Source organism: Bradyrhizobium sp. dw_78 (assembly GCF_018449525.1).
In the GTDB taxonomy this organism is placed as follows: domain Bacteria; phylum Pseudomonadota; class Alphaproteobacteria; order Rhizobiales; family Xanthobacteraceae; genus Bradyrhizobium.
The window spans coordinates 229,153-396,210 of sequence record NZ_JAAVUS010000006.1 but is presented as its reverse complement, the minus strand read 5'-3'; the positions used below and the strand labels follow the sequence as shown (position 1 = coordinate 396,210).

Annotated in this window: 151 protein-coding genes, 2 tRNA genes, 4 pseudogenes and 1 riboswitch; of the genes and pseudogenes, 63 read left to right on the top strand and 94 right to left on the bottom strand. The window is 62.2% G+C overall.

Annotation, left to right across the window (positions count from 1 at the left end):
* A pseudogene (locus tag HB630_RS18190) lies at positions 1–225 on the bottom strand (hypothetical protein); the annotation flags it as partial.
* A gap of 37 nt (positions 226–262) precedes the next feature.
* Positions 263–1,555 carry an adenylosuccinate synthase gene (locus HB630_RS18185; protein ID WP_213773632.1) on the bottom strand — a complete coding sequence of 431 codons (1,293 nt, stop codon included), beginning with the start codon at positions 1,553–1,555 and terminating at the stop codon, positions 263–265.
* Between the two features lie 531 nt (positions 1,556–2,086).
* Between HB630_RS18185 and HB630_RS18180 the strand changes: the two are divergent.
* Positions 2,087–2,938 (top strand): annotated as a pseudogene (locus HB630_RS18180) (HD domain-containing protein).
* An 88-nt stretch (positions 2,939–3,026) separates the two neighbouring features.
* On the top strand, positions 3,027–3,959 hold the full coding sequence (locus HB630_RS18175; RefSeq protein WP_213773658.1) for an EamA family transporter: 933 nt from the start codon (positions 3,027–3,029) through the stop codon (positions 3,957–3,959).
* A 32-nt stretch (positions 3,960–3,991) separates the two neighbouring features.
* On the opposite strand, the gene HB630_RS18170 is transcribed toward HB630_RS18175, so the two are convergent.
* Entirely contained in the window at positions 3,992–5,677 is a 1,686-nt protein-coding gene (locus tag HB630_RS18170) for a methyl-accepting chemotaxis protein (protein WP_213773631.1), read from the bottom strand.
* Between the two features lie 155 nt (positions 5,678–5,832).
* On the opposite strand from HB630_RS18170, the pseudogene HB630_RS18165 reads away from it, so the two are divergent.
* A pseudogene (locus tag HB630_RS18165) lies at positions 5,833–6,141 on the top strand (NAD(P)-dependent oxidoreductase); the annotation flags it as partial.
* A gap of 89 nt (positions 6,142–6,230) precedes the next feature.
* Here the strand turns inward: HB630_RS18165 and HB630_RS28435 are convergent.
* The 10 genes from HB630_RS28435 to HB630_RS18115 form a co-directional block, all read right to left on the bottom strand.
* The gene (locus tag HB630_RS28435; RefSeq protein WP_249780900.1) at positions 6,231–6,608 is read right to left on the bottom strand and encodes a BA14K family protein; all 378 of its coding nucleotides are present in this window, start codon (positions 6,606–6,608) and stop codon (positions 6,231–6,233) included.
* A 272-nt stretch (positions 6,609–6,880) separates the two neighbouring features.
* Positions 6,881–8,470 carry a phosphoglycerate dehydrogenase gene (serA, locus tag HB630_RS18155; RefSeq protein WP_213773630.1) on the bottom strand — a complete coding sequence of 530 codons (1,590 nt, stop codon included), beginning with the start codon at positions 8,468–8,470 and terminating at the stop codon, positions 6,881–6,883.
* Positions 8,471–8,593: 123 nt separating this feature from the next.
* Positions 8,594–9,766 carry a phosphoserine transaminase gene (locus HB630_RS18150; protein ID WP_213773629.1) on the bottom strand — a complete coding sequence of 391 codons (1,173 nt, stop codon included), beginning with the start codon at positions 9,764–9,766 and terminating at the stop codon, positions 8,594–8,596.
* A gap of 80 nt (positions 9,767–9,846) precedes the next feature.
* On the bottom strand, positions 9,847–10,071 hold the full coding sequence (locus HB630_RS18145) for a hypothetical protein (protein WP_213773628.1): 225 nt from the start codon (positions 10,069–10,071) through the stop codon (positions 9,847–9,849).
* A gap of 171 nt (positions 10,072–10,242) precedes the next feature.
* A complete protein-coding gene (locus HB630_RS18140; protein WP_213773627.1) occupies positions 10,243–10,713 on the bottom strand; it encodes a GNAT family N-acetyltransferase in 471 nt (156 codons plus the stop codon).
* A 62-nt stretch (positions 10,714–10,775) separates the two neighbouring features.
* Positions 10,776–11,591, bottom strand: a complete 816-nt coding sequence (locus tag HB630_RS18135) for an outer membrane beta-barrel protein (protein WP_213773626.1) — start codon at positions 11,589–11,591, stop codon at positions 10,776–10,778.
* Between the two features lie 221 nt (positions 11,592–11,812).
* The gene (locus HB630_RS18130; RefSeq protein ID WP_213773625.1) at positions 11,813–12,688 is read right to left on the bottom strand and encodes an outer membrane beta-barrel protein; all 876 of its coding nucleotides are present in this window, start codon (positions 12,686–12,688) and stop codon (positions 11,813–11,815) included.
* A 259-nt stretch (positions 12,689–12,947) separates the two neighbouring features.
* Positions 12,948–14,210, bottom strand: a complete 1,263-nt coding sequence (locus HB630_RS18125; protein ID WP_213773657.1) for an MFS transporter — start codon at positions 14,208–14,210, stop codon at positions 12,948–12,950.
* A 217-nt stretch (positions 14,211–14,427) separates the two neighbouring features.
* Positions 14,428–15,774 (bottom strand): phosphoglucosamine mutase, encoded by a 1,347-nt coding sequence (glmM, locus tag HB630_RS18120; RefSeq protein WP_213773624.1) that lies wholly within the window; start codon positions 15,772–15,774, stop codon positions 14,428–14,430.
* 216 nt (positions 15,775–15,990) lie between these two features.
* Positions 15,991–16,158 carry a hypothetical protein gene (locus tag HB630_RS18115; protein WP_213773623.1) on the bottom strand — a complete coding sequence of 56 codons (168 nt, stop codon included), beginning with the start codon at positions 16,156–16,158 and terminating at the stop codon, positions 15,991–15,993.
* Positions 16,159–16,268: 110 nt separating this feature from the next.
* On the opposite strand from HB630_RS18115, the gene HB630_RS18110 reads away from it, so the two are divergent.
* Positions 16,269–17,405: an alpha-hydroxy acid oxidase gene (locus tag HB630_RS18110; RefSeq protein WP_213773622.1), complete on the top strand. Its 1,137-nt coding sequence runs from the start codon at positions 16,269–16,271 to the stop codon at positions 17,403–17,405.
* Between the two features lie 110 nt (positions 17,406–17,515).
* Here HB630_RS18110 and HB630_RS18105 read toward each other — a convergent pair whose 3' ends face one another.
* The 6 genes from HB630_RS18105 to HB630_RS18080 form a co-directional block, all read right to left on the bottom strand.
* Positions 17,516–18,073, bottom strand: a complete 558-nt coding sequence (locus HB630_RS18105; protein ID WP_213773656.1) for a hypothetical protein — start codon at positions 18,071–18,073, stop codon at positions 17,516–17,518.
* 202 nt (positions 18,074–18,275) lie between these two features.
* Positions 18,276–18,902: a hypothetical protein gene (locus HB630_RS18100; protein ID WP_213773621.1), complete on the bottom strand. Its 627-nt coding sequence runs from the start codon at positions 18,900–18,902 to the stop codon at positions 18,276–18,278.
* Positions 18,903–18,966: 64 nt separating this feature from the next.
* On the bottom strand, positions 18,967–19,809 hold the full coding sequence (locus tag HB630_RS18095) for a shikimate dehydrogenase (protein ID WP_213773620.1): 843 nt from the start codon (positions 19,807–19,809) through the stop codon (positions 18,967–18,969).
* A 124-nt stretch (positions 19,810–19,933) separates the two neighbouring features.
* Complete coding sequence (locus HB630_RS18090) at positions 19,934–20,728, bottom strand: GNAT family N-acetyltransferase (RefSeq protein WP_213773619.1); 795 nt, start codon at positions 20,726–20,728, stop codon at positions 19,934–19,936.
* Between the two features lie 36 nt (positions 20,729–20,764).
* Positions 20,765–22,813 (bottom strand): elongation factor G, encoded by a 2,049-nt coding sequence (locus tag HB630_RS18085; protein WP_213773618.1) that lies wholly within the window; start codon positions 22,811–22,813, stop codon positions 20,765–20,767.
* Between the two features lie 200 nt (positions 22,814–23,013).
* Positions 23,014–23,499, bottom strand: a complete 486-nt coding sequence (locus HB630_RS18080) for a DUF992 domain-containing protein (RefSeq protein ID WP_213773617.1) — start codon at positions 23,497–23,499, stop codon at positions 23,014–23,016.
* Here HB630_RS18080 and HB630_RS18075 point away from each other — a divergent pair.
* On the top strand, positions 23,498–23,749 hold the full coding sequence (locus HB630_RS18075) for a hypothetical protein (protein WP_213773616.1): 252 nt from the start codon (positions 23,498–23,500) through the stop codon (positions 23,747–23,749). The genes HB630_RS18080 and HB630_RS18075 overlap by 2 nt on opposite strands.
* 5 nt (positions 23,750–23,754) lie before the next feature.
* Here HB630_RS18075 and HB630_RS18070 read toward each other — a convergent pair whose 3' ends face one another.
* Positions 23,755–24,957, bottom strand: a complete 1,203-nt coding sequence (locus HB630_RS18070) for a pyridoxal phosphate-dependent aminotransferase (protein WP_213773615.1) — start codon at positions 24,955–24,957, stop codon at positions 23,755–23,757.
* Positions 24,958–25,154: 197 nt separating this feature from the next.
* Between HB630_RS18070 and HB630_RS18065 the strand changes: the two genes are divergently transcribed.
* From HB630_RS18065 to HB630_RS18045, 5 genes are all read left to right on the top strand, one after another.
* On the top strand, positions 25,155–26,162 hold the full coding sequence (locus HB630_RS18065) for a phosphatase PAP2 family protein (RefSeq protein ID WP_213773614.1): 1,008 nt from the start codon (positions 25,155–25,157) through the stop codon (positions 26,160–26,162).
* A 196-nt stretch (positions 26,163–26,358) separates the two neighbouring features.
* Complete coding sequence (locus HB630_RS18060; protein WP_213773613.1) at positions 26,359–27,012, top strand: glutathione S-transferase family protein; 654 nt, start codon at positions 26,359–26,361, stop codon at positions 27,010–27,012.
* Between the two features lie 184 nt (positions 27,013–27,196).
* Positions 27,197–28,015, top strand: a complete 819-nt coding sequence (locus HB630_RS18055) for a PAS-domain containing protein (RefSeq protein WP_213773612.1) — start codon at positions 27,197–27,199, stop codon at positions 28,013–28,015.
* Between the two features lie 124 nt (positions 28,016–28,139).
* Complete coding sequence (locus HB630_RS18050; RefSeq protein ID WP_213773611.1) at positions 28,140–28,601, top strand: GNAT family N-acetyltransferase; 462 nt, start codon at positions 28,140–28,142, stop codon at positions 28,599–28,601.
* 346 nt (positions 28,602–28,947) lie between these two features.
* A complete protein-coding gene (locus tag HB630_RS18045) occupies positions 28,948–29,889 on the top strand; it encodes an aldo/keto reductase (protein WP_213773610.1) in 942 nt (313 codons plus the stop codon).
* 212 nt (positions 29,890–30,101) lie between these two features.
* Here the strand turns inward: HB630_RS18045 and HB630_RS18040 are convergent, their stop codons facing one another.
* Positions 30,102–30,797, bottom strand: a complete 696-nt coding sequence (locus tag HB630_RS18040) for a glutathione S-transferase family protein (protein WP_213773609.1) — start codon at positions 30,795–30,797, stop codon at positions 30,102–30,104.
* 198 nt (positions 30,798–30,995) lie between these two features.
* Between HB630_RS18040 and HB630_RS18035 the strand changes: the two genes are divergently transcribed.
* From HB630_RS18035 to uvrB, 4 genes are all read left to right on the top strand, one after another.
* Complete coding sequence (locus tag HB630_RS18035; protein ID WP_213773608.1) at positions 30,996–32,348, top strand: metallophosphoesterase; 1,353 nt, start codon at positions 30,996–30,998, stop codon at positions 32,346–32,348.
* Positions 32,349–32,491: 143 nt separating this feature from the next.
* Positions 32,492–32,764 carry a hypothetical protein gene (locus tag HB630_RS18030; protein WP_249780898.1) on the top strand — a complete coding sequence of 91 codons (273 nt, stop codon included), beginning with the start codon at positions 32,492–32,494 and terminating at the stop codon, positions 32,762–32,764.
* Positions 32,765–32,786: 22 nt separating this feature from the next.
* Positions 32,787–32,978: a hypothetical protein gene (locus HB630_RS18025; RefSeq protein WP_213773607.1), complete on the top strand. Its 192-nt coding sequence runs from the start codon at positions 32,787–32,789 to the stop codon at positions 32,976–32,978.
* Between the two features lie 66 nt (positions 32,979–33,044).
* Positions 33,045–36,125 (top strand): excinuclease ABC subunit UvrB, encoded by a 3,081-nt coding sequence (gene uvrB / locus HB630_RS18020; RefSeq protein ID WP_213773606.1) that lies wholly within the window; start codon positions 33,045–33,047, stop codon positions 36,123–36,125.
* 178 nt (positions 36,126–36,303) lie between these two features.
* Here uvrB and HB630_RS18015 read toward each other — a convergent pair whose 3' ends face one another.
* Positions 36,304–36,495, bottom strand: a complete 192-nt coding sequence (locus HB630_RS18015) for a hypothetical protein (protein WP_213773605.1) — start codon at positions 36,493–36,495, stop codon at positions 36,304–36,306.
* A 929-nt stretch (positions 36,496–37,424) separates the two neighbouring features.
* Positions 37,425–37,667 carry a hypothetical protein gene (locus tag HB630_RS18010; RefSeq protein ID WP_213773604.1) on the bottom strand — a complete coding sequence of 81 codons (243 nt, stop codon included), beginning with the start codon at positions 37,665–37,667 and terminating at the stop codon, positions 37,425–37,427.
* Positions 37,668–38,053: 386 nt separating this feature from the next.
* Here HB630_RS18010 and HB630_RS18005 point away from each other — a divergent pair, with 386 nt between their 5' ends.
* The 4 genes from HB630_RS18005 (at position 38,054) to HB630_RS17990 (ending at position 40,880) form a co-directional block, all read left to right on the top strand.
* The gene (locus HB630_RS18005) at positions 38,054–38,509 is read left to right on the top strand and encodes a nuclear transport factor 2 family protein (RefSeq protein ID WP_213773603.1); all 456 of its coding nucleotides are present in this window, start codon (positions 38,054–38,056) and stop codon (positions 38,507–38,509) included.
* A 265-nt stretch (positions 38,510–38,774) separates the two neighbouring features.
* A complete protein-coding gene (locus tag HB630_RS18000; protein WP_213773602.1) occupies positions 38,775–39,209 on the top strand; it encodes a nuclear transport factor 2 family protein in 435 nt (144 codons plus the stop codon).
* 158 nt (positions 39,210–39,367) lie between these two features.
* The gene (locus tag HB630_RS17995; protein WP_213773601.1) at positions 39,368–40,312 is read left to right on the top strand and encodes a hypothetical protein; all 945 of its coding nucleotides are present in this window, start codon (positions 39,368–39,370) and stop codon (positions 40,310–40,312) included.
* 154 nt (positions 40,313–40,466) lie between these two features.
* Positions 40,467–40,880 (top strand): hypothetical protein, encoded by a 414-nt coding sequence (locus HB630_RS17990; protein ID WP_213773600.1) that lies wholly within the window; start codon positions 40,467–40,469, stop codon positions 40,878–40,880.
* Positions 40,881–40,981: 101 nt separating this feature from the next.
* Here HB630_RS17990 and HB630_RS17985 read toward each other — a convergent pair whose 3' ends face one another.
* Positions 40,982–41,437 carry a GatB/YqeY domain-containing protein gene (locus HB630_RS17985; RefSeq protein WP_213773599.1) on the bottom strand — a complete coding sequence of 152 codons (456 nt, stop codon included), beginning with the start codon at positions 41,435–41,437 and terminating at the stop codon, positions 40,982–40,984.
* A gap of 283 nt (positions 41,438–41,720) precedes the next feature.
* Here HB630_RS17985 and carA point away from each other — a divergent pair, with 283 nt between their 5' ends.
* Positions 41,721–42,911, top strand: a complete 1,191-nt coding sequence (carA, locus tag HB630_RS17980; RefSeq protein WP_213773598.1) for a glutamine-hydrolyzing carbamoyl-phosphate synthase small subunit — start codon at positions 41,721–41,723, stop codon at positions 42,909–42,911.
* A 159-nt stretch (positions 42,912–43,070) separates the two neighbouring features.
* Positions 43,071–43,592 carry a PaaI family thioesterase gene (locus HB630_RS17975; protein WP_213773597.1) on the top strand — a complete coding sequence of 174 codons (522 nt, stop codon included), beginning with the start codon at positions 43,071–43,073 and terminating at the stop codon, positions 43,590–43,592.
* A 64-nt stretch (positions 43,593–43,656) separates the two neighbouring features.
* Here HB630_RS17975 and HB630_RS17970 read toward each other — a convergent pair whose 3' ends face one another.
* On the bottom strand, positions 43,657–44,184 hold the full coding sequence (locus tag HB630_RS17970) for a DNA starvation/stationary phase protection protein (RefSeq protein ID WP_213773596.1): 528 nt from the start codon (positions 44,182–44,184) through the stop codon (positions 43,657–43,659).
* A 122-nt stretch (positions 44,185–44,306) separates the two neighbouring features.
* Here HB630_RS17970 and HB630_RS17965 point away from each other — a divergent pair, with 122 nt between their 5' ends.
* Together HB630_RS17965 and HB630_RS17960 are read left to right on the top strand one after the other, a co-directional pair.
* Complete coding sequence (locus HB630_RS17965; RefSeq protein ID WP_213773595.1) at positions 44,307–45,014, top strand: class I SAM-dependent methyltransferase; 708 nt, start codon at positions 44,307–44,309, stop codon at positions 45,012–45,014.
* A gap of 54 nt (positions 45,015–45,068) precedes the next feature.
* Positions 45,069–45,145 (top strand) — tRNA-Ala (locus tag HB630_RS17960).
* A gap of 21 nt (positions 45,146–45,166) precedes the next feature.
* On the opposite strand, the gene HB630_RS17955 is transcribed toward HB630_RS17960, so the two are convergent.
* The gene (locus HB630_RS17955) at positions 45,167–45,514 is read right to left on the bottom strand and encodes a helix-turn-helix domain-containing protein (RefSeq protein ID WP_213773655.1); all 348 of its coding nucleotides are present in this window, start codon (positions 45,512–45,514) and stop codon (positions 45,167–45,169) included.
* Positions 45,515–45,630: 116 nt separating this feature from the next.
* Between HB630_RS17955 and HB630_RS17950 the strand changes: the two genes are divergently transcribed.
* The 4 genes from HB630_RS17950 (at position 45,631) to HB630_RS17935 (ending at position 51,833) form a co-directional block, all read left to right on the top strand.
* The gene (locus HB630_RS17950) at positions 45,631–46,803 is read left to right on the top strand and encodes an MFS transporter (RefSeq protein ID WP_213773594.1); all 1,173 of its coding nucleotides are present in this window, start codon (positions 45,631–45,633) and stop codon (positions 46,801–46,803) included.
* Positions 46,804–47,060: 257 nt separating this feature from the next.
* Positions 47,061–50,525 (top strand): carbamoyl-phosphate synthase large subunit, encoded by a 3,465-nt coding sequence (gene carB / locus HB630_RS17945; RefSeq protein WP_213773593.1) that lies wholly within the window; start codon positions 47,061–47,063, stop codon positions 50,523–50,525.
* Positions 50,526–50,736: 211 nt separating this feature from the next.
* Positions 50,737–51,213, top strand: coding sequence for a transcription elongation factor GreA (gene greA / locus HB630_RS17940; RefSeq protein ID WP_213773592.1), 477 nt, complete (start codon positions 50,737–50,739; stop codon positions 51,211–51,213).
* A 215-nt stretch (positions 51,214–51,428) separates the two neighbouring features.
* Positions 51,429–51,833: a DoxX family membrane protein gene (locus HB630_RS17935; protein ID WP_213773591.1), complete on the top strand. Its 405-nt coding sequence runs from the start codon at positions 51,429–51,431 to the stop codon at positions 51,831–51,833.
* Positions 51,834–51,952: 119 nt separating this feature from the next.
* On the opposite strand, the gene HB630_RS17930 is transcribed toward HB630_RS17935, so the two are convergent.
* Positions 51,953–52,414: a winged helix-turn-helix transcriptional regulator gene (locus HB630_RS17930; protein ID WP_213773590.1), complete on the bottom strand. Its 462-nt coding sequence runs from the start codon at positions 52,412–52,414 to the stop codon at positions 51,953–51,955.
* A gap of 258 nt (positions 52,415–52,672) precedes the next feature.
* Here HB630_RS17930 and trxB point away from each other — a divergent pair, with 258 nt between their 5' ends.
* Positions 52,673–53,638, top strand: coding sequence for a thioredoxin-disulfide reductase (trxB, locus tag HB630_RS17925; RefSeq protein ID WP_213773589.1), 966 nt, complete (start codon positions 52,673–52,675; stop codon positions 53,636–53,638).
* A gap of 17 nt (positions 53,639–53,655) precedes the next feature.
* Positions 53,656–54,579 carry a LysR family transcriptional regulator gene (locus HB630_RS17920; protein ID WP_213773588.1) on the top strand — a complete coding sequence of 308 codons (924 nt, stop codon included), beginning with the start codon at positions 53,656–53,658 and terminating at the stop codon, positions 54,577–54,579.
* Positions 54,580–54,900: 321 nt separating this feature from the next.
* On the opposite strand, the gene HB630_RS17915 is transcribed toward HB630_RS17920, so the two are convergent.
* Positions 54,901–57,180 carry a heavy metal translocating P-type ATPase gene (locus HB630_RS17915; protein WP_218626178.1) on the bottom strand — a complete coding sequence of 760 codons (2,280 nt, stop codon included), beginning with the start codon at positions 57,178–57,180 and terminating at the stop codon, positions 54,901–54,903.
* A 194-nt stretch (positions 57,181–57,374) separates the two neighbouring features.
* On the opposite strand from HB630_RS17915, the gene HB630_RS17910 reads away from it, so the two are divergent.
* Positions 57,375–57,650 carry a metal-sensitive transcriptional regulator gene (locus HB630_RS17910; protein WP_213773654.1) on the top strand — a complete coding sequence of 92 codons (276 nt, stop codon included), beginning with the start codon at positions 57,375–57,377 and terminating at the stop codon, positions 57,648–57,650.
* Positions 57,651–57,868: 218 nt separating this feature from the next.
* A complete protein-coding gene (locus tag HB630_RS28660; protein WP_276571608.1) occupies positions 57,869–58,003 on the top strand; it encodes a hypothetical protein in 135 nt (44 codons plus the stop codon).
* 242 nt (positions 58,004–58,245) lie between these two features.
* Here the strand turns inward: HB630_RS28660 and HB630_RS17905 are convergent, their stop codons facing one another.
* The 4 genes from HB630_RS17905 to HB630_RS17890 all read right to left on the bottom strand — a co-directional run bounded on the left by HB630_RS17905 (position 58,246) and on the right by HB630_RS17890 (position 61,025).
* Positions 58,246–58,926 carry a ParA family protein gene (locus tag HB630_RS17905; protein WP_213773586.1) on the bottom strand — a complete coding sequence of 227 codons (681 nt, stop codon included), beginning with the start codon at positions 58,924–58,926 and terminating at the stop codon, positions 58,246–58,248.
* A 362-nt stretch (positions 58,927–59,288) separates the two neighbouring features.
* Complete coding sequence (locus HB630_RS17900; RefSeq protein WP_249780906.1) at positions 59,289–59,600, bottom strand: hypothetical protein; 312 nt, start codon at positions 59,598–59,600, stop codon at positions 59,289–59,291.
* A 150-nt stretch (positions 59,601–59,750) separates the two neighbouring features.
* A complete protein-coding gene (gene crcB / locus HB630_RS17895) occupies positions 59,751–60,131 on the bottom strand; it encodes a fluoride efflux transporter CrcB (RefSeq protein ID WP_213773585.1) in 381 nt (126 codons plus the stop codon).
* A 250-nt stretch (positions 60,132–60,381) separates the two neighbouring features.
* A riboswitch (Fluoride riboswitch) is annotated at positions 60,382–60,441 on the bottom strand.
* Positions 60,442–60,617: 176 nt separating this feature from the next.
* Positions 60,618–61,025, bottom strand: coding sequence for a hypothetical protein (locus HB630_RS17890; RefSeq protein ID WP_213773584.1), 408 nt, complete (start codon positions 61,023–61,025; stop codon positions 60,618–60,620).
* Between the two features lie 351 nt (positions 61,026–61,376).
* Between HB630_RS17890 and HB630_RS17885 the strand changes: the two genes are divergently transcribed.
* Positions 61,377–61,589 (top strand): hypothetical protein, encoded by a 213-nt coding sequence (locus HB630_RS17885; protein WP_213773660.1) that lies wholly within the window; start codon positions 61,377–61,379, stop codon positions 61,587–61,589.
* A 70-nt stretch (positions 61,590–61,659) separates the two neighbouring features.
* On the opposite strand, the gene HB630_RS17880 is transcribed toward HB630_RS17885, so the two are convergent.
* The gene (locus HB630_RS17880) at positions 61,660–62,625 is read right to left on the bottom strand and encodes a phosphatase PAP2 family protein (protein WP_213773583.1); all 966 of its coding nucleotides are present in this window, start codon (positions 62,623–62,625) and stop codon (positions 61,660–61,662) included.
* A 500-nt stretch (positions 62,626–63,125) separates the two neighbouring features.
* Positions 63,126–65,642, bottom strand: coding sequence for a hypothetical protein (locus HB630_RS17875; protein WP_213773582.1), 2,517 nt, complete (start codon positions 65,640–65,642; stop codon positions 63,126–63,128).
* Positions 65,643–65,781: 139 nt separating this feature from the next.
* Here HB630_RS17875 and HB630_RS17870 point away from each other — a divergent pair, with 139 nt between their 5' ends.
* Together HB630_RS17870 and HB630_RS17865 are read left to right on the top strand one after the other, a co-directional pair.
* The gene (locus tag HB630_RS17870) at positions 65,782–66,453 is read left to right on the top strand and encodes a recombinase family protein (RefSeq protein ID WP_213773581.1); all 672 of its coding nucleotides are present in this window, start codon (positions 65,782–65,784) and stop codon (positions 66,451–66,453) included.
* A gap of 832 nt (positions 66,454–67,285) precedes the next feature.
* On the top strand, positions 67,286–67,570 hold the full coding sequence (locus HB630_RS17865) for a hypothetical protein (protein ID WP_213773580.1): 285 nt from the start codon (positions 67,286–67,288) through the stop codon (positions 67,568–67,570).
* A gap of 879 nt (positions 67,571–68,449) precedes the next feature.
* On the opposite strand, the gene HB630_RS17860 is transcribed toward HB630_RS17865, so the two are convergent.
* The 3 genes and pseudogenes from HB630_RS17860 to HB630_RS17850 all read right to left on the bottom strand — a co-directional run bounded on the left by HB630_RS17860 (position 68,450) and on the right by HB630_RS17850 (position 70,507).
* Entirely contained in the window at positions 68,450–69,133 is a 684-nt protein-coding gene (locus HB630_RS17860; protein WP_213773579.1) for a hypothetical protein, read from the bottom strand.
* A gap of 60 nt (positions 69,134–69,193) precedes the next feature.
* Positions 69,194–69,843 (bottom strand): annotated as a pseudogene (locus HB630_RS17855) (SOS response-associated peptidase family protein).
* A gap of 28 nt (positions 69,844–69,871) precedes the next feature.
* The gene (locus HB630_RS17850; protein ID WP_213773578.1) at positions 69,872–70,507 is read right to left on the bottom strand and encodes a hypothetical protein; all 636 of its coding nucleotides are present in this window, start codon (positions 70,505–70,507) and stop codon (positions 69,872–69,874) included.
* A 1,489-nt stretch (positions 70,508–71,996) separates the two neighbouring features.
* Between HB630_RS17850 and HB630_RS17845 the strand changes: the two genes are divergently transcribed.
* The 3 genes from HB630_RS17845 to HB630_RS17835 all read left to right on the top strand — a co-directional run bounded on the left by HB630_RS17845 (position 71,997) and on the right by HB630_RS17835 (position 77,560).
* Positions 71,997–73,736, top strand: coding sequence for a hypothetical protein (locus HB630_RS17845; RefSeq protein ID WP_213773577.1), 1,740 nt, complete (start codon positions 71,997–71,999; stop codon positions 73,734–73,736).
* Between the two features lie 415 nt (positions 73,737–74,151).
* Positions 74,152–75,051, top strand: a complete 900-nt coding sequence (locus HB630_RS17840) for a hypothetical protein (RefSeq protein WP_213773576.1) — start codon at positions 74,152–74,154, stop codon at positions 75,049–75,051.
* Between the two features lie 544 nt (positions 75,052–75,595).
* Complete coding sequence (locus tag HB630_RS17835; protein WP_213773575.1) at positions 75,596–77,560, top strand: hypothetical protein; 1,965 nt, start codon at positions 75,596–75,598, stop codon at positions 77,558–77,560.
* A 433-nt stretch (positions 77,561–77,993) separates the two neighbouring features.
* On the opposite strand, the gene HB630_RS17830 is transcribed toward HB630_RS17835, so the two are convergent.
* The 5 genes from HB630_RS17830 to HB630_RS17810 form a co-directional block, all read right to left on the bottom strand.
* Positions 77,994–78,284, bottom strand: coding sequence for a hypothetical protein (locus HB630_RS17830; protein WP_213773574.1), 291 nt, complete (start codon positions 78,282–78,284; stop codon positions 77,994–77,996).
* A gap of 127 nt (positions 78,285–78,411) precedes the next feature.
* Entirely contained in the window at positions 78,412–79,695 is a 1,284-nt protein-coding gene (locus tag HB630_RS17825) for a tyrosine-type recombinase/integrase (RefSeq protein ID WP_213773573.1), read from the bottom strand.
* A gap of 426 nt (positions 79,696–80,121) precedes the next feature.
* Positions 80,122–80,198: transfer RNA gene (locus HB630_RS17820), tRNA-His, on the bottom strand.
* Positions 80,199–80,472: 274 nt separating this feature from the next.
* A complete protein-coding gene (locus HB630_RS17815; protein ID WP_213773572.1) occupies positions 80,473–80,904 on the bottom strand; it encodes a phasin in 432 nt (143 codons plus the stop codon).
* Between the two features lie 318 nt (positions 80,905–81,222).
* On the bottom strand, positions 81,223–81,606 hold the full coding sequence (locus HB630_RS17810) for a phasin (RefSeq protein ID WP_213773571.1): 384 nt from the start codon (positions 81,604–81,606) through the stop codon (positions 81,223–81,225).
* A 336-nt stretch (positions 81,607–81,942) separates the two neighbouring features.
* Between HB630_RS17810 and HB630_RS17805 the strand changes: the two genes are divergently transcribed.
* The gene (locus HB630_RS17805; RefSeq protein WP_213773570.1) at positions 81,943–85,377 is read left to right on the top strand and encodes a PAS domain-containing sensor histidine kinase; all 3,435 of its coding nucleotides are present in this window, start codon (positions 81,943–81,945) and stop codon (positions 85,375–85,377) included.
* Positions 85,378–85,432: 55 nt separating this feature from the next.
* Here HB630_RS17805 and HB630_RS17800 read toward each other — a convergent pair whose 3' ends face one another.
* From HB630_RS17800 to HB630_RS17790, 3 genes are read right to left on the bottom strand one after another with little or no spacing between them, the layout of a single operon-like run.
* Positions 85,433–88,627: a CusA/CzcA family heavy metal efflux RND transporter gene (locus HB630_RS17800; RefSeq protein ID WP_213773569.1), complete on the bottom strand. Its 3,195-nt coding sequence runs from the start codon at positions 88,625–88,627 to the stop codon at positions 85,433–85,435.
* On the bottom strand, positions 88,624–90,051 hold the full coding sequence (locus tag HB630_RS17795; RefSeq protein ID WP_213773568.1) for an efflux RND transporter periplasmic adaptor subunit: 1,428 nt from the start codon (positions 90,049–90,051) through the stop codon (positions 88,624–88,626). The genes HB630_RS17800 and HB630_RS17795 overlap by 4 nt, the downstream gene beginning before the upstream one ends.
* Positions 90,048–90,455: a FixH family protein gene (locus HB630_RS17790; protein WP_213773567.1), complete on the bottom strand. Its 408-nt coding sequence runs from the start codon at positions 90,453–90,455 to the stop codon at positions 90,048–90,050. Before HB630_RS17790 ends, HB630_RS17795 begins: the two co-directional genes overlap by 4 nt.
* 224 nt (positions 90,456–90,679) lie before the next feature.
* Between HB630_RS17790 and HB630_RS17785 the strand changes: the two genes are divergently transcribed.
* Positions 90,680–91,042 (top strand): hypothetical protein, encoded by a 363-nt coding sequence (locus tag HB630_RS17785; RefSeq protein WP_213773566.1) that lies wholly within the window; start codon positions 90,680–90,682, stop codon positions 91,040–91,042.
* 41 nt (positions 91,043–91,083) lie between these two features.
* On the opposite strand, the gene HB630_RS17780 is transcribed toward HB630_RS17785, so the two are convergent.
* On the bottom strand, positions 91,084–91,875 hold the full coding sequence (locus HB630_RS17780; protein WP_213773565.1) for an alpha/beta fold hydrolase: 792 nt from the start codon (positions 91,873–91,875) through the stop codon (positions 91,084–91,086).
* Positions 91,876–92,047: 172 nt separating this feature from the next.
* Here HB630_RS17780 and HB630_RS17775 point away from each other — a divergent pair, with 172 nt between their 5' ends.
* The 3 genes from HB630_RS17775 (at position 92,048) to HB630_RS17765 (ending at position 95,688) form a co-directional block, all read left to right on the top strand.
* Entirely contained in the window at positions 92,048–92,698 is a 651-nt protein-coding gene (locus HB630_RS17775; RefSeq protein WP_213773564.1) for a GntR family transcriptional regulator, read from the top strand.
* Entirely contained in the window at positions 92,695–94,224 is a 1,530-nt protein-coding gene (locus tag HB630_RS17770; protein ID WP_213773563.1) for an aldehyde dehydrogenase, read from the top strand. Before HB630_RS17775 ends, HB630_RS17770 begins: the two co-directional genes overlap by 4 nt.
* Positions 94,225–94,320: 96 nt before the next feature.
* Entirely contained in the window at positions 94,321–95,688 is a 1,368-nt protein-coding gene (locus HB630_RS17765) for an MFS transporter (protein ID WP_213773562.1), read from the top strand.
* A gap of 122 nt (positions 95,689–95,810) precedes the next feature.
* On the opposite strand, the gene HB630_RS17760 is transcribed toward HB630_RS17765, so the two are convergent.
* Positions 95,811–96,461, bottom strand: coding sequence for a 3-oxoacid CoA-transferase subunit B (locus HB630_RS17760; protein ID WP_213773561.1), 651 nt, complete (start codon positions 96,459–96,461; stop codon positions 95,811–95,813).
* A complete protein-coding gene (locus tag HB630_RS17755; RefSeq protein ID WP_213773560.1) occupies positions 96,461–97,195 on the bottom strand; it encodes a CoA transferase subunit A in 735 nt (244 codons plus the stop codon). The genes HB630_RS17760 and HB630_RS17755 overlap by 1 nt, the downstream gene beginning before the upstream one ends.
* 287 nt (positions 97,196–97,482) lie before the next feature.
* Here HB630_RS17755 and HB630_RS17750 point away from each other — a divergent pair, with 287 nt between their 5' ends.
* On the top strand, positions 97,483–99,432 hold the full coding sequence (locus HB630_RS17750; protein WP_213773652.1) for an AsmA family protein: 1,950 nt from the start codon (positions 97,483–97,485) through the stop codon (positions 99,430–99,432).
* 114 nt (positions 99,433–99,546) lie between these two features.
* Here the strand turns inward: HB630_RS17750 and HB630_RS17745 are convergent, their stop codons facing one another.
* The 5 genes from HB630_RS17745 to HB630_RS17725 all read right to left on the bottom strand — a co-directional run bounded on the left by HB630_RS17745 (position 99,547) and on the right by HB630_RS17725 (position 106,887).
* Entirely contained in the window at positions 99,547–100,362 is an 816-nt protein-coding gene (locus HB630_RS17745) for an ABC transporter permease (protein WP_213773559.1), read from the bottom strand.
* On the bottom strand, positions 100,362–101,276 hold the full coding sequence (locus HB630_RS17740) for an ABC transporter permease (protein ID WP_213773558.1): 915 nt from the start codon (positions 101,274–101,276) through the stop codon (positions 100,362–100,364). The genes HB630_RS17745 and HB630_RS17740 overlap by 1 nt, the downstream gene beginning before the upstream one ends.
* Positions 101,273–102,454 (bottom strand): ABC transporter ATP-binding protein, encoded by a 1,182-nt coding sequence (locus HB630_RS17735; protein WP_213773557.1) that lies wholly within the window; start codon positions 102,452–102,454, stop codon positions 101,273–101,275. The genes HB630_RS17740 and HB630_RS17735 overlap by 4 nt, the downstream gene beginning before the upstream one ends.
* A gap of 131 nt (positions 102,455–102,585) precedes the next feature.
* A complete protein-coding gene (locus HB630_RS17730; RefSeq protein WP_213773556.1) occupies positions 102,586–104,097 on the bottom strand; it encodes a glycerol-3-phosphate dehydrogenase in 1,512 nt (503 codons plus the stop codon).
* Positions 104,098–104,202: 105 nt separating this feature from the next.
* On the bottom strand, positions 104,203–106,887 hold the full coding sequence (locus tag HB630_RS17725; RefSeq protein WP_213773555.1) for an EAL domain-containing protein: 2,685 nt from the start codon (positions 106,885–106,887) through the stop codon (positions 104,203–104,205).
* 311 nt (positions 106,888–107,198) lie between these two features.
* Here HB630_RS17725 and HB630_RS17720 point away from each other — a divergent pair, with 311 nt between their 5' ends.
* Positions 107,199–108,302 carry an NAD(P)/FAD-dependent oxidoreductase gene (locus HB630_RS17720; protein ID WP_213773554.1) on the top strand — a complete coding sequence of 368 codons (1,104 nt, stop codon included), beginning with the start codon at positions 107,199–107,201 and terminating at the stop codon, positions 108,300–108,302.
* 214 nt (positions 108,303–108,516) lie between these two features.
* Here the strand turns inward: HB630_RS17720 and HB630_RS17715 are convergent, their stop codons facing one another.
* Positions 108,517–108,702 (bottom strand): DUF465 domain-containing protein, encoded by a 186-nt coding sequence (locus HB630_RS17715; RefSeq protein ID WP_213773553.1) that lies wholly within the window; start codon positions 108,700–108,702, stop codon positions 108,517–108,519.
* 303 nt (positions 108,703–109,005) lie between these two features.
* Here HB630_RS17715 and HB630_RS17710 point away from each other — a divergent pair, with 303 nt between their 5' ends.
* A complete protein-coding gene (locus HB630_RS17710; RefSeq protein WP_213773552.1) occupies positions 109,006–109,212 on the top strand; it encodes a DUF465 domain-containing protein in 207 nt (68 codons plus the stop codon).
* A gap of 77 nt (positions 109,213–109,289) precedes the next feature.
* On the opposite strand, the gene HB630_RS17705 is transcribed toward HB630_RS17710, so the two are convergent.
* Positions 109,290–109,667: a response regulator gene (locus tag HB630_RS17705; RefSeq protein ID WP_213773551.1), complete on the bottom strand. Its 378-nt coding sequence runs from the start codon at positions 109,665–109,667 to the stop codon at positions 109,290–109,292.
* A gap of 194 nt (positions 109,668–109,861) precedes the next feature.
* On the opposite strand from HB630_RS17705, the gene HB630_RS17700 reads away from it, so the two are divergent.
* Positions 109,862–110,086, top strand: a complete 225-nt coding sequence (locus tag HB630_RS17700) for a hypothetical protein (RefSeq protein ID WP_213773550.1) — start codon at positions 109,862–109,864, stop codon at positions 110,084–110,086.
* A gap of 42 nt (positions 110,087–110,128) precedes the next feature.
* Positions 110,129–110,380 carry a hypothetical protein gene (locus tag HB630_RS17695; RefSeq protein ID WP_213773549.1) on the top strand — a complete coding sequence of 84 codons (252 nt, stop codon included), beginning with the start codon at positions 110,129–110,131 and terminating at the stop codon, positions 110,378–110,380.
* 23 nt (positions 110,381–110,403) lie between these two features.
* Here the strand turns inward: HB630_RS17695 and HB630_RS17690 are convergent, their stop codons facing one another.
* On the bottom strand, positions 110,404–111,084 hold the full coding sequence (locus HB630_RS17690) for a GGDEF domain-containing protein (RefSeq protein WP_213773548.1): 681 nt from the start codon (positions 111,082–111,084) through the stop codon (positions 110,404–110,406).
* Positions 111,085–111,220: 136 nt separating this feature from the next.
* Between HB630_RS17690 and purE the strand changes: the two genes are divergently transcribed.
* From purE to rpsU, 3 genes are all read left to right on the top strand, one after another.
* Positions 111,221–111,709 carry a 5-(carboxyamino)imidazole ribonucleotide mutase gene (gene purE, locus HB630_RS17685; RefSeq protein ID WP_213773547.1) on the top strand — a complete coding sequence of 163 codons (489 nt, stop codon included), beginning with the start codon at positions 111,221–111,223 and terminating at the stop codon, positions 111,707–111,709.
* A complete protein-coding gene (locus HB630_RS17680; protein WP_213773546.1) occupies positions 111,706–112,815 on the top strand; it encodes a 5-(carboxyamino)imidazole ribonucleotide synthase in 1,110 nt (369 codons plus the stop codon). Before purE ends, HB630_RS17680 begins: the two co-directional genes overlap by 4 nt.
* Positions 112,816–112,978: 163 nt before the next feature.
* Positions 112,979–113,281, top strand: a complete 303-nt coding sequence (gene rpsU / locus HB630_RS17675) for a 30S ribosomal protein S21 (protein WP_212363904.1) — start codon at positions 112,979–112,981, stop codon at positions 113,279–113,281.
* 164 nt (positions 113,282–113,445) lie between these two features.
* Here the strand turns inward: rpsU and HB630_RS17670 are convergent, their stop codons facing one another.
* From HB630_RS17670 to HB630_RS17615, 12 genes are all read right to left on the bottom strand, one after another.
* A complete protein-coding gene (locus tag HB630_RS17670; protein WP_213773545.1) occupies positions 113,446–114,471 on the bottom strand; it encodes a hypothetical protein in 1,026 nt (341 codons plus the stop codon).
* Positions 114,472–114,576: 105 nt separating this feature from the next.
* On the bottom strand, positions 114,577–114,861 hold the full coding sequence (locus HB630_RS17665) for a cupin domain-containing protein (RefSeq protein WP_213773544.1): 285 nt from the start codon (positions 114,859–114,861) through the stop codon (positions 114,577–114,579).
* A gap of 110 nt (positions 114,862–114,971) precedes the next feature.
* Positions 114,972–116,069 carry an ionic transporter y4hA gene (locus HB630_RS17660; protein ID WP_213773543.1) on the bottom strand — a complete coding sequence of 366 codons (1,098 nt, stop codon included), beginning with the start codon at positions 116,067–116,069 and terminating at the stop codon, positions 114,972–114,974.
* A 54-nt stretch (positions 116,070–116,123) separates the two neighbouring features.
* The gene (locus HB630_RS17655; RefSeq protein WP_213773542.1) at positions 116,124–116,936 is read right to left on the bottom strand and encodes an alpha/beta fold hydrolase; all 813 of its coding nucleotides are present in this window, start codon (positions 116,934–116,936) and stop codon (positions 116,124–116,126) included.
* A 42-nt stretch (positions 116,937–116,978) separates the two neighbouring features.
* Entirely contained in the window at positions 116,979–118,379 is a 1,401-nt protein-coding gene (locus tag HB630_RS17650) for an NAD(P)(+) transhydrogenase (Re/Si-specific) subunit beta (RefSeq protein ID WP_213773541.1), read from the bottom strand.
* Positions 118,376–118,516 (bottom strand): hypothetical protein, encoded by a 141-nt coding sequence (locus HB630_RS17645; RefSeq protein ID WP_213773540.1) that lies wholly within the window; start codon positions 118,514–118,516, stop codon positions 118,376–118,378. The genes HB630_RS17650 and HB630_RS17645 overlap by 4 nt, the downstream gene beginning before the upstream one ends.
* Positions 118,516–118,833: a proton-translocating transhydrogenase family protein gene (locus HB630_RS17640; RefSeq protein WP_213773539.1), complete on the bottom strand. Its 318-nt coding sequence runs from the start codon at positions 118,831–118,833 to the stop codon at positions 118,516–118,518. The genes HB630_RS17645 and HB630_RS17640 overlap by 1 nt, the downstream gene beginning before the upstream one ends.
* A 147-nt stretch (positions 118,834–118,980) precedes the next feature.
* The gene (locus tag HB630_RS17635) at positions 118,981–120,111 is read right to left on the bottom strand and encodes a Re/Si-specific NAD(P)(+) transhydrogenase subunit alpha (protein WP_213773538.1); all 1,131 of its coding nucleotides are present in this window, start codon (positions 120,109–120,111) and stop codon (positions 118,981–118,983) included.
* Positions 120,112–120,232: 121 nt separating this feature from the next.
* Positions 120,233–120,385: an aa3-type cytochrome c oxidase subunit IV gene (locus HB630_RS17630; RefSeq protein ID WP_213773537.1), complete on the bottom strand. Its 153-nt coding sequence runs from the start codon at positions 120,383–120,385 to the stop codon at positions 120,233–120,235.
* 94 nt (positions 120,386–120,479) lie between these two features.
* Complete coding sequence (locus HB630_RS17625; RefSeq protein WP_213773536.1) at positions 120,480–120,875, bottom strand: type II toxin-antitoxin system death-on-curing family toxin; 396 nt, start codon at positions 120,873–120,875, stop codon at positions 120,480–120,482.
* 11 nt (positions 120,876–120,886) lie between these two features.
* Complete coding sequence (locus HB630_RS17620; RefSeq protein ID WP_213773535.1) at positions 120,887–121,111, bottom strand: AbrB family transcriptional regulator; 225 nt, start codon at positions 121,109–121,111, stop codon at positions 120,887–120,889.
* A 93-nt stretch (positions 121,112–121,204) separates the two neighbouring features.
* Positions 121,205–123,064, bottom strand: coding sequence for a M3 family oligoendopeptidase (locus HB630_RS17615; protein ID WP_213773534.1), 1,860 nt, complete (start codon positions 123,062–123,064; stop codon positions 121,205–121,207).
* Positions 123,065–123,207: 143 nt separating this feature from the next.
* On the opposite strand from HB630_RS17615, the gene HB630_RS17610 reads away from it, so the two are divergent.
* The 3 genes from HB630_RS17610 (at position 123,208) to HB630_RS17600 (ending at position 129,271) form a co-directional block, all read left to right on the top strand.
* The gene (locus HB630_RS17610; RefSeq protein WP_213773533.1) at positions 123,208–124,722 is read left to right on the top strand and encodes a sigma-54 dependent transcriptional regulator; all 1,515 of its coding nucleotides are present in this window, start codon (positions 123,208–123,210) and stop codon (positions 124,720–124,722) included.
* A 411-nt stretch (positions 124,723–125,133) separates the two neighbouring features.
* The gene (locus HB630_RS17605) at positions 125,134–127,365 is read left to right on the top strand and encodes a L,D-transpeptidase family protein (protein ID WP_213773532.1); all 2,232 of its coding nucleotides are present in this window, start codon (positions 125,134–125,136) and stop codon (positions 127,363–127,365) included.
* Positions 127,366–127,648: 283 nt separating this feature from the next.
* Positions 127,649–129,271: a DUF882 domain-containing protein gene (locus HB630_RS17600; RefSeq protein WP_346656107.1), complete on the top strand. Its 1,623-nt coding sequence runs from the start codon at positions 127,649–127,651 to the stop codon at positions 129,269–129,271.
* A 183-nt stretch (positions 129,272–129,454) separates the two neighbouring features.
* Here the strand turns inward: HB630_RS17600 and HB630_RS17595 are convergent, their stop codons facing one another.
* Both HB630_RS17595 and HB630_RS17590 read right to left on the bottom strand, forming a co-directional pair.
* Complete coding sequence (locus HB630_RS17595; protein ID WP_213773530.1) at positions 129,455–129,727, bottom strand: DUF2312 domain-containing protein; 273 nt, start codon at positions 129,725–129,727, stop codon at positions 129,455–129,457.
* 288 nt (positions 129,728–130,015) lie between these two features.
* Positions 130,016–130,318, bottom strand: a complete 303-nt coding sequence (locus HB630_RS17590; protein WP_213773529.1) for a DUF1244 domain-containing protein — start codon at positions 130,316–130,318, stop codon at positions 130,016–130,018.
* 185 nt (positions 130,319–130,503) lie between these two features.
* Between HB630_RS17590 and HB630_RS17585 the strand changes: the two genes are divergently transcribed.
* Together HB630_RS17585 and pyk are read left to right on the top strand one after the other, a co-directional pair.
* Positions 130,504–131,139 (top strand): DUF1036 domain-containing protein, encoded by a 636-nt coding sequence (locus HB630_RS17585; RefSeq protein ID WP_213773528.1) that lies wholly within the window; start codon positions 130,504–130,506, stop codon positions 131,137–131,139.
* Positions 131,136–132,572, top strand: a complete 1,437-nt coding sequence (pyk, locus tag HB630_RS17580) for a pyruvate kinase (protein WP_213773527.1) — start codon at positions 131,136–131,138, stop codon at positions 132,570–132,572. Before HB630_RS17585 ends, pyk begins: the two co-directional genes overlap by 4 nt.
* A gap of 80 nt (positions 132,573–132,652) precedes the next feature.
* On the opposite strand, the gene HB630_RS17575 is transcribed toward pyk, so the two are convergent.
* From HB630_RS17575 to pal, 7 genes are all read right to left on the bottom strand, one after another.
* Complete coding sequence (locus tag HB630_RS17575) at positions 132,653–133,078, bottom strand: OsmC family protein (RefSeq protein WP_213773526.1); 426 nt, start codon at positions 133,076–133,078, stop codon at positions 132,653–132,655.
* A gap of 228 nt (positions 133,079–133,306) precedes the next feature.
* The gene (locus tag HB630_RS17570) at positions 133,307–133,981 is read right to left on the bottom strand and encodes a TetR/AcrR family transcriptional regulator (RefSeq protein WP_213773525.1); all 675 of its coding nucleotides are present in this window, start codon (positions 133,979–133,981) and stop codon (positions 133,307–133,309) included.
* Between the two features lie 187 nt (positions 133,982–134,168).
* Positions 134,169–135,452 (bottom strand): acyltransferase, encoded by a 1,284-nt coding sequence (locus HB630_RS17565; protein WP_213773524.1) that lies wholly within the window; start codon positions 135,450–135,452, stop codon positions 134,169–134,171.
* Between the two features lie 268 nt (positions 135,453–135,720).
* Positions 135,721–137,643 (bottom strand): ATP-dependent zinc metalloprotease FtsH, encoded by a 1,923-nt coding sequence (gene ftsH / locus HB630_RS17560; protein WP_213773523.1) that lies wholly within the window; start codon positions 137,641–137,643, stop codon positions 135,721–135,723.
* A 257-nt stretch (positions 137,644–137,900) separates the two neighbouring features.
* Positions 137,901–138,953 (bottom strand): tRNA lysidine(34) synthetase TilS, encoded by a 1,053-nt coding sequence (gene tilS, locus HB630_RS17555; protein ID WP_213773522.1) that lies wholly within the window; start codon positions 138,951–138,953, stop codon positions 137,901–137,903.
* Positions 138,954–139,061: 108 nt separating this feature from the next.
* A complete protein-coding gene (gene ybgF / locus HB630_RS17550) occupies positions 139,062–140,054 on the bottom strand; it encodes a tol-pal system protein YbgF (RefSeq protein WP_213773521.1) in 993 nt (330 codons plus the stop codon).
* Positions 140,055–140,244: 190 nt separating this feature from the next.
* On the bottom strand, positions 140,245–140,736 hold the full coding sequence (gene pal / locus HB630_RS17545; protein ID WP_213773520.1) for a peptidoglycan-associated lipoprotein Pal: 492 nt from the start codon (positions 140,734–140,736) through the stop codon (positions 140,245–140,247).
* Between the two features lie 183 nt (positions 140,737–140,919).
* On the opposite strand from pal, the gene HB630_RS17540 reads away from it, so the two are divergent.
* Positions 140,920–141,090 carry a hypothetical protein gene (locus HB630_RS17540; RefSeq protein ID WP_213773519.1) on the top strand — a complete coding sequence of 57 codons (171 nt, stop codon included), beginning with the start codon at positions 140,920–140,922 and terminating at the stop codon, positions 141,088–141,090.
* A gap of 9 nt (positions 141,091–141,099) precedes the next feature.
* Here HB630_RS17540 and HB630_RS17535 read toward each other — a convergent pair whose 3' ends face one another.
* A complete protein-coding gene (locus HB630_RS17535) occupies positions 141,100–141,840 on the bottom strand; it encodes a hypothetical protein (RefSeq protein ID WP_213773518.1) in 741 nt (246 codons plus the stop codon).
* Between the two features lie 180 nt (positions 141,841–142,020).
* The gene (locus HB630_RS17530) at positions 142,021–144,351 is read right to left on the bottom strand and encodes an EAL domain-containing protein (protein WP_213773517.1); all 2,331 of its coding nucleotides are present in this window, start codon (positions 144,349–144,351) and stop codon (positions 142,021–142,023) included.
* Positions 144,352–144,841: 490 nt separating this feature from the next.
* On the opposite strand from HB630_RS17530, the gene HB630_RS17525 reads away from it, so the two are divergent.
* Entirely contained in the window at positions 144,842–145,831 is a 990-nt protein-coding gene (locus HB630_RS17525; RefSeq protein ID WP_213773516.1) for a fatty acid desaturase family protein, read from the top strand.
* 50 nt (positions 145,832–145,881) lie between these two features.
* On the opposite strand, the gene tolB is transcribed toward HB630_RS17525, so the two are convergent.
* The 6 genes from tolB to HB630_RS17495 all read right to left on the bottom strand — a co-directional run bounded on the left by tolB (position 145,882) and on the right by HB630_RS17495 (position 151,268).
* The gene (tolB, locus tag HB630_RS17520; protein WP_213773651.1) at positions 145,882–147,222 is read right to left on the bottom strand and encodes a Tol-Pal system beta propeller repeat protein TolB; all 1,341 of its coding nucleotides are present in this window, start codon (positions 147,220–147,222) and stop codon (positions 145,882–145,884) included.
* A gap of 77 nt (positions 147,223–147,299) precedes the next feature.
* Complete coding sequence (locus HB630_RS17515) at positions 147,300–148,235, bottom strand: cell envelope integrity protein TolA (protein WP_213773650.1); 936 nt, start codon at positions 148,233–148,235, stop codon at positions 147,300–147,302.
* 10 nt (positions 148,236–148,245) lie between these two features.
* Positions 148,246–148,692, bottom strand: coding sequence for a protein TolR (tolR, locus tag HB630_RS17510; RefSeq protein ID WP_213773515.1), 447 nt, complete (start codon positions 148,690–148,692; stop codon positions 148,246–148,248).
* 51 nt (positions 148,693–148,743) lie between these two features.
* Positions 148,744–149,457, bottom strand: a complete 714-nt coding sequence (gene tolQ, locus HB630_RS17505; protein ID WP_213773514.1) for a protein TolQ — start codon at positions 149,455–149,457, stop codon at positions 148,744–148,746.
* Positions 149,458–149,945: 488 nt separating this feature from the next.
* Positions 149,946–150,428, bottom strand: a complete 483-nt coding sequence (locus HB630_RS17500; RefSeq protein WP_213773649.1) for a DUF2852 domain-containing protein — start codon at positions 150,426–150,428, stop codon at positions 149,946–149,948.
* Between the two features lie 117 nt (positions 150,429–150,545).
* The gene (locus HB630_RS17495; RefSeq protein ID WP_213773513.1) at positions 150,546–151,268 is read right to left on the bottom strand and encodes a TetR/AcrR family transcriptional regulator; all 723 of its coding nucleotides are present in this window, start codon (positions 151,266–151,268) and stop codon (positions 150,546–150,548) included.
* 425 nt (positions 151,269–151,693) lie between these two features.
* Between HB630_RS17495 and HB630_RS17490 the strand changes: the two genes are divergently transcribed.
* On the top strand, positions 151,694–151,987 hold the full coding sequence (locus tag HB630_RS17490) for a hypothetical protein (protein ID WP_213773512.1): 294 nt from the start codon (positions 151,694–151,696) through the stop codon (positions 151,985–151,987).
* Between the two features lie 147 nt (positions 151,988–152,134).
* Entirely contained in the window at positions 152,135–152,557 is a 423-nt protein-coding gene (locus tag HB630_RS17485; protein WP_213773648.1) for a hypothetical protein, read from the top strand.
* Between the two features lie 45 nt (positions 152,558–152,602).
* On the opposite strand, the gene HB630_RS17480 is transcribed toward HB630_RS17485, so the two are convergent.
* The 3 genes from HB630_RS17480 to HB630_RS17470 all read right to left on the bottom strand — a co-directional run bounded on the left by HB630_RS17480 (position 152,603) and on the right by HB630_RS17470 (position 154,946).
* Positions 152,603–153,022, bottom strand: coding sequence for a VOC family protein (locus HB630_RS17480; RefSeq protein WP_213773511.1), 420 nt, complete (start codon positions 153,020–153,022; stop codon positions 152,603–152,605).
* A gap of 275 nt (positions 153,023–153,297) precedes the next feature.
* Positions 153,298–154,581, bottom strand: a complete 1,284-nt coding sequence (locus HB630_RS17475) for a sigma-70 family RNA polymerase sigma factor (protein WP_213773510.1) — start codon at positions 154,579–154,581, stop codon at positions 153,298–153,300.
* The gene (locus HB630_RS17470; protein ID WP_213773509.1) at positions 154,578–154,946 is read right to left on the bottom strand and encodes a YciI family protein; all 369 of its coding nucleotides are present in this window, start codon (positions 154,944–154,946) and stop codon (positions 154,578–154,580) included. Before HB630_RS17470 ends, HB630_RS17475 begins: the two co-directional genes overlap by 4 nt.
* 130 nt (positions 154,947–155,076) lie before the next feature.
* Between HB630_RS17470 and HB630_RS17465 the strand changes: the two genes are divergently transcribed.
* Positions 155,077–156,042 carry a glyoxylate/hydroxypyruvate reductase A gene (locus tag HB630_RS17465; RefSeq protein ID WP_213773508.1) on the top strand — a complete coding sequence of 322 codons (966 nt, stop codon included), beginning with the start codon at positions 155,077–155,079 and terminating at the stop codon, positions 156,040–156,042.
* A gap of 144 nt (positions 156,043–156,186) precedes the next feature.
* On the opposite strand, the gene HB630_RS17460 is transcribed toward HB630_RS17465, so the two are convergent.
* Together HB630_RS17460 and ybgC are read right to left on the bottom strand one after the other, a co-directional pair.
* A complete protein-coding gene (locus HB630_RS17460; protein ID WP_213773507.1) occupies positions 156,187–156,654 on the bottom strand; it encodes a nuclear transport factor 2 family protein in 468 nt (155 codons plus the stop codon).
* A gap of 83 nt (positions 156,655–156,737) precedes the next feature.
* Positions 156,738–157,187: a tol-pal system-associated acyl-CoA thioesterase gene (gene ybgC, locus HB630_RS17455; RefSeq protein ID WP_346656106.1), complete on the bottom strand. Its 450-nt coding sequence runs from the start codon at positions 157,185–157,187 to the stop codon at positions 156,738–156,740.
* A 250-nt stretch (positions 157,188–157,437) separates the two neighbouring features.
* On the opposite strand from ybgC, the gene HB630_RS17450 reads away from it, so the two are divergent.
* On the top strand, positions 157,438–159,045 hold the full coding sequence (locus HB630_RS17450) for an oleate hydratase (protein ID WP_213773506.1): 1,608 nt from the start codon (positions 157,438–157,440) through the stop codon (positions 159,043–159,045).
* 53 nt (positions 159,046–159,098) lie between these two features.
* Here the strand turns inward: HB630_RS17450 and ruvB are convergent, their stop codons facing one another.
* The 4 genes from ruvB to HB630_RS17430 all read right to left on the bottom strand — a co-directional run bounded on the left by ruvB (position 159,099) and on the right by HB630_RS17430 (position 162,141).
* Positions 159,099–160,148 (bottom strand): Holliday junction branch migration DNA helicase RuvB, encoded by a 1,050-nt coding sequence (ruvB, locus tag HB630_RS17445; protein ID WP_213773505.1) that lies wholly within the window; start codon positions 160,146–160,148, stop codon positions 159,099–159,101.
* Positions 160,145–160,762, bottom strand: coding sequence for a Holliday junction branch migration protein RuvA (ruvA, locus tag HB630_RS17440; RefSeq protein ID WP_213773504.1), 618 nt, complete (start codon positions 160,760–160,762; stop codon positions 160,145–160,147). Before ruvA ends, ruvB begins: the two co-directional genes overlap by 4 nt.
* Positions 160,759–161,286 carry a crossover junction endodeoxyribonuclease RuvC gene (gene ruvC, locus HB630_RS17435; RefSeq protein WP_213773503.1) on the bottom strand — a complete coding sequence of 176 codons (528 nt, stop codon included), beginning with the start codon at positions 161,284–161,286 and terminating at the stop codon, positions 160,759–160,761. The genes ruvA and ruvC overlap by 4 nt, the downstream gene beginning before the upstream one ends.
* 108 nt (positions 161,287–161,394) lie before the next feature.
* Positions 161,395–162,141 carry a YebC/PmpR family DNA-binding transcriptional regulator gene (locus HB630_RS17430; RefSeq protein WP_213773502.1) on the bottom strand — a complete coding sequence of 249 codons (747 nt, stop codon included), beginning with the start codon at positions 162,139–162,141 and terminating at the stop codon, positions 161,395–161,397.
* A 407-nt stretch (positions 162,142–162,548) separates the two neighbouring features.
* Here HB630_RS17430 and HB630_RS17425 point away from each other — a divergent pair, with 407 nt between their 5' ends.
* From HB630_RS17425 to HB630_RS17415, 3 genes are read left to right on the top strand one after another with little or no spacing between them, the layout of a single operon-like run.
* Positions 162,549–163,013 carry a (2Fe-2S)-binding protein gene (locus tag HB630_RS17425; protein ID WP_213773501.1) on the top strand — a complete coding sequence of 155 codons (465 nt, stop codon included), beginning with the start codon at positions 162,549–162,551 and terminating at the stop codon, positions 163,011–163,013.
* Positions 163,014–163,023: 10 nt separating this feature from the next.
* On the top strand, positions 163,024–165,198 hold the full coding sequence (locus tag HB630_RS17420) for a xanthine dehydrogenase family protein molybdopterin-binding subunit (RefSeq protein ID WP_213773500.1): 2,175 nt from the start codon (positions 163,024–163,026) through the stop codon (positions 165,196–165,198).
* Positions 165,195–166,538: a cytochrome c gene (locus tag HB630_RS17415; protein ID WP_213773499.1), complete on the top strand. Its 1,344-nt coding sequence runs from the start codon at positions 165,195–165,197 to the stop codon at positions 166,536–166,538. The genes HB630_RS17420 and HB630_RS17415 overlap by 4 nt, the downstream gene beginning before the upstream one ends.
* The last annotated feature ends 520 nt before the right edge of the window (positions 166,539–167,058 follow it).

The window sequence follows — 167,058 nt, the reverse complement described above, 5'->3', positions numbered from 1 at the left end:
ATCGCGGGCGCGCTGGGCCGCCTCGGATTCGACCTTGCGCACGGCCTCTTCCAGCGACAGTCGTTCGCGGGTGATCTCGGATTCGCTCAAGGGGGGCTCGACGCTGCGCAATTGCGCGATCAGCGCCGAGCGCGCCCGCTCATACAGCGCACGGCGAGCCTCGCCGGGAGCACTGGGGTCCAGTCCGGCAATGGCGCGGGCGATCAGCGGGTAGTAGTCAGCCATCTCTCATCAACACTGCGGGCTTTCCGGTAACATCTCGTTAAGCCTCGAACGGGTTCTGAACCAGGATAGTATCCTCGCGTTCCGGGCTGGTGGAAAGCAACGCGATCGGGCAGCCCACCAATTCCTCGACCCGGCGAACATATTTGATCGCCTGCGCCGGCAAATCCGCCCAGGAACGGGCATTGGCGGTCGGCTGCTTCCAGCCCTCGATGGTCTCGTAGATCGGCACCACCCGGGACTGGGCGCCCTCGCCGGCCGGCAGATGGTCGATCTCCTTGCCGTCCAGCATGTAGCCGACGCAGACCTCGATCGAATCGAAGCCGTCGAGAATATCGAGCTTGGTCAAGGCCAGGCCGTGAATGCCACAGGTCCGCACGGTCTGCCGCACCAGCACCGCGTCGAACCAGCCGCAGCGCCGCTTGCGCCCGGTATTGACGCCGAATTCCTTGCCGCGGCGGCCGATCTCCTCGCCGATCTCGTTGGTGAGTTCGGTCGGGAACGGACCCTGCCCGACCCGCGTCGTGTAGGCCTTGCAGATGCCGAGCACATAGCCGACCGAGCTTGGTCCCATGCCGGTGCCGGTCGCCGCCTGCGCCGCCACGGTATTGGACGAGGTGACATAAGGATAGGTGCCGTGGTCGACATCGAGCAGCGCGCCCTGCGCGCCCTCGAACAGAATTCGCTTGCCCTCGCGGCGCCGGAGGTCGAGCAGCCGCCACACCGTTTCGGCGTAAGGCAGAAGCTGTGGCGCCAGCGCGGTCAATTCCTTCAGGATCGATGCAGCGCTGATCTCTTCCAGGTTGAGACCGCGGCGCAGCGCGTTGTGATGCGCCAGCAGCCGCTCGATCTTGTGCGGCAGCGTGTTGAGATCGGCGAGGTCCATCAGCCGGATCGCACGACGGCCGACCTTGTCCTCATAGGCCGGGCCGATGCCGCGCTTGGTGGTGCCGATCGCGGTGATCGCGTTGGAGGACTCCCGGAGCGCATCAAGCTCGCGGTGCAGCGGCAGGATCAGCGTGACGTTTTCGGCGATCCGCAGATTCTCCGGGCTGACCGCGACGCCCTGCCCCTTCAGCTTGGCGACCTCATCGAGAAATGCCTGCGGATCGACCACCACGCCATTGCCGATCACCGACAATTTCGACGGCCTCAGCACACCGGACGGCAGCAGCGCCAGTTTGTAGGTTTGGCCGTTGATGACCAGGGTATGGCCCGCATTGTGACCGCCCTGGAAGCGCACGACAATATCGGCCTGCTCCGACAACCAGTCGACGATCTTGCCCTTCCCCTCGTCGCCCCATTGGGCGCCGACGACGACAACATTGGCCATTTCGCGGATATTCCCTCTGCAACATTCTCTGCACGAGCACGATCAACTCGGAAAACCAGTCCTGAGCCTCGGATCAAGCCCGAGAGCGTGCTTTTCCGGATCATGCGCCCAGCCTAAATCACGGCCGGGGCCGCTCGCATGCGAGGCACCTACCGGATAAAGGATGCGGGCTATTGACGCAAGCAAGAAGGGGGCTTTTCAGCCCTGTTACGGGGGTCCCAAGCCCTTGATATCCCCTTAAAAAATGACGGCTGCGACGCGGTGGCGCGGCGCTGCCTGAGCTATCGGGCGTTTTCGGGGCAAACGGTCGCCCGGCCGGCAAAACAAAAGTTGCGCCCGGCAACGCTAAGGCGGCGCGTTCACCTTCGGCTGCGGCACGGCAAGCCCCATCCCGATCCGGATTTGGGAGTTGCTGACGCGCCGGATACCGCCGCAATTCGGCGCGCGTCTTCCGCAACGATGATGTCACAACGCCACGCTATCCTTATATGGGTTGCGGACGGCCCGCATCGATACAGGGAGCAACCGGCGATGATCACCGTTCCCGAACTTGCCGCCGACGCCTTGGGCGAATTCCTGGCGAATTACATGCGGCGCCGGTTCGGCTCGTCGCAGGCGCATCTGGTGGAGATGGTGCCTTCGATCGCGCGAATTGCGCTGGAATGCATCGGCAATAGCGACGCGCTCTATCACAAATGTCGAACACACCATGCTGGTGACGCTGGCGGGGCACGACATTCTGCGCGGCCGCGCGCTTCATACCCACATGCCCGCGGAAGATTATGCGCATGTGATCATCGCCTGCCTGACCCACGACATCGGTTATGTGCGCGGGCTGTTCAAGTCCGACGACCAGGACGGCTATCTCGTCGATTCGATTCCAACGGCCGCAAGGTCACGTTGCCGCGCGGATCGTCGGATGCCGCGCTGCTGCCCTATCACGTCGATCGCTCCAAGATGTTCGTGACGGAGCGGATCGAAGGCATCGCGCAACTGGACAAGCGGCGGATCGCGCGCGCGGTCGAAGGCACCCGCTTTCCCTCGAGCTTTCCCAGTGAAGACGAGCAATGCGACGAGGAGGCCGCGCTGCTGCGGGCGGCCGACCTGATCGGACAGCTCGGCGATCCGCATTACATCCGCAAGGCCAATGCGCTTTATTACGAATTCGAGGAGGCCGGACTGAACCGGCAGCTCGGCTATTCCTCGCCGGCCGATCTCGTCAATCTCTATCCGCAATTTTACTGGAACAGCGTCGCGCCGCATGTGCAGACCGCGATCCGCTATCTCAACGTCACCTCGAGCGGGCGGCAGTGGATCGCCAATCTGTACAGCAACGTTTTCCGCGCCGAGCGCGACATCTCGCTGTCGGGCCCGCAGAAATAAGCGACCCGCCGCATGGCACCAATCCTCTCCGCCGTCTTGTCCCGGCGGCAATAACCGGCACAACGGGGCTTCCCTTTTTTGAGCACCGATCGTTTCCGCATTGCCTTCTAATCCCCCGCGCCCCTCGCCGCTGTACTGGCTCAGTAACCGGCCCTATCTGCTGCTCAGCCTGGCCTCGCTGTTCTGGGCGGGCAATATCGTGCTGGGGCATTACGCCGCGGGCCATGTGCCGCCAATGACCTTGTCCTGCATCCGCTGGGCCGGCGCGTTCCTGACCTTGCTTCCGTTCGCCTGGCCGCATCTCAAGCGCGACTGGCCGGCGTTGCGCGAACGGCTGCCGCTGCTGGTGGTGCTGTCCGCTACCGGCTTCGCGATCAACAATGCCCTGTCCTATTGGGGTCTGCAGTATACGCAGGCGCTGAACGCGCTGTTGATCCAGTCGTCGGGACCGTTGTTCGTGGCGCTGTGGTCGCTGGTGTTCGGGATGCGGCTGACCGGGGCGCAGTTCATCGGCATCGCCATCTCGCTGGCCGGGGTTTTCACCATCATCCTACGCGGCGATTTCGCGGCGATCGCCAGCATCCGGTTCAACAAGGGCGACGTCATGGTCGCGGGCGCGCTGCTGGCGTTCGGGCTCTATTCGGCGCTGATGCCGCGCCGCCCGGCGACGCATCAATTGTCCCTGATCGCCTTCACCACCGGCTGCGGCGCGCTGCTGCTGCTGCCGTTCTCGGTCTGGGAGTTTTCGGCGGGGCTGACGCTGAAGCCCGACCTGCTGACGATCGCCACGCTGATTTTCGTGGTGATCTTTCCGTCCGTGCTGGCCTATCTCTGCTTCAACCGCGGCATCGCGCTGATCGGACCGAACCGCGCCGCGCCGTTCTTCCATCTGATGCCGGTGTTCGGCTCGGTGATGGCGATCCTGCTGCTGGGCGAACAGCCGCGGCTGTTCCACCTCATAGGCTATGCGCTTGTGCTCGCCGGCGTGGTGATCGCGTCTCGGCCGACCTCGGCCGGATAGAAGCAGCGCTATCCCGCCCGCATCCGACCGGCTTACGCCGCGCGGACCTTGGCCAGGAACTCATCGACGGCGCTGCGCAACATGCCCGACTGGGTGTCCAGTTCGCGCGCATTCGAGAGGACGTCCGACGCGGCGGCGCCGGTGGCGGCGGCCGCCGTGGTAACGCCGCCGATATGGGCGCTGATTTCGTTGGAGCCGGCCGCGACCGACTGAATATTACGCGCGATCTCGCGGGTCGCGTCACCCTGTTGTCCGATCGCGGCGGAGATGTTGACGGTGATCTCGCTCATCTGCGCGATGGTTTCGGTGATACCGCCGATCGAGACCACCGCTTCGCTGGTCGAGCCCTGCATGGCCGCAACCTGCGCCGAGATTTCCTCGGTCGCCCTGGCGGTCTGATTGGCCAGCGCCTTGACCTCGGATGCCACCACGGCGAAGCCGCGGCCGGACTCGCCGGCGCGCGCCGCCTCGATCGTCGCGTTAAGCGCCAGCAAATTGGTCTGGGCGGCGATACTGTGGATCAGCTTGACCACTTCACCGATCTTTTCGGCGCCGGTGGACAGCGCCTTGACGGTCGCGTTGGTGCTCTCGGCGTCCGCCACCGCTTTGCTTGCGATCTCGCTCGATTGCGAGACCTGGCGTGAGATCTCGGCGACCGAGCTTGAGAGTTCTTCCGCAGCGGCAGCGACTGTGCCGACATTGTTCGACGCGCTTTCGGAAGCCGCCCCCACGGTTGCGGCGCGCGCACTGGCGTCGCTCGCGGTCGACGTCATCGATTCCGCCGTATTCTGCATTCCTGCCGCCGCCGTCGATACCGAGCGGACAATGCCGTTGACACTGCGTTCGAAATCATTGGCGAGGCTCTCCATCGCCGCGCGGCGTTCGGCCGCCGCACGCTCCTTTGCCTCTTCCTCGGCCTTTTCGAGCCCGCGGATGCGCAGCGCATTGTCCTTGAAGATCTGAACCGTTGCCGCCATCGCGCCGACCTCGTCGCCGCGATCGATGCCGGGAATATCGCCTTCCAGCGAACCATCGGCGAGCCCGCGCATACGGGCGCCAAGTTGGCCGAGCGGACGGCTGATGCTGCGGCTGATCAGCCAGGCGATGCCGCCGGCAATGATCGCAATGCCCAGGATCGACAGGCCCAGCAGCCAGGCCAGCGGTTTCAGCTTGGCGCCGAGATCATCGAGATAGGTGCCGGTGCCGATATACATGTTCCAGCCGGGGATCGCGACCGCGTAGGCGAGCTTGCGGCTCAATTCCGTTTCGCCCGGCCTTACATAGTCGTATGTCAGCGCGACATCCCCCTTCGCGGCGACGCCATCGGACAATTCGCGCAGGATCAGCCGGCCATTGATCTTCTCGTCCAGGCGGTTCTCGCCGATCTGCTTGGGATTGGGCGAAAGAACCGTGACGCCATCCAGCATATTGGCGAACAGATAGCCGGAGCCATTATCGAAACGGATCGCATTGCCGAGACGGCCGAACTCGGCCAGCGCGGCTTCCTTGGTGATCCTGCCTTCGTCGACTTCCTTCTGCAGACCGAGCGCCAGGCTGCGGCCGATTTCGGAAATCGCGCGGGCCTGGTCGGCGCGCGCGCTCAGCATTTCCTGCTGCATCAGATAGCAGGCAAGAATACCCGCTAGACACAACCCCACCAGGCTCACGCCCACTACAATGGCAAGTTTAGGGGCAATCGTCAGATTATTCAGCTTCACGAGCGGCTCCGGGAATATGCGGGGCGGGCAATTGGCGAAATAAACAACGACACAATATAGTTAAATACATTAGCACTTGGTTACCCATAGTCCTCCGTCGAACCACGAACATAAATAAATAAAAAGACATCGTTGTTGGCGATGGGTATCCGGCCGTGGACGAAGAGGCCCTGATCAAGACACTGCAGGAAGGCTGGATCTCACATGCCGCGCTCGACGTGCTGGAGAAAGAACCGCCGTCGCACAACAATCCGCTATTGAGCATAGAAAACGTCACGCTGACCGCCCATGTCGCGTCGGCGTCGGCGCGGTTCGACGAGGCGCGCAAGCGCCGCGTCGGCTATGAATTGTCGCTGGTTCTGTCCGGCCCGTGGCCGACGAGCTGCGTCAATCCGGCCGCGCTGCAAAACACTACGCTCCGCCGCTGGCAGCCGGTCGGCATGGACCGCGGTCCGAACAGCTAGGGCATTTTCAACTAAGAAACGCGCCGCCGGCGAATGAGAAAAGGCGATCCTTCGTGGACCGCCCCTCTCGTTTCATCATCCGTCGCCAGCTACCGACAGGAACGCCGCCGTCCGTCGCGTCCCAGGAACGTTCCGGACTGCGGATCGTAAGACCGGTATCGTTGCGCGCAATAGCTGGAGCCTTCCGGCATCATGGCATAGGAGTCGCTGCCGCTCGCGCCGCGAAACGGCGCCGTCGCCACCGCTCCGGCAGCGCCTATTGCGCCACGATAGGGTGCAGAGCCGCTCCTGCGGTAGCCGTACATGTAAGCACCATTGCCGTAATAGGGCGGTCCCTCATAATAGGGATCACTGGCACTCGGCTGCAAACCATACGGCCCTCCCGGCCCGATGACGCCCTGTGCGTGGAGCGGACCGATCATGGCGAGCGAAAAAACGGCGACACTCAGTAGCGGTAGTTTGTTCATGGCTTCCTCCTACTTCAAGGGGAACACCAACAGCGCCTTACAAGAGATGTTCCTGCGCTGTTTCGTCGCTCGATCACACATTCCTGTGGTTCGCACGTGCAGCACGCCGCGAATACGCGGGACCTGTTCTATAGCGTTTTCGAGCGAAGTGGATTCCGGTTCGCGTGAAGAAAACGCGTTCAAACAAAAACATAGAGCCTCGGTTCTGATTCCATCAGAACTGAAAAGGCTCTCGTCTTCATCGAAACCAATTTAAATAAGATCTATCCCGTTCAGAACGCCAGCGCCTTGGCCTGCTTCACCTCCGGCAATGCCTGCACCTTGGCCAGCACTTCCGCCGGCACCACGCCATCAACCTCGACCAGCGCGATGGCATCACCGCCCTGCGCGACGCGGCCGAGATGGAAAGTGGCGATGTTGATCTTGGCGTCGCCGAGCAGGCCAGCGAACTTGCCGATGAAGCCGGGCTTGTCCTCGTTGGTGACATAGATCATCGACTTGCCGAACTCGGCATCGACGCGGATGCCCTTGATGTCGACGAGGCGCGGCTTGCCGTCGGCATAGACCGTGCCGGACACCGAGCGCTCCTGCCGTTCGGTGGTGACGGCGACCGTGATCAGGCTTTCATAGTCGCTCTCCGCCGCGCGCACCACTTCATCAACCACCATGCCGCGCTCCCTGGCGACGACCGGCGCCGAGACCACGTTGACGTCACTCAGCATCGGCCGCAGCAGGCCCGACAGCACCGCCGAGGTCAGCGCCTTGATCTTCATTTCGGCGACCTGCCCCTCATAGGTGATCTGCACCTTCGTGATGCCGCTCTCGGTGAGCTGGCCCGCGAACGAGCCGAGCTTGTCGGCCAGTTCGATGAACGGCCGCAGCTTCGGCGCTTCTTCGGCGGTGATCGAGGGAAAATTGATCGCGTTGGAAATCGCGCCGCTTAACAGATAATCCGACATCTGCTCGGCGACCTGCAGCGCGACGTTCTCCTGCGCCTCCGTGGTCGACGCGCCGAGATGCGGCGTGCAGATCACGTTGGGATGGCCGAACAGGACGTTCCTGGTGGCGGGCTCCTCGACGAACACGTCAAAGGCCGCGCCCGCGACCTGCCCGGAATTCAGGGCATCGGCCATGGCCTGCTCGTCGACCAGGCCGCCGCGCGCGCAGTTGATGATGCGAATGCCCTTTTTCATCTTCGCCAGCGCCGCCGCGTCGATGATGTTCCGGGTCTTCTCGGTCAGCGGCGTATGCAGGGTGATGAAGTCGGCACGCTTGAACAATTCATCGAGCTCGACCTTCTCGACGCCGATGTCCTTGGCGCGCTCCGGCGACAGGAACGGATCATACGCGATCACCTTCATGCGCAGCCCGAGCGCGCGGTCGGCGACGATCGTGCCGATATTGCCGCAGCCGACCACGCCCAGCGTCTTGCCGGTGATCTCGACGCCCATGAAGCGGTTCTTCTCCCACTTGCCGGCCTGGGTCGACGCATCGGCCTGCGGAATTTCGCGCGCCAGCGCCAGCATCAAAGTGATGGCGTGTTCGGCGGTGGTGATCGAATTGCCGAACGGCGTGTTCATCACGATGATGCCCTTGGCCGTCGCGGCGGGAATCTCGACATTGTCGACGCCGATGCCGGCGCGGCCGATCACCTTCAGCCGCTTCGCCCGGCCAATGATCTTTGCGGTCGCCTTGGTGGCGGAGCGGATCGCAAGCCCGTCGTAATCGCCGATGATTTCGGCGAGCTTGTCCTTGTCCTTGCCGAGATTGGGCTGGAAATCGACATCGATGCCGCGGTCTCGGAAGATCTGCACGGCGGCGGGCGACAGCGCGTCGGAAATAAGAACCTTGGGTTTGGGCATGTGTGTATCCGTTGATGCGAGATGCACTTGCAAAACGTCGCCCGCGGGCTTGACCCGCGGATCCATCTTTTTCGATGGATGGCCGGGTCACGCCCGGCCATGACGACAATCAGATGACGCTGGTTACGCAGCCTTCGGAAGCGAGGCTTTGGCTTCCGCAAACGCCCAGTCGATCCACTGCGTCAGCAGCGCAACGTCGCTGGCCTCTACCGTGGCGCCGCACCAGATACGCAGGCCCGCCGGCGCATCGCGGTAATGCGCGAAGTCGTAACCGGCGCCTTCCTTCTCCACCAGCGCGACCAGCTTCTTGGCGAACTCCGCCTGCGCGTCCGCTGTCAGCGAGACGATCGCGGGATCGACCACCTTCAGGCACACCGAGGTGTTGGAGCGGATCGCCGGATCCCTGGCGAGGAAATCGATCCACGGCGTTTTCGCCTTCCAGTCCGCCAGCACCTTGGTGTTGGCGTCGGCGCGCGCCATCAGCGCCTTGAGGCCGCCGATCGACTTGCCCCAGTTCAGCGCATCGAGATAGTCCTCGACACACAGCATCGACGGCGTGTTGATGGTCTCGCCCAGGAAGATGCCTTCGTTGAGCTTGCCGCCCTTGGTCATGCGGAAGATCTTGGGCAGCGGCCAGGCCGGCTTGTAGGTCTCGAGCCGCTCCACGGCGCGCGGGCTCAGCACCAGCATGCCATGCGCGGCTTCGCCGCCGAGCGCCTTCTGCCAGGAGAACGTCACCACATCGAGCTTCGGCCAATCGAGCGGTTGCGCGAACGCCGCCGACGTCGCGTCGCAGATGGCGAGACCTTCACGCCTGGCGCTGATCCAATCGGCATTGGGAACGCGCACGCCCGAGGTGGTGCCATTCCAGGTGAAGACGATGTCGGAAGCCGGATCGGCCTTGGAAAGATCGGGAATTTCACCATAGCCGGCGTGCAGCTTGGTGACATCCTTCAGCTTCAATTCCTTGACGATGTCGCTGACCCAGCCCTCGCCGAAGGATTCCCAGGCGATGGTGGTGACGGGACGCGCCCCGAGCAGCGACCACAGCGCCATTTCGACCGCGCCGGTGTCCGATGCCGGCACGATGCCTATGCGGTAGTCCGCGGGGACTTCAAGCACCTCGCGCGTCAGATCGATCGCGAGCTTGAGCTTGGCCTTGCCGACCTTCGCGCGATGCGAGCGGCCAAGGGCGGCGTCCTGGAGATTTTGGGGAGTCCAACCGGGGCGCTTGGCACACGGGCCGGAGGAGAAATGCGGCACTACAGGCCGCGAAGCGGGCTTCGCTGCGGTCATCAATCTATCCTTCCAGATAGCAAGCCTCCCGTTGGGGGGAGGTGTCCCGCCGCGTTAGATATGGAAATCGGCCGCGACCGTCAAGACGCTTCGGAAGAATCGAACGCGACGTCGGGATCACACTCGATTGATGGTATGCGGTTCGGCTGCAATGGCGTCTGCGCCACCGCTTGCGAATCCAGCAATTCCGCAGCTTCGGCGACAAGCTGAGCTGCCTTTCGCCTGCTTGCAACTTTCAGGATGCTTTGGTCATCGGCCCGCACGACATATTCGTCACCGACCCTGACAATCGAATAATTTTTCATGAGCGATCCGCAAGCTGCGCCGGCCCGACGGGACGCATCATGATGTCACGGATCGTTGCGCGAAAAAAATGACGAAGGGCCGGTTAGTTTATCGCGCGTTAACCGGATCGAATGGCAAAACAAGTTTCGCAATGGCGGCAAGGATCGCGCGCGATCGCCGACACGGCCGTATCAAAATCGCAAGACCATGCCGGCATGGCTCGCCTGGAATCCGAGCCTCGCATAGAAGCGCTGCGCGTCGACGCGGGTATGGTGCGTCAACAGTTCGACCAGCCTGCAATCCCTGGCGCGCGCTTCCGTGACGGCCCATCGCACCATCTGTTCACCGATGCCGCGGCTGCGGCAATGCGAGGCGACGCGAACGTCCTCGATCAGGGCACGCGAGGCGCCTTGCGAACTCAATCCGGGCAGGATGCAAAGCTGCAGGCAGCCGACCACCGCGCCATCGCTGCTCTCGGCGACCACGAGCTGGATATTCGGATCGCGATCGACCGCCTCGAACGCCCGGAAGTAGGACGGCGGCAGCGGCTCCTCCAGCCGCTCGCGCGCGGCGCCGAGATGATCGTCGGCCAGCATCGCGACGATCGTGCCGACATCGTCGCGGCGAGCGCGCCGGATGGTGATGGAGGAACTGTCGGCCATCGATCGGCTCCGTAAATATCCACGCTTCGGTCGCGGCGCGGTGGCCGCTCGCTGGAGCTCAATCAGAATTTGTAGCCGAGGCCAACCCGAACGGTGTTGATGCTAGTGTCGATTGACGAAGTAAAGCGAACGTATTCCCATTCCGCCCGCAGAAACAGTCCTGCCGTCAGCATCATGTCGACGCCCAGGCCACCGGAATAGCCGTAGACCAAGTGACTATATTGTCCTTCCGTCGCACTGAGATCGAACGGTATGTTCTGGAAACCCGGAGCCGCGCCCGCATTGACCTGGGTCCCGAAGATATGGGCGGTCCTGACGATGTCTGCCTGTCCCAGCGCCACGCCACCGAACACATAGGGAAGGAACGAACCGACCGCATAGCCGGCGCGCGCGCGCAGCGTTCCCATGTCGGAAACCGACATCGTTGCAGTGTTCTGATACGTCACGCTGTCAGTGTAGCCCAGGCCGTCGGTAAAAATGCGCCCCATGCTGTCGGTCTGGGTGCCGCCGAACTTGCCGTGCATATAGCTGAGTTCGACGCCGATAACGACATCGTCCCACTGGCTGTTGTAACCGGCGAAGCCGCCCCAGCCGCTGCCACGAACCGAAACTTTACTTCCCACCGGCCATGACGAGACCTGACCTGAACCCTCGATGGCTGTGTTGGCGAGAAGCTTGGCCGCGACGCTTTGCGTCGCGCCCGTGAAATTCATGTCGGACTCGCCGAGGCCGCCTTGTCCGCCAATATAGAAGCCCTGCCAATTGACTGTCGGCGCGGGCCCTCCGGGAAGCGAGCCGCGAAGAAAATCCGGCATGTCGGCGGCTCGTGCGCTGGCTGCCATTCCAGCCATCATCACAGCCAGCAAAAACCTACGCATCGCAACAACCCCCAAGAACCGCCACCGAAGCGAACACAACTTTCCTCAAAGCGATCATCGCCCGTTAACCTTAACCAATGGTTGTCGCGAGGTTGGATCGACCATGATCTTCTCAACTAAACTTTGTCCGGGACGATCTCTTCTCGATCGAGACAAAGCAAAACGGCGCGGGAAAATCCCGCGCCGTCGGCAGAGAAAAGATCAGGAAACGAGAGGCTCGATCAGCCCTTGGTGACCAGCGGCGGCGGCGCGTAGACCGGCTCGGACTCGAGATTCCAGCGGATGCCGAGCTTCACGTCGTTGGAGGTGATGTTATTGAACTTGAACACGTGCCCCCCGGACGAACCGTCAAAGGTGGACGCGGTTCCGGTGACGCCATCACCAAGATTGACATAGCTATAGGCCAGTTCGAGCGTCACGTTCGGCGAGATCTTGTAGCCAAGACCCGCGTGAAGAGCCCACGCGAAATTCCATTGCGAGCCTGACGCGGCGGTCGCGAAGCTCGCAACCGGGGGACCACTTACAACCGGGACGCCACCGGGAGTGAAATTCGCATTGTTGGCGCCGGTATCGGTAAAGCCCGAAATCGAAACCCGCGCAGCACCTACACCGGCACCGACGAACGGGGTCACGCACCACCAGGTACCCAGATCGGCATAGACATTGGCCAGGAACAGCAATTCGGATTTGCTGGCGCTATAATTGTCGATGCCGTTCGCAGTGCCGCCTCCCCAGGGGAAACTCAGGAGGTCGGTGCCCTTGAAGTTGGCGTTGCCGCGGTATTGGCCGGTGACATCCGCACGAAACCAGTTGTTGAATTGATAGCCGACGCCGACCTGGTAGGTGCCTGCGGTATCGAAATCCTTTGTCTGACTGAAGCTGCTAAGCCCCGCGTAGCTCGCAGGATCGGTCAGCTTGACGCTCTTCACATTCTGATTGCTGAAACCGATGTCGCCGCGCAAATACCAGCCGCCGAAATCTTCGGCCGGAGGCGGCGCATAGGCTGGCGGCATGATGGCGGGCATATCGGCGGCAAACGCCGCGGATGACAACAACGACGCCGCTCCTGCGGCAATAAGCAACTTAACGCAACGCATTGGCTTCCGTCCCTTTGTCCGGCGGGGCGAACAAAACGCGCCCCACACCCAGAAACTCACGGACGGACGGTGACATTAAATGTTTAAGCGCCACTTAACCCTAATTCTTAAGGTTGATATTTCCTGACTATCTTCGCAAGCCATGCGAACGGCCCCGCGCAAAATGTCAGGCGAGCCATCATCGATAACAATGCGTTAATGAAATCCGGCCGCTCTCATGCCCGGCCCCAGTTCTGATTCAATCAGAACCGATCATGCTTCAGGCGTGTATCGTCTTCGGCATTTTCGGCAGGAACACCGCGAGCAACCCGATCGCCGGCAGGAACGCGCAGACCTGATAGACGAAGGCGATGCCGGTATGGTCGGCGACCTTGCCGAGCACCGCGGCGCCAAGCCCGCCGATACCGAAGGCGACGCCGAAGAACACGCCGGAGATCATCCCGAAACGGTGCGGCATCAATTCCTGCGCGAACACGATGATCGCCGACGTCGCCGACGAGATGATCAAGCCGACGCATGCCGTCAGCACCGCGCTGGCGAACAGGCCGACATAGGGCAGCGCCAGTGAAAACGGCAGCGCACCCAGGATCGAAAACCAGATCACGTATTTGCGGCCGAAGCGATCACCCAGCGGTCCGCCGAAGAACGCGCCTACCGCGTTGGCGGTGAGGAAGATGAAGAGATAGAGCTGGGCTGCCTGGGTCGATACGCCGAACTTGTCGATCAGATAGAAGATGTAATAGCTCGACAGGCTCGCCACATAGAGCTGCTTCGAGAACAGAAGCGCGACCAGCACGATGAGCGCCATGATCACGCGCCGCGGATTCGGCGCATCCGGATGCGGCGTGGCCGCCGTAAATTTCCTGCCTGCGATCTGCGGTCTGTACCATCGTCCGATCCGCCACAGGATGACGATCGCCAGAAACGCGATCGAAGAGAACCATGCGATGCTCGGCTGGCCGAACGGCACCACGATCAGCGCCGCCAGCACCGGCCCCATCGACGTTCCGAAATTGCCGCCGAGTTGAAACACCGATTGCGCGAAGCCGTAGCGGCCGCCGGAAGCAAGCCTGGCGATCCGCGCCGACTCCGGATGGAACACGGCCGAGCCCAATCCGACCAGCGCCGCCGCGATCAGGATGACGAGGTAGCTATGCGCGGCGCTGAGCAGCAGCAGGCCGAAGAAGGTAAATCCCATGCCGATGGCGAGCGAGAACGGCTGCGCCTTCTTGTCGGTGAAATGACCGACCAGCGGCTGCAGCAGCGATGCGGTGAACTGGAACGCCAGCGTGATCATGCCGATCTGCGCGAAGTCCAGCGCGTAGGCATCCTTCAGGATCGGATAGATCGAGGCGATCAGCGACTGCATGGTGTCGTTGAGGAAATGCGAGAAGCTGATTCCGGCGAGCACGATATAGGCCGGCCCCGCGGCGGCGGCCCGTGCGATGGCATCACGCGGCAGATCCCGCACCACCACCGGTTCGGTCAGCGCTTCTTCGGAGACGACGACGGACATGTTCAGGATCGCTTCTTATTCAAGACCATTTGGGATTGCTGGCGACGCAGACGACCTACGCCGCCGGCGCCGCGCCGACCAGCCTCATCGGATAATGGCTGCGATGCGATTGGGCAGATGACCGCCTGAGAAGGATGAGATTGGCTCGAAGCAAACGGCATCGGAAGCTCACCTCTCCCATGGGGAGAGGTGATGGGACCGTCTGGCGCGCGAAAACTCAGGGTCAGGCTGCCACGGCCTCGCCGAGCGCCGAGACGATGTGGTCGACCACTTCCTCGACCAGGATGCGGTCGTCGCCCTCGCCCATCACGCGGATCACCGGCTCGGTCCCGGAGGAGCGGACCAGGAGACGGCCGTGGCCGTTGAGCCGCTTCTCGCCGGCGACGATCGCCGATTTGACGTCGGCGTCGTCGAGCGGCTTACCGCTGCGATAGCGCACGTTCTTCAGGATCTGCGGCAGCGGATCGAAGCGGTGGCAGACTTCCGACACCGGACGGCGCAGCCTCTGCACCACCGCCAGCACCTGCAGCGCCGCGACAAAACCGTCGCCGGTGGTGGCGTAGTCGGACAGGATGATATGGCCGGAGGGCTCGCCGCCGAGATTGTAGCCGCGGCTCAGCATCTGCTCGAGCACATAGCGGTCGCCGACCGGGGTGCGGATGAGTTCGATACCAAGACCTTCGAGGAAACGCTCGAGCCCGAGATTCGACATCACGGTGGCGACGATGCCGGGCTTGGCGAGCCGGCCGTCTTCCTTCCAGCTCTGCGCGATCACCGCGAGCAACTGATCGCCATCGACCAGATGGCCGCGCTCGTCGACCAGGATCACCCGGTCGGCGTCGCCATCGAGCGCGATGCCGATATCGGCGCGCATCTCGCGCACCTTGCGGCTCAGCGCTTCCGGCGAGGTCGATCCGCATTCCTTGTTGATGTTGAAGCCGTCCGGCTCGACGCCGATCGAAACGACGTCGGCGCCAAGCTCCCACAGCGCTTCCGGCACCACCTTGTAGGCCGCGCCGTTGGCGCAATCGACCACCACGCGCAGGCCGTCGAGGCTGAGATCGCGCGGCAGCGTGCGCTTGGCGAACTCGATGTAGCGGTCATGCACGCCGTCGATGCGGCGGGCGCGGCCGAGGCTCGCGCTTTGCGCCAGCCGCTTGTCGAGCGATTCGTCGAGTAATTGCTCGATCTGCTTTTCGACATCGTCGGACAGTTTGAAGCCCTGCGGCCCGAACAGCTTGATGCCGTTGTCCTCGAACAGATTATGCGAGGCGGAGATCATCACCCCGAGATCGGCGCGCATCGACTTGGTCAGCATCGCCACCGCCGGCGTCGGCATCGGGCCGACCAGCAGCACATCCATGCCGACCGACGTGAAGCCGGCCACCATCGCGTATTCGATCATATAGCCGGAAAGCCTGGTGTCCTTGCCGATGACAACGCGATGGCGGTGCTCGCCGCGCTGAAACGCCAGTCCGGCCGCCTGGCCAACCTTGAGCGCGAGCTCCGGCGTGATCAGGCCATTGGCACGGCCCCGAATCCCGTCGGTACCGAAATATTTGCGCTTCATATATCCCCCAACAGCTTTCGAGGCTTCCAAAAGGCCGACCGGCCGGAAGCCTCGAACGCTCGCCATCATGGCGTGAAGCGCCTTATAATGCCTTTGTCCCTAATATGGCTTCAAAAAATATGATAAATCATTACCACCGCCGGCGCGATCTCAGACAGATAACCCATTGATAATTCAGGAATTATGCCAAAGGCCGGGGCCGGACCGCAACCGGCGTCAATCCTTGCGCTTGAGATAATGATCCGCCTTCGAGGGCGCCGGCTGGGTGACATTGACCGGGTCCGAGCCTGGGAAGGTCTCTTCCAACCCCTCCTCCAGCGCATCGTCCAACCGGCGCTTTTCAGTGATCTTGCCGCCTTTTTCGTCGGAGCGTGGTCCCGTCATGGATGCCTCTCGATTGGCGCGTGCCTGATCCGCACAGCGATGTTGCCATTGGCCCAACCATGCTAGATGAAACCTCAACGCCGCAAATACAAGAAGGGTCGGAAACTTCCATGAAACACATCACCTGCATCGAGGATCTGCGCCGGCTTCACCAGCGCCGCGTGCCGAAGGCGTTTTTCGACTACACGGATCGCGGCTCCTATTCGGAACAAACGCTGCGCGCCAATCATGACGATCTCCAGGAGATCAAGCTGCGCCAGCGCATCCTGGTCGACGTCTCCAGGCGCGATCTCTCGACCACGATCCTGGGCGAGCCTTCCACGATGCCGTTGATCCTGGCCCCGGTCGGACTGCTGGGCATGCAGCATGGCGACGGCGAGATTCATGCCTGCCGCGCCGCGCAGGCCGCCGGCATCCCGTTCACGCAAAGCACAATGTCGATCTGCTCGATCGAGGATATCGCCACCAGCGTCGACAAGCCGTTCTGGTTCCAGCTTTACGTGATGAAGGACCGCGGCTTCATCAAATCGCTGATCGAGCGCGCGATTGCCGCCAAATGCAGCGCGCTGGTGCTGACCGTCGATCTCCAGGTGATCGGCCAGCGCCACCAGGACGTCAAGAACGGCATGACGGTGCCGCCGGAATGGTCGTTGTCCAAATTGTTCGATTTCGCCAGCAAGCCGGCCTGGGTCGCCGGCGTGCTGCGCGGCAAGCGCCGCACCTTCGGCAATCTCGTCGGCCATCTGAAAGGCACCGAAGACATCACCGCGCTTTCCACCTGGATCAATTCGCAGTTCGACACCTCGCTGAACTGGAAGGATGTCGAATGGATCCGCAGCATCTGGCCGGGCAAGCTCATCCTCAAGGGCATTCTCGACGTCGAGGACGCCGAGGAAGCCATCAAGACCGGCGCGCAGGCGCTGGTGGTCTCCAACCACGGCGGCCGGCAACTCGACGGTGCGCCGTCCTCGATCGAGGTTCTGCCGGAGATCGTCGATGCGGTCGGCTCGAAGATCGAGGTCCTGTTCGACGGCGGGATCCGCTCGGGCCAGGACGTGATGCGGGCGCTCGCGCTCGGCGCCAAGTCCTGCATGATCGGCCGCGCCTATGCCTACGGCCTCGGCGCCGGCGGCCAGGCCGGCGTCGCCAAGGCGATCGAGACCATCGCGAAAGAACTCACCACGACGATGGGATTATGCGGCGTCAACACCATCGCCGAGATCGACGACCACGTGCTCGCGGCGTGATGTCCGCGGCGTCATTCCGGGACGCCCGAAGGGCGAGCCCGGAATCTGGAGATTGAGATTCGAGATTCCGGGTTCGATGCTAACGCATCGCCCCGGAATGACGCTTCACTTCACATCGGCGGCGTGATGCCGTCGAGGCCGACGCCGATGCGGTTGGTTTCCAGCGTGCCGTCGTCCTTCTTGGTCGCGCCGAAGATGATGATCTTGGCGCCCGGCTTCAGTTCGGATTTGTTGCCGGTGACAAAGGCGACGATCGGCGTTTCCGGCGGCACCACCACGTTCTTCTCGCCGTCCTTGTACTTGACCTGAATGTTCTGACCGTCGGTGCCGGTGACCGTCTGCGCAACGGTGGCGTTGGTCATGGTGCTGTTGGGACGGAGATCCCAGGCCCGGAAGCCTTCGCCGGTGCCGCGCTGGGCTTCGGCAAAAATATGAACGGCGAGCGCCTTCTGCGTACCGTCAGGCTGCGGCATCGCGGACACGCCGATATAGGAGCCCGGCTTGATGTCGGCGAGCGAGGATTTGGCGATTCCGATCACGGCCGCGTCGTCGGTGACACGGACCTTCACGTCGGTCCCCTCGCGCGACTTGACCGTCAGGATCGGGCCGTCCACGCCTTCGATGGCGCCGCGGATGCGGATCATCGGCGGCTGCTGCGCCGACGCCATCGGCCCAGGCAACGCCCCAAGCAGCACAAAGCCGGTCAGTGCGGTTGCAAGACCGCGCGGTATCAATGAATGAATTTTCGACACGCCGTTTCCCTTCCGAGAATGTTTCAGAGGATAAACCGGGAACCCCGCAAGCATGCGGCTATTTCCGGCCTCGTATCGCTATACGTCCGGCGCCCGCCCGCTGTTACATCGGCAAGCGTTACATCGGCGGGGTCAGCCCGTCGCGGCCGACATTGACGCGGTCGGTCTCGAACGATCCATCCGGCAGCTTCCTGATGAAGGCGATCACCTTGGCGCCGGCCTTCAATTCAGACCTCTCGCCGGGAACGAAGGTCACGACCGGCGTATCCGGCGAGATCTCAACCTGCTTCTCGCCGTCCTTGTACTTGACGGTCAGGGTACGGCCGTCATTGGCGGCCACGGATTCGGCCACGGTCGCATTGGTCATGCTGCTGTTGGGACGCAGATCCCACGGCCGCGAACCCTCGCCGGTACCGCGCATATCCTCTGGAAACACATGCACTTCGACCGCCTTCGGCTTGCCGTCCGGCCCCGGTATTGTGGTGGCGCCGATGAAGGATCCGACCTTGACGTCGGCGAGCGAGATCCTGGTGACGCCAAGCACCTTCGCATCGCCGCTCATATGCAATGTCACGTCCTCGCCGCTGCGCGACTTGACGGTCAATTGATCGCCGTTGACGGCCTCGATGGTGCCGCGGACCCGCGACGGCACCGGCGGCTGCTGGGCGAGGGCATAAAGCGAGGAAGCTGCAACCATCGCGACGGCGACAAGCGGGCGCGTGAACGTAGAGCGATGAAGGGGCATGAATTCGATCTCCGGAGGGCCATCACTTAACGGCAGACCCCGCCGCTTGCCGTCTATTCCTGCTTCAAACCTTTGTGAGATCGGCCTCGACCAGGGCGCGAAGCTCCGGCGTCACTTGCGGGCGCTGTCCGAACCACAATTCGAACCCGCGCACCGCCTGGTGCAGCAACATGCCGAGCCCGTCGGCCGTCTTCAGCCCGCGCGCCCGCGCCGCCGACAGCAGTGGCGTTTGCAGCGGTACGTAAACGAGGTCGGCGACCACGGCATGCGAAGGCAGCAGGCCGGGATCGACTTCGAGCGCGGGCTGGCCGTGCATGCCGAGCGAGGTCGTATTCACCAACAGTCCCGCGCGCGGCAGCAGGTCGACGATGCCGTCCCATGCCACGGGATGCACATGGGAGCCGAATTGATCGGCCAGCGCGCGCGCCCGATCGATGGTCCTGTTGACGACATGAACACGCCTGAAGCCGCGTTCGATCAACCCGAACACGACCGCCCGCGACGAGCCGCCGGCGCCCAGCACCAGCGCGTCCGTGGCGGTATCCCATCCAGGCGCGCAGGCATCGAGATTATGGATAAAACCCTCGGCGTCGGTATTGGTCGAGCGCAGCTCGCCCTTGTCGTACCACAGCGTATTGGCGGCGCCGATCGCGCGGGCCCGCGCATCGGGCGTCGACAATGCCAGCGCGTGCTCCTTGTGCGGAATGGTGACGTTGGCGCCGGCGAAGCCGCGGGCCGACAGATGTTGCACGAATTCGGCAAAACCTTCCGGCGGAATGGCCTCGATGCTATAGCTGCCTTCGATTCCAAGCATCCGCAACCAGAACTGATGGATCAGCGGCGAACGCGAATGCGCCGCCGGCCATCCGATCAAACAGGCGGCGCGAAATGTGGTCCCTGGTGTCATCGTGCTCAAATCGGGCAAGCCGCCTTCGCTGTCAATCCTGCCGCTTCGCCGCTGCGAGAAAGATGCTGATCATGGCCAGCGCCGTGACCGCAGCGAACCTGACCGCGGACAGATCGAGCAAGCCCTACGCATTCCATTCATAGACTTCTTTTTCATACGCCTCCGCAAAGCCGGCGCGCTGCAAATTGCGGTAGGAATGTTCGAGCATGTACAGCGTCTCGGACACCAGCATCGAACAGCCCGCCTGTTCGGCGCGCTCGATCCGTTTCGCGATCAGCGCCTGCTGGGCGCCGCGCTTGCGATGGCTCTCCGCGGTCGCAGCGGCCATGAGATAGCCGACGTCTTCGAAGATGCAGAGCGTCGCGACGGCGACCGGAAGATTGCCGTCAAACGCCATGTAGTGAAAGAAGCCTTCTCCGCCCGTGGACCTCTCATATTCCGGCCATGCCGTCTCGCCGAGATTGCTTCCGGCGCCGGCGATCTCGTCTCCGCTCACCTCGCGTATGTCGAGATCGGTTCTGAAGAAAACCGGAGAATGGGCGGTGCGGCACAGCGTCGGATAGCCGGTACACTGGACGCGGGACAGCCCGTGCTGATCGAGCCAGCCGCGCGCCACCTCCATGTCGGGACCGGGGCTGAGCCAGACGAAGAAGCGCTTGACGCGCTCGGTCAGGAACAGATCGATCATGCGCGGGACGCTGGCCGACGACATGCCGGGCTCGGCGCCGCACATATAGACGCGATTGAGGTTGGAGGATGCGAAGGAAGTCTGGTGGCCGGGATCGATGGTAACGTAACAATGGCCCATCGACCCGCCGCGGAATTGCCTGCGGATCAGGCTCGCGGGCTGGCGTTGACTGTCCACCCATTGGGTCAGCCGCCGCATTTTCACGGCCAGATCGATCGCGCCGGGGATCATGATCCCTGCCTTGAGGACATGATCCCCCGCGCCCCCTTACGCCGCGACCCGATGGGCGGCGATGATCTGATCGGCGGCGCGGCCGCTGACCTCCGCCATGCGATCGAACTGCCGGGTGAAACTGCCGGCGCCGGCGGTCGCCGATCGCAGTTCGACGATCAGATCGCCGATCTCCGCCTCCGGCATCGTGGCGCGGACGCAATCCCATCCCGGCCAGCCCTCGCGGGTGTCGAAGCCGAGAATCTGGCCGCGCCGCGCCGACAGGATGGCGTTGATCCTGGCGGTGGCGTCGGCCGGACACACGATCTCCACCAGATGGATCGGCTCCAGCAACACCGGCTGGCATTGCGGCAAGGCTTCGCTGACCCCGATCCGGGCCGCGGTGCGGAACGCGAGGTCGGACGAATCGACGCTGTGATAGGAGCCGTCGGTCAGCGTCACATCGACGTCGATGACGGGAAAGCCGAGCGGGCCGCGCTGCAATCCATCGACCACGCCCTCCTCGACCGCGCCGATATAATTGCGCGGCACCGCGCCGCCGACCACGGTTTCGTGGAATTCAAAGCCCGAGCCGCGCGCCGTCGGCCTGATTTCCAGCACCACGTCGCCGAACTGGCCATGCCCGCCGGACTGCTTCTTGTGCCGCCCGCGCTGGCTGATCGATTTGCGGATCGTCTCCTGATAGCCGATCACCGGCGGATGCGATTTGACATGGATGCCGAAGCGATCGCGCAAGCGTTCCAGCGCGACCCGCAGATGCATCTCGCCCTGGCCCCACAGCACGATGTCGTGGGTGCGCTGATTCTGGATCATGGTCAGCGAGGGGTCTTCCTCGTTCAGCCGCAACAGGGCCTGACCAAGCTTGACGTCGTCCTTGCGGTCGCTCGCGGCCAGCGACATCGCCAGCACCGGCGGCGCCGGCTCGACATGCACCAGCGCCGGCGGCGCGGTCTTGCCGCCGGACAGCGTGTCGCCGGTCTTGATGGCGTCGAGCTTGCCCAGCGCCACGGTATCGCCGGCCTCGGCCGAATTGCGCTTGCTCTCATAGGCGCCGTTGACGGCGAGGATTCCGGATACCCGCCCGGTCTCGCCGGACGAGGATTGCAGCGTCGCGCCGTCGTCGAGATGTCCGGCCAGCACGCGCGTCAGCGACAGCTTGCCGCCGTGCTGCAAATGCAGGGTCTTGAACACATAGGCCAGCATATCCCTGGCCGAAGCCACGCCAAGACGCTTCACCGTCTCGGCCACGCCCGGCGATTCATGCCGCAGCGCCTTCATCAGGCGAAACACGCCGTTCTCGCGCGCGGCCGAGCCGAGCAGCACCGGACAGATCTGTCCCTCGCGCAGTTCGCGCGCGAGATCATCGAACACGGCGTCGCGCGGCGGCTGGATATCCTCGAGCAATTGCTCCATCAGCGCGTCGTCGTGATCGGCGAGCTTTTCCAGCATCGAAAAGCGCGCTTCCTTTTCCCGGTCGAGATCGCCGCCCTCGAGCGCGATGATTTCGGAAGCCTTGTGTTCGCGGTAGACGAAGGCGCGTTCCAGCGCCAGATCGACGAAACCTTCGATCAGATCGCCGTTCCAGATCGGAATTTGCCGCAGCACCAGCGGGACCCGCGACGCCGGCTGCAAGGTCGCGAGCGTCTCGCGGACCCGCTTGTTGGCGCGGTCGATCTTGTTGAGAAACAGAAAGCGCGGAATGCCGAGATCTTCGAGTTCGCGCAGGATGATCTGCAATTGCGGCAGCTTTTTCTCGTCGGCTTCGCAAACCACCACGGCGGCATCGACCGCCGGGATCACGGCGCGCATGTCGTGCGCGAATTCGATCGAGCCGGGACAATCGATAAAGGTGTAGCTGTCGCCCATGAAGCTGGTCGTGGCGGCGCTGAGGCCGACGCCCATCCGGTGGCGCCGCGCTTCGGCGCTGGCGTCGCCGACCGAGGTTCCGGCCTCGACACTGCCGGCGCGCGGGATCGCGCCGGTGCGGGCCAGAATGGCTTCAAGAAGGGTGGTTTTACCGCTTTGGAAAGGGCCCACCAGCGCAACACACCGTGGACCGCGGGGACTTCTGACGTCTTGTCCCATCGCCGCCTCCTCATCTGGAGCTCGGCCCTTGATTGGGTCGGCATGACGATGCTCCGCCCCACCCAAGGATTTGGCAAGCCGGAAAAACGTCGCTGCAATGCAGCCGAGGATAGCGCGTATTTTAACGTGACCGCAAGCTGTGCCGATCGCACCTCATCGGGCCGGCGCCAGGCGCGGCCCGATGACGGCAAAGTGCGGCCTTACATGCCCGGCCGAAGTTCCAGGCTTTCCAGTCCGGCGGCAAGATTGACGCCAACCTGTCCTTGCACGGACAAGGGCTGCAGCGCGATCGAATTGTCCGAGCCGCCGACCAGCACATTGCCGCCGGCGCCGACACCGACCGACGCGCTGCCCTGCGCGCCGGCATAGTTGCCGGAGATATCGCCGCGGCCGAGCCGGTCGACCGGCGCGTAGACGCCCCAGGCGAGCGCCGATTCCTGGGTGATGCCGAGGTCGACGCCGACCTTGCGGATGGTCGCGATATAACGGTCGTCGGGCCTGCCATCGACATGCAATAGGCAACCGAGATTGGTCACCGAACCGACGATGAAGCCGACGCTCGCGCCGCCGCGGCATTCGAGGATGCCGACCTGGACACGCTGGATCGGCTGCTGCGCGCTGGCGCCGGCGAAGGAACCAAGCAGCATGCCGGCGGCAATACCGGCAAGGATAAAGGAGCGGCGCATGAAAAATCTCCGGCTGATGAATGTGATGCGAGCAGAGAACAAGAAAACTACCATACCCCACGGCGCTTTCTTCTCTATGACACAAGATCGGCGGCGGTGCCACATTGGAGCGTTTTCAAGCGGACTGGATACCGGCTCGCGCGAAGAAAACGCTATAGGGCCGCCGCTGCCAAAAAAGAAAAAGCGCCCCGTCCAGGACGGGGCGCTTTCGACGTGCAACGTCAGGGCCGAAGCCCTGACGGCGATGTGATCCGACTATCGCAGATTGCCGCAGAAGCGCTGGATGCGTTTGCAGGCGTCCTCGAGATCGCTGGTCTTGGTCGCGTAGGAAATCCGGAACGCCGGTCCCAATCCGAACGCCGAGCCCTGCACGACGGCAACGCCCTCGTTTTCCAGAAGCTCGGTGACGAAGTCCTCGTCATTGCCGATCACCTTGCCGGACGGCGCCGTCTTGCCGATGGTGCCGGCGCAGGACGGGTAGACATAGAAAGCGCCCTCCGGCCGCGGACATTCGATGCCCTTGGCCTGATTGAGCATCGACACCGTGAGGTCGCGCCGCTCCTTGAACACCTTGTTGTTGACCGGAATGAAATCCTGCGGCCCGTTCAGCGCCTCGACCGAGGCCCATTGCGCGATCGAGCACGGATTCGACGTCGACTGCGACTGGATCGTCGCCATCGCCTTGATCAACTGGGCGGGCCCGCCGGCATAGCCGATGCGCCAGCCGGTCATGCAATAGGCCTTCGAGACGCCGTTCACCGTCAGCGTGCGCTCATACAGTTTGGGTTCGATCTGCGCTGGCGTCGTGAACACGAAATCGTCATAGACTAGATGCTCGTACATATCGTCGGTCATGACCCACACATGCGGATGCCTGACCAGGACGTCGGTGATCGCCTTGAGCTCGCTTTGCGTATAGGCGGCGCCGGTCGGGTTCGACGGCGAGCACAGGATGATCCACTTGGTCTTCGCCGTGATCGCCTTTTCAAGCGCGTCGGGCTGCAGCTTGAAACCCTGCGCCGCCGTACACACCACCGGTACCGGCTCGCCGCCCGCAAGCGCCACCATTTCCGGATAGCTCACCCAATAGGGCGCGGGAATGATGACCTCGTCGCCCGGATTGATGGTGGCCATCAGCGCATTATAGAGCACCTGCTTGCCGCCGGTGCCGACGATGACCTGGTTCGGCTTGTAGGTCAGCCCGTTCTCTCGCTGGAACTTGGCGATGATCGCCTCCTTCAGCTCGGGAATGCCGTCCACCGCGGTATACTTGGTCTTGCCGGCCTCGATCGCATGGATCGCCGCCAGCTTGATGTTGGCGGGGGTGTCGAAATCCGGCTCGCCGGCGCCGAGGCCGATGACGTTGCGGCCCGCCGCTTTCAGCGCGCGTGCTTTATCCGAGACCGCGATGGTCGCGGACGGCTTCACACGGTCGAGCGCAGCGGACAGGAAAGGCATCATCGTCTCCGAATGTGTCATGAGGAAAGGCGCAAAAGCGCACGCTGTTTCTAGGACTGTTGCGATGCAGCGGCAAGCGAAAATCCGCTGATTTTGAGCAGTTTTACCGGTCTTGCACGGCTGCCGATTAACGTTCCGCAAAGATCGCATTGCTATGGCTTCGATATCCTTGGCAAGCGTCTGGTTGGGGCCAATCCATGAAGCCTGTTCACGATCATTTGCTGCGCGTCGATGCCGCGATCTGGCTGACGATCGGCATCGTGGCGATGGCAATCGCCAGCTTCACCCGGCTCGGTCCTTTCGATCTCCAATGGCGCTCGTTTTTGGCTCCGGTAGCCTCGGCCGCCCTGCTCGCGGCGGGCGGGTGGGTTTATCGATCTGTCCGGAACGAACAGCGGCTCGGTGCCATTCTAACCAGCACAGCGCAGGTCATCGGCTTCGCGGCGGTCGCCGGACCCTTGTCCTACATCGCCGCGACCGCCGGTTTTCCATTGCAGGACGCGACGCTCGACGCCTGGGATCGTCACCTGAATTTCGACTGGACGCAGATGATGATGTTCATCTCGTTGCGCCCCGGATTGCGGCACATTTTGTCTTTTGCCTATTCCAGCTTCGCGCTGCAAACGGTGACGACGGTGCTTGTGCTTGGCATGGCGGGCCAGCTTGCACGGCTCAGCACCTTCATTGTCGCATTCATCGGTACAGCCCTGATCACCATCGCGATGTCCGCGGTCTTTCCCGCAGCAGGCCCGTGGCTCTTTCTCGATATTCAGCCGGCGACCGCAAATGGCTTCCTGCCGGCATCGGCGACCAGCTGGCCGGTGTTCCTCGGGCTTCGCGACGGCGCGCTGCATACCGTTTACGGATTGAACACGGAAGGAATCATCACGTTTCCCAGTCTGCACGCCGCGCTCGGCATCCTGTTCGCCGCCGCGCTCTGGCGCGCAAAAGGAGTGAGGTGGATCGCGTTGGGCCTGAACGGCCTGATGCTGATGGCCACGCCCGCCTATGGCAGCCATTACGTCGTGGACGTGATCGCGGGAACATTGATTGCGATGGCGTGCTGGATTGTCGCAGCGCACATCGTCGAGGTGGAAACCGGTATTGAGCATCTCACGGCGATTCCATATCCACCCTCGATCGTGCCGGAAACCTTGCCTCAAGAGGTCGCGCCGCAGCTTTCGCGAAAGCTTGAATCGGTCTGATAGAAAGCTCTCGACATCGTGATCCGCCGGCGTGGCATGGCATGCTGCCCGGTTGCACTGCGGTAGCGTTTTCGACTTTTTCCATATTGCCGGACTTGCGATGCCTGCGCATCGGCATCATTGTCTAGCCGCGTCGCGGGAAGACAGGACGAGCCTTCTTTTTTCCGCGCGTTTTTAACCGGTCGAACGAGTCCCGATGTACAAGCTCTATTCGATGCAGCGCTCCGGCAACAGCTACAAGGTCCGCCTTGCGCTGGCGTTGCTCGATGCGCCCTATCGCGCGATCGAGATCGACATCCTGCGCGGCGAGAGCCGCACGCCGGATTTCCTGGCCAAGAATCCGAGCGGACAGGTGCCGCTGCTGGAGGTCGCGGAAGGACGCTACCTCGCCGAATCCAATGCCATTCTCTGGTATGTCGCCGACGGCACTCCGCTCGCGCCGGACACCCAGGTCGAACGCGCCGAGGCGCTGCAATGGATGTTCTTCGAGCAGCACGCGCTGGAGCCCAATATCGGCGCCGCCTATTTCTGGCTGTCGCTGGTCAAGGGCGGCCGCGCCCTGCAAACGCACGCGCTGGAAGACTGGATGGAGCGCGGCTACGCGGCGTTGCAGGTGATGGAAAACCACCTCAAGACCCACCAATATTTCGCCACCGGCCAGCTCACGGTCGCGGACATCGCGCTCTACGGCTACACCCACGTCGCCGACCGCTGCGACTATGACCTCACGGCATTTCCCGCCATCCGCGCCTGGCTGCGGCGGGTCGAGCGGACGCCGGGTTTCGTCGACATGGATTGGCGGCCGGACCGCGAGGTCGAGGATTCCGCCGGGATCGCCGCCGAGGCCTGAACGGCCGACACATGTCCGCCTGCGGGCGTGGGGTTCGCCCGCATCGATGTCATTTGATTGAAAACATCGAAAATCCCGGCGCAGTCCGCCAACCATTCGTTAAGGCTGCCGCGCGAAAAACCGCCTTGGGCGCCGCCATTCGTCATGCCGTTGGCGTTATTCTCATTGGCAGAGCGAGACAGCCATGCGGTTCGACTGGCGTGCAATCTCCGGCCCGGTTCTGACGACAGCGACGGCGCTGACCGCCCTCTTTGTCGACCGTTATGTCGTTGCCATTCCCAACCCCGCACCGCTGTTCGTCTGCGCCGTCGCCTTTGCAGGCTCGCTCAGCGGATTGGGTTCGGGCCTGATCAGCGCCGCCATCGCGGTCGCCGCCTCCGCCCTGTTCTTCCTGCACCATCACCATCCGGCGCCGGGCTATGACGCGACCGATCTGGTGCGGCTGTCGATGCTGGCGGTCACCACCGCCGGCACCGCGGCGATCACCGGCCTGCTGCGGAAAAAACTCATGGACGCGTTCGCCTGGGAGCGCAGGCATCACGCCACCGCCGAGCGGCTGTCGGCGGCGCTCGATCAGGTCGATATCGGCATCGTGCTGCTCGATGCCGATACCCGCGCCGAATTCATCAATCGCGCCTTCCGCGATTATTTCGCGCTTCCCGACAAGAAGGCCGACAGCAGGCCGCCGTTCATCGCGCTGATGTATCACAGCCGCGACACCGGCGCCTTCGAGATGCCGAAGGAGGAGCTGAGCGCGTTCATCGCGCAGCGCATCACGATGGTGCGCGCCGGCGATTCGAAACCGATCAACATCAAGCTCAAGGACGGCAAGGTGCTGCGCTTCAGCTGCACGGCGTTGCCGGACGGCGGCAGGATGCTGAGCTACACGCCGGTGACCGATCTCGTCCGTTACACCGACAATCCCTCCGACCTCGAATATTACCAATCCTTGCGCGGCGGCGGCGACCGCGGCCTGACAAGGCATCTGCGCGCCGCGGAATAGAAGCCGCGCCAGACCTGCCGAACCCAGACAGGATTGATCCTTGCTCGCGGCCTGTTTAATGAAGGCCGTGTCGGGCTCTCGCGCGGCCGGCGCAACGCTCCTCTCCATCCATGCGGAAGCAAAAATGTCCAGCGAACCGTCCATCCGTTTCGTGACCCGGCAGGACTATGATCAATGGCTTCCGCTGTGGGATGGCTACAACGCGTTTTACGGGCGCTCGGGCGCGACCGCGCTTGCTTCCGAGATCACGCAGATGACGTGGTCGCGATTCTTCGATGCCTATGAGCCGATGCATGCGCTGGTCGCGGAGCATGACGGAAAATTGCTCGGCCTGACGCATTATCTTTTTCACCGCAGCACGATCTCGATCGCGCCGAACTGCTATCTGCAGGATCTGTTCACGAGCGAGGCCGCGCGCGGAAAAGGCGTGGGCCGGGCCCTCATCAACGGCGTCTACGAACAGGCGAGACGCGCCGGATCGCCGCGGGTCTATTGGCTGACGCACCAGACCAACCACACCGCCATGCAGCTGTATGACAAGGTGGCCGAACACTCCGGATTCGTGGTCTATCGCAAGCAATTGTGAGCCTCATTCAAGGCACCGCGCACCGTCCGATCGCTTCTCAAGGGCGCGATTGGCGCTGGGCCGGGACCTGTGGATAACCCTGCCCGTCGCGGCCGCACAACCATCTGTCACCCCGACGTAACAATATGGGACTAGCCTTCAATTGCGTCTGATCAGGCCCCCCGTCACGATCACGCGCCCAGCGGTCCCCGTCAGTCGCCGCGTCTGACCGGGGCCGCACTTTTTTGGCCCCTGCTCTTTCCCTGCCTCCTCGGACGATGCCGGTCTGGGCCGCGCGGCTTGCGGCGGCCTGGGGCGCGGGCCACAATACGGCCGTCCCGCACGTTCCGTTTACAGGATCAAGTCCATGCAAATTCGCAATCTCGGCGGCTCCGGCCTGCGCGTTTCGGCAGTCGGTCTCGGCTGCAACAATTTCGGCCAGCGCACCGATCTCGAAACCTCGCGCAAGGTGATCCACAAGGCGATCGACCTCGGCGTGACGCTGTTCGACACCGCCGACATCTATGCCGGCATGGGCGGCTCCGAGACCGTGCTCGGCCAGGTGCTCGGCGACCGCCGCAAGGACATCGTGCTGGCGACCAAATATTCCAAGCCGATGGCGACCGACGGCACCAAACAGGGCGCATCGCGGCGCTACATCATGTCCGCGGTCGAGGCCAGCCTGACGCGGCTGAAGACCGACTATATCGATCTCTACCAGCAGCACGATTACGATCCGCTGACGCCGATCGAGGAAACGCTGCGGGCGCTCGACGATCTGGTTCGGCAGGGCAAGGTCCGCTACATCGGCCATTCGAATTTTCCGGCGTGGCGTATCGCCGAGGCCGAACTCACCGCGCGCGCGATGGACGTCAATCGCTTCGTGTCGTGCCAGGACGAATACAGCCTTCTGGTGCGCGACATCGAAAAGGATCTGCTGCCGGCGGCGCAGCACTATCATCTCGGCTTGCTGCCGTTCTTTCCGCTGGCGAGCGGCCTCCTGACCGGAAAATACAAGCGCGGCGCCGCGGCGCCGGACGATACCCGCTTCAGCAAGATGCCGGCGCTGCGCGACCGCTATGTCACAACGCGTAACGAGGACATCGTCGAGAAGCTTCAGGCCTTCGTAAAGGCACGCGGCCGCACCATGCTCGAACTCGCCTTCTCCTGGCTGGCGTCACGGCCGCAGGTCTCGAGCGTGATCGCCGGCGCCACCCGCGTCGAGCAGATCGAGCAGAACGTCAAGGCGATCGACTGGGCGCTGGGCGCGGAAGACCTCGCCGAGATCGATCGGATCACAAAGGGATAGAATTGATTCGACCGGCAAATCAGCCAAGCGAAGGCTCCCGCCGCATCGTCTGCTCCGGCTGCGGCGCAGAGTTCGACTGCAGCCTTGCAGGCCCGTGCTGGTGTACCGATGAATCGTTCCGCCTGCCGATGCCGGTCGACGGCGGCGACTGCCTGTGCCCGGATTGCCTGCGGCAGGCGGCATCAGGCGCCGCAACCACGACAGCCACGTAGTTACACCGGATAGCCCGGCGATCGGCGCGCCATGCCGTCGAACGCGTCCAACAGCCGTTCGCGCCAGGCATGGACCGGATCGTTCTCGGCGAGCAATTTGAACGGGCTGACCACGCGCGCCCACTGAAAGCCGCCGAACACGATGTAGTCGGCATAGTTCGGCGCGTCGCCGCCGAGATAGGGCTGCGTCTTCAGCGTCAGCCGCATCGGATCGAGCGCGCGGCGGAAACTTTCGACGGCCTTGTCGCGTCCGGCCGCGACTTCTTCCAGCGGCTTGCCGAAACGCGCCTCGCGCGTGCGGCGAAAATAGACGGCGTCCTCCGGCTTCAGCAGCGGCGGAATATCCGCGGCGATCAGCGGAAACACGCCGCCGACCACGGCGACATCGCCCCACCAATTGATCATCCGCCCCATGGCGCGGCCGCCCGCGCCACCGAACAGGGACGGCCGCTCGGGATAGGTATCTTCGAGATAATTGGCGATCGCCCAGGAATCGACCACCGAGGTTTCGCCGTCGAGCAGCACCGGCACCTTTTCCGATCGGTGCGGGGCGATCGCCGCCTTGTCGGTGAAGCACCACGGGATCGATTCGATCCCGAGCCCCTTATGCGCCAGCGCCATCCGCGTCCGCCAGCAGAACGGGCTGAACGGACGGCTCTCATCGGCGCCGACAAGCTCGAAAAGTTTCAGATTCATTGACGTCATCCGTTCGCGCGCGTCGAATACCAATCGTCATTGCCGGACTTGATCCGGCAATCCATCTTCAAAAAGATGGATACGCGGGTCAAGCCCGCGCATGACGAGACGGACCAAGCGGCGCCGGCATCGGCCGTCGTCGGCCTGTAACGCGGTTGGATGACAGTCGGGGTTTTGCAAGGATGGAGGAATTGCCGCATGGCGAGAGCAGCCCGTACCAGACTTCCGCAGCCGGTATTTCACGAACCGGTTTTCGGCGAAGACGGATCGCTGCCCGATCCGACCGGATTTTCCACCGCGCATGGCAGCGACAACGCGCTCTACAAGCAGATCGGCGACCTCGCGAAAAAGGACGTGGTCGCGATTCCGAAATCGCGGATCGGCAATGACGGGATGTTCAGCCTCGCGGCGGCCTATGGCAGCCACGGCCCGCAGATCGTCAGGAAGATCACCGACGCCGGCAAGATCGTCTTCCACTCGCTCGGCGATTCCGGCGCGTCGAACGCGGGAAAATATCCCAAGGAACTGCGCGTCGCCGATCAGGTGACGCTGGACTGCGCGTCGGCGGCGGAAGCCGACCGCGCCGCGTTCCTCTACCATCTCGGCGATGTCGTCTATAATTTCGGCGAGGCGCGCTATTACTACGACCAGTTCTACGAACCGTTCCGCAACTATCCCGCGCCGATTTTCGCGATACCCGGCAACCACGATTCCTTCGTCATTCCGGGCACCAAGCCGGCCGACGCGCCGCTCACCACATTCCAGCGCAATTTCTGCGCGACGCAAACCGTGATCACGCCGGAAGCCGGCTCGCTGCACCGGACCGCGATGACGCAGCCCGGCGTCTATTTCACGCTGGATGCGCCGTTCGTCCGGATCATCGGCCTGTTCAGCAACGCGCTGGAAGATCCCGGCGTGATCTCTGGCCTCGACAAGACGAAAAAATGGCCGGTGACCAACATCCAGATCGATTTCCTGCGGGCCCAGCTCACGCTGATCAAGCAGCAGAAATACGCGGGCGCCGTCTTGCTGGCGACCCATCATCCGGCATTCAGCTATTCGCCGCCGGACAAGGATGGCGGGAGCGGCGGCGATCACGGTTGCAGCACGGCGATGCAGCAGCAGATCGACGCGGTCTGCCACGAGGTGGGCGTTTACCCGCACGCATTCCTCTCCGGCCACGCCCATAATTACCAGCGTTACACCCGGATCATGAATTTCGGCGGCCGGGAGATCGATGTCCCCTTCATCGTCTGCGGCGACGGCGGCCACAACGCGAATAATCTGGTCAGGGCGCGGCGCGGCAAGCCAGCACAGGAACCGAACGCCGGAGCCGATGTCGGCTATCTCGAAGGCAAGGGCGGCGTCGCCGACGTCAAGCATCTGTTTCTCGCCAAATACGACGACCATAATTACGGCTACCTGCGCATCCATGTCGACAGACAGTACCTCAAGATCGGATTCCACCAGGTCGGCGCGCGGTCGCTGGCGCAATCCCGCTACGACATGGTCACCGTCCGGCTGGCGGATCGCCACATGGTCGCGAACTGAGGCGCAACGCCGCGGCCCCGCTAGAGGGAGCATTTCGCCGCCCCCCAGCCTCGCCGGGAAAAATGTCGCGCGGTGTGTGAACCGCTTCACACTTGGTTTTGCCGAATTGTGGTCGGTTGTGGCTCCAGCATGGGGGACCGCAAATGGCCTGCCTTTACGACGGTTTTGACATCGAATCCTTCCAGGCTGGAACGGATTTATGGCACGCGCGGATCCGGCGCGCGGACCTGAAACCGGTCGTGATCGACGGCGTTCCGTTTCCCGCGCTCGAACTCGGATTCGCCTGGCCCAATTCCGACGCCGCGATCGCGGACGCGATGAGCCACATCGATCATTTCGGGCCGCGATACGCGACACTCCCACCGATGACAGTGACCGCGCCGATGCCGCCGGCCGAATCCCGGGCCACGCTTTAAGCACTGGAAAGGTGCCACGCCGATGCTCCGACTCGTCAGCAAAACTCCGGTCTATTCCGCCGCCCCGCGCTCCCATTGCCCGGACTGCGAAGCCGACCTCGCGGTGCTGCGCATCATCCAGGGACGAGGCGGCTGCGAATACTGGACCATGCGTTGCACCAAGTGCGGCGGCATCCATCTGGACATCGTGAAAGACACGCGGCAGACGGCGTAAAATCCGGCCGCAGCCGCCGGTCCAACTGCCCTTTCATGTCGGCGAGACTCGTCCCATATTCGGGACATGGCGAAGCATCCAGACACCCCCAAAAAGCCCGGCAGGACACCGAAATCGAAAGCGCCAAATTCTTCAAAGGCGTCGCGGCCCGAGGTGCAACCGATCGGTCCGGCACTGGCGGAACTGCTCAACCCCGCCATCAACCGCGGCGAAAGCGGCATCGGTTCCTCCACCGGCTTGCAGCCGCCGCCGGACAATTCCTGGGAGCGCCGCGCCGGCGGCGAAGCCGCCGTACACCGCGCGCGGGCTTCAACGCGCGGCGCGGGCGATGATGCCGCCAAGCGCGATACGGCAAACGGCACGTCGCCCGGCTTGCCCCCACCCACTTCTCCCCCGCAAGCGAGAGAGGGCCAGGGTGGGGAGACTTCCGCGAACTCCGGCTTCGACGAAGCGCCGCAGGCCCATTACGGCACCGCGGCGACGATACCGACGCTCGATCCCGAACTGGCGCGGCAGCTCGGTCTGCCGACCGCGGAGGACGACGACGAAGCGCTGGCGCGTCCGCCGCGCAGCAAGATGGAAGCGCTGGGCGTCAAGGCCACCGCCGACGCGCTGGAAAATCTGATCCGCGAAGGCCGCCCCGAATTCCGCGGCCAGGACGGCCAGTTGCGAGTCTGGACCCCGCATCGTCCGCCGCGCCCGGAAAAATCCGAAGGCGGCGTGCGCTTCGAGATCAAGTCCGAATACCAGCCGAAGGGCGACCAGCCGACCGCGATCGCCGAACTGGTCGAGGGCATCAACCGCCACGACCGCACCCAGGTGCTGCTCGGCGTCACCGGCTCCGGCAAGACCTATACCATGGCCCAGGTGATCGAGGCGACGCAGCGCCCCGCGATCATCCTGGCGCCGAACAAGACGCTGGCGGCGCAGCTCTATGGCGAGTTCAAGAGCTTCTTCCCCGACAACGCCGTCGAATATTTTGTCTCCTATTACGACTACTACCAGCCCGAGGCCTATGTGCCGCGGACCGACACCTATATCGAGAAGGATTCCTCGATCAACGAACAGATCGACCGCATGCGCCATTCGGCGACGCGCGCGCTGCTCGAGCGCGACGACGTCATCATCGTCGCCTCGGTGTCCTGCATCTACGGTATCGGCTCGGTCGAAACCTACACCGCGATGACGTTCGCGCTGAAGAAGGGCGAGCGCATCGACCAGCGGCAGTTGATCGCCGACCTGGTGGCGCTGCAATACAAGCGCACCCAGGCCGATTTCACCCGCGGCACGTTTCGCGTCCGCGGCGACGTCATCGACATCTTCCCGGCGCATTATGAAGACCGCGCCTGGCGCATCAACCTGTTCGGCGACACCGTCGAGAACATCGAGGAGTTCGATCCGCTCACCGGCCACAAGCAGGACGAGCTTGAATTCATCAAGGTCTACGCCAATTCGCACTATGTGACGCCGCGGCCGACGCTGGTGCAGGCGATCAAGTCGATCAAGAGCGAATTGAAGCTGCGGCTGGACCAGCTCAACAATCAGGGCCGGCTTCTCGAGGCGCAGCGGCTGGAACAGCGCACCACCTTCGATATCGAGATGATGGAAGCCACCGGAAGCTGCGCCGGCATCGAGAACTATTCGCGCTATCTGACCGGCCGCCTTCCCGGCGAGCCGCCGCCGACCCTGTTCGAATATGTGCCCGACAACGCGCTGGTGTTCGCCGACGAAAGCCACGTCACCATTCCGCAGATCGGCGGCATGTTCCGCGGCGACTTCCGCCGCAAGGCGACGCTGGCAGAATACGGTTTTCGCCTGCCCTCCTGCATGGACAACCGGCCGCTTCGCTTCGAGGAGTGGGACATGATGCGCCCGCAGACGGTCGCGGTGTCGGCAACGCCGGCGGCGTGGGAGATCAATGAAAGCGGCGGCGTATTCGTCGAGCAGGTCATCCGCCCGACCGGATTGATCGATCCTCCCGTCAACATTCGCCCCGCCCGCACCCAGGTCGACGACCTCGTCGGCGAGGTGCGCGCCACCGCGCAGGCCGGCTATCGCTCGCTCGTCACCGTGCTGACCAAGCGGATGGCGGAAGACCTCACCGAATATCTGCACGAGCAGGGCATCCGCGTGCGCTACATGCATTCGGACATCGACACCATCGAACGTATCGAGCTCATCCGGGATTTGCGGCTCGGCGCCTTCGACGCGCTGGTCGGCATCAATTTGTTGCGCGAGGGCCTCGACATTCCCGAATGCGCGCTGGTCGCGATCCTCGACGCCGACAAGGAAGGGTTTCTGCGCAGCGAGACCTCGCTGATCCAGACCATCGGCCGCGCCGCGCGCAACGTCGACGGCAAGGTGATCCTCTATGCCGACCACATGACCGGCTCGATGGAGCGCGCCATCGCCGAGACCAACCGCCGCCGCGAGAAGCAGGTCGAATACAACACCGCCAACAACATCACGCCGGAGAGCGTGAAGAAATCGATCGGCGACATCCTCAATTCGGTCTACGAACGCGACCATGTGATGGTCGATCTCGGCGATCACGGCATGGCCGACGACGTGATCGCGATCGGGCATAATTTCGAAGCCGTGCTGGCCGATCTCGAAACCCGGATGCGCGAGGCCGCCGCCGACCTGAACTTCGAGGAAGCGGCGCGCCTGCGCGACGAGGTCAAGCGCCTGCGCGCCACCGAACTGGCCGTGGTCGACGACCCCACCGCCAAGCAGCGCGTGGTACAGGGCAAGGCCGGCGCCTATGCGGGCACAAAGAAATACGGCGAGGCCGCCAATTTGCCGCGGCAGTCCCCGAAGCGCGGCGGCAACAATACCCCGAGCTCAGGCGCTGCCTCGAAAATCCACAAGCCCGATCTCGACGAGATGGGCATCGCGACCTGGCACGAGGTCAAGCCGTCGCGCGGCAAAACTGCCCGTCCGCGCAAGCCGACATTGGACGAAATGGGACCGGGCACGGAGAGCGTGCCCCATCGCCCCGGCGGGACGCTCCCGAGCAAGCCGCCCGGTCCCGGCAGCAAGATCTTCCAGCCCACCGACTCGCGCCAGTCAGGCCCCGAATTCGGTCCCTCCCCGCGCTCCACCGGCGGCGCGCCGGGGCACCGGGGCGGATGGAAGAAGCGGTAGTCGGTAGCCCATCCGAACTTTCCGCGCGGAATTCCGGCCTGCTAAGCAATTGCGTTTCCGTCATTCCGGAAACCGCGAAAGTGACTGTCCGGAGTCCATTTGCGGGTGGCTATGGATTCCAGGTTCGCATGTCACGCGTCCCGGAATGACGGCGTGTGAAGATGTACACGCGGGCCTCTTATCCCGACCGCCTGTTGCTGGTGTTCTGGATCAGATTGCCGTGTGCGGCCTGCTCGCGGATATTGTGCTTCTCGTCGTCACGATGGCCCTTGGTGGTGTCGAGCGGAACACCGGGCACGCTGCCGGGGCCCTTGTGGCACTGGTTCTCGTCGGGAACGGGTCGGATGGTTTTTATCAGCGGCTTTGTCATCGTTCTCCTCCGTCACGCAACGAAGGGAAAACGCCGACGATGGCGGCGATGTTCCTGGGAATTTCAACAGGAGCATGGCCGAGAGACTGCGCCAACGGGACAAGCGAATGCGCGCCCGATGACAGCCACGACGGCAATCCAGGCAAGCTGTCGACGGGCCGCGAAAAGTGATTTGCCCTGTCCAGCCCCGTCCCTAAAAATATTTCCGTTTTCATCCGACCCAAATCACCTGCATCTGCCGCGCCATCCCGTACCCCAAAGAGGGGCGTATCGCGATCGTCACGGACGTTGGGCGCGGGATGCGGTGGACGCGGCAGCGCCGGGCGCGCGAATGGAATCGCAGGGCGGGCTTCACGGCTCGTGAGCGATGACGGCGCGCGGACGAACGGCGCTGTTGCGGACGGTGAAGCCGTGTGGTCCTGGCACCCGTTGCTGGTGTCAAGTTGGCGGAGGCGATGTCGGTTCGACCGAACTGACAAAACCTTCAATCCGCCGATGACGGTGACAAGACGAATTCGTCGCCGGGGAGAGCGCGGAGTAAGCCGTTAAAACCATTGCGCAGGAAACGCCGGGCGTTCCGGTACACCTGTGGTGACGAACTCGTGTGCTTTCTACATTTTGCACGCGAGGCTGCGGGTGCGGCGGGCACCCGGCGTTTCCTGCGCCCTCTTTTTTTGTGGGGCAAATGGTTCGTGCATGACTCGGACGCATCGCGCCGCGGGATCGCGAGGTTGCGCCTGCTGTTTGAAAATTAAATCGGAAAACAAATTCCATGTCGTCCCGGCCTTGCGCCGGGACCCATAGCCACACAAGCCTATTGTCACACGACGCTGCAGCCGCAGTTCGATCGACAACTGGCATCAGCGGTCATGGATCTCTGCGTTCGCGGGGGCGACAACAAAGGCATCCAAGCTCCGAACAATGACGAATCAGATCTTGCCTTGCGCCTCGGGCGGCTGGCCCTGGCCTTGCTGTTGCTGCTGGCGCTCCTGCTCCTTGGCGTGGTGGCGGCCGTAGAGGCAGCCGGCGGCGGCGCCGAGCAGGCCGTGATGGCCGGCATAGTGACCGGCAATGCCGCCGACCACCGCGCCCTTGATGCAGCCCTTGGCGTCGGCCGCAGTGGCGGCCAGCGTCAGCGCGGCGACGGCGAACAAGGTGGCGATCGTTTTCATGGCGGCTGCTTCCTCTTCCCGCGGCTTGGTCGATCCGATTCCATCGCGCCGCGCCCGTGAGATAGGTAATGGCCGCCGCGGTTCAAGCCGGATCGGAATGATGAAACAAATGATACGCAGACCGTGCCGCGCTCGGGACGATCCCTACGAGATCAGGCGCATGGAGAAACGTCCGCACGGAATCACCGGGCATGTCGCGCGGCAATCTGCACGGCCGTTGAAACGCATTCGCGCGAAATCGGCACAGTGCTACACGTAAAAATTGCACCGGCCCGCGCCTCATGGCTGTGTACACACTTACGTTGCTTTGCCGATTGATCGCCTGATAATTCCGTTCACAATGGAACCGTTACAGCGAATCGGAATGGAATGCCGCGGAGAAGGAAATGGCTGAGGATATGCACCGGCAAAGCGTGCTGAATTTCCTCGACGCGTTCTATTCCGGCGACATCGACAAGGCGATGACGTATTGCGACGAGGAACTCGACAGCGTAACCCACGCGCCGGTCGACCTGTTTCCGCATCTCGGACAGAAGCACGGCAGGGCCTGGATCAGCGAAGCGATCCGGACGCAGCAGAGCTATTATTCGAGCCGGAAATGCGAGGTCAAGTTCATGGCCGTCGAGGGCGACAAGGTCGCGACGATACAGCTCCTCAGCCTGCGCAAGCGCAATGACGATCGCATGGTCCGGCTCGAGACCGCCCAATTCTTCACGATGCGCGACGGGCTGATCCACATTCATCGCGCATTCCTCGACTCATTCGACTTCGTCCAGCAATTGCTCGGCCAGGACCTCACCCATTCATTCGCCACCGACCTGCGCGAGGCAATGCGCAGCTAAGCCTATCGCGGCGGCATCGGGGTGATGGCGTTTCGCGATATCGAAACAGCGATCGGGCGTGAGGCTGCGCACCGGCACGGCGGTTAGAACTTTTTCGGTTCATCGGCACGTCGCATTTGTGCAATGCAAAATTGCAGATTGCATTCCGGTTGGCCGCCGCTATTTCACAACCTAGGAACGAAGTGAAGCATCCGGCCGCGGCGTCGCCAATGACGCTCTGTGGGCCGCTTGCTTATTTTTCAAGCCATGTTCAGGAATGCATATAATGACAGAGCATAGTCTCTGGCGTTTTTCGCGCGCATTGCATCGCGCGATCGATGAGCGCCAATACGCGGATCTCGAAGCCTTGATTGACGACGACGTGGACTGGGCGATTTATGGCCCGATCGACATGTTTCCCTTTTTCGGCGCGCGCCGCGGCAAGGCAGCCGTGCTCGATGTGATCAGGCGGATCGCCGACAACGTCCGGGTCCACCGTGTCAACCGGGAGTCGGTGCTGCTCGGCGTCGATTCAGCAGCCTCGATGATACGCTATTCGCTGACGGCGCTCGATTCCAACAAGCCGATCAGCCTGCGGCTTGCGCATTTCGCACAGTTCAAGGCGGGCCGGCTCTCCAATATCCGCGTTCTCGTCGACACCTTCGATCTGGTGGAACAGGCGCTCGGACGCCCGATCCATCTGCCGAAGCTGGCGTCGTAAGGACATTGGCCTGGGCGGTGCGGAGCACCGCTCAGGCGGATCGCGGCATCGCGATGATGTGAATCACGGCTTGCGCCTGGCGCCATAATTTTGCACCACGGCAAACGCATTTTGGTCGCGTCCGGCATTGGCAGCCGGACCGGATCAGGGCTGAGCTTATGACTTCGACGGGACGACATCGCTGGACAGGGCTGCCGGTTTTGGTCGCCGGCTTCAGCGCGGCATGGCTGCTTTCGGCGCATGCGCAGACAGCCGCCACCAATCCAACCGCCAATCTCCCTCCTGATCCCTGGGCCGATGCGCGCGTTGCCGAGACGACAGGCGCGCCCGTGAATACCAACGACGACGACATGAAAGATATCGACGTCGACAGGCTGGACTGGAGCCAGCTCAATGTCGACGCATCGGCGCCGGCCGTCCACCCGGCCGGGAAAGCACGGTCCGCGCCGCAAGCCTTGCCGGGCGCCGCCTTGAGCTGGTCGTCAAATGACAACAATACCAACGGATCATCGGCGGTCTCGGTCAAACAGTCGCTGTCGTCCTTCCTGAATACGCAGGTCGGCGCCGACATGAGCGTCGCCCGCCAGCCGCAGACGCTGACCGAATCCCAGCTCCTGTCGGAGAAGCTCGCGAACGGCGGCAGCCTGCCGCAGTCTTCCGGCACGGCGTGGGCATCGATCACGGCTCCCGGCGTCGACGCGATCTGGGACAAGACGGCAGTGGAGGCGCGCGTCGATCCTTCACAGGATCAAAGCAAGCTCGGCACGTCCTTGAGCAAGTCGGTGCCGCTGACCGACCGCTATTCGCTCACGCTCCAGAACGGCTACGACTTCATCGAACAGGGCGCCATCCCCGGAGTCGGGATGATCGGGCATCCGGCCCGGAGCTACGACACCGATCAGTCGGCGACGCTGAACATCGCCGACACCGGCACCAGCTTCACCGCCGGCCAGTCGCTCTCGTCGACCGACGAAAGATGGCTGCGCCGGATCGGCGCCGAGCAGAAATTATTCGGCGGCGTCAGCATCAGCGGCTCGATCGGCGAAAACCCGGTGGGGCCGCCGAACAGGAGTCTGACCGCCGGCTACAGGCAAAGCTGGTAAACACAAGGTTAACAGCGTGTTGAGCCGCGTTAAAGATCGACCATTGCCGCATATTGGCCCCGATGCGGCCAAAATCGGCAGCGCAGATAGAACCACTTATCTTTCGTCGTGCGGGGGAGTCCGCGCTCGCTCAACGCGAAACAGGGGTTAGTCGATGAACGTTCGTTCTGAAAAAGTTGAATCAACCGAAGTGGACAGCAATCTCGACGCCGTCACGGAAGTCGAAGCCGGCATCCGCGATTTCGTACGCAACGATATCGCCTATTTGCGCCGTCCGGCGCCGAATGCAGCACCCGGCCCGGAAGTGCTGGAGCCGACCCATGAGGCGACCGTCAACAACGTCAACTCGCTGATCCAGCGCGTGGCCGGGACGTCGCTTTCGGAAATCGAAAACCTGATCGGCGAACTGGAAAGCCTGCGTGAGCTGCTTCATGCCGAGGGCCAGCGCGTGCAGCGCGAAATTTCGGGCTATGCCCAGCTGAGCCAGGCCGCGATGAAATCGACGCGGATGATCGCCGACAACGTGACGCAGTGGAAGCGCGCGGCCGAAGGATTGCGCAACAGCTAAGCTTCGTTATTTGCTGCTTCTACGGCCGCCGCTTCCATCCGGGAGCGGCGGTCTTGTATTGAGTGGTCTTGTCTTAAGTGAAGGCTTCCGCGAGCATCGGATTATCCGGTCAGCGCCGCCTTCACCAGGCCGCTGGCCTTGCCGAAATCCATCTGGCCCGCATATTTCGCCTTCAGCGCGCCGATGACCTTGCCAATGTCCTTGATCCCGGAGGCGCCGGTCTCGGCGATGATCGAGGCGATCGCGGCCTTCACGTCGTCGTCCGACATCTGCTTCGGCAAGTAAGCGGAGATGATCGCGATCTCCTCGCGCTCCTGGGCTGCAAGCTCGGCGCGGCCGCCCTTCTCGTAGAGCTCGACGGATTCCTGGCGCTGCTTGATCATCTTCTGCAGCACGCCCAGCAGGTCACTGTCGCTGAGCGGCGGCTTGCTCTGGCCGCGCGCATCGATGTCGGCGTTCTTGATGGTCGAATTGACCATGCGCAGCGTGGAGAGCTTGCGCTCGTCCTTTGCCTTCATCGCGTCCTTGACCGCATTATTGATGTCGTCGCGCAGCATTTTCCCGTCCTCTATGGCGCCTCACGCGCCTGATCTAGGCTGTTCGCGCCACCGAGACAACCGCCGTGCAGGAACTTCAAGTTGATCATTCTAGCTTCGCAGCCAATAGGCGAGCGTGTTTTCCATGCGCGGGCGTCCAGTACGTCGGAATTGATGAAATTCGGCCGAATACGGGGGACGCACCTTAAAATCCCCTTTCCGGCGGTCGAATATCGGCTGACGCGCGGGATTCCGTGCTTTCCGGCTTTGACGGGCACGGATGCGACGATTATGTAATGCGTTCATGACGACATCTGAAAACGCTTCAGCCTGGCCGGACCACAAGCCGACCGCGCTCCTCGTGCTGGCCGATGGCACCGTGCTGGAAGGCTTTGGCCTCGGCGCCGAAGGCCACGCCGTCGGCGAGGTCTGCTTCAATACCGCGATGACCGGCTACGAGGAGATCCTCACCGATCCCTCTTATGCCGGCCAGCTCATCACCTTCACTTTCCCGCATATCGGCAACGTCGGCACCAACGACGAAGACATCGAGACGGTGAACATGGCGGCGACGCCCGGCGCGCGCGGCGTGATCCTGCGCAGCGCCATTACCGATCCCTCGAATTACCGCGCCACGCGGCACCTCGACCAATGGCTGAAGGCGCGCGGCATCATCGGCCTGTCCGGCATCGATACCCGCGCGCTGACCGCGCTGATCCGCTCCAAGGGCATGCCGAACGCCGTCATTGCCCATTCCAAGGACGGCCAGTTCGATCTGCATGGCCTCAAGGAAGAAGCGCGCGAATGGCCCGGTCTCGAAGGCATGGATCTGGTGCCAATGGTCACCTCCGGCCAGCGTTTCACCTGGGATGAAACAGCGTGGACCTGGAACGAGGGCTTCGGCCGGCAAACCGCCCCTCAATTCAACGTCGTCGCCATCGATTACGGCGTCAAGCGCAACATCCTGCGGCTGCTGGCCGGGGTCGGCTGCAAGATCACGGTGGTGCCCGCGACCACGTCCGCCGAAGATATCCTGGCGATGAAGCCGGACGGCGTGTTCCTGTCGAATGGCCCGGGCGATCCCGCCGAGACCGGCAAATATGCGGTGCCGGTGATCAGGAAAGTGATTGATTCGGGCACGCCGACGTTCGGCATTTGCCTCGGCCATCAGATGCTGGGCCTTGCCGTCGGCGCCAAGACCAAAAAGATGCACCAGGGCCATCACGGCGCCAATCATCCGGTCAAGGACGAGACCACCGGCAAGGTGGAGATCACCTCGATGAACCACGGTTTTGCGGTGGATCAGGCAACCCTGCCCAAGGGCGCGACGCAAACCCACATCTCGCTGTTCGACGGCTCGAATTGCGGCATCCAGCTCGACGGCAAGCCGGTGTTCTCGGTGCAGTACCATCCCGAGGCTTCGCCCGGCCCGCGCGACTCGCATTATCTGTTCAAGCGGTTCGCGGACCTGATGCGCGACAAAAAGCGCGCGTAACGCACTGTCATTGCCGGACCTGCTCCGGCAATCGCTTTTTTGACAAATGATAGATGCTCGGATCAAAACCGGGCAGGACGATGTGCCGTATTTCAAGGGCACTGGTGCAGTCATGCCACATTTTGTATGATGGTTGTCATTGAATAAGGAAACCGTCCCATGCCCGACAGCACCGCCGGCAAGCCCGGATACGGCGTCACTTCGACCGAAGTCCTGGCGTCGATGGCCGGCATCGATTTCGTCCGCGCCATCTTCGAAGGCCGGTTGCCGGAGCCGCCGATCATGCAGGGCGTGGAGCCATTCGATTGCACGGCCGAGCCTGGCGCCGTGGTGCTGCACAGCGTTCCCGGCATCCGGCACTACAATCCGATCGGCTCGGTGCATGGCGGCTACGCCGCGATCCTGCTGGATTCGGCGATGGGGCTCGCGGTCCATTCCACGCTGCCGGTAGGCACCGGCTACACCACGCTCGAATTCAAGATCAGCTTCATCCGAGGCATGACCAAGGATACCGGAACGGTCCGCACCGAGGGCCGCACGCTCAATGTCGGGCGCCGCGCCGCCACCGCCGAAGCTCGCATCACCGACGCCAAAGGCCGTCTGCTGGCGCATGCCACCACGACCTGCCTGGTTTTCGAGATTCCCAGGGAAACAATGGGCAAGGAAATAGTGGGAATGTGAGGCGCTGATACCCAACGGGGCCGCGCTTGGCGCGGCCCCGTTGGCATCGTCCGGAATGACATGTTTAAGCCGCGTTGCTGCCTTCCTGGCGGCTGGCTTCGAACAGGAACCAGGTGCGGCGCTCGGTCTCGTCGATAAAGGTTTCGAGCAACCCGGCGGAGCCGGAATCCCCATGCTCGTCGCACAGCGCATGCGCCTTTCGCATCGCGGCTGCGACATGCTTGTTGTCTTCCATCAGTTCGCGCAGCATTTCGCGCGGCGGCACATAGTCCTCGTCATTGTCCTTGATGGTCTGCAACTTGCTGACCTGCCCGATCGAGCGCAGCGTGGTGCCACCCAGCTTGCGCACCCGCTCGGCCAATTGATCCGTGGTGGCGAAGATCGCATCCGACTGCTCGTCGAGCATCAGATGATAATCATGAAAATGTCGGCCGCTGACATGCCAGTGGAAATTCTTGGTCTTCAGGTACAGCGCAAAGGCATCGGCCAGCAGCGTATTGAGCGCGGCCGAGATCTTGTCCACCGCGGCGGACGGCAGGTCGGTCGGCGTATCGAGATCGGGAGAGGTTTTGTCAGACTTGGCTTTGCTCACGATGAACCTTCCTGTTAGGAAACCCGGAACTTGGCGGCAATCACGGCTCGCCAAACAACTAACGCATCACGTATCGACCGGTTCCTGGACCGGAACCCCTGTTTTGCCGGACCCCTGTGACGATGGACGACTGGATCGATTATTACGATTCCACGCATACGATTTATGTCAGCAAGCTCCACCGCGACCTGCATTTTCGACTGATTGCGAAGGATATCATCGATTATATCCCCTCTCCGGACGCCGTGGTGCTCGATTACGCCTGCGGAGAAGCGCTATCCGCGGCAAAAGTAGCGGATGCCTGCGGCGCGCTGATCCTGGCTGAGCCCGCGCCGGGCGTGCGTGGCCGGCTGATCGCGCGTTTCGCGCCCAACACCAAGATCAGGGTGCGTTCGCTGGAAGACCTCCGGCAAATGCGGGAAAAGTCGGTCGATCTCGCGGTCATGAACTCGGTGGTTCAATATATGACGCCGGCCGAACTCGACACCGCATTCGCGGTCGTGCGCCGACTCTTGAAACCCGGAGGGTGGCTGATTTTGGGCGATATCCTGCGCCCGGAAGTCGGCATGCCCAGGGACGTCTTCGCGCTGCTGCGTTTCGCGGCGACCCACGGCTTTCTGCGCGACGCCCTGATCGGGCTGATCAGCACCGCGCTGTCGGACTACCGCCAACTGCGCTCACGCGTCGGCCTGCGACGCTATAGCGAAGCCGAGATGATCGCCAAGCTTGCCGCCGGCGGATTTACCGCCTCGCGGGCGCCTTCGAATATCGGGCACAATCCGTGGCGCATGACATTCGTGGCGCGGCCCACGGATCAAGCTGCGGGTTAGGGTTAATCGCCGTTAGGCGTGGCCCGCCGCGGGACAATTGGCGATGATGGCTGTGGCCCGGTGGCGGAAAGCGTTGACGCGGGAGCAGTGCATCGCTCCTTATCCTGGTTCAAATCCAGGCTGGGCCTCCAATCCCCTGCAGCATGATTGTTCTAGCTGACCGGATCACGGCCCTTCGCTTCGCGCGCGGCCGCCTGCAAAACAGCGCCTATCAGGCCCGGAAAACGCGCGTCGAGATCGTCGCGGCGCAGCCTCATGTACCGTGTCGTGCCTTCGATGCGGGTCTTGACCAGACCCGCTTCGCGCAACCGCGCGAAATGATACGCAAGATTGGATTTACCGGCGAAGTTGTAGAAATCCCCGCAGCAAAGCTCGGTCGCGGCCTCCTCATGCTCGGCCAGGCTGCACACGATCGCCAGCCGCGTCGGGTCGCTGAGGCAATCAAGCACCAGCGGCAGCTCAATCTGATCCCGGGTCGGATGGACGGGTAAACGCGACATCGCCAACAAAATAACGCCAAGCCGCAACGACTTCAATGTTCAAGATTTATTGAACTAATTGACAATGATGTTTATTCCATCCAATTGTTCAATGAATTTTGAACAATGGGGTCGCTATGAGTGTGCTCTGGCTAGCCATCGCGGCCTTCGCGATCGGGACTGAAAGCTTTGTCATCGCCGGCCTGCTTCCGGCCATCGCGTCCGACCTGCAGATATCCGCCTCGGCGACCGGCCAGCTGGTAACCGCCTATGCGCTGACCTACGCGGTCGGCTCCCCGGTGCTCGCGGTGCTCTTCAACAATCTCGACCGGAAAACCGTGCTGGTCTTCTCGCTGTCCTGCTTCATCGCCGGCAACGTGCTGGCGATATCGGCCGGCTCCTATGTCACGCTGATGGCGGCGCGCATGCTGATGGCGGTAGGCGCCGGCCTCTGCATGCCGACGGCGCTGGCCGTCGCCCTGGCGGTGGCGCCACCGGAGCGCCAGGGACGCGCGATCTCGCTGGTCATTTCGGGGATGACGGTCGCGACCGTGGTGGGGGCGCCGATCGGTGCCTGGGTAGGGCATACCTTTGGATGGCGCTCCACCTTCATCATGGTCGCCGCGCTGGGCGCGGTGGCGCTGGCTGGCCTCGTGTTCGGTCTGCCGAAAGGGCTTCCGCGCCACGTCGCCAGCCTCGCCGAACGCATCGCCATCGCTCGCCACGGACAGGTGTTGCGCTTCCTTGTCGTCACGATGCTTTGGGCCGTCGGCGGCTTCACGGTTTTCACCTATTTGTCGGTGCTGATGCAGCAACTCGGTTTTCAAGCCTCGGACACCAGCCTGGCGTTGCTGGTGTTCGGCGTCGCCGCGGCGATCGGCAACACCCTTGGCGGCATATTGACCGACCGGGCCGGCCCGATCCGAACCGCCGCGCTCGGCGTCGGCGGCATCGCGGCGGCGCTCATCCTCCAATCCGCTACGCTCAAATTTGCGCCGCCCGATCTCGCGTCACCGTTGTTTCTTGGCCTCGTGTTCATCTGGGGCGTTTCCGGCTGGACCTTCTATCCCGGACAGGTCGCAAACCTCGTCCGCATCGAGCCGAAATCGGCCATGATTGCGCTGTCGCTCAACGCCTCGGCGATGTATTTCGGTTTCGCCTTGGGAAGCGCATTGGGAGGTGTCGTCCTGATGGTTCTCACGCCGACCGACCTCGGCTGGGTCGGCGGTGGCTGTGCCGCGGCTGGCCTTGCGGTCCTGCTGCTCAGTGAACGCCGCGCGGGGCTGAAATTGCATAAAATTGCCGGTTGATTCCAGCCTTAAAGCCCTTTCGCGGCTACAAAATCTGTTCTAAAGACCAACCGCGCGCGAGGGTAACCCGCGCCGGCGCATGATCCGCCAAAGTGCAGGCGGTTTGGCGTCTGGGTCTTGCGCTCTCATGGATGAAAAATGAGAGCGTGATCGGACGCAAAATCGGCTACCAGTTTTGCTGATCGCGCTCTTGGCTCGAGGGACGCGCGGTATGCGCGCCTTTTTTTTGTGCCTAATTCGCTAGCCCGCGAGAGTTAATGCCCAAAAGAACCGACATCTCCACCATCCTGATCATCGGCGCCGGTCCTATCGTGATCGGCCAGGCCTGCGAATTCGATTATTCAGGCACGCAGGCGGTCAAGGCGCTGAAGGAAGAGGGCTACCGCGTCGTCCTCGTCAATTCCAATCCGGCGACCATCATGACCGACCCGGAATTGGCGGATGCGACCTATATCGAGCCGATTACGCCGGAGATCGTCGCCAGGATCATCGAGAAAGAGCGTCACGTCATTCCCGGCGGCTTTGCGCTGTTGCCGACCATGGGCGGACAGACCGCGCTGAACTGCGCGCTGTCGCTGCGCCGGCGGGGAACGCTGGAAAAATTCGACGTCGAAATGATCGGCGCCACCGCCGACGCCATCGACAAAGCCGAGGACCGCCAGCTTTTCCGCAACGCCATGGAAAAGATCGGCCTGCAGACGCCGAAATCACGGCTCGCGAATGCATCCAGCTTGAAGAAATCCGATCGCGACAAATATCTGGCCGACAGCGCAAAGCTGTCCGGCGAAGCGCTGGAGGCCTTCGAGCGGCAATGGATGCTCGGCGAGAACGAGCGCCGCAAGCGCTATCAGGAACAGGCGCTCGGCGAGGCGCTGATGGCGCTCTCCGAAATCGGCCTGCCCGCGATCATCCGCCCCTCCTTCACCATGGGCGGCACCGGCGGTGGCATCGCCTACAACAAGGAAGAATTCCTCGACATCATCGAACGCGGCCTCGATGCCTCCCCGACCAACGAAGTGCTGATCGAGGAATCCGTGCTCGGCTGGAAAGAGTTCGAGATGGAGGTGGTGCGCGACAAGAAAGATAATTGCATCATCATCTGCTCGATCGAGAACCTCGATCCGATGGGCGTCCATACCGGCGACTCCATCACGGTGGCGCCGGCACTGACGCTGACCGACAAGGAATACCAGATCATGCGCGACGCCTCGATCGCGGTACTGCGCGAGATCGGGGTGGAGACCGGCGGCTCCAACGTGCAGTTCGGCGTCAACCCGGCCGACGGGCGCATGGTCGTGATCGAGATGAATCCGCGGGTGTCGCGTTCTTCCGCGCTGGCTTCCAAGGCCACCGGCTTTCCGATCGCGAAAGTCGCGGCCAAGCTCGCGGTCGGCTACACGCTCGACGAAATCGCCAACGACATCACCGGCGGCGCGACGCCGGCGTCGTTCGAGCCGACCATCGATTACGTCGTCACCAAGATTCCGCGCTTCGCCTTCGAGAAATTTCCCGGCGCCGCGACCACGCTGACCACTTCGATGAAGTCGGTCGGCGAGGTGATGGCCATCGGCCGCACCTTCCAGGAAAGCCTGCAAAAGGCCCTGCGCGGTCTCGAGACCGGCTTGACCGGGCTTGACGAAATCGAGATCGAGGGACTGGGCCGCGGCGACGACAAGAACGCGATCCGCGCCGCGCTCGGCACCCCGACGCCCGACCGCATCCTGCAAGTGGCGCAGGCCATGCGGCTCGGCTGGTCGAACGAGGAAATCTTCACCTCGTGCAAGATCGATCCGTGGTTCCTGGCGGAAATGCGCGGCATCGTCGAGATGGAGGCCCGGATCAAGGCGAACGGCCTGCCCGAAAAGGCCTTCAATCTGCGCATGCTGAAGGCGATGGGCTTTTCCGACGCGCGGCTGGCGGTGCTGACCGAAACCACCGAGGCCGAGGTCAAGGCAAAACGCCACGCGCTCGATGTCCACCCGGTGTTCAAGCGCATCGACACCTGCGCGGCGGAATTCGCTTCGCCTACCGCCTACATGTATTCGACCTATGAGGCGCCGTTCGCGGGCCAGCCCGCCGACGAGAGCGCGCCGTCCGACAAGAACAAGGTTATCATCCTCGGCGGCGGACCGAACCGGATCGGCCAAGGAATCGAATTCGACTATTGCTGCTGCCATGCCTGCTTCGCACTGCATGACGCCGGCTATGAAACCATCATGGTCAACTGCAATCCGGAAACGGTGTCGACCGATTACGATACCGCCGACCGGCTGTATTTCGAGCCGCTCACCGCCGAAGACGTGCTGGAGATCATCGCCACCGAACGGAAGAACGGCACGTTACATGGCGTGATCGTTCAGTTCGGCGGCCAGACCCCGCTCAAGCTCGCGCACGCGCTGGAGCAAGCCGATGTGCCGATCCTCGGCACCTCGCCCGACGCCATCGATCTCGCCGAAGACCGCGACCGCTTCAAGCGCGTGCTCGACAAGTTGCGGCTGAAGCAACCGAAGAACGGCATCGCCTATTCGGTCGAGCAGGCGCGGCTGGTGGCGGCCGATCTCGGCCTGCCGCTGGTGGTGCGTCCGTCCTACGTGCTGGGCGGCCGCGCGATGCAGATCATCCGTGAGGAAACCCAGCTCAGCGATTATCTGCTCGGCACGCTGCCGGAGCTGGTGCCCGGCGACGTCAAGGCGCGCTATCCGAACGACAAGACCGGGCAGATCAACACCGTGCTCGGCAAGAACCCGCTGCTGTTCGACCGTTACCTCTCCGATGCGACCGAAATCGACGTCGATTGCCTGAGCGACGGCAAGGACACGTTCGTTGTCGGCATCATGGAGCATATCGAGGAAGCCGGTATCCATTCCGGCGATTCCGCCTGCTCGCTGCCGCCGCATTCGCTGGACGCGCAGATGATCGCCGAACTCGAGCGGCAAACCCGCGAACTGGCGCTCGGCCTCGACGTGGTCGGATTGATGAACGTGCAATACGCCATCAAGGACGGCGAGATTTACGTGCTCGAAGTCAATCCACGCGCCTCGCGCACCGTGCCGTTCGTGGCCAAGGTGATCGGCACCCCGGTAGCCAAGATCGCAGCCCGGATCATGGCCGGCGAGAAACTCGCCGACTTCAACCTGAAGAAACGCAAGCTCGACCATGTCGGCGTCAAGGAATCGGTGTTTCCATTCGCGCGCTTCCCGGGCGTCGACACCGTGCTCGGTCCGGAGATGCGCTCGACCGGCGAGGTGATGGGAATCGCGGCCTCGTTCGAAGTCGCCTTCGCCAAGAGCCAGCTCGGCGGCGGCACCCGCGTGCCGCGCAAGGGAACGGTGTTCGTCTCGGTGCGCGAGAGCGACAAGGCCCGGATCGTCGACGCGGTGCGGCTGTTGCACTCGCTCGGCTTCAAGGTGCTGGCGACGTCGGGCACCCAGCGCTTCCTCACCGATAGCGGCGTACCGACCGAAAAAGTCAACAAGGTGCTGGAAGGCCGGCCGCATATCGTCGATGCCATCACCAACGGCGACATCCAGCTCGTCTTCAACACCACGGAAGGGCCGCAGGCGCTGGCGGATAGCCGATCATTACGGCGAGCTGCCCTCTTGCATAAAGTGCCATATTACACCACTCTTTCGGGTGCCGTGGCGGCCGCACAGGGGATTCGCGCCTATCTGGGCGGGGATCTTGAGGTCCGCACCTTGCAGAGTTACTTTTCCGAAACCTGATCACCCTGTACCGGGGCTCAGCCCGGGCCTGAGTAATTGGCAATAAAGCCGACATGGCAGGAACCACCTGGCCATACGGCTGTTCTGTTTCGGCTCTTGGCCGGACTGGAAATGAAAAAGATCCGGCGCCTGGTTTGAGCCGGAAAACCTGATCAAAAAGCATGTCGTGTGCGCCGCTTCATGGGCTCGCGCGATCGAAGGACGAAGACAGATGGTGGAAAAGATTCCGATGACCGCAGGCGGTTATGCCGCGCTTGGGGATGAGTTGAAGCAGCGCCAGTCGGTGGATCGCCCGCGCATCATCGAGCATATCGCCGAGGCGCGCTCGCATGGCGACCTTTCGGAAAACGCGGAATATCACGCCGCGAAGGAAGAGCAGTCCCACAATGAGGGCCGCATCGCGGAGCTCGAGGACAAGCTGGCGCGGGCCGATATCATCGACATCAGCAAGCTTTCCGGCGACACCATCAAATTCGGCGCAACCGTCACGCTGGTCGACGAAGATACCGAAAAAAAAGCGGTGTGGCAGATCGTCGGCGAAGTGGAAGCGGACGCCAAGAAGGGCCGCATCTCCATTACGTCGCCACTGGCGCGGGCGCTGATCGGCAAGAAGAAGGGCGCAACCGTGGAGGTCATGGCGCCGGGCGGTCCCAAGGCCTACGAGGTCACCAAGGTCGAGTGGCGCTGACCTCTCGGCGCTAGGCTAAGCGCCGGATCACTTTTTAACAAAGAAGTCATGTTGCGACAAAAAAGCCGCGCAGGTTGCGCGGCTTTTTGCTGCGTTGCAGATGGCTATCCGGCCACGAACCGGAAATATTTTCGTATATATATATTACCTAACATTGGGCTGCGGCTCACGGTGCAGGCGCACATGCGTTGACGTGTCAAACAGGGGGACATGACGTGGACCAGACCTTCGCCCGATTCCAGCCGATCGCCCTTAGCCTCTTACGTTTCATCACCGGCCTGCTGCTGTTCCAGTTCGGCGTCGCCAAGATCTTCAAATTTCCCGTGCTGCCGTATTTTGCGAACATCCCGCCTTTGATCGTCACGGCCGGCGTGATCGAACTGACCGGCGGCGCACTCCTCATGCTCGGACTGTTCACCTGTCCGGTGGCCCTCATCCTGTCCGGCGAAATGGCGTTCGCGTATTTCCTCGGTCACATGTTCAAGACCGGAGAGCCGGTCTTTCTGCCGCTGATCAACGGTGGCACCCTCGCCATCCTGTTCTGTTTCGCCTGCCTTTATTTGTCGACCTCGGGCGGCGGTCCGATCAGCCTCGATGCGGCGATGCGCAAGAAGAACTGAGTGACCGTTCGTCCTCTCGTTTGAGGACGATCTTGCTGTGCAAACGCGTGCCTCGTTTGTCGTCAGGGAAAACGGGTGCCACTTTGCGCTAACACGGCCCTCCGGGTCCGGATCATGCTCTACAGCGGCACCGCCGCTTCATATTTCGAATTGTGCAGCACCAGCGACGTCCTGACATTGCGCACATGCGGCGCCGCGGTGAGATGGCTGACGAAATTCTGAAACGTCGCCATATCCGGCGCCACGCATTTCAGGATGAAGTCGACCTCACCCGACAGCATCCAGCATTCTCGTACCAGCGGCTCGGCCCGCACGAATTCCTCGAAGGCGCGCAGATCGGCGTCGGCCTGGCTGGAGAGGTGAACCGCGGCAAATACCGTGACGTCAAAACCCAGCCGGCGCGGGTCCAGGAGACCCCTGTAGCCCTGGATGTAGCCCTCCTCCTCCAGCGTCCGCACCCGCCGCAGGCAGGGGGGCGGCGAGATGCCGACACGTTTGGCCAATTCGACATTGGTGATTCGGCCGTCGGCCTGGATTTCACTCAGGATTTTAAGGTCGATTTCGTCAAGATTCTTGGACACGCGGTTCCCAGGCTGGCAGATGTGAAGGGTGGCAACACTCTTAGCCCAGCCGACCCCGCCTGCGCAATTTTATTGCGCGTGCAGCGCATCATTTATCGTAACTTCGGGGAAAATCCGCCGCCGTGTATTGCAATTCTTGCATAGCTCGCCACATACCTTAGACTTGGATTTGACACTTTCAGCGCCGTTGCGAAGCCTTTCCCCGGCCACTTTCCGCTCAAACGCTGACCTAATCCCCTTCCGAAAGGGATCTGTTTCATGCCTGCTCCAATCCACGCCAAGGTTGTCATCATCGGCTCCGGTCCGGCCGGCTATACTGCGGCGATCTATGCGGCGCGGGCGATGCTCGAACCGATCCTGATCCAGGGCATCCAGCCCGGCGGGCAGCTCACCATCACCACCGACGTCGAGAACTATCCGGGGTTTGCCGATGTCATCCAGGGCCCCTGGCTGATGGAACAGATGGAGAGGCAGGCCACCCATGTCGGCACCAAGATCGTCACCGATCTCGTCACCAGGCTCGAACTCGCGCAGCGGCCGTTCCGGCTGACCTGCGACAGCGGCGATGTCTATCTGGCGGAGACGGTGATCCTGGCCACCGGCGCGCAGGCGCGTTGGCTCGGCATTGCCTCGGAAGAGGAATTCAAGGGTTTTGGCGTCTCGGCCTGCGCGACCTGCGACGGCTTCTTCTATCGCGGCAAGGAAGTCGTGGTGGTCGGCGGCGGCAATACCGCGGTCGAGGAAGCGCTGTTCCTGACCAATTTCGCCTCCAAGGTTACCATCGTGCATCGGCGCGACCATTTCCGCGCCGAACGCATCCTGCAGGAGCGCCTGTTCAAACACCCCAAGATCCAGGTGGTCTGGGACAGCGCCATCGATGAAATCCGCGGCGATGCAAATCCGAGCAAAGTCACCCATGTCCGTCTGAAGAACGTCAAGACCGGCGCGCTGACCGAGATGCCGGCGGACGGCGTCTTCGTCGCGATCGGCCATGCCCCGGCGACCGATCTCGTGGCCGGCCAGATCAAGCTCAAACCGTCCGGCTATGTCGAAGTGGCGCCGAACTCGACCGCGACTTCGGTGCCCGGCCTGTTCGCCGCCGGCGACGTCGCCGACGAAACCTACCGGCAGGCAGTTACCGCCGCCGGCCTCGGCTGCATGGCCGCCCTTGAAGCCGAACGGTTCCTCGCCTTGCGTGCCAGCGACCGCGTGGCGGCGGAATAACAGGCTCGAACATCATCATGGCTCGAACTCGCGACGGATTTACTGAAATGGACTGGGACAAGCTGAAAGTGTTTCACGCAGCGGCGGAAGCGGGCAGCTTCACGCATGCCGGCGAACAGCTTGGCCTGTCGCAATCGGCCGTTTCGCGGCAGGTGAGCGCGCTGGAGCAGGAGCTTTCGGTATCGCTGTTTCACCGCCATGCCCGCGGCCTCATTCTCACCGAACAGGGCGACCTGCTGTTTCGCACCGCCCATGACGTGTTCATGCAATTGCAGGCGGCGCGCGCCAAGCTGACCGACAGCCGCGAGCGGCCAAGCGGCGACCTCAAGATCACGACCACGCCCGGCGTCGGCATCAACTGGCTGATTCCGCGGCTCGGCGAATTCACCGCGCTTTATCCGGAGATCCGGATTTCGCTGATCGTCACCGATGAGGAACTCGACCTCTCGATGCGGGAGGCCGACGTCGCGATCCGCACCCGCAAGCCGACGCAGCCCGACCTGATCCAGCGCAAATTGTTCGCGATGGGCTTTCACGCCTATTGCTCGCCGGAATACATCAAGCGCTTCGGCACGCCGCGCACGCTGGACGAACTCGATGCGCACCGCATCATCACGTTAAGCGACGGACTGGTCCCGCCGCATCTGCAAAATCGCAACTGGCTGATCGAGGCCGGACGCAACGGCACCGGTCCGCGCGAGACCTATTTCAAGGTCAACAACATCCTGGGCCTGGTGCGCGCATGCCAGCAAGGCCTCGGCATCGCCGCGCTACCGGATTACCTGATCGAGGAAAACAGCCGTCTGGTGCAGCTCTTCAGCGAGTCCGATTCAATTCAGCTCGATACTTATTTTGTGTATCCAGAAGAACTAAAGACGGTGGCGCGCGTCCAGGTGTTCCGCGACTTCGTGGTCAGCAAGGCTCAGCGCTGGCCTTCCTAAACTCCGGCCTCACACAACCCCCTGATCTCCGCATGACTGACATGCGGCTTGCAAGCTTGCCGCATGACGCCGGCGAGGATCATACTATTTATACGCTGAACGGTCGCGTCGCGCATTTGTCCCCCTCCTCCAGTGGCGCGGAAGTTCAGTAATCCCTCTTGGAAGGTGATTGTGTCGGCCTCACGGGGCCAATACCTCAAGCCGGGCTCGTTTGGGCCCGGCTTTTTTTTGCGTCGCGATGATGCGGCCCATCATCCGCAAATGATCACACAGTTGTGTATCGCAGCGTCACGCCAGACTCGTCGTCATTGCGGCTCCAAACTAATCCAGCCGCGTCCGCGCCAGACGCAATGCGTTACCGATCACGCTGACCGACGACAGCGCCATCGCGGCGGCGCCGACCATCGGCGACAGCAGGATACCGAACGCGGGATAGAGCACGCCGGCGGCGATCGGAATGCCGGCAGCATTGTACAGAAATGCAAAGGCGAGGTTCTGGCGGATATTGCGCATGGTCGCGACCGACAGACGCCGCGCCCGCACCAATCCGTTCAGATCGCCCGTCAACAGCGTTACGCCAGCGCTTTCAATCGCAACATCGGTGCCGCTGCCCATGGCCACGCCGACATCGGCCGCCGCTAGGGCCGGCGCGTCGTTGACGCCGTCACCGACCATGGCGACACGGCGTCCCTTGCCGCGCAGACGCTGCACCACTTCGCTCTTGCGCTCCGGCAGCACGCCCGCCTCGACCTCCTCGATGCCAAGTTGTGACGCCACCGCGCGCGCGGTGGTGAGATTGTCGCCGGTCAACATGACGACGCGCAGGCCGTCGCCGCGCAGCGCCTGCAAGGCCGCCTGCGCCGACGGCTTGATCGGATCGGCGATTGCGATGACGGCGGCGGCGCGGCCGTCGATCGCGGCATAGATCGCGGTAGCGCCCTGTTGCCGTGCCGCCTCCGCGGCGGCGTCGATAGTCTGCGTTGCGATCTTTAGTTCACTCATCAGCATCGCGTTGCCGAGCGCAACCGCCTTGCCATCGACGGTCCCGGTCGCGCCCTTGCCCGATGGCGAGGCGAAATCACGGGCTTCGCTCAAGGCCAGATTCCGCTCCGTTGCTGCCTTGAGGATCGCCTGCGCCAGCGGATGTTCGCTGCCGCGCTCGACGCTGGCCGCAAGCCGCAGCGCTTCATTTTCCTCGAAACCTTCGGCCGCAATGATCTTGACGACTTTCGGCTTGCCCTCGGTCAAGGTGCCGGTCTTGTCGATCACCAGCGTATCGATACTTTCAAAACGCTCCAGCGCCTGCGCATCGCGGATCAGGATTCCCGAATGTGCGCCGCGGCCGACACCGACCATGATCGACATCGGTGTTGCCAGTCCGAGCGCGCAGGGACAGGCGATGATCAGCACCGTCACGGCCGCGACCAGCGCGAATGTCAGGCGCGGCTCCGGTCCGAACATCATCCAGGCCGCGAATGCCACTACCGCCGCCGCGATCACCGCCGGCACGAACCAGCCGGCGACCCGGTCGGCGAGCCGCTGGATCGGCGCCCGCGAGCGCTGCGCCCGCGCCACCATGTCGACGATCCGCGCCAGCATGGTGTCGCGGCCGATGCGCGCCGCGCGCAGCACCAGGCCGCCGCCCTGATTGACGGTGCCGCCGATCACCTGGACGCCAGCCGCCTTCGACACCGGCATCGATTCGCCGGTGACCATGGACTCGTCGACGAAGGAACTGCCCTCCGTGACCACGCCGTCGACCGGGATCTTCTCGCCGGGACGGACCCGCAACAGATCGCCGACCGCGATCCTGTCGATTGCGACATCCTCGTCGCCATTCGCGCTGATGCGCCGCGCGGTCTTCGGCGCAAGCCCGAGCAAGGCGCGGATGGCGCCCGATGTGCGCGCCCGCGCCCGCAGTTCCAGCACCTGACCCAGCAGCACCAGGACCGTGATGACGGCAGCGGCCTCGAAATAAACCGCGACCGCGCCATGCATGTCGCGGAAGGCGGCTGGAAACAGTTGCGGCGCCAGCGTCCCCACCACGCTGTAGACATAGGCCACGCCCGTGCCCATCGCGATCAGCGTGAACATATTGAGGTTGCGCGTCACCAGCGAGCGCCAGCCACGAACGAAGAACGGCGCGCCGGCCCACAGCACCACCGGCGTCGCCAGCACCAGCGAGATCCAGTTCGACCACATCGGCGGCACCAGATGCATCAGGTCCAGATGGCCGCCCATCTCGATCACGAACACCGGCGCGGTCAGCACCAGCGCGATCCAGAAGCGCCTGGTCATGTCGATCAGTTCGGGATCCGGCGCGTCGTCGAGCGAGACCTGCTCGGGCTCCAGCGTCATGCCGCAGATCGGACAATTCCCCGGACCGACCTGCCGCACCTCAGGGTGCATCGGACAGGTGTAAATGGTACCGGCTGGCGCCGCCGGCTCGGGCTCGCGGGAACCTAAGAATTTTTCCGGATCGGCTTCGAAACGTTCGCGGCAGCGCGCGCCGCAGAAGAAATAATCCTGCCCCTTGTAGGAAAAGCGATGCTTGGCGGTCGCCGGATCGACCTTCATGCCGCAGACCGGATCGGTCGCCAGCGTGGCGCCGGCGCCCGCCCCTTGCTGTCCGTGCTGCCCCCCGCAGCAGGCGCGAGCTGGGTGCGCAGCGACGGTGTGATCATGGGTTCCCGCGGGGCCGTGCGAATGCGTGTGATCGTGACCCTTTTCCGTGTGTGCCACCGAATATTCTCCCGGCCCTTGATCGATATACCCTAGGGGGGTATATGACGCGTATGCGCACCGAGATCAAGACCTCCTGTTTGAAAAGGCTGAAGCGGATTGAAGGCCAGATCCGCGGCCTTGCCGGAATGGTCGAAGCCGACCGCTATTGCATCGACGTGGTGACCCAGATCGCCGCCGCGCGAGCGGCGCTGCGCCGCGTCGAGGAGGAAATCCTGCGCGACCATGTCGCCCATTGCGTCGAACATGCGATTTCTTCCGGCGACAAGGCCGACCAGCGCCGCAAGATCGCAGAGTTGATGGAAGTGGTGAGCCGCTCGGACCGGTAGATGCCCGGGGTCGGGTCGTTAACAATCGGTCGCCTCGGATTCTCAAATCCGAATGACACCGCGGCAGCGCTGGCGGGATGCAGCCGGGCCGAAGGCCATGCCAGCCGTCCCGTAGTTAAGCCGTGGTAGCAGCTGTCGTCAAATGCGAACGAAATTAGGATCTGGATTTTAAAATTCGACGCCTACGGTTCCCGCAGACAGCAGAATGCGGTGGCGTCGTGAACAATCGGAACAAGCTTTTTCCTGAGAAGCAGGGCTTTACCAGAGAGGACATCCTCTGGGCGCTCGGCATCTGGTCGGTGATCCTGAGCCTGTCGCCCGTGATCGCCTTCTATGTGCTGATGGTGAACTAGAGTCCTGTGTGACGCGTTTTCTTCACGCAAACCGGAATCCACCCTGGATCAAATCCGGGGCAGGCTTTCATTCGAAAACGCGATAATCCGGAACCGGAGCGCAGGAAAAACGGCGCGGCAGACGCCCCGCTTGATAGCTTTCTTGCGTTCTTCGCCGTGCCGGACAGCGATCGGTCAGGACGGACACAACGAAAAACGCGCGGAAACCGCGCGTTCGCTGCCGACGTCCCAGGATGATCAGCTCAGGCAGCCTGCTTATGCATGGCGCCGTTTGCCGACACCGTGCCTCGGATCGCCTTGACCGACCGCTCGATCGCAGCCCACAGCTTGCTGATCTCCGCCGCCGCACGCCCTTCAGCCGAATATTCCCGCGCGCCTTCGCCCTGGGCCAGCGCCATCAGGAGGTCGGACCGGTTGGTGACCTGGCCACTCCACACCGGAGCACGGAACTTGGCGAGCGATTCGCGCGCGATGGCGACAATCGGGCTCTCCGCATCGTCCCGGCGGGCCGGCGCGCCGTTGAGCACCACGGCATAGGGCTTGCGTGCCGCACGGCAGCTCTGAATGGTCGCCTGCACCGCATCGACGTCGAACACGCCCGGACGCGCCGGAATGATCACCATCGTCGCGTTCTTGATGGCGTCTTCGACAACGGCCGACGTATTCGGCGGCGTATCGATAAATACCCATTCCACGCCGTCACGCTTGGCGGCCGCGAGAATCCCACTGACGGAATTGACGGCGGATTTGATCGGCGGTTCGTTGGTGCCGCGCAGCTTGTGCCACAGCGTGAGCGACCCCTGCGGGTCGGCATCGATCATCAGACAGGGCTTCGTTGATTTACTGACATGTGCCGCTAGATGAGCCGCCAGGGTGCTTTTTCCCGAGCCGCCTTTACGCGAAGCAAAAACAATGACGTTCATACCTTGGCCTCCAGATTGACCCTAGAACCCAAAAATGAATCAGCTCGCTGATTCGCGAAAGAAAAATCTGGCACCAATGATGACGAAGTTACGGATTTAAGCAGGCGCTGGCTTTTGAGTCACACCATGCGCCGCAACAGAGGGGCGAAAATCAAACCCGCAGGGCGTCTGCCGGCCGAACTAAATACTTTGCCGGTTCGTGTACGGGCTAAGATTTTGCTTGAGCTACGCGAACAAACCGAGTCCTGAGCAACGAACGTGTCTCGCGGCAGCGAGCCCGCTGCGCCAGTCTCATCGCCTATCCGATTGTTTGGAAATGATCTTTGCCGGAAACCGATTTTACCCGACCGGCGTGGCGCGCATCAGGTCGCGTCGCGCTTGACCGACTTTTTCACGCGATGCGGCTTGATGTGCTTTCGCGAGGTCACCGGCTTGGCGGCAAGCGGCGCGCCGTCATCCCCCTGCGCGGCGTCGGGCTCCGGGCCGGATCTAAAGAACGGACGGCAGCCTGGCGAAAGCCGCTCCTTGTTCTGGATCATGCAAGCGGTGATGCGATCGACGTTCGGAATCTCGGAACTGCAAAGGCGAAAAGCATCGCCGCTGCACGCCTCCTGTTCGTCGAGCGTATAGGCCCTGCTCAACGCTGGCCATAGAACCGAAAATGACATCGCCATGACGAGCGTCGTCAGACCGAGCCGAAAATTCCTGGAGCGAACGACGAGCATGAGCCCCCCTGCAGTATTGCGTCCGGGATTGTCGGTGAGCGAGGAGGGATTGGCAAGGACCGGCCGGTCGCAGTTCGCTACGGATTCACCTGTGTTACCTCACATAAGGCGCACCAGTTGCATCGCGGCAACAAGTGCCGCCACCGAAAGCGCAACCGAGGCGATCATGTAGAGACCCGCGGCCACGAGTTCCCCACGCTCGATCAGATAGTAGGCATCGAGCGAGAACGTCGAGAAAGTGGTGTAGCCGCCGCAAATGCCAACGGTCAGGAAAATCCGGACCGCCTGCGGCAAATCCCATTTCAGCGCGAACAGGCCGACGAAGGCGCCGATCAGGAACGATCCCGTCACATTGATGATCAGAGTGCCCCAGGGAAAATGGGTGCCGAAGACTCGCCCCGCCCCGACTGCGACCAGATAGCGCAACACCGACCCGATGGCGCCGCCGACGGCAACCGCGAGAATGAATTGCGGGTTCATCGGTTCTGCCCTCCGGCCGCAAGCGATTTTGTGACATCTGTCACGGTCCCGGCGCCGACGATGGCATCCACAACCCCATCACGGGCATCGGCCGCAAGCCATATCGATCCTGCCAGCCAAGCCGCGGCGGCAGACGAAGGCAGCAACGGGGAAGAAAACAACAAGGAAACAAACAAGCCAGTCGTCATATCAGCCCTTTCCTAAGAGGGCGGCGAGACTGGCGGCAGACATGCTTCTACCCGCGCTCGCGCGCCCGGTAGAAGTCATCAGCCATTCGGCGGTTACGGGGGACTTCATCCCCATCCTGAGAGCCTAAAGCCTTATCGGTTCTGATTGAATCCGAACCGGGCTCTACCCTTTTGTTTTGACGCGTTTTCTTCACGCGAACCGGAATCCACTTCGCTCGAAAACGCTATAGATGCGGTTTCATCCGGCGACAAGCGCAAAGGATGAATGGCCATCACAAACGCCGGCGGACGAGACAGTTTAGCGGCGCTTTCCAAATACCGGCGGTCCGGCCGGAGACGACGCGCCAAGGCCAGCCACGCTCGGCACCGGCGCTTTGGCCAGCTCGCTCAGCCGCTCCGCGATCAATCTGTCAACCCGCTCGTCATACGCATCGGCTTCAATTCGAGCATCCGGCTCGGCCATGCGCGCGGCTTCCGATTCTCGCTCGGCTTTGTTCGCGTCCAGTTTCTCTGGCCATCCGCCCAGCATGGCCGGCCATTTCGAAAGCCCGCCGCGCTCACGCATCAGCAGGGTCAGGAGCAGGGTCAGGCCGCCGATAGGGGTGGTCGCAAACGAAAGCATGGACCACACCAAAAACGATCTGCCCCGGCTGCGCGCCAGCGCGCCGATAAGGATGGGAAACAGCAGAAAAAACAGGAGGAACATGGCGCGGGCAGCCTCTCGCCCAATGCGCTACCATCTGGAGATGGGGATACCGTGAAATGGCCCCGTAAAATTGTCCGCTCTCCGCTCAAGCATCCGCAGGATCATCCACAATTCCCGGCGGCCTGCTCGCATGTTGCTGCTTCGTTCTAATGCACCCGTGAAACATCAAACGCCGCGGCTCTTTCTTAAATCGGGCCGCGGTCTTGCCCGCACCGATTTTGCGCAGATCGCGCGGCTCGTTCCTCAAACGCGGATGCACGCCCTCTCCGCTATCCGAACGACCATGGCGACGTGGCCGATGGCGCGGCAGAAAGTCCTCGATGCGTGCGTGTACGGGGCATCTAGACTTTGATGACGCTGCACGGTCATGACCATCCGCGCGTGCAGAACGTCTCGGCTCAGGCGAGCCGCGGCCTTCCCAACCTGGGGCGGCGGCTCGCAAGTTTCCGGTGCGATGGCGGGTGCCAGCGCTGCTCGCGCATCGTCGAAATTCAGAAGGCGGATGCGATCAGGTTCTACGGGCAACATGCGATCTGGAAAGAGGTCGGTCAGCGATTACTCTGACCGGAGCTGCACCAACCACACCGGTTGATACGAGGTAGATAGCCCGGCTGCATCAGTCAGAGGTGCATATCTAAGTCTGCAACTTGCCCTGAAGGGAGCGCATAGAAGGTACGACTTCCACCCCGGTTACGATGCGCTGAGAAATGGCTTTTGCCGCGGCAATGGAAAGTGCGGCCAGGCCGACGCCCGCGAACACATCGACGAAATAGTGACCTCCGACCAAAGGGGTCGCGAGCAGCATCCCGCCGTTAAGTATCAGAGCCAGTGGGCGCAGCCACCACACGCCCCAAAGACCCCAAATAGCCAGAGCAGCAATGGCCGCATGAACGCTCGGAAATGTAATGATGCCGCCAAGATGCGAGAGGTTGAGTACCCGAAGCGTTCCATCCCGGACAAAAGGCAGGATCTCAAGCTGGATCACATAGCCGCTGGCCTTGAAAACCTCGGTGTCGGCAGGCAGGCCCAGTTCCCCATAGGTACCAATTGCGGGAAGCGCGGCCGATATAATAACAGCCACGGACACGGTCAGCACGGCAGCCATTACGAACTGTTGTAGCCTGACGAACCTCCCCGTCATACCAAGCGCAACCGACACTCCAGCCCAGGGCACGATAATCATCGCGTAAAAGAAGATAGCGAAGCTCAACAACTCAGGCCGGGCGATGGCAAATTCAAAATAAGCGCGCCAATCCAATCCCAACAGTTGATCCATACGGGCCAAGCTCGCATCCTGTAGGGGAAGGTTCGCAGCGGCCGCCACGTAGGAGAGTGGCGCGACCAACATACACATGAAACCAATTTGCGCGATGGCGAGCAGCGCGAAACCAAAACGCGAGCCCCACCAATAGGACAGAAGCCACAAGCCTGCCGCCGTAAGGACAGAGGCAATCACCACCGCGCGCGTCCAGCTTTCCAATTTTAACGAAAAGTTCGATGCCGCAAGGCACGCGCCCAAGGAAACGGCGAGCAGCAAGAGTGGAACCCAGTTGAAAAAATACAACCGTCTTCCATCGCGTTGTTCGGTATCGCTGATCATTCCGCCCCAAAAGCTCTGAGATGGAACCTCTCCCATCTGCTGTCGTATGGGCCACAGCATGAAGTCATTGAGTTGGCATAGCGTAAAAATGCAGCACGCAAAATCCGGATAACCCATTAACCAAGCTGTGGGCCTGCGCCAGCGCAATTACGACGTGGAAGCCGGAGGGCTCTGCTGGAGACGATATCGGCGGCCAATCCGTCTAATTCGCCGATGGCCCTAAACGGGCTCGTGCGACAATCGAACCTAGGAGTAACCTTGGCTACCCGGATAGGTCGAATCTTCGCCATAGCCTCCGATAAATCGATTTCCAGGGCCATGCGATTTTAAGATAAGCTATTGATTTTTCTGGTACAGTTGGGTGGGTACTGCCAACTACCGCCTTCAGCATTGATAAACTTAAAGAATTTACGCCGCGATGCGTAGCATTTGTAGCAGCGTTTTGTATTGAAAGATAGCGACAAACCAAGGGGCGCCGTGGGCCGCTAAATGGCCTGTTGCTATTCGTCCAACATGTTCCGCTCATTGGTTCGAACGGTTGGGTTTTTGAAATACCGTAGGGCGCTCTCAATCTGCCGAATTACGAAAGACGCCCCCGTTCGAGGGCCACCGAACTCCATAAACGCCTCTTTGAGTTTGCGGTGTTGCTCCTGAAGGTACTGCAGGAACTCCTCGATTGCGCGTGCCTGCTGGTAGGCTCCCTGATAGCCCTGTTGGTTCTCGCGTTTCAGATACTCGGCCAGATTCTCGGCGACCCGCTTTTCGAAAATTGGGGTGACCGTCAGAACCCCATAGAGGTATTCTAGCCGCTCAGTGAGAATGCGAATATGAATGAAGCCGGAGGCGGTAACCTTGATGCAGTCGCCGAAATCTACCTCTGACTGGTTCATGTGGTCGGCTTCGACCAGCCCTTTGGTCAAAAGCCAAGAGCAGGCAGCACGCACGTCGTCTCGTACAAATCCTCGGCGCTGCAGTTCGCCAGCAATCCTCTCAACAGTGAAGAAGCCCTCCAGCCCTATTTCTCCCGTGAGTTTGCGATTGTCGCAAAGCCAAAAAAGGATGTCGGTGACGAGAAAGTTATTGGGCTGGACCCATTCGGGCTCCGCGTGAAACACGTTTGAAATGAAGCCCGACCTGTCGTGAAAAAAACGATACTCGGTGCGCATGAGTATCTTGAGCACTCGATACTCGGGGATCGAAATAGCACCGCCCTTGGCAGTTGAGGTGATCTGCTCTTCGGTGAGATGTCCGCTGTTCAGAATACTCACAAACATATCGAGAGCTTTGCGGATGTCGCGCCCAGCAAGCCCTTGCAAAACCCTGGAAATGTTTTGCTTCCTGTCGAAAAGCTCCAGATAGATCGACTTCAAGAACTCACCGAGCATCGTGTTGGGATAACGTATCCTCATACCGTTGCTCAGCGAGTATTCCAGCATCTGAGCCGTGTGTTGAGCAAGGTAGTCGAGGCTCAGCTCAAGGCGCCGTTTGACCACGTCGAGAAACCGAGGCGGAGCAATGTGGAAGACCACGCCGGTTCGGAAGGTGTCGAGGGGAGGCTTATCCTTAAACCTCTCGTAGGTTTCATCCCTCATCTGCAATACGATGAAGGCCTTCGATTGGTCGAGAAACCACAGGGAAAGTCCGAAGGCCGTCAGCTGATTCTGCAGGCTCAGGCGGTCTACGTTGTCCATCACGACAATAATGACCTCTCGGCGCTCCATAGCGAAGTGTCGACATACCCCAAACGCTAGTCTCTGCGGGTCGGCTTGCCATTTCTGGAGGTCGTCAATCCTGAGCTTCTCGGCTTCGACATCTGAGACTTTCTTACGCGTTTCGTCGTAGATACCCTTTCGCCTCTGCAGGTCCTGCGAGAAGATTCTACTGAGGTTACTCCCGTCGTAGGGGTCAAAGCCGGGATTCTCTTTGAAGAAGCTCTCCACAAACTTCTGACAGAGCCAGTTTTCAGCTGAAACAATCGGGTCAGGCGCAGTGTTGAAATCGACAAATGCCCAATGTGTCCACTTGGACTGCTCCGGCGGCTGCAACAGTTCTTTGTATCTGCGCGCGAACAAGGATTTTCCCGTGCCCACACCGCCCGTGATTAGCTGAAGCTCGCCCTCCGTCGAACGGTCCGCGCGCGCCGTTTTGAAATTGCCAATAGCTTTGGTGAGTTTGGGCTCGCTCCCTCGGCTGGGACTGAGTTCCTCAGAAACTATTCGGCGTGAGGAAATCCGGTCCTTCAGCAAGGATTCGAGCACACGATCATACTCAGTTATGTTGTCTGACCCGACGTATGCCTTCTCGAAAATTTCGGGGTCATTGTTCTGTGTGGTGGAGGTGAAGTATCGGCGCAAGATTGGCGCCAGTTCGGCTGCGAACGTGTTGAAGGGTTTCGGCGAGGTAAGGAGAGCCGGCCCTCCAGCCAGTGCGCTTGGCGCAGTACCGCGCTCAAGCCTGATCTGTGCAATGCTGCGAGCCGCGTGAGCCTGCAGAAGACCGTAGTTGCAGAAGTCGCGAAGCGCTTCAAGAGCTCGGCTGCCTACCTGTAGGTCCCCAACCTGAACCGTCTGCGCGGCGTTACTGTCCCAGTATCCATACGACAGCTCGTGACCGTTGCACGCTATGATGAATTTGCACGGGTTCACGCCATGCTGGAATTGCGAGTTGAGGTGCCGAGCATAAAGGGAGGCTTCTCGATAGCCCACCTCCACCGGAACTTCCGGCCCTTTGGCTTCGACAATCAGTACAGGAAGAGCGAGTTCCCAGACCGAGAAGTCAGGAAAATAGCCGCCGGTCTTTCCCGCTTTCTTATCAAGGATGGCAGGCGCCAGATATTGCTTGCCCTTGATCGCCGCGACCGGAATCCCAAGGTAATTCCTCCCGGTAAGAAGGGGCGTAATTACCTTGAGTTCTACATCAGCCTCAGTCGCCGCTGAATCTCGTTCGAGAACGTTGAGCACGCGCAGCTCGCATTTGGCAGGCGTCGGGAATCGGTCGGTCTCCCATTGGTAGCACAATTCAGCCTCCAGGTCGGTGCGTTCAAGCTACGTTCGCTCTTCATGCAAAAAAGCATCGCTGGGATTCCTAAACGAGCATTGTATAAATCCTAATCGGACGTATAGGTCTTATACAGCCGCTCACCAAGGGCCATCCTGTATGACCGACCAACCGCTGATCACCTACATCCGAGTATCAACATCCCAGCAGGGACGTTCTGGGCTGGGCATTGAAGCCCAAAGGCAGACGCTCTCCCATTTCGCCCACGCTGAGGGCTTCACGGTCGTCCGAGAGTTCGTCGAGGTGGAAACGGGGAAAGGCTCTGACGCCTTGGACCGGCGCCCGCAGCTCAAGGCCGCATTGGCCACCGCAAGGAAGCTCAAGTGTCACGTGGCGGTGGCGAAGCTGGACCGCCTGAGCCGTGACGTGCATTTCATCAGCGGACTTATGGCCCACAAAGTGCCGTTCCTGGTCGCAGAGCTTGGACCCGATGTAGACCCGTTCGTCCTCCACTTGTTCGCTGCACTAGCCGAGAAGGAGCGCTCGCTTATCTCAACACGGACCCGTCAGGCCCTCGCAGCTGCAAAGGCTCGCGGGGTAACCCTTGGCAATCCCAAGCTCTCGGTGGCTCGCAAGGGCGCGCTAGAGGCCGTAACATCCGAGGCCGATAGGTTCGCCGCCAACGTGTTGCCTGTCATCCGAGAGGCACAGAAAGCGGGTGCTGCGACCCTCAGGGATATCGCGGCAGCACTGAATGCACGCGGTGTCTCAACTGCGCGTGGCGGGCAATGGTATGCGAAGTCAGTGGCAAACATTCTGGGACGGGCGTAGGCAAGCAGGCGAACCCATCGGCCATCTCGGGACGGCGCTTCCCGCGCGCCAGTTCAATTTGGGTCCCCTTTCCGGCCCACCTACGGTTATCAAATTCTAGGCACTCCCGGCTTCAAGATTGTCGGCTTCGCTGGCCAGCCACTGCCGAGCTAAGACGAGCGGTGTAGTAGCTGGAAGTATCACGGCCTTACGGACGCGCGAAGCGATTCTGCGGAGAGTGCGCACTGTTGCAATTAAAGATTGCATCGCGTAACTCTTTCTCGCCTCATTTAGGGGCAAGAAAAGGGAGGTCTATGATGCGATATTTCTTATTTGTAGCTGCTGCCTTCTCGCTTTTGGTTACGGGGATCGCGCCTGCCAGCGCCTGTCCGGCAGGAACACATCCGGTGTGCAGTTACAGCGGCGGTGCTCATTCCAACTGCCACTGCGAGTAGTCTTCTTGATGCGGCCGGGTTTACCAAAGCTTGTGACCAAGCGGTAGCGAGTGATTGATTGTGCGCTCAGGTTGACCTAACTTTTCGGAGTGGGATGCGCCGCTACGAACAGCGTACCCCGAGCTAAGCGGTTAGATCAGGTAGAGGGCGAGGCTGATAACAAGGCTTCGCCCTTTCCATCTCCACCCCACTGAATTTTTGTTGGTGAAGATGGTTCCCCCTTGGTACCCATTGGATCAGAGAGCCGGTACCTATGCTCTACTGCGGTCTCCCAGGCCACCAAGGAGAACGCAGTGCTAGAACCACCACAGTCGATTATGACGCCACGTCTTCGCATAACCGCAATCCGAATCGGAAACGCGCTGGCGCCACTTTTGCGTCTGAATCCGAATATGCGCATGAACATGGTGAGTATGTTTCTGATCATTGGACAGGAAGACGGCCTGACCGTAAGCGAATTGGCTAGGCGTTGTGGCGTGCAGAAAAGTATTGCCTCGCGTTATTTGAGCGACTTCGGCGTGGTCAATAGACATGGCAGGCCGGGGCTGGGTCTCATAGCGATGGCGCAGCGGATGTACGGCGACCGCCGCCAGCATCATGTCCATTTAACCGAGCGCGGGCTGGAGGTCGTTCAACAGATAAAAGTTGCTCTCACAGAGGACCGCCCACGGAAGCGATTTTGACACGACGCTTTGGCACCCGAGCCCTCTTCACGGGGACCTATGGTTCTCAAATGACCGACAAGCCCTAGCTTCAGAACCTTCGGCTTCGCTGGTGCGCCGCCTGCCAAGCTAAGACGAGCCGGGTGTTACCCAGGTTTCAGGTTAATGCTCGACGTAAAGGCGTCGGCCGCCACTGAGGTCACGGCAGGGGCGTTCGTTTTCCAGCGGGTGGCCTATGTGGTCCCAAGGTCCTCGCTGGGGGCAGGCTCTTGATGCCGAACTGAAGGACGACACGCAGCGCAAAGTGCTGTTACGCGGCGTTGTGGTGGTTGCCCAGAAGGGACTTGGCGTGGCCGGATGGTGTGGCCGAATGCGAGCCTAACGTCTTGACGTTCCCTACGCGGTAGGTGACATCACAGCAGAGCGCACCCGATTACCAAATGGCTTTTTTCAGCTTCAAAGTAGAACGCGTCGATGAGCGCAGCTTCTACCTTCCCGTAGTCCAGAACCTCCGCCCAGGTGATCGTCTTTATGCAATCAAGCACAAGAATTGCCTACCCCCCGCAATGAGGGACGGTCGGCCGTAAACGTGACGCCGAAACTGACGCAATCGCCGCCTAAGTTGCTTGGCCCGACCGATGTAGATGATCTTTTGATCGGGTACCCAATAGGCACGTTCGTCCTCGGGAAGTTCCGAGCCCGACAACACAGTCTCGGTTGAAATTACATAAACCCCGGAAAGCTTGGTGGGTATATCTTCGCCCCATAACGTTTACGCCGGTTGGCGTCACCCCTGCCAGAGCATAAAGGTCCTCGACCGACATCGGCATGGTCTCAATTGCATCTTTTGAAGAACGGCTTTGATACACCTCGCAGTATCCACGGTTAACGCGCCTGACATCACGAAGTGTGGAGTTGCTTGAACCGAGCGCCTAGTTGTTGCCAGATAGGGTCGACCTTTGCGTACCCGCCGTAGGCAGCAAGCCCTAAGCCTCCAGCATGAGGAACACCATAGACTTCGATGCCATCTTCAATGGTGTGCGAGTTCGGCTGTAGCGCATCACGCAGCTTCATTGGCGCTTTTCCCAACGCCCCACGTACAGAATTGAAGGTTTTGCTCCCTAAACAGATCGCCATAAGAGGCTTTACAATCCTCAGCTGAGGAACGGTGTAATCTCTTGCACATCTTGTGAGCACAGACATCGATACCGGGGCACTTATCTTCGCGGGCTTTATGAAAATCGAAACGTTGGTCGCGTAGGTTTCTTCCCACTTGACGTCGAAGAATTTCAGCCAGCGTTTGAGATTCCGATTAGTTGGCAAGTGGGGGTCTTGTCCGAACTGTTTGCGTAGCGCGACGCGATCAGGCGTATTGTGTATTGGGTTTTGAAGGGCTTCTTCAGAGGACCAATCTTGTCCAATAATCATGAGTTTTGCCTCGATGTTTTGCGCTGACTTCGTCCAGGGGGTGACGTAGTCACAATCCCACGCACCCTCGGCAAACCTATGTAAGACAAAAAAGGTCTCGTGTTCTTCGCTACGCCGCCGACCTACCAGCTGTGCGAGAGCAGTCTTTTTATCCATTGAGGCCTCCGCTGCGCCAAACCTCGATTCATCAGCATATCTAGCCTATTCAACGACGATTTAACCCGCCGCCTTGTCCTCTTTGTCGGCCCCTCGCATGACGATTTTGAGCGTGTTGTCCGGTAGAGGCCGTTGAAAAACCTTCGCCTCATCCCACGGTGCCCGCATCCACACATCGCGCTCCTCATCGGTCGTGAGGATCACAGGCATTGCCTTGGGATGGATTGGTTCAACCACGGCATTCGGCGCTGTTGTTAGGAAGCCATAGACCTGAGGTGGCCCCGGTATCGGTTTGGACTTCGTACCTAGGTCACCATTGAACGTCGTCCAGATGCCCGCAACAGCGGCCGACTCTCACCAAGCGCAAACGACATCCTTTTTCTTTGTCTCAGGGTTTGGCTCTGTAGCATATTCGGCAAAGCTGTTGGCAGGTACGAGGCAGCGGTTCTCCGGCTTCAACGACCCGCGCCAGTGCGGTGACGAGGTATTGCGAATGTTGGTCACAGGTGGACCTGGGGTCCACGGTGGCGGCGGCATACCCCAGCGCATGGTGACCAACTCGGTGCCGCTGTCGGTGTTGCGGATCACGGGAGCCGGTAATCGGGAAACACTCCTGGCATCGGCGGCAAGTTACCTACGTAGCGATTGACCACGCGGAAAAGCGCGATGATGGCGGCTTGGTTGGTGGTGATCGAATAGCGATTGCACAACGTCGTCTCCGTCGACGCGGCAGGGAAATCAAGACACGTTCAGCTGTTTGACCGTTGAGTTTATGACGGCAATGGCGTTGTCAGCATGCGCAGCTACTCCCCTGCAGGACTGGCGATAATTGCCATGTAGCTCGTTCGGAATCCAAAACTCCATCGCATGAACCTTCTCGGGAAGCCCGGCAAGCATCTCGTCGATCGACAACATCTCTCTTCGCAGCCAGTCAATTTCTGCTGCCACAAGATTTGGCAAAAGATCGAGATTCTCCCACGCCTCTTCAATTTCTGATCGTGCATCCAGTCTAAGTCTTTTCACCTCGATAAGAGGATTCACTGATCTTGTTCCGTCCTTGTTCAACGGTGGATCAACTATGAAGTCCTTTGCGTCAGCGTGGTTCGACAGCCGTTGAAGCCCGAAGCGCAGGCGGAGGTAAAGCCGCAGCTTCTTGCGGTCTAGCTCGCGAAGTTCGCGATTGCGATCCTCGTCAATCTTGGCCATGGCGGCATGATAGGCAATCACGGCGCCTCCGACCGCGACGAACGCTGCGATTACGCTTGCGTAGTCCTTCAAATGAAAGTCGTCACGCGAGCCAACCACGATTAGCGTTACAATCAAAATGATCCCCACTGCGATGGAGATGCCGGGCCATTCGGGCTTTTTCAACATACCCTAACCGTTGCACGCTCACGTCCAGATTGTCGAGAAGGACCAAGGGGCGCTGGTCGGCATGCGGATCGTGGTGCCGTAAAGGCTCTCACGGGACTTAGTGGACATGCTGCATGATTGCGCCGGGTGCCCCCCTCATTAGGAAGCCGCTAGGGTTTGGGAGGCAGCCGCACGGACCTACAGTGCGTCGTGGGCGTGCATAAGTTTTGCGGCGCATACTTGTGGCGACGCGGCGGTCAATGACTTGCCACCCGTTCCTGACCTGCCTTAACATCAGAAGGCCGCTTTTTCCGATGCTTGTGCGGAACGGGCTTTGGGGGACTGGCCAGCAGGAGGCGCAGAAGCACCTCGGTACGATCAAAGGCGGCCTGTTTTGTTAGCTTCACAAAACACTTGCTGTTATGTGCCGATTTCGGTCCCGTATTTGAATGATTTCCTAGGGTTACCTGTGGTCGAATACCATCCTTAACACAGGAGGGCCGCTCCCAGCCGTTGAGGCCCTTCGCACTTTCCGCTGGCGTCAAGGTCACGCGCGTTTTCGCCGGGGTTTCTTTGGGGCAAAAGGTGACCTATCGGGAACCTGGCACTTTACGACACTCAAACACAGCAATATCAAATAGTTAACAGGTGCGGCGGGCTCATTCTCACACAGAAAGCGCTCAGCTCGAAAGGACCCGTCCCCAGATGGACGGTAACCGCCACCACCAACCGCCTGCCTGCACGACGACAAGCACGCGCGACGATGGCCGCACAAGTGCTCGCAGGTTCACCAACCGCTTTGCCATCAACTCCCACAAGTCCGGCCAAGACTGAGTAGAGGAGCCGGTCGGCTTGCGCTCGCAACATCTTCACTCCACACATCGAAGAAAAATTGGGATCAAATCAACAACCACACCACGCAGCGGAAACGCTGCAACCGTCAGCGCCTCCACAGTCGAAGGTCTCAGACTTCAAAAAAGTCCGTAAGCATCTCCACACGGCCTACCATCGCGTAATGCTTGGCCGGTTCATCACTGCCGGCTGGACGCCCGCTGAATTCACCGAATATGCATGCAGTGCGTATCTTGGAGCCGGCAAAAAAAGGCCAACACCCGCTGCCTATCGTTTTGTCCTTGAGAGAGGTGCCGACCACGTGTTGGCTCAGGAAGCCTTGGCCGCCATGCGGACCCCAGGTTACGTCCGGCCAACATTCGAACGGCCCGAGCCTAAAGACTACGCTTGGGACGATCCCGACAGCCCTGCATACAGCGATGAAGTTAGATCAGCGACCTATACGCTCGCTCGCACCTGCATGAACTCTTACGACGACAAGCTGCGCCGACCGAGGCGCGGGCCTGACACACCAACACGCAAAAGCCTCCTTCGTAAGTGCCTCCGCGAACTTCATGCCGCCGATGCCTTCGGCTTGCGAACTGGTGCTCGGTGATATGAGCCGCGTACCAGCCCCTTTTTTCTTCTCTTTCGATATACAATAGGAAATTATCTTATAATGGCAACATTCGAACTGACGTCGCCTGACTACGTCCAATCACAGCTTACTGCTGGCAAACAATCAGCGGCTCCCATAGCCGCCAGCAATCAGAACGTGGCCGATGGTATCGCTAAGGCTCGTGCGGCCGGCTATTCTGACGATGAGATTTCCGACCATCTCTCTGATACGATGCCCGGCATCAGCAAGGCACGGAATGCTGGTTACTCCAACTCGGAAATCCTTGCACACCTCGCAGATGGCGCCGTGTCACCCGCGCAGCCGCAGTCAAACGATAGCACCTTAAGCGACGTTGGCAAATCGCTGGCATCCGGTGCTGTCCGTGGCGTCGTAGACACAGCCACCGCTATCCCTTCTCTGGCGGCGATGGTCAAGGGTGCGGCGAACAAGTACCTGTTCGATCCTGTGTTCAACGCGATCAGCGGGCCACCCAAGGCCATTGCCGACGGCGCTCAGCCCCCGGACATCAACGCAGCGGTACAGCAAGGCGCTGACGCGATCAAAGGACAACTACACACCCCGACAACGACAGCAGGCCAGTACGCACAGACAATCGGTGAGTTCGCTCCGAACGTCATCGGCGGCCCCGAAACCATAGCGAACCGATTGCTCACCCGCATGGTGGCGCCCGGTGTCGCCAGCGAAGTTGCAGGCCAAGCAACGGCCGGCACCTCTGCCGAACCCTACGCTCGCATGGCGAGCGCAGTGGCTGGTGGTGCAGGCGCTTCGGCGGCTCTGGCTCGCGTTCGTGCTCAGGCCTTGTTGGCACGACCTACCGTGGACGATGTGAAGGATGCGGCCAGCGCCTCCTACAATGCGCCTGAGGTGAAAAATCTCCGCGTCACATCACAGTCGGTGAATAACCTGGGCGCAGACATCGCACAGAGCTTGGACACGAGAGGATTCTTTCCCGAGGATCATCCGGGCGTGTTCAATGCTGTCAACCGGTTGAGCAATGCTAGTGGGCCTGTCTCGTTTGATGACCTTGATGCAGTTCGCAAAGCCCTTCGCGGCCACGCGGGTTCTATCGATAGCTTTGGGAGACCAACGCCAACCGCTGCCGCTGCCAACCACGCCATCAGCCATATCGACGACTACATGGCGAACGGCATGACCGATCCGCGCAACGTGCTGCAAGGTAACCCCGTGGCCGCCCGTGTGTTCATCAATAACGCACGGCAGAACTCAGGGGCCGCTATTCGATCCGAGCAGGTACTCAACAAGCTCGACAATGCGCAGATTGACGCGGTGGCTGCTAACAGTGGCGGGGATGTGGCTAACCGTGTTCGTCAAGGTCTCAAGACGTTCATCAAGAACGATGGTGCCAAGATGGGCGGATACACTGACGTCGAAGTCGCAGCAATGAACCGCCTTGTGCGGGGCTCAATGGCAATGAACGCCTTGCGGCATGCAGGGAACATGCTCGGCGGTGGTGGCGGTCTGGGATCACTGGTATCCCGTGGTATCGGGTACGGCCTTGCAGGGCCTATGGGTGTATTTGCTCCCGAGGTTGGTCAAGGCCTCAAGCAAATAGCCAATTACGCCACCGTTAGGCAGGCCAATAACTTAGCCAACACGCTGCTATCACGTTCTCCCCTCGTGCAGCGTGTGCTCGTAACCAACCGAGCCATCCGAGCGGCCAACGCTGCGGATACGCGCTCAGCGGCAACGAATGGCGCTCTTAGGACGCTGATGGCCAACCGTCTTCTCAACGGTAACAACGGGACATCGGGCCAATGACCGACCAACCGCGCGCTCGTGATGCGACACAACAGAACCTTCTGTCGCCTGATCCTAACGCGCCTATCCCAAGGTGTCTGTGGCACCGGTCCTATCGCATCCGCAGCTGTTATCACACACAGCCTTGAGGACACCATAGAAGTCCAAGGTCTCCGCGCGGTTACCGACGAACCACAGGTAGCCGCTATTACTGCATAAGGTCACCTAAGACCTTCACTACCTTTACTCCCATCTTTCCGTAATCCGTCAGGCTGACGCCGTGGGTCATGAACCCTCGGCGCGCTTCAGCATGTCGACATCTTCCAACTCCATCCAAAAAGAAACTTAGTTGCCTTTAGAAACTGCTACTTTTATCCCTGACCTCGTCCCGTCTAATCCGGCCCACAGCGATGGGCTCAATAGCGCCGATGCGCACATGCGTCTCATCAAGGCGACCGTGAAGAATACCTTCCCGAACTTCACTGATGTGGCGCTGCAATCGACACAGACTGAAATAGACGCAGCGGTATCGGCCACAGCCAACGGCGTCGCGGCGCTCGCTGACGCTGGCGCTTTCTTCCACACCAACAACACTGACGGCTTCACGAACCCAGCCTCTGGGGAAATCGACTTGAAGCTTGCGGGCACCTTGGCGGCACAGTTCGTCAATAGCTCAAGTAAGCTCACGCTTACGTGGAACGGCGCTCTCAACACCACAGGTCCCATCACAGGCCCTGGTATCATCCCCATCGGCGGCATGATCATGTGGCTAGACGACAACCTCCCGGCCACGGGCGGCGTTTGGTGTTGGGCCAACGGTGGCGTGCTATCGCGCACCACTGCTGGCGCAGGTCTTGAACTGTACACCGAATGGAGCCGCAACGGCGCCAATCCACTGCGCTATGGTGCTGGTGACGGCTCGACCACGTTCAACGTGATCAACATGCAGGAAGTCGTCCCGGTCGGTAAGTCGACTATGGGCAGCGCTGTATCCCCAGGCTTGCTTGCGTCTATCAGCGCGACACTCAAGGGTGTACTCGGTGGCCTCTTTGGTGCCGATACACACACGCTGACGACTGCTGAAATTCCGTCCATCACGTCCGCGGGTGCAAACACCATCAACGTGTCTGGTACAAATTCGGCGGCATATGTCCAGACGGGTGGAGGCCAATTAGGCTCGAACGGCACTCTGTTCACCTTTGGACAGCAAACGTCAGCGCCCATCTCAGCGTCCGGCTCGAACAACATCGGCGTTACGTCGACCAACACCGGCGGGGGCGCCCACACAATCGTGCAGCCTTCGTGTGTCGTGAACTTCATCATCCGCATCGCTTAACGCCTGCGAAAGTCGTCTGGCAGTCTCGGTCACCCCCTCAGGTCTACACACGACCCGTGGGATCGGCTCAGGGGTGGCTGGCAAGGGGCATCTACCGGCCAAAAGGTTCGGCCGTGGTGATCCTCGCGCGGCCTTTGGTGACACGGGTACGCCTGAGGACCCCTCAGGCTGGATACACCGAGATTGATCAACACTGACCTCACACAGAGAGCCCTTAGGGATTCTCAGGAGGCTCTGTGGTGAGTTTTCACAAATTCAGCGGAAAAGGGGTCTGTGTCGGCTTTGGGAATCCCCTGAGCCTCCTGTGGCCCACTAAGCCGGGTTTTACAGGCCACCAAGGCTGGTTTCCCCTTAAACAGATCCTTGCCCCTCCCGCTTTGCTACATATCAGCGCCCCAAGGTTAACCTCTTGGGACGCCTTCGCCCAGCTCGGCCACCTGTGTGGCCCTTAGCTGTAAACCCAAAGAATGGGGGTAAGACCTCTATGGGGTATCTTCTTATAGAGGTTCACCCCCCATTTCCTTACTCTGGAACCTATCCCTACATGACCGACCTTATCGGCATGCACGGGCAGTACGCTCTCGTGCCGCCGCAGACGTTTGTTGACCGTCTTACAGACCAATGGACCACATCCTATCACAATGTGCCTAGCGTGCCCCTGAGGAAGCTCTGGTCCACCATGTCCAATACCTATCAGGACGCAATTCTGGCCACCGCTACCGGGGCATTACCCCTCTGGCGTATCCTGTGGCCACCAACGGGCTCAGGGAAAACCTTGGGCGCCAAGGTATACGCTTCTTTACAGGCCGAGCAGAATGCAACCACCGCAGGCCTAAGGAAGCCCGTGGGTGTTCTCATCGTCACCCGGCTGATCGCCCAGGCTGATGAGATGGTGATAGCAATCAACGCTCTCGCTGGCAGGCAGGTTGCTGTGGCTGACCACACCGAGCACCGCGCCAGCGCCGACCAACTCAACGAAAGCGATGTGGTTGTCATCACCCATCAGGCCTACGTAAATGCCACGCAAACCCTCACTAGCACCCGTGATGGCAAGTGGCGGCGCTTGACGAACTGGAAGGGCGGCCCGCGTCTCCTAACCATTATCGACGAGGCGCTGTGTAATGTGATCGAAGAAAGTCAGGTCAAAGTAGACCGCCTTGGCCAAGCCATCGGCTTCATTCCGCACGACCTACGGGCCAGCCACGCTGCTGAGGTCGAAGCGCTTGAGAAACTTTATGAAGCCTTGGGACATCATGCGGGCGTCAGTGCAGGCTTCGGTGGTGGCGCGTGTATGGCTTGGGGGCCGGAAGGATCATCTTTCGTTGGGGCCGTGGACCTGGGCGCCTTACGGGCCGCGATGCTCAAGCTTCCCTATGATACCTACATCGGCAAGGCTGACGCGAACGAGCGCAAACGCATAGCCACCCAGATTGACAAGACTGTCGCTGCTGCCGGGGCGGTGTTGGATCAGTACGCTTATTTTGCGTTGAAAGGCAAAGAGCCAACGCTCAATTCGTCTGCGCTGTTGGTGCCTCTTGATGCTCCTGGTCCCGTGGTGTTGGACGCCACAGCCCGCGAAGACTTCATTTATAAGCTCATGGAAGACAGGGCAGCAATCATCCCAACGCCCTGCGGCGTGCGCAACTATAGCAGCGTGATGTTGCACGTCGCTTGGACACGAGCAGGGATAGGCAAAGGCACCATGGTGGAGCATGCAAAGACACGCTTCCCGCGCCTCATTCAGGACCTGACGCAGCGGCTCGACAACGAGCGAAAGGTGTTCTTCTGCGTTCACAAGTCTGTTGAGCACGAACTACCTGATGCCTGCGAGCTGCCGTTTGCGAAGGTCGCCAAGGCTCATTGGGGTGCCGTGGACGGAAGCAACGCCTATTCTGACTGCGACGTCGCGGTGATCTACGGCCTACCATATCGCGACGCGGTGACGTGGCCAACCAACGTGTTCTTCGCGCTTCAGGGTGTCCAAGGTGACGACTGGCTCGATAATCCCGCTTGGAATGGGCACGTGAACCTACGCGAGCACATGATTCGAAGACAGCTCTCCGCGTCCATCATACAGGCCACCAACCGGATATGTTGTCGTCACGTGACCGATGCTGGTGGTGGATGCCCGCCTGCTGACGTGTTTATCGTGCTTCCCTCGGGTGAACGGGGAGAGGATGTTCTGGCTGCTATCCGGCGTGAGATGCCGGGGATCGATGTTGTTGATTGGCCATTCGACCCGGACGGCCCCAAGGCCCGCAAGCGTGGCGCAGGGACGCCTCACGGGCGCCTGTTGACCTACATGGACAACCGCGCTCCTGGTCGCACTTCAATGCAGGTTATTGCCCGCGAGCTTGGTCTCAAGCAGAGCGCCAAGAAAGACCTACAGAAGAACCTTCGTAGCGAGAACCATCCGACAACGCTGGCGCTCAAGGGGATTGGGGTTACTTACGAGGCGACCGCCGGCAAAGGCAGGGGCGGAAGCAGCTACCTCGTAAAGGCGGCATAGGACGCCGCAAGGTAAAACGTAGGCCGCACACAGGTTATCCTAAGGGAGCCCGTGTGCGGCCTTTTTGTTCACTGACAGGTGGTGGTATTACCGAACGTCTGGCAGCGCACGATAGGCGATGGTGGTGGGCTGATGCCTTGCAGTGCTGCCCCAGCCCGTTGGAAGTCCTGTGCAGCATCGTCCAGGTCCGCTTGTCGCCGGGTCTCCGCTGCCGCCGCCATTCGCTGGTCTTGCAGGTACATGCTTTCGAGACACTTGCTGTAGTCCGGTGAACCACGCTGGTAGCCGAAGGACGTGCAGCGATTCTCTCGGTCGGCTTGGGCCGCTTGCTCGGCAGCCGCTTTCTTTGCGGCTATCCGCTCTCGTGATGCGCACGCCGATAGTAGCAGGCATGATAGGATCAACACCGACATTCTCTTCGGTACCATCGCGTCTAGACCATGCTTCCGTACACACGTTCCAACGCAGCATCGAGCACGCCCAGCCGCCGCCCGATCCTGTCAGCCCATGCTTCCAGTGCCATGCCGGCCGACCTGAGGCGTTCGGCTAGCGTTAGCGCTACACCCGCGCACGGGTACGCCACAGCACAGACGAACCGTCCACGAGGCGGCTTCATGTAAGCAAAATCGTACAGCGGCCTGGATTTGATCAAAAGCGTTGCGAACTTAAGCGTTTCGCTGATTGCCACGGTAGATGCTTTGATGTTGATGCTATCCGTCGTCATCGGTATTCCCCATGTTTCCCTGTGAGCCCTATGCTCCTGAGGGGTACGTTAGTTCTCCTTGGTGTCGCGGGTACGCATAGGAACACCCAGTGACCGAGCCCGCGATTGGCCGGTACCGGGAAATCGATCAATCCAGCTTGTATCGCGGGAACTTCTTCAGAGCCTCAGCCATGTCCGCGACATTCGGTTGGCCGTATTTTCGTCCCTCTGTGGCGGGTGTGTGCCCTGTTATTGCGTCGTGAACCTTCTCGGTGATCCCTACGGCCTCGGCGATGCGTTTGAACGTGTGACGCCAAGAATGATTCGGACTGACTTCAGGATCAGTGATCCCCAACCCGCGCACCCACGTTCCGAGATGCGCCCGCGCGGTGGCCGCACGTCTGCGGGTCGGCTTTAGAGGATCAGAGCTGACACGTCGCGGTGTAACATCGTTGTAGAATAGCGCTCCCTTGCCGATCTGATTCACCATTTCTATGAAGCCTTGAGCTATGATATGCTCATGTAGAGGCACCACGCGTATCTTGCCGCTCTTTACTGTTCCCGCCTCGGGTGTCAGCTTCATCACGTACATGCCGTCTCTGGCTTCAATGTCGCTGCCACGCAACTGGGTGATTTCGCCTGAGCGTGCTCCTGAATAAGCACAAAGCCACGGCACCCAACGGCGGGTTCTCTCGGTCGGTGTTGCAGGTTTGGCGTACTTTAGGCTCGCTTTCAGGATGGTCCGTACCTCCTTATCCGTGAAGGCCTTGCCATCCTCTCGGGTTTGCACCTTGCGGGGCACGTCTACTTTGATTTCAGCGAAGGGGTTCTGACGGATACGCTTCTGCTCACGGCCCCAACTGAAGACCCGCCGCGATGCCGATAGCCAAATTTCACGAACGGTGAGCGCTGACCTATCGGTAGAAATTAAGCCATGAATCCAGGTGCGGGCTTTATCTTCGGTGATACCTTCGGCGCCCACCTCCGCAAACTCACGCTGCATTTCCAGGAATACCGCCCGCCAGCGCTGCACGGTGTTTTCGGCTGGCTGGGTTGCATTGACGAATGCTTCAAACAATTCCCAACAGCTCACGCCCGTACCCCTCGTGGGGGCGTCGGTGAACGGTGGAAAGCTGTCAGGAGTGTCATCGCGGGAATAGTCGCCATCGGCGCGCCGCTTCAGCACTGAAATCGCCAACAGCAGGTTGTCGCTGACAGCATCCACAAAGAGCGCGTAGGCAGTGGCATTCAAGGCCATACCAGTGCTGGCAAGGAAGGTCGCTACGCGGGCCAATTCGGCAACTTGCGGCCTCACCGCTTCACGAACCTCTGGCTCCTTCGCCCATTCCCAGTGAGGGTCGGCCTCGGGGTTCTCGTGGTAGCTGTCAGGGGCCTCTGGGTAGATCACCTCCCAGACGAGATGGTCGCTCATTTCTTGCCAGCGTTTAGCTGGACCCGGGTCGCCCTCGTGCTGCCCGACGAACCACTTGTACCATCGGCCAGCTAGAGCAATCGCGTTTAACCGAGTTAGGGGCTGACCTTCGCCGTTCCTCTCGGCGCGAAGGGTTGCGATCCTCGTTTCAATTTCCGCCATCCATTCAGCGTGGCGCGTCTTTGCCTCGTGGTGCGAAGTGTCCCTTGGCAGTCTCAGATGAGCTTCCCTGCGGACGCCATAAAGCCGAGCATATGAGTCGCGGACGTCTTCCGGGATACCCTTGCGGGCGAACCAACAACCGTCTTTTGCTCGACCTAACGCGACCATCCGCAATGCCATTTGTATGCGCCTTTTGTATTTAGCGCGGGCAAATACGTCAGGTCTATCAATATGTTGCTGAAACCACAGGAGATTTTTGTGGCATGGTACAGTTGGGTGGGCTCGAACCACCGACCTCCTGTTCCACAGACAGGCGCTCTAACCAACTGAGCTACAACTGCATCCGGTACCGGCCCCAGGCAAAAGCAAAAAGGGGGCTCGAACGGGGCGGAAACTAGGTGCAACGCCCGGCTTTGGCAAGGCCGGGAAACGGCAATGTCCGCATTATCCGGCGGCACCATAGAGGCCTATCCAGGACTCCCCGGTCGGCGAGGATCGCTCCAAAAGAATTCGGTCACAGAAAAAAGCCCGGACGCGCAGCCCAGGCTTCTTCCAAGACGACAGGCCCGGCGATCGGGCCGGAAAACCTGGCCCGAAAAACCCAAGCCCCGGAAATCAGGCGGCCGGCTTGAATAGTTTCGAAGCGTTGGCCTTGATCGGCTCAGCGCTCTCGGTCACGACCTTCTGGGTCAGTTCGGCGAGTTCCTTGGTGTGGGCGGTGAACGCCTCGAACTGCTTGTGCGCGTGCGAGGACCACAATTCCAGCGCTTCCGAGGGCGACTTCACGCCAACCAGGGCCTGCGCGAAGTCGAGATTCGCGGTAGCGGTCTCCTTCATCACCTCCATCAGCTTGGCCGAATATTCCTTGGCGCCGGCGCTGAACACCGAAAACATCTCCTCGATCGCGCCATTGTTGCTTTCGGCCGCGTCCTTGAACTTGGCGTAGCTGTCGCGGGCCTGCGAAACGCCCTTCTCGGCGAACGCACGCATATGTTCGGGAACTTCGAACGGGATAACAGAGCCGGAGAACGGATCGGTATTGGCCATGACATGCATCCTTCGCGAGGGGTGAACCGGTGTGACCCCTTGCGCGTCCGGCAACCGAAAAGCCGCGAACGTCAAACTGGAATCACGTAGCGGGAGTTGTCTTTCGAATAGCTACTACTTAACACGAATATCATGTCAATTTTGTGCAATGCAACGAAGTCTGACGTACAGCGCCATAAATTTGTTTGGGGCCGGGACGCGTAACATCGACAGGGCAGCATCCCGGCCCTGTTTGGCGGCCAGAATGCTGTTTTCGATCTCACGCGGATCACCGTCCGCTGCCGTCAAAACAGCCGGTTGATCGTCGGCGGTTCGGCCTCAGCCTTTCGGCTTGGCGGCGTCCATGGCCGCCCGGCCGACGATCTGGCCCATTTCGCTGGCCTGTTCGGCGAGCGAACGCATCTGCGTCTGCACGTAATCACCGTGCAACCGCAGCACCTCGGTCAGATCCTTGGCATGTACCAGCGCCTGGGCGTAATCCAGCGACGCCTGCACGTTCTTCTCGGCATAGGCGACCGCCTTGGCGCTGATGTCCTTGGCGCCGGCGCGGACCGTTGCGCCCCGATCCTCGATCGAGCCGGCAGTCTCTTGTGCGGTGGCGAGGAATTTCTCGAAGGCCTTGCGCGCCTGATCGAAGCTTGCTTCAGCCATCGACCGCATTTCCTTTGGAATCTCGAAACGATCACGCACGTCGTCGCTCATGGTCCCACTCCTTTGCGCCGAGGGGCCATCCACTGCCCCTCCCCTGTCTTCACCCACCAGACTATCGGGAAACGACTTCGCCGATGTGACGTTGCCTCCCGTCTCCCTATCGTGAACCTTTGAGCGCCGTTTTCAACAGTCCAACACCGGACCGGGCTCGATAGTTCGTACGGATTAAGGTTAGTGCGCCTTGGACCATCATCACCACTGTCAAGACGTGGACCTGCCGCTTCCCCCGCGCGATACTGAGGCTCCGCCGAGGCTGTCACCGTCTGGCCGCCGATATCCGACACCATCGTCGGAGCAACAACGACATCTGCCGGTCATGTCAGCGCGATGAATAATCTGGAATTCCAGTTGCAAGGCATCAGCGATCCACGACTGGCCGTGCATGCAACAAGCGCGCTGCCGGCATGGCTCTGGTCGGTCGATGGCACGCGAATCCTGTGGGCCAATCCGGTCGGAGCCAGGGTGCTCGGCACGGCCAATGCCGCTGAATTGGCCAAAAAGACCTTCGGCCCGGCGGATTCGCACCGGCGTCAAGTCGCGCAACTCGCAAACCGGCTGCCGCCCTCGGGTGCGATCCGGCTGGAACGGCTGCGCGGCTTCGGCGCCATGCTCGGCGCGCTCGTCACCTGCGGCTGCGCGCGGCTGGATTTTCCGGACGGCAGCCAGGGCGTCCTGGTGGCCGCCGCAGCACCGGCCGGCCGCGCGATGCCGCTGATCGAACGGCTGGAGCGGCTGGTCGAAGGCGTCGATGCGCCGGTCGCTGCTTTCACCCGCGATGGCCTATTGGTCCGCACCAGCGATGCGGCACGCGCGCTGCCCGCCTTCCGCGATCTCTGCGAGGCAGACCCTGGTGAAACAACCCTTAGCGAGACAACCCTTAGCGAGACAAGCTTTGGCGCGGCGTGCAGCGAGGCGCTGAAACAAGGCCGCGCCGAACGGCCCATCGGCATCGGCCGCCTGGTGTTGCAGCGCGTCGGGATCGGCGCGGACGTTGGCCTTGTGGCACTGATCGTGCCCGACGCCGCGGCTGCCGGCCCGGACGAGACAGTTGAAGAACCGGTCGCGGCGGTTGCGGATCGGCCGGCCCCCGATTACGAACAGCCGGCGATGTCGAACGAAGCGCCGTCCGAATTTGCGTTGATCGATACGCCGGCCGAGCGGCTGGCGGAGCCGGCCGCTGAGTCGGTCGCGGCGGACGGGCCTGCCGAAGCCGGATTGCCAACGGCGGTGCCGGCCCCTCCCGCCGACGAAACATCATCGGAAGTCGAAACAGTCTTGGAAGACGTCCCGCCGGCAGCGCCGCCACCGGATCCCGAAGCTCCCGATCCCGAAACGCCGCGGCACGAGCCGTCCCCCTATGTCGAGGCGGTCGCCGATGAAGAAATCGCAGATGAGCCCGGCCCCGTCGAAGGGCCTGCGCCGGCACACGAAATCGCCGCCACGCCGGTCGAAGTGCCGCCGTGGCTCGACCAACTCGCGCACAATCCGCACCGGCAGCCGCTGCGCTTCCTGTGGAAGATGGACGGCGACGGCCGCTTCTCACTCGATTCCGAAGAATTCGCCTGTCTGATCGGCGCGCCCTTGGCGACCGGTCCCGGCCGGTCATGGAGCGAGATCGCGGAAACATTCGGGCTCGATCCCGACGGCCGCATTCCAAGGGCGCTCGCCTCGCATGACACCTGGAGCGGCATCACCCTGGAATGGCCGGTCGACGGCGGCGACAACCTGCCGTTGGAGCTGGCGGGATTGCCCGTCTTCGACCGCGCCCACAATTTCGCCGGTTATCGCGGCTTTGGTGTCTGCCGTGACCTCGACGGCTTGGCACGCCTGGTCGCGTTGCGCCGTTATGAATTGTCCCACCCGCCACCGGCGCCGCAGGCGCTTTCGTCCGATATCGTTACCGCCGGCCTCGCCAGGGAAACGCCCCTCCCGGATGCCGGCGACTCATCGCCCGCTATGACCGAATACCCAGCGCCGATCACTTCACAGCCAACGGATTTGAAAACAGCCGTGGAAACGCCCCCGAACGTCGTGCCGTTCCGGCCGCTCGGCGATCCAAAATCGCCCGCCCTTTCACCGGGCGAGAACAGCGCTTTCAACGAACTCGCACGCCAATTGGCGGAACGGCTCGAGAGGAGCAAGCCTGTAATGCCGCCGCCCGCCGCCGCGACCGCCGATCAAGTCGCCGACGAGCCGGCCGCCGCGAAGGAAACCGCCGGTCCCGGCGAACAAACGGGCTGGCTAACACATCCCGAGCCGCCGGCGCTGGGCGAAAGCCGCCGCGACAGGGTTCTGCTCGACCTGCTGCCGACCGGCACGCTGATCTATCGGCTCGACCGGCTGCTCTACGCCAACCCGGCGTTCCTGCGGCGGATCGGTTATGACAGCCTTCACGCCCTCGAAGACGCCGGCGGTCTCGACGCGCTGTATGTCGAGCCGGGTGTGTCGGCCGCCAGCAGCACGTCGGATACCGGCACGCCGGTGACGATCTCCGCCACCCCGAATTCGCCGGATCAGACGCCGACCGAGGCGCGGCTTCACACGATCTCCTGGGACGGCGCTTCCGCGCTGGCGCTGATTTTTTCGGACGCGCCAGCTGGCAGCACCGGTGCGGTCGAGTCGGCCGTCGTGTCAGTCCCCTCGCCCGTCGGCCACGCCAATGCCGAAGAACTCGCCACCATTCTCGACGCCACCGCCGAGGCCATCCTGATGTTCGATGCCGAAGGCAACATCAATTCGTGCAACCGCGGCGCCGAGGCGCTGCTCGGCCATGACGGCGCCGGGCTCGTGCAGCATAATTTCACCGCGCTGTTCGCGCCGGAAAGCCGGCCTGCGGTGCTCGACTATCTGGAAGACATCAAGGCCGCCGAAATCGCGGCGCCGCCTGATTACAGCCGCGACGTGCTGGCGCGCATGCGTGGCGACAGGCTGATCCCGGTCTCGATGACGATGGGGCGCACCCAGGCAGGGGGACCGAATTTCTTCGCGGTGATCCGCGATCTGTCGCAAACTCAAAAAAGCGAGAGCGAACTGCACGAGGCCAACAGGCTCGCCGATCGCGCGGCCAACGCCAAGGTGGACATGCTGGCGCGGATCAGCCATGAGGTCCGCGCGCCGCTCAACGCCATCCTGGGCTTTGCCGACGTCATGATCGGCGAACGGTTCGGCGCGCTCGGCAACGAGCGTTACGTCGAATATATGAAGGACGTTCGCGCTTCCGGCGAGCGCGTGATCGCGATCATCGACGACCTGCTCGACCTGTCGCGGATCGAGACCGGCAAACTCGATCTCGCCTTCGCGAGCCAGAACCTCAACGATCTGGTCGAGCAATGCGTCGCGGCGATGCAGCCCCAGGCCAATCGCGAACGCATCATCATCCGGACCTCGCTGGCGCATGCGCTGCCGCCGGTCATCGCCGACGCCCACACGCTGCGACAGATCACGCTCAACCTGATCGGCAATTCGATCCATCTCGCCAATGCCGGAGGACAGGTCATCGTCTCCACCGCGCTGTCCGACTTCGGCGCCGTGGTGTTGCGGGTCCGCGATACCGGCCACGGATTGAACGATAACGAAGTCGCGGCCGCGCTCGAGCCTTTCCGCAACTCGGCGCCGTCGGATCAGGCCTCCGACCATTCCGGCGTCAATCTGTCGCTGACCAAGGCGCTGGTCGAGGCCAACCGCGCGCACTTCCAGATCAAGAGCGCGCCGCATTCCGGCACCCTGGTCGAAGTGGTGTTCTCGGGGGCGGCGCAGGCTTAAATCGGCGTCGCCGCCACTTCAGCGGATGGCGGTTACGCGCGACAATGCACATACCTCATTCGGCAGGCTCCGGAACGCGTTGCGGTTGCTTGACCGGCGCGCCCGCAGCTAACGGAGGCTGGCCGTCGAAACCGTGTTGGTTCGGCAGGCCGATTCCCTTGACCAGACCGAAGATCGCCGGGATCACGATCAACGTCAGCGCGGTCGAAGAGATCATGCCGCCGATCATCGGCACCGCGATGCGCTGCATGATTTCGGAGCCGGTGCCGGTGCTCCACATGATCGGCAGCAACCCCGCCATGATGGCGACCACCGTCATCATCTTCGGACGCACGCGTTCGACCGCGCCTTCCATCACGGCATCGTAAAGATCGTTTCGCGTCAGCGCCCGCCCCTCGATGTCGCGCAGCGCCTTGATCTCCGCCAGCGCCTGATTGAGGTAAATCAGCATCACCACGCCGGTCTCGGCGGCGACCCCGGCAAGGGCGATGAAACCGACGGCGACCGCAACCGACAGGTTGAAGCCGAGCGCCCACATCAGCCAGAGCCCGCCGACGAGCGCGAACGGCAGCGACAGCATGACGATCAGGGTCTCGGTGATCGAGCGGAAGTTCAGATACAGCAGCAGGAAGATGATCAGCAGCGTGACCGGCACGACGATCTTCAGCCGCGCCGTCGCACGTTCGAGATATTCGTACTGGCCGCTCCAGATGACATAATAGCCCGGCGGGAACTGGATGCTGGCCTGCACGGCGCGCTGCGCGTCGGCGACATAGCCGCCGAGATCGCGGTCGCGGATGTCGACATAGATATAGGTCGCCAATTGTCCGTTCTCGGTCCGGATCGAGGTCGGGCCGCGCGCCGGCGCGACGGTGGCCACTTCGCCGAGCGGCACCGCGCCGCCGGCCGGCATCGGCACCAGCACGTCATCGGCGATGGCCTGGGCATTGTCCCGCAAGTCACGGGGATAGCGCATGTTGACGCTGAAACGCTGCCGGCCTTCGACCGTCGTGGTCACCGTCTGGCCGCCGAGCGCGGTCCCGATCACGTCCTGCACGTCCTGGACCGCGATGCCGTAACGCGCCAGCGCTTCGCGATCCGGCGTAATGTCGAGATAGTAACCGCCGATGCCGCGTTCGGCATAGGCCGAGGACGTCCCCGGCACCGCCTTCAGAACCTGCTCGATCTGCTTGGCGAGCTTGTCCATCTCGACCAGATCGGTGCCGATCACCTTCACCCCGACCGGCGTCCGGATGCCGGTCGACAGCATGTCGATCCGCGCCCTGATCGGCATGGTCCAGGCATTCGACACACCGGGAAACTGGAGCGCCTTGTCCATTTCCGCGATCAGGCCGTCGACCGTGACGCCGGGACGCCATTGCTCTTTCGGTTTGAGGTTGACGATGGTCTCGAACATCTCCGACGGCGCCGGATCGGTCGCGGTCTCGGCGCGGCCGGCCTTGCCGTATACCGAGGCCACCTCCGGAAACGAGTGGATGATCCTGTCCTGCATTTGCAACAGCTCGCCGGCCCTGGTGACGGAGATGCCGGGCAAGGTCGTCGGCATGAAGAGCAGCGTGCCCTCGTTCAAGTTCGGCATGAACTCGCTGCCGAGCTGGCGCGCGGGCCAGATGGTCACCGCGAGCACGGCGAGCGACAGCGTGATCACCAGCGTCTTGGCGCGCATCACCGCCTTGATGACGGGCCGGTAGATCCAGATCAGGGCGCGGTTGATGGGATTGCTGTGTTCCGAAACGATCCGGCCACGGACAAAGATCACCATCAGCGCCGGCACCAGCGTCACCGACAACAGAGCGGCGGCCGCCATCGAAAAGGTCTTGGTGAAGGCCAGCGGACTGAACAACCGCCCCTCCTGCGATTCCAGCGTGAAGATCGGCATGAAGGATACGGTGATGACCAGCAGGCTGAAGAACAGCGCCGGCCCCACTTCGGAAGCGGCGTCGACGAGGATGTCGACGCGCGGCCTCCCCGGCTCCGCCCGTTCAAGATGCTTGTGGGCGTTCTCGATCATCACGATCGCCGCATCGACCATCGCGCCGATCGCGATCGCAATCCCGCCGAGGCTCATGATGTTGGAGCCGAGCCCGAGCAGCTTCATCGCGCCGAACGCCATCAGCACGCCGACCGGCAGCATGAAGATCGCGACCAGCGCGCTGCGGAAGTGCAGCAGGAACACGATGCAGACCAGCGCAACCACGATGCTCTCCTCGAACAGTGTGTGCTTGAGCGTGCCGATCGCGGCGTTGATCAGGTTCGAGCGGTCATAGACCGGCACGATCTCGACCGACTTCGGCAGGCTGCTGGCGATCTCCTTGAAGCGCTTCTTGACGTTTTCGATGACATCGAGCGCGTTGACGCCGAAGCGTTGCAGCACGATGCCGCTGGCGACTTCGCCCTCGCCGTTGAGCTCGGTGATACCGCGCCGTTCGTCGGGGCCGAGCTCGACACGGGCGACGTCGCGCAACAGCACCGGCGTGCCGTTGTTGGCCTTCAGCACGATGTTGCCGAGGTCGTTGATGTCCTTCAAGTAGCCCTTGCCGCGGATGACATATTCGAACTCCGAGAGTTCGACCGTGCGGCCGCCGACATCGGTATTGCTGGCGCGGATCGCATCGCGCATCTTCTGCAGGGTGATGCCGAGATCGCGCATGCGCTGCGGATCGAGAATCACATTGTACTGCTTGACGAAGCCGCCAACGCTCGCCACCTCCGCCACCCCTTCGGCCCTGGCGAGCGCGAATTTGAGATTCCAGTCCTGGATGGTGCGCGTATCGGCGAGATTCAACTGCTTCGACATCACCGCGTATTGATAGACCCAGCCGACGCCGGTCGCGTCCGGGCCGATCGTGGGCGTCACGCCCGCAGGCAGCCGCGACGTCGCGCCATTGAGAAATTCCAGCACGCGCGAACGCGCCCAATAGATGTCGGTGCCGTCCTCGAAGATGACGTAGACAAAGGAAACGCCGAAGAATGAAAACCCGCGCACCACTTTCGATCGCGGCACCGTCAGCATCGCGGTCGTCAAGGGATAGGTGACCTGGTCCTCGATCACCTGCGGGGCCTGGCCCGGATACTCGGTATAGACGATCACCTGGGTGTCGGAGAGATCCGGAATGGCGTCGAGCGGCAGATGCACCAGCGCATAGATGCCGGCCGCCGCGGCGAAGCCGGCGCCGAACAGCACCAGCAACAGGTTGCGCGCCGACCAGGCGATGAGGCGGGCGATCATGGCTGGCCTCCCGCATCCGAAAATCCCTTGAGCGCCGCGTTCAGATTGCTTTCGGCATCGATCAGGAAGTTGGCGGAAACCACCACCGGCTCGCCCTCGGCAACACCCTCCCGAACTTCGACATAGCCGTTGCCGCGATGGCCCAGCTTGACGTCGCGCGGCTCGAACCGGCCCTCGCCCTTGTCGACAAATACGGCCTGGTTGCTGCCGGTATCAAGCACGGCGCTGGCGGGAACGGCCAGCACCGGCTCCGGATCGCCGGTGTCGATCACGGCATCGACATACATGTCCGGCAGCAAGGCGAGATCGGTATTCGCAAGCTCGATCCGGACGCGGGCGGTGCGGGTGTCGCGGTTGAGCTGCGGATACACCACGGTGATTTTCCCTAAGAACTCGCGCCCCGGAAAACTGCGTGCCTTCACCACGACCGGCTGGCCGACGGCGACGGCGCCGAGATCGCGCTCGGCGACATCGACCATCGCCCAGAGGACGGAAATGTCGGCGACGCGAAACAGCACATCGCCGGGCTGCGCCCGCATACCCTCGATGGCGTTGCGTTCCAGCACGATACCGTCGCGCGGCGCAGACCATTGAATCGCGATCGGAACCTCGTGGCTCTTTTCCATTGCCGCGATCACGGGCTCGGGGACGTCGAGATTCATCACCCGCTGGCGCGAGCCGCGTCCATACAACGCCTCGCCGGCGGTTGTTTTGGAAACGATCGTCGAGATGTATTCCGCGGCAGCCGACGATATTGCCGGGCTGTAGATTTCCATCAGCGGCTGGCCCTTCGTGACCCGCGCGCCCGTGGTGACGTCGGCGACCTTCTGCACCCAGCTTTCCGAACGCATCGAAATCACCGAAACACGCCGCTCGTCGAGCTGAATCGTACCGGGCGCGCGGATTGTGGTCCGGATCACCCGCCGCGCCGCGGGTTCGGATTGGACGCCGGTGCGCTGGATCTTGCCGGGCGACAGCCTGACCGAGCCGTCGTCTGGATCGTCGCCTTCGAATACCGGGATGTAGTCCATCCCCATCGAATCTTTCTTCGGCACCGGCGACGTATCCGGCAAGCCCATCGGATTGCGGTAGTATTTGATCCGGCGCGCCGCCGTGGTGCCGCCGGCTGGGGCTGCGGACGGCATCGTCTCCGGCGCCATTGCGTCGACCTCAGTGCCTACGGCGCGATAGTCGCGGCCATCCGGCGTCTTCTTCGGTGTCGCTGAATAAAGCGGCTTGCCGTCCGGATCCTGGTAATAGACCGGCGCAGGACCATCTTCCGCCGCCGCGGAAGTGACCAACCCAATGACGCCCGCCCCGATGAGATCTGCCATCGGCCGCGGGGCGCGACCGATGGCAAAACCGCCTCCCGCCGCCGCGATCAACGCGGCGACGGCGGCGCTTGCAAGGATGGCGCGGTTCATTTCTGCGCCGTGATAACGAGCTTGTTTTCGACCGTGCCGGTCTCGCCCTGGACCTTCGCGCCCAGCGAGAGTTGCCAACGCCCCGCCATCCCGAACGTGGCCTTGAACCTGTAGGTACCGGCCTCTCCGCCCGGCACCGGCGCGATCCTGGTGGCCATCTCCTGCATGCCTTCAGGCGCCATGTCGAGACGGGTCGCGACGATAATGGCGTCCGGGACCGGCTTGCCGGTCCTGGTGTTCATCAATCTTACGGTGATGACCTTGTCCGGCCCGGCCTGGACGGTCTGATCGACCAGTTCGAACTTGTAGTCCTTGATATCGGCCCGCGCGATGGTGACCGGTCCGGCCACGGCAATGCCGATCAACGCGGCCTGAAAGGCACGCGCATAACGAGACGTCTTCATTGTTAAAATCCTCTGATGTCTGGGGTCGCCGCAACACGCGGCATGCGTCTACCCGCGCGGCTTTGAGGCCACGCGGCAGCAACCGGCGCCGGAACGCCGATCAGACCAGAGTTCGAGGAGGGTATTCGGGCGGCGGACGGCCCAGGCCGTTGCGCCAGGAATCATCGCGCGGACGCGCAAGCCGGGCAGAGACCGCGAAAGGCGGCTGGAACAAAGCCACCGTCATGCCGGAGAAGCATTGCGCCGAGCAGGCCGCCATGAACACACATTTATCGCAACCGATCGGCATTGGCGCCTTCGACGGACAGCACGGCATGTCGCTTGCCATCTCGCCGGTCATGGCCGGCGCCGACATATTCGCCCCGGACATATCGCCAGCCATCGCCTCGTCCGCCATCGCTGACATCGACGCATCCGCCATCGGGGTATTGGTATCCGACATCGCGCCGGCTATCCTGGGCCGGGACAGCGGAGCCAGCACCAGCCCTGCAATCATCAAGATCACGAGCAGCCGGCGTATGGTGATTTGGCGGGTCACGCCGCAAAATCCCACAGAACGGCCCGGATTGATAGTGCGGCCGGATTAACGACGCCGTGATCGATCGTCGCGCCGATTTCCTGAACGCTATCAGACCGCAACAACCGATGCCTTCAGGAAGTCGCCGATCGTTTCCAAGAAAAGTTCAGGCGATTGCAGTTGCGGAACGTGCGCGCAACCCGGAACGATCATCAGACGCGCCCGCGGCAGACCGGCAGTCAGTTCGTCAGACATCGGCGGCGGAGTCGCCTCGTCATATTCGCCGACCAACACCAGAACCGGTACCTTCACCTTTGCAAGTTCGGGCCGCAGATCGAGACCGGCCAATGCGTGGCAGGCGGCGCGGAATACTTCCGGATCGGTGTTCAGAAACGCCTCGCGGCGATCGCGCATCAGCTCGGGATGCTGCGCCTGGAATTCCGGCGCGAACAACCTTCGCATGGCGACATCGGTAATTGCGGGGAGCCCCTTGGCTTTCGATGCCGCCGCCATGTTGCGAAAGGCGTCGCGGCCCGGCTCCGAGAACGCCGCGCCGCAATCGGCAAGGACAAGCCTGTCGGCGATAGCCGGATGGCGAATGGCCATTTGCAGCGCGACGAACCCGCCATAGCCGTTGCCGAGCACGGTAGTCTCTTTCCCTCCGGCAGCCTCCTTTACGAACTCGGCCATCCGGTCAGCGACCGCGCCGAGATCGCCGGCAACCGCGCTCGACCGGCCGAAGCCAGGTAATTCCGGGACGAATACCCGAAACGACTGCGACAATCGCGGAACGATGGCGTCGAAACTCGCACGATCCGACAGCAGCGAGTGAAACAGGAACAGCGGCGGGCCATCGCCCAATTGCGCCGCATTGACCGTATCGCCGGCGAAAAGTCGATCCATCGCGTTCCTCTTTCGCGTTCGTCCCGGGCGCCCCCCGGCGGCCCCAAAGGAAGCTTCAAGGGGCGCTTCGTCGGCCTTCTTGATAGATCAAAACCAGAGCAATTCAAGCCTTTGCTACTTGACGTGATATTTCACGACTGCAAGAATATGGTCAATATTCGGGAAGAAATCGATGCTATTGCGCGATAATGTCTACGAAAACCTGCGCTCTGATATTCTGACATGCCGCTTGGCACCCGGTGATGATATGCGCGAACAGGATCTCGCCCAGCGCTATGCCGTGAGCCGCCAGCCGGTGCGCGAGGCGTTGTTGCGGCTGGAACGCGAGCATCTGGTCACGGTGCAGCCGCGCCAGGGCTACCGGGTCAATCCGATTTCGCTGTCGGACGCCCGCGATCTCCTGCAATTCCGCCTCGTGCTGGAGCCCGCATGCGTCGCGGCGGCGGTCGAGAACGCAGGCGACGACGTCCTGAAGGCGCTGGATGAATTCCGTTTGTTCTCGGGCGATCACGAGGCCTTCATCGCCTACAACCGCGCCTTCCACTTTGCGCTGGCGCACGCCTCGGGCAACCGCCGCATGGCGGTTTCGCTGTGCGACCTGATCGGACAGGCCGATCGCCTGGTCCGGGTCAGCCTCGCCAATGTGAAGGGCCGTGATCCGGCGCAGCTAGTGGCCGAACATGCCGCCCTGATCGAGGCGATGCAGCGCCGCGATGCCCGAACCGCAACCCGCATCATCAAGGCGCATGTCGCCCAAACCGTGAAGCGCGTGCTTCCGGCGCTGAAACGCAACGCCGTGATTGTCGAAGGGAGAGACGCATGAACATTTCCGCCAAACCAACCACGACCACTGTCGAGGTCCACGGCAATTTCATCGACGGCCGCGAGGTCGAGGCCGGCAACGGCGAGATGCTGGATGTCCGCAATCCCGCGACCGGCGACGTGATCGCGCGGATTCCGAATTCGACCTCGGAAGATATCGACCGCGCCATGAAAAGCGCGCGCGCCGCGTTCGAAGGCAAGGCGTGGGGCGGCCTGGATATTCGCGCCCGCGCCCGGCTGGTCAACCGGCTGGCGGACGCGTTCGAGGCCAATCTCGACACGCTGTACCGGCTGGAGACGCTCAACAACGGCCGCCCGGTCAACGAGACACGGGCGCAGCTGTCGCGGCTGCCGGACTTCTTCCGCTATTTTGCAGGCCTCGCGCTGTCGCGCCGCGACTCGGTCATCCCGGTCGAAGGCTCGTATCTGAACTACACCCTGCGCACCCCGATCGGCATCGTCGCCAATTGCACGCCGTTCAATCATCCGCTGATGATCATGTGCAAATCACTGGCCGCGGTGCTGGCGACCGGCTGCGTCACCGTGGTCAAGCCCTCGGAATACACGCCGCTGACCACGCTGAAGCTGGCGCAGATCTTCACTGAGGCGGGACTGCCGCCCGGCGTCTTCAACATCGTGCTCGGCCTCGGCCAAAGCGCCGGCAAGATGCTGGCCGAACATCCCGACATCAACAAGCTGGTGCTGACCGGCGGCACCGAGGCCGGCCGTATCGCCGGAGGCGCGGCGGCTAAAGTGTTCGCACATCAGACCATGGAGCTCGGCGGCAAGACGCCGGTGATGGTGTTCGACGACTACGATATCGAACGCGCCGTCAATTATGCCGCGTTCGGCGCCTTCATCGGCGCGGGACAGACCTGCGTCTGCGCCTCGCGCCATATCGTGCAGGCCACGATCTATGACGAGTTCGTCGAGCGGCTGAAGGCGAAGACGCAGAGCATCCGCATCGGCGACCCGTTCGATCCCGCAACCCAGCTCGGGCCGGTGATCTCGGCGCGGCAGCGCGACCGCGTGCTGACCTATTCGAGGTTCGGCCACGAGGACGGGGCGCGGCTGGTGACCGGCGGCGTGGCGGCAAAGGTGCCGGGGCATGAAAATGGTTACTTCGTCGAGCCGACGGTGTTTGCGGACGTGAAATCCGACATGCGCATCTTCCAGGAAGAAGTGTTCGGCCCCTTCACGTCAGTCACGCCGTTCAAGGACGAGGCCGATGCGCTGCGGCTCGCCAATGATTCGCCGTTCGGGCTCGCCGCCGCGATCCGGACCCGCGACGTGTCGCGCGCGCATCGGGTGGCGGCCGCGGTGAAAGCCGGCATCGTCTGGATCAACGATCATCACCGCCTCGATCCGGCCTCGCCCTGGGGCGGCGTCGACGATTCCGGCATCGGACGCGAATTCGGCACCGAGAGTTTCGACGACCATTTCAACACCAAGAGCGTGATGGTCGCGACCCACGATCAGCCGTTCGACTGGTACCGCGACACGGCGACACAACGACGATTGAACTGAGACCGGTCGAACTGGAACGAATAACGACCGGCTGAATCAGGTCCGCCAGAAGACCGACAGCCACTTTCACTAAAACAACGATAAGGGGAAACGCACATGGTTACGTCAGTCAACGCCGGCGGCCGTCTCGATCGGCTCCCGGTCGGACCATTCCACCGCCGCATCATGCTCTTGATCGGCATTGGAATGTTCTTCGATGGTTTCGACATCTATCTCGCCGGCACGGTGCTCGGCGTGACGTTGAAGACCGGTTTCTCCACGCTGCAGCAAAACGCGGTCTTTGTATCGGCCACCTTCGTCGGAATGATGCTGGGCTCGTTCGCCACCGGCTTTCTCGGCGACCGCTACGGACGGCGGTTTACCTATCAGTTCAATCTTTTGATGTTCGGGCTGGCGTCGCTGGCGGCAGCGTTCGCGCCCAACATGATGTTCCTGATCGCCTGCCGCTTCGTGATGGGATTTGGCCTCGGCGCCGAAAACGTGGTCGGCTATTCGACCCTGACCGAATTCGTGCCGGCGCAGACCCGCGGCAAATGGCTCGGCTTGATGGCAGTGTGCGTGGTGACAGGATTGCCGGCGGCATTGCTGGTCGCTTCCATCATCGTTCCGGCCTTCGGCTGGCGCGCGATGTTCGTACTGGGCGGCATCGGCGCGCTGGTGGTGTGGTATCTGCGCAAGAAACTGCCGGAATCGCCGCGCTGGCTCGAGGCAGTCGGCCGCACCGAAGAGGCAGAGGCGCTGATGCAATCGATCGAAGCCGAGGCATCGCAGGGCCGGCCGTTGCCGGCGCCCGCCGCCGCATCGGCCATGAAAGTATCCGGCGATGTCGGCACGCTGTTCACACAGCCGCTGCTGTCGCGCATGATCGTCGGCTCGGTCTGCCTGATCACGATCAACACGCTGCTCTATGGCTTCGTGACCTGGCTGCCGGTGTTCTTCATCAAGCAGGGCCTGAGCATCGCGACCTCGTTCGGCTATTCGCTGCTGATGGCGCTGGGCGCGCCGATCGGCTCGGGAATCGGCGCGTTGACGGCGGACCGCTGGGGCCGCAAGCCCACCATCATCGGCGCTTCGCTGATCGCGGTTATCCTCGGCATCATCTATCCGATGATCTCCGATCCGGTGATGCTGCCCGTCGTCGGCTTCGCCCTGACCGTGCCGATCTATGTGCTGGTCGCGCTCCTGTTCGGCGTCTACATCCCCGAACTGTTCCCGACCGAGGTGAGGTTGCGCGCTTCCGGCATCGTCAACACGCTGGGCCGCGGCGCCACCATCGTCACGCCGTTCATGGTGGTGACGCTGTTCGAAGCCCACGGCGTCGCCGGCGTGATGGCGCTGATGATCGGACTATTGGTCGTACAAATCGTCGCGGTCTGGGCCTTCGGCATCGAGCCGCGGCATCGCAGCCTGGAAGAGCTCAAGGGCGAGGAAACCGCGCCGGCGCTGGTGAAGCAGGTTTCGTGAAAGAAACCCGTCATTCCGGGATAGTCCGAAGGACCAGACCCGGAATCTCGAGATTCTCTGATGTGCAATTGCACATCAGAGTTCACGCTTCGCGTGCCCCGGAATGACGTCGGGAAGTAAACCTAGGCGTTTTTCAGCGCGACCCGGAATTCGGCTTCGGTCTTCGACTTCACCTCATCCAGCGTGACGCCGTCGGCGAGTTCGATCAGCGCCATGCCGTCCTTTCCGTGCTTGTCGATGGTGAAGACCGCGAGATCGGTTACCACCATATCGACCACCTTCTCGCCGGTCAGCGGCAGATTGCAGTTCTTCAGCAGTTTTGCGCCGTCCTTGGCGGAATGCTCCATCACCACCACGACGCGCTTGACGCCGGCGACCAGATCCATGGCGCCGCCCATGCCCTTGACCATCTTGCCGGGGATCATCCAGTTGGCCAGATCGCCGTTCTGCGCCACCTGCATCGCGCCGAGGATCGACAGATCGATATGTCCCCCGCGCACCATGCCGAACGAATCCGCGCTGGAGAAATAGCTGGTGGTCGGCAGTTCGCTCACCGTCTGCTTGCCGGCGTTGATCAGGTCGGGGTCTTCCTCGCCCTCGTAGGGAAACGGCCCCATGCCGAGCATGCCGTTCTCGCTCTGGAGGTTAACGTCCATGCCATCGGGAATGTAGTTCGAAACCAGCGTCGGAATGCCGATGCCGAGATTGACGTAGTAGCCGTCGCGCAATTCCTTGGCGGCGCGGGCCGCCATCTGTTCACGGGTCCAGGCCATCAGACTTCTTCTCCCGTTGCGGCCGCAGCGCCGGCAGGGCGCGGGCGGGTGTTGCGGAATTCGATGCGTTTCTTGCCGGTGCCGACCTCGATGATGCGCTTCACGAAAATGCCGGGCGTGTGGATATGGTCGGGATCGAGCTGACCCGCCGGCACCAGGTGCTCGACTTCCGCGACCGTGACCTTCGCCGCGGTCGCCATCATCGGGTTGAAGTTACGCGCAGTCTTGCGATAGACGAGATTGCCGGCGGTATCGCCCATCCAGGCATGGACGATGGCAAGGTCGGCGAACAGGCCGCGCTCCATCAGGTATTTCTCGCCGTCGAATTCCTTCACTTCCTTGCCTTCGGCGATCAGGGTGCCGACCCCGGTCTTGGTGTAGAAGGCCGGGATACCGGCGCCGCCGGCGCGGATCCGCTCGGCCAGTGTGCCCTGCGGGTTGAATTCGAGTTCCAGTTCACCGGCGAGATATTGCTGCGCGAACAGCTTGTTCTCGCCGACATAGGACGAGATCATTTTCTTGATCTGCCGTGTCTCCAGCAGCCGGCTCAGCCCGATACCGTCGACACCGGCATTATTGGAGACGACGGTCAGGTTTTTCACGCCGGAATCGCGGAGCGCGTCCGACAGGGTCTCGGCGATGCCGCACAGGCCAAACCCGCCCGACATGATCATCATGCCGTCCTTCAATATGCCTTCGAGTGCCGATTTGGCGTCTGGATAGACCTTGTTCATGGCATGCGACCCGGTGGAAAGGAATGGATTATTAGGCGGAATCTTCGCAACGCGTCAATGACAGGGTGTTTTCCCAAAGGAGCGGTTCGGAACACCGCTATGGCCTTGAAAGCGTCAAGAAAACCCCGCAAGTTGCGGGGATCGGCAGCGCCCGTCCAGGTCGGCTGTTGCCGATCCGGACAACGTCATTTATCGAACCCGGGTAAATCCGAGTTCGGCAGGCGCTCTGCCCTTCCTTTCAACAACGCCCCGACGACGTCGGCCCCGATCAGGATATGTCATTGACGATGGCCCAAGGAATGAAGCGCCTGGGAATGCCGATAGCGGCGTTTCTCGGCCTGGCGCTGGTCGGCCTGGTCGCGATGTCCTGGTTTCTTAACCGGGATGCCCTGAAACAGGCGGTGGAGGCCCAGATCCGGGCCGTGACCGGCCTCGATCTGGTCGTGAAGGGCAATATCGACGTCTCGGTTTTTCCCGCCAGCTACGTCTCGTTTCATGACGTCGGGCTCAAGGGCGGCGGCACCGCCGACCCGGCGCTCGCCGTCGACGTCCTGACCGCGAATTTGCGGCTGTTGCCGTTGCTGCTGCAGCGGTTCGAGATCGCCGACGTCATGATGTTGCGCCCGCATATCCACGTCGTGCGCAACGCCAATGGCGAAAGCAACTGGACGCCGTTCATCGAGACCATTGCGCGCGCCATGAAGCCCGGCGCCGACAACCAGGTGTCGTTCTCGGAAATCAGGATCCAGGACGGCGTGCTCGGCTATGAGGACATTTCCAATCACCTCAAGGAGGGCCTCGACGACATCGACCTGTCGCTCGCCTGGCCGTCGATCTCGCGCTCTTTTGCCGCGACCGGACAGTTCGACTGGCGCGGCGAGCGCGTCGACGGCTCCATCAGCATCAGCGATTTCGTTGCCGCCCTGTCCGGCGACCGCTCGGGCCTGAAGGCGCGGCTGACCAGCGCGCCGCTGAAACTGGCTTTCGACGGCACCGTCGCCGACCGCACCAGCATGATGATGGAAGGCACGCTGACCGTCGATAGCGCGTCGCTGCGCAATGCGTTGCGCTGGACCGGCCAAGCGCCGCCGGGCGCCGGCGGGTTCGGCCGTTTCGCGCTGAAGGCGCGTGCCAATGTGGTCGGCGCCTCGATCGCGCTGACCAATGTCAATGTCGAACTCGACGGCAATGTCGCCGAAGGCGTCATGACCTACACCAATAACGGCCGGCAGACGCTGCAGGCGACGCTGGCCGCCGGCGCGCTGGACTTCACGCCCTATGTCTCGACCGTCCGCCTGCTCGCCAGCGGCGCGCGCGACTGGAACCGGCAATTGTTCGATTTGAATTCGCTGTCGGCCACCGATCTCGACATGCGGCTATCGGCAGCGCGGGTGACGGTCGGTTCGTCGAGGCTCGGGCGCACGGCGCTCGGCGCCAATTTGCGCGGCGGCACGTTGGCGCTGAGCGTAGCCGAGGCGCAGGTTTATGGCGGGATCGCCAAGGGCTCGTTCGGGATCGCGCGTTCCGACGCCATCGCCGACGTCAAGGCCGAATTCCAGCTTACCGATGTCGATCTGCAATCCTGCGCCGCCGAATTGTTCGGCATCAACAAGCTGTCCGGCCGCGGCAATCTCAGCGTCTCGCTGGTGGCGTCGGGCTCGAGCCCGTTCGGGCTGGCGCAGTCGCTCGACGGCACCGCCACGCTGACCGGTCATGACGGCGCGATCAACGGATTCAACGTCGAGCAATTGCTGCGGCGGCTGGAGCGCCGGCCGCTGTCCGGCGCAGGCAACTTCCGCAGCGGTTCGACGCCCTACGACAACCTGAACATCGCGGTGAAATTCAGCGACGGCGTCGCCACCGCGGACGACATCCGCATCGAGGGGCCTGCGACCCGGCTGACCCTGACCGGAACCGCCTCGGTGCCGTCCCGCGAATACGACCTGAAAGGCATCGCCAGCCTGGTCTCGGCGCCGAACACCACGCCGGAATTCGATCTGCCCTTCGTGGTCCAGGGGCCGTGGGAAGACCCGCTGATCTTTCCGGCCGATCCGGTCAGCCTGATCAAGCGCTCGCCGGTGACCGGGCCTCTGCTCGATGCGGTCAAGGATCCCAAGACGCGCGACGCGGTGCGTTCCGCGCTCGAGCACTTTACCGGCGGCGGACAGAAATCGGCCACGCCGGATCCCGCTCCCGCCAGCGCACCGGCCACAGCCGAGAGCGTGAAATCGAACTAGATTCTTGTTTTGACGCGTTTTCTTCACGCGAACCGGAATCCACTTCGCTCGAAAACGCTATGAGAGCCTCTGCTGCGCATATATCGGCGCGGTGACACAGCGCGGCTGTTCGTCCTACAGCGGCGCGGCGCTCTCGCCGCGTGTACTCGAAAGCTTCGAGGCAAACGACGCCACGACAATCACCATCGCGATCAACCCGATCACCAGAGTGCAGATGGCGTTGATCTCGGGCTTCACGCCCAGCCGCACTTCCGAATAGATCCGGATAGGCAGCGTCTCCGAACCGGGTCCGGTGGTGAAGCTCGCGATCACGAGATCGTCCAATGACAATGTGAGGGCCAGCATCCAGCCCGCGGCGATCGCAGGCACGATCAGCGGCAGCGTCACCGCGGCAAAGGCACGCGCCGGGCTGCAACCGAGATCCATCGCTGCTTCCTCCAGGCTGCGGTCGAGCGCGCCGAGGCGCGACTGCACCACCACCGCGACGAAACAGATGGTCAGCGTGGTATGAGCGAACGTCACGGTCCAGAAGCCGCGCTCGGCGTTCAGCGCCACGAACAGCAGCAGCAGCGACAGGCCGGTGATGATCTCGGGCATCACCAGCGGCGCATAGAGCATTCCCGAGAACAGCATGCGGCCCTTGAAACGCTCGCCGCGCGACAGCCCCACCGCGGCCAGCGTGCCCAGCAGTGTCGCCAGCGTGGCGGAAGCCAGCGCGACGCGGCAACTCATCCAGGCGGCGTCCAGCATGGCGCGGTCGTTGAAAAATTCTGTGTACCAGCGCAGCGACCAGCCGCCCCACACCGTCACCAGCCGCGAGGCGTTGAACGAATAGATCACCAGGATCACGATCGGCAGGTACAGAAACGCCAACCCAAGCGCGAGCGAAGCGAGATTGAAGCGCGACAGTCTGTTCAGGTTGCTTGCCATCACCGGCCGCCTTCCAACTGGCGGCGTTGCAGCCGTTCGTAGAACAACAGCGGCACCAACAACAGCACCAGCAACAGCACCGCGGCGGCGGAAGCCACTGGCCAGTCCTTGTTGGTGAAGAATTCCAGCCACAACGTCTGGCCGATCATCAGGGAATCCGAGCCCGCCAGCAGATCGGGAATGACGAATTCGCCGACGATCGGAATAAAACATAGCAGGATGCCGGCGGCGACGCCGGGTAGCGACAGCGGAAACGTCACCAGCCAGAACACAAGGCGCGGCGAAGCGCCGAGATCGCTGGCCGCCTCCTCCAGCGCCGGCTCCATTTTGGCGAGCGTCGCGTAAAGCGGCAGGACCATGAACGGCAAATAGGAATAGACGATACCGAGATACATCGCGCTGTCGGTGGACAGCCACACCACCGGCGCCGAGACCAGATGCAGCGCGAGCAGGATCCTGTTGAGCAGGCCGTCATGCTGCAGGATGTTGATCCAGGCATAGATGCGGATCAGGAACGAGGTCCAGAACGGAACGATCACCAGCACCATCGCCACGCTCTGCCAGCGCCGCGGCAACCTCGCCATGCCGTAGGCGATGGGGTAGCCGATGACAAGAAGGATCGAGGTCGAGACTGCGGCGACGACGAGACTGCGCAGATAGGACAGGACATACAGATCGTCCGAGACGAGAAGCCTGAAATTGTCCAGCGACAGCGCCGCGAGCGCCGCCCGGATCGCCGCAAAGCCCTCACTCAGATCGAAAACCGGGCTATAGGGCGGCTGCGCGATGACCGTCTGCGACAGGCTGATCTTCAGCACGAAACCGAACGGCACCAGAAAAAACAGCACCATCCACAGATAAGGCGCGATCGCCGCGAAACGGGCCGGGCGCGCGAAGATGCGGCGGGCGCTCATTGCTCCAGCACCACGCAATCGTCGGGCGCAAACCATGCGACCACGCGCTGGGCCACGCTATAGGCTTCCGTCTCAAGCCGCGCCGTGTTGGCCATCGACGAGCGCAGCACCGCGCCGCTGTCGAGCTTCACCTTGTAGACGGTGAGGCCGCCGAGATAGCTGACCTCGGTCACGACGCCTTCCAGCCGGTTGACGGCATGCGCGTGGCCCGCATCCAGGGCCGGACCGCGACGCGACAGCTTGACCTTTTCGGGACGGACCGCGACGCAGACTTTCGTTTTCGTCAGGGTATCAGGCGGCTCCGCCGCAAAGATCGTTCCGGCATCGCGCGTCGCAACCGCGATCCGTCCCGCTTCATCGGGCCGGGGCTCGCCTTCGAACAGATTGACGTCGCCGACGAACTCCGCGACCCAGCGTGAACGCGGTGCTTCATAAAGCTGGCGCGGCGTCGCGACCTGTTCGAGACGCCCCTGATCCATCACGCCGATGTGGTCGGCCATCGTCATCGCCTCGTCCTGGTCATGGGTGACGACGATGAAGGTCATGCCGAGGCGGCGCTGCAACTCCATCAATTCCGCCTGCGTGCTTTCGCGCAGCTTCTTGTCGAGCGCGGCCAACGGCTCGTCGAGCAGCAGGACCCGCGGCCGGCGCGCCAGCGAACGCGCCAGCGCCACGCGCTGCCTCTGGCCGCCGGAAAGCTGGTCGGGCTTGCGTTTCTCCAGGCCTTCGAGCCTGACCAGCGCCACCATCTCCGCGACACGGGCGGCGATCTCGGATCCCGGCATGCGCGCGCGCTTCAGCCCGAACGCGATATTGTCGCGCACCGACAAATGTGGAAACAGCGCATAGTTCTGGAACATCATGTTGACCGGGCGCTGGTGCGGCAACATTTGCGCGATGTCCTTTCCGTCCAGCAGGATGCGGCCCTGGTCCGGCGTCTCGAAACCGGCAAGCATCCTGAGCAGCGTGGTCTTGCCGCAACCGCTCGGGCCGAGCAGCGCGAAAAACTCCCCGGCCCCGATATCGAGCGACAAGCGGTCGACCGCGCGCACCGCGCCGAACGTCTTCACCACGCCGTCGATGCGCAACAGCGGCGGATCGGCAGCCACGGTTACCGGTTCAGGTGTTGCCGATTCCGCGACAGGCTGCGGATCGGGTTGCGATAATTGCTCTGCCATATTCCTCGGCCGGCCCCATGTCCGGTCTACGCTAGAGCATGATCCGGAAAAGTGGAAACCGGTTTTCCCTCGCTGCAAACGCGGAACGCGTTTGCACGGAGATCATGCCCTAACGATTGATCCGAACCGGCTCAACCGGCCCGCGTTGCGGGTTCGCAGCTATCTATACTGCCTTGGGAGCATGCCGCCATGAACGCCGCCAGCGCTTCGCGATCTCCGGGCGACATCGTCAAGCCGAGCTTCGAACGCCGCGACAAAATATCATCCGGGAAGCGTGCCCATTCTTTTGCCATGAGATAGCACACTTCCGCGCCCGAAAGCTCCAGCCCAAAGGCCGGACCGAGGTCGGCGCGGCTTTTGGCATGGCCGAGAACTATATCGAGACGCGAGCCGTAGGCGGCGACCAGCCGCCGGGCCTGTGCTTCGCTCAGAAAACGCCAGCGCTCGCATGCCGCATCGACCTGAGCTTCGAACTGCGAACATTCGAAATCGCCTCCGGGCAGCGCCGCCGTCGCAGTCCAGCGCGGCGACATCGGATAGAACGGCGCGAGCCGGGCCACCGCCCGCTCCGCACGCAGCCGCGAGGTCGTGACATCGCCGCCGAACATCGTCAGCAGCGGCGCCTTGCCGCGCCTGGCATCGAACCTCACCGTGCCGTCCCGCTTCGCGCTCCTGCTTGCGGGATCTGTCACGGCGTTGGCGCCGGAGACCGTCCGGATGACATCGGAGGGATCGATCCGTTCGCGAAAATAGCGGTTGGCCGCATCGCAGAGATAGGCCACCTCGCCGACGGCCATCGACACGATGGCCGGATCGCCCCTGAAGGCGTGGCCCGCGGTGCCGATCAGCGTGAAATCGCGCCCATAGGGGCTGGCAAAGATCAACCGCCGGTCGCTATTCTGGAACACATAGACGATCTCGGGATCGAACAGTCGCCGGACGACGATCTGGCTGATCCGGCTCACGCTGAGTTTTGGCGGTTTCATCCGCAGCACGGTCTCCATGACCGAAGCGGTCCAGGCGCCGCTGGCGTTGACCAGCGCCCTCGCCGTGATCACCCGGCGATGGCCGCGATCGATCACAACGAGCCGCCAGATCCCGGATCGCTCGGCGCGAACGCAGCGTGCGCCGGTGCGAATATCGGCGCCGCGCTCGGCCGCATCGGCGGCGATCGCGATCACCAGCCGCGAATCGTCGACCAGACAATCGGAATATTCGAACGCGGTGCCGAACGGCCGCTTCAGCGCGTTGCCGACCGGATGATGCGTGACATCGATCGTCTGCGAGGCCGGCAGCCCGGCGCGGGGCGCCAGCCAGTCATACAGCAGGAGCCCCGATCGCAGCAGCCAGGACGGACGCTCATCGGAATGGTCGGGAATCACGAACCGCACCGGGCGCACCAGATGCGGTGCGATCCGCAGCCAGACTTCGCGCTCGGCCAGCGCCGCGCGCACGCGAAACAATCCCCGGCGTTCCAGCGCCGAAAGATCACCGTGGATCAATCGCGGCGTCGCCGACGACGCGGCGGCACCGAGATCGCCCTGTTCGAGCAGAACAACCCTCAAGCCGCGTCCGGCGGCATCGCGCGCAACGCTAACGCCGTTCAAGCCGCCGCCGATGACCGCGAGATCGTATTCAGCCATCCGCAAGCTCTATCGCGTTTTCGTGCGACGGGGCTAGGCCGGCGTGAACAGAACGCGTCAAACAGAGATGAAGCTTCGCTGCTGTTTTGACCGGGAGCTGATGCCCTACCCGGTCTTGCGCACCGATCCCACCAGGCCGGGACCGACCAGCGCCATGTACTGGCCGATCGGCGCCGGCTTGCCGATGAAATAGCCCTGCACCGCGTCGCAACCTTCATCGGCGAGGAAGCCGAGTTGCTCGAGGGTTTCCACGCCCTCGGCGACGATCGACATGCCGAGACCGTGTCCAAGACCGATCACGGCGCGGACGATCGAGGCCGACTGCGGATTTCGCCCGAGATTCATGACGAAGGCGCGGTCGATCTTGATCTTGTCGAACGGAAACGCCTGCAGATAGCTCAGCGAGGAATAGCCGCTGCCGAAATCGTCCATGGAGACGCGCACGCCGAGCGCCTTCAGCCGCCGCAACAGCGCCAGACCGCGGTCGAAGTCCTCGATCAGCACGCCCTCGGTGATTTCCAGCTCCAGCCGGCCCGGCGCAAGGCCGGTTTCGAGCAGAATCGCATGCACCAACCCCACCACATCGCCATGCATGAACTGCGCCGGCGACAGGTTGACCGCGACCTGGAGCGGCGCCGGCCACGACGCCGCCTCTCGGCAGGCCTGACGCAGGATCCATTCGCCCATCTCGACGATCAAGCCGCTTTCTTCCGCGAGCGGGATGAAATCGCTCGGCGGAACAAAGCCCCGCACCGGATGGAGCCAGCGTGCCAGCGCCTCGAAGCCGATGACTTCGCTTTCGGCAACGGTATGCCGTGCGACCGCCTGCGGCTGATAATACAGCGACAGCTCGCCGTTCTTGATCGCGAGCGACAGATCCTGATGCAGCACGCGGCGATCGCGAATCTGCTGGTCCATCTCCGGCTCATAGACGCCGATCGAGCCGCGCGATTTCGCCTTGGCGCGAAACAGCGCGGCACTGGCGTTAGCGAGCAAGGCGGCGGCATCCGAACCATTGTGTGGAAATATCGATATGCCGGTGGTCAGGCCGGTGCGAACCGATTTGCCGTCGATGACAAACTCGTTCGACATCGCTTCGGCAAGCTGCTCCGCCAATGCCCATCCGGCTGCGGGCTGCTTGCCGTCGATGATCAGGCCGAATTCGTCGCCGCTGAGCCGGGCGACAACGCCGCCGCGCGCCGAAGCCTGGATGCGGCGCGCGACTTCGATCAGCAATTTGTCGCCGACCGCGTGACCAAACACGTCGTTGATCTCCTTCAGGCCGTCGAGATCGACGCACAACACCGCGAATTCCTCGTCCGAGCCGGCGCAAGCCTCGATCATTTGCGCTAGCGCCTGGAGGAAGGCCGCGCGGTTCGGCAGATCCGTCAAGCCGTCATGATAGGCCATATGCGCCATCCGCGACTCGGTCTGGCGCCGGTCGGTGACGTCCTCATGGGTCTTGATCAGATATTGCGGCTCGCCGGATTCATCGAGCACGGTCATGCGCCGCGTCAGGAACAGACGCAAACCTTCCCTGGTGCTGATCGGGTGCTCTTCGGTAAGCAGGCCGCGCTTCTTGATCGCCGCCTCGTCACGCGCAACGATCAGCTTCGCCTCTCTCGAATTGAAGATATCCGCAGCCGTCAATCCGGTGGCATCCTCGCGCCGCCGGTTGAGGATGGCCTCGGCGCTGCGATTGGCGAGCAGATATTGTCCGTCGCTGACGCGCTGGACGATCAGCGAGACCGGAATATTGTCGACGACCAATTCCAGGAACTTCTTGGCGTTTTCAAGCTCCCTGGAAAGCGATTGGCGCTCAGTAACGTCGTCGAGGAGCGTAATCAGGAATTCCGGCCGGTTGTTCTGGTCGCGCGCGACGACGCGGTTGAAGGCGAGAATGCGCTTCTGCTGGTCGTGCTCGACGACGAACTCGCCGTGACTCTGGCCCTCCCGCGAATTAAGCGCCGCCCTGTCTTCTTCGGCAATGCTCGCAGCCGTAGCCGGCGGGAATATCTCATCGGCCCGTTTGCCGACAATCTCGTCGCGGGACAATCCGGAGAAGCGCTCGAAGACGCGGTTGGCGAAGATATAACGGCCATCGTCGATGCTGGTGACGGACACGCATACCGGCACATTGTCGAGCACCGATTCCAGAAACTGCTTGGTCTTCGCCAACTGCCGGGAAAGCTTGCGCTGTTCGCTGCAATCCTCATGCGTCCCGACCGATCCGCCGTTTGGCAAGACGAAATACCTGACCAGAACCGACCGCCCGCCGGGCAGGCCGGTGACGACACCTTCCGGCGTGTGGACATTGGCGTAGAATTCCTCCGCGCTGACGTCGAGCAGGCCGCGGCTGCGCCGCAGCGCCGTCAGTTCCCGCCCGGTCATGCCCTTGACGATATCCGAGCGCGACAGGCCGTAGATTTCGAGATAGCGGTCGTTGCAGAACACGATCCGGTTCTGCGAATCCGTCATCACCACGCCCTGGCTGAGATTGTTCAGGGCGGAGCTGACAAAGGCGTTTCTGCGCAGTTGCAAACGTTGCGCCCTGCGCAGCGCCGAGAGGATCCACAACGCGACGGCGGCGAGGAAGGCACAGACGACGATGCTGCCGATGGCCAGCTCCCAGACCACCTCGGGAGCGGCCGAGCCGATATAGCTTTGCGGTGCAAAGTCATCGGGCGCGCCCCGGGCGGCGCCGAACGGCAAAACAAGGCCGATCAGGCAAAAGACGGCCCGCGCGGGAACCAGAGCCTTGCCGCTTGCCTGCCAATCCTTATCAGCCATTAGTCACTCGCGGATTTCTATGCCGGAGTGTCTGGCTTCACGGGTTTGGATCGGGTAAACGCGTACCCCTGCAACTTCAAAATGTAGCTTAAATTACGGCAATTACTCCGACATGACTAATGAATTGCTAACGGCTTCGGCTAAGGCAAACCGCCTGAGGGCAGATCGCCGGGCCGCTCGAAAGATCATCGCAAACAACGCGATAGTATGTGAAATGCTATTGACGCCGGGCACGCGCCGACCCAACGAAGGCACGACGGAGGGCGTCAAAACGCCGCCAAGTGGCCAACAATCCCGGGTTCTGGTTTCGAATGGATAAAGTAGATTGCGTCGTGATCGGTGCGGGGGTGGTCGGCCTCGCTGTCGCCCGGCGGCTGGCCCAGGCGGGCCGCGAGGTCGTCGTCCTGGAAGCGGCGGAGGGTATCGGCACCGTCACCTCGTCGCGCAACAGCGAAGTGATCCATGCCGGCATCTATTATCCGGCCGGCAGCCTGATGGCGCGGATGTGCGTCAGCGGCAAGCACGCGCTCTATGCGTATTGCCGGGAACACGGGGTCCCGCACCGCAATTGCGGCAAGCTGATCGTCGCGACGACGCCAAAAGAGACCGAAAAGCTGCAATCGATCCGGGCTCACGCCGAAGCCAATGGCGTGCTCGACATGAAAACCCTCTCCGGAGAGGCGGCGCGGGCATTGGAGCCGGCGCTGAACTGCGACGCCGCCCTGCTGTCGCCATCCACCGGCATCATCGACAGCCACGCCTATATGCTGGCGCTGCGCGGCGACGCCGAGGATGCGGGCGCGGCCTTCGCTTTCCATACCCCGTTATTGGCGGCCAAGGCCGTGGAAGGCAGGATCGAACTGGATGCGGGCGGCGAAGCGCCGATGAGCATGGCCTGCAATCTGCTCGTCAACGCGGCAGGACTGGCCGCACCCGCGGTCGCACGCGGCATCGACGGCATGCCGATCGACCTGATCCCGCACGCCTATCTCGCCAAGGGAAACTATTTCAGCTGCAACGCCCGCGCGCCGTTCTCGCACCTGATCTATCCGGTGCCCGAGCCCGGCGGGCTTGGCGTGCATCTCACGCTCGACATGGCGGGGCAGGCCCGGTTCGGTCCCGATGTGGAATGGATCGATACCATCGACTACGCCGTCGACCCGGCGCGGGCGGAAAGGTTCTATCCGGCGATCCGGCGCTATTGGCCGACGCTGCCGGACGGCGCGCTGATGCCGAGCTATTCGGGCATCCGTCCCAAGATCGTGCCGCCTGCCGTCGCCTCTCAGGACTTCCTGATCCAGGGGCCGCAGGATCACGGCGTCGCCGGCTTGATCAATCTGTTCGGCATCGAATCCCCGGGACTGACGTCGTCACTGGCAATCGCGGACCACGTCGGCGGGCTGGCGGGGCTATAGGCGCCGAAGGCCTACGCCATCGCCACAGCGTCTCGTATCGGCCGGGCACCCGCATTTTGGCTTGGGCCGATATTCTAAAGACCGGCACTCTGAAATAACCGGTATTGTAAAATAATCGGAAAAATTGCTGAGTCCGGGGCCGCCGAGTCACCCGCTCCCGCAGACGACGGCGGCAATCGACGCCAAATTATCCGGATACAGGATGATCCGGATATCAGTGCAACGTTTCGTTCGCCGTCTGCTTCAGACGCTCGATCTCGTCCTTTACCATGAGCTTCCGGCGCTTCAGCTCGACAATTTGCATGTCATCCGTGGAAAGATGCACGAGAGCATCGTGCAATTCGTTTTCGAGGATCTTGTGTTTGCGCTCAAGCTCAAAAAGATGCGCCTGCATTGCCATACCAAACCTCCTCGGTGAAATTAAACCTCAGATTGGATCCGGACGATCAAGCTTACACCAGCCGCCTGATCTGTCGATGGGTATAGAAAGTCGCAACCGCATATTTCGCTGTCGTCTGTAATCAATCGTGACTATGAAACGGGTTGGGCCTTCCGGATCGCCACGGTTTGTAAAATCGAAGGTTTGCAAACCCTCGCCAACCGGTCGGTCGCTCCGGGTTGCAGACCATTGCGGCAGCACGGTATTGTCTGGAAGAATGTCACACCTCTCGCAACCTCACCGCGTTTTCGGCTAACATAGATTATGATCGACGGAGATGAGCGAGAACTGGAGCTTGAGCTGGCGCGGCTGCAACAGGAGCACCGCGATCTCGACGCGGCGATCGATGCGCTGCATCAATCCCCCGCCCCGGATCTGTTACGGCTGCAACGGCTGAAAAAGCGCAAGCTTCAGTTGCGCGACCGCATCGCCTTCATCGAGGACCAGATCACACCCGACATCATTGCGTGAGCGATATCTTTTCAGAACAGTCCGGTCTTTTCCGGATGGTCCGACGGCCGGTGGTCCGCCAGCCGGTCCATCCAAGATCACCCTCCGATTGTCAGTTCGCGAAGCGCGCCCGTAATCTGTGCCGGGCTGTAGGGCTTCAATAAAAACCGCCCGCCCTCGGGCAGATCGGCTTCGCCGACGCGGAAGCCCGAGGTCGCGATAATCTTGATCGGCGGCCAGCGGCCCCGCACCGCGCGGGCGAGTTTTAGTCCGTCCATCGAGCCCGGCATCTGGATGTCGGTAAAAACCACCGTGATGTCGTACCGCGCTTCCAGAATCTCGATCGCTTCGTCGGCGTTGGCGGCCTCGACCACATCGAAACCGGCCGTCTGGATGATATCGGCCGCGTCCATCCGCAGTAGGAACTCGTCCTCGACGATCAGCACCACGGGCCTCGCGGCCGCGACAGAACCCATGATGACGTCACTCCCTGGGATACCCGATAAAGCGCCCGGCATTGTTTTCGTTCCCGCCCTGCGAACTTCTCCACAGCGGGGCGACGCGGCCGGCCGGCTCTATGGTTTCATTCCCACCAATTCTCCGCACTTGACTTGATGAGAACAAAATAGGAACATTATAGCTGTCGCTTCCAGATGTCGGGAATTCCGCCATGTCCGAATCTCCCGTTCCCTCTGACGTGAATCATTACGAGCGGGCCTGCGATCAGGCGATCGCGATGTGCAACGGCAACATGCGCAGCACCATCAAGGCGCTGATCATGGCGAACGAATATCTGGAAGCGGAATTGCTGGAATTGCAGGCGGCCTTGAGCGCCGGTGTCACAGAAAAATTGCCGGACGCTGGGATGGCCGAAGCCAAGGGCAACGCCGCCTGATTATTCGATCAAATCTGGAGCAACACGATCTGGAGCAAGTCCATGGCCGATGTCACCTATTACGTCGCGCTGCCATTCCTTCAAGACGATACCGGTACGCTGGTCGCGGGGGCCGCCGAAGAATGCCAAAGTTCGTCGGCGGCGTTGCGGCGGGCCGAACTGTTATCGCGGGCGACTGGCTGCATCGGCGCCGTCGCCTTCAGCCGCACCGGCGATCCGATGATCGGCGAATTCGGCGATGCCCGGCTGCTGAGAAAATTCGGCAACGTGCCGGATGATTTGAGCGCGCTGTAGCGAACGGCGAAGCCGATAAAGCACTATGACCTGCTGGTTTCGTGCCGCCTTTGCGCCTTGCGCACATACATGGCGCAGTCAGCCTGTTCCAGGGCTTTACCGGCATCCGTGTGGGAATCGAGAATCGCGACGCCGGCAGATACGCCTGCCGTGACGGCATGACCGCGGAATACGAAGGTGAGCCGGTCGATCGACTGTTCCAGCATCGCCGCCTTGGCCCGCACGTCGGTTTCGCTGAGATTCCACAGCAGCAGCGCGAACTCGTCTCCGCCCAGCCGCCCGATCACGTCCGATGCACGCACCTGGGCCAGCAACGTCGTCACGATGGCTTTTAGCACCTGGTCACCCGCCGCGTGCCCGAACGTGTCGTTGATCGGCTTCAGACGATCGACATCGAGCACGATCAGCGCGCCGCTGGCGCGGTAGCGCTTGATGTAGGCCACGGCGCGGTTGAGTTCGCGCTCGAAGCCGCGCCGGTTGGGAATGTCGAGCAGGAAGTCGGTATCGGCGGAAGCCTGCAGTTCCTCGATGCGCTTGAGCGCCTGCGCCAATTGAAGCCGCAGCCGCCGGATGACCGTTTTGGCATCACTGGCCGCGGTCGGAGCCTTCCGCTTGCCATCTTGGGTTGCACCCTTGCCCACCCCGGCACTGCCTTTGCGGCGTTTGGCCGGTTTCGAGGCGGCCACCCTGGTTTTCTTCTTCATCAAAGCGCCTGAAAGACTTGCCGGAATTCACCAAGACAGGATAGTCCATTCCGGACTCCTTGCCACACCTTGCCGAACTTTGGGCCGCTCCTATAATCCGGCCTATGCTTTTGGATTCCCGAAAAGAATTGACCGCATGACAGCGCCCGTAGCCATTATCATGGGAAGCCAGTCCGACTGGGAGACCATGCGCCATGCCGCCGACACCTTGGCCGCGCTTGGCGTCGCCAGCGAGAAATACGTTGTCTCCGCGCATCGCACCCCGGACCGGATGTTCGCCTTCGCCAAGGGCGCCAAGGCGGCCGGCTTCAAGATCGTCATCGCCGGAGCCGGAGGCGCTGCGCATTTGCCGGGCATGACGGCGGCGCTGACCGAATTGCCGGTGTTCGGCGTTCCCATCGAATCCAAGGCGCTGTCCGGCATCGACTCGCTCTATTCCATCGTCCAGATGCCAGCCGGGATTCCGGTCGGCACGCTGGCGATCGGAAAGGCCGGGGCGATCAACGCGGCCCTGCTCGCGGCCAGCGTGCTTGCGCTCAACGATCCCGCGCTGTCGGACAGGCTGGTAGCCTGGCGCAAACAGCAGACCGACGCGGTTGGCGAGCGCCCGGAGGAATCGGCGTGACCTCGCCACCGCAGGTGAAGCTAAAGCCCGGCGACACCATCGGCATCCTCGGCGGCGGCCAATTGGGCCGCATGCTGGCGATGGCGGCGGCCCGGCTCGGCTTGCGCTGCCGGGTGTTCTCGCCTGACCCGGATTCGCCGGCCTTCGACGTCGTGCTGAATGCGACCTGCGCGGAATATGCCGATGTCGAGGCGCTGGAACTGTTCGCCAGCGACGTCGACGTCATCACCTATGAGTTCGAGAACGTCCCGGCCGCCTCGGCAATGATCCTGGCGTCGCGCCGCCCGGTGCTGCCGGACCGCAATATCCTGGAAACGACGCAGGACCGTCTCGCGGAAAAGGATTTCGTCAGGCGGCTGGGAATCGGCACCGCCGATTATGCCGATGTCTCGTCAGTGGAGGCGCTGCGGGCGGCAATCGCTAAAATCGGCCTTCCCGCCGTGATCAAGACCCGCCGCTTCGGCTATGACGGCAAGGGCCAGGCGATCATCCGCGAAGGCGACGACCCCGACCGGATCTGGGAAGAGCTCGGCACCAAATCGGCGATCCTGGAGGCCTTCATTCCCTTCGAGCGCGAGATTTCGGTGATTGCGGCCCGCAGCGCCGATGGCCAGGTCGAATGCTTCGACGTGACCGAAAACGAGCATCGCGACCATATCCTGAAAACCTCGCACGTGCCGGCCGCGATTTCCGATGCGCTGGCGGCGCAAGCCTGCAGCATCGCCGGAAAGATCGCCGACGCCCTGCATTATGTCGGCGTGCTCGCGGTCGAACTGTTCGTGGTCTCCGGCGCTGGCGAACCCAAAATCCTGGTCAACGAGATCGCGCCGCGGGTGCATAATTCCGGACATTGGACGCTGGACGGCGCCTCGATTTCACAATTCGAGCAGCATATCCGCGCCATCGCCGGCTGGCCGCTCGGCAAGCCCATCCGCCATGGCCATGTCACCATGACCAACCTGATCGGGGACGAGATCAGCTCCTATGAAAAGTGGCTGACTGTTCCGGGCGCGACGGTGCATCTCTATGGCAAAGGGCCGCCGCGACCCGGCCGCAAAATGGGGCATATCACCCAGATCGCCGTTGATCCGCCCAAGATCGCCTGAGCGGGATCAAATTACCGCGCGGGATTTAGATAAATGCGCTTCCACAGGTGGACATTTCAGATGTGATCTGATACATGCGCGCGCTTAGGGTTAAAGGGCTGGCCTTTCGTCGCCCTCTTGCTTTACCAGAATTCCATTCCGATCCACTGAAAGAGGATGCCGCGTGCAGGTTCTCGTCCGCGATAACAATGTCGATCAAGCCCTCAAGGCGCTGAAAAAGAAGATGCAGCGCGAGGGTATCTTCCGCGAGATGAAGCTCCGCGGCCATTACGAAAAGCCCTCCGAAAAGAAAGCCCGTGAAAAGGCGGAAGCCGTGCGCCGCGCTCGCAAGCTCGCGCGCAAGAAGTTGCAGCGCGAAGGCCTGTTGCCGATGAAGCCGAAGCCGGTATTCGGCGCTGGCCCGGGCGGGGACCGCGCCGGTGGCGGCCGTGGCGGCCCAGGCGCCGGACCGCGTGGCCCGCGCTGATCGGCCGATCCACCAGGGGGTCGACCTAAGAATTTCAGAAAATTTGAGTTGAATAACGCGGGCCGAAAGCCCGCGTTATTTTTTGTCCCGATGCGTCATATGAAGAAAACGGCGTCTTAAAATGACGCGTCGCTAAGCAGCGACGTCAGCGCGAGCTGTTCCGCTTACTGCGGCAAGACCGCATGAAAAACCGACTTGGCGGCGGACAGCATGTCCTCGGCAACATTGTTATGCCGCTGCAGCGGCGTTGCGTTGTCGGCGCGCAGATCGAGCGGCTGCGGGGACGGAATGTCGGCAGGCGGCGTCGGACGGCGGGGATCGTCGTCAATCCGCGCTGCGGTCGGATAGGATTGTTGCGGCTGCGGACCGGGACCGGCCCCTGAACCGAATGCCTCACCTGCCGGCGAGGACACCATGACCGGCGGCGGAAGCGGCTGCACGGCCGGAGCCTGCGCTTGCGGGATTTGTATTTGCGGGGCCTGCGGCGCCGCCACCATACGGGAGGGAGCTTCCGGAACCGGGGCCCGGACAGCTTCCTGCGCATGCGGCGCATTTTCGTTCATGCCGCGCAGGCGTTCGATCGCGGCGCGGGCCAGATCGTTGGCGTCACGATGATCTTCCGGGGTGGCATTGACCTCGACAGCCGGGGGCGGGCTGGACGGGGCAGCGGCGGGTGCGGAGGCCGATACGGCCGGCTGAGCCGCCGGCGGCGAAGCCGTTAGCGGAATCGTCCTGATGGCGGTCTTCTCGCGCGGCGTCGGCGGCGAATGCCGGTGCGTATCGGCTGGAATGCTGGCCGTCTCTGCCGGCTTGTCCTCCAACTTCTCAGCAGACGACTTCTCAGCAGACGACTTCTCAGCCGATGACTTCTCGGCCAATGACTTCTCGGCAGACAATTTCTCAGCCGATTTTTCCTTCTCGGCCAATTTTTCAGTCGGCTTCTCGGTCGCGGACTTATCCGCGGACCTGTCGAAGATCGCCTTCTCGGAAATGCCCTTCGCCCTCACCCCGGCCTCGGGGAGATTGGACGTTTCGGCTTTCTTCGGATCCGCCGAGGATACCGCGGCAGCGACCGGCGCATCGGATGCGGGCTTCGCCGTGATATAATGATTGACGATATAGGCCCCGATGATGGTCGCAGCCACCGAGGGCAATATGTCCGAAGCAAATTTGGAAAGGTATTTCAGCATGCCGGCCACTCCCCGCGCGGGATTGATGCTGGAACTTTGAGGCACATTGAGGGATCAACTGCGACGGATCGGAGGCAATTCGTAAACGGACGTAAACCCATGCGGTTACGGCTTCAGCTCGATCTCCAGAAACACGATTTCCTGGGCGGTTTCGTTGAGCACGTCGTGCTGCACGCCGGCCTTCCGGAAATAGGATTTGCCGACCCCGAGCTGCGCCTTGGAGCGTTCCCCGCCAGGCGCCACGATGGTCATTTCGCTCGAGGTCACCGGAACGATCACGTAATCCATCTCGTGGGTGTGATGGCCGGTCGCGCTGCCCGGCGCCAGCCGCCACTCGGTGACGCGGACTTCGGGGGTATCGATCTGGACCTCGGACTTGGCGCTGAGCATCGTTACTATCCTTGTGGTCGGCTAGACCATGATCCGATCCAGTTGAATCGAACCATGACTTCATTTCTTGCCTGAACATGGGAAGCCGGTTCCCGCTGTCCTGATCAGCTTTATGGCACGAATACCAGGAACACGAATACAGCAAACACCACCAGATGGAGCAGTCCGAACAGGATGTTGGTGCGGCCGGTTCCGAAGGTGAGCATGCTGAGGATGAACGTCAACACCAGGAGCACAATCTCGCGGTCGTGCAGGCCAAGGATCAGCGTCTTTTCCAGGGTGTAAGCGGCTGCCGCCACCGCCGGAACCGTTAGTCCGATGGTCGCAAGCGACGATCCCAGCGCCAAGTTGATGCTCTTTTGCAGGTCGTTCTTGCGCGCCGCCGCAATGGCGGAGACGCTTTCCGGCAGCAGGATCAGGAGCGCCACGAGGATGCCGGCGAATGCCGGAGGCGCGCCGATCACCGCGGCGCCGGCATCGACCACCAGCGAGAATTTCTTCGCCAGCAGCACCACCGCCAGGAGCGAGATCAGCAGCAGAACGGCGCTCAGCAATACCGCGCGGGAAGAAGCCTGCGCGGTGGAACCGGCAGCGTCCCCGTCGCCGCTGATAAAATAATCGCGATGCCGGACGGCCTGGGTATAGAGGAAAACGCCGTAGAGGATGATCGTGACGACGCTGACGAAACCAAGCTGGGCCGCCGAGTAAAACGGTCCCGGCGTCGTCAGCGTGTAGTTCGGCAGCACCAGCGTAATGGTCGCCAGCACCACCAGGACGGACAGGTAAAGACCGGCGCCGGAAACCTGGAAGTCCTGCTCGCGATAGCGCAGGCCCCCCAGCAGAATGCAGACACCGACAAGTCCATTGCACACGATCATGACCACCGCAAAGACCGTATCACGCGCCAGCGTCGGCACCGCCTTTTCGCCGAGCATGATGGTCGCGATCAGCGCGACTTCGATGATGGTGACGGACAACGTCAACAGCAGCGTGCCGAAGGGCTCACCGATCCGTTCGGCAATCACCTCGGCATGATGAACGGCCGCAAACACCGTGCCGAACAGGATGACGAGCAGCACGCCCGCGAACAACAATCCGGCCGACGATAATGTGAAAGTATAGCCGGACACGGTGACGAAGACGAAAAACAGCACCGCCAGCGCAGGGAAAATCCAGGCCGATTTCGGCATCGGACCGTGCTCGCTCATAGGATCGCATCCTCAAGGCCCGGACATGAGCCGCAAGCCAACAAATAGCAGCGATCAGCCGTTCGAAGCATCAAGGAAATGGCGAGTTGCCTCGATCGCACCGTAATTGTCCAGATTGTCGTGGCCGCCTTCGGCAAACCGCACAAATTGTTTCGGCTGATGTGCGAGCGCAAACAGGCGTTCGCCAAAACCGATCGGAACCACGGAATCGCGTCCGCCATGCATGATCAGAAGCGGCGCGGTGACGGCCGTGATCCGTTCATCGGAGCGGAATTGATCCCGCAGCAGCCAGCGCACCGGCACCCACCGAAATAGCGGGCGCGCGGCCGCGACATCGGCGATCGACGTATAAGGCGCCTCCAAGATCAGCCTGGCAACCGGATGGGCCGCAGCCAGCGCCACCGCGACGCCGGTCCCGAGCGAAAATCCCCAGACCGCGATCTGACCGGCCTTGTAACGCTCGGCGACGAATGCGTAGGCCGCTGCGGCATCCTGCAACAGGCCCTGTTCGCTCGGCTGCCCGCTCGAACCGGCGTAGCCGCGATAGGACAGGGCGACGAGCCCGGTACCGTCAGAGACGATGCCCCGGAAGCGGCCGACGCTGCCGGCGAGATAATCGCCATTGCCGGGGAAATAAAGCACGACGGCGTGTCCCGGCTTTGCCGGAACGTGCCAGACGATGATCTTCTCGCCGTCGGCCGTGGTCAGGACATGTTCTTGCGCTTCGGGAAATCCGGCGGCGGCAAGCGCCGTTCGTACCCTCTGCGGGACCGGAAAAACAAATGCGCGCTGCGTGAAAAACAGCGTTGTCACCGTGCCGAGATAGCCAATCACCGCGAAAACAATGAGCCATTTCAGGACGGTCATGGCTCCTCGTGAACGGCCTCGAGCCTTGCTACATCCCCCGGCTTACATCGCCTTGACGATGTTCTCGGTCATCTTCTTGGCGTCGCCGAGCAGCATCATGGTGTTGTCGCGGTAGAACAGCGGATTGTCGATGCCGGCATAGCCCGAGGCCAGCGAGCGCTTGATGAACATCACGGTGCCGGCCTTCCAGACCTGCAACACCGGCATGCCGTAGATCGGCGATTTCGGATCGTCCTCGGCCGCCGGGTTGGTGACGTCGTTGGCGCCGATCACGAAGGCGACGTCGGCCTGCGCGAACTCCGAATTGATGTCCTCGAGTTCGAACACCTCGTCATAGGGCACATTGGCTTCGGCGAGCAGCACGTTCATGTGGCCGGGCATGCGACCGGCGACCGGGTGAATGGCGTATTTCACCTCGACGCCTTCTTTCTTCAGCGTATCCGCCATTTCGCGCAACGCATGCTGCGCCTGCGCCACCGCCATACCGTAACCGGGCACGATGATGACCTTCTGCGCGTTCTTCATGATGAAGGCGGCGTCGTCGGCGGAACCAAGTTTCACGGGACGCGCTTCGCCACCCGCACCTGCGCCCGCCGCGGCGGTTTCGCCGCCGAAGCCGCCGAGAATCACCGAGATGAAGGAGCGATTCATCGCATGGCACATGATGTAGGACAAGATCGCGCCGGAGGAGCCGACCAGCGCGCCGGTGATGATCAGCGCGGAATTGCCGAGCGTGAAGCCGATGCCGGCGGCAGCCCAGCCGGAATAGGAGTTCAGCATCGAGATCACGACCGGCATGTCGGCGCCGCCGATCGGGATGATCAGGAGCGCGCCGAGCGCCAGCGCCAGGATCACGATCAGCCAGAAATCGACCGCGCTGCCCGACATCACCAGACCGACGATGAAGAACACCAGCGCCAGCCCGAGCACGATGTTGATGACGTGACGGGCGGGCAGGATGATCGGCGCGCCGCTCATGCGTCCCGACAATTTCGCGAAGGCGATGACCGAGCCGGTGAAGGTCAACGCGCCGATGGCGACACCGAGCGACATTTCGATCAGGCTTTGCGGATGGATGCTGCCGGGCGAGCCGATGTCGAAGGCCTCCGGCGCATAGAACGCGCCGGCCGCAACCAGCACCGCGGCCATGCCGACCAGCGAATGGAACGCCGCGACCAGTTCCGGCATCGAGGTCATCGGCACCCGGCGCGCGATCACCGCGCCGATGCCGCCGCCGATCGCGACGCCGAGGATCACCAGCAGCCAGGCGATGCCGTCGGCCGGCGGATGCGAGGCGAGCGTGGTGCCCACCGCGATCGCCATGCCGATCATGCCGAAGAAATTACCCTGCCGGCTCGAGGCCGGGCTCGACAATCCCCGCAGCGACAGGATGAACAGCACGCCGGCAACGAGATAGAGCAATGCGGATAGATTGGCGTTCATGGCAACAGCCCCCTGCGCCCGTCATGCGCGGGCTCGCCCCGCGCATCCATCTGTAAGATGATATTGTGAAGCATGATGGATTGCCGGATCAGGCCCGGCAATGATGCGTCCAGTCGATGCGATTTGAGCGCGGCCATCACTTGGCTTTCTTCTTGTACATCGCCAGCATGCGCTGGGTGACGAGGAAGCCGCCGAAGATGTTCACACAGGCGAAAATCAGCGCGACGAAGCCGAAGCCGCGGGCCCAGCCGCTGCCCGAGGAAATCATGCCGACGCCGACCGCAAGCAGCGCCCCGACCACGATCACCGACGAGATCGCGTTGGTCACCGACATCAGCGGCGTGTGCAGCGCAGGGGTCACCGACCACACCACGAAATAGCCGACGAACACGGCAAGCACGAAAATCGACAGTCGGAACACGAAGGGATCGACGGCCTGCGCGATATGCTCCATGGCTTCTCTCCTGTTAACCCGTCATTCCGGGACGGCGCAACGCGCCGGACCTGGAATCCGGATATTGCAATTCAACAATAGAGATTCCGGGTTCGCTTCTTCGAAGCGCCCCGGAATGACGAAAGTCTTTGATTCGCGCACGCTCACTCACGCGCTCTTCGGCTGAAAGTTCGGATGGATGACGGCGCCGTCCTTGGTCAGCGCGGTGGCTTTGACGAGTTCGTCATCCCAGTTGACGGCAAGCGCCTTGGTCGATTTGTCGATCAGCGTCTCGATGAACGACAACAGGTTGCGCGCATAGAGGCTGGAGGCCGAGGCGGCAACGCGGCTTGCGAGATTCGGGAAACCGACGATCTTGACGCCGTCGATATCGGCGGTTTCGCCGCTCCTGACGCCTTCGACATTGCCGCCGCGCTCGACCGCGAGATCGACCAGCACCGAGCCCGGCTTCATCGACTTCACCATCTCCGTGGTGACGAGACGCGGCGCCGGCCGGCCCGGAATCAGCGCGGTGGTGATGATGATGTCTTGTTTCTTGATATGCTCGGCGGTCAATGCCGCCTGCTTGGCCTGGTACTCTTTCGACATTTCCTTGGCGTATCCGCCGGCGGTCTGGGCGTTCTTGAATTCCTCGTCCTCGACCGCGAGGAATTTGGCGCCCAGGCTTTCCACCTGCTCCTTGGTCGCGGGCCGCACGTCGGTCGCGGTGACGACCGCCCCCAACCGGCGCGCCGTGGCGATCGCCTGCAGGCCGGCGACGCCGACCCCCATCACGAACACCTTCGCCGCGGGCACGGTGCCCGCCGCCGTCATCATCATCGGGAAGGCGCGGCCGAACGCCTCCGCCGCCTCGATCACCGCACGGTAGCCGGCCAGATTGGCCTGGCTCGACAGCACGTCCATCACCTGCGCGCGGGTGATGCGCGGCATCAGTTCCATCGCGAAAGCCGAGATGCCGGCATCCGCCATCATCTTGATCGCGGCGTCGTTGCCGTAGGGATCCATGATCGCGATCACCAGCGCGCCGCGCTTGTATTTGGCGAGTTCGGAAGCCTCGGGCCGTTTCACCTTGATGACGATGTCGGCGTCCTTCACCGCATCGGCGCTGACGGTGGCGCCGGCCGCGGTGAATTCCGAATCCGGCATGCCGGACTTGACGCCTGCGCCCGGCTCGACCGCGATGTCGACGCCCAGCGCCTTGAATTTTTTCACCGTATCCGGCGAAGCCGCGACCCGCGGCTCGGACGGATCGATTTCCTTGGCAACGGCAATCTTCATGAGGCCTCCGGCGGCGCAGGGCACGCTAGCGCTATTTCCGCAAGGATGGATACCGGTTTTGCGACCGGACGCGGGCAATTTTCTAAGTTACGCCGGCAATGGCGGCGTGATCGGCAATCGATCAGGTCAGGAAAATTGCCATCATGGCGAGGATGAAGACGACGAAGGCCGTGCCGTATTTCACGAGCTTGATAAAACCTTCATAGGTCTGCTCGTGGGCCACGTAGTCATTGCCGTCGGCGGTCGTATAGGCCACTTCGCTATGCTCAGCCATTGGTGTCCCCAGTCAAAATCCCAGTGTTGCGTGGAATTACCGCAAACGCACCGGGAGGGCAACGGCGCGCAGGCCCTGCCCTGCGCTTATCGGGTTATTCGGCAGGCCAATTATCCTTGATCCAGCGGGTGAGACTTTCCTCGCTGACTTCGCCGGCCGCAAGGGAGAGGATGATGGAAGTCGACTGTGCCGGGTCCGGATTGAACGGAACGCCATTCTTGAGGAGAAAAACCATCATCGCCATGAAGGCAATACGTTTGTTTCCATCGACAAAGGCATGATTTTTGGCAAGCCTGAACGCATAGGCTGCGGCGAGCTCTGCCGCCCCGGCTTGTTCGTAACTCCACCTGTTGACCGGACGCTCGAGCGCCGATCGTAACATGTCCTCGTCGCCAAGGCCCGGCGCACCGCCAAAGCGCCGCAACTGCCGGCCATGGATTGCAACGGCCTGCTCGAAGGTAATCCAGAGCGGCTCTGTTGGCTCGCTCATTCAGGATGCCGTCATTTTGCGAGCACAGCGAGCGTGTCGCGATACCTGTCCATAATATCGTCGGCGATTTCCATGGTCCGTTCGAAATCGGGATCGTAGGGCATGGCCTGAAATCCGCCTCCGGCGAGCTCGATAATATGCAGTTCCTGCCCCCGCTTGAGGTCCAGGCGCTGCATCAACTCGCGGGGCAATAAGAGGCCATCGGAATTACCGATTTTCTTGATTTCGATCTTCATGGCCTGATCTCCTCTGAAGACAAGGGCGCGTTATACAAATGTATAACACGCCCTTCGGTCCCGTTCAACAGATGTTTTACTCGGCCAGAGCCCTTAATCCATCCCTTCCAGCTCATCGATCATCCCGGCAATGACCGACAGGCCGCCGTCCCAGAATTTCGGATCCTTGGCGTCGAGGCCGAACGGCTTGAGCAGTTCGGAATAATGCTTGGTGCCGCCGGCGGCCAGCATCGCCAGATAGCGCTCGGCGAAACCTTCGGAGGCATGTTCGTAGACCGCATAAAGCGAGTTCACCAGGCAATCGCCGAATGCATAGGCGTAGACGTAGAACGGCGAATGGATGAAGTGCGGGATGTACATCCAGAACGTCTCGTAGCCCGGCCGGATATCGATCGCTGGGCCCAGGCTCTCGCCCTGCACGCTCAGCCAGATCTCGCCGATCCGCTCGGCGGTCAATTCGCCGTTCCTGCGCTCGGTATGAACCGCGCGCTCGAACGAATAAAACGCGATCTGCCGCACCACGGTGTTGATCATGTCCTCGACCTTGCCGGCGAGCAGCGCCTGGCGCTGCTTGACGCTCTTGGTCTGCGCCAGCAGCCGCTTGAAGGTCAGCATTTCTCCGAACACGCTGGCGGTTTCGGCCAGCGTCAGCGGCGTCGGCGCCATCAACGCGCCGTTCTTCGCTGCCAGCACCTGATGCACGCCGTGGCCGAGTTCATGGGCCAGCGTCATCACGTCGCGCGGCTTGCCCTGATAATTCATCAGCACGTAGGGATGCGCCGAGGGCGTGGTGGGATGCGAGAACGCGCCCGGCGCCTTGCCGGGACGCACCGGCGCATCGATCCAGCGATCGGTGAAAAACCGTTCGGCGATCGCAGCCATCTCGGGCGAGAAGCCGCGATAAGCCGTCAGCACCATGTTCCTCGCCTCGGGCCAGGCGATGCTGCCGGTGGCCGCGAACGGCAGCGGCGCGTTGCGATCCCAATGCGCGAGCTTCTTCTTGTTGAACCAGCCGGCCTTGAGCCGGTAATAGCGATGCGACAATCGCGGATAGGCGGATCGAACCGAAGCGACCAGCGCGTCGACGACTTCGCGCTCGACGCGGTTGTTCAGATGGCGAGAATCCGCGACGTCTTGAAAGCCGCGCCAGCGGTCGGAAATCTCCTTGTCCTTGGCGAGCGTGTTGGTGATGAGCGCAAAGGTCCGCTCATTGGCCTTGAAGGTTTTCGCCAGCGCCTGCGCGGCGGCCTTGCGCTTTTCGCCGGCGCGGTCCTGCAACAGATTGAGCGTCGGCTCGATCGCCAACTCCTTCGCCCCAAGCTTGAAGCGAAGGCCGGAGATGGTCTGATCGAACAACCTGTTCCAAGCGGCGTAACCGCTCTGGGACTTTTCATGAAACAATTGCTCGACGCGGTCTTCCAGCTGGTACGGCTTGTCCTGGCGCAAATCCTCGATCCACGGGCGATAATGTCCGAGTCCGGAGGTCTGCATCGCGCGCTCGATCGCGGCATCGTCGATGCGGTTGAGCTCGAGCGGAAAAAACAGCAGGTGGATCGAAGCCGCGGTCAGCCGTTCCGAAATATCGCCGTAGAATTTGGAGATAACGGGATCGACGCTGTCGCCGGCGTGAACCAGGCCGGCATAGGATCCGAGTCTTCCGGCGAGATCGTCGATCGCCTCGTAGCGGCTGACCGCTTCGGCAAGCCATTTGCCGCCGTCTTCTGTCGCAATTTGCTCCGCAATCTTGCCTTTATAGTCCGCTTCAAACGCAACGCATTCCGCGTCCATCTTTTCGAGGTCGCGTGCGACCTCCGGCGCGTCGATGCCGGAATAGAGGTCGGCCAGGTTCCATTCCGGCAGCCTGCCGGTCTTGCCCCTGGCAGTGGCCTTCTTGGCGCCGGGCTTGCGCGAAGCGGACGGCTTGCGGAGGGTGGACAAGGAGCGCGAGGTCATCTGGGTTAAACCTATAATATGCGTTTCAAGCAAAAACGATCGTGCGAGGACGTGATGTCAACCTTTAAGAGGGCGTTAATCGGCTTCGGCGAGAGTGCCCCGATTCGAGACAGATAGTTGTAACGCCCGAGGAAAGCAAAGCCATGGCAGCCTGCATTTTGATTGCCGATGACGACGCCGTTCAGCGCCGTCTGGTCGAAAACATGGTGCAGAAATGTGGCTATGAGGCGATGGTTGCCGACGGCGGCGACGCGGCGATCGATATGCTGACCGCGCCGGACGGGCCCAATATCGACGCCGTCGTACTCGACCTCGTGATGCCAGGCCTCGATGGCATGGGCGTATTGGCAAAAATCCGTGAGGCCGGCCTGAACATTCCCGTCATCGTACAAACCGCCCATGGCGGTATTGATAATGTGGTGTCGGCGATGCGCGCCGGCGCCCTCGATTTCGTGGTGAAGCCCGCCGGTTTCGAGCGGCTGCAAGTGTCGCTGCGCAACGCGCTCAATACCAGCGCGCTCAAGGGCGAATTGCAGCGCATCCGGCACAGCCGCGAAGGCCGGCTGACTTTTTCCGATATCGTCACCCGCAGCGAAGCCATGGCGGGCGTGCTACGCACGGCGCAAAAGGCCGCCGCCTCCACGATCCCGGTCCTGATCGAAGGCGAATCCGGTGTCGGCAAGGAATTGTTCGCGCGCGCCATTCATGGCAGCGGCGAAAGGAAGGCAAAACCATTCGTTGCGGTCAATTGCGGCGCGATCCCGGACAATCTCGTGGAGTCGATCCTGTTCGGTCATGAGAAGGGCGCCTTCACCGGCGCGACCGAACGTCATACCGGCAAATTCGTCGAGGCTTCCGGCGGCACGCTGTTTCTGGACGAAGTCGGCGAACTGCCGCTCAGCGCCCAGGTCAAACTGCTCCGCGCCCTGCAGGAAGGCGCGGTCGAGGCGGTCGGCGGCCGCAAGCCCGTGAAAGTCGATGTCCGCATCGTCTCCGCGACCAACCGCAAACTGCTCGACCAGGTCAAAAACGGACAATTTCGCGAGGACCTGTTCTACCGCCTGCACGTGCTGCCGCTGACGATCCCTCCCTTGCGGATGCGGCGCGAGGATATCCCGCATCTGTTGCGGCACTTCCTCGCGCGCTTCTGCGCCGAGGAAAACCGCCTGATCACTGGCATCGACGGCGAGGCCATGGCGCTGTTGTCGCAACTCGACTGGCCCGGCAACATCCGCCAGCTCGAGAACGCGGTCTATCGCGCCGTGGTGATGAGCGAGACCGACCAGCTCGGCATCGCCGACTTCCCGCAGGCCGCCGCGCAATCGCTGGCAATGCCCGACGCCGGCCACATGACCGGCGAGCCGTTGATCATCGGCCCCGGTTCCCATTCGACGGCGCCGGCCATGATTTCAGGTAACGATATACCCATCGCTCCCCCATTGCCGTCGGCCGGCATGCTCCCGATGCTGACCGGCACCGGAGAGGTTCGACCGCTCGAAGACATGGAGAGCGAAATCATCCGCTTCGCGATCTCGCATTACCGCGGCCAGATGTCCGAGGTCGCACGACGGTTGAAGATCGGCCGCTCGACACTTTATCGCAAGCTCGACGAGGCCGAGACCGACGGCACGGCCGACAGCGCGGACAGCACCAACTGAACCGGACGCGGATACAGAGCGTTAGGCTATGGATCTCGAAATGGCCGTCCTGAACATTTTGAACCGTGGCTCGCCGGTGACAGACAAAAATCACAGCTCATGGCAAAACTACGCCATCCGCTGCGAAGCGGGGTTCCGGGAAATCGGTTCCAGATCGGTTCTAAGTCAGTTTATCGTGAGTTGTCCGCGAGGTGCTGGCTTGCATGGACAGGGCCCGTGTAACGTGTGTTGGCGTATGAATCGTTGCATGCAGGCGTACCAACCGAAAGAGGTCTGGAGCGATTCAGACGCAAACCGATGTTCTCGGCACAATGCGCCGAGAACCGATCAGGCCGGCAATTTGCGAAAGCTGAGACGGACCATTCAACAACTGTTCCCCGACGGGGCAGGCTTCACCCGAGGGGAGCGATGATGCGCGACACTGTGAACAACCGTGCGGGATTCGACCGCGTGCTGATGGCCGTGGCCGCGACCTTCCTCGCGGTATCCGCGACCTCGGCCATAACTCCGGTCATGGCGCAGGATGCGGCACACAACAATGCCGCCGAACTCGCCATCGACGCCGCGGTCCCGCGCCCCGAACCCGCCAACGTTCCGCCCCCGACCGTCAACGATTTCAAGCCCGACGTCACCGCGTCGGTGCCAGACGCAAAGGTCTCCGCACCCGACCAGACCGCGAATAAGCCCGCAGATGTCGCCACCACTCCGGTGCCCGCCGCCACACCTGCGACCGCCAACATCGATGCCGCCAAGCCTGATATGGCCAAGCCCGACGCCACCAAGCCTGAGACCGCCAAGGTCGAGCCGGGCAAGGTCGACACCAAGGCTGAACCTGACAAGAGCGACTCCGCTGCGGTCGCGCCGACGGCGCCTGCCGCGGCGACGGCAACGCCCGCTGCGCCCGCCCAAGAGCCGACCAAGGCCGCCAGCAACGTGCCGGCAGCCGATCAGCCGGTCGCCGACAAACTGCGCGACCTGTTGGGCGCGAAATCATCGCACTATTTCGAGCGCAAGGCCGAACGGGCGGCGGTCGAGAAATTCTACACGGCGCACGACTTCGCGCCGCTATGGACCCAGGGCGGCACGCTGACCGAGACCGCCAAGGGCGTCATCGCGCGGCTGAAGGATGCGGCCGCCGACGGATTGAATCCTGAAGATTACCCGGTGCCTGATTTCGCCGCGGCGACCGATCCGGACGCACGGGCGGAAGCCGACCTGAAACTGACCAGCAGCATGATGGACTATGCGCGGCAGGCGCAGAGCGGCCGGATGCACTGGTCGCAGGTCTCAGGCGATATCTCCTATCCCGAGCACCCGGTCGATCCTTCGGAAGTGCTGGCCAACGTCACCACCGCCAAGGACGCATCCGCCGCGCTCGATGGCTATAACCCGCCGCAAAAACTCTATCGCGATCTCAAGAAGAAGCTCGCCGAATTGCGCGGTCAGGGCGATGGGCCGGTGATCCAGATCGCCGAAGGCCCGACGCTCAAATTCACGCCCTCACGCAACAAGAAGCAGCCCACCGAAGTGGTGGAAGATCCGCGCGTGCCGCAACTGCGCGCCAAGCTCGGAATCACCGAGAACGCAAGCGACGATCATTATGATGCCAAGGTTGCGGAAGCCGTGCGCACGTTCCAGGAAGGTGCCGAACTCCGGCCCACCGGCATTCTCGACGACAAGACCGTCAACGCGATCAACAGCCCGAAACGGGGCAGGCAGATCGACACCGTGGTCGTCAACATGGAGCGCTGGCGCTGGTTGCCGCGCGACCTCGGCGCCCCCTCGATCGGCGACGCCTATGTCATTCTCAACATCCCCGATTACACGCTGAAGGTGATGCAGCACGGCGCCACCGTCTGGACCACCAAGGTGGTGACCGGAAAGCCAGGCGTTCACGCCACCCCGCTTCTGACGGAGACGATGAAATACATCACCGTCAACCCGACCTGGAACGTGCCGCCATCGATCGTCTATGGCGAGTATCTGCCGGCGCTGCAGCAGGACCCGACCGTGCTGGAGCGGATGGGACTGCGGCTCGAACGCAACAGCGACGGCAGCGTCCACATCTCGCAGCCGCCCGGCGACGGCAACGCGCTCGGCCGCATCCGCTTCAATTTCCCGAACAAATTCCTGGTGTATCAGCACGACACCCCGGACAAATACCTGTTCGCGAAGGAAGAACGCGCCTTCAGCCATGGCTGCATGCGGGTGCAGAATCCGGATCAATACGCCTCGATCCTGCTCAACATCACAGAGCCGAACGAGCACTACACCCCGGAGAAGATTCGCAGCATGTACGGATCGAGCGAGGTCGATCTGAAATTCCCGACGCCGATCCCGGTGAACATCACCTACCAGACGGCATTCGTGGACGAGGCGGGCAAGCTTGAGTTCCGCAAGGATATCTATGGCCGCGACGGGCTGATGTTGTCCCTGCTGCGCAACAGCAAGAACAAGGATATGGAAGCCGTGGTTGCCCATGCGCAGCCGAGCTATTCTCATCCGGTCGGCAACCTTCCGACAGGCCCCAGCCTTGCCAGCGACAACAGCTCCTCCGGCCCCTCGTTCTTCGAGCGGCTGTTCGGAGGCTCGACCCCCGCTCCGGCACCGCCGCGACCGCAGCGGCGGATCTTCACCCGCTGACCAGCCCTCCCTCCGCCACCGCGGCCGGATTTCCGTAGCAACGTCAAAGGTCTCGCCAATCGGCGAGACCGGTAATGTTAACCACCCTCCATCCTGATTTCAGCAACCGGCTCTTTTTCGCCACACTAGATGAGTTAGGTTAAAGCCTGACTTTGGGGTGGGAGCGATATCTTAACCATCCTGCCTTTAAGACTACGTTCATACTCTTTCGCCGCTCGGGACGGCGAAAGAGCTACTAAATCGGTCGTCCGCTCGATCGATCATCTTCAGGGTGGGCTCGTACGTGCTGGCTGGTTTTGCACGCCAATTCAATTCACTGTCGCTATCGAGGGCTGGATATCGGGCCGGGTATCATCTCGGCCTGACCGCATTGCTGCTGCTTCTGGGAGCCGGCTCTGTTCACGACGCGACCGCTGAAAACGAAACCCGCACCCTTTCGTTCCACCACACCCATTCCAACGAAGACCTCACCGTCACCTTCAAGCGCAACGGCCGCTATGACGAAGAAGCGCTGAAGCAGATCAACCATTACCTCCGCGACTGGCGCACCCAGGACCAGACGGTGATGGACCGCCACCTGTTCGACATCCTCTGGGAAGTCTATCGCGACGTCGACGGCAAGAAGCCGATCCAGATCATTTCCGCCTACCGCTCCCCCGCCACCAACGCCATGCTCCACCGCCGTTCTTCGGCCGTGGCCCGTTACAGCCAGCACATGCTCGGCCACGCGATGGACTTTTTCATCCCGGGCGTATCGCTTGAGCAGATCCGTTTCGCCGGGCTGCGGTTGCAGCGCGGCGGCGTCGGCTTCTATCCGACCTCGGGATCGCCTTTCGTCCATCTCGACACCGGCAGCATCCGGCACTGGCCGCGCATGACCCATGACCAGCTGGCCAGGGTGTTTCCGGATGGCCGCACCGTCCATGTACCTTCGGATGGCGTCCCGCTGAAAGGATATGAGGTCGCCCGCGCCGATATCGAAAAGCGCGACGGCGACGATCACGCAATGGTCCGGAGCAGCCCAAGCCTGTGGGACCGGTTTTTCAACGGCAGATCCAACGACGACGAGGATGAGGGCGCTCCGGCGGTCGAACAGGTCGCCGACATGACGACCAGCGGATCGGCGGACAGGTCCGCCGATGCTGTGCCGGCGCCGCGTTCAAGGCCGCGCGCATTCTCGGCTTTCCAGCTCGCCTCCGCCGACGCGCAGCTCATCCAATCCGGCAAACCGAAGCCGCCCGAGCAGGCGTCGGCCGATGCTGACGACAATGACGCGAAGCCGCAAACGCCGGCCGACATCATCAACGCCCGCGGCATCTGGGGCGATTCCGCGGCGGTGAAACAGGCGACACCCGAGCAGATCGCAGCCATCAGGGCGCGCGAGGCGGTGACATCGGCCGATCCGCAATCGACCGCCGGTATTTCCGCGGCGTTTCAGGCACTGGCCTATGCGCCCGTCGCCAATTCGCCGGTCGACCGCTCCAGGATCGTCGCCGCCACTGCGCCGATCCCGCACAGCGTCCGGCCATTGCCGCGTGACGCCGCCGGGTCGCCGGCCACCGGGATCAACAGCGTTGCTGCCAAAGGGCTGCAGGGGCAGGGAAATATCCAGGGTCAGGACGGCGTGATCGCGACGTCGGCGCGGATTGCCGCAGCCAAGGGCAACGACGTCTGGCTGCGTGCCCTGGTGCTGGCGCCGAGCACGAGCAACTCGATGTTCACGACGGTGCTGGGCGATACTGACATGACCCTGATGCGCGCTTATTTCGTCAAGCCGCAGGCCGCGGTCGCGATGGGCTTCTCGGACGATCCGCAGATGGGTCTGCTCTGCGAGCATTTCACCGGATCCGCCACCGCAAAGCTGGTGACGACGCCCTTTGTGGTGCAGACCGCCTCGCTGCATTAAAGCCCAAACCAAAAAAATATGAGAGCTTGGCTGTGATTCAATCAGAGCCGGGCTGTCATATTTTTGGTTTGACGCATTTTCTTCGCGCGAACCGGTATCCACTGCGCTCGAAAACGCTCCGGCTCAAACACACGGCAGGCAATTTGCCGGTGCTCCGCTGGAAAGGCCGTGATTAGCCTGCCGTCACAGCATTCCCAGCGCCTGCATATAGGTCTCCAGGATGGTTTCCTGCTCGGCGCGCTCATTGGCGTCCTGCTTGCGCAGCCGCACGATCGTGCGCAACGCCTTGACGTCGTAGCCGTTGCCCTTGGCTTCGGCATAGACGTCGCGGATATCATCCGAGATTGTCTTCTTTTCTTCTTCCAGCCGCTCGATACGTTCGACGATGGCCTTGAGCTGGTCTTTCGCGAATTTTGTCGCGGGCTCTTCCTTGACCGCGGCAGCAGTGGTGGCCATCGGGTACTCCTGAGTGAACTGATGATGGGGCATCGACGTCAGCGGCCCTGCCGCACGCCAACTCGTGGAACGACCCTCAAGTTTGCGGCGGCTTACGTCAAGAAAACATCACGCTCATCCACAGCGCGCCCACACCTTCCTGCATATGAAAAAGAAAGCTGTTGATCGCGGCGATCGGGCTTCCGCTTCCTCATCCTTTCGCGGCGAGGGCGGGCCGAGAATCACCGATCCCCGCCATGCTTTGCAATGAAGCAGGGCGGCGACACCTTCAGATAACGATGCGGAAAATCAGTGCCCGCTTTGGGCCTTTTTCATCGCAACCAATTGCTCGGGTGTGGCTGCACCTTGAAATTTTGACTTCCAGGTCTCGTAGGGCATGCCGTAAACCGCCTCGCGGCTCTCATCCTTGGTCATCGCAGCCCCCTTGGCGTCGGCCTCTTCCTTGAGCCAGTTGGACAGGCAGTTGCGGCAGAAGCCCGCCAGGTTCATCAGATCGATGTTCTGCACATCGGTGCGCGAACGCAGGTGCTCGACCAGACGCCGGAAAACCGCTGCTTCAAGTTCTGTTCTGGTTTTGTCGTCCATCGCCATGTCGTTCTCTCGCCATTTCACGCAAAGGATACTGGATATTAATTGGGCACTGTCACAGATTCTGCCATATGCCAGCGATACCAGAGTTCCAATAGTAGGAATTTTGGCCGCCGGCCGCCACCCGACCGTTGACAGCGCCTTCCAGCTCACGCGAGATCGTCGGAGAACGGATATAGTTTCGCTCAATGGTCGCTGACATTCCCCGACAGCCCCGCCCATCCACACGCGTCGCCGCCGGCTTGATGCCGGTGCTGGCGCTGCTGCTGAGCTGTTTGTGGAACAGTCCCGCCGCCGCGGACTTTCGTCTCTGCAATAACACCGCAAGCCGGGTCGGCGTCGCGTTGGGCTACAAGGATGCAGACGGCTGGACCACCGAGGGTTGGTGGAACGTATCCTCTCGCAGTTGCGAAACGTTGCTGAAGGGCACGTTGATCGCGCGGTATTATTACATTTACGCGCTCGACTACGACCGCGGCGGCGAATGGTCGGGGCAGGCCTTCATGTGCTCGCGCGACAAGGAATTCACCATCAAGGGCACCGAGAATTGCCTGGCGCGCGGTTTCGACCGCACCGGCTTCTTCGAGGTCGACACCGGCGAGCAGCGCGCCTGGACCGTGCAGCTCACCGAATCCAGCGAGCAGCAGCCCGCGCAGCGCCTGCCCGGGATTCCCGGAACGGTCGATCCGAATGCCCCGGGCGGCCTTCCGGGCATGTCGGGTCCGCCGGGCACGGTCCCCAGCCTGCCCAACAGCCCGGGCGGAACGCCGCCTCCGGGCACGCCCGGTCCGCCGCCCGCCGCTGCGCCTGGAAACAAGCCATGAGACGCCTGCGCCGCATCAAGATCCTGGCTACGCTCGGACCGGCATCGTCCGACAGCGCAATGATCCGGCGGTTGTTCGAAGCCGGCGCCGACGTCTTCCGCATCAACATGAGCCACACCTCGCACGACAAGATGCGCGAACTGGTCAAGACCATTCGCGGCGTCGAGAGCAGCTATGGCCGGCCGATCGGCATCCTGGTCGATCTTCAGGGGCCGAAGCTGCGCCTGGGTTCGTTCGCGGAAGGCGCGATCCAGCTCAACAATGGCGAACGCTTCGTGCTGGATTCCGATAAGACGCCGGGCGACAATACCCGCGTCCAGCTTCCGCACCCTGAAATTCTCGCCGCCCTCAAGCCGGGCCACGCGCTGCTGCTCGACGACGGCAAGGTGCGTCTGATCGCCGAGGAAACCTCGCCCGAGCGCGCAGTGACCCGTGTCGTGATCGGCGGCAGGATGTCGGACCGCAAGGGCGTCAGCCTGCCCGACACCGATCTGCCCGTCTCCGCCATGACGCCAAAGGATCGCGCCGACCTCGAAGCGGCGCTGGTCACCGGCGTCGACTGGATCGCGCTCTCCTTCGTGCAGCGCGCCGAAGACGTCACCGAGGCCAAGAAACTGATCCGCGGCCGGGCTTCGGTGATGTCCAAGATCGAAAAGCCGCAGGCGATCGACCGGCTCCCCGACATCCTGGAAGCGTCCGACGCCCTGATGGTGGCGCGCGGCGATCTCGGCGTCGAATTGCCGCTGGAGCGGGTGCCGAGCCTGCAGAAGCAGATGACGCGGCTGGCGCGGCGCGCCGGCAAGCCGGTGGTGGTCGCGACGCAAATGCTGGAATCGATGATCCAGAGCCCGGTGCCCACGCGCGCCGAGGTCTCCGACGTCGCCACCGCCGTTTACGAAGGGGCGGATGCGATCATGCTGTCGGCGGAATCCGCCGCCGGCAAGTTTCCGGTCGAGGCGGTATCGACGATGAACCGGATCGGCGAGGAAGTGGAGCGCGACCCGACCTACCGCGGTGTGCTCAACGCGCAGCGCGCCGAGCCGGAGCCGACCGTCGGCGACGCGATCGCCGACGCCGCGCGGCAGATCGCCGAGACGCTCGATCTGTCCGCGATCATCTGCTGGACCAGTTCCGGATCGACCGCCTTGCGCGTCGCGCGCGAGCGGCCAAAGCCACCGGTGGTGGCGATCACGCCCAATCTGGTCACGGGACGCAGATTATCGGTGGTCTGGGGCGTGCATTGCGTGGTCGCGGAAGATGCCCAGGACCAGGACGACATGGTCAACCGCGCCGGTTCGATCGCGTTTCGCGACGGCTTCGCCAAGGCCGGGCAGCGCATCATCATCGTCGCGGGCGTGCCGCTCGGCACTCCCGGCACGACCAACATGGTGCGCATCGCCTATGTCGGCCCCAACACCGACGCCGATATGTAAGGCAAAGGTCTTGCGGCCATCCGCCGTCATTCCGGGATGGTGCGTTAGCACCAGACCCAGAATGACTTCAGCATTCAACTTCAGAGCAACGTCGCGGCCAGCGTGATCTTGGTGTTGAGCAGTTTCGACACCGGGCAGCCGGCCTTCGCCTTGCCCGCCAGTTCTTCGAATTGCTCCTTGGTGGCACCCGAAATTTTCGCGCTCAGGGCCAGATGCACCGAGGTGATGGCAAAGCCATCGGCCACCTTCTCGAGCGTGACGTCCGCCTTGGTCTCCATATGCTCGGCGGTGAGCTTGGCCTCGCCGAGGATCAGCGACAGCGCCATCGTAAAACAGGCGGCGTGCGCGGCCCCGATCAATTCTTCCGGATTTGAGCCGGGCTTGCCTTCGAAACGGCTGGCGAAGCCATAAGGATAGTCATTCAGCGCACCGCTCTTGGTCGAGATCGCGCCCTTGCCGTCTTTGATGCCGCCCTGCCATTTGGCGGATCCTGATGTCGTTGGCATTTATCGCTCCTTCCAAAGCGTTTTCGAGCGAAAGCCTGCCCCGGACTTGGATAGCGAAGTGGCTTCCAGTTCGCATGCACAAAACGCGCCAAACTAAAAGAGGTAAACTCCGGTTCTGGTTCCATCAGAGCCGAAAGGCTCCAACGTTTGACGGATCGCCGGCTTCACAGCGAGCTCGCCATCTTAACGGGATGGATGCGTCAAAGCGATGTCATCGGCCGTTGCCTTTTACGCACCGACCAACACTTTCGCCGGCATCGCCGCCTGCACCACCAGGCCGCGGGCGCGGGCATCCATCACGCCGACAGCGCGCAGGGCCAGGAGTGTGACGGTCTGAACGGCGTCACGCAATTTGGCCTGATCATCCAGATTGTCCGGGGCCAGCGGCCCGACCAGGGCTTCATGCAGCGCGCCAAGCAACGCGGTGGCGGCAACGGCGGTGTCCTGTGCCGGAAGATGTCCGGCGCGGACCGCAGCCTCGATCCGGGTTGCAATCTCGCCGGCGATCTCGCGCCGGCTCGCCAGCCGCGAGGCGGTGACGTCGACATCGACCGGCTCAGCCAGGATGCCCCAGGCGAGCTTGCGCTGCGACAGCACATGCACAGCGACCGTGGTCACGGCCGCTGCCAGGGCCGAGGACGGTCCCGGCGCCGCATCCGCCGCGCGGCGGATCGCCGCCAGTTCGTCGCGCGACACGTCTGCGATCAGTTCCGAAATCAGGTCTGCCTTGGAGGGAAAATAGCGGTAGACGGTGCCGGCCGCGACATTGGCCCGGACCGCAACCGGCGCGATCTGGACCGCGGCCATTCCCCCGTCGGCCGCGGCATGGCGCGCCGCCGCCAGAATAGCACTTCGCCGCGCCGCAAGGCGCTTTACCACCTGATGAGTTCGTCGATAGACCATGTGACGCGTTTCCCGCCCCTGTGCGCAAGGCCGGACGGGTCCGACCATGCAGCGCCGCTTTCGATGATTTTAGCGATCTGGAACAAATCGCCATGAAGAACTGAACAACTATTCAGGCGAAATGACAAGATGCAAAGGTGGGCAGATTTGAAGGGGGCGCTTCAATGCCTTGTGGTCCGCGTCCGGCTCATTCGGCTGCCATTGGATGCAACGACCGCATGCCAGATCCTTCCCGCGAAGAACCAAATGACATCCGTTTCCGCAATGCTCTCGACCACTCCAGGGCACGGTGATCGACCGGAAGAAAAAAGACACTGGCGAGGAATGCAAGGCAAATCCCGGCGACGATCGCGCTGAGGCGCGATAATTCCAGCCCGATCATGCCGTTCAACAACAGGAACAAAGCCGCTGACGGTCCAAACAGGACTGGCCAGTGAATCAGATAAAGCGGGAACGACAATTTGGACCGCGCGATCAACCACGGCGTGGACAGGAAACTTCGCGCAGCCTCAAGATTGATGATTCCAACCAGCACCAGGATCGCACCGAACGTCTTCTGCTGCATCGGCGCGAACTGACCGGGAAACAACAAATAGGTTGGACTCGAGCAGAGCATTCGCAGCCATTCCGGTTGCCAGATTTCAGCGAGCACGCACCAGAAAACGCCGAACGCGATACAGAACACCGGCAACAGCTTGCTGGCCGGAGCGGGCCTTTCAGCGCATGAGAATGCAGCCAGAAGGTGACCGACGAAAAAACAGAGGTAAGCACTGCGTGCCGTAAAGATCGTGCCCAACAACAGGGCCGACCACCACAAGGCGCGTGATCGCCGGGCGCACCAGCAGAGCATGAGCACGATCATCGAGCCGTAAAACTCGATGCTCAGCGTCCACAGCGGCGCCACGAAAGATTGATCGACCGCCTGCTGCCACGGCGCCAGGAACGCGACGCCAGGCAATCCACGATAACCGAGGAACAAAGCGTTGACGGTACCGTCCCTGATGACCGAAAGCACCGAAACCTCTGCGTTCCATTGGCTCGCAAACCAGGCCGAACCGGTAAGTTCGCCGGCCTGCACGTTGGGCTTGCCAAACGCCAGCATCACCATCGCGGCCACCGACACCGCGGCAGCAGCCGGCAGGCCGAGACGGACGATCCGGCCCAAGATTTGCGGGATTGGCGTGGCTGGATTCCGCTCGAATGAACGAGTCAAAACGTAACCGCTGAGGGCAAAGAAAATATAGACCGCCGAGTAGCCGTCATAAATGAAATATAGCGGCGACAGGTGAACGTATGCTGCGACGGTTGCGGTTGAGGGGAGTGAATAGACCAGGTCCGGAGCAAACGCGGCCAAAAAATGCAGCAGCAAAACCTGCAAAGCGGCAAGGCCTCTGATCGATTCCAGATAAACGATCCGAGATTCTTGCCGCACGCTCTGATCCGCAACCACGCCCCGCTCAATGGCCTGCATGGTGGCATTCCTTCGGAGGGCTGCTTTGGTCTGGAGCAATTGCCGAAATCGACGCGGCCACGCGACATCCTTCCTCGCGCACTGTTCAGTACACGCTCTCAAGCAATAGAGCCTGCGGCGTTGAGGAAATCTTAATTAAGGTTCGGAATCGGACGGCACGGATTGGGAAAGATCCCGATTGGCTGATGACGGGTCAATCCGGCAGCATCATTTGCGCATAAAAAACGCGGCGTCACCGCCGCGTTTTTTAGATTCAACGATAGCGCAATTACGCCTGCGGCTGCGGCTCCAGCCCGGGATCCGGATCGGGACGCGGACGCGGCTTGCCAGCCGGCGGCACCGCCGAAGCGCGCGGCGTGGTCGGCTCCAGCACCGACTCGCGGTTCGGCTTCTTGCCCTTGAGCAGATCGCTGATCTCGTCGCCGCTCAAGGTCTCATATTCGAGCAGACCCTTGGCCAGCGCTTCGAGATCGGCGCGCTTCTCGGTAAGGATCTTGGTCGCCTCGTTATAGCCCTCCTCGACCAGCCGCTTGATCTCGGAATCGATCTTCTGGACGGTTGCCTCCGAGGCGTTTTGCGTGCGCGAGACCGACATGCCCAGGAACACTTCGTCCTGGTTCTCGCCATAGGACACGGTGCCGAGTTCTTCGGACAATCCCCAGCGCGTCACCATCATCCGCGCCAACCGCGTCGCCTGCTCGATATCGGAAGCGGCACCGGAGGTGACCTTCTCGCGGCCGAAGATCAGCTCCTCCGCGACGCGTCCACCCATCATGATGGCGAGCCGTGAGGTCATCTGCTCCAGCGACATCGACAGCTTGTCGCGCTCCGGCAGTTGCATCACCATGCCGAGCGCACGGCCGCGCGGGATGATCGTCGCCTTATGGATCGGATCGGTCGCGACCACATTGAGGCCGACGATGGCGTGGCCGCCTTCGTGATAGGCGGTCAGCAATTTCTCTTCCTCGGTCATGACGAGCGATTTGCGCTCGGCGCCCATCATCACCTTGTCCTTGGCCTCTTCAAACTCGGCCTGCGTCACCATGCGCTTGTTGCGCCTTGCCGCGGTCAGCGCCGCTTCGTTGACGAGGTTCATCAGGTCGGCGCCCGAGAAGCCGGGCGTGCCGCGCGCGATGGTCTTGAGATTGATGTCCGGCGCCAAGGGCACCTTGCGGACGTGGACCTTGAGGATCTGCTCGCGGCCGACGACGTCCGGGTTCGGCACCACCACCTGACGGTCGAAACGGCCGGGACGAAGCAGCGCCGGATCGAGCACGTCGGGCCGGTTGGTCGCAGCGATCAGGATCACGCCTTCGTTGGCCTCGAAGCCGTCCATCTCGACCAGCAACTGGTTCAAGGTCTGCTCGCGCTCGTCATTGCCGCCGCCGAGACCGGCGCCGCGATGACGGCCGACGGCATCGATTTCGTCGATGAAGATGATGCAGGGCGCGTTCTTCTTGGCCTGCTCGAACATGTCGCGGACACGGCTGGCGCCGACGCCGACGAACATTTCGACGAAGTCAGAACCCGAGATCGTGAAGAACGGCACATTGGCTTCGCCCGCGACCGCGCGCGCAATCAGCGTCTTGCCGGTGCCGGGAGGTCCGACCAGCAGCACGCCGCGCGGAATACGTCCGCCGAGACGCTGGAATTTTCCGGGGTCGCGCAGGAATTCGACGATCTCCTGCAGATCCTGCTTGGCCTCGTCGACGCCGGCGACGTCCTCGAACGTCACCCTTCCATGCGCCTCGGTCAGCATCTTGGCGCGCGACTTGCCGAAACCCATCGCCTTGCCGGCGCCGCCCTGCATTTGGCGCGACAGGAAGATCCAGACGCCGATCAGCGCGATGAACGGCAGCCATGAAACCAACAGCGACACGAACCACGGCACGTTGTCGCCGGGCGGCTTCGCGGTGATCTGCACCTTGCCGTTATAGAGGCGCGTCACCAGCGTCGGATCGTTCGGCGCATAGGTCTGGAAGCTCGAACCGTTGGTAAACGTGCCGTGAATTTCCGGGCCCTGGATCACGACGTCGCGGACATGGCCCTGATCAACTTCGCTCAGAAGCTGCGAGAACGAGATGTCCTGAGAAGACACGCGCTGCCCGGGATTCTGGAAAAGCGTGAACAAGGCCAACAGCAGCAGAACAATAATAACCCAGAGGGCGAAATTGCGCAGATTGGCGTTCATCGATCTTCCTTCGTGGTCGCGCGGATCGCGGCCTCATGTCCTTGGCAGTCTCTTGGGCAGCCTCGAGGGGAATCCCCTGGTCGACCATTGCACAATCTAAGTGTCGCCCCGGGCGCTGCCAAGGGAACTGCACAGGACTATTTAGCGCATTCTAGTGCGATTCCCGTTCAAATAATGGCGTCAGGGCCGGCGTTTCCCCGGGGTGGTTAAGGTTTCGCAGACCGTACCGGGCCATGACAGCCTGACGTTGATTTGGCTCAATCGCCCCGGCGGCGGCGGGGTGGCGCCGGCTCAACGCGGATCCGGCCGCCAACCAAGCTGATCAGGGCGCCGGCAAGGGTCTGCTTCAGACTGAACCGCCCTTTTCCGCTTTGCCTTGCGCCGGCCTGATCCAACGCCAACAGCAGCCCTTCGATCTTGCCGAGTTCCGCCGGCCCCTCATGCCCGAAACGATCGATCGCGCGCTGCAACAGCCGGATGCGGACTTCCTCCGGAAGGCCGGCAAAAGCGGCGAAGTCGAACACCCTGGCGTCCAGCCGCGCAGGCGAGGCTGCGCCACCCGCCAATGCGAGGTAGCGCTCGGCGCCATCGGCCAGAACCTCCACGGCAGCATTGGCGCGGGCGAGCCTCGAAGCTAGCCGCACCAGAGTGCGGGCGTCGCCGCCTTCGGCCGCGAGCGCCGGCATCAGGGCGCGAAGCCTTGGCCGGGTGAAATTCAGGTCGCGATTGGTGGGATCTTCGGCGAAACCGATTTTTGCTTTTTTAAGCGTTGCGACCAGTTGCGATTTGGAAACACCCAGAAACGGACGCGCCAGCAGCACGCCCTCGCGCTCGGACTGGGAGGCCATCGCCGCGAGCCCGGCGATGCCGCTGCCGCGCAACATCCGCATCAACAATGTCTCGGCCTGGTCGTCACGGGTGTGCGCGGTGAGAATGTGGGTCGCACCGGATGTCCGCGCCGCCTCCGCGAGCAATTTGTAGCGCGCCGCCCGCGCTGCCGCCGGCAATCCGGTTTTCGGCTTGGCGCCTCGCCAGCGCATCGTCCGATGCGGCAGGCCGAGGCTCTGCGCCAGCCGCTTGACGTCGCGCGCCTCGCGCGCGGCCTCCGCGCGCAAGCCGTGATCGATGGTCACGGCGATGAGCCGCGGACCGTGCGCCAAATTCCGTCGCCAGCGCGCCGCAAGCCACATCAGCGCGGTGGAATCGGGGCCGCCGGACACCGCAAGCACCAGGGCCGGCGCGGCCCGCAGCGCCGCGAACAGGCGTTTGGCGTCCTGCGCCGAGATCACGGAATGCTCAGAGTCGGGCATGGCTCGCGGCTGCGCGTGGAGAAAACGCGTCGGACAAAACTTCAAGGACTGATCGAGTTTATGCCGAGATGCGGTCCAGGCCCAGCATTGCCTGCACGCGCCGTCGCGTCAGCACTTGCTCCGCTTCTGCTCCCGGTCCACGGCCGCTTTGACGCCGCTCGAGGCGCGCGGATATTTTCGTGTCACCTCGCCCAGCGCGGCGCAGGCGGCTTCCTTTTCCTTCAGCGCCGCCAGCGATTGTCCGAGCCGCAGCAACGCATCGGGCGCCTTCGCCGATTTATCGTATTTGGTGGTCACCGCGAGGAAAGCTTCCGCGGCATCACGGTATTGCTGGCGCTGGTACAGGCTCTCGCCCAGCCAGTATTGCGAATCCGCGACCAGGGGATCGCCCGGATATTTCTGCGCGAAATTGCGCATGGTCTGCTCGGCAAGCGCATAGTCCTTGCGCTCCATATAGCCGATGCCGAGATCGAACTCGTCCCGCGGCGTCGCCGACGGCGGCAGGGTGGTCAGGCTACCGGCGTCGGCGGCATTCGGCGGAGGTCCGCCGCCGCCATTATTGGCGCCGGGATAGCCGAGATTGAGCGGTTCACCCGGGGCCCGTCCGCCCGGCGCGCCGTTCGTGACCGGCATCTGGCCGCCGCCCAGCGGACGCGGCGCGCCGGGGGCGTTCGGGTTCTGGCTGGGATCGAAGGCGTCGCCGCGACGCTGGCCCTGCGCCGGGGCTTCTTCCTGGTAGATCGGTGCGGGAGCCGCGATCGGCTGCTGACCATATCCCTGCTGGGGCGGCGGGTTATAAGCCGGACCGGGCTGGGCCGGAGCAGCCACGGCATAGTTCGGAGCAGGCGCTCCCGGCTGGACCGGTTGAGGACCGGGCGCGACTTGCGCCCCGCCCTGGAGCGCCCGCAAGCGCTCCTGGAGCAGTTGGTTCTGGTGTTGCAGTTCCTCGTTCTGACCGGTCAATTGCCGCAACTGGTTCTCAAGCTGCTCAATCCGCATTTCCGGATCGGCGTCGTCGGATTGCGCAAAGACCTGCGGACCCAGCACGAGCGTCGCGGTGAATGCCGCAGCCCACGTAACTCTATGGAATCTGGATAACATTTTGCCCTGACGACGAAGCCAGCCTGACATCGGAAGCAGGCTACATTGAGAGATCGAGTACGCCAAAAATGTGACTGATACAAACAGCTGGCTGGGTCTATCTGGCCGGATCCGGTCACGAAAAAGAAACCGGTGCCCCAAAGGCGCCGGCGACATCATTTCGCGCGATGGATGCTCAAGAGACGAAAGCTCAAGAACTGGCGTTCAGAACCGTGACGGCGCGGCGATTCTGCGACCAGCACGAGATGTCGTTACACACCGCGACCGGACGTTCCTTGCCGTAAGAGATCGTCCGCATCCGGCCCGCATCGATGCCATGCGATGCCATATAGGTGCGAACCGACTGGGCCCGGCGCGCGCCGAGCGCGATATTGTATTCGCGGGTGCCGCGCTCGTCGGCATGGCCTTCGATGGTGAAGCTGTAGCGCGGATAGGCCTGCAGCCATTGTATCTGCTTGTCCAGGGTCGCGGCCGCCTGCGGGCTCAGATCCGTCTGGTCGCTTTCGAAGAATACGCGGTCGCCGACATTCACCACAAAATCCTGCTGGCTGCCCGGGGTCGCCGCATTGGCCATCGCGCCATCAGCGCCGAAGTTCTTGTTGGCGCAGGCGCCCATCGACAGCGCCACAACCAATACCGCGGCCAGCTTCAATCCCTGGAGGATACGCATCTGAGATTTCATTCCTGAGCCTCCACGCTCGGGTTATCCAACTGTCCATCGGGTCTACAGGGGGTTGGTTAAGCGAACGTTCCGTCAACCTTGACGGGGAGTTGCCAAGGCCGATCAAATGCCCCCGAATGGCGAAAAGCGCCCGTGATGGTTAATGGGTTGTAAATGTGGCGCGAGGGTGGAGCAAGCGGCTCCATGGCCCGCAGTACCGGTTTTCAGAGCCGAATTCCCGGCCATCTTCCGAGGGAACTTTCAGCCAACACCGAAACCGTTGCCGCAACGCCGGTCAAGCCGCCGTTGCCCGACAATACAGCCTTTGAAGTCCGGCCTTTGCAGGACGACTTTTTGCAAGGCGGCCCTTTGTAAAGCGAGCTTTCAGGAATGCGGAACGATCGAGGCCGGCTCGAACGAGGTGATCACCTCGCTGGGCGATGAAGGGCGGGCGCTGGCGCGCTGGAACAACATCCGCCGCTCGAACGCGCTCGAACGCAGGAACGGATAACGGGCCAGAACCCTTTCCCGCACCGTCGGATAATGCGCAGCCATCAATCCGACCGCCTTGACCAGACCGGGGTACAGCCGCGGCTCGCACCAGGTTTCCTGCAAAAATATACGGCGGTAAAATGCCTGATGCTCGGGGCGGACGGGCGCCAATCCATAATCGGCATTGAAATGAACACCGGCGGTCGAACCCAGCCGAGCCGTCACATAGGGAAGCTCCGGGAAATTTCTTACCTTGGCGGGATCGGCCACGAAGCGGGTTGAATCGATGAACGAGAAGCCCTGATCGAGCTTCGGTTGAAGAATATCGCCGAACACGTCGAGCGACGGCGACACCCGCTGATCAGGCGTCAATACCGTGACGCGGATCGAACTGTAAAGCTCACCGTGGAAGTAAACGCCGAATACCCAGGAATTGGGGACCTCGTCATATCGATCGGTGACGCGTTCGTCGGCCGACGGCCGGATGGCGCCCTCGCGTAGATAGGCCCGGTACCGAAGGTTGTAGATCTCTTCTTTTTCTCTGGGTGTCTGCGCCAGACGGTAATCGACTTGATCGAGCGGGTCTGAGATCCGTGCGGGAGCTACTGTAGACACTTCGGCTGCCGATGCCACGCGGTACTCCTCAAGTCCCAACAACTTATGCGCACCTAAATAACATTAACATTTCCCTAACCGATTTGCAAAAATATCGCGGTATCAGGGTTAATTCCGGCGTTCAAAAACGCGTGCGCGGCGGGCCCGCGAAGACACCCGCGCAATAATAATATTCTACCGATGCGCCGGTTGAAACAATCAGGCGATCGATCGTGAAGGAGCCGCCAGGGTTTGCTCGCTGGGCACATGGCGGCCATGCGAAGCATTCAGGAGTTGGCGGATCCGTACCGCCGGGACCGGCCGGCTGAACAGAAAGCCCTGCGCCTCGGTGATCGTGCCGTCGGCGCTGATCAGATCGAGTTGCTCGTTGCTCTCGATGCCTTCGACCACGACCGACATGCCGAGATCGGCGGAAAGCCGCGCCACGCCACGCAACAGCGTCAGCGGACGATCGGTGTCGATGCCCTCGAGGAACGAACGGTCGATCTTCACCTTCTGCAACGGGAAATTGTGCAGATAGCTCAGGCTGGAATAACCGGTGCCGAAATCATCCAGCGATATCCGCACCCCGATCGCGCTCAGCTGCGACAGCACGTCGTGGGTCGTTTGCGTGTTGCGCAACAGCGAGGACTCGGTGATCTCGATTTCGAGCCGGCGCGCGGGAAGCCCGGAAACTTCCAGCGCATAGCGAACCTCGCTCAGCACGTCGCGCTGATGGAATTGCTGCGGCGAGAAATTCACGGCGACGCTGACGCCTTCCGGCCATTTCATGCATTCCATGCAAGCCTTGCGCAGAATCCAGCGGCCGAGATCGATAATCAGCCCCATGTCCTCGGCGACCGGGATGATGTCGATCGGGGAAACCGTGCCGCGCAGCGGATGATTCCAGCGCAGCAGAGCCTCGCAGGTCGATATCCGGCCGGACTTCAGATTGACCAGCGGCTGGTAGAACATCTCGAACTCTTCATTCGCCAGCGCCTTGCGCAGGTCGAGCTCCATGGTGCGGCGCGACTCGACGATCTGCGCCATCTCGTCCCGGAAGAAACAGAAGGTGCCGCGGCCATCGGCCTTGGCGCGATAAAGCGCCATGTCCGCATTCTTCAGCAGCGTATCGGCATTGACCCCGCGGGATGTCAGGGCGATGCCGACGCTGGCGCCGATCTCCACCAGATGGTTCTCGATCTTGTATCGCTCGCTCAGGCGATCGACGATGCGCCGCGCCAGAACCGCGGCCTCTTCAGGCGTGGTCAGGTTCTGCTGAAACACCACGAATTCATCGCCGCCGAAGCGCGCGACAAAATCCTCGGGGCGAAGCATGCTGCGCAGCCGTTCGGCCACGGCGCGCAGCAACTCGTCGCCGCAGGGGTGGCCCAGCGTATCGTTGACCTGCTTGAACTGATCGAGATCGATGAACAGCAATGCCGACAACTGCTCGCCTTCCTGCTGAACGGCCAGCAGGCGCCCGATCTCGTCGCGGAAATTCAGGCGGTTGGGCAGCGCCGTCAATTCGTCATAGCGCGCCAGATGGCTGATCCTGGCTTCGGCGTTACGACGCTCGGTAACATCTTCGAGCAGCACCACGGCACCGCCGCCGGCCATCGGCTGGAATGTCCAGGACAGCGAGCGTCCCCGGCTGCCATCGGGATCGGTCGTGATCATGTCCCGCGTCTGGGTGTTGTCGATTTCGGCAAGGATCATCTTGCCGCTCGCTTCGGAGAGCGAGCCGGCCTTGACGCAGGCCGCAACGATGTCGGACGCGCTGGCGCCGCGCTGCACGAGATCGTCCGACAGATGCATCATGTCGCTGAAATGATGATTCATCACCGCCAAACTTCCATCGGCGCGGAACATGCACAGCCCGTGCGGCATGTTGTTGAGCGCGGTGTCGAACTGGCCGGCGATCGCGGCTTCGCGTTCCCTGGCGACCCATGCATTCACATAGATCCGTTGCAGGCTGGAGGTGAGATGCCGGATGGCAACGAAGAAAACGAGGCTGAGCAAGGCAAGAACGAAATAATAATATCCGCCGACGAACATCAGCGCCGCGATCAGGGGCCCGCAGGCCAGCAGAACCTGCAAATGAAAAATGCGCGGCCGGCCAAATGTGCGTCCAACGCCGCCCGACGTATAGGCGACCACGGTCGTGACGCAGAGCATATGCGCGGCCACGTCGCTGGTCCGCAGCAGGACCGTGACGCCCCAGATGCCGAGCGTGAGACCGTAAGCGACCGCACCGATCCGGTATCGCTTTTCCCAGGTCACCGCTTCGGTTGCCGTCAACGGAGCGTTCCGCTGCTGGTAGCGGTACATCTGGAGGGCACGCGCTGTGCCCACCACCACGAAAAGAAGCACGCACAGCCAGATCAGGATATCGCCGGTGGCAATCGCAATCACGGCGCCGGCAATCGCGGGACCGAAAGCGCCGAAGATCATGGGCGCTGGATTCATGAACAGCGAATCCACCAGTCCCGCGTAAATCGACGGTGACATCTCCTGATCGGGGTCCCTGGATCGGCTTGCAAGCTGCATGGGAAATGCACGTCCTTTCAGTCTCGTACCTTACCCGCCGCTGATGAAGTCTTTCTGAGGGAATATTGTTACCGGAATGTTGTATGCGGCATGCAACGATGAAAATCCACTTGTTAAATCAGTGAGCTAGGCAAGGTTTGCCGACCATGCGGCACGCTGAGGCGAAGCGCCGATGCGGGACCGCCGGCCACTGACGACAATGGCGGAGACCAGGCCAGGTCGGGCGTCAAAGTCCGGGACTGGAATCCATTCGTTCACCGTCCCCCGAAATGTCGACAACGGGCCGCGCAGGTTCTGCGTCATCGCCGGGCCTCGGGAAGCATCACCCGCGCTCACCGCAAGTCAGCCATCTCCGCGGCGTAAATCTTAACCACGGGTTAAGATTTGACCTTAATTTTGGATTAACGCGCCTTGGTAAAAGGCCGGACAGAAGGTAGTTTCGGTCTAACAGGCCGCGTCCTGAAGAGTGTGGCGTTCTGGAGAGTGCCGGATGACCGATGCAGTTGTGGCCCGCTCAGCGAAATTGGGCGATTCCTGTTTGCGGGATATTCCCCGCCTTCTTTCCAAGGAAGAAATTCGCAACCTTTCGCAGATCGACAGCACCAGATTTACTTTGACCGCGCTGCTTGAGTTCGGCCTGATCGCCGCCGCCATCTGGATCAGCGAAACCTGGTGGAGTCCGCTAGTATATGCGCTTGCCGTCGTCGTCATCGGCTCTCGGATCAACGGCTTGGGGGCGTTGATGCACGACGCCGCTCATTATCGCGGCTACGCCAATCGAAAGCTCAACGACTTCATCGGGGAGGTTATCGCGCTGCCGACATCGGCTTCGATGGCGGGCTATCGCAATACCCATTTCGCTCATCATCGCGAGTTGAACAGTGAAAATGATCCCGACTGGCAACGCAATGTAGGGCTGAAGGAGTACGAATTTCCGGCATCGCCCGGCAGCGTGCTGATGCGCATCATGCAGTATCTGTCAGGCCTGAAGAGCCTTACCGCCGTCACGGGATTTCACAAGAACAAGGATACGCGCGACATTGCGGCCGCGGTGGCCCGTGCGCGGCTGTTCTTCTTTGCCGCGCTTTTGGTTGCATCGATCGTGCTGGGCTTCTGGAAGCTGCTTCTGCTTTACTGGATCGTTCCGCTGATGACGGTATTCCTGGCCATCCGGTATATCCGCAGCGTCGCCGAACACTATGCGGTGGAGCACGAGAACGTGCTTACCGAAAGCCGTACCGTCGTGGCGCCGTTCTGGGAGCTATGGCTGATCGCGCCCTGGGGCCTGAACTATCACCTCGAACACCATCTATTCCCGGGTGTGCCCTGCTTCAGGCTCGGGGAGCTTCATCGGCTGTTGATGACGCGGAAGCCCTATCCGGAAATCGCGCATGTGACTTACGGCTATTTCAGCGGGCTGCTGCGCGACTGCGCGGCGGCTCGTTACGCGGAAATGGCCGGCTCCACGTCGACATCATAGGCCGGACGCCTGCGAATGATCGGCGGCGGAGATTTGCCGATCCGCCGCGCTCAAGACAACAACGGTGACCAGGCCGGGTCGGACGCGAAGCTCGGGGTCGGGACCCGCTGCTCGGTACGCCCGGAAATGTCGATGCTAAACAGCGACGGCCCCGCCTCGCCGCCGGGATCGCGGAAGAACATCAGCACGCGGCCGTTCGGCGCGAAGGTCGGTCCTTCATTGTGGAATCCGGCGGTAAGAATGCGTTCGCCAGACCCGTCGGGCTTCATGATGCCGATGGCGAACTGTCCGCCGCCCTGTTTGGTGAAGGCGATGTAGTCGCCCCGCGGCGACCATACCGGGGTCGAATAGGTGCCGTCGCCAAAGGAGATGCGTTGCGCGGGACCACCGGTTGCCGCCATGACATAGATCTGCGGCTTGCCGCCGCGATCGGATTCAAAACACAGTTGCGTGCCGTCCGGCGCATAGGATGGCGAGGTGTCGATCGCCGGCGTGTCGGTCAGCCGCGTGGTCGATTTCGAACGCAAATCCATCACGAACAGGTTGGCGTTGCCGCCCTGCTGCAGACTCATGATGACGCGCTGGCCGTCCGGCGAGAAGCGCGGCGCGAACGACATGCCGGGAAAATTGCCGACGATCTCGCGCTGCCCGGTCTCGATATTGAGCAGATAGACCCGCGGGTCACCCTGGCCGAATTCCATATAGGTGATTTCCTGGGTCGACGGCGAGAAGCGCGGCGTCAGCACGAGGTCGCTGCCGCGGGTCAGGTAACGGACATTGGCGCCGTCCTGATCCATCAGCGCGAGGCGCTTGATGCGATGCTGCGCGGGTCCGGTTTCATCGACGAACACGATGCGGGTGTCGAAATAGCCCTTCTCACCGGTCAGCCGTTCATAGATCTGGTCGGAAATGATATGCGCGATGCGCCGCCAATATTCCGGCGACGTGGAATAGGCCCGGCCGGCGAGCTGCTGGCCGGTGGCGACGTCCCAGAGGCGAAACTCCGCTTTCAGGCTGCCGTCGGCCTGGCGGGTCATGCGGCCGGTCACCAGCGCCTGGGCGTTGACGGTCTTCCAGTTCGCAAATTGCGGCGCGACGTCGATATTGGTGATCCGCTCGATGAAGGCGGCCTGATCGATCGGCGCGAACAGCCCGCTGCGCTTGAGGTTGTTGGTGATGACTTGCGTGACATTGGCGCCGACCTCGCCGTCCGACGGCGTGCCCGGCACGAAATTCGGGATCGCGATCGACATCGGCTGGAATTCGCCGCCGGGGATCGGGACGATCTTTGGTCCCTGCTGCGCAAAGGCGCTGCGGGCGCCGCCCGCGGCCAGCACGCCAAGCGAGGCCGCTCCGGAAATGAGCTGCCGGCGGCTCGGGCGGAACGTCATTTCACGCAATCCATCTTTGTAGGTCATTTTGTCACGGGCTTCGTTTCGCAGTTTCGCGCTGCCGTTGGTAGCAGCATTCAGGTCTTTTCGTCGGTGAATAAACCCCCGAAATATTTCCACTCGTCGAAATAGGCCGCGGGCAGGTTATACGGCTGGCAATCGATGATCGCGCGCAGGGCGCTCTCCTGATAGACGCGAAGATAGGGCGTGCCCGGCGTCCCTTCCGGAATCGGCTGCGCTTCGAGCGTGCCGTCGCGCTTCAGCCTGATATCGATAACGATCTGCGGCTTCTGGGCTTCGATCCCGCCATAGGGTTTTTTCCAGCAGCGATCGACCTGCTCCTTGAACATCGAACCCCATGTCGCCGAATTGTCGGCGGCCTTGCCCTTGGAAAGCCCGAGCGATGCGTTCGAATTCAGCGTTTCGCCGGTCACCGCCTGCCGCGTCGGATCACGCTTGTCGAGCAGGGCCGCGATCTTGGACTGATCGAAGGTCCGTTCCTTGGGCTTGTTCTGTTGCGGCGGAGGTGTCGCGGCCTGGGTCTGCGGCTTCGGCGGCGGCTTCTTCTCTTCCTTCTTCAGCGCTTCCGCGATCGGATCGACCTTGGGCGGATCCGGTTTTTTCTCGATCGGCTTGGGTTCTTCCTTCGGCTTGCTCTCGGCGACCGGCTTCGGCGGATCAGGCGTTTTCTCGACCGGTTTTTCCACCGGCTTCGGCTCGGGCGGCGGCGAAGTGTCGGTCACCACCGGCGGCTTGTCGCTGATCTTGCCGACGGCATCGTCGTCCACCGGCTTGGCTTCGGCGACCTTCTCCACCAGCGGCTTCGGATTTTCCTTCTTGCCGGTTTTCGAGCCGGCCGTGACACGGGCGAGCTGATCGGCGGAAACGATGTCAACCGGCAGGGATTCTTCCGGCGCGGATTCGAAGGCCTTGGACGAGAACGACACCAGCCCCCACCCGATCACGAGGACGTGCAGGGCCACGGACGCGAGGAGTGTCTTGTCGACCTTCACCTTCACGCTCTCAGGTCCCCTGCTCCACCTCGGTGACCAGCGCCAGGCGTTTGAAGCCCGCGCCCGACAAAAGACCCATCACTTTCGCAACCGTACCGTAATCCGCCTTCTTGTCGGCCCGCATGAATATACGCTCATCAAGGCCGCCGCGGGCATCCGTGATCGCCTTCAACTTCGGTATCAATTCGTTGAATGCGACCTCGGTGTCGTTGATGAATATCCGGCCCTTCACGTCGACCGAAAGCTGCAATGGCGTCTTGTCCTGCTCGAGGCTCTTGGCCTGGGTCTGCGGCAGATCGAGCGGCACGCCCACGGTCAACAGCGGCGCCGACACCATGAAGATGATCAGCAGCACCAGCATGACGTCCACCATCGGGGTGACGTTGATTTCCGCCATCACGGCGCGGCGACGGCCGCGGCGGCCGCTACTCGCCGGACCTGCCATGTTCATCGCCATGATCTGATGTCCAAGATGCTCACAATGATACCGTCCCTCAAATACCTTGCCTCATGCCCGCTCATCGATCTGGCGCGACAGGATCGCTGAAAATTCGTCGGCGAATCCTTCCAGCCGCTGCGCCTGCCGGTTCACCTCGGACGTGAACTTATTGTAGAAAATAGTCGCTGGAATGGCGGCGATAAGGCCGATCGCGGTGGCAAACAGCGCCTCCGCGATGCCGGGCGCCACCACCGCCAGCGACGTGTTCTTCGAGGCGGCGATCGACTGGAAGCTCGACATGATGCCCCAGACGGTGCCGAACAGGCCGACGAACGGCCCCGCCGAGCCGACGGTCGCCAGCACCAAGAGCCGGCGCTCCAGCCGCTCGATTTCACGGGCGATGGAAACGTTCATGACCTTTTCGATCCGCATCTGAAGTCCTGCGAAAGACCGCGCCTGGCTTTCGAACGACCGCTTCCATTCGCGCATCGCGGCGACGAAACAGGCCGCCATCGATTGCGTCGGCTTGGCCGACAGCGTGCGGTAAAGCTCCTCGATCGACTGGCCGGACCAGAACGCCTGCTCGAACCGGTCCATGGAACGCTTGGTGCGCCCGTACAGGAAGATCTTGTCGATTGCGATCGCCCAGACCCACACGGAGCAGGCCAGCAGACCCAACATGACCACTTTGACGATCCATGCGGCCTGCAGAAACAATGCGATCAACGACACGTCGCCGGATGCGATCGGCAAAGCTGACTGAGCCACGTCGGCCGGATTCATTTTATCGGTATCCTCTTCAACGCATGTGTCCCAAAATCTCCGGGAGCATCGCTGCCGGTCCCACAGCCGCGCGTCTGGCGCGCGGGAAAGCGCACAAGAGCCTTTTTGTGTCGCATGGGAGGCCCGTCCAAAGCCGGAAGCCTGCATTCCCTGCCAACATGTCAAAACAAGGGCTGTCCGCGCGTCCTTACGTCACTAACCAGACGCTAATCATGGTTAAGGCGAAGTTACCACAGGGGATTTCAAAAGGCGCCATCCCGCCGACATGCCGCCGCGGGGCATAGTTTTACCGGCACAAGAAAGCCGCCCACCCGCGGGAGCAGGTGGGCGGCGGGGGTAGCCCTCAGGTTTGGGGGCGCTAGGCCTGAGGGTATGGGATCGAGGGCGTAAAACTTAAATCTCAGGGTCTGATCTTGATTGGGGCAAGCCCCCCTTTTCCGAACGCCGGTCTCGACCTTTCGGAATTATGTTTTAGCTCCGATCATGTTTTAGCCCTGCGGCTGATCGTTCGGCGGAGTCGGACGCTGGCGGTGCTGCGCCATGAACTGGTCGAACTCCTCCTTGTCCCGGGCCTGACGCAGGCGCTCCAGGAAATCCCTGAATTCGCGCTGCTCCTCCTCGAGGCGGTGCAGCGTTTCCATGCGGTATTCATCGAAGGCGCGGTTGCCGCTCGAGGGCGGGCCGAAGCCGCGGAAGCCGCCGAACGGAAAGCCGCGCTGCTCCATGCGGTCGCGCATCCGCTCCATCCTGTACTGCATCCGCTCCATCTTGTTCTGCCAGCGATCCTGATGATTCCAGCAACCCATGTTCGCGCTCCTGAGTGTGAAAAAGAGAAAGGCAAGTCCGACCGGCCACCACAGCAGGAAGCCTAAGACGGTCGCGATCACCAAACCGGGCTGCGCGCGCCAATGCGGCCGATAGGGCTCGTTGTCGGGGCCGCGCCATCGATTGACATCTGCGGTGTAGGCCATTTCCCTCTCCATCGGCGTCACGCCGTTGTGAATGTAAATAACATTTACATACCTAACCCATTCCGGGTTTTTGTCAAGCGAGGCGCAGCCGGCGCCCGTCAAATTATTTCTGGAACTTTATTTGCGAGCGCCCCAGGGACCGGAGGCAGGGCTGGCCTTGGTCTTTTGATCGGCACGCTCTGTTGGCTGGGCCGGCCCACCGCCGACCGGGAAACCGAGCCCACGCAGATAAATCAAAACCTCGGCCTCCAGCAGATCGTCGGCCGACATCGGCAGTTTGCGCCTCGCCGCATCGCCGCGCGCGAACAGCGACGCCACGCCATGCGACATCGACCAGATGTGCAGCGCCATCATCAGGGCCGGCGGCCGCGGCACGTCGGGCGGCGCCAACGCGGCGAGGCGCTCCGCGGCCGCACGGACGACGCTGAACGCGCGCTCGCTGGCCGCAAGCAGCGCCGGGTTAAGATCGAGAGGAAGCCCGGATTCAAACATCGCCGAATAGAATGCCGGCTCCTCGCGCGCGAAGGCGAGATAGGCCTTGCCGACCCGCTCGAACGCCGCAACCGTTTCCGGACGGCCATCATCCCAGGCATGGGTCAACATCGCCTCGAACTGTTCGAAGCCGCGCAGCGCGATGCTCGACAATAATTCGTCGCGGTCGCGGAAATGCCGGTAGGGCGCGGCCGGACTGACGCCGGCCAGACGCGCCGCGTCGGCGAAGGTGAACCCGGCCGGGCCTTTCTTCGCGATCAGGTCGAGCGCCGCCTGCAACAGCGCTTCCTTGAGATTGCCGTGATGGTAGCCGCGCTCGGTGCGGCCCTGCTCTTTGTTCCAGCTCATGTAAATGGCTTTTACATGAGCCGCCCGCAAAGGTCACTACAGCGTTTTTGAGCGAAGTGGATACCGGTTCGCGCGAAGAAAACGCGTCAAAACAAGAATTGAGAGCTTCGGTTCTGATTCAATCAGAACATGCTCTAGATCAACCGGCACAGCCGATGATTAACGGGCGCCGCAATCGACCCTGCATCTCGCCTCCCCCTGCGGCCTTATTGCGTCGAACCGGCCCATGCGCGGCGTCAGGCGGCGCAGCTCAAAAAGGTTGTGGGAGCCTGAAAACAATTTCGCCGGCCAATTCACCCGCCTCTTCGCGCACGCAGCATGACTTCCCGGACCAAACGCCTAAGCTCTGCCGTGACGCGGCGATGGTCCGGCGTCGTGCGCGGACAGGGCTGAACCTCAAACACCGGAGCGAGGAGTATCACGTCATGTCGGGACTACTCATCAATCTGATCATTCAGGTCATCAGTGGCGCGGTCGGCGGCAATGTCGCCGCAGGCGCAGCGAAGAATATCGATCTCGGTACGCTTGGAAACACCATCGCAGGCGCCATCGGCGGCGGCGCCGGAGGACAGATCCTCGGCACGCTGATTCCGCTGCTCGCCAATGGCGCCTCGACGCCGGATATCGGCAGCATCATCGGCCAGGTGGCCGGCGGCGGCGTTGCCGGCGCCGTCCTTACGGCCATTGTTGGCGCCATCAAGAACAGAACCACGGCTTGACCCGAAGGAGGTTTCGGTCTTGCTGAAGGCTCGCTTCGCAACGCCATGACCCGCGCGAAGCGAGCCTTCAAGGACGACGGCGCCTCGCATGATCTATTGTTCCAGTCATCGTGGCACCAAGGAGTTCTCATCGTGCCAAAGACCGGCCTGAAGATTTTTCTGTCGGTCACACTGCTGCTTGTTCTCGCCTCGCCATCGTCTGCCGAAATCCGGATTCTCGGCAGCCCCGGAGGAGCCGTCGGCCCGTTCCTCGATCTGTTCGAAAGCGTCCGCGAATCCGGTGAACGCGTCGTCATCGACGGGCCGTGCCTGTCGGCCTGCACACTGGTGCTGAGCCTGGTTCCCTCCGAGCGCATCTGCGTGACCCGTCGGGCTGTGCTGGGATTTCATGCCGCGCGATCAATGGACCGGCGCGGCCGCCTGCATGCCGAGCCGGAAGCCTCGGAGCTGGTGCTGGAAGCCTATCCCGACGCCGTGCAAGCGTGGATCTCGCGGCGCGGCGGATTGTCGTCCCGCCTATTGCTGCTGCGCGGACGCGAACTCGCGGCGATTTATCCGTCGTGCCGATGAACCATCAGCTGTCCATCGGCACCGGCTTCGCATTAGATTGCCCGTTCAATGGCTGTACTGATCGAGCGGACAATTGACCATCCAGGGGATACCGAACTGGTCAATGACCATGCCGAATCCCTTGGAGAAGAAGGTCTTGCCGAGCGGCATGTTGATGCTGCCGCCTTCGCAGAGCGCGTTGAACTTGCGCTCGGCCTCGGCGGGATCGCCGACCGTCAGCGAGACCGAAAAGCCCTGGGGCTTATGGAAATGTTCCGGAGGTGCGTCCGACGCCATCAGCACCTGGCCGTCGATCGAGATCCTGGCGTGCATGATTTTCTTTTTCCGTTCCGGCGGCGACGGCATCTCCGGCGGCGCCTCCTCGTTTCTCAGCATCAGCTCGATCTTGCCGCCGAGCGCTTTCTCATAATAGGTGAACGCCGCCTCGCAATTTCCGTCGTAAAACAGATAGGGATTGATCTGCATCGCCTGCTCCTCTGGTTGATCCCCGGATGAATGATCCTTGAAACGTTCGATAGTTTCCCTGCGCTTCAGCGCGAAAACGACATCAACACGCGTTTCACCCGAAGCATAACCCGTTTTGTCCATCGTCCCCGTGACGGCCAGCCACCCGCCAAGGGCGCCGCCGGTTCCAAGCGCTGATGCCGCCCCTAGAACGAACGGGGCAGGCGCGGTCCGACGGGGCACGTAAATTTATTTTGCCTCGTCCTGTCCCAACTTGTCTCGACCGTGACGCCCTCTCAATTTGCCGGCGACTTATCCGCCCTGGCGCCCTGCGGCCGCCCCTCGCGCATCAGACGGTCGAGATGCATGCGGATATGGGCGGCTTCCGCCGTGGTATTGGCAAGCGCGATGGCGCGATCGAAGGCAACGCGCGCCTCATCATGGCGGCCGAGTTGCATCAGGAATGCACCGCGCACGCCGAAGAAATGAAAGTAATTCGACAGCCGCTCGCCCAGTGGCTCGATCATCTCAAGCGCCGCCTCGGACCCGCGCACCTTGGACACCGCAACCGCACGGTTCAACGTCACCACCGGCGAGGGCTGCATGACCTCAAGCGCGCCATAAAGCAGATCGATCTGTTTCCAGTCGGTATCCCCGGGCTTTGCGGCGCGGGCATGCAGGGCCGCGATCGCCGCCTGGATCTGGTAGGGCCCGCTGCGGCGATGGCGCATCGCCTTGTCGATCAGCGCCAGCCCCTCCGCGATCAGCGTTTGATTCCAGAGATTGCGATCCTGATCCTCGAGCAGGATCAATCCGCCATCGGCATCGAAGCGTGCGGCGGCACGGGCATGCTGCAACAGCAATAACGCCATCAGCCCCATGATCTCAGGCTCGTTCTGAAACAGCCGCAGCAACAGCCGCGCCAGGCGGATCGCTTCCTCGCATAGTGGGTTGCGGATATCGGCGGTGTCGCCGCTCGCGGAATAGCCCTCGTTGAAAATCAGGTAGATCATCGCGGCAACGGCGGAGAGCCGCCCGGCGCGCTCCGCGGCGCCCGGCGCCTCGAACGGCACCTCCGCATCGGCGACGCGCGCCTTGGCGCGGGTGATGCGCTGCTCCATCGCGGCATCGCTGACCAAGAAGGCGCGCGCGATCTGCTTCACGGTAAGCCCCGAGACAATGCGCAGCGCCAGCGCGATCTGCTGCGTCGCCGGCAGTTCGGGATGGCAGCAGATGAACAGCAGCCGCAGGATGTCGTCGCGATAATGCGAGCCGTCGAGACGTTCGGCCAATGCCTCCTCGGTGTCGTCGAGGTCGGAGATCGCATCATCCTCGGGCAGCGGCTCCTGCTTGCGGCCGCGCCGGATATCGTCGATGGCCGCATTTCGCCCGACCATGATCAGCCAGCCTGCGGGATCGCGCGGCGGCCCGTTTTGCGGCCAGCTTTTCAGCGCCCGCAGGCAGGCATTCTGGAAAGCCTCCTCGGCGATGTCGAGATCGCGGAAGTAGCGCAACAGCGCGCCGACCGCCTGGGGACGCGCCGAGGTCAGCGCGGCGTCGATCCAGGCGACGTCGGTCACGGCTTCAGACCTCCCGGATTGAGCAGGCCGACGGGCCGGATCTCGTAAGCGCCGCCGGGATTGGCGGCGCCGAGGTCGCGGGCGACATCGAGCGCCTCATCCAGATTCCTGCAATCGACGATATAGAAGCCGAGCAATTGCTCCTTGGTCTCGGCGAAGGGCCCGTCGAGCACGACGGGCGGATTTTCCTTGCGCAGGGTCGTCGCCGCCGTCGTCGGCAGGAGCCGCGCTACCGGGCCGAGCCGTCCCTGTCTGGTCAATTTGTCCTGCACGACGGCGAGTTTCTGCATCACCGCGGCATCCTGTTCCTGGGTCCAGGAACCGACGAGGTCTTCATCGTGGTAGCAAAGGATCGCATAGAGCATACGGAAAAGCTCCCGTTCACTGTGACGACGAATAACGGGCCGCGGAGCCGACAATAAACCGGAAATATTTTGCGCCAAGCGGCTGGGCCAGTATGGTGCCGGAACGTTGAAAGATCCCGGGCAAAATCCAATGAACAAAGCTGCACTCGCGCTGCTCATCCACGGCGGAACCGAAAACTGGTCGCCGCAACGATGGAAAAGCCGATTCGACAATGTCTGCTCCAACCGGCGCGTGGTTCTGCTGCCGGATGCGGGGCTCGATCCGACCGAGATCCGTTACGCCGCGGTCTGGAAACCCGCTCCGGGAGAGCTTGCGGCGTTTCCAAACCTGCGCGTCATCTTCAACCTCGGCGCGGGCGTCGACGCCTTGATGGCCGACAGGAGCCTGCCGAAGGTGCCGCTGGTTCGCGTGGCGGTCTCCGACCTGACCGCGCGGATGACGGAATATGTCGTGCTTCACGTGCTGATGCATCATCGGCAGGAACCTTACCTGCGCGCCAGCCAGCGCGAGAAGCGCTGGGCGCCGAAATATCAATGGCCGGCGAGCGCGATCTCGGTCGGAATCATGGGCCTCGGTACGCTTGGCGCACACGCCGCGCGGGCGCTGACGCAACTCGGCTTTCGCGTGACCGGCTGGAGCCGAAGCGCGAAGCGGATCGACGGCATTGAATGCTTTCACGGCGCCGCCCAGCTCGATGCGTTTCTGCAGCAGACCGATATTCTGGTCAGCCTGCTGCCGCTGACGCCGGATACGCGGCACATTTTGAATCGCGATCTGTTCGCGAAGCTGCATCGGACCGGCCCGCTCGGCGCGCCGGTGCTGATCAACGCCGGGCGCGGCGGATTGCAAAACGAGGCCGACATTCTCGCCTGCCTTGACGACGGCACGCTCGGCGGCGCCTCGCTGGATGTCTATGAAACGGAGCCATTGCCGCCGGACAGCCGGTTCTGGACGCATCCGAAGGTCGTGCTGACGCCGCATAACGCCGCCGACACCGATGCCGACGAGATCTCGAAATACGTGGCACGCCAGATCGAACGCTTCGAATCCGGTGACGCCCTTGAAAACGTCGTCGATGCCACGCGCGGATATTAGGACGCGATCTCTTGTCGTCGTTCCCGCGAACGCGGGAACCCATAACCACAGGGAGCGGTTATTTTACATGTGACCTCCGCCACGCTGCTTCATCGATGGATTGCGCGGTATGGATCCCCGCGTTCGCGGGGACGACCCAAAAAATCAAAACGGGCTTTCACCCAAGCCCGGCACGTCCGCAGGTCGCGGGCCCGGCGCGGGCCAGCGGAAGCGGCGGTCTTGTTCGGAGATCTCGATATCGTTGATGCTGGCCTCGCGGCGTCGCATCAGGCCATGCTCGTCGAACTCCCATTGCTCATTGCCATAGGAGCGATGCCACTGGCCGCCCGCGTCGTGCCATTCATACTGGAACCTCACTGCGATGCGGTTGCCGTCGAACGCCCAGAGATCCTTGATCAGGCGATAGTCCTTTTCCTTCTCCCATTTGCGGGTGAGGAAGGAGACAATGGCGGCACGGCCTTGAAAAAATTCCGAGCGGTTGCGCCAGCGGCTGTCCTCGGTATAGGCCAGCGCCACCCGTTCGGGGTCGCACGAATTCCAGGCATCCTCGGCCATGCGGGCCTTCTGGGCGGCGGTCTCTTTGGTGAAAGGCGGAAACGGCGGACGCGACATGGTGATCTCCGGCTTTGATGATCCGCCGTGAATTTATCGCCGTGACGCGACAAGTCGATGGCATCGTGCCTATCGGCCGATAGCTAAATCAGATCGGCCTTCATCAGAAGCCGCAGCGATTTCGGGATCGGCTGCGCCCGTCCCTCGCTGATGAAGGCAACGCGAACCTGCGCCGTGACCAGCACATCCTTGCCCCGCCGCACCTCCTGCGCCAGCGTGATCGAGGCCCCCTTCACCACGACCGGCCAGGTCACGATGTCGAGCACGTCATCCATCCGTGCCGGCTTCAGAAAATCGAGCTGCATCGAACGCACGACAAACGCAAAACCCGGCGTCTCCTCATGGGCCTGTTCGAACAGCGCATGCTGCTCGGCGCCCATCAGCCGCAGATGATTGGTCCGCCCGCGCTCCATGAAGCGCAGATAATTGGCATGGTAGACGATGCCGGAAAAATCCGTGTCCTCGTAGTAGACACGGACCTGCATGTGATGACGGCCATCGCGGATCTCGCCATCGATATGAGCTGTTTGCACCTGACGTCCCCGGAAATGAGCGGGTCGTGATTCATGCGACCCTCTGGATCCGGATCACGCTCTACGCGATTGTGACATGCCCTCGCAACACGGCCGGCGTCAATTCCCTGGGTAGACCGCAAGGAATAATCCGCCCCCGGAACATTGATCGAGGTCAAGACCGGAACGCGCCAAAGGCATACCAAAGGATACCGTGGCTGGACTCGGTCCCTATACCGGCGGCCCACCAACCCCATAAAGGTGATCTCTCATGGCGAACACCGATCGATCCGCGCAGCGCGGCGAAGTGAAGGCCTATCTCGTCGGCGGCGGTATCGCTGCACTCGCCAGCGCAGCCTATCTGATCCGCGACGGGGGCCTCAAGGGCTCCAATATCTGCATTTTCGAAGAGACGGCGCAGCTCGGCGGCAGCCTCGATGGCAGCGGCTCGCCGGAGCATGGCTATGTCATCCGCGGCGGCCGCATGTTCACCTATGAGGCCTACACCTGCACCTTCGATCTGCTGTCATTCATCCCGTCGCTGACCGATCCCGCAAAAACCGTCAGCCAGGAGATTCATGAATTCAACGAGAAGCACATCCCGCATTCGCGCGCACGGCTGGTGCGGAACGGCAAAAAGGTCGACGTCTCCGTTCTGGGATTTTCCAACCAGGACCGGCTCGACCTGATCGAGCTCATGGCGGCATCCGAGGAATCGCTTGGCGCCAAGCGGATCGAGGATGTGTTCGCGCCCTCGTTCTTCACCACCAATTTCTGGTACATGTGGGTCACGACTTTCGCGTTCCAGCCCTGGCACAGCGCGGTCGAACTGAAACGCTATCTGCACCGCTTCATCCAGGAATTTCCCCGCATCCATACGCTCGGCGGCGTTCGCCGGACGCCTTACAACCAGTACGATTCGATCGTGCTGCCGGTGACGAACTGGCTGAAGGCGCAAGGCGTGCGCTTCCAGACCGGCACCGCCGTCACCGACCTCGATTTCGTCTATGGGCCGCATGGCAAGGGCGTCGAGCGATTGCACTGCGTCCATAACGGCAGGCCGGAGCCGATCGCTGTCGGCGCCGACGATCTGGTGCTCGTCACCAACGGGTCGATGACGGCGGCCTCGCAGCTGGGTTCGATGACCCAGCCGGCCGCACTTCACGACAGAGACGGCAAGACCGACGGATCCTGGACGCTCTGGGAAAAGCTCGCCGCGAAGGATACCGCGTTTGGCCGGCCTTCCGTCTTCAACGGCAAGATCGACGAATCGAAGTGGCTGTCCTTCACGGTGACGATGCGGGATCCGACCTTCTTCGAGATGATGGAGAAATTCACCGGCAACGTCGCCGGCACCGGCGGCCTCGTCACCTTCACCGATTCAAACTGGCTGATGTCGGTGGTGCTCGCCGCCCAGCCGCATTTCATCGGCCAGCCCGACAACATCAAGGTGTTCTGGGGCTATGGCCTGTTCGTCGATCAGGTCGGCAACTTCGTCAAAAAGAAGATGTCGGATTGCAGCGGCGAGGAGCTGATGATCGAGCTGCTCGGCCACCTGCGTTTCGACGCTCAAAAGGATCTGATCCTGAAAACCTCGAACTGCATTCCCTGCATGATGCCGTACATCACCAGCCAGTTCATGCCGCGCGTGATGGGCGACCGGCCGCCGGTCAAGCCTCCCGGCACCACCAACATCGCCTTCATCGGGCAGTATTGCGAAATTCCCGACGACGTGGTGTTCACCGTGGAATATTCGGTGCGTTCGGCGCAGACCGCCGTGATCGCGCTGCTCGGCCTCGATAAGAAGGTCTCACCGCTCTACAAGGCGCAGTATGATCTCGGCGTGCTGCTGGGGGCGGCGAAGACGCTGACGCACTGAAAAAAAGCGCGGCCGATCGAACTGAATGAATCAAGGTTCGGTCGGCGATTGCCTTACTCCTCGTCGCTTTCCCCGCCTAACAATCCGAACTGCGCCGGATCGCGCGTGGGTTCGGCGAGGCCGAGATGGCGGAAGGCGTGCGAAGTCAGAAGCCGGCCGCGCGGGGTGCGTTGCAGATAGCCGCACTGGATCAGATAGGGCTCGATGATGTCCTCGATGGCGTCGCGCGGCTCCGATAGCGCCGCCGCCATGGTTTCCACCCCCACCGGCCCACCGCCGTAATTCATTGCGATGGTGGTGAGATATCGCCGGTCCATGGCGTCCAGGCCCGCGCTATCGACCTCGAGCGCGCCCAGCGCGTTGTCGGCGATCTTGCGGTCGATCGAGGCGGCATCGGCGGCGGAAGCAAAATCGCGCACCCGCCGCAGCAATCGGCCGGCGATGCGCGGCGTGCCGCGGGCGCGCCGCGCGATCTCGTTGGCGCCGTCCGGCGTCATGCCGACATTGAGCACGCGCGCGCCGCGGATGACGATTTTTTCCAGTTCTTCCTCGGTGTAGAAATTCAACCGCACCGGAATTCCGAAACGATCGCGCAGCGGATTGGTCAGGAGACCGGCCCGCGTGGTGGCGCCGACAAGCGTGAATTTTGCCAGTTCAATTTTGACCGAGCGCGCCGCGGGCCCCTCGCCGATGATGAGGTCGAGCTGGAAATCCTCCATCGCCGGATACAGCACCTCCTCGACCGCCGGGCTCAGACGATGGATCTCATCGATGAACAGAACGTCGCGCTCTTCGAGATTGGTGAGCAGGGCGGCAAGATCGCCGGCCTTGGCGATGACGGGGCCGGAGGTGGCGCGAAAGCCGACGCCGAGCTCGCGCGCCACGATCTGCGCCAGCGTGGTCTTGCCGAGGCCGGGAGGGCCGACGAACAATACATGATCCAGCGCCTCGCCGCGCTTGCGCGCTGCCTCGATGAAGATCGAGAGATTGGCGCGCGCCTGCTGCTGCCCGACGAATTCCGACAGCGATTGCGGGCGCAACACGGTGTCGCCGACATCGTCGGTGCGGCGTTCAGGGGTGACGATACGGGAGGGCGGGTTCACTTCGCCAGCTCCTTCAAGCCGAGCCGGATCAGTTGCGCGGTTTCCGCATTCTCGCCGGCGCTGCGGGAGGCCGAGGCAATCGCCGCGGCCGCCTGCGGCTGGCCGTAGCCGAGATTGACCAGCGCCGAAATCGCATCTGTGACCGGACGCGGCGCGCGTTGGTCGTCGAGCGCGCCGGACAGATGCACCAGCGCCGGATCGACATTGGCGAAGTGAGGCGCCTTGTCCTTCAATTCGGTGACGATGCGCTCGGCGACTTTCGGGCCGACGCCCGGCGTGCGCGTCACCGCCGCCTTGTCACGCAGGGCAATCGCGTTCGCAAGTTCGGCCGGCGGCAAGGTCGAGAGCACCGCGAGCGCCACCTTGGCGCCGACGCCCTGCACCGTCTGCAACAACCGGAACCATTCGCGCTCGACATCGCTATGAAAGCCGAACAGCTTGATCTGGTCCTCGCGCACATAGGTTTCGATCGACAGCACCGCGGCCTCGCCGGATGACGGCAGCGTTTGCAAGGTGCGCGCCGAGCAATGCACCTGATAGCCGACACCGCCGACATCGAGGATCACGTAGTCCTCGCCATAACTGTCGATCAGGCCCTTGAGCTTGCCGATCATAGGCCCATGACTTTCATCCTGAGCGCCGCGCTGGCGCGGTGATGCGCATGGGTGATAGCGATCGCCAGCGCGTCGGCGGCATCGGGCGATTTCGGCTCGGCCTTCGGCAGCAAGATCTTCAGCATCACCTGGATCTGGTTCTTGTCGGCATGACCGGCGCCGACCACGGTCTTTTTCACCTGGTTCGGCGCATATTCCGCGACCGATATCCCGAACATCGCCGGCGCCAGCATCGCGACGCCGCGCGCCTGCCCGAGTTTCAGCGTCGCGACGCCATCCTTGTTGACGAAAGTCTGCTCGACAGCGGCTTCCGCCGGCTGGAAGTCGCCAAGCACCGCCGCAAGCCCCTCATGGATCGCGAGCAGGCGGCTCGCCAGCGGCAGGTCGTCCGGCGGTTCCACCGAGCCGCAACCGATAAAGCTCAGCCGGTTGCCGTCGATCTCGATCACGCCCCAGCCGGTGCGGCGCAGGCCTGGATCGATGCCAAGGATGCGGACGGGATGGCGAATCGGCGGCGATGTCATGGGGTAGTGATAACGCCGGAGCCGCGGGAACGAAACACAAACAGAACGTCATCCCCGCGAAAGCGGAAATCCGATACGTCGGAGCCGTGGAAGCATTCCGCGACTACATCAACCGCCCATCTTCTCCATCAGGGCGTCGGAAACCTCGAAATTGGCGTAGACATTCTGCACGTCATCATGCTCGTTCAACTGATCGATCAGCTTCAACAGCTTTTCGCCGGTCTCGTCGTCGACCGCCACGGTGTTATGCGGCTTCCAGGTCAGCGCCGCCTTGCGGGCTTCGCCGAATTTGGCCTCCAGCGCCTTGGCGACGTCGCGGAAGGTTTCCTGCGAGGCATAGATCTCGTGCCCGTTTTCGCTTGAAACCACGTCGTCGGCGCCGGCTTCGATCGCCGCATCCAGCATCGCGTCATCGGAGGCGACACTGGCGTCATATTCGATGACGCCGGTGCGGTCGAACATGAAGGCAACCGAGCCGGTTTCACCGAGATTGCCGCCCGACTTGGTGAAGAAGGAGCGGATGTCGGAAGCCGCGCGGTTGCGGTTGTCGGTCAGCGCCTCGACGATGACGGCGACGCCGCCCGGACCATATCCTTCGTAGCGGATCTCGTCGTAATTATCGCCCTCGCCGCCGACCGCCTTCTTGATGGCGCGCTCGATATTGTCCTTCGGCATGTTTTCCTGGCGCGCCGCGACCACGGCCGCGCGCAGGCGGGGATTCATCGCCGGGTCCGGGGTTCCCAGTTTCGCCGATACCGTGATTTCGCGCGCCAGCTTGCCGAACAGCTTCGACTTCTGGGCGTCCTGCCGCCCTTTGCGGTGCATGATGTTCTTGAATTGGGAATGGCCGGCCATGCGAGGTCTCTTGGATTCGTCCAGAACGTTAAGGAGGGGAAGCGCGGCCTTATAGGCCGCGACCCCGGTAAAATCAAAGGTTTACCGAAATTTTTAGCCCGCGATAATGGCGCCCTTCGGCCCGCGAGGCGACACCGCCACCGCATCGGGCGACCACGGCAAGGATGAATTCGCCGCGGATTTTCAGCAATCCCGAACGAAAAAGCACAAACGCGAGCAACCACGGCGCCAAAATTCCGCAAGGACTTTTCGTCTAATCGTTCCCGTCCGCGGTTCAAGCCAGCGTTGCAAAGATATATCGCTTCTTCGCGCGCCGTCGCGCGATATAGTTCGAATCGATATGCGATCAGCCCAAGGCGAATTTCGCCACGGCGTCCGCTGCCCGCGGCGCCGCATTGGAGGTTTTGATGACAACCACGCTGATGATCAATGGCGAGCAGAAGTCCGTCGATGCTCCGCCGGAAATGCCCCTGCTTTGGGTGCTGCGCGACATCCTCGGCATGACCGGCACCAAATTCGGCTGCGGTATCGCCCAATGCGGCGCCTGCACGGTACATGTCGACGGCAAACCGGTGCGATCCTGCGTGCTGCCGGTCAGCGCCGTGCGCGACCGCGCCGTCACCACCATCGAAGGCGTCAGCGCCTCGCCCACCGGCGCGAAGGTGCAAAAGGCCTGGCTCGATCTGGAGGTGATCCAGTGCGGCTATTGTCAGTCGGGCCAGATCATGTCGGCAGCGGCGCTGCTCGCGGCCACGCCAAACCCCGACGACTCCGACATCGATGCGGCGATGGCCGGAAATATCTGCCGTTGCGGCACCTATGTGCGGATCCGCGCAGCCATCAAGCAGGCTGCGTCCGGGCGTCAGTCGTAGGGAGGCCGTCATGACCATCGCAGCGAAAATCCCCGACGCGTTTTCACGCCGCACCTTGCTGACCGGCGGTCTGGCGAGCGGCTTTCTGTTCGCCTTCCACGTTCCGGTCCGCGCCGCCAATGAGCCGGTGCAACCGCCGGACACGACCGACGGCAAATTCGCGCCCAACGCCTTCATCCGAATCGACGCCGCCGGCCATACCGCGCTGGTGATGCCCCAGGTCGAGATGGGACAGGGCATCTACACCGCGGTGGCGATGATCCTGGCGGAAGAACTCGACGCGGATCTGGCGCAAGTGACGCTGGAGGCCGCGCCGCCGAACGACAAGCTTTACGCGAATCCGACATTCGGCATTCAGGTCACGGGCAATTCCAATTCGATCCGTGCATTCTGGAAGCCGCTGCGCAATGCGGGCGCCAGCGCGCGCGCCATGCTGGTGCAGGCGGCCGCGCAACAATGGCAGGTCGAACCGGCCAGTTGCACCACGTCGAAAGGCGAGGTCACGCATGGCGCCAGCGGCCGCAAGCTTTCCTACGCCGAGCTCGCAAGCACGGCCGGCAGCCAGACGCCGCCGAAGGATGTCGCGCTCAAGGATCCCAAGGATTTCGTCTATATCGGCAAGCCGCTGAAGCGGTTCGACACGCCCGACAAGGTCAATGGCAAGGCGGTCTACGGCATCGACGCGATGCTGCCCGGCATGAAATTCGCGACGCTTGCGGCCTGTCCGGTGTTCGGCGGCAAGGTCGGCAAGGTTGACGACAGCGCCGCCCGGAAGATTCCGGGCGTGCGGCAGGTCGTGATCCTCGACGATATGGTGGCGGTGGTCGGCGATCATATGTGGGCCGCGAAAAAAGGACTCGAGGCGCTCAGGATCGATTGGGCCGAGGGCCCGAATGCGCGCATCAGTTCCAAAGACATCTGGCAGGACCTGCGCGCGGCCAGTGAAAAGGACGGCGTGGTCGCCAAATCCACTGGCGATATCGCCAAGGGCCTCGCCACCGGCGAAAAATACGAACAATCCTACGAGCTGCCGTTCCTGGCCCACGCCACGATGGAACCGGTCAACTGCACCGTTCACGTGACGCCCGATTCCTGCGAGATCTGGACCGGCACCCAGATCATGACCCGGGTGCAGTCGGCGGCGGCGAAGGCGGCCGGCTTGCCGGTCGACAAAGTCACCGTCACCAACCATCTGCTCGGCGGCGGCTTCGGACGCAAGCTCGAACCCGACATGGTCATTGCCGCGGTCCGCATCGCCAAACAGGTCGACGGGCCGGTGAAGGTGGTGTGGACGCGCGAGGAGGACGTGCAACACGATATCTATCGCCCGGTCTATCGCGACACCATTGCCGCGACGCTGTCGGACGGCAAGATCGTGGGCTGGAAGTACAAGGTCACGGGCTCGGCCGTGATCGCGCGCTGGTTGCCGCCGGCGTTCCAGAAAGGCATCGACATCGACGCCATCGATAGCGCCGTCGACATGCCCTACGACATTCCGAACTTCCACGTCGAATATGTGCGGGCCGAACCGCCGGCGGTGCCGACCGGATTCTGGCGCGGCGTCGGTCCGAACAACAATGTATTCGCGATCGAATGCTTCATCGACGAACTGGCGCGCAAGGCCAACAAGGATCCCGTGGCTTTCCGCCGTGACACGCTGGGAGAGCCGCGGCTCAAGGCCGCCCTCGATTATGTGGCCGAGAAATCCGGCTGGGGCCAGCCGCTTCCCTCGCGTGTCGGGCGCGGCGTCAGCGTCCAGCCTTCGTTCGGCAGCTTCATCGCGACCGTGGTGGAAGCCGAGGTCGATGAACAGGGCGAGGTGCATCTGCGCCGCGTCACTTCCGCGGTCGACGCGGGCATCGCCGTCAATCCCGATATCATTATGGCGCAGATCGAAGGCGGGCTGATCTTCGGCCTGACCGCCGCGCTCTATGGCGAGATCACGATCGACAAGGGGCGGGTGCAGCAGTCCAATTTCCATGATTACCGGATGCTGCGCATCGACCAGGCGCCGAAAATCGAAGTGCATGTCATCAGCAGCGGCGAAGCGCCCGGCGGCATCGGCGAGACCGGCGTCACCGCAGGGCCGCCGGCGCTGCGCAACGCGATCTATGCCGCGACCGGCGTGGCGCTGCGCAGGCTGCCGATCGACCGCAGCCTGATCGCGGCGGGAAAAAAATCATGAGCCCGGCCATGCGCATTCTCGCAGGTATCGTTGTGATCATCGTGGCGGCGCTGGCGGCCGGTCTCTGGGTGCTCCGCGGCCCGGGGCCGATGGCTTTCTCCGGCGGAACGACCGTGGCGCTGTCGGATTATCGCGGCACCAATCCGGCCGGCGTTCCTGCATCCCTCGCCCAGGCGAGCCTGGTTGAACGCGGCGCCTACCTGGCGAAGGCCGCGGACTGCATGGTCTGCCACACTGCGCCCGACGGCAAGCAATATGCCGGCGGCCTTGGCTTCAAGCTGCCGTTCGGCACGCTCTATTCGACCAACATCACGCCCGACAAGGAAACCGGCATCGGCGATTACAGCGACCAGGATTTCCTGAACGCCCTGCACCGCGGCGTCCGCCGCGACGGCGCGCGGCTTTATCCGGCGATGCCCTATACGTCCTATACCTATCTCACCGACGCCGACGCGCTGGCGATCAAGGCCTATCTGTTCAGCCTGCCGCCGGTGCGCGCGCCCGCGCCCGCCAATACGCTGGAATTTCCGTTCGACCAGCGCTGGGGCATGATGTTCTGGTCGGCCGTGTTCAATCCGGACACCCGGTTCGAGCCCGATACGTCGAAGAGCCCGGAATGGAACCGGGGCGCTTACCTCGCGGAAGCCCTCGCCCATTGCGGCGAATGCCACACCCCGCGCAATCCGGCGTTCGCGCTCGACAACCCCAAGAAATTCGCCGGCGCGATCACCGCCGGCTGGCGCGCCTTCAACATCAGTTCGGACAAGCAAACCGGCATTGGCGCGTGGCATGACGACGATCTGATCTCCTATCTGTCGACCGGACATGCACTCGGTCATGGCACCGCGTCGGGCCCGATGGGCGAAGCCGTCGACCAGAGCCTGAGCCAGCTGGCGCCCGACGATATCCGCGCCATCGTGGCCTATCTGCGCAGCGTGCCCCCGACCCCGTCGCCCGATCTGCCGGCGACGCTGGCGCCGCCCGCGCCGGCCTCGCACAAGGACGGCGTCACCGCAGATGCGCGCGGCAAGATGGTGTTCGAAGGCGCCTGCGTTTCCTGCCACGGCTGGACCGGCGAAAGTCCAGTCTCGCCGTTCGCCACGCTCACCGGCGCCTGGGCGGTGAACGATCCCGGCGCGACCAATGTCGCGCAGATCGTGATCGCCGGGACCAGGCGGAATACGCCGGACGGCGCGATCTCGATGCCCGCCTTCGGCGACGCCTATTCCGACGACGAGATCGCGGCGGTCGCCAATTATGTGACGGCGCGTTTCGGCGGCAAGGGATCGAAGCTGACGGCGCAGGACGTCACCGAGCTGCGCAAGCAGGTGTCGCAGTAACCGAGGCTGACGGAGCACAGGTCGCGCGCCACAGCGTCGGAGGCGTCATTTCCGATTCGATTTTCAAACAACGGAAAAGAACGGAAAAGACAAGCATCCGCCCTCTCGCGGCGCGATAGCGCCCGAGCGTTGCAAAATCCTCTCCCTCGAAAGCAGAGGGCGCAGCGCGACCCTCAAGAGAGGGCGCAGGGAAAGCCGGGTGCCCGTTGCACCCGCAGCCTCGCGTGCAAAGTAGATAAGCACACGAGTTCGTCACCACAGGTACACCGGGACAACCCGGCCTTCCCTGCGCAATGGTTTTAACGGCTTACTCCGCGCTCTCCCCGGTGACCGGGCTCTATTGTCACCGTCGCCAGCGTGATGCGCAGGCATCATCGCCAACTTGACGCCAGCGTCGGGGCGTCAGGACCACACGGCTTCGCCGTCCGCGTTCATCGGCGTTCGTCTCTCGCCGCTGCCGCGTCCACCGCTTCCCGCACCAACGTCCGTGACGATCGCGATACGCCCCTCTTGCGGGTGC

What these genes read in the sequence shown, in the direction of transcription:
- HB630_RS18075 (WP_213773616.1), top strand. Translation starts at nt 23,498, where the DNA reads ATGAAAAATCTCCGGCTGATGAATGTGATGCGAGCAGAGAACAAGAAA.
- HB630_RS17850 (WP_213773578.1), bottom strand. Translation starts at nt 70,507, where the DNA reads ATGTTGAAAAAGCCCGAATGGCCCGGCATCTCCATCGCAGTGGGGATC.
- HB630_RS17800 (WP_213773569.1), bottom strand. Translation starts at nt 88,627, where the DNA reads ATGATCGCCCGCCTCATCGCCTGGTCGGCGCGCAACCTGTTGCTGGTG.
- HB630_RS17570 (WP_213773525.1), bottom strand. Translation starts at nt 133,981, where the DNA reads ATGGTCTATCGACGAACTCATCAGGTGGTAAAGCGCCTTGCGGCGCGG.
- purE (WP_213773547.1), top strand. Translation starts at nt 111,221, where the DNA reads ATGACAGCGCCCGTAGCCATTATCATGGGAAGCCAGTCCGACTGGGAG.
- trxB (WP_213773589.1), top strand. Translation starts at nt 52,673, where the DNA reads ATGCCTGCTCCAATCCACGCCAAGGTTGTCATCATCGGCTCCGGTCCG.
- HB630_RS18065 (WP_213773614.1), top strand. Translation starts at nt 25,155, where the DNA reads ATGAAGCCTGTTCACGATCATTTGCTGCGCGTCGATGCCGCGATCTGG.
- HB630_RS17650 (WP_213773541.1), bottom strand. Translation starts at nt 118,379, where the DNA reads ATGAACGCCAATCTATCCGCATTGCTCTATCTCGTTGCCGGCGTGCTG.
- HB630_RS17765 (WP_213773562.1), top strand. Translation starts at nt 94,321, where the DNA reads ATGGTTACGTCAGTCAACGCCGGCGGCCGTCTCGATCGGCTCCCGGTC.
- ruvA (WP_213773504.1), bottom strand. Translation starts at nt 160,762, where the DNA reads ATGATCGGCAAGCTCAAGGGCCTGATCGACAGTTATGGCGAGGACTAC.
- tolB (WP_213773651.1), bottom strand. Translation starts at nt 147,222, where the DNA reads ATGACGTTCCGCCCGAGCCGCCGGCAGCTCATTTCCGGAGCGGCCTCG.
- HB630_RS18115 (WP_213773623.1), bottom strand. Translation starts at nt 16,158, where the DNA reads ATGACGGGACCACGCTCCGACGAAAAAGGCGGCAAGATCACTGAAAAG.
- HB630_RS18070 (WP_213773615.1), bottom strand. Translation starts at nt 24,957, where the DNA reads ATGCCTTTCCTGTCCGCTGCGCTCGACCGTGTGAAGCCGTCCGCGACC.
- HB630_RS18100 (WP_213773621.1), bottom strand. Translation starts at nt 18,902, where the DNA reads ATGCCCCTTCATCGCTCTACGTTCACGCGCCCGCTTGTCGCCGTCGCG.
- HB630_RS17755 (WP_213773560.1), bottom strand. Translation starts at nt 97,195, where the DNA reads ATGAACAAGGTCTATCCAGACGCCAAATCGGCACTCGAAGGCATATTG.
- HB630_RS17725 (WP_213773555.1), bottom strand. Translation starts at nt 106,887, where the DNA reads ATGGCTGATAAGGATTGGCAGGCAAGCGGCAAGGCTCTGGTTCCCGCG.
- HB630_RS18050 (WP_213773611.1), top strand. Translation starts at nt 28,140, where the DNA reads ATGTCCAGCGAACCGTCCATCCGTTTCGTGACCCGGCAGGACTATGAT.
- HB630_RS17750 (WP_213773652.1), top strand. Translation starts at nt 97,483, where the DNA reads ATGGCCCAAGGAATGAAGCGCCTGGGAATGCCGATAGCGGCGTTTCTC.
- HB630_RS17865 (WP_213773580.1), top strand. Translation starts at nt 67,286, where the DNA reads ATGAACATGGTGAGTATGTTTCTGATCATTGGACAGGAAGACGGCCTG.
- HB630_RS17575 (WP_213773526.1), bottom strand. Translation starts at nt 133,078, where the DNA reads ATGCCAACGACATCAGGATCCGCCAAATGGCAGGGCGGCATCAAAGAC.
- ruvC (WP_213773503.1), bottom strand. Translation starts at nt 161,286, where the DNA reads ATGACATCGCCGCCGATTCGCCATCCCGTCCGCATCCTTGGCATCGAT.
- HB630_RS18030 (WP_249780898.1), top strand. Translation starts at nt 32,492, where the DNA reads ATGGCCTGCCTTTACGACGGTTTTGACATCGAATCCTTCCAGGCTGGA.
- serA (WP_213773630.1), bottom strand. Translation starts at nt 8,470, where the DNA reads ATGCCCAAACCCAAGGTTCTTATTTCCGACGCGCTGTCGCCCGCCGCC.
- HB630_RS17760 (WP_213773561.1), bottom strand. Translation starts at nt 96,461, where the DNA reads ATGGCCTGGACCCGTGAACAGATGGCGGCCCGCGCCGCCAAGGAATTG.
- HB630_RS17830 (WP_213773574.1), bottom strand. Translation starts at nt 78,284, where the DNA reads ATGACGACGGATAGCATCAACATCAAAGCATCTACCGTGGCAATCAGC.
- HB630_RS17815 (WP_213773572.1), bottom strand. Translation starts at nt 80,904, where the DNA reads ATGGCCAATACCGATCCGTTCTCCGGCTCTGTTATCCCGTTCGAAGTT.
- HB630_RS17990 (WP_213773600.1), top strand. Translation starts at nt 40,467, where the DNA reads ATGAACGTTCGTTCTGAAAAAGTTGAATCAACCGAAGTGGACAGCAAT.
- ftsH (WP_213773523.1), bottom strand. Translation starts at nt 137,643, where the DNA reads ATGAACGCCAATCTGCGCAATTTCGCCCTCTGGGTTATTATTGTTCTG.
- HB630_RS17465 (WP_213773508.1), top strand. Translation starts at nt 155,077, where the DNA reads ATGAACAAAGCTGCACTCGCGCTGCTCATCCACGGCGGAACCGAAAAC.
- HB630_RS17920 (WP_213773588.1), top strand. Translation starts at nt 53,656, where the DNA reads ATGGCTCGAACTCGCGACGGATTTACTGAAATGGACTGGGACAAGCTG.
- tilS (WP_213773522.1), bottom strand. Translation starts at nt 138,953, where the DNA reads ATGCCCGACTCTGAGCATTCCGTGATCTCGGCGCAGGACGCCAAACGC.
- HB630_RS18010 (WP_213773604.1), bottom strand. Translation starts at nt 37,667, where the DNA reads ATGAAAACGATCGCCACCTTGTTCGCCGTCGCCGCGCTGACGCTGGCC.
- HB630_RS17860 (WP_213773579.1), bottom strand. Translation starts at nt 69,133, where the DNA reads ATGGATAAAAAGACTGCTCTCGCACAGCTGGTAGGTCGGCGGCGTAGC.
- HB630_RS18090 (WP_213773619.1), bottom strand. Translation starts at nt 20,728, where the DNA reads ATGATCCCCGGCGCGATCGATCTGGCCGTGAAAATGCGGCGGCTGACC.
- HB630_RS28435 (WP_249780900.1), bottom strand. Translation starts at nt 6,608, where the DNA reads ATGAACAAACTACCGCTACTGAGTGTCGCCGTTTTTTCGCTCGCCATG.
- HB630_RS18025 (WP_213773607.1), top strand. Translation starts at nt 32,787, where the DNA reads ATGCTCCGACTCGTCAGCAAAACTCCGGTCTATTCCGCCGCCCCGCGC.
- HB630_RS18140 (WP_213773627.1), bottom strand. Translation starts at nt 10,713, where the DNA reads ATGGCCGACAGTTCCTCCATCACCATCCGGCGCGCTCGCCGCGACGAT.
- HB630_RS18015 (WP_213773605.1), bottom strand. Translation starts at nt 36,495, where the DNA reads ATGACAAAGCCGCTGATAAAAACCATCCGACCCGTTCCCGACGAGAAC.
- HB630_RS17720 (WP_213773554.1), top strand. Translation starts at nt 107,199, where the DNA reads ATGGATAAAGTAGATTGCGTCGTGATCGGTGCGGGGGTGGTCGGCCTC.
- HB630_RS17770 (WP_213773563.1), top strand. Translation starts at nt 92,695, where the DNA reads ATGAACATTTCCGCCAAACCAACCACGACCACTGTCGAGGTCCACGGC.
- HB630_RS17415 (WP_213773499.1), top strand. Translation starts at nt 165,195, where the DNA reads ATGAGCCCGGCCATGCGCATTCTCGCAGGTATCGTTGTGATCATCGTG.
- greA (WP_213773592.1), top strand. Translation starts at nt 50,737, where the DNA reads ATGGTGGAAAAGATTCCGATGACCGCAGGCGGTTATGCCGCGCTTGGG.
- HB630_RS17490 (WP_213773512.1), top strand. Translation starts at nt 151,694, where the DNA reads ATGTCGGGACTACTCATCAATCTGATCATTCAGGTCATCAGTGGCGCG.
- HB630_RS17730 (WP_213773556.1), bottom strand. Translation starts at nt 104,097, where the DNA reads ATGGCTGAATACGATCTCGCGGTCATCGGCGGCGGCTTGAACGGCGTT.
- HB630_RS17460 (WP_213773507.1), bottom strand. Translation starts at nt 156,654, where the DNA reads ATGTCGCGTCCGCCGTTTCCGCCTTTCACCAAAGAGACCGCCGCCCAG.
- HB630_RS17500 (WP_213773649.1), bottom strand. Translation starts at nt 150,428, where the DNA reads ATGGCCTACACCGCAGATGTCAATCGATGGCGCGGCCCCGACAACGAG.
- HB630_RS17735 (WP_213773557.1), bottom strand. Translation starts at nt 102,454, where the DNA reads ATGGCAGAGCAATTATCGCAACCCGATCCGCAGCCTGTCGCGGAATCG.
- HB630_RS17635 (WP_213773538.1), bottom strand. Translation starts at nt 120,111, where the DNA reads ATGAAGATTGCCGTTGCCAAGGAAATCGATCCGTCCGAGCCGCGGGTC.
- HB630_RS18055 (WP_213773612.1), top strand. Translation starts at nt 27,197, where the DNA reads ATGCGGTTCGACTGGCGTGCAATCTCCGGCCCGGTTCTGACGACAGCG.
- HB630_RS17450 (WP_213773506.1), top strand. Translation starts at nt 157,438, where the DNA reads ATGGCGAACACCGATCGATCCGCGCAGCGCGGCGAAGTGAAGGCCTAT.
- HB630_RS18135 (WP_213773626.1), bottom strand. Translation starts at nt 11,591, where the DNA reads ATGCGTAGGTTTTTGCTGGCTGTGATGATGGCTGGAATGGCAGCCAGC.
- HB630_RS18005 (WP_213773603.1), top strand. Translation starts at nt 38,054, where the DNA reads ATGGCTGAGGATATGCACCGGCAAAGCGTGCTGAATTTCCTCGACGCG.
- HB630_RS17525 (WP_213773516.1), top strand. Translation starts at nt 144,842, where the DNA reads ATGACCGATGCAGTTGTGGCCCGCTCAGCGAAATTGGGCGATTCCTGT.
- HB630_RS17975 (WP_213773597.1), top strand. Translation starts at nt 43,071, where the DNA reads ATGCCCGACAGCACCGCCGGCAAGCCCGGATACGGCGTCACTTCGACC.
- HB630_RS18145 (WP_213773628.1), bottom strand. Translation starts at nt 10,071, where the DNA reads ATGAAAAATTATTCGATTGTCAGGGTCGGTGACGAATATGTCGTGCGG.
- HB630_RS17740 (WP_213773558.1), bottom strand. Translation starts at nt 101,276, where the DNA reads ATGAGCGCCCGCCGCATCTTCGCGCGCCCGGCCCGTTTCGCGGCGATC.
- HB630_RS17620 (WP_213773535.1), bottom strand. Translation starts at nt 121,111, where the DNA reads ATGAAGATCGAAATCAAGAAAATCGGTAATTCCGATGGCCTCTTATTG.
- HB630_RS17775 (WP_213773564.1), top strand. Translation starts at nt 92,048, where the DNA reads ATGCTATTGCGCGATAATGTCTACGAAAACCTGCGCTCTGATATTCTG.
- pyk (WP_213773527.1), top strand. Translation starts at nt 131,136, where the DNA reads ATGAGACGCCTGCGCCGCATCAAGATCCTGGCTACGCTCGGACCGGCA.
- HB630_RS17910 (WP_213773654.1), top strand. Translation starts at nt 57,375, where the DNA reads ATGCGCACCGAGATCAAGACCTCCTGTTTGAAAAGGCTGAAGCGGATT.
- HB630_RS17630 (WP_213773537.1), bottom strand. Translation starts at nt 120,385, where the DNA reads ATGGCTGAGCATAGCGAAGTGGCCTATACGACCGCCGACGGCAATGAC.
- HB630_RS18185 (WP_213773632.1), bottom strand. Translation starts at nt 1,555, where the DNA reads ATGGCCAATGTTGTCGTCGTCGGCGCCCAATGGGGCGACGAGGGGAAG.
- HB630_RS17690 (WP_213773548.1), bottom strand. Translation starts at nt 111,084, where the DNA reads ATGAAGAAGAAAACCAGGGTGGCCGCCTCGAAACCGGCCAAACGCCGC.
- HB630_RS17835 (WP_213773575.1), top strand. Translation starts at nt 75,596, where the DNA reads ATGACCGACCTTATCGGCATGCACGGGCAGTACGCTCTCGTGCCGCCG.
- HB630_RS18110 (WP_213773622.1), top strand. Translation starts at nt 16,269, where the DNA reads ATGAAACACATCACCTGCATCGAGGATCTGCGCCGGCTTCACCAGCGC.
- tolQ (WP_213773514.1), bottom strand. Translation starts at nt 149,457, where the DNA reads ATGAATCCGGCCGACGTGGCTCAGTCAGCTTTGCCGATCGCATCCGGC.
- HB630_RS17670 (WP_213773545.1), bottom strand. Translation starts at nt 114,471, where the DNA reads ATGCTGAAATACCTTTCCAAATTTGCTTCGGACATATTGCCCTCGGTG.
- HB630_RS18095 (WP_213773620.1), bottom strand. Translation starts at nt 19,809, where the DNA reads ATGACACCAGGGACCACATTTCGCGCCGCCTGTTTGATCGGATGGCCG.
- HB630_RS17795 (WP_213773568.1), bottom strand. Translation starts at nt 90,051, where the DNA reads ATGAACCGCGCCATCCTTGCAAGCGCCGCCGTCGCCGCGTTGATCGCG.
- HB630_RS17660 (WP_213773543.1), bottom strand. Translation starts at nt 116,069, where the DNA reads ATGAGCGAGCACGGTCCGATGCCGAAATCGGCCTGGATTTTCCCTGCG.
- HB630_RS17590 (WP_213773529.1), bottom strand. Translation starts at nt 130,318, where the DNA reads ATGGCGATGGACGACAAAACCAGAACAGAACTTGAAGCAGCGGTTTTC.
- HB630_RS17495 (WP_213773513.1), bottom strand. Translation starts at nt 151,268, where the DNA reads ATGAGCTGGAACAAAGAGCAGGGCCGCACCGAGCGCGGCTACCATCAC.
- HB630_RS17655 (WP_213773542.1), bottom strand. Translation starts at nt 116,936, where the DNA reads ATGACCGTCCTGAAATGGCTCATTGTTTTCGCGGTGATTGGCTATCTC.
- HB630_RS17595 (WP_213773530.1), bottom strand. Translation starts at nt 129,727, where the DNA reads ATGGCCACCACTGCTGCCGCGGTCAAGGAAGAGCCCGCGACAAAATTC.
- HB630_RS17885 (WP_213773660.1), top strand. Translation starts at nt 61,377, where the DNA reads ATGACGCTGCACGGTCATGACCATCCGCGCGTGCAGAACGTCTCGGCT.
- HB630_RS17905 (WP_213773586.1), bottom strand. Translation starts at nt 58,926, where the DNA reads ATGAACGTCATTGTTTTTGCTTCGCGTAAAGGCGGCTCGGGAAAAAGC.
- HB630_RS17430 (WP_213773502.1), bottom strand. Translation starts at nt 162,141, where the DNA reads ATGGCCGGCCATTCCCAATTCAAGAACATCATGCACCGCAAAGGGCGG.
- HB630_RS17870 (WP_213773581.1), top strand. Translation starts at nt 65,782, where the DNA reads ATGACCGACCAACCGCTGATCACCTACATCCGAGTATCAACATCCCAG.
- carA (WP_213773598.1), top strand. Translation starts at nt 41,721, where the DNA reads ATGACGACATCTGAAAACGCTTCAGCCTGGCCGGACCACAAGCCGACC.
- HB630_RS17625 (WP_213773536.1), bottom strand. Translation starts at nt 120,875, where the DNA reads ATGAGCGAGCCAACAGAGCCGCTCTGGATTACCTTCGAGCAGGCCGTT.
- HB630_RS17985 (WP_213773599.1), bottom strand. Translation starts at nt 41,437, where the DNA reads ATGCTGCGCGACGACATCAATAATGCGGTCAAGGACGCGATGAAGGCA.
- HB630_RS17890 (WP_213773584.1), bottom strand. Translation starts at nt 61,025, where the DNA reads ATGTTCCTCCTGTTTTTTCTGCTGTTTCCCATCCTTATCGGCGCGCTG.
- HB630_RS17700 (WP_213773550.1), top strand. Translation starts at nt 109,862, where the DNA reads ATGTCCGAATCTCCCGTTCCCTCTGACGTGAATCATTACGAGCGGGCC.
- HB630_RS17610 (WP_213773533.1), top strand. Translation starts at nt 123,208, where the DNA reads ATGGCAGCCTGCATTTTGATTGCCGATGACGACGCCGTTCAGCGCCGT.
- HB630_RS17530 (WP_213773517.1), bottom strand. Translation starts at nt 144,351, where the DNA reads ATGCAGCTTGCAAGCCGATCCAGGGACCCCGATCAGGAGATGTCACCG.
- pal (WP_213773520.1), bottom strand. Translation starts at nt 140,736, where the DNA reads ATGAAATCTCAGATGCGTATCCTCCAGGGATTGAAGCTGGCCGCGGTA.
- HB630_RS17645 (WP_213773540.1), bottom strand. Translation starts at nt 118,516, where the DNA reads ATGGCCGCGCTCAAATCGCATCGACTGGACGCATCATTGCCGGGCCTG.
- HB630_RS18080 (WP_213773617.1), bottom strand. Translation starts at nt 23,499, where the DNA reads ATGCGCCGCTCCTTTATCCTTGCCGGTATTGCCGCCGGCATGCTGCTT.
- HB630_RS17420 (WP_213773500.1), top strand. Translation starts at nt 163,024, where the DNA reads ATGACCATCGCAGCGAAAATCCCCGACGCGTTTTCACGCCGCACCTTG.
- tolR (WP_213773515.1), bottom strand. Translation starts at nt 148,692, where the DNA reads ATGGCGATGAACATGGCAGGTCCGGCGAGTAGCGGCCGCCGCGGCCGT.
- HB630_RS17480 (WP_213773511.1), bottom strand. Translation starts at nt 153,022, where the DNA reads ATGCAGATCAATCCCTATCTGTTTTACGACGGAAATTGCGAGGCGGCG.
- HB630_RS17715 (WP_213773553.1), bottom strand. Translation starts at nt 108,702, where the DNA reads ATGGCAATGCAGGCGCATCTTTTTGAGCTTGAGCGCAAACACAAGATC.
- HB630_RS18060 (WP_213773613.1), top strand. Translation starts at nt 26,359, where the DNA reads ATGTACAAGCTCTATTCGATGCAGCGCTCCGGCAACAGCTACAAGGTC.
- HB630_RS17950 (WP_213773594.1), top strand. Translation starts at nt 45,631, where the DNA reads ATGAGTGTGCTCTGGCTAGCCATCGCGGCCTTCGCGATCGGGACTGAA.
- HB630_RS17565 (WP_213773524.1), bottom strand. Translation starts at nt 135,452, where the DNA reads ATGCAGGCCATTGAGCGGGGCGTGGTTGCGGATCAGAGCGTGCGGCAA.
- carB (WP_213773593.1), top strand. Translation starts at nt 47,061, where the DNA reads ATGCCCAAAAGAACCGACATCTCCACCATCCTGATCATCGGCGCCGGT.
- HB630_RS17785 (WP_213773566.1), top strand. Translation starts at nt 90,680, where the DNA reads ATGCCGGAGAAGCATTGCGCCGAGCAGGCCGCCATGAACACACATTTA.
- HB630_RS18035 (WP_213773608.1), top strand. Translation starts at nt 30,996, where the DNA reads ATGGCGAGAGCAGCCCGTACCAGACTTCCGCAGCCGGTATTTCACGAA.
- HB630_RS17900 (WP_249780906.1), bottom strand. Translation starts at nt 59,600, where the DNA reads ATGGCGATGTCATTTTCGGTTCTATGGCCAGCGTTGAGCAGGGCCTAT.
- HB630_RS17640 (WP_213773539.1), bottom strand. Translation starts at nt 118,833, where the DNA reads ATGGAGCATATCGCGCAGGCCGTCGATCCCTTCGTGTTCCGACTGTCG.
- HB630_RS17840 (WP_213773576.1), top strand. Translation starts at nt 74,152, where the DNA reads ATGCGTCTCATCAAGGCGACCGTGAAGAATACCTTCCCGAACTTCACT.
- HB630_RS18085 (WP_213773618.1), bottom strand. Translation starts at nt 22,813, where the DNA reads ATGGGACAAGACGTCAGAAGTCCCCGCGGTCCACGGTGTGTTGCGCTG.
- HB630_RS17710 (WP_213773552.1), top strand. Translation starts at nt 109,006, where the DNA reads ATGATCGACGGAGATGAGCGAGAACTGGAGCTTGAGCTGGCGCGGCTG.
- HB630_RS17745 (WP_213773559.1), bottom strand. Translation starts at nt 100,362, where the DNA reads ATGGCAAGCAACCTGAACAGACTGTCGCGCTTCAATCTCGCTTCGCTC.
- HB630_RS18040 (WP_213773609.1), bottom strand. Translation starts at nt 30,797, where the DNA reads ATGAATCTGAAACTTTTCGAGCTTGTCGGCGCCGATGAGAGCCGTCCG.
- HB630_RS18000 (WP_213773602.1), top strand. Translation starts at nt 38,775, where the DNA reads ATGACAGAGCATAGTCTCTGGCGTTTTTCGCGCGCATTGCATCGCGCG.
- HB630_RS17695 (WP_213773549.1), top strand. Translation starts at nt 110,129, where the DNA reads ATGGCCGATGTCACCTATTACGTCGCGCTGCCATTCCTTCAAGACGAT.
- HB630_RS17790 (WP_213773567.1), bottom strand. Translation starts at nt 90,455, where the DNA reads ATGAAGACGTCTCGTTATGCGCGTGCCTTTCAGGCCGCGTTGATCGGC.
- HB630_RS17845 (WP_213773577.1), top strand. Translation starts at nt 71,997, where the DNA reads ATGGCAACATTCGAACTGACGTCGCCTGACTACGTCCAATCACAGCTT.
- crcB (WP_213773585.1), bottom strand. Translation starts at nt 60,131, where the DNA reads ATGAACCCGCAATTCATTCTCGCGGTTGCCGTCGGCGGCGCCATCGGG.
- HB630_RS17880 (WP_213773583.1), bottom strand. Translation starts at nt 62,625, where the DNA reads ATGATCAGCGATACCGAACAACGCGATGGAAGACGGTTGTATTTTTTC.
- uvrB (WP_213773606.1), top strand. Translation starts at nt 33,045, where the DNA reads ATGGCGAAGCATCCAGACACCCCCAAAAAGCCCGGCAGGACACCGAAA.
- ybgF (WP_213773521.1), bottom strand. Translation starts at nt 140,054, where the DNA reads ATGTTATCCAGATTCCATAGAGTTACGTGGGCTGCGGCATTCACCGCG.
- HB630_RS17705 (WP_213773551.1), bottom strand. Translation starts at nt 109,667, where the DNA reads ATGGGTTCTGTCGCGGCCGCGAGGCCCGTGGTGCTGATCGTCGAGGAC.
- HB630_RS17615 (WP_213773534.1), bottom strand. Translation starts at nt 123,064, where the DNA reads ATGACCTCGCGCTCCTTGTCCACCCTCCGCAAGCCGTCCGCTTCGCGC.
- HB630_RS17805 (WP_213773570.1), top strand. Translation starts at nt 81,943, where the DNA reads ATGAATAATCTGGAATTCCAGTTGCAAGGCATCAGCGATCCACGACTG.
- HB630_RS18150 (WP_213773629.1), bottom strand. Translation starts at nt 9,766, where the DNA reads ATGACCGCAGCGAAGCCCGCTTCGCGGCCTGTAGTGCCGCATTTCTCC.
- HB630_RS17955 (WP_213773655.1), bottom strand. Translation starts at nt 45,514, where the DNA reads ATGTCGCGTTTACCCGTCCATCCGACCCGGGATCAGATTGAGCTGCCG.
- HB630_RS17995 (WP_213773601.1), top strand. Translation starts at nt 39,368, where the DNA reads ATGACTTCGACGGGACGACATCGCTGGACAGGGCTGCCGGTTTTGGTC.
- HB630_RS17470 (WP_213773509.1), bottom strand. Translation starts at nt 154,946, where the DNA reads ATGCTCTATGCGATCCTTTGCTACCACGATGAAGACCTCGTCGGTTCC.
- HB630_RS17780 (WP_213773565.1), bottom strand. Translation starts at nt 91,875, where the DNA reads ATGGATCGACTTTTCGCCGGCGATACGGTCAATGCGGCGCAATTGGGC.
- HB630_RS17425 (WP_213773501.1), top strand. Translation starts at nt 162,549, where the DNA reads ATGACAACCACGCTGATGATCAATGGCGAGCAGAAGTCCGTCGATGCT.
- HB630_RS17810 (WP_213773571.1), bottom strand. Translation starts at nt 81,606, where the DNA reads ATGAGCGACGACGTGCGTGATCGTTTCGAGATTCCAAAGGAAATGCGG.
- glmM (WP_213773624.1), bottom strand. Translation starts at nt 15,774, where the DNA reads ATGAAGCGCAAATATTTCGGTACCGACGGGATTCGGGGCCGTGCCAAT.
- HB630_RS18045 (WP_213773610.1), top strand. Translation starts at nt 28,948, where the DNA reads ATGCAAATTCGCAATCTCGGCGGCTCCGGCCTGCGCGTTTCGGCAGTC.
- HB630_RS17825 (WP_213773573.1), bottom strand. Translation starts at nt 79,695, where the DNA reads ATGAGCGACCATCTCGTCTGGGAGGTGATCTACCCAGAGGCCCCTGAC.
- HB630_RS18130 (WP_213773625.1), bottom strand. Translation starts at nt 12,688, where the DNA reads ATGCGTTGCGTTAAGTTGCTTATTGCCGCAGGAGCGGCGTCGTTGTTG.
- HB630_RS17965 (WP_213773595.1), top strand. Translation starts at nt 44,307, where the DNA reads ATGGACGACTGGATCGATTATTACGATTCCACGCATACGATTTATGTC.
- HB630_RS17540 (WP_213773519.1), top strand. Translation starts at nt 140,920, where the DNA reads ATGGCCCGCAGTACCGGTTTTCAGAGCCGAATTCCCGGCCATCTTCCG.
- HB630_RS18105 (WP_213773656.1), bottom strand. Translation starts at nt 18,073, where the DNA reads ATGGCGTCGGCGCAGCAGCCGCCGATGATCCGCATCCGCGGCGCCATC.
- HB630_RS17665 (WP_213773544.1), bottom strand. Translation starts at nt 114,861, where the DNA reads ATGCTCAGCGCCAAGTCCGAGGTCCAGATCGATACCCCCGAAGTCCGC.
- HB630_RS17585 (WP_213773528.1), top strand. Translation starts at nt 130,504, where the DNA reads ATGGTCGCTGACATTCCCCGACAGCCCCGCCCATCCACACGCGTCGCC.
- HB630_RS17605 (WP_213773532.1), top strand. Translation starts at nt 125,134, where the DNA reads ATGCGCGACACTGTGAACAACCGTGCGGGATTCGACCGCGTGCTGATG.